171 protein-coding genes, 9 tRNA genes and 7 pseudogenes (1 of these 187 cut by a window edge) are annotated in these 189106 nt (G+C 58.8%); 64 read left to right on the top strand and 123 right to left on the bottom strand.

Annotation, left to right across the window (positions count from 1 at the left end):
- Nucleotides 1-279 (top strand): annotated as a pseudogene (locus BLR16_RS12965) (threonine dehydratase); the annotation flags it as partial.
- Nucleotides 280-443: 164 nt separating this feature from the next.
- On the opposite strand, the gene BLR16_RS12960 reads toward BLR16_RS12965, so the two are convergent.
- The 32 genes from BLR16_RS12960 to BLR16_RS12805 all read right to left on the bottom strand — a co-directional run bounded on the left by BLR16_RS12960 (nucleotide 444) and on the right by BLR16_RS12805 (nucleotide 28381).
- Nucleotides 444-1268: a DUF2242 domain-containing protein gene (locus BLR16_RS12960; RefSeq protein WP_058397563.1), complete on the bottom strand. Its 825-nt coding sequence runs from the start codon at nucleotides 1266-1268 to the stop codon at nucleotides 444-446.
- Nucleotides 1269-1501: 233 nt separating this feature from the next.
- Nucleotides 1502-1578 (bottom strand) — tRNA-Asp (locus BLR16_RS12955).
- A gap of 115 nt (nucleotides 1579-1693) precedes the next feature.
- Nucleotides 1694-1770 (bottom strand) — tRNA-Asp (locus BLR16_RS12950).
- A 79-nt stretch (nucleotides 1771-1849) separates the two neighbouring features.
- Nucleotides 1850-1925 (bottom strand) — tRNA-Val (locus BLR16_RS12945).
- A 150-nt stretch (nucleotides 1926-2075) separates the two neighbouring features.
- On the bottom strand, nucleotides 2076-2840 hold the full coding sequence (locus BLR16_RS12940) for an SDR family oxidoreductase (protein ID WP_161428779.1): 765 nt from the start codon (nucleotides 2838-2840) through the stop codon (nucleotides 2076-2078).
- A 50-nt stretch (nucleotides 2841-2890) separates the two neighbouring features.
- Entirely contained in the window at nucleotides 2891-4102 is a 1212-nt protein-coding gene (locus BLR16_RS12935; RefSeq protein WP_003368440.1) for an O-succinylhomoserine sulfhydrylase, read from the bottom strand.
- A 20-nt stretch (nucleotides 4103-4122) separates the two neighbouring features.
- Nucleotides 4123-5631: an amidophosphoribosyltransferase gene (gene purF, locus BLR16_RS12930; protein ID WP_003347797.1), complete on the bottom strand. Its 1509-nt coding sequence runs from the start codon at nucleotides 5629-5631 to the stop codon at nucleotides 4123-4125.
- A gap of 12 nt (nucleotides 5632-5643) precedes the next feature.
- Nucleotides 5644-6231, bottom strand: coding sequence for a CvpA family protein (locus tag BLR16_RS12925; RefSeq protein ID WP_003318487.1), 588 nt, complete (start codon nucleotides 6229-6231; stop codon nucleotides 5644-5646).
- Nucleotides 6232-6349: 118 nt separating this feature from the next.
- Complete coding sequence (locus BLR16_RS12920; protein WP_003368439.1) at nucleotides 6350-7021, bottom strand: SPOR domain-containing protein; 672 nt, start codon at nucleotides 7019-7021, stop codon at nucleotides 6350-6352.
- On the bottom strand, nucleotides 7005-8309 hold the full coding sequence (gene folC, locus BLR16_RS12915; RefSeq protein ID WP_054080815.1) for a bifunctional tetrahydrofolate synthase/dihydrofolate synthase: 1305 nt from the start codon (nucleotides 8307-8309) through the stop codon (nucleotides 7005-7007). The genes BLR16_RS12920 and folC overlap by 17 nt, the downstream gene beginning before the upstream one ends.
- Nucleotides 8306-9226 carry an acetyl-CoA carboxylase, carboxyltransferase subunit beta gene (gene accD / locus BLR16_RS12910; protein ID WP_003318491.1) on the bottom strand — a complete coding sequence of 307 codons (921 nt, stop codon included), beginning with the start codon at nucleotides 9224-9226 and terminating at the stop codon, nucleotides 8306-8308. Before accD ends, folC begins: the two co-directional genes overlap by 4 nt.
- A 252-nt stretch (nucleotides 9227-9478) precedes the next feature.
- Nucleotides 9479-10099, bottom strand: a complete 621-nt coding sequence (locus BLR16_RS12905) for a phosphoribosylanthranilate isomerase (RefSeq protein ID WP_003368435.1) — start codon at nucleotides 10097-10099, stop codon at nucleotides 9479-9481.
- Between the two features lie 61 nt (nucleotides 10100-10160).
- The gene (gene truA, locus BLR16_RS12900) at nucleotides 10161-10985 is read right to left on the bottom strand and encodes a tRNA pseudouridine(38-40) synthase TruA (protein ID WP_003368434.1); all 825 of its coding nucleotides are present in this window, start codon (nucleotides 10983-10985) and stop codon (nucleotides 10161-10163) included.
- 159 nt (nucleotides 10986-11144) lie between these two features.
- The gene (locus BLR16_RS12895) at nucleotides 11145-13961 is read right to left on the bottom strand and encodes a FimV/HubP family polar landmark protein (protein WP_074807867.1); all 2817 of its coding nucleotides are present in this window, start codon (nucleotides 13959-13961) and stop codon (nucleotides 11145-11147) included.
- 109 nt (nucleotides 13962-14070) lie between these two features.
- Nucleotides 14071-15084, bottom strand: coding sequence for an aspartate-semialdehyde dehydrogenase (locus BLR16_RS12890; RefSeq protein ID WP_074807864.1), 1014 nt, complete (start codon nucleotides 15082-15084; stop codon nucleotides 14071-14073).
- Nucleotides 15085-15169: 85 nt separating this feature from the next.
- Nucleotides 15170-15730 (bottom strand): DUF1285 domain-containing protein, encoded by a 561-nt coding sequence (locus BLR16_RS12885; protein WP_003431001.1) that lies wholly within the window; start codon nucleotides 15728-15730, stop codon nucleotides 15170-15172.
- A 27-nt stretch (nucleotides 15731-15757) separates the two neighbouring features.
- Nucleotides 15758-16360 (bottom strand): DUF4823 domain-containing protein, encoded by a 603-nt coding sequence (locus tag BLR16_RS12880; RefSeq protein WP_003318496.1) that lies wholly within the window; start codon nucleotides 16358-16360, stop codon nucleotides 15758-15760.
- A 123-nt stretch (nucleotides 16361-16483) separates the two neighbouring features.
- Nucleotides 16484-17146 (bottom strand): TetR/AcrR family transcriptional regulator, encoded by a 663-nt coding sequence (locus BLR16_RS12875; RefSeq protein ID WP_003368424.1) that lies wholly within the window; start codon nucleotides 17144-17146, stop codon nucleotides 16484-16486.
- A 153-nt stretch (nucleotides 17147-17299) separates the two neighbouring features.
- A complete protein-coding gene (locus BLR16_RS12870) occupies nucleotides 17300-17953 on the bottom strand; it encodes a LysE family translocator (RefSeq protein WP_003431000.1) in 654 nt (217 codons plus the stop codon).
- Nucleotides 17954-18256: 303 nt separating this feature from the next.
- Nucleotides 18257-19042 carry a TatD family hydrolase gene (locus BLR16_RS12865; RefSeq protein ID WP_003368418.1) on the bottom strand — a complete coding sequence of 262 codons (786 nt, stop codon included), beginning with the start codon at nucleotides 19040-19042 and terminating at the stop codon, nucleotides 18257-18259.
- A 14-nt stretch (nucleotides 19043-19056) separates the two neighbouring features.
- On the bottom strand, nucleotides 19057-19413 hold the full coding sequence (locus BLR16_RS12860) for a PilZ domain-containing protein (protein WP_003368414.1): 357 nt from the start codon (nucleotides 19411-19413) through the stop codon (nucleotides 19057-19059).
- A gap of 34 nt (nucleotides 19414-19447) precedes the next feature.
- The gene (locus tag BLR16_RS12855) at nucleotides 19448-20434 is read right to left on the bottom strand and encodes a DNA polymerase III subunit delta' (RefSeq protein WP_003430998.1); all 987 of its coding nucleotides are present in this window, start codon (nucleotides 20432-20434) and stop codon (nucleotides 19448-19450) included.
- Nucleotides 20427-21059 (bottom strand): dTMP kinase, encoded by a 633-nt coding sequence (gene tmk / locus BLR16_RS12850; RefSeq protein WP_003368410.1) that lies wholly within the window; start codon nucleotides 21057-21059, stop codon nucleotides 20427-20429. Before tmk ends, BLR16_RS12855 begins: the two co-directional genes overlap by 8 nt.
- 19 nt (nucleotides 21060-21078) lie before the next feature.
- Nucleotides 21079-22212, bottom strand: a complete 1134-nt coding sequence (mltG, locus tag BLR16_RS12845) for an endolytic transglycosylase MltG (protein ID WP_054080808.1) — start codon at nucleotides 22210-22212, stop codon at nucleotides 21079-21081.
- Between the two features lie 2 nt (nucleotides 22213-22214).
- Nucleotides 22215-23030 carry an aminodeoxychorismate lyase gene (gene pabC / locus BLR16_RS12840; RefSeq protein WP_074807860.1) on the bottom strand — a complete coding sequence of 272 codons (816 nt, stop codon included), beginning with the start codon at nucleotides 23028-23030 and terminating at the stop codon, nucleotides 22215-22217.
- Nucleotides 23030-24274, bottom strand: a complete 1245-nt coding sequence (gene fabF / locus BLR16_RS12835; RefSeq protein WP_004408311.1) for a beta-ketoacyl-ACP synthase II — start codon at nucleotides 24272-24274, stop codon at nucleotides 23030-23032. Before fabF ends, pabC begins: the two co-directional genes overlap by 1 nt.
- Before the next feature lie 114 nt (nucleotides 24275-24388).
- Nucleotides 24389-24625, bottom strand: coding sequence for an acyl carrier protein (gene acpP / locus BLR16_RS12830; RefSeq protein ID WP_003368401.1), 237 nt, complete (start codon nucleotides 24623-24625; stop codon nucleotides 24389-24391).
- A 191-nt stretch (nucleotides 24626-24816) separates the two neighbouring features.
- The gene (gene fabG, locus BLR16_RS12825) at nucleotides 24817-25560 is read right to left on the bottom strand and encodes a 3-oxoacyl-ACP reductase FabG (protein WP_003318510.1); all 744 of its coding nucleotides are present in this window, start codon (nucleotides 25558-25560) and stop codon (nucleotides 24817-24819) included.
- A 15-nt stretch (nucleotides 25561-25575) separates the two neighbouring features.
- The gene (fabD, locus tag BLR16_RS12820; protein WP_025990978.1) at nucleotides 25576-26514 is read right to left on the bottom strand and encodes an ACP S-malonyltransferase; all 939 of its coding nucleotides are present in this window, start codon (nucleotides 26512-26514) and stop codon (nucleotides 25576-25578) included.
- A 116-nt stretch (nucleotides 26515-26630) separates the two neighbouring features.
- On the bottom strand, nucleotides 26631-27653 hold the full coding sequence (gene plsX / locus BLR16_RS12815) for a phosphate acyltransferase PlsX (RefSeq protein WP_074807856.1): 1023 nt from the start codon (nucleotides 27651-27653) through the stop codon (nucleotides 26631-26633).
- A gap of 4 nt (nucleotides 27654-27657) precedes the next feature.
- The gene (rpmF, locus tag BLR16_RS12810; protein WP_003179396.1) at nucleotides 27658-27840 is read right to left on the bottom strand and encodes a 50S ribosomal protein L32; all 183 of its coding nucleotides are present in this window, start codon (nucleotides 27838-27840) and stop codon (nucleotides 27658-27660) included.
- A 13-nt stretch (nucleotides 27841-27853) separates the two neighbouring features.
- On the bottom strand, nucleotides 27854-28381 hold the full coding sequence (locus BLR16_RS12805) for a YceD family protein (RefSeq protein WP_002552687.1): 528 nt from the start codon (nucleotides 28379-28381) through the stop codon (nucleotides 27854-27856).
- Nucleotides 28382-28487: 106 nt separating this feature from the next.
- On the opposite strand from BLR16_RS12805, the gene BLR16_RS12800 reads away from it, so the two are divergent.
- Entirely contained in the window at nucleotides 28488-29066 is a 579-nt protein-coding gene (locus BLR16_RS12800) for a Maf family protein (protein ID WP_003430981.1), read from the top strand.
- Between the two features lie 55 nt (nucleotides 29067-29121).
- On the opposite strand, the gene sppA is transcribed toward BLR16_RS12800, so the two are convergent.
- Genes sppA through rluC form a run of 3 tightly spaced genes read right to left on the bottom strand, consistent with a single transcriptional unit; the run spans nucleotide 29122 to nucleotide 31753 of the window.
- Complete coding sequence (sppA, locus tag BLR16_RS12795) at nucleotides 29122-30120, bottom strand: signal peptide peptidase SppA (RefSeq protein ID WP_003368394.1); 999 nt, start codon at nucleotides 30118-30120, stop codon at nucleotides 29122-29124.
- A gap of 24 nt (nucleotides 30121-30144) precedes the next feature.
- A complete protein-coding gene (locus tag BLR16_RS12790) occupies nucleotides 30145-30807 on the bottom strand; it encodes an HAD-IA family hydrolase (protein WP_003430979.1) in 663 nt (220 codons plus the stop codon).
- Nucleotides 30797-31753 (bottom strand): 23S rRNA pseudouridine(955/2504/2580) synthase RluC, encoded by a 957-nt coding sequence (gene rluC / locus BLR16_RS12785; RefSeq protein WP_003317474.1) that lies wholly within the window; start codon nucleotides 31751-31753, stop codon nucleotides 30797-30799. Before rluC ends, BLR16_RS12790 begins: the two co-directional genes overlap by 11 nt.
- A 726-nt stretch (nucleotides 31754-32479) precedes the next feature.
- Here rluC and rne point away from each other — a divergent pair.
- Nucleotides 32480-35794 carry a ribonuclease E gene (rne, locus tag BLR16_RS12780; RefSeq protein WP_054080804.1) on the top strand — a complete coding sequence of 1105 codons (3315 nt, stop codon included), beginning with the start codon at nucleotides 32480-32482 and terminating at the stop codon, nucleotides 35792-35794.
- Between the two features lie 154 nt (nucleotides 35795-35948).
- Here the strand turns inward: rne and murB are convergent, their stop codons facing one another.
- The 10 genes from murB to BLR16_RS12730 all read right to left on the bottom strand — a co-directional run bounded on the left by murB (nucleotide 35949) and on the right by BLR16_RS12730 (nucleotide 45026).
- Entirely contained in the window at nucleotides 35949-36968 is a 1020-nt protein-coding gene (gene murB / locus BLR16_RS12775) for a UDP-N-acetylmuramate dehydrogenase (RefSeq protein WP_003430975.1), read from the bottom strand.
- A 34-nt stretch (nucleotides 36969-37002) separates the two neighbouring features.
- Entirely contained in the window at nucleotides 37003-37767 is a 765-nt protein-coding gene (gene kdsB, locus BLR16_RS12770; protein WP_003317470.1) for a 3-deoxy-manno-octulosonate cytidylyltransferase, read from the bottom strand.
- Nucleotides 37764-37949: a Trm112 family protein gene (locus BLR16_RS12765; RefSeq protein WP_002552679.1), complete on the bottom strand. Its 186-nt coding sequence runs from the start codon at nucleotides 37947-37949 to the stop codon at nucleotides 37764-37766. Before BLR16_RS12765 ends, kdsB begins: the two co-directional genes overlap by 4 nt.
- Before the next feature lie 17 nt (nucleotides 37950-37966).
- Entirely contained in the window at nucleotides 37967-38962 is a 996-nt protein-coding gene (lpxK, locus tag BLR16_RS12760) for a tetraacyldisaccharide 4'-kinase (RefSeq protein WP_074807850.1), read from the bottom strand.
- Nucleotides 38962-39393: an ExbD/TolR family protein gene (locus tag BLR16_RS12755; RefSeq protein ID WP_003409582.1), complete on the bottom strand. Its 432-nt coding sequence runs from the start codon at nucleotides 39391-39393 to the stop codon at nucleotides 38962-38964. Before BLR16_RS12755 ends, lpxK begins: the two co-directional genes overlap by 1 nt.
- On the bottom strand, nucleotides 39390-40067 hold the full coding sequence (locus BLR16_RS12750; RefSeq protein ID WP_371124086.1) for a MotA/TolQ/ExbB proton channel family protein: 678 nt from the start codon (nucleotides 40065-40067) through the stop codon (nucleotides 39390-39392). The genes BLR16_RS12755 and BLR16_RS12750 overlap by 4 nt, the downstream gene beginning before the upstream one ends.
- Nucleotides 40068-40148: 81 nt before the next feature.
- Complete coding sequence (locus tag BLR16_RS12745) at nucleotides 40149-42365, bottom strand: DNA internalization-related competence protein ComEC/Rec2 (protein WP_074807847.1); 2217 nt, start codon at nucleotides 42363-42365, stop codon at nucleotides 40149-40151.
- 136 nt (nucleotides 42366-42501) lie between these two features.
- Nucleotides 42502-43290, bottom strand: a complete 789-nt coding sequence (locus BLR16_RS12740) for an ABC transporter permease (protein WP_003368378.1) — start codon at nucleotides 43288-43290, stop codon at nucleotides 42502-42504.
- A complete protein-coding gene (locus BLR16_RS12735; protein WP_003317464.1) occupies nucleotides 43287-44219 on the bottom strand; it encodes an ABC transporter ATP-binding protein in 933 nt (310 codons plus the stop codon). Before BLR16_RS12735 ends, BLR16_RS12740 begins: the two co-directional genes overlap by 4 nt.
- A 183-nt stretch (nucleotides 44220-44402) precedes the next feature.
- Nucleotides 44403-45026: a glutathione S-transferase gene (locus BLR16_RS12730; protein ID WP_003368376.1), complete on the bottom strand. Its 624-nt coding sequence runs from the start codon at nucleotides 45024-45026 to the stop codon at nucleotides 44403-44405.
- Nucleotides 45027-45186: 160 nt separating this feature from the next.
- Between BLR16_RS12730 and BLR16_RS12725 the strand changes: the two genes are divergently transcribed.
- The 3 genes from BLR16_RS12725 (at nucleotide 45187) to BLR16_RS12715 (ending at nucleotide 49166) form a co-directional block, all read left to right on the top strand.
- On the top strand, nucleotides 45187-47634 hold the full coding sequence (locus BLR16_RS12725) for an acyl-CoA dehydrogenase (RefSeq protein ID WP_074807844.1): 2448 nt from the start codon (nucleotides 45187-45189) through the stop codon (nucleotides 47632-47634).
- 76 nt (nucleotides 47635-47710) lie between these two features.
- Nucleotides 47711-48121 carry a PA2817 family protein gene (locus BLR16_RS12720; protein ID WP_003430970.1) on the top strand — a complete coding sequence of 137 codons (411 nt, stop codon included), beginning with the start codon at nucleotides 47711-47713 and terminating at the stop codon, nucleotides 48119-48121.
- A 190-nt stretch (nucleotides 48122-48311) separates the two neighbouring features.
- Nucleotides 48312-49166 carry a pirin family protein gene (locus tag BLR16_RS12715; RefSeq protein ID WP_003368372.1) on the top strand — a complete coding sequence of 285 codons (855 nt, stop codon included), beginning with the start codon at nucleotides 48312-48314 and terminating at the stop codon, nucleotides 49164-49166.
- Nucleotides 49167-49233: 67 nt separating this feature from the next.
- Here the strand turns inward: BLR16_RS12715 and BLR16_RS12710 are convergent, their stop codons facing one another.
- Nucleotides 49234-50415 carry a patatin-like phospholipase family protein gene (locus tag BLR16_RS12710; RefSeq protein WP_054080800.1) on the bottom strand — a complete coding sequence of 394 codons (1182 nt, stop codon included), beginning with the start codon at nucleotides 50413-50415 and terminating at the stop codon, nucleotides 49234-49236.
- Between the two features lie 32 nt (nucleotides 50416-50447).
- Complete coding sequence (locus BLR16_RS12705; protein WP_003430968.1) at nucleotides 50448-51380, bottom strand: lipid A biosynthesis lauroyl acyltransferase; 933 nt, start codon at nucleotides 51378-51380, stop codon at nucleotides 50448-50450.
- 120 nt (nucleotides 51381-51500) lie between these two features.
- On the opposite strand from BLR16_RS12705, the gene minC reads away from it, so the two are divergent.
- From minC to BLR16_RS12670, 5 genes are all read left to right on the top strand, one after another.
- Nucleotides 51501-52241 carry a septum site-determining protein MinC gene (minC, locus tag BLR16_RS12700; RefSeq protein WP_003368369.1) on the top strand — a complete coding sequence of 247 codons (741 nt, stop codon included), beginning with the start codon at nucleotides 51501-51503 and terminating at the stop codon, nucleotides 52239-52241.
- 231 nt (nucleotides 52242-52472) lie between these two features.
- The gene (minD, locus tag BLR16_RS12695) at nucleotides 52473-53285 is read left to right on the top strand and encodes a septum site-determining protein MinD (RefSeq protein WP_003317454.1); all 813 of its coding nucleotides are present in this window, start codon (nucleotides 52473-52475) and stop codon (nucleotides 53283-53285) included.
- A complete protein-coding gene (gene minE / locus BLR16_RS12690; RefSeq protein WP_003317453.1) occupies nucleotides 53285-53539 on the top strand; it encodes a cell division topological specificity factor MinE in 255 nt (84 codons plus the stop codon). Before minD ends, minE begins: the two co-directional genes overlap by 1 nt.
- 90 nt (nucleotides 53540-53629) lie before the next feature.
- Nucleotides 53630-54265 (top strand): RluA family pseudouridine synthase, encoded by a 636-nt coding sequence (locus BLR16_RS12685; protein ID WP_003368367.1) that lies wholly within the window; start codon nucleotides 53630-53632, stop codon nucleotides 54263-54265.
- A gap of 697 nt (nucleotides 54266-54962) precedes the next feature.
- A complete protein-coding gene (locus tag BLR16_RS12670; protein ID WP_003368366.1) occupies nucleotides 54963-56252 on the top strand; it encodes a M18 family aminopeptidase in 1290 nt (429 codons plus the stop codon).
- A 254-nt stretch (nucleotides 56253-56506) separates the two neighbouring features.
- Here the strand turns inward: BLR16_RS12670 and BLR16_RS12665 are convergent, their stop codons facing one another.
- Nucleotides 56507-60055: an Ice nucleation protein gene (locus BLR16_RS12665; RefSeq protein WP_371124115.1), complete on the bottom strand. Its 3549-nt coding sequence runs from the start codon at nucleotides 60053-60055 to the stop codon at nucleotides 56507-56509.
- An 847-nt stretch (nucleotides 60056-60902) separates the two neighbouring features.
- Entirely contained in the window at nucleotides 60903-61622 is a 720-nt protein-coding gene (locus BLR16_RS12660) for a UTRA domain-containing protein (RefSeq protein ID WP_003368362.1), read from the bottom strand.
- A 354-nt stretch (nucleotides 61623-61976) separates the two neighbouring features.
- Between BLR16_RS12660 and BLR16_RS12655 the strand changes: the two genes are divergently transcribed.
- The 6 genes from BLR16_RS12655 (at nucleotide 61977) to BLR16_RS12630 (ending at nucleotide 67324) form a co-directional block, all read left to right on the top strand.
- Nucleotides 61977-63044: an ABC transporter substrate-binding protein gene (locus BLR16_RS12655; RefSeq protein ID WP_003368360.1), complete on the top strand. Its 1068-nt coding sequence runs from the start codon at nucleotides 61977-61979 to the stop codon at nucleotides 63042-63044.
- Between the two features lie 78 nt (nucleotides 63045-63122).
- A complete protein-coding gene (locus BLR16_RS12650) occupies nucleotides 63123-63929 on the top strand; it encodes an alkaline phosphatase family protein (protein WP_003430952.1) in 807 nt (268 codons plus the stop codon).
- Nucleotides 63926-64768, top strand: coding sequence for an ABC transporter permease (locus BLR16_RS12645; protein ID WP_074807838.1), 843 nt, complete (start codon nucleotides 63926-63928; stop codon nucleotides 64766-64768). Before BLR16_RS12650 ends, BLR16_RS12645 begins: the two co-directional genes overlap by 4 nt.
- On the top strand, nucleotides 64755-65552 hold the full coding sequence (locus BLR16_RS12640) for an ABC transporter permease (RefSeq protein ID WP_054080796.1): 798 nt from the start codon (nucleotides 64755-64757) through the stop codon (nucleotides 65550-65552). The genes BLR16_RS12645 and BLR16_RS12640 overlap by 14 nt, the downstream gene beginning before the upstream one ends.
- Before the next feature lies 1 nt (nucleotide 65553).
- Nucleotides 65554-66543 (top strand): ABC transporter ATP-binding protein, encoded by a 990-nt coding sequence (locus BLR16_RS12635; RefSeq protein ID WP_003430947.1) that lies wholly within the window; start codon nucleotides 65554-65556, stop codon nucleotides 66541-66543.
- Nucleotides 66544-66670: 127 nt separating this feature from the next.
- The gene (locus BLR16_RS12630) at nucleotides 66671-67324 is read left to right on the top strand and encodes an HAD family hydrolase (RefSeq protein WP_003368346.1); all 654 of its coding nucleotides are present in this window, start codon (nucleotides 66671-66673) and stop codon (nucleotides 67322-67324) included.
- A gap of 19 nt (nucleotides 67325-67343) precedes the next feature.
- On the opposite strand, the gene BLR16_RS12625 is transcribed toward BLR16_RS12630, so the two are convergent.
- On the bottom strand, nucleotides 67344-68306 hold the full coding sequence (locus BLR16_RS12625; protein WP_044309986.1) for an NAD(P)H-quinone oxidoreductase: 963 nt from the start codon (nucleotides 68304-68306) through the stop codon (nucleotides 67344-67346).
- Between the two features lie 138 nt (nucleotides 68307-68444).
- Here BLR16_RS12625 and BLR16_RS12620 point away from each other — a divergent pair, with 138 nt between their 5' ends.
- Both BLR16_RS12620 and BLR16_RS12615 read left to right on the top strand, forming a co-directional pair.
- Nucleotides 68445-70526 (top strand): carboxy terminal-processing peptidase, encoded by a 2082-nt coding sequence (locus BLR16_RS12620; RefSeq protein ID WP_003430942.1) that lies wholly within the window; start codon nucleotides 68445-68447, stop codon nucleotides 70524-70526.
- Nucleotides 70527-70643: 117 nt separating this feature from the next.
- Nucleotides 70644-72416 (top strand): GGDEF domain-containing protein, encoded by a 1773-nt coding sequence (locus BLR16_RS12615; RefSeq protein ID WP_032609117.1) that lies wholly within the window; start codon nucleotides 70644-70646, stop codon nucleotides 72414-72416.
- A gap of 17 nt (nucleotides 72417-72433) precedes the next feature.
- Here BLR16_RS12615 and BLR16_RS12610 read toward each other — a convergent pair whose 3' ends face one another.
- The 5 genes from BLR16_RS12610 to BLR16_RS12590 form a co-directional block, all read right to left on the bottom strand.
- Nucleotides 72434-72805: a hypothetical protein gene (locus BLR16_RS12610; protein ID WP_003430937.1), complete on the bottom strand. Its 372-nt coding sequence runs from the start codon at nucleotides 72803-72805 to the stop codon at nucleotides 72434-72436.
- Nucleotides 72802-73143: a helix-turn-helix domain-containing protein gene (locus BLR16_RS12605; RefSeq protein WP_003368334.1), complete on the bottom strand. Its 342-nt coding sequence runs from the start codon at nucleotides 73141-73143 to the stop codon at nucleotides 72802-72804. The genes BLR16_RS12610 and BLR16_RS12605 overlap by 4 nt, the downstream gene beginning before the upstream one ends.
- Nucleotides 73144-73243: 100 nt before the next feature.
- The gene (locus tag BLR16_RS12600) at nucleotides 73244-73696 is read right to left on the bottom strand and encodes a YkvA family protein (RefSeq protein WP_003430931.1); all 453 of its coding nucleotides are present in this window, start codon (nucleotides 73694-73696) and stop codon (nucleotides 73244-73246) included.
- Nucleotides 73697-74062: 366 nt separating this feature from the next.
- A complete protein-coding gene (locus tag BLR16_RS12595) occupies nucleotides 74063-74836 on the bottom strand; it encodes a BamJ family beta-barrel-assembly machinery protein (protein WP_003368330.1) in 774 nt (257 codons plus the stop codon).
- 206 nt (nucleotides 74837-75042) lie between these two features.
- Nucleotides 75043-76452 carry a DUF4329 domain-containing protein gene (locus BLR16_RS12590; protein ID WP_003430930.1) on the bottom strand — a complete coding sequence of 470 codons (1410 nt, stop codon included), beginning with the start codon at nucleotides 76450-76452 and terminating at the stop codon, nucleotides 75043-75045.
- 247 nt (nucleotides 76453-76699) lie between these two features.
- On the opposite strand from BLR16_RS12590, the gene BLR16_RS12585 reads away from it, so the two are divergent.
- Nucleotides 76700-77218 carry a cupin domain-containing protein gene (locus BLR16_RS12585; RefSeq protein WP_054080794.1) on the top strand — a complete coding sequence of 173 codons (519 nt, stop codon included), beginning with the start codon at nucleotides 76700-76702 and terminating at the stop codon, nucleotides 77216-77218.
- Between the two features lie 32 nt (nucleotides 77219-77250).
- Here the strand turns inward: BLR16_RS12585 and BLR16_RS12580 are convergent, their stop codons facing one another.
- The 5 genes from BLR16_RS12580 to BLR16_RS12560 all read right to left on the bottom strand — a co-directional run bounded on the left by BLR16_RS12580 (nucleotide 77251) and on the right by BLR16_RS12560 (nucleotide 79947).
- Nucleotides 77251-77643, bottom strand: coding sequence for a VOC family protein (locus tag BLR16_RS12580; RefSeq protein WP_003368327.1), 393 nt, complete (start codon nucleotides 77641-77643; stop codon nucleotides 77251-77253).
- Nucleotides 77644-77699: 56 nt separating this feature from the next.
- Nucleotides 77700-78890: a CaiB/BaiF CoA transferase family protein gene (locus tag BLR16_RS12575; protein ID WP_092194290.1), complete on the bottom strand. Its 1191-nt coding sequence runs from the start codon at nucleotides 78888-78890 to the stop codon at nucleotides 77700-77702.
- A 125-nt stretch (nucleotides 78891-79015) separates the two neighbouring features.
- On the bottom strand, nucleotides 79016-79411 hold the full coding sequence (locus BLR16_RS12570; RefSeq protein ID WP_003368325.1) for a hypothetical protein: 396 nt from the start codon (nucleotides 79409-79411) through the stop codon (nucleotides 79016-79018).
- Between the two features lie 362 nt (nucleotides 79412-79773).
- Nucleotides 79774-79850 (bottom strand) — tRNA-Asp (locus tag BLR16_RS12565).
- Between the two features lie 21 nt (nucleotides 79851-79871).
- A tRNA-Val gene (locus BLR16_RS12560) sits at nucleotides 79872-79947 on the bottom strand.
- Between the two features lie 171 nt (nucleotides 79948-80118).
- On the opposite strand from BLR16_RS12560, the gene rdgC reads away from it, so the two are divergent.
- Both rdgC and BLR16_RS12550 read left to right on the top strand, forming a co-directional pair.
- A complete protein-coding gene (gene rdgC / locus BLR16_RS12555) occupies nucleotides 80119-81039 on the top strand; it encodes a recombination-associated protein RdgC (RefSeq protein ID WP_003317427.1) in 921 nt (306 codons plus the stop codon).
- A 96-nt stretch (nucleotides 81040-81135) separates the two neighbouring features.
- Nucleotides 81136-82086, top strand: coding sequence for a bile acid:sodium symporter family protein (locus BLR16_RS12550; RefSeq protein ID WP_003368323.1), 951 nt, complete (start codon nucleotides 81136-81138; stop codon nucleotides 82084-82086).
- A 214-nt stretch (nucleotides 82087-82300) separates the two neighbouring features.
- Here BLR16_RS12550 and BLR16_RS12545 read toward each other — a convergent pair whose 3' ends face one another.
- Nucleotides 82301-84175, bottom strand: coding sequence for an MFS transporter (locus BLR16_RS12545; protein WP_054080792.1), 1875 nt, complete (start codon nucleotides 84173-84175; stop codon nucleotides 82301-82303).
- Between the two features lie 242 nt (nucleotides 84176-84417).
- Here BLR16_RS12545 and BLR16_RS12540 point away from each other — a divergent pair, with 242 nt between their 5' ends.
- Nucleotides 84418-87894 (top strand): hybrid sensor histidine kinase/response regulator, encoded by a 3477-nt coding sequence (locus tag BLR16_RS12540; RefSeq protein WP_065349305.1) that lies wholly within the window; start codon nucleotides 84418-84420, stop codon nucleotides 87892-87894.
- Nucleotides 87895-87965: 71 nt separating this feature from the next.
- On the opposite strand, the gene BLR16_RS12535 is transcribed toward BLR16_RS12540, so the two are convergent.
- Both BLR16_RS12535 and cysK read right to left on the bottom strand, forming a co-directional pair.
- Nucleotides 87966-88904, bottom strand: coding sequence for an aspartyl/asparaginyl beta-hydroxylase domain-containing protein (locus tag BLR16_RS12535; RefSeq protein WP_044310477.1), 939 nt, complete (start codon nucleotides 88902-88904; stop codon nucleotides 87966-87968).
- Between the two features lie 174 nt (nucleotides 88905-89078).
- Nucleotides 89079-90053, bottom strand: coding sequence for a cysteine synthase A (gene cysK / locus BLR16_RS12530; RefSeq protein ID WP_003430906.1), 975 nt, complete (start codon nucleotides 90051-90053; stop codon nucleotides 89079-89081).
- A gap of 126 nt (nucleotides 90054-90179) precedes the next feature.
- On the opposite strand from cysK, the gene BLR16_RS12525 reads away from it, so the two are divergent.
- On the top strand, nucleotides 90180-91247 hold the full coding sequence (locus tag BLR16_RS12525; RefSeq protein ID WP_072365742.1) for a DUF748 domain-containing protein: 1068 nt from the start codon (nucleotides 90180-90182) through the stop codon (nucleotides 91245-91247).
- Nucleotides 91248-91311: 64 nt separating this feature from the next.
- On the opposite strand, the pseudogene BLR16_RS12520 reads toward BLR16_RS12525, so the two are convergent.
- Nucleotides 91312-91533, bottom strand: a pseudogene (locus BLR16_RS12520) (DUF2442 domain-containing protein); the annotation flags it as partial.
- Between the two features lie 172 nt (nucleotides 91534-91705).
- Here BLR16_RS12520 and BLR16_RS12515 point away from each other — a divergent pair.
- Together BLR16_RS12515 and BLR16_RS12510 are read left to right on the top strand one after the other, a co-directional pair.
- A complete protein-coding gene (locus tag BLR16_RS12515) occupies nucleotides 91706-92551 on the top strand; it encodes an AAA family ATPase (RefSeq protein WP_003368308.1) in 846 nt (281 codons plus the stop codon).
- Nucleotides 92552-92590: 39 nt separating this feature from the next.
- The gene (locus tag BLR16_RS12510; protein WP_003368305.1) at nucleotides 92591-93769 is read left to right on the top strand and encodes a vWA domain-containing protein; all 1179 of its coding nucleotides are present in this window, start codon (nucleotides 92591-92593) and stop codon (nucleotides 93767-93769) included.
- Nucleotides 93770-93826: 57 nt separating this feature from the next.
- On the opposite strand, the gene BLR16_RS12505 is transcribed toward BLR16_RS12510, so the two are convergent.
- The 3 genes from BLR16_RS12505 to BLR16_RS12495 form a co-directional block, all read right to left on the bottom strand.
- Nucleotides 93827-94351, bottom strand: coding sequence for a DUF2937 family protein (locus BLR16_RS12505; protein ID WP_003368303.1), 525 nt, complete (start codon nucleotides 94349-94351; stop codon nucleotides 93827-93829).
- Nucleotides 94352-94397: 46 nt separating this feature from the next.
- The gene (locus BLR16_RS12500) at nucleotides 94398-95198 is read right to left on the bottom strand and encodes a class II glutamine amidotransferase (RefSeq protein ID WP_003368302.1); all 801 of its coding nucleotides are present in this window, start codon (nucleotides 95196-95198) and stop codon (nucleotides 94398-94400) included.
- 76 nt (nucleotides 95199-95274) lie between these two features.
- Nucleotides 95275-95751, bottom strand: a complete 477-nt coding sequence (locus BLR16_RS12495; protein WP_003368300.1) for a hypothetical protein — start codon at nucleotides 95749-95751, stop codon at nucleotides 95275-95277.
- Nucleotides 95752-95883: 132 nt separating this feature from the next.
- Here BLR16_RS12495 and BLR16_RS12490 point away from each other — a divergent pair, with 132 nt between their 5' ends.
- The 7 genes from BLR16_RS12490 to BLR16_RS12460 all read left to right on the top strand — a co-directional run bounded on the left by BLR16_RS12490 (nucleotide 95884) and on the right by BLR16_RS12460 (nucleotide 102761).
- A complete protein-coding gene (locus BLR16_RS12490; RefSeq protein WP_074807830.1) occupies nucleotides 95884-97944 on the top strand; it encodes a S9 family peptidase in 2061 nt (686 codons plus the stop codon).
- Between the two features lie 76 nt (nucleotides 97945-98020).
- Entirely contained in the window at nucleotides 98021-98497 is a 477-nt protein-coding gene (locus BLR16_RS12485; RefSeq protein WP_003345583.1) for a cyclic nucleotide-binding domain-containing protein, read from the top strand.
- A gap of 66 nt (nucleotides 98498-98563) precedes the next feature.
- Nucleotides 98564-98938: a YajD family HNH nuclease gene (locus BLR16_RS12480; protein ID WP_003317410.1), complete on the top strand. Its 375-nt coding sequence runs from the start codon at nucleotides 98564-98566 to the stop codon at nucleotides 98936-98938.
- Between the two features lie 86 nt (nucleotides 98939-99024).
- Nucleotides 99025-100803, top strand: coding sequence for a copper resistance system multicopper oxidase (locus BLR16_RS12475; protein WP_074807827.1), 1779 nt, complete (start codon nucleotides 99025-99027; stop codon nucleotides 100801-100803).
- A gap of 8 nt (nucleotides 100804-100811) precedes the next feature.
- Nucleotides 100812-101708, top strand: coding sequence for a copper resistance protein B (locus BLR16_RS12470; RefSeq protein ID WP_170846030.1), 897 nt, complete (start codon nucleotides 100812-100814; stop codon nucleotides 101706-101708).
- Nucleotides 101709-101774: 66 nt separating this feature from the next.
- The gene (locus tag BLR16_RS12465) at nucleotides 101775-102275 is read left to right on the top strand and encodes an RNA methyltransferase (RefSeq protein WP_003368283.1); all 501 of its coding nucleotides are present in this window, start codon (nucleotides 101775-101777) and stop codon (nucleotides 102273-102275) included.
- Between the two features lie 105 nt (nucleotides 102276-102380).
- A complete protein-coding gene (locus BLR16_RS12460) occupies nucleotides 102381-102761 on the top strand; it encodes a YgaP family membrane protein (protein ID WP_003368282.1) in 381 nt (126 codons plus the stop codon).
- Nucleotides 102762-102765: 4 nt separating this feature from the next.
- Here the strand turns inward: BLR16_RS12460 and BLR16_RS12455 are convergent, their stop codons facing one another.
- Nucleotides 102766-103215, bottom strand: coding sequence for a YcgN family cysteine cluster protein (locus BLR16_RS12455; protein ID WP_003368281.1), 450 nt, complete (start codon nucleotides 103213-103215; stop codon nucleotides 102766-102768).
- A 210-nt stretch (nucleotides 103216-103425) separates the two neighbouring features.
- Between BLR16_RS12455 and BLR16_RS12450 the strand changes: the two genes are divergently transcribed.
- Nucleotides 103426-104019 carry a nitroreductase family protein gene (locus tag BLR16_RS12450; protein WP_003317403.1) on the top strand — a complete coding sequence of 198 codons (594 nt, stop codon included), beginning with the start codon at nucleotides 103426-103428 and terminating at the stop codon, nucleotides 104017-104019.
- Between the two features lie 66 nt (nucleotides 104020-104085).
- On the opposite strand, the gene BLR16_RS12445 is transcribed toward BLR16_RS12450, so the two are convergent.
- From BLR16_RS12445 to gvpU, 6 genes are all read right to left on the bottom strand, one after another.
- Nucleotides 104086-105018, bottom strand: a complete 933-nt coding sequence (locus BLR16_RS12445) for a D-2-hydroxyacid dehydrogenase (RefSeq protein WP_003368280.1) — start codon at nucleotides 105016-105018, stop codon at nucleotides 104086-104088.
- A 70-nt stretch (nucleotides 105019-105088) separates the two neighbouring features.
- Complete coding sequence (locus BLR16_RS12440) at nucleotides 105089-105382, bottom strand: YcgL domain-containing protein (protein ID WP_003317401.1); 294 nt, start codon at nucleotides 105380-105382, stop codon at nucleotides 105089-105091.
- Nucleotides 105379-106512: a ribonuclease D gene (gene rnd / locus BLR16_RS12435; RefSeq protein ID WP_010432132.1), complete on the bottom strand. Its 1134-nt coding sequence runs from the start codon at nucleotides 106510-106512 to the stop codon at nucleotides 105379-105381. Before rnd ends, BLR16_RS12440 begins: the two co-directional genes overlap by 4 nt.
- Nucleotides 106513-106701: 189 nt before the next feature.
- Complete coding sequence (locus BLR16_RS12430; RefSeq protein WP_074807820.1) at nucleotides 106702-108342, bottom strand: phosphoethanolamine transferase; 1641 nt, start codon at nucleotides 108340-108342, stop codon at nucleotides 106702-106704.
- Between the two features lie 232 nt (nucleotides 108343-108574).
- Nucleotides 108575-110266: an NAD-dependent malic enzyme gene (locus BLR16_RS12425; protein WP_044310488.1), complete on the bottom strand. Its 1692-nt coding sequence runs from the start codon at nucleotides 110264-110266 to the stop codon at nucleotides 108575-108577.
- Nucleotides 110267-110579: 313 nt separating this feature from the next.
- The gene (gvpU, locus tag BLR16_RS12420) at nucleotides 110580-111062 is read right to left on the bottom strand and encodes a gas vesicle accessory protein GvpU (protein ID WP_003409447.1); all 483 of its coding nucleotides are present in this window, start codon (nucleotides 111060-111062) and stop codon (nucleotides 110580-110582) included.
- A 297-nt stretch (nucleotides 111063-111359) separates the two neighbouring features.
- Between gvpU and BLR16_RS12415 the strand changes: the two genes are divergently transcribed.
- On the top strand, nucleotides 111360-112343 hold the full coding sequence (locus BLR16_RS12415; protein ID WP_003368275.1) for an LLM class oxidoreductase: 984 nt from the start codon (nucleotides 111360-111362) through the stop codon (nucleotides 112341-112343).
- 472 nt (nucleotides 112344-112815) lie between these two features.
- Here the strand turns inward: BLR16_RS12415 and BLR16_RS12405 are convergent.
- The 5 genes from BLR16_RS12405 to dapA form a co-directional block, all read right to left on the bottom strand.
- A tRNA-Ser gene (locus BLR16_RS12405) sits at nucleotides 112816-112905 on the bottom strand.
- A 91-nt stretch (nucleotides 112906-112996) separates the two neighbouring features.
- Nucleotides 112997-113707 (bottom strand): phosphoribosylaminoimidazolesuccinocarboxamide synthase, encoded by a 711-nt coding sequence (gene purC / locus BLR16_RS12400; RefSeq protein WP_003430849.1) that lies wholly within the window; start codon nucleotides 113705-113707, stop codon nucleotides 112997-112999.
- A 28-nt stretch (nucleotides 113708-113735) separates the two neighbouring features.
- Nucleotides 113736-114494: an MBL fold metallo-hydrolase gene (locus BLR16_RS12395; RefSeq protein ID WP_003430848.1), complete on the bottom strand. Its 759-nt coding sequence runs from the start codon at nucleotides 114492-114494 to the stop codon at nucleotides 113736-113738.
- The gene (gene bamC / locus BLR16_RS12390; protein ID WP_003368268.1) at nucleotides 114495-115613 is read right to left on the bottom strand and encodes an outer membrane protein assembly factor BamC; all 1119 of its coding nucleotides are present in this window, start codon (nucleotides 115611-115613) and stop codon (nucleotides 114495-114497) included.
- An 18-nt stretch (nucleotides 115614-115631) separates the two neighbouring features.
- Complete coding sequence (dapA, locus tag BLR16_RS12385) at nucleotides 115632-116510, bottom strand: 4-hydroxy-tetrahydrodipicolinate synthase (RefSeq protein WP_003368265.1); 879 nt, start codon at nucleotides 116508-116510, stop codon at nucleotides 115632-115634.
- Between the two features lie 325 nt (nucleotides 116511-116835).
- Here dapA and BLR16_RS12380 point away from each other — a divergent pair, with 325 nt between their 5' ends.
- Both BLR16_RS12380 and BLR16_RS12375 read left to right on the top strand, forming a co-directional pair.
- Nucleotides 116836-117399, top strand: coding sequence for a glycine cleavage system transcriptional repressor (locus BLR16_RS12380; protein WP_003368263.1), 564 nt, complete (start codon nucleotides 116836-116838; stop codon nucleotides 117397-117399).
- A gap of 9 nt (nucleotides 117400-117408) precedes the next feature.
- Entirely contained in the window at nucleotides 117409-117882 is a 474-nt protein-coding gene (locus BLR16_RS12375) for a peroxiredoxin (protein ID WP_003317382.1), read from the top strand.
- A gap of 66 nt (nucleotides 117883-117948) precedes the next feature.
- On the opposite strand, the gene BLR16_RS12370 is transcribed toward BLR16_RS12375, so the two are convergent.
- Together BLR16_RS12370 and BLR16_RS12365 are read right to left on the bottom strand one after the other, a co-directional pair.
- Nucleotides 117949-119019: an AI-2E family transporter gene (locus tag BLR16_RS12370; protein WP_003430845.1), complete on the bottom strand. Its 1071-nt coding sequence runs from the start codon at nucleotides 119017-119019 to the stop codon at nucleotides 117949-117951.
- A gap of 35 nt (nucleotides 119020-119054) precedes the next feature.
- Entirely contained in the window at nucleotides 119055-119306 is a 252-nt protein-coding gene (locus BLR16_RS12365; protein WP_003368260.1) for a sulfurtransferase TusA family protein, read from the bottom strand.
- A gap of 140 nt (nucleotides 119307-119446) precedes the next feature.
- On the opposite strand from BLR16_RS12365, the gene BLR16_RS12360 reads away from it, so the two are divergent.
- Nucleotides 119447-120880 (top strand): M48 family metalloprotease, encoded by a 1434-nt coding sequence (locus tag BLR16_RS12360; protein WP_003368258.1) that lies wholly within the window; start codon nucleotides 119447-119449, stop codon nucleotides 120878-120880.
- A 76-nt stretch (nucleotides 120881-120956) separates the two neighbouring features.
- Here the strand turns inward: BLR16_RS12360 and nadA are convergent, their stop codons facing one another.
- Nucleotides 120957-122015 (bottom strand): quinolinate synthase NadA, encoded by a 1059-nt coding sequence (gene nadA, locus BLR16_RS12355; protein WP_024639930.1) that lies wholly within the window; start codon nucleotides 122013-122015, stop codon nucleotides 120957-120959.
- Nucleotides 122016-122339: 324 nt separating this feature from the next.
- Between nadA and BLR16_RS12350 the strand changes: the two genes are divergently transcribed.
- Nucleotides 122340-123194, top strand: a complete 855-nt coding sequence (locus BLR16_RS12350) for an oxidoreductase (protein ID WP_054080771.1) — start codon at nucleotides 122340-122342, stop codon at nucleotides 123192-123194.
- A 70-nt stretch (nucleotides 123195-123264) separates the two neighbouring features.
- Here BLR16_RS12350 and BLR16_RS28890 read toward each other — a convergent pair whose 3' ends face one another.
- The 4 genes from BLR16_RS28890 to BLR16_RS12335 form a co-directional block, all read right to left on the bottom strand.
- The gene (locus tag BLR16_RS28890; RefSeq protein WP_232917495.1) at nucleotides 123265-124056 is read right to left on the bottom strand and encodes an ankyrin repeat domain-containing protein; all 792 of its coding nucleotides are present in this window, start codon (nucleotides 124054-124056) and stop codon (nucleotides 123265-123267) included.
- Nucleotides 124044-124589 (bottom strand): hypothetical protein, encoded by a 546-nt coding sequence (locus BLR16_RS28885; RefSeq protein WP_232917496.1) that lies wholly within the window; start codon nucleotides 124587-124589, stop codon nucleotides 124044-124046. The genes BLR16_RS28890 and BLR16_RS28885 overlap by 13 nt, the downstream gene beginning before the upstream one ends.
- Nucleotides 124590-124708: 119 nt before the next feature.
- Entirely contained in the window at nucleotides 124709-125290 is a 582-nt protein-coding gene (locus BLR16_RS12340; RefSeq protein WP_054080769.1) for a DedA family protein, read from the bottom strand.
- A gap of 54 nt (nucleotides 125291-125344) precedes the next feature.
- Entirely contained in the window at nucleotides 125345-125611 is a 267-nt protein-coding gene (locus BLR16_RS12335) for a cupin domain-containing protein (protein ID WP_003351897.1), read from the bottom strand.
- A gap of 319 nt (nucleotides 125612-125930) precedes the next feature.
- On the opposite strand from BLR16_RS12335, the pseudogene BLR16_RS12330 reads away from it, so the two are divergent.
- The 3 genes and pseudogenes from BLR16_RS12330 to tssI all read left to right on the top strand — a co-directional run.
- Nucleotides 125931-127554 (top strand): annotated as a pseudogene (locus BLR16_RS12330) (DEAD/DEAH box helicase); the annotation flags it as partial.
- A 472-nt stretch (nucleotides 127555-128026) separates the two neighbouring features.
- Nucleotides 128027-129007: a hypothetical protein gene (locus BLR16_RS12325; RefSeq protein WP_046719775.1), complete on the top strand. Its 981-nt coding sequence runs from the start codon at nucleotides 128027-128029 to the stop codon at nucleotides 129005-129007.
- 741 nt (nucleotides 129008-129748) lie between these two features.
- The gene (gene tssI, locus BLR16_RS12315; protein WP_074809530.1) at nucleotides 129749-131605 is read left to right on the top strand and encodes a type VI secretion system tip protein TssI/VgrG; all 1857 of its coding nucleotides are present in this window, start codon (nucleotides 129749-129751) and stop codon (nucleotides 131603-131605) included.
- A 333-nt stretch (nucleotides 131606-131938) separates the two neighbouring features.
- Here the strand turns inward: tssI and BLR16_RS12305 are convergent.
- Both BLR16_RS12305 and BLR16_RS12295 read right to left on the bottom strand, forming a co-directional pair.
- Nucleotides 131939-132196, bottom strand: a pseudogene (locus tag BLR16_RS12305) (TonB-dependent receptor domain-containing protein); the annotation flags it as partial.
- 416 nt (nucleotides 132197-132612) lie between these two features.
- Complete coding sequence (locus BLR16_RS12295) at nucleotides 132613-134697, bottom strand: calcium-binding protein (RefSeq protein ID WP_074809535.1); 2085 nt, start codon at nucleotides 134695-134697, stop codon at nucleotides 132613-132615.
- Between the two features lie 349 nt (nucleotides 134698-135046).
- Here BLR16_RS12295 and BLR16_RS12290 point away from each other — a divergent pair.
- The 3 genes and pseudogenes from BLR16_RS12290 to BLR16_RS12280 all read left to right on the top strand — a co-directional run.
- Nucleotides 135047-135271 (top strand): annotated as a pseudogene (locus BLR16_RS12290) (transposase); the annotation flags it as partial.
- 738 nt (nucleotides 135272-136009) lie between these two features.
- Nucleotides 136010-136318 carry a DUF2845 domain-containing protein gene (locus BLR16_RS12285; RefSeq protein WP_058398112.1) on the top strand — a complete coding sequence of 103 codons (309 nt, stop codon included), beginning with the start codon at nucleotides 136010-136012 and terminating at the stop codon, nucleotides 136316-136318.
- A gap of 341 nt (nucleotides 136319-136659) precedes the next feature.
- Nucleotides 136660-137809 (top strand): annotated as a pseudogene (locus BLR16_RS12280) (IS3-like element ISPsy29 family transposase).
- A gap of 599 nt (nucleotides 137810-138408) precedes the next feature.
- Here the strand turns inward: BLR16_RS12280 and BLR16_RS12275 are convergent.
- The 17 genes from BLR16_RS12275 to BLR16_RS12195 all read right to left on the bottom strand — a co-directional run bounded on the left by BLR16_RS12275 (nucleotide 138409) and on the right by BLR16_RS12195 (nucleotide 152057).
- Nucleotides 138409-138484, bottom strand: a tRNA-Lys gene (locus BLR16_RS12275).
- Nucleotides 138485-138547: 63 nt separating this feature from the next.
- Nucleotides 138548-139237, bottom strand: a complete 690-nt coding sequence (gene queC / locus BLR16_RS12270; RefSeq protein WP_003364714.1) for a 7-cyano-7-deazaguanine synthase QueC — start codon at nucleotides 139235-139237, stop codon at nucleotides 138548-138550.
- Nucleotide 139238: 1 nt separating this feature from the next.
- A complete protein-coding gene (gene queE / locus BLR16_RS12265; protein ID WP_003390957.1) occupies nucleotides 139239-139886 on the bottom strand; it encodes a 7-carboxy-7-deazaguanine synthase QueE in 648 nt (215 codons plus the stop codon).
- 171 nt (nucleotides 139887-140057) lie between these two features.
- Nucleotides 140058-140876, bottom strand: coding sequence for a tol-pal system protein YbgF (gene ybgF, locus BLR16_RS12260; RefSeq protein ID WP_074805447.1), 819 nt, complete (start codon nucleotides 140874-140876; stop codon nucleotides 140058-140060).
- Nucleotides 140877-140882: 6 nt separating this feature from the next.
- Nucleotides 140883-141386 (bottom strand): peptidoglycan-associated lipoprotein Pal, encoded by a 504-nt coding sequence (gene pal / locus BLR16_RS12255; protein WP_003314369.1) that lies wholly within the window; start codon nucleotides 141384-141386, stop codon nucleotides 140883-140885.
- A gap of 52 nt (nucleotides 141387-141438) precedes the next feature.
- Entirely contained in the window at nucleotides 141439-142689 is a 1251-nt protein-coding gene (gene tolB, locus BLR16_RS12250) for a Tol-Pal system beta propeller repeat protein TolB (protein ID WP_210434907.1), read from the bottom strand.
- A gap of 47 nt (nucleotides 142690-142736) precedes the next feature.
- Nucleotides 142737-143807 carry a cell envelope integrity protein TolA gene (gene tolA, locus BLR16_RS12245; protein ID WP_003364724.1) on the bottom strand — a complete coding sequence of 357 codons (1071 nt, stop codon included), beginning with the start codon at nucleotides 143805-143807 and terminating at the stop codon, nucleotides 142737-142739.
- Nucleotides 143807-144271: a protein TolR gene (gene tolR, locus BLR16_RS12240; protein ID WP_002554654.1), complete on the bottom strand. Its 465-nt coding sequence runs from the start codon at nucleotides 144269-144271 to the stop codon at nucleotides 143807-143809. Before tolR ends, tolA begins: the two co-directional genes overlap by 1 nt.
- 14 nt (nucleotides 144272-144285) lie before the next feature.
- Nucleotides 144286-144981, bottom strand: coding sequence for a protein TolQ (gene tolQ / locus BLR16_RS12235; RefSeq protein ID WP_002554655.1), 696 nt, complete (start codon nucleotides 144979-144981; stop codon nucleotides 144286-144288).
- Nucleotides 144971-145438, bottom strand: coding sequence for a tol-pal system-associated acyl-CoA thioesterase (gene ybgC / locus BLR16_RS12230; protein ID WP_003314364.1), 468 nt, complete (start codon nucleotides 145436-145438; stop codon nucleotides 144971-144973). Before ybgC ends, tolQ begins: the two co-directional genes overlap by 11 nt.
- Nucleotides 145439-145572: 134 nt before the next feature.
- Entirely contained in the window at nucleotides 145573-146634 is a 1062-nt protein-coding gene (gene ruvB, locus BLR16_RS12225) for a Holliday junction branch migration DNA helicase RuvB (RefSeq protein ID WP_003364729.1), read from the bottom strand.
- On the bottom strand, nucleotides 146635-147243 hold the full coding sequence (gene ruvA, locus BLR16_RS12220) for a Holliday junction branch migration protein RuvA (protein WP_003364731.1): 609 nt from the start codon (nucleotides 147241-147243) through the stop codon (nucleotides 146635-146637).
- Between the two features lie 86 nt (nucleotides 147244-147329).
- On the bottom strand, nucleotides 147330-147854 hold the full coding sequence (gene ruvC, locus BLR16_RS12215; RefSeq protein WP_003364732.1) for a crossover junction endodeoxyribonuclease RuvC: 525 nt from the start codon (nucleotides 147852-147854) through the stop codon (nucleotides 147330-147332).
- Between the two features lie 130 nt (nucleotides 147855-147984).
- Entirely contained in the window at nucleotides 147985-148731 is a 747-nt protein-coding gene (locus BLR16_RS12210) for a YebC/PmpR family DNA-binding transcriptional regulator (RefSeq protein WP_003364734.1), read from the bottom strand.
- Between the two features lie 117 nt (nucleotides 148732-148848).
- Nucleotides 148849-150624 (bottom strand): aspartate--tRNA ligase, encoded by a 1776-nt coding sequence (gene aspS / locus BLR16_RS12205; protein ID WP_002554661.1) that lies wholly within the window; start codon nucleotides 150622-150624, stop codon nucleotides 148849-148851.
- Nucleotides 150625-150916: 292 nt separating this feature from the next.
- Entirely contained in the window at nucleotides 150917-151261 is a 345-nt protein-coding gene (locus tag BLR16_RS12200; protein ID WP_074805450.1) for a ribbon-helix-helix domain-containing protein, read from the bottom strand.
- Between the two features lie 322 nt (nucleotides 151262-151583).
- A complete protein-coding gene (locus BLR16_RS12195; protein WP_003314356.1) occupies nucleotides 151584-152057 on the bottom strand; it encodes a Dps family protein in 474 nt (157 codons plus the stop codon).
- 469 nt (nucleotides 152058-152526) lie between these two features.
- Between BLR16_RS12195 and BLR16_RS29100 the strand changes: the two genes are divergently transcribed.
- Nucleotides 152527-153135 (top strand): cold-shock protein, encoded by a 609-nt coding sequence (locus BLR16_RS29100; protein ID WP_003364739.1) that lies wholly within the window; start codon nucleotides 152527-152529, stop codon nucleotides 153133-153135.
- Nucleotides 153136-153199: 64 nt separating this feature from the next.
- Here BLR16_RS29100 and BLR16_RS12180 read toward each other — a convergent pair whose 3' ends face one another.
- Both BLR16_RS12180 and BLR16_RS12175 read right to left on the bottom strand, forming a co-directional pair.
- A complete protein-coding gene (locus BLR16_RS12180) occupies nucleotides 153200-153406 on the bottom strand; it encodes a SlyX family protein (protein WP_003364741.1) in 207 nt (68 codons plus the stop codon).
- A 2-nt stretch (nucleotides 153407-153408) separates the two neighbouring features.
- Nucleotides 153409-153834: an HIT family protein gene (locus tag BLR16_RS12175; protein WP_003433318.1), complete on the bottom strand. Its 426-nt coding sequence runs from the start codon at nucleotides 153832-153834 to the stop codon at nucleotides 153409-153411.
- A gap of 857 nt (nucleotides 153835-154691) precedes the next feature.
- Between BLR16_RS12175 and BLR16_RS12165 the strand changes: the two genes are divergently transcribed.
- The 3 genes from BLR16_RS12165 (at nucleotide 154692) to BLR16_RS12155 (ending at nucleotide 158947) form a co-directional block, all read left to right on the top strand.
- The gene (locus tag BLR16_RS12165; protein WP_003433319.1) at nucleotides 154692-156038 is read left to right on the top strand and encodes an OprD family porin; all 1347 of its coding nucleotides are present in this window, start codon (nucleotides 154692-154694) and stop codon (nucleotides 156036-156038) included.
- Between the two features lie 171 nt (nucleotides 156039-156209).
- The gene (locus tag BLR16_RS12160) at nucleotides 156210-157925 is read left to right on the top strand and encodes a proline--tRNA ligase (protein ID WP_003364749.1); all 1716 of its coding nucleotides are present in this window, start codon (nucleotides 156210-156212) and stop codon (nucleotides 157923-157925) included.
- Nucleotides 157926-157990: 65 nt separating this feature from the next.
- Nucleotides 157991-158947, top strand: coding sequence for a hypothetical protein (locus tag BLR16_RS12155; RefSeq protein ID WP_003433321.1), 957 nt, complete (start codon nucleotides 157991-157993; stop codon nucleotides 158945-158947).
- Nucleotides 158948-158995: 48 nt separating this feature from the next.
- On the opposite strand, the gene dinB is transcribed toward BLR16_RS12155, so the two are convergent.
- The gene (gene dinB / locus BLR16_RS12150; RefSeq protein ID WP_003364753.1) at nucleotides 158996-160057 is read right to left on the bottom strand and encodes a DNA polymerase IV; all 1062 of its coding nucleotides are present in this window, start codon (nucleotides 160055-160057) and stop codon (nucleotides 158996-158998) included.
- Nucleotides 160058-160318: 261 nt separating this feature from the next.
- On the opposite strand from dinB, the gene BLR16_RS12145 reads away from it, so the two are divergent.
- From BLR16_RS12145 to BLR16_RS12130, 4 genes and pseudogenes are all read left to right on the top strand, one after another.
- A tRNA-Met gene (locus BLR16_RS12145) sits at nucleotides 160319-160395 on the top strand.
- Between the two features lie 299 nt (nucleotides 160396-160694).
- A tRNA-Met gene (locus BLR16_RS12140) sits at nucleotides 160695-160771 on the top strand.
- A gap of 374 nt (nucleotides 160772-161145) precedes the next feature.
- Nucleotides 161146-163763: pseudogene (mprF, locus tag BLR16_RS12135) on the top strand (bifunctional lysylphosphatidylglycerol flippase/synthetase MprF).
- Nucleotides 163763-165097, top strand: a complete 1335-nt coding sequence (locus BLR16_RS12130) for a virulence factor family protein (RefSeq protein ID WP_060708787.1) — start codon at nucleotides 163763-163765, stop codon at nucleotides 165095-165097. Before mprF ends, BLR16_RS12130 begins: the two are co-directional and overlap by 1 nt.
- A gap of 87 nt (nucleotides 165098-165184) precedes the next feature.
- Here the strand turns inward: BLR16_RS12130 and BLR16_RS12125 are convergent, their stop codons facing one another.
- Nucleotides 165185-167080, bottom strand: coding sequence for a potassium transporter Kup (locus tag BLR16_RS12125; protein WP_003364759.1), 1896 nt, complete (start codon nucleotides 167078-167080; stop codon nucleotides 165185-165187).
- 333 nt (nucleotides 167081-167413) lie between these two features.
- On the opposite strand from BLR16_RS12125, the gene BLR16_RS12115 reads away from it, so the two are divergent.
- From BLR16_RS12115 to tsaA, 6 genes are all read left to right on the top strand, one after another.
- Nucleotides 167414-168505: a catalase family protein gene (locus BLR16_RS12115; protein ID WP_003364761.1), complete on the top strand. Its 1092-nt coding sequence runs from the start codon at nucleotides 167414-167416 to the stop codon at nucleotides 168503-168505.
- Nucleotides 168506-168815: 310 nt separating this feature from the next.
- Nucleotides 168816-170159, top strand: coding sequence for a 30S ribosomal protein S12 methylthiotransferase RimO (gene rimO, locus BLR16_RS12105; RefSeq protein WP_003433328.1), 1344 nt, complete (start codon nucleotides 168816-168818; stop codon nucleotides 170157-170159).
- Between the two features lie 101 nt (nucleotides 170160-170260).
- A complete protein-coding gene (locus BLR16_RS12100) occupies nucleotides 170261-170701 on the top strand; it encodes a GNAT family N-acetyltransferase (RefSeq protein WP_003364766.1) in 441 nt (146 codons plus the stop codon).
- 92 nt (nucleotides 170702-170793) lie between these two features.
- A complete protein-coding gene (locus BLR16_RS12095; protein ID WP_003364769.1) occupies nucleotides 170794-171504 on the top strand; it encodes an rRNA pseudouridine synthase in 711 nt (236 codons plus the stop codon).
- A gap of 79 nt (nucleotides 171505-171583) precedes the next feature.
- Nucleotides 171584-172045: a YehS family protein gene (locus BLR16_RS12090; RefSeq protein WP_074805459.1), complete on the top strand. Its 462-nt coding sequence runs from the start codon at nucleotides 171584-171586 to the stop codon at nucleotides 172043-172045.
- A 10-nt stretch (nucleotides 172046-172055) separates the two neighbouring features.
- Nucleotides 172056-172748 carry a tRNA (N6-threonylcarbamoyladenosine(37)-N6)-methyltransferase TrmO gene (tsaA, locus tag BLR16_RS12085; RefSeq protein WP_092194288.1) on the top strand — a complete coding sequence of 231 codons (693 nt, stop codon included), beginning with the start codon at nucleotides 172056-172058 and terminating at the stop codon, nucleotides 172746-172748.
- A 96-nt stretch (nucleotides 172749-172844) separates the two neighbouring features.
- Here tsaA and fpr read toward each other — a convergent pair whose 3' ends face one another.
- Nucleotides 172845-173624, bottom strand: coding sequence for a ferredoxin-NADP reductase (fpr, locus tag BLR16_RS12080; protein ID WP_002554680.1), 780 nt, complete (start codon nucleotides 173622-173624; stop codon nucleotides 172845-172847).
- A 123-nt stretch (nucleotides 173625-173747) separates the two neighbouring features.
- Between fpr and BLR16_RS12075 the strand changes: the two genes are divergently transcribed.
- Nucleotides 173748-174674: a LysR family transcriptional regulator gene (locus BLR16_RS12075; protein ID WP_003339525.1), complete on the top strand. Its 927-nt coding sequence runs from the start codon at nucleotides 173748-173750 to the stop codon at nucleotides 174672-174674.
- 20 nt (nucleotides 174675-174694) lie between these two features.
- On the opposite strand, the gene BLR16_RS12070 is transcribed toward BLR16_RS12075, so the two are convergent.
- The 4 genes from BLR16_RS12070 to BLR16_RS12055 all read right to left on the bottom strand — a co-directional run bounded on the left by BLR16_RS12070 (nucleotide 174695) and on the right by BLR16_RS12055 (nucleotide 176744).
- Complete coding sequence (locus BLR16_RS12070; protein ID WP_003364775.1) at nucleotides 174695-175060, bottom strand: diacylglycerol kinase; 366 nt, start codon at nucleotides 175058-175060, stop codon at nucleotides 174695-174697.
- Nucleotides 175061-175141: 81 nt separating this feature from the next.
- A complete protein-coding gene (gene erdR, locus BLR16_RS12065; protein WP_003433336.1) occupies nucleotides 175142-175789 on the bottom strand; it encodes a response regulator transcription factor ErdR in 648 nt (215 codons plus the stop codon).
- 15 nt (nucleotides 175790-175804) lie between these two features.
- On the bottom strand, nucleotides 175805-175987 hold the full coding sequence (locus tag BLR16_RS12060; protein WP_072365702.1) for a hypothetical protein: 183 nt from the start codon (nucleotides 175985-175987) through the stop codon (nucleotides 175805-175807).
- Nucleotides 175988-176033: 46 nt separating this feature from the next.
- Nucleotides 176034-176744, bottom strand: coding sequence for a tRNA-uridine aminocarboxypropyltransferase (locus BLR16_RS12055; protein WP_058398120.1), 711 nt, complete (start codon nucleotides 176742-176744; stop codon nucleotides 176034-176036).
- Between the two features lie 254 nt (nucleotides 176745-176998).
- Between BLR16_RS12055 and BLR16_RS12050 the strand changes: the two genes are divergently transcribed.
- A complete protein-coding gene (locus tag BLR16_RS12050) occupies nucleotides 176999-177415 on the top strand; it encodes a quorum-sensing-regulated virulence factor family protein (protein WP_003364781.1) in 417 nt (138 codons plus the stop codon).
- Between the two features lie 192 nt (nucleotides 177416-177607).
- Nucleotides 177608-178720 carry an LOG family protein gene (locus BLR16_RS12045; RefSeq protein WP_003364783.1) on the top strand — a complete coding sequence of 371 codons (1113 nt, stop codon included), beginning with the start codon at nucleotides 177608-177610 and terminating at the stop codon, nucleotides 178718-178720.
- 13 nt (nucleotides 178721-178733) lie between these two features.
- Here BLR16_RS12045 and recX read toward each other — a convergent pair whose 3' ends face one another.
- The 4 genes from recX to BLR16_RS28590 all read right to left on the bottom strand — a co-directional run bounded on the left by recX (nucleotide 178734) and on the right by BLR16_RS28590 (nucleotide 181199).
- Nucleotides 178734-179201, bottom strand: coding sequence for a recombination regulator RecX (recX, locus tag BLR16_RS12040; RefSeq protein ID WP_074805467.1), 468 nt, complete (start codon nucleotides 179199-179201; stop codon nucleotides 178734-178736).
- A gap of 5 nt (nucleotides 179202-179206) precedes the next feature.
- Nucleotides 179207-180271, bottom strand: a complete 1065-nt coding sequence (recA, locus tag BLR16_RS12035) for a recombinase RecA (RefSeq protein WP_002554688.1) — start codon at nucleotides 180269-180271, stop codon at nucleotides 179207-179209.
- A 93-nt stretch (nucleotides 180272-180364) separates the two neighbouring features.
- A complete protein-coding gene (locus BLR16_RS12030; RefSeq protein ID WP_074805472.1) occupies nucleotides 180365-180880 on the bottom strand; it encodes a CinA family protein in 516 nt (171 codons plus the stop codon).
- Between the two features lie 76 nt (nucleotides 180881-180956).
- Nucleotides 180957-181199 carry a damage-inducible protein CinA gene (locus tag BLR16_RS28590; protein WP_161437898.1) on the bottom strand — a complete coding sequence of 81 codons (243 nt, stop codon included), beginning with the start codon at nucleotides 181197-181199 and terminating at the stop codon, nucleotides 180957-180959.
- Nucleotides 181200-181352: 153 nt separating this feature from the next.
- Here BLR16_RS28590 and mutS point away from each other — a divergent pair, with 153 nt between their 5' ends.
- Nucleotides 181353-183920, top strand: coding sequence for a DNA mismatch repair protein MutS (gene mutS, locus BLR16_RS12025; RefSeq protein ID WP_161437902.1), 2568 nt, complete (start codon nucleotides 181353-181355; stop codon nucleotides 183918-183920).
- A gap of 259 nt (nucleotides 183921-184179) precedes the next feature.
- A complete protein-coding gene (gene fdxA / locus BLR16_RS12020) occupies nucleotides 184180-184503 on the top strand; it encodes a ferredoxin FdxA (protein WP_002554692.1) in 324 nt (107 codons plus the stop codon).
- Between the two features lie 543 nt (nucleotides 184504-185046).
- On the opposite strand, the gene rpoS is transcribed toward fdxA, so the two are convergent.
- From rpoS to truD, 5 genes are all read right to left on the bottom strand, one after another.
- Entirely contained in the window at nucleotides 185047-186054 is a 1008-nt protein-coding gene (rpoS, locus tag BLR16_RS12015; RefSeq protein WP_074805482.1) for an RNA polymerase sigma factor RpoS, read from the bottom strand.
- A 103-nt stretch (nucleotides 186055-186157) separates the two neighbouring features.
- Entirely contained in the window at nucleotides 186158-187024 is an 867-nt protein-coding gene (locus BLR16_RS12010; RefSeq protein ID WP_074805484.1) for a peptidoglycan DD-metalloendopeptidase family protein, read from the bottom strand.
- A 207-nt stretch (nucleotides 187025-187231) separates the two neighbouring features.
- Nucleotides 187232-187867 (bottom strand): protein-L-isoaspartate(D-aspartate) O-methyltransferase, encoded by a 636-nt coding sequence (locus BLR16_RS12005; RefSeq protein WP_003364797.1) that lies wholly within the window; start codon nucleotides 187865-187867, stop codon nucleotides 187232-187234.
- Between the two features lie 41 nt (nucleotides 187868-187908).
- Nucleotides 187909-188658 (bottom strand): 5'/3'-nucleotidase SurE, encoded by a 750-nt coding sequence (gene surE / locus BLR16_RS12000; protein ID WP_003364800.1) that lies wholly within the window; start codon nucleotides 188656-188658, stop codon nucleotides 187909-187911.
- Nucleotides 188646-189106, bottom strand: partial view of a tRNA pseudouridine(13) synthase TruD gene (gene truD / locus BLR16_RS11995; protein WP_003433352.1) — the 3' portion only. Its footprint extends 598 nt past the window's final position; 461 of the gene's 1059 nt are visible here — the last part of the coding sequence; the start codon falls outside the window, past its right edge; the stop codon is at nucleotides 188646-188648. Before truD ends, surE begins: the two co-directional genes overlap by 13 nt.

Genomic DNA, 189106 nt, shown 5'->3' with positions numbered 1-189106 from the left:
GTTGGCGGGCATGCCGAGCGGGTCAATGATGAAGTGGTGCTGCGCTTCGAGTTCCCGGAGCGACCGGGCGCGCTGTTCAACTTCCTCAACCGTCTAGGCGGCCGCTGGACCATCTCCATGTTCCACTACCGCAACCACGGCGCTGCTGACGGCCGCGTGGTTGCCGGGCTGGTGGTGCCGGAGGAAGAGCGGCATCTGGTCGGTGCTGCGCTGGATGAGATTGGTTACCCGTATTGGGACGAGAGCGAGAACCCGGCGTACAGGCTGTTTCTGGGCTAAGGCCGGGATATCTCGCGTTCCTCACGCTCCGCGTCACAAGAGGACGTAGAGCGTCCAGACCGGCATACCCACGCGGAGCATGGGCACGACGGTGATCTGACTGACAACTATCGTTCCTCACGCTCCAGCGTGGGAATGCAGTTCACGACGCTCCGCGCCACACCTTACTGCGCCGGGGCGGGCTCGACTGGCGTGGGGGCGGTGCTTTCGGCAGGTTCTGCGGCCGGTGTTTCGACCGTTTCTGCCTTGAATGAAGCAGGTTCGGACGGTGCAGGCACTGGTTCGCTTGCAGCAGGCGTAACCGGTTCGGCAGCAGGCTCGGCCTTCGGCGCGTTTTCTGACGACGCAGGCGCTAGCTTCGCAGGCTCGGCAGCCTTGGCGGGAGCCGCCGGGGCTGCGGGAGCCGTGTCAGGCACACCGAGGTCGGCCTTGGGCTTCTCGACAATATGCGCAGCCTTTTTCACTTCAGGCGGCAGGAAGTTTTCCACCAGACCGAAAAAGCGCTCGTAGAACTTTGCCGACGAGACGGTCTCACTGGCGACCTTGACCATCGAGTCGTCAGTCGAGCCTATCGGCATCGACACGGAACCCAGCACGCCGACACCGAGGCTGGCCGAGTTGTTGGTCTTCTTCAACGCGTAGCGGTCTTGCAGCGCGTTGGCGAACATGGTGGAACTGCCATCCTTCGCATCGGCGGCGCACACCAGATTGAAGCTGATTTCGATATGCGTATCGCCGGTCTGCTGGAAGCTCTTGCGGCCGGCAATCATCTTAGGGTCGCTGCTGGTGATGATATAGCCCTGACTCAGCAAGGCACGCCGCCCCGCCTCGCAGTAAGCCATGTCGGTCGCTGGGTAGCTTCGGGAGAAGGTCCCGGCGTCGTCGAAGTGTTCATGGTCATACACCGCCTGCTTGGGCGATGAACAGCCGGCTGCCATCAACACGGCAGAAATCCAGAGGGCGGTACGAACGTTCAGTAGCTTAAACATCGAAAATCCTGAGGAAGGAAAAGACTGCCAGCAAGACTGCGAACTGGGAAATGGCGGTAAGTCTGCAACAAGGCCGACGCTGGATCAACGTACAGTTCAAAAGGATTTGGATACAAACCACTCAGGCGCACGAAGCCAGGCCCTCAGACACACAAAATGCAGACAACAAAAAAGCGACCCTAGGGCCGCTTTCTTGTTTGCTTCAAGGAGTTCAAGGGCCTTGAAGCGGTGTATGGCGCAGCGGACGGGACTCGAACCCGCGACCCCCGGCGTGACAGGCCGGTATTCTAACCGACTGAACTACCGCTGCGTATCGCTGTAAACCTGTTTGAAACAAACCTTAGGTAGGCTGCTTCCTGTACATGTGACCGAAAGACACTTGGGCTTTTCAATCGCAGACCCGGAGAACCCGATCTGTACAAATATGGCGCAGCGGACGGGACTCGAACCCGCGACCCCCGGCGTGACAGGCCGGTATTCTAACCGACTGAACTACCGCTGCGCATTGTGGACTTGCGTCCGTGTAAGCTTTTTAAAATCACTTTTGAAAGCCCTCGTACTTCAGCTTTCAAACTCAACGATGGTGGGTGATGACGGGATCGAACCGCCGACCCGCTGCTTGTAAGGCAGCTGCTCTCCCAGCTGAGCTAATCACCCTTTGCTTCGTTGAGGCCGCGAAATTTACGCACCTAACGAACCTAAGTCAATAGCCTGATTGAAGTTTTTTTAAAAACCGCCTCAATCACAAAACCCTCACCACACACCAAAAGCACAAGCAATAGCTCAATCGAAGCTCGTCCGCGCAAACTACTCGGCGTACACCATCTTGCGCGTCATGCCACCGTCGACCACGAACTCCTGCCCGGTCACGAAACCGGCGTTTCTGGACAACAGCCAGGCAACCATCGCCGCAACGTCCTCCACTGTCCCTACCCTGCCCGCCGGATGCTGGGCATGATCGGTCTCGGACAAAGGCTCGGCTCTGCGCAAGGAGGGGTCGCGCGCGTCGATCCAGCCAGGGCTGACAGCATTGACCCGAATCTCCGGCCCCAGACTGATCGCCAGCGCGTGTGTCAGCGCCATCAGACCGCCCTTGCTGGCCGCATAAGCTTCGGTGTCGGCCTCCGACTGGCGAGAGCGTGTGGAGGTCAGGTTGACGATGCTGCCGCAATGCGCACGCAGGTAAGGCGCGCAATGCTTGGCCAGCAGCATCGGACCGCCGAGGTTGACTGCCAGTACACGGTTCCAGTGCGACAGCTCAAGGCTTTCCAGCGTAGTGTTGTGCGGATCGGCAATCGCGGCGTTGCACACCAGCGCATCGAGACGACCGAACTGCCGAAGCACCTCGGCCACGCCCGCTGCGACCTGCTCTTCACTGGCAACGTCCATGGCAATGAACAGGGCATTTTCACCCAGCGCACCGGCCACTTTCGAACCACGCGCACGATCCAGATCGGTCAACACGACTTGCCAGCCTTCGGCAATCAGCCACGCTGCAATGCCGAGCCCGATCCCGCGAGCGGCACCGGTCACCAGGGCGACACGACCATTGTGGACGCTGGAAAATTTCAACGCCCACGCCTCACCCGGCTTGCCACTGGCCGGTTTGCTGGCCTCGCTATTCACAACGCCGCCAGACCACGGGCCAGGTCAGCCTGCAGATCAGCCACGTCTTCCAGCCCCACTGCAACCCGAATCAGGCTGTCGCGAATACCTGCGGCCTCACGCTCCTGAGGTGCCAGACGACCGTGAGAGGTGGTGCTCGGGTGAGTGATCGTGGTTTTGCTGTCGCCCAGGTTGGCGGTGATCGAAATCAGTCGCGTGGCATCGATGAAGCGCCATGCGCCATCCTTGCCACCCTTGACCTCGAAGCTCACCACCGCGCCGAAACCCTTTTGCTGACGCTGGGCCAACGCGTGCTGCGGGTGGCTCTTCAACCCGGCGTAATGGACTTTTTCGATGCCATCCTGCTGCTCGAGCCACTCGGCCAGTGCCTGGGCATTGGCACAGTGAGCGCGCATGCGCAGGTTCAGGGTTTCGAGGCCCTTGAGGAAGATCCACGCATTGAACGGGCTGAGCGTCGGCCCGGCAGTACGCAGGAAGCCGACCACTTCTTTCATCTGCTCGCTGCGCCCGGCAACCACGCCGCCCATGCAACGGCCCTGGCCGTCGATGAACTTGGTGGCCGAATGCACGACAATGTCAGCGCCCAGCAACAGTGGCTGCTGCAAGGCCGGCGTACAGAAACAGTTGTCGACGATCAGCATCGCGCCCTTGGCGTGCGCGATCTCGGCCAGGGCCGCGATGTCGACCAGCTCGGCCAGGGGATTGGACGGCGATTCGACGAAGAGCATTTTGGTGTTGGGCTTGATCGCCGCGTCCCAGCCGCTCAGATCGGCGAGAGGAACGTAATCAACCTCGACACCAAAGCGCTTGAAGTACTTGTCGAACAGGCTGATGGTCGAGCCGAACACGCTGCGTGACACCAGAACGTGATCACCGGCGCTGCACAGGCTCATCACCACGGCCAGGGTTGCCGCCATGCCGGTCGCCGTGGCGACAGCCTGCTCGGCACCTTCCAGTGCGGCAATGCGCTCTTCGAAAGAACGCACCGTCGGGTTGGTGTAACGCGAGTAGACGTTGCCCGGTACCTCACCGGAGAAACGCGCAGCCGCATCGGCGGCCGTGCGAAATACGTAACTGGAGGTAAAGAACATGGGTTCGCCATGCTCTCCTTCCGGTGTACGGTGATGCCCGGCACGTACGGCTAGGGTATCGAAACCTACGCCTTCAAGGTCGCTGTCCAGCCGACCTGCATCCCATTCCTGAGTCATGCCGCCCACTCCTTGCCCAATTAGTTGTTGTACAGATCGATGATCGCGCTCACTGCCTGAGTCTTGATCTTGGAGGCGTCATTACGCGCGCTCTCGATCCGGTTCAAATAATGCTCGTCGATGTCGCCGGTCACGTACTTGCCGTCGAAAACCGAGCAATCGAAGTTGTCGATCTTGATTTTCTTGCTGCCGCTGACCGCTTCGATCAGGTCATTCAGATCCTGATAGACCAGCCAGTCGGCACCGATGAGGTCGGCCACGTCCTGAGTGGTGCGGTTGTGGGCAATCAGCTCGTGAGCACTCGGCATGTCGATGCCGTAGACGTTGGGGTAGCGCACAGCCGGGGCTGCAGAACAGAAGTAGACATTCTTGGCACCGGCTTCGCGGGCCATCTGGATGATCTGCTTGCAAGTGGTGCCACGTACGATGGAGTCATCCACCAGCATCACGTTCTTGCCACGGAACTCCAGCTCAATGGCGTTGAGCTTCTGGCGTACGGATTTCTTGCGCGCAGCCTGGCCCGGCATGATGAAGGTCCGGCCGATGTAACGGTTCTTGACGAAGCCTTCGCGGAACTTGACGCCCAGATGGTTGGCCAGCTCCAAAGCGGCGGTCCGGCTGGTGTCCGGAATCGGGATGACCACATCGATATCGTGATCCGGACGCTCGCGCAGGATCTTGTCGGCCAGCTTCTCGCCCATGCGCAGGCGCGCCTTGTAGACCGAGATGCCGTCGATGATCGAATCCGGGCGCGCCAGATAGACGTGCTCGAAGATGCACGGTGCGTACTTGGGGTTGGCCGCGCACTGACGGGTGTGCAACTTGCCGTCTTCGGTGATGTAGACCGCTTCGCCCGGCGCCAGGTCGCGAATCAGGGTAAAGCCCAGTACGTCCAGCGATACGCTTTCCGACGCGATCATGTACTCGACGCCTTCGTCGGTATGACGCTGGCCGAACACGATAGGACGAATGGCGTCCGGGTCACGGAAGCCGACGATACCGTAGCCAGTGATCATGGCCACGACCGCGTAACCACCACGGCAGCGATTATGCACATCGGTCACTGCCGCGAAGATATCCTCTTCGGTCGGCTGCAACTTGCCACGCACGGCCAGCTCATGGGCGAATACGTTGAGCAGCACTTCCGAATCGGAATTGGTGTTCACATGGCGCAGGTCGGATTCGTAAATTTCCTTGGCCAACTGCTCGACGTTGGTGAGGTTGCCGTTATGCGCCAGCGTGATGCCGTAAGGCGAGTTGACGTAGAACGGCTGAGCCTCGGCCGACGTCGAGCTGCCCGCGGTGGGGTAACGCACGTGACCGATGCCCATATGCCCGACCAGACGCTGCATATGACGTTGATGAAACACATCGCGCACCAATCCGTTGTCCTTGCGCAGGAATAACCGGCCATCATGGCTGGTTACGATACCGGCAGCGTCCTGGCCGCGGTGCTGGAGGACGGTAAGCGCGTCATACAGCGCCTGATTGACGTTCGACTTGCCGACGATACCGACGATGCCACACATGCGACACAACCCCTACTTAGTGGAACTGGATTTACCGAGCACATCCTGCGGCATTGTAGACGGCAGGATCTGCTCCTTGAACGGCATGTCAGCGGGTACGCTGATGCCGCTGGCGAGCCACTTGCTGGACATCCCGAGAATCAGGTTTTTCGACCAGTCAGCGACCATGAGAAATTGCGGCACCAGCCTCGACTGCTGCCACCATTGATCCTGTTGCACCGGCCCCAGGCTCAACAGCCCTACCGCCACAACGACAAGCAGGCCTCCGCGCGCTGCGCCGAAGACCATGCCGAGAAAACGATCGGTCCCGGAAAGCCCGGTGACGCGAATCAGCTCGCCTATCAGAAAATTGACCATGGCGCCTACCAGCAGGGTGGCGACAAAAAGAATGGTACAGCTCGCGATCACGCGGGCCGAAGGTGTTTCTATGTAATTGACCAGATACTGCGACAGCCCTGCGCCAAACATCCAGGCCACAACACCTGCAATGATCCACGTCGTCAACGACAGTGCTTCTTTTACGAAGCCGCGCTTCAGACTGATCAGGGCGGAGATGGCGACAATTCCGAGAATTGCCCAGTCAACCGGAGTAAATGGCACGTTGCAGCCTGCAGACGGATAAGGCGGCGCATTTTAGCAGAGCGTCCGCCTGCCGGTAAGCAGCGATTACCGGCGCGAGGCATTTTCCTTTGTGCCAGGGGCACCAGGTGCCGAACGGTCAGCCGCGCTCGGGCTGAAAGCGCACCACAATACCCTTGAGCTTTTGCTGTTTATCGAGCTGATCGCGCAGGCGATCGGCCTCGGAGCGCTCGATGAGCGGGCCGACAAACACCCGGTTCACGCCATCAGCGGTGCGAATGTAGGCGTTGTAGCCCTGGGTACGCAGCGTCTTTTGCAGATTGTCGGCATTGGCCCGATTGGACATGCTTGCCAATTGCACCGACCAACTGATCGACAGACCATTGGCATCGACGCCAGCAGGTGCTGCAGGTTTGGCAGGAGCCGGTGTCGCTGCTGGTGCAGCAGCCGTCGCTGGCGCCGGAGCGGGTGCCGGTTTGGCAGCAGGTTTGGAGACCGGAGCAGCAGGCGCTGCAGGTGCAGCCTGAACAGTCGGCGCAGGCGCGATCGGCATGGCAGGGGGCTGGTTGCTGCTCATGTCATCGTCACCCGGCACAGGCTCCTGAGGCAGAACCTGAGGCTCCGGAACAGGCACCGGATCGACCCGCACCTGCGCAGCTGCAGGCGCCTGAGGCGCGGCTGGCGCCTCGACCTGCACCTGACGTGTTTCATCTTCACGCGTGAAAAGCATGGGCAGGAAAATGACCGCCACGGCGATCAGCACCAGTGCTCCAACCATTCGCTGCTTGAATACGTTATCCAGCAAAGCCATTTGCAGCGTCCTCATCGGTGTACCGGGCCAACCATTCAAGGGCCTCGGCAACACAGTAAAATGAACCGAACAGCAGAATCTCGTCATCGGGCGTGGCATGCGCGCACTGAGCTTCCAGCGCCAACGCGATACTCTGATAGGACGTCACGCGGGCGCCAAGGTTCTGCAAGGCCGTCTGCAACTCTTCTGCTGGCCGACTGCGCGAGGTAGGAAGCGGCGCAACAGCCCACTCTTCAATGACCGGTGCCAGGTGCGCGACCACGCCGTCGAGATCCTTGTCGCTGAGCAGACCAAACACCGCTCGACGCTTGCCGCCAACTGGCTGCCGCGCGAGGCGCTGGCCCAGAAACCGGGCCGCATGGGGGTTATGGCCTACATCCAGAAGCAGGTTGAGCGACTTGCCGTGCCACCTGACGACCCTGCGATCTAGACGACCGGCGAGCCGGGTCTCGGCAAGCACCTTGCCTGTCGCATCCGCTTGCAATGGATACCCCAGCAGGGCAAAGGCCTGAAGCGCCAGCGCGGCATTCTGCATGGGCAGATCGAGCAGCGGCAGACCGCGCAGCTCGATCTGCTCGCCCTGAGCGACACCACGCCAGTCCCAGCTGTCTTCACCTATGGAAAGATCGAAATCCCGGCCACGCAGCAACAACGGACAGCCCAGCTCGCGGGCTTTGGCCAGCAGCGGCTCAGGGGGCGCCGGGTCACCGCACAGCGCTGGACAACCGGCGCGAAAGATCCCGGCTTTCTCGAAAGCGACCGACTCACGGGTGTCGCCCAGATACTCGGCATGATCGACCCCGATACTGGTGACCAGCGCCAGATCCGCATCCACTAGATTGACCGCGTCCAGACGACCGCCCAGACCGACTTCCAGCACCACTGCATCGAGCCGGGCCTGCTCGAACAGCCAGAACGCCGCCAGCGTGCCCATTTCGAAATAAGTCAGGGTGACATCGCCGCGCGCCGCTTCGACCGCAGCGAAGGCGTCGCATAGTTCCAGATCGGTTACCTCGACGCCCTGCACTTTCACCCGCTCGTTATAGCGAATCAAATGCGGGGAACTGTAGACACCAACCTTCAAGCCCTGAGCCTGCAACAAGGCAGCGACAAAGGCGCAGGTCGAGCCCTTGCCGTTGGTGCCCGTCACCGTGATCACCTGGCGCGCCGGGCGTGTAAGACCCAATTGCAGCGCCACCTGTCGAGACCGGTCCAGGCCCATGTCGATGGCCGACGGATGCAGTTGCTCCAGATAGGCGAGCCAGTCGCTCAGGGACGTAGGGGTCATATCGTCGCGGGTGCCGGCGGGACGACGATTGGCTCGATGACGGGTGCGACAAAGCGAGGGGTCGGCAGATTCATCATCTGTGCCAGCAGGTTACCCAGGCGCGGACGAAGCTCACTGCGCGAGACGATCATGTCGATGGCACCGTGATCCAGCAGGAATTCACTGCGCTGGAAGCCTTCAGGCAGCTTCTCGCGAACCGTTTGCTCGATGACCCGTGGACCGGCAAAACCGATCAGCGCCTTGGGCTCGGCGACGATGACGTCACCCAGCATGGCCAGGCTGGCGGAAACGCCACCGTAGACCGGGTCGGTCAGCACCGAGATGAACGGCAGCCCTTCTTCGCGAAGACGCGCCAGAACAGCCGAGGTCTTGGCCATCTGCATCAGCGAGATCAGCGCTTCCTGCATGCGCGCACCGCCGGAAGCGGCGAAGCAGACGAACGGGCAGCGATTTTCCAGCGCATAGTTGGCGGCACGTACGAAACGCTCGCCGACAATGGCACCCATCGAACCACCCATGAACGAGAATTCGAATGCCGAAGCCACCACCGGCATGCCCAGCAAGGTGCCGCTCATGGAAATCAGCGCGTCCTTTTCACCGGTCTGCTTCTGCGCAGCGGTCAGGCGATCCTTGTACTTCTTGCCGTCGCGGAATTTCAGACGGTCGACCGGCTCGAGATCGGCACCCAGCTCTTCGCGCCCTTCGACGTCCAGAAAAATGTTCAGACGTGCACGTGCGCCGATACGCATGTGGTGGTTGCACTTGGGGCAGACGTCCAGGGTCTTTTCCAGCTCAGGGCGATACAGCACCGCCTCACAGGACGGGCATTTGTGCCAGAGGCCTTCGGGAACCGAGCTCTTCTTGACCTCGGAACGCATGATCGATGGGATCAGTTTGTCTACCAACCAGTTGCTCATGCTTTATATCTCCAGTACCGGTGTGGCTCGAACGACTGACAAATCAAACGCCAGTCGCATGCCCTCGGATAAATTCGTATATGGACGACGATGAAAGGATAGCGATCGACTCATGGCCGGACCTGCGCGCCCCTCACCCCGATTTTTCACAACGACGGCGTTGCTCAGTGGCACCACCGCTTACTCGATTCGACCCGCGTGCCTCGTGGCGGGAACAGGCTTATGGACGGCGGCCGATCAATAGCCGTCACATCAGGTGCCGTGCACCGCACTCATGAACGCCAGGATCTTCTCCCGATCCTTGATGCCCTTGCTCTTTTCAACGCCGCCGCTGACATCCACTGCATAGGGCCGGACTTGAGCGATGGCCTGCGCCACATTGGCGGACGTCAGCCCGCCCGCCAGGATGACCGGCTTGTCCAGGTCGTCCGGAATCAATGCCCAGTCGAAGGTTTCTCCGGTACCGCCGGGCACCCCTTCAACGTAGGTATCGAGCAGCACGCCGCGTGCATTGCGATAGGTCCGGCAGACCCCGGCAATGTCATCACCGGCCTTGACCCGCAGCGCCTTGATGTACGGGCGATGATACCCATCGCACTCATCGGGTGTTTCATCGCCATGAAACTGCAGCATGTCCAGCGCGACGGCATCCAGCGTCTCGTTGAGCTCACAGCGACTGGCGTTGACGAACAGGCCAACGGTGGTGATGAACGGCGGCAACGCGGCAATGATGGCACGCGCCTGCAATACCGTCACCGCACGCGGGCTTTTCGGATAGAACACCAGACCGATAGCGTCGGCACCTGCCTCGGCGGCAGCCAGTGCATCCTCTATGCGGGTAATCCCGCAGATCTTGCTGCGAACGGCTGACATGTCGTGAGTAACCTCAAGCCTTTCGGAAAGTCCCGGATGTTAGCAAATGCTGCCGGGATCGTCAGCCGTCCAATTCCGCAAAGCCCGTAAGAAAATGAGGACCGATATAGCGCTCGGGCAACGGGAACTCATCACGGTACTCGACCCCGACCAGGTACAGCCCGTAAGGATGGGCCGTGACACCACCGGTACGCCGAATCCGGCTTTCCAGCACCTCCCGCGCCCACTCGACCGGACGCTCGCCGGTGCCGATGGTCATCAGCACTCCGGCGATATTGCGCACCATATGATGAAGAAAGGCATTGGCGCGCACATCGATCACGATCATCTTGCCGTGACGGGTCACGCGCAGATGGTGCAACTGCTTGACCGGCGACTTGGCCTGACACTGACCGGCGCGAAAGGCACTGAAATCGTGAGTACCCACCAGGTATTCGGCAGCCTGCGCCATGCGCTCGACATCCAGCGGGCGGTGGTTCCAGGTAATTTCCTGATTCAGGTGCGCCGGGCGGATCTGATCGTTGTAGATCACATACCGATAACGCCGGGCGATGGCCTTGAAGCGCGCGTGAAAGGTGGCCGGCATGACTCTGGCCCAAGTGACGCTGACATCATGGGGCAGATTGATATTGGCGCCCATGACCCAGGCCTTCATGGTGCGCTCGGCCTGGGTGTCGAAGTGCACCACCTGACCACAGGCATGCACCCCCGCGTCCGTGCGACCGGCACACATCAGTGACACCGGTGACGCGGCCACTTTTGACAAAGCGTCTTCAAGGGTTTCCTGCACGGTCAGCACGCCGGACGCCTGACGCTGCCAGCCGCAATAGCGCGAGCCCTTGTACTCGACGCCCAGCGCGATTCGGGAAAAGCCCTCGGCCGCCATCTCGGCGGCCGGGTTATCTATGTTCGCCAAAGTGGTACAGCCTGTCGGTTCGCGAAAAGTCGGCCATTATACGGCCGCAAAAAAAACACGCTACTCAAGCCGGACATCTGAAATGCAAACGGCCGCATAAGCGGCCGTGTGCAGGTTGCCGGGGTTGAATCAGGCCAGCCGCGAAAGCATCTCCCGCGCTTCGCTTTTCTGACCGTCATCGCCCTCGGTGACGACCTCATCAAGAATATCCCGAGCGCCGTCCGCATCGCCCATGTCGATGTAGGCACGCGCCAGATCAAGCTTGGTCGCCGCCTCGTCAGTACCAGCCATGAAGTCGAAGTCCGGCTCGTCATCCAGCGCTGCCGCATCCTCGGCGGTGAATCTTGGCTCATCGAGCGGCGGATGTTCGAGATTCTGCGAAAGACGCTCAAGCTCGGCGTTGACGTCGTCGATTTCAGTCGCGAATGCCTGGCTTGCCTGATCGGTTTCAATCTCGTCCGCCAGCGACAGGTCGAAATCCTCTGGAAGCTCGAGGTCATCAGTGACCGGTGGTGTAGGCGAGGTTTCACCCAAATCCAGCGGATCTTCGCCAAGGCCGAGCAGGAAATCATCTTCGCTCTTGAGGGCCGGGTCTTCCTCGGACAAGTCCAGATCGAAGTCGGCGAGGTCCTGCGGCGTTGCCGCTGCACGGGCCTCTTCCTGCTGCTGCATGACAGACTCGAAGCTCAGCTCTTCGTCATCCGCTACCGCCGAGACCTTGGGCTCGTCGAGCATCAGGTCATCGAGATCGTTAACGGTAGAGACTTCAGGCACAGACGGTTCTTCGAACTCGTCCAGGCTCAAGTCAAAATCGTTATCGAACGGGTCTGCCTCTTCGACAGGCTCTGCGGCCAGCGGAGCGGTGACTTCCGGCTCAGGCTCAGGCGTTGCAACAATTTCAGGCTCAGGCTCCTGCTCTGCCGAATCATCGGCCAGCAGCTCTTCAAGATATTTGGCATCGAGCTCTGCAACCAGTGCGGCCGTTGTAGCCGCCGCGGCGGCTGCAGCGACGGCAGGAGCAGCCGATGCAGTAGAGGTTTCAGAAGCCAGCGGCGCAGCAACAGGTGCCACCGGCTTCAGGGTCGAGTTAAGTTCTTCCCGCTGCTCGACCTCAGCTTCAAGCTTTCCCGCAGCCACCAGTTTACGTTCGTGGGCGGCATAGGCTTTGTTGTTACCCTGCTCGGCGTAGATTTCCATCAGTTTCAGACGGATATCGTCGCGCTTGGGGTCTTCGTTGACGGCTTCTTCCAGCAGCTCGATCGCCTGATTCATACGACCGTAAGCGATATGGATCTCGGCCTGAACCAGCGGATCGGCAGGACGTTCACGACCGGCAACGGCTGCTGCGGCGCCTCCCATGCGCACGTTGGGCGGCGGCACATCAAGCCCGTCGAAGCTGGCGGGCGGTGCATTCATGTCCATGTCCGAGACGAAATCCGACTCCTCGGCCAGCGCACGCGCCATGCGCTTGTGCTTCTCGGCTTCGGCCTTCGCCGCGCGACGACGCGCCAGGAACAACAACAGCAAGGCCAGAATCAGCAGTACCGCCCCGCCGATCAGGCCAAGCAGTACAGGGTTGTTGATGATTTTCTGCAGCGCGTCCTGGTCTTCGTCTGCTGCAGCAACCGGCTCCACCGCCAGCGGCTGCTCTGGCGCCGGCGTCGCAACTTCGGCAGCACCGGCAGGCAATGCATCTTCAGGCGCAATCTCGCCAGCCGGTTTGACCGGAGCACCGTTGGCGTCGACCAGCGAGGCAGGCACCGCCGCGTTGGCCGGCGTTGCAGCTTCCGGGGTAGCGGCAGGTGGAGGCACGGCTGCGCCAGCGGCCTGCATCTTGGCCAACTGACCGTTTTTCAACTCGATCAGACGCTGCAGCTTGTCGAGCTGGCTTTGCAGGTCGTTCATGCGGCTTTTCAGCTCGGCATTATCACGACGTGTGGTATCCAGCGCTTCCTGAGCCACGGCCAGCTTGTTGCCCAGATCGCTGTCGCCCGCCGCACCTTTTGCCGCCGGCTTGCCGCTTGCCGAAACCAGACTGAGGTTATCGGAGGTATCCACTTTGGAAGGCGCCGCACCGGCGCGGTCACGACGGGTAGCATCGACCTGACGTGTACCGGCCGGCAGACGGCGACCTTCACGCCAGGCGCTGTATTGCCGGGAAACTTCTGCCACTGCCTGTGATTGCGGCAGCGCGGTGGTCTGCTGCGGGGTCGGAAGGCGCAGCACCTGCCCTTTCTTCAGGCGGTTGATGTTGCCACCAATGAACGCATCCGGATTCAAAGCCTGAATCGCCAGCATGGTTTGCTGGACAGTCCCGCCATTGCGCACCTTCGCAGCAATTTCCCACAAGGTGTCGTTATTGGCGGTGACGTACTGCGACTGCTTGTCGGCGGCTGGCGCCGGCAATGCGGATGTGTTGGCTGCTGGTGCTGGCGCCTCGGCTGCCGGCGCTTCAGCCGACGGGGCTACCGTTGCCAGTTGCGCAGGCGCCGCGGGCGCTGCAGCGGGGGCCGGGGCTGCAGCCGCAGCGGCTGCCTCGGGAGAGAATTTCGGCGGATCGAGCAGAAGGCTGTACTCACGCAGCAACCGGCCATTGGGCCAGAGCACCTGAACCAGAAACTTCACATAAGGCTCGCGCACCGGCTTGCTGGAAGTAATGCGCAGAACACTTTTAGCGCTGGCATTGATAACCGGGGTAAAGGTGAGATCGTTGAGAAATGCCTGACGGGTCACACCCGCCTGCGCGAAGTCGGCCGTGGTGGCCAGGCTGGGCACAACTTGCGTTGCGTTGAGCCCCTGAGCCTCGGTCAACTCGATTTCCGCTACCAATGGCTGATTCAGGGTCGACTTGACCGACAATTCCCCGAGCCCCAGCGCCTGCGCCATACCCGATGACAGCGCTGATGCCGCAGCGATTGCTAATACCAGTTTACGAACCTGAACCATAGCCCATCCCTTGTTTAAAGATTCCCCGAGATCCGGGGAGGTTGTCCTGCATTTGGGTGTAAGGCGTATCGCCGCTAGAACAATTATTCAAATTGTTGCCAAGTATCTTTTACACATAGTCTTTTATCAACAATTCGCCAACCTGCACAGCGTTGAGCGCAGCGCCTTTGCGCACATTATCCGAGGTCAGCCACAGATTGAGCTGCTCGGAATCGTCGGTTCCCGCCCTGACGCGTCCCACATAAACCACGTCCTGGCCCACCGCATCGCCCACCGGCGTAGGGTAATCCCCCGCATCGACCAGTTCGATTCCGTCTGCAGACTCGAGTGCTGCATTGACCGCCGCCACGTCGACCGCCCCGGCCGTGCGCAACGCTACCGTGAAGCTGTCACCAAAGAACACCGGTACCTGAATGCAGGTCGCAGACACTTTGAGCGATGGCAGCGCCAGCAGTTCGCGCAATTCTTCGACCAGACGCCTTTCCAGCGGCAGGTGCCCCGACGCGTCTGGTGTCCCTACTTGCGCCAGCAGGTTGAACGCCATCTGACGATCAAAAAACCGCGCTTCCAGCGGGCGAACATTCAATAGCTCGGTGGTCTGACGAGCCAGCTCACTGACGCCTTCACGCCCCAGTGCCGATACCGCCAGACACGCCGTTACCGCCACCGACTGTATATCGATCAGGCCGAGCAACGGCGCCAAAGCCAGGGCAACCGCAGTGGCAGAAGCACTGGGACTGGCAACCAGACAAGGAGCGACGCCACGGTTGTGCAAAAGCGTAGCATTTATTTCCGGCACGACATTAGGTGCCTGGACTGCGGTAAATGCGCTCGACAGGTCGATGACCGTGCACCCCGCCGCTACCGCCTTTTCGGCGTGACTGCGACTGACCGCAGGTCCTGCAGCGAAAAACGCCATGCGCGCCGTGCTGAAATCGAACTCGTCGACTTCACGTACGCGCACATTCTTGCCTCGAAACGGCACCGAGTGGCCTGCGGATTCGATGCTGGCCAGCAGGTACAGATTGCCGACCGGGAAATTGCGCTCCTCCAGAACCTGCACAACGGTTTCGCCGACAGTACCGGTTGCGCCGACTACGGCGATATCAAAGGACTGGCTCATGCAAAAACCTCAGGAAAATCAGGGAGCGGCACTTTAACCGCCGCATTGCCGACAGGCAATTCAAGCCGGCAATCAGGTGTGTATTTCAAGGCTCGAGCCCTATCGGGAAGAACACGCCATGGCTCCAGACGCCCAGCCAGCGCTGTTCATCTATATCGCGGGAAACGGCCAGCTCGACCAACTGATAGAAAACATTGCGGTGAATCAGCGCCTCCAGATTGCTCCGCACGTGAATGTAGGGCGCCGGTTCCTGGGTATCAGGGTCGGTTACAACGCGTAAAGGGTGTTCCGGTCCCGCCTCGGCCTGATCCTCTACATTGGTCAGAAAGCGCAACACCTGGCCCTCACCCTCCCCCAGCACCTCAAGGCTGACGGCGACAAAAGGCGCATCATCAACCGTGATGCCGACCTTCTCCACAGGAGTGATCAGGAAATAGTCGTCGCCGTCGCGGCGCATGATGGTCGAGAACAACCGGACCATCGGTTTGCGGCCAATCGGCGTACCCAGGTAATACCAGGTACCGTCGCGAGCGATACGCATGTCGATATCGCCGCAGAAATCCGGATTCCACAAATGAACAGGCGGCAACCCCTTGGTTTTGGGGATCTGTGCAAACAGATCACCCGCCTTGTTTGAATCGGTCACTCCACTCTCCTGATGCGAGCTTTAGCTCTAGCGTTCGACACCCAATAAGGTACGAGCGTAGTCCTCAAGAGGCGGACCCAGCAAATCTTCCGGGCTTTTGTCGTAAAGCGTCAGCAATCCGCCACGGCTGCGAATGCGTGCGCTGTCGATGAGGTAGCGGGTGCCGGTCTCGATCAGCATCAGCTGAATGACGCCGCTGTCGACGCCCAGACGATCCACCGCTTCCTGATCGGCCCATTGATCGCCATTGCCGATTCGGTCGTCAGCCTTGGCGAAACGCGCATAGAGCAAATAATGTGCGCCCGCAGCACGCGCCTCGACCATGGCTTCATCCAGCCCCAATGGGCCTCGGGCACGACGGACCATCGGGAAGTACTCGATAAAGCCCTTGAAGGCTTCTTCAGCCACCACGTTGGGGCGCGGATAGGCATTGCCTGGCGGCACGAAGGCGCCCTGAGCGATGTAAATGAACGAGTCAGGCTGCACGCGCCAGTTGGCAGTACGACGGGTTTCGCTATGGTCGAGCAGACCTGCGTCGCTGAATTGCTCGCGAACACCTTCGCCCATGTCACTGACTTTCATGCAGCCACTCAACGCCAGAAGCGCGAGCAGCATAACCAGGCTACGCATTATCCCCTCCCAAATACCGGTGACGGAAAACCGGCGAATGGTCGTCGGATGCAGCTTCCGCGCCATATCTGGCACAGCCGCCATCAAAGCCTTGAAGCTGGCGCTCAAGACCGGGCTGGCGGGTTATTCGGCGGCGGGATCCGGCGTGGGCTCAGCGCTGACGTCGCCGTCGCGCTTGCGCTTATTGCCCATGCGTACGCCGATATCCATGAGGAAGTGGAAGAAGCCTTCCTGGTCTTCCAGCACGTTACTCCAGAACGGCGAGTGATACAGCGCAACGGCGCCATGCACCAGCGCCCAGGCAGCACAGTAATGGTAGTAAGGCGGGACATCTTCGAGCTTGCCTTCACTGATGCGGCCTTTGATCAGCAGCGTCAGGTGTTCGAAGTTGGAAGCGCGGATCTTGTGCAGCTCTTCGACCAGCTCAGGCACCTGATTGCCCTTGACCACCTTCTCTTCCAGGCGGTCGAACAGACGATAGCGCTGCGGGTCACGCATGCGGAATTCGAAGTAGGCGCGCGACAGCGATTCCTTGTCCTTGTCGACATCGGCCGAATGCAGCAGCTCGTTCAGGTCCCGCTCGTAGTCGAGCATCAGGCGCAGGTAGATTTCCGCCTTGGACTTGAAGTGCTTGTAGATGGTGCCTTTGCCAATGCCGACGGCGTCCGCGATCATCTCGACAGTGACGCTGTCTTCGCCTTGCTCGAGAAACAGCTTTAGCGCGGTGTCGAGAATTTCCTGCTCACGGCGGCGAAATTCACGGACCTTACGAGGTTCTTTCTGCATAGAGAGGTCTGTCAGGATCGAAATCGAAGCGGGGTATTATGCCCAATCGGCGCTAAATTGCACGGTTCATCCATACTTGTCGACCTGCATGAACGATTCGCACGGGAAATCCGCACCGGTCATCGCGCGCTAGCATTCCGCTGCGCTGGAAATCTAGTGCGCTGGCAACGCGGGGGCAGCGACGACAAATTCCATATAACCCGTGATCACCACATACAACGTGAAGTAGGCAAAGATCAGCGCCGAGGCTATGTAAGACCAGCGCAACATTCGCTCGCCCATGAAACGCCCTCCCTGGTGAGCCAGCGCACACAGCGAGATCGACCAGACCACGCCTGCGGCGACGAACCCGGCGAGAAAGGTCGAAGCGCTGGCAAGATCAGAGCCTTGCCGGGCAATCAGCGCTCCGCCGACTGCGGCAAACCAGAGGATGGCGCTGGGAGAGGACATCGCCAGAAAGATCCCGCGCAGGAACAGCGCCAGGCTGGATTTTTCCGATGCAACGTCCTGGCTGCCGAGACCGGTGCTGACGGCGGTGGCACTCATGACCATCCTGAAGCAGAACCAGGCCAGCACCGCAGTGCCGCCAATCCAGAGCACGTAGCGCACGGCTTCATATTGCAGCAGCACGGCCATGCCGAGCATGGCCAGGATTGCGTAGGCCAGATCCCCAACGCAGGTTCCCAGGCCCAGCCACAGGCCTCTGGAAAAACCGCGCTGCATGGACAGCGTAATCATGGCGATGTTTGCCAGACCGATGTCCAGGCACAAGGAAAGACTCAGCAGAAAACCATTGGAAAACTCCACCCCACCACTCCATTACTGCGACACCTTGGTATTTCGCCCGATGAGAGTGTTCATCGAGCACTCAAGGATCGCTTTAGTATTCCAAAACTGTTTAAAAAACGACCAAAAGACACTGGACGCTACGCCGTCCTGAACAATACTTAAGCTGCTGACGCGTTATCATTCCCCAAATGACTCGGCAGTAGAGGTGCCAAAGGAAGAGCGCGCCTTTGTTTTACTCCTAATGGTCTTAACCCGGCTTCACCCCCCAGAATCCGGGTTTTTTTTGCCTGCGATTTGCCTGCCCGTCGACGTCCGTATCCGTCAGCGCTGAACGTGCGCCAGCGGAAACAGGCGAGCGAAATTGGCTGTGGTCTGCTCGGCAAAGCGCTCATAGGACTCGCCTCGCAGCATGGCCAGAAACTCGGCAACCTCACGTACGTACTGGGGCAGATTCGGCTTGCCCCGGTACGGGATCGGTGCAAGGTACGGGGAGTCGGTCTCGACCAGCAAACGATCGGCGGGCACCTGCCTGGCAACGTCGCGCAGGGCATCGGCATTGCGAAACGTCACGATACCGGACAGCGAAATGTAGTAACCCAGGTCCAGCGCGGCCTTGGCCATCTCCCAGTCTTCGGTGAAACAGTGCAGGACACCGGCGTGGGGCAAGGCGGCTTCGCGCAACAGGCTGAGGGTATCGGTACGTGCGCCCCGAGTGTGGATGACCACTGGTTTTTCAGTGATTCTGGCTGCCTCGAGATGAACCCGGAAAGACGCCTGTTGCAGCTCGGCCGCTTCAGGTTCGTAGTGATAGTCCAGACCGGTCTCGCCAATCGCTACCACCCGCGGGTGATCCAGTTCCTTGAGCAACCAGTCCAGGGGCGGCATTTCGCCGGGCTTCACGTCCAGCGGATGAATGCCCACCGAGCAATCGACATCCGCGTAGCGTTCGGCGAGTGCCTTGACCGCACTCGCATTGTCGGCGCTGACACCGATGCAGAGAAAATGCCCGACCCCTCTGCCACGGGCGGCATCGAGGGCTGCATCCAGAGAGCCATCGTGCTGGGCAAGGTCAAGGCGATCGAGGTGACAATGGGAATCTACAAGCATGGGTTAAAACACAACTACATCGTATGGGTTGGACGATCGGACTTGAGAGCGCCGACCAGGTAAGTTTCGATCAGATTGCGGGCGGTGTTGTCGCCGTCATTGAACTGCACGCCCACGCCAGCGGTGCGATTGCCCTGGGCGCCTTTTGGCGTGATCCAGGCAACCCGGCCGGCTACCGGAACCTTTTCCGGTTCGTCCATCAGATTGAGCAGCATGAACACTTCATCGCCCAGCTTGTAGCTTTTGCTGGTCGGAATGAACAGCCCGCCGTTTCTGATGAACGGCATGTACGCAGCGTAGAGAACGGATTTGTCCTTGATGGTCAGGGACAGAATGCCATTACGTGGACCTGTGCTCGGCGGCAAACTCATGACAACACCTCAACGGTTCCGGATAACGCAGAGTCTACGCCTGTCCCGGCAGGCCTGCCCACTGCACTAACAACGCTTCAAGCAGCAAGACCCGATTGAGGTTGGCCTTGGACATGACTTTCTGACGCTGCGCCAGAATCCAGTCCTGAATATCCAGCACTTTGGCGCGAGAAGACTTCTGCGCCAGGTACTGAATCACCTTGCGCATGTCACTCAGGCCAAGGCCTTCCTCGTCCTGCGTCATCTGATAGCGCAGGATCAGATGCGACCAGTCACAGAACCAGTCGAACAACAGTAACAGCGGAATATCCTTCCAGCCCTCGGCCAGCTGGGTAGCCGACTGTTGTTGCTTGAGCAGCTTCTTGACGCCGTCGACCACCAGCGCGCGCTGTTCGCGAACGCCCTGCGTATGCAGCGCCACCGCAGCCAGCGGCGACCCGGCGGCCAGCGTCAGCAACTCGAAACGCTCGTCCTGGGTACAATCGGGCAAGGCCCCGCTCAGCCAGTCGAGACTCATCTGCTCGCCAGGCAATGGGCAGGCCTGCTGCACGCAGCGGCTCTTGACCGTTGGCAGCAAACGACTCGGTTGATGGCTGACCAGCAACAGAACGGTATTGCCTGACGGCTCTTCCAGACTTTTCAGCAAGGCATTGGCGGCGTTGGTATTCATCGCTTCCACCGGCTCGACGAGCACCACCTTGCGCCCGCCCATCTGGGCGGTCTGCACCACGAAACTGACCAGATCACGCACCTGATCGACCTTGATCGGTTTGTCCGCCTCTTCCGGTTCAAGCACGTAATTGTCAGGATGGCTGCCAGCCGCCAGCAGCAGGCAGGACTTGCAGTGCCCGCAGGCATCAAGCCCTTCGGGCGTCTTGCACAACAGGCTGGCCATCAGCCGTTCAGCCAGGGCGCGCTTGCCGATACCCGCCGGCCCGTGCAGCAGATAGGCGTGAGCATGCTGGGCGCGACCGGCCATCTGCTGCCAGAGCGAAGCCTGCCAGGGGTAGGCTTCAGCCACGTTGCAGCTCCAGCAACTGAGGCAACAAGGTATCGAGGGAAGCCTGAACATCGGCCAGGGTCTGTGCGGCGTCTACCAGGCGATAGCGCGCAGGTTCAGCCTTGGCGCGCTCCAGATAGGTGCTGCGCACGGCGTCGAAGAATGCCCGGCCTTCCTGCTCGAACCGATCCAGCCGACCGCGTGCAGCGGCACGTGAAAGGCCGATCTCCACGGGCAGGTCGAACACCAGCGTCAGGTCAGGTCGCAGGTCGCCTTGAACGAATTGCTCCAGCGCTGCAATACGCTCATGGGACAGGCCGCGACCGCCGCCCTGATAGGCGTAGGTCGCATCGGTAAACCGATCACAGAGCACCACCTCGCCACGCGCCAGCGCTGGACGAATGACTTCGGCCAAATGCTGTGCACGCGCGGCAAACACCAGCAGCAGTTCGGTGTCGGCGCTCATGGCCTCGTCGCTGGGCGCCAGCAACAGCTCGCGAATACGCTCGGCCAGCGGAGTGCCGCCCGGTTCGCGGGTCAGCAGTACCTGAATACCCTGCGCACGCAATTGCGCCGCCAAGTAGTCGCGGTTGGTGCTTTTGCCTGCACCTTCCGGGCCTTCAAGAGTGATAAACAAGCCAGTCACAGGTCATCCTTAATCGTCATCATTGCGCACTCGGCTCGGACCGCGGCGCATCCGGAGCATCCGCAGGCACGGTTTCCGAAGAGGGCGAGTCAGTTGCCGGTGCCGGTGTAGCCGGTGCTGCAGGTGCCGGGCTGGAGCGATAATCCGCGCGGCGCTTGAGCTGATAGTCACGCACGGCCGCATTATGGGCATCCAGGTCGTCCGAGAACACATGGCTGCCGTCACCCTTGGCCACGAAATACAGGCTGCTGCCGTCCACCGGATTGAGCGCAGCATGAATCGCTTCGCGCCCCACCAGCGAAATGGGCGTCGGCGGCAGGCCGGCGATCATGTAGGTGTTGTAGGGTGTTGCTTCCTTGAGGTTGGCGCGGGTCAGTTTGCCGTTGTAGCGCTCGCCCATGCCGTAGATGACGGTCGGGTCGGTCTGCAACTGCATGCCCAGCTTCAGGCGACGCACGAACACACCGGCTATCTGGCCGCGCTCCTGAGGTACGCCGGTCTCCTTCTCGACCAGCGACGCCATGATCAGCGCCTGGTAAGGGTTTGAATAGGGAGCCTCTGACGACCGCGCATTCCATTCCTCGTCGAGTACTTCTTCCAGGCGGCTATAAGCCTGCTTGAGCAATTCGGCATCGGTCATGCCGCGCACGTAGCGGTAGGTGTCGGGAAAGAAGCGGCCTTCTGGAAACACATCGGGATGGCCGATTTTCGCCATCAGCTCGCTGTCGGACAGACCTGTCAGCGTTTGATCGAGCTTGGCCTGCTTGGCCAGCGCAGCACGCACCTGGCGGAAATTCCAGCCTTCGACCAGTGTCAGGCTGTATTGCACGACCTCCTTGCGCTTCCAGACGTCGAACAGGCCCTTGACGTTCATGCCCGGCACCATGCGGTATTCACCGCTGTGCAGCGCCTGCCCAGACAGGTTGAAACGCCAGTAGAGACGCAGCCAGAAAGCGTCCTTGATCACTCCATCGGCCTGCAATCGATTGAGTACGCCGGTCGGCGTTGAACCAGCAGGAACGTCCAGCAGTTGTTCCTGAGCCACCTCAAGTGGCTGGTTCAGCGCCTGATACTGCTGCCAGAACGCAAAGCCGAGCAGCAAACCTGCCAGGACAACCGCTGTTTCCAGCAACACCAATATTTTTCGGATCAAAATCAGATATCCAGAAGGGTGCGGGCAATACCTTGCAGTTTACGGGTGAGCGGCCCGACCGGCCAGTTCAACGCTGCAAAGCTGCAAACCGGCCAGACGCCGTACACGCTATTGCATAGAAACACTTCGTCCGCCGATTCAAGGTCAGACATGTGCAGGTCACGGATATCGACAGCCAGCCCCAGCTTTGGTGCCTGATCCAGCAACTCGGCACGCATCACACCGGCGACCCCGCAGCGGCTGAGATCGGCAGTCAGCAGACGCCCCTGACTGACCAGAAACAGGTTGCTGTAGACACCCTCTATCAGTCGCCCGGACGTGTCACGCATCAAGCCCTCGGCGTGCTGGCTGTCACTCCACTCGGAGCGAGCCAGTACCTGCTCCAGACGATTGAGGTGCTTGAGTCCAGCCAGAAGCGGCTGTTCCGCCAGACGCGTCTGGCAGGCAAACAGGCGCACGCCCTGCTCGGCATGCACACCCGGATAGGCTGGCACAGGGCCGCCCTGCAGGATTCGACGCGATTGAGCATTGGGGGCTGGAGCGTAACCGCGCTGGCTGTCGCCGCGGGTAAGGATCAGCTTCATGACCCCATCGCCAAGCTCTGCAGCGAAGCGGGTCATTTCTGCACGGATAAGCGCATGATCGGTTGCGATCGACAAGCGCGCGCATCCGTTTTCGAGACGCTGCAGATGGCGCTCCAGGAGCAATGGCTGCCCGGCCTTGACGACGATGGTTTCAAACAGTCCATCGCCGTAGGCCAGCCCCCGGTCCTTGAGGGACAAGGCGTCTGCGGGGCAGCCATCGACCCAGGCGGGCATTACTCGGCGAACCGACGGAATACCAGCGAGCCGTTGGTGCCACCGAAGCCGAAGGAGTTCGACAGAACGACGTCGATCGGCATGCGGCGCGCTTCGTGGGGCACGAAGTCCAGATCGCAGCCTTCGCTTGGCTCATCCAGGTTGATGGTCGGCGGAGCCACCTGATCAACCATTGCCAGCACACTGAAGATCGCTTCGACAGCACCGGCGGCGCCCAGCAGGTGGCCGGTCATCGACTTGGTCGAACTGACTGCCAGCTTGTAGGCGTGATCACCGAATACCGATTTGATCGCAGAAGCTTCGGCCAGATCGCCTGCAGGCGTCGACGTACCGTGTGCGTTGATGTACTGCACCTGATCGGGATTGACCCTGGCATCACGCAACGCATTGACGATGCAGCGCGCAGCACCGGCGCCGTCATCAGGTGGCGAGGTCATGTGATAGGCGTCACCGCTCATGCCGAACCCGACCAGCTCTGCATAGATGGTCGCGCCACGCGCCTTGGCGTGCTCAAGCTCTTCGAGCACCATGGCACCGGCACCATCTGAAAGGACGAAGCCATCGCGGCCCTTGTCCCAGGGACGACTGGCGCGGGTGGGGTCGTCGTTGCGGGTCGACAGCGCACGCGCTGCACCGAAGCCGCCCAGACCGAGGCCGCAGGCGGCCATTTCGGCGCCGCCAGCGATCATCACGTCCGCTTCGTCATAGGCGATGTTGCGCGCGGCCATGCCGATGCAGTGGGTTGCAGTGGTGCAAGCCGTCGCGATGGAGTAATTGGGTCCCTGTGCGCCCAGATGGATCGACAGGAAACCGGAAATCATGTTGATGATCGAGCCAGGAACGAAGAACGGTGAAATCCGTCCCGGACCCTGCTCGTGCAGCAGACGACTGCTGTTTTCGATATTGGTCAGACCACCGATGCCCGAACCCATGGCAACGCCGATGCGCTCACGGTTTGCATCAGTGACTTCAAGGCCGGCATTACGCACTGCCTGGAAGCTGGCCGCGAGGCCATACTGAATAAAGAGATCGAGGCGGCGCGCTTCTTTGGGCGCGAGGTATTCTTCGACGTTGAAACCCTTGACCGAGCCGCCGAAGCGGGTGGTGAAGGCTGACAAGTCCGTGTGCTCGATAAGGCCAATGCCACTGCGGCCCGCCAGAATGCCTTGCCAACTGCTGGGCACGTCATTGCCCAGTGGCGAAAGCATGCCCATCCCGGTGACCACGACGCGTCTACGCGACACAGGACTCTCCTTCTCTCTTGTTTACGGAACAATCACAGCGTTTTTTAAAGAAAAAACCGCACGCCGATTAAAGCAGTGCGGTTTTCCCGTGACAGCAGTCAGCGACTACAAATCTTAAGCCTGATGGTTAGTGACGTAGTCGATTGCTGCTTGAACGGTAGTGATCTTTTCCGCTTCTTCGTCCGGGATTTCGGTCTCGAATTCCTCTTCCAGAGCCATTACCAGCTCGACGGTGTCCAGGGAGTCAGCGCCCAGGTCCTCAACGAAAGAAGCAGTGTTGACAACCTCTTCTGGTTTGACGCCAAGTTGCTCTGCAACGATTTTCTTGACGCGCTCTTCGATGGTGCTCATACCTAGTTTTAACTCCTAGTGGAAATGTTCAGGCATCTGGCCAGTGGGTAAGTGTATAGAAGAGGTTTTGCGAATTTCAAGCTTAACGCTCTCCCCTTATACCCAACCGTACCTTCGCCCATTCATAGATTGCAGCTTTATAACGGATTTTAGACAGCTCGTATGACATTTTTTTGAAACAGGTCGTCACATTAGCTCATGTACATGCCGCCGTTAACAGGGATTGTGGCCCCGGTAACGTAGCCTGCGCCTTCGGACGCAAGAAAAGCGACTACGTGCGCAATCTCTTCGGCTTGCCCCAAACGGCCCAGGGGTATCTGGGTAATCAGTGACTCACGCTGAGCCTCAGGCAGCTCACGCGTCATGTCGGTGTCGATGAAACCCGGTGCCACCGAATTCACGGTGACCGCCCGCGAGCCCACTTCACGGGCCAGAGCCCGGCTGAAGCCTTCCAGACCGGCCTTCGCGGAAGCATAGTTTACTTGACCGGCGTTGCCCATGGCACCCACAACCGAACCAATGCTGATAATACGTCCCCAACGCGCCTTGGTCATGCCACGCAAAACGCCCTTGGAAAGACGGAAAAGGCTGTTCAGATTGGTGTTGACGACGTCATACCATTCGTCATCTTTCATGCGCATCATCAGGTTATCACGGGTGATACCGGCATTATTGACCAGAATCAACGGTGCGCCAACGCGCTCCTGAATGGTGGACAGGACCGAATTCACAGACTCGGCATCACAGACATCCAGCATCAGGCCAAAGCCTTCGATGCCGTTTTCCTTGAACGTCGCACTGATGCGCTCGGCGCCGGACTCTGACGTCGCGGTGCCCACGACAACAGCACCGTTGCGTCCCAATTCCAGAGCAATGGCTTGACCAATGCCGCGACTTGCACCGGTTACCAGTGCCACTTTACCTTGAAGGCTCATGCAGGCTTCTCCTAATCAGGCCAGTGCCGCGCGCGCGGCGGCAAAGGCGTCCGGGGTATCAAGGTTGTAGGTAATCACGCCGTCGGCGCAACGCTTGTTCAGACCGGCCAGCACTTTGCCCGGACCGCACTCCACAAGCTGGGTCGCACCGCGACTCGCCAGACATTGAATGGATTCGACCCAGCGTACCGGCTTGTACAACTGCTCCAGCAAATCACGCTTGAGCGTCGCCAGATCACTGACAGCACTGGCACTGACGTTTTGTACCAGCGCGATTTCCGGCGCCTGCCATTCGATGGCCTCAACAGCCTCGGCGAAACGTTCCGCGGCCGGGCGCATCAGTTCGCAGTGCGATGGCACGCTGACCGGCAACGGCAAGGCGCGCTTGGCACCACGGGCCTTGCACAGCTCCATGGCACGCTTGACGGCCTCGGCGGAACCGGCAATCACCACCTGACCCGGCGAGTTGAAATTCACGGCACTGACGACTTCGCCCTGCGCCGCTTCGGCGCAGGCTGCGATAACGTCGGCATCATCCAGACCCAGAATGGCGGCCATGCCGCCCTGACCCGCTGGCACCGCTTCCTGCATCAACTGGCCGCGACGCTCGACAAGCTTCACGGCGTCGGCCAGGCTCAGGCTTTGCGCGGCCACCAGTGCGCTGTATTCACCCAGGCTGTGACCGGCGACGAACGCAGGAACCGCACCGCCCTCGGCCAGCCACACATGCCACAAGGCAACGGAAGCGGTGAGAATGGCCGGCTGGGTCTTGTCGGTCTGATTGAGCAGCTCGGCAGGACCGTTCTGAGTCAATGCCCACAGGTCGTAGCCAAGAGCTTCGGAAGCCTGCTCGAAAGTGTCGAGGATCAGCGGATGCTGCGCGCCTTGCTCGGCGAGCATACCGAGCGATTGCGATCCTTGACCCGGAAAGACGAATGCGAGGGATGCAGACATTTGACAAGCCTCTGAATTATTGTCGCCAAAATGGGCGTCCGGACAAGCCGAACGCGGGAATTCTAATTTACATGACTGATCGGTTGGATGACTGACCAGTCTGATGCGTCACATTTTCAGGTTCGGCCGTCCTGAAACATCGCTTCAAGCCGCCCCTTCAAACGCTCTGGCAGGTTTTCACGGGACTCGACGACCGCTCGCTGAATCGCACTCTGAAAACCTGAAACACTCGCAGAACCGTGGCTTTTCACCACGACCCCCTGCAACCCGAGCAGGCTCGCACCATTATGACGGGCGGGTGCCAGATCGGTCTGCAAGCGCTTCAGCAAGGGCAACGCCAGCGCGCCGACTGCCCTGCTGAGCAGATTACGCTGGAACAGCGCCTCGATTCTGGCTGCAATCATGGTCGCCAGCCCCTCACTCGACTTGAGCAATACGTTGCCGACGAAACCATCACACACCACCACGTCAGCCTCCCCCCTGTACAACCCGTCGCCTTCTACATAACCAATGTAGTTAAGCCCCGACGCAGACTGCAAAAGACCGGCAGCACGCTTGACCTGCTGATTGCCCTTGATGTCTTCAGTGCCCACGTTGAGCAAGGCCACTCTGGGCGTTGCGACACCAAGGATCTCGGCAAGCACCGAACCCATCACTGCAAACTGATAGAGCGCCTCGGCACTGCAATCGACGTTCGCCCCCAGGTCCAGCAGTTGGCAATGACCCGAGCAAGTGGGAATGGCTGCGATCATTGCCGGGCGGTCGATCCCTGGCAAGGTCTTGAGCACGAACCGGGAAAGCGCCATCAGCGCACCGGTATTGCCGGCACTGACACAGGCCTGGGCCTGACCGCTGGCCACCAGCTCGAGAGCAACGCGCATGGAGGAGTCAGGTTTGCCACGCAACGCCTGAGACGGACGCTCGTCCATCGCAATCGTTTCACTGGCATGAACGACACGCAGGCGCGAACGGTCCACGGCTTCATGAGCAGAGACGAGTTCTTCAATAAGGGGAGCTTGGCCGACAAGGGCCAGGTGAAGCGAGGGAGTAGCTGTCAGGCACGCGAGGCTTGCCTGAACAATGTTGCGGGGACCGAAGTCCCCGCCCATTGCGTCGATCGCGATGATCGGAGCGGACAAGAAATTACTCGTCAGCGCCCTTGTCGATCACTTTACGACCACGGTATACACCTTCTGGCGATACGTGGTGACGCAGGTGAACTTCACCAGTGGTCTTTTCTACCGACAGAGTGCTTGCCTCAAGAGCGTCGTGCGAACGACGCATGTCACGGGCAGAGCGGGATTTTTTGTTCTGCTGAACAGCCATAATTGATTAACTCCTAAACGTTTGGGTCACGCTTTAACTGCGCCAATACACTGAACGGGTTGGACCGCGTTACCTCGTCCACGCTCGGTTCGGGCTCATCGAGACCCGCCGGTTGCTGGCATTCTTCAGGATGATGAGCAGGCACAATGGGCAAGGCGAGCAATAGCTCCTCCTCGATCAATGCCAGCAGATCCAAAGGATCTTCGCCCAGTTCCAGCACGTCATAACCTTTCGGTAACGACTGGGTATTCGCACCCTCCTTCACCACGGCGTAACTGCATTCGCTGTGGATCGGCAGGGTCACCAGCTCAAGACAACGCTGGCAAACCATCTTGACCGGGACGTCTATCGAACTGTGGATAACCACAGAACGGCGTTCGTCACGCTCAAAAACGAATTTCGCCTGCACCGTACCGACAGTGTCGGCCAGCGGGTCGCAGAGTCTCTTCAGATCGCCCAGCAGCACTTCACCCTGAAGGGTAGTGCCGCGATCGGACAATTTGCGCGGGTCAACGTGAGATGGAATCGGGTCATTCAACATAGGCGCAGCATTCTAGGGATGCCCCCCGGGCATGTCAAAGGAAATTCAGGCCTGTTCGTCACTCCGGCCACTCTTTAGAATCAACGCTCAGCCTACGGAGAACCGCATGCCATCCCTGCTCCTCGCTTCCAGCTCCTCATACCGCCGCGAACTGCTCGCCCGCCTGCGCCTGCCATTCACCTGCAGGTCTCCGGATATCGATGAAAGCCGGCGACCGAACGAGGCCGCATTCGACCTCGTACAACGCCTTGCCCGGGAGAAGGCCCAGGCGCTGGCCGCGGAACATCCACACCACCTGATCATCGGCTCCGACCAGGTCGCCGTTCTTGACGAACAGGTCCTGGGCAAACCGCACAGCTTCGAACGCGCACTGGAACAGCTGACGGCAGCGAGCGGCAAAAGCGTGACCTTCTTGACCGGTCTGGCCCTGCTCAACAGCTCGACCGGCGAGTGCCAGGTCGACTGCGTGCCTTTTACAGTACACATGCGCGAACTCGACCGGGCCAGCATCGAACGCTACCTGCATGCTGAACAGCCCTATGACTGCGCAGGCAGCTTCAAGGCAGAAGGCCTTGGCGTCAGCCTGTTTCGCAGCACCGAAGGCAGCGATGCGACCAGCCTGATCGGCCTGCCGCTGATACGCCTGGTGGACATGCTAATAAAGGAAGGCCTCAGCGTACCCTGAGACTCAGACAAAGAACCCGGCCATTGGCCGGGTTCTTTATTTCTGCATCAAACCATCAACGCAGGCTTGGGCCGTTGAAACCGACCAGCATGGCAATTCGCTCAGCGATACTGGTGCCGAGTTTTTTCGAAAAGCGATCAAAAGGCGACTCTTCGACGGTGTACTCGACGATGTCCTTTTCCTTGATTACGTCACGCGCAACATAACTTGCACTGCCCAGCCCATCCACCAGACCCAGCGCAACAGCCTGCTCGCCGGTCCAGATCAGCCCGGAGAACAGCTCCGGGTGATCCTTGTCCTTCAGCCGGTCGCCACGACCCTGTTTGACACTGGCGATGAACTGGCGATGAGTCGTGTCCAGCACACCCTGCCAGAACTGCGTTTCATCAGCCTTCTGCGGCTGGAACGGATCAAGGAATGCCTTGTGCTCGCCGGAAGTATAGGTACGGCGGTCAACGCCGAGCTTATCCATGGCACCGACAAAGCCGAAACCTGCTGCCGTCACACCGATCGACCCCACCAGACTGGCCTTGTCGGCGTAAATCTGGTCAGCGGCACTGGCGATGTAATAAGCCCCCGAAGCACCGAGATCGGTAATGACCGCATACACCTTGATGTCCGGCTTCGCCGCGCGCAGACGACGGATTTCGTCGTAGACATAGCCCGACTGCACAGGACTGCCACCCGGGCTGTTGATTCGCAGAATCACACCCTTGGTCTTTTCATCCTCGAAGGCCTTCTGCAGCGCAGTGACAATGTTCTCGGCACTGGCCGCTTCCTTGTCGGCAATCACGCCCTGCACATCGATCAGCGCAGTGTGGCTGGAACGACGAGAAGTGCCGCCCTCGAAATCCAGCATCGGGACGATCACTGCAACAAACAGGAACGCGAACGTCAGCAGCTTGAAAAAGATCCCCCAGCGACGCGCGCGGCGCTGCTCCTGAACACTGGCCAGCAGCGTCTTTTCAAGAAGCTTCCAGCTCTTCGCCTCTTCCCTGCCATTGATGCCCTCGTCCGCGCCTTGCGAAACGGGTGCCTTCCATTCGTCAGACATGTTCCAATCACTCCAACCCGAAAACTAGACGCTGCGCCCGTTCAACCAGGTGCGCAGCTCGGAAAAATGCTCGATAGCCAGCCGCGGCTCGAACTGACGCAGCGACTCCAGCGGCTGAGCGCCATAGCCCACCGCAACCGAATCCATACCGGCGTTGCGAGCCATCAGCAGATCGAACGAAGCATCGCCGATCATCAGCGAACGCTGCGGCGTAACCTCACAGTGCGCCATGATCTCGTTCAACATCAGCGGATCAGGCTTGCTGGCGGTCTCGTCGGCTGCCCGGGTGACATCGAAGTAATCCTGCCAGCCATTGGCCTTCAGCACACGATCAAGCCCACGACGCGCCTTGCCGGTAGCGACCGCCAGACGATAGCCGTCCTCGCGAAACGCCTGCATCGACTCCACCACACCGTCGAACAGCGGCGACGGCACGTTATCCATCGCCATGTAACTGTCCGCGTAGTGCTGCCGAAAATCGATCAGCTGATTACCGCTGATCTGCGGATACAGGGTTCGAATCGCCTCGGGCAGCCCCAGGCCAATAATCCCCTTGATCGCCGTATCGTCACGAACTTCAAGGTCGGTCTCGATGGCCGCCGTGCGCATGGACAGGACGATGCGCCCGACCGAGTCGGCCAGTGTGCCGTCCCAGTCGAAAATCAACAGATCGTAATCACGGCGCACTCAAACGCTCCACTGTTTTGGCCCACATGTCATCGACAGGCGCCTGCACATTAAGCTTGCTGCCATCGGGCATCGGCACCGTCAGCATGTAGGCGTGCAGAAACAGACGCTTGCCGCCCAGATCGCGAATTTCGCGACTGAAATTCTCGTCACCGTACTTGGTGTCACCTGCAATCGCATGACCCGCGTGCAAGGTGTGCACGCGGATCTGGTGGGTACGTCCGGTGACCGGCTTGGCTTCGACCATGGTGGCAAAGTCGCCAAAACGACGCAGCACCTTGAAAATCGTCAGAGCCTCCTTGCCCTCTTCATTCACTTCGACCATGCGCTCGCCGGAGCGCAGGTTGCTTTTCATCAGCGGCGCACGCACCTGCTTCAGGGCCGTTGCCCAGTTACCGCGGACCAACGCCATGTAGCGCTTGTCGACGCCGTCGCCGCGCAGGGCTTCGTGCAGATGACGCAGCATGCTGCGTTTCTTGGCAATCATCAGCAGACCGGACGTGTCGCGATCGAGACGGTGCACCAGTTCGAGCTCCTTGGCATCCGGGCGCAACTGGCGAAACGCTTCGATCACACCAAAACTCAGGCCGCTGCCGCCATGCACGGCGATACCTGCGGGCTTGTTGAGCACGATAAGCGCCTTGTCTTCGTAAACGATCGCAGCTTCGAGACGCTGCAACAGTGCCTGCGCGACCGGCACAGGCTCGTCGCGCTCAGGCACGCGCACAGGAGGAATGCGCACGATATCGCCTGCCTGCAACTTGTACTCCGGCTTGATCCGCCCCTTGTTCACACGCACTTCGCCTTTGCGCAAAATGCGGTAAATCAAGGTTTTGGGTACACCCTTGAGATAAGTGATCAGAAAATTATCGATGCGTTGACCGGCAAGTTCCGGGGCAACCTCAACCAGCTGGACGCCGGGGGTTGGAGGGGCAATATTCGTCATGCCGCAAATGATAACAATTTTTTATGGATTTGAAGCACTTAATGATTGCTGCTATAGTCGCGAACGCCGCCAAAAGCGGCCGGACAGCGGACCAACGGTTGACAACCGGCCCTGACCAACGCAATTCACAAGGACGGGAGGCCGTCCTACGCAGTGTTCGGTGACAACGGAGCACGCTGAAAACGTAACAAGCGCAGGTGACATGAGGCCGGAAACACGCCTGACCGCAGAGCAGACAGCTCGCGGCCAGTGCGGACAGTTCATGGCCAGTTCACAAAGTGCAGTCGCTTTCAGACGCTACGAGCGAATGCTTCGGGAACAACGCCTCAAGCCATGATGCGCGACCTTCCCTATCGAAGGTCGCGGTAAATGCCAACCCGCTGCGGATTCTGCGCGCGGCAGCACCCGAATTATCAGGGATACGTGTAGGGTGGAGACGCACAACCATCGGACTGTGTAGCACAAGGCTTGTTCTAGACGCTTCATCTCGTCCGCTACCGATGGTCGATTCCTCCTCCTGACAAAGCTTTTGCTGAAAGGGGTGTCTTATGCCACCACAGCAAGCAGGAAACGTCGTCGCGACCCTCCGCCCCCTCTGGGCGAGGACCTCGCTAGACACTGGAGTGTCCAACCACTCCTGACGTGCCCTGACACCGACCGTGAGAAGTCGTGTGTGCCGAACGCCGTTTCCGGCAGCCCGGAAACCGACGGTACTACATGAAAAGAATGCTGATTAACGCAACTCAACCCGAAGAGTTGCGTGTTGCACTGGTAGACGGCCAGCGCCTCTACGACCTGGACATCGAGTCAGGTGCACGCGAGCAGAAGAAGGCCAACATCTATAAAGGCCGAATCACTCGCATCGAACCCAGCCTCGAGGCTGCCTTTGTCGATTTCGGCTCTGAGCGCCACGGCTTCCTGCCCCTCAAGGAAATCTCCCGCGAGTACTTCAAGAAAGCCCCTGAAGGCCGCGTCAACATCAAGGACGTCCTGAGCGAAGGCCAGGAAGTCATCGTTCAGGTCGAGAAAGAAGAGCGTGGCAACAAGGGCGCAGCCCTGACCACCTTCATCAGCCTCGCAGGCCGCTATCTGGTTCTGATGCCGAACAACCCTCGTGCCGGCGGTATCTCGCGCCGTATCGAAGGCGAAGAGCGCAACGAACTGCGTGAAGCCCTCAACGGCCTGATCGCGCCAGCCGACATGGGCCTGATCGTTCGTACTGCCGGCCTGGGCCGCAGCAGCGAAGAAATGCAGTGGGACCTCGATTACCTGCTGCAACTGTGGACCGCCATCAAGGAAGCGTCCCTCGATCGCTCCGCCCCTTTCCTGATCTACCAGGAAAGCAACGTCATCATCCGCGCCATCCGTGACTACCTGCGTCAGGATATCGGTGAAGTCCTGATCGACAGCATCGAAGCCCAGGAAGAAGCGCTGACTTTCATCCGTCAGGTGATGCCGCAGTACGCCAGCAAGATCAAGCTGTATGAAGACAGCGTTCCGCTGTTCAACCGCTTCCAGATCGAAAGCCAGATCGAAACCGCCTTCCAGCGCGTAGTCGAACTGCCTTCCGGTGGCTCCATCGTCATCGATCCGACCGAAGCCCTGGTGTCCATCGACATCAACTCGGCGCGCGCCACCAAAGGCAGCGACATCGAAGAAACCGCCCTGCAGACCAACCTTGAAGCGGCTGAGGAAATCGCCCGTCAACTGCGTCTGCGTGACATCGGCGGCCTGATCGTCATCGACTTCATCGACATGACGCCGGCCAAGAACCAGCGCGCCGTGGAAGAGAAAGTCCGCGAAAGCCTGGAAGCCGACCGTGCCCGCGTACAGATCGGTCGCATTTCGCGTTTCGGTCTGCTGGAAATGTCCCGTCAGCGCCTGCGTCCATCGCTGGGCGAAAGCAGCGGCATCGTCTGCCCTCGCTGCAACGGCACCGGCATCATCCGTGATGTTGAATCGCTGTCGCTGGCCATCCTGCGCCTGATCGAAGAAGAAGCCCTGAAAGACCGCACTGCCGAAGTGCGCGCTCAGGTGCCGATTCCGGTCGCGGCTTTCCTGCTCAACGAAAAACGCAACTCGATCACCAAGATCGAACTGCGCACCCGTGCGCGCATTATCATTCTGCCGAACGATCAGCTGGAAACGCCGCACTTCGAAGTTCAGCGTCTGCGTGATGACAGCCCTGAAGCGCACAGCAGCCAGACCAGCTATGAAATCGCTGCTGCCGCTGCCGAAGTGGAAGAAATTGCACCACTGGCCGCCGCAACCCGCACCCTGGTTCGTCAGGAAGCGGCCGTCAAGACTGCTCCGGCTCGCGCCAATGCGCCGGTCCCGGTAGAAGCCGCTGCCCCTGCGGCAACGCCTGCACCGGCACCTGCCGCTCACGAGCCAAGCCTGTTCAAGGGTCTGGTGAAATCCCTGGTCAGCCTGTTCGCGACCAAGGAAGAGCCTGTCGCTCCGGTTGTGGTTGAGAAGCCTGTTGCAGAACAGCGTCCAGCCCGCAACGAGGAACGTCGCAACGGCCGCCAGCAGAGCCGTGGCCGCAACAATCGCCGCGACGAAGAGCGCAAGCCTCGTGAAGAACGCGCCCCCCGCGAAGAGCGTGCAGAGCGCGCACCTCGTGAAGAGCGTGCTCCGCGTGAAGAACGTGCACCTCGTGAAGAGCGCACCGTTCGCGAACCGCGTGAAGCCCGCGAGGAGTCGGCACCGCGCGAAGAGCGTCCAGCCCGTACCACCCGCGAGCGCAAGCCGCGTGAAGCGCGCGAAGATCGCCCGGTTCGCGAACTGCGCGAGCCTCTGGATGCAGCCCCTGCGGTGAACCTCGCTCGCGAGGAGCGTCCTGAACGCGCACCACGCGAAGAGCGCCAGCCGCGCGCACCTCGTGAAGAACGTCAACCACGCGCCGAACAGGCCGCGGCTGCCGTTAGCGAAGAGGAAGTGCTGCTCAACGAAGAGCAGATCAATGACGAGAACCAGGAAGGCAACGACGGTAGCGAAGGCGACCGCCCTCGCCGCCGCTCGCGTGGCCAGCGTCGTCGCAGCAATCGTCGTGAGCGTCAGCGCGATGCCAATGGCAACGTGATCGAAGGCTCCGAAGAGAACGGCAACGAAGAAGAAGGCAGCGCCACCGACCTGTCGGCGGGTCTGGGCTTCACCGCCGCAGCTTCCGCTGCCAGCAGCGTGATCAGCGCGCCTGCCGAAGCCGACGCGCATCAGCAGGCCGAACGTGCCAACAGCAACGCCGCCGCTGCAGACGCCGAGCCAGCGCATCAGGCAGCTGCTGCCAAAGCATCTGCGACCGAAGCGCCTGTGACTGAAACGCCAGTAGCTGAAACGCCAGCCACCGAAGCACCGGCTGCCGAAAAAGCACCGACCGTTGCCGAACCGACTGTCGAGGCACCTGCCGTTGAAGCCCCTGTAGCGGACGATGCTCCTGTAGCACAGCCTGCTCCAGAGGTTGAAGTTCAGCCGGCAGCGGTCGAAGCCCCGGCCATTGCTGCGCAGTCCGAACTGTTCGAAGCACCTCACGCAGAACGCGTAGTGCCGTTCAAGCCGACGCCAGAGCCAGCACCACAGGCGCCGGTCGAAGCGGCGGCTCATGAGGAAGTGCCAGCCACCGAATCATCCGAACTGCCAACGCCTGCACCTGCTGCCGTCGAGCCGGTAGCCGTGAAAGAAGAGCCTGCTCCTTACGTCGCGCCTCAGCCGGTCGTTGAAGAACAGGCACCTGCCCCACTAGAGCAGGCACCTGCGGCTGAAGAAGCAGCGCCTGCACCAGTGGTCAGCAGCACGGGCCGCGCACCGAACGATCCTCGTGAAGTTCGTCGCCGCAAGCGTGAAGAAGAAGCACGTCGTCAACAGGAAGCCGCTGCTGCCAGCGCTCCAGTCGTCGAGGCAGCGCCTGCTGCCGCTGAAGCAGAATCGGCCCAGCCTTCACCGGCAGCCGGGGAAAAGACCGAAGAAGCGGCCACTGAGCAACCAGCAGTCAAACCGCAACATGAAGCCGAGAAAGAAAACGAGCCTAAACCCCTCGCCTAATCCCGGCCCATGAAAAAGCCCCGCCTGTGCAAACAGGCGGGGCTTTTTCATGCCCGTTGATTGAGGGCTGCACTGCGTTCATCTTCAATACACAGCGCTTGATCTGATCCCTTCGCGAGCAGGCTCGCTCCCACAAGAGACCATCTTCAGGCTATCAGTAGAGGTTCGGCTCCATCTCCAGCTCGACACCGAAACGTTCGGCGATGTCGGTCTGGATACGGCGCGCCAGACTCAGCAGCTGCAAGCCACTGGCCTGCCCATAGTTGACCAGCACCAGCGACTGAAGCTTGTGCACGCCAGCATCACCATCGCGATAACCCTTCCAGCCCGCCTGCTCGATCAGCCATCCAGCCGCCAGTTTCACCCGGCCATCGTCCAGCGGGTAGCCGACGACACCTGGGTGCTGCTGTTTGATCGTTGCGTACAGTTCGGCAGGGATAATCGGGTTTTTGAAGAAACTGCCGGCATTGCCCAGCACCGCGGGGTCAGGCAGCTTTTCACTGCGAATGGCGCAGATCGCACGGCTGACATCGAACGGCGTCGGCCGATCAATACCCAGCTCGTCGAGACGCTGACGAACCGGGCCATATTCGAGGTGCAGGCGAGCTACGCGGCTGAGCTTGAAACGCACACGCAGGATCAACCAGCGCGCGACCTGATGCTTGAACACGCTGTCGCGGTAGCCGAACGCACAGTCCTGCAGAGAAAACTCGCGCAATTCGCCCGTTTCACGATCCAGCGCAGTCAGGCTATGGAAGACATCCTTGATCTCGACGCCATAGGCACCGATGTTCTGCATGGGTGCCGCACCAACGGTGCCTGGAATCAGACTGAGGTTTTCCAGCCCCGCCAGCCCCAGCTCAAGACAGGACTGCACGAACGGATGCCAGGGCTCGCCAGCCTCTGCCTCGACAATCGACTCGAGACAGTCCTCATGCACGATGCGAATGCCGCGGCTGACCATGCGTACGACCAGTGACTGCACGTCAGCGCTGAGCAGCAGGTTGCTGCCACCGCCAATCACCAGCAGTGGCACATCGTGCTCGGCCGAATAGGCCAGCGCCTGGCGAACATCGTCATCGCTGTGCGCTTCGGCAAATAGCCGGGCTTGAACATCCACACCGAACGTATTGAACGGTTTGAGGGAAATCGCGGATTGCACCTGCAAGGTCATACCCTCGCCTTCCCGAACCAATGGACGCAGCGCATCAACCCTCCAGCAAGCGCCTTACGCGCTCCAGGTCTTCAGGCGTATCAACGCCACCGGGTGGCGCTTCAAGCGCGTCGGCAACGTGAATCCGCACGCCATTCCACAGCGCACGCAATTGTTCCAGGCTTTCAGTGTTTTCCAGCCAGCACGGCCCCCAACTGACGAAGTCATGCAGGAAGCCCGCACGGTAGGCATAGATACCGATATGCCGACGATAAGGCACACCGGCAGGCAATTGGTCACGATTTGCTGCGAGCGCATCGCGCGCCCATGGCAAGGGAGCCCGGCTGAACGTCAGCGCCAGGCCGTTGATGTCCGTAGCCACCTTGACGATGTTGGGGTTGAACAACGCGGCCACGTCGTCGATAGGTTCGGCCAGCGTAGACATGCCAGCTTCGGGATGGGCGGCCAGATTGGACGCCACCTGATCGATCACCGCAGGCGGGATCATCGGCTCGTCGCCCTGCACATTGACGACAATCGCGTCAGCCGCCAGGCCCAATTGCGCGGCCACCTCAGCCAGACGATCGGTGCCGGAGTTGTGATCGTCGCGCGTCAGCAGCACTTCGGCACCAAAAGCCTGACAGGCTTCGACAATGCGCGCATCGTCGGTGGCAATCACCACACGTTCGGCGCTGCTCTTGCACGCCTGCTCCCAGACCAGCTGAACCATGGGTTTGCCGGCAATGGTTTTCAGCGGCTTGCCCGGAAAGCGACTGGAGCCGTAGCGCGCCGGAATGACAACGGTAAACGCTGCGGTCATTTTTCCAGCCGCTCGTCGGTGCTCAGGGTACGAGCTTCGCTTTCGAGCATCACCGGGATGCCGTCGCGCACCGGATAGGCAAGACCTGCGCCCTTGCTGATCAGCTCGGTCTTGTCGGCGCTGAGCTTCAATGGTCCCTTGCAGACAGGGCAAGCGAGGATATCGAGTAGTTTGGTGTCCATAGGAGATCCTGAAGCAATCATGGAGAAAGACGTAGCAGTTGCTGGTCGAACCAACCGACAAAGGCATCGGAAGGTAGTGCATCCACTGCCAGATACCACCAGTCATCAGCGGCAAAGGCACGGCATTTCACCGCATCCTTCTCGGTCATGACCAAGGGCAACGCAGGTGCAAATGTCAGCGCCTCGGCGCTGTAGACAGCATGGTCGGCGAACGCGTGAGTCACCGGTTGCCAGTGTAATCCTTCGAGGGTATTGAAGAAACGTTGGGGATTGCCGATTCCGGCGACCGCATGCAGCGCCTGACCGGCCGGGAAATAATCCACCGGCTGACGTTCGCCACTGCGCAGATTGATCAGCGCCGAAGGCTTGAGCCTGAAGGCGTAGCCGTCGTTCCTGTCAGCCGTCGCGCCGTTATAAAGCAAGGCGTCGACACTGCTCAGCCGCTCGACCGGTTCGCGCAACGGCCCGGCAGGCAGACAACGGCGATTGCCCAGACCACGGGCGGCATCGATCAGCACCAGTTCCAGGTCGCGGGCCAGACGGTAATGCTGCAAGCCGTCGTCGGAAAGAATCACATCCAGTGGTTCGGCAGCGAGCAAGGCCTGTACGGCACGACTGCGATCCGGATCGATCATCAGTGGCACGCCGCAGCGCTGAACGATGAGCAGGGGCTCGTCCCCTGCCTCGCTGGCACTTTGTTCAGGCAGGACGCGCCACGGCAGGCTTGGCGGCGTGGCGCCGTAACCGCGGCTGACCACACCGACACGCAGGCCGCGACGGCGGCAGTGCTCGATCATCCAGAGAATCAACGGCGTCTTGCCAGTGCCACCGACGGTGATATTACCCACCACGATAACCGGCACCGGCGCGCGGTAGATATCCCCCTCGCCCGCCACAAACCGCGCCCGTTTGCGTTCTACGACACGCCGGTAGAGGCCTTCGAGCGGGCGCAACAGCGCCAGCGCAGGGTGGCCCTTGTACCAGGCGTCGAGCAAACGGTCAGTGAATGCCATCAGTTAGCCGGTGTGGCCTCGACAGTGGTCATGCGCAAGTGACTGAAGCCCAGCTTGCCCGCCGCATCCATGGCCGTGATGACCGACTGGTGCGGGGTCTTGCCATCGGCACTGATCGACAGCGGCAGACTGGTATCGCCCGCCGATTCGCGCTGCAGCGCCTCGATCAGCGTTGCCAGGTCGTTTTTCGGCAACAACTGATTGTTCAGCGAGAAAATCCCGTCGGCGTTGATGGCGATGTCCAGCTGTTTGGCGCTGGCGTCCACGTCCGGCGTTCCGGTAACGGCCTGTGGCAGATCCACCCGCAACTGGGTTTCGCGAGTGAAGGTGGTCGTCACAATGAAGAACAGCAGCAGGATGAACACCACATCAATCAGAGAGACCAGATTGATGTCGATGTTTTCCCGGGGTCTGCGACGGCGAAATTTCACTTCTTCTTGCCCCCGTCCGCTCTGGCCAGCGACTTGAGGTCGATCTTGGCGTCGATCAGATCGACATCGCGGTCGCCCTGCACCACTTCAACCAGACGAATGGCCTGTTGCTCCATGCCGACCACCAACTCATCGACGCGGCTCTGCAGAAAGCGATGAAAGAAGATCGCCGGGATCGCGACAATAAGACCCGACGCCGTACAGATCAGCGCCTTGGAAATACCACCTGCCAGCACGCCGGCGTTGGCGGTGGCCCCGGAGCTGTTGAACGAGCCGAAGATATCGATCATGCCCAGCACGGTGCCCAGCAAACCAAGCAGCGGCGCCATGGCAGCGATCGAGCCCAGTGCGCTGAGGTAGCGCTCCAGCTCATGAATGACCCGCGCAGCGGCTTCTTCGATGCATTCCTTCATGATCTCGCGACCATGCCTGGAATTGGCCAGACCTGCGGCCAGGATTTCACCCAGCGGCGAGTCCGCGCGCAGCTGCTTGAGCTTTTCGCTGTCCAGCTTCTTTTCCTGAATCCACTGCCAGACCTGCCCGAGCAGGTGCGGTGGCGTGATACGGCTGGCACGCAACGTCCACAGGCGCTCGATGATGATGCCGGCGGCGGCGATGGAGCTCAGAATAATCGGCAGCATCATCCAGCCGCCAGATTTGACCAGTTCCCACACAGTGATCACTCCCTCGAAAAATTGGCGCCACTCTACCATAGGGTCGCCAAGTGCCGAACGCCGAGATCGATATCCATTCACTCAATCACGCCAGAAGCGCCGTTGCGCGCGCTCGGCCTGTGGCGTTCCGAACGTCCCCAGTTGCAGGCGGACCGCGCCCAGCTCGGCACTGTCGTAACTGGCGATGCCCAAGCCTCGATAGCGCGCCATGACCAACGGATGCGGGTGACCGAACGCGTTGTTGCGACCACGGGAAATCAGCACGCCTACCGGTGCCACGGCGCGCAGAAACGCTTTGGACGACGAGGTCCGGCTGCCGTGATGTGGCGACTGCAACCAGTGAGCACGAAGGTCGAACCCGCTGTCCATCGCCGCGCGCTCGGCGCTCACATCGATATCGCCGGCCAGCAGCAGACGCTCGCCCCCGGCGTCGACGCTGAGGATGCAGGAGGTTGGATTGCCATTAGGCCCCTGCTCCCAGCGCCACGTGGAAAACACCACGCCATCCCACTCCCAGCGTGCACCGCTCTCGCACAATCGGGCATCGAGTTGCGGCGCGAGTCTGGCCAGCTCGCCACCCAGCACCCGGCTCACCGGAAAGGCCTGATGAACCGCCGCCGCACCTCCGGCATGGTCGGCGTCGGAATGGCTGATCAACATCAGGTCAAGATGGCGGACACCTGCCTTGCGCATGGCGGGCACGACCACGCGCTGACCGATATCGAACTCACCGAAACGTGGACCTGCGTCATACAGGAGTGTGTGGTTGCGGGTGCGCAGGAGAATCGCCAGGCCCTGCCCCACATCCAGTTGCAACACGTCTACCTGGCCTTCAGGCACTGATTCGAGTGGCGGAAAAACGCACAGCAACAGCAACGGCCAGCCCAGCGGCCGCACGGGTATGCCCTTGGGCAGCAACAAGAGCAAGGCCCCGAGCAGGCTCAACCACCATGCCCAGATTGGCACCGCACTGGGTAACCAGGCCGGCAATGCGGCAGCCACCGCGTCGAGGAACACGAACAGCCACTGCAGCGCCCCGCCCGCCAGCCAGAGCAGACCTTCCCCGACCACAGGGACCGGCAGCAACAGCGTTCCGAGCAATGCCGGAGGCAGGACGATCACGCTGACCCAAGGGACGGCAAGCAAGTTGGCAAACGGCCCACTGAGGCTGATCGGCAGGTTCAGCGCCAGCAGGATCGGCAACAAGCCGACGGCGATCAGCCATTGCGCCCGTGTCCAGCTTTGCCACCAGCGCCAGGCGCCGAGACGTCCGCTGAAAATCAGGATCAGAATGCCGACCGCTGCGAAGGACAGCCAGAAACCCGGCTGCAGCGTCACCAGCGGCTCGAAGATCAGCACCGTGTTGAAGGACAGCAACAAGGGCCAGACCACGCCCAGATGGCGAAAACGCAAGCGCCACAGCAGCACCATCGCGACCATTACACAGGCGCGCCGGACCGGCACCTCGAAACCGGCCAGCAGTCCGTAGCCCAGTGCAGCGCTGAACGCCAGTGCACACGCCCACGGCAGCCAGGGCAAAAAGCGCGGCCACAGCCCCCAGCGCGCCAGGCCTGCGACCAAGGCGTAAATCACCCCGGCCAGCAACCCGATGTGCTGACCGGAAATGACCAGCAGATGCACAGTGCCGGTATCCTGCAACACCTGCCAGTCGGTGTTCGATAGCCCTGAGCCATCGCCCAGCACCAGCGCTGCCAGACCACCCTCCCGGCCCTGCGCATCGACCGCCAGCAGGCGCTGACGAATGGCATCGCGCCAGGCGGCACGCGCGGGTGCCAATAGCTGACCATCCACTACCGTGCCGGTCGCACCGATGCGCTGCGCCAGCAGCCAGGCTTCATAGTCGAAAGCATCCGGATTGACCAGCCCGGCCGGTCGCTTGAGTTTGACCGCCATACGCCAGCGCTCGCCGCTGCTCACCGGCTGGCCGCCGTACCAGGCCACCCTGATTCGCGCGGGCAGCCTGGCACGTCGTGACGTGGCACCTTCCAGCTCGAAACGCACCACACCTTCGGCGACACTCGGTAAACCGACCACCTTGCCCTGCACCCACAGCGTCTGACCATCGAGACGCGGCGCCAACCGGTCACTCAACGCCCACTGCGCCGACACGCAGGCCCAAGTGAAACCGAGCAGGAACAACGCCAGTGGATAGGTACGGAACGGCAGCAGCATCAACGCCAGTATCGGCATCAACAGCAATAGCCAGGTCGGCGGCAACGCCGGTAGAAAACGCAGGGCAAGCAGCCCGAGCGCGAGCGCGATCATCCCTGTGCGCATGACGGTTCCTTGCAGCGGAAAGCCTAAAGGATCAGCGCACCGGGGAAATGTCGGAAGAGGTGGTGTGTTGCAGAATCTGAACGGCCGCTCCCGGCCAGCGCTCGACCCGCCAGCCTGGCGGGTCGAAGCCAATGTGTTACTGACGCATACCGCGACCGCTCACCAGCAACCTGGCGCAGCCGATATACAGCACGAAGGTCGCCACGATCATGAACGCCAGAGCGATGCTGATCTTGATGTCGGAGACGCCCAGAATGCCGTAGCGGAAGGCATTGACCATGTGCAGGACCGGGTTGGCCAGCGACACGGTCTGCCAGAACGGCGGCAACAGGTTGATCGAGTAGAACACGCCACCCAGATAGGTCAGCGGGGTCAGGACGAAGGTCGGAATGATCGAGATGTCATCGAAGTTGCGTGCAAACACTGCGTTGATGAAGCCCAGCAGAGAGAAAATCGTCGCGGTCAACACCACCACCAGAATGGTCACGCCCAAGTGGTGCACTTGCAGGTCAGTGAAAAACATCGACAGCATGGTGACGATGAAACCGACCATCAGACCACGCAACACACCGCCCAGGGTGTAACCGACCAGAATGGTGTGCGGCGAGACCGGCGAGACCATCAGTTCTTCGATGGAGTGCTGAAACTTGGCACCGAAGAAGCTCGAGACCACGTTGCCGTAGGAGTTGGTGATCACCGACATCATGATCAGCCCCGGCACGATGTACTGCATGTAGGTAAAGCCGCCCATGTCGCCGATCTGGCGACCGATGAGGTTACCGAAGATGACGAAGTACAGAACCATGGTGATGGCTGGCGGCAGCAGGGTCTGCGGCCAGATCCGCATGAAGCGGTGCACTTCACGGTAGACGATGGTTTTCAGGGCAATCAGGTTGGGGCGCAACTCGCCGTTGGCTACGGTCATACCGCCACCTTCGCGAGGTTTTTTTCCACCAGGGACACAAATAACTCCTCAAGGCGATTGGATTTATTACGCAGGCTCAAGACTTCGATGTTCTGGAAGGCCAACTGGCTGAACAGCGCAGTGATGCCGACGTTCTTGTCGACCTGCACTTCCAGGGTGTGGCTGTCGAGCAGGCGGCAAGGGAAACCGGGCAGTTGTGGCGCGGTCTGCCAGGAGGCCTTGAGATCGAGCACGAACGTCTCGACGGTCAACGTGCTGAGCAGCTGCTTCATGCCGGTGTTCTGCACGATCACCCCGTGGTCGATGATGCCGATGTTGCGGCACAGCTGTTCAGCCTCTTCCAGGTAGTGCGTGGTGAGGATGATGGTGATGCCTTTGCTGTTCAGCTCGGTCAGAAAGGTCCACATCGAACGGCGCAACTCGATGTCCACGCCTGCGGTGGGTTCGTCGAGGATCAGCAGGCGCGGCTCGTGAATCAGCGCACGGGCGATCATCAGACGCCGCTTCATGCCGCCGGACAGCGAACGCGAAGGCACGTCGCGCTTTTCCCAAAGCCCCAGCTGCGTCAGGTACTGCTCGGCGCGCTCTTTGGCGATTTTCGCCGGGATGCCGTAGTAGCCCGCCTGAGTGACGACGATATCCAGGGTCTTCTCGAACTGGTTGAAGTTGAACTCCTGCGGCACGACACCGATGCAACGCTTGAGCGCAGCGGGCTCGCGATCCAGGTCGTGGCCAAAGATATTCACCGTACCGCTGGTCTTGTTGACCAGCGTCGAGATGATGCCGATGGTGGTGGATTTGCCAGCGCCGTTGGGGCCCAGCAAGGCGAAGAAATCACCTTCGGCGACGTCCAGATCGATGCCATTCAAGGCCTGGAAACCGTTGCCGTAGGTTTTGGTTAGCTGCCGAATGGACAGAGCGGAAGACATATCGGGAAAGGTACTCATCAGAAAAAGGAATTGAAGATGACTGTCACCAGCCGCCTGCCGTGACGACCCAGCCGCGCAATGGTGCTTGGCTGCGCCGTTCAAGTACAGACACATCTGTTAATAGTAAATATCGAGCGCCGGACATGCGCCCGACCAGCCCTATCACCTGTTCACATCACATGCTCAGGTTAAAGGGGTCATGACCGCCTTGCGATAAGCCGGGCGAGTCTTGAGACGCTCATACCAGGCTTGGAGGTGAGGCAGCGGCGGACGTTCAATCGGCATTTCAAACCAGCCGTAGGCGAAGCATCCCAAGGGAATATCACCCATGCCGAACGCATCGCCAGACAGATAGGGCTGTCGCGACAGCGCCTCGTCGGCCACCAGCAGCAGGCTGTGCAGCGTCTTGATGCCTTGCTCGATGGCCGGCCAGTCCTGTTTATCGGCGGGCGTGCGTATTACACCCCAGAACACTGGGCTGAACGGCGCGGCGATGGTCGAGGTGGTCCAGTCCATCCACTTGTCTGCGTTGGCACGAGCCTGCAGATCTGCGGGGTATAAATCAGAATCGGGGGCATGGCGGGCGGCCAGATAGCGCACGATGGCGTTGGACTCCCACATCACGAAGTCGCCGTCTTCGATCATCGGAATCCGGCCGTTGGGGTTTTTCGCGCGATAGGCCGCTTCGTTGACCAGGCCGAATGCACCACCGGCGTCCTGCGTCTCGTAGGGTACGCCCACTTCCTCGGCAATCCAGAGTGCCTTGCGCACATTGCTGGAATTCTTCCGTCCCCAGATCTTGAGCATTGCGTTCCCCTCGCAGTCGCTGATAAATAAAGGCTCACAGTCTACCCCGAAGCGGCGGCAACTTCCTCGTCAACCAGGGGTCACTATCGATGTCGCCTCACCACTGCCCGGCGACCAGTTTGATCGCCGCCACAGTGGCGGTCATCACGGAGGAATACTTATGCTGTTGTTGTGGATTGTTGTGCTGGTCGTCGGCATTGCCTGGCTGGCTCATCGGCGAACCGCCCCGCTCCCGGCGCTTGGCGTGGTAGCTGTCTACCTGCTGGCCATGGGCATTTTCAGTCACGCGCCAGGATGGCTGCTGACGGTGTTCTGGTTGCTCTGGCTGGCAGTGTTCATACCGGTAATGCTGCCCGATCTTCGCCGCAAGCATTTCACTGCGCCGATGTTCAGCTGGTTTCAAAAAGTCCTGCCGCCGATGTCGCAAACCGAGCGTGATGCGATCGATGCCGGCACGGTCTGGTGGGATGGCGAGCTGTTCAGCGGGCGCCCGGACTGGGACAAGCTGCTGGCCTACCCGAAAGTCCAACTGACCGAAGAGGAACAGGCCTTTATCGACGGGCCGACCGAAGAACTCTGCGCGATGGTCAGCGACTGGGAAATCGGCCAGGCCATGGACCTGCCGCCTGAAGCCTGGGCGCACATGAAGGCGCACGGCTTTTTCGCGCTGATCATTCCCAAGGAATTCGGTGGCAAGGGCTTCTCCGCCTACGCCCACTCCCAGGTAGCCATGAAGCTGGCCACCCGCAGCGGCGACCTGGCGTCCACGGTGATGGTGCCCAACTCCCTCGGCCCGGCAGAATTGCTGCTGCATTACGGCACCGACGAGCAACGCAATCATTACCTGCCACGTCTGGCACGCGGTGAAGACATCCCCTGCTTCGCGCTGACCGGTCCGCTGGCCGGTTCCGATGCAGGCGCGATGACCGACACCGGGATCATCTGCAAGGGTCAGTGGCAGGGCGAAGAAGTCATCGGTCTGCGCCTGACCTGGGAAAAACGCTACATCACCCTCGGCCCGGTCGCCACCCTGCTGGGTCTGGCCTTCAAGGCCCACGACCCTGAGCACCTGCTCGGCGAAAAAGAAGATCTGGGCATCAGCCTGGCGCTGATTCCGACCGACACGCCCGGCGTGGAAATCGGCCGCCGTCACCTGCCATTGGGCGCAGCGTTCATGAACGGCCCCAACTCGGGCAAGGACGTGTTCATCCCGCTGAGCTACCTGATCGGTGGTCAGCCGATGCTGGGCAAAGGCTGGATGATGCTGATGAACTGCCTGTCGGTGGGTCGTTCGATCTCGCTGCCGGCAGTCGGCACCGGCGCAGCCAAGTACACCAGCCTGGTCACTGGCCAGTACGCGAAGGTGCGTGAGCAATTCAACGTGCCTATCTCGGCGTTCGAAGGCATCCAGGAAGCGCTGGCGCGTATCGGTGGCAATGCCTGGCTGATGGACAGCGCGCGCATGCTGACCGCCAATGCGGTCGACCTGGGCGAGAAGCCTTCGGTGCTCTCTGCAATCCTCAAGTATCACCTGACCGAGCGCGGTCGCGAGTGTATCGGTCACGCCATGGACGTGCATGGCGGCAAGGGCATCATCATGGGCCCGAACAACTATCTGGGTCGCAACTGGCAAGGTGCGCCGATATTCATCACGGTCGAGGGCGCCAACATCCTCTCGCGCAACCTGATGATTTTCGGCCAGGGCGCGATTCGCTGCCATCCCTTCGTGCTCAAGGAAATGGCCCTCGCCGGGCGCGAAGACAAGCAGCAGGCGCTGATCGAGTTTGACAGCCTGCTGCTCAAACACATCGGTTTTGCGGTGAGCAATGCCGCCAGCACCTTCATCCTCAACCTGGGCTTCGGTCATTTCGAAAGAGCGCCGGGTAACGGCTTGAGTCAGGGCTATTTCCGCGCGCTCAACCGTCAGGCAGCAGCGTTCGCGATGCTCGCCGACTTGAGCATGATGCTGCTGGGTGGCGAATTGAAACGCCGCGAACGCCTTTCGGCCCGCCTGGGTGACGTGCTCAGCCATATGTACCTGGCCTCGGCAGCGCTCAAGCGTTATCACGACCTCGGTTCGCCGGACCATATGAGCCCGTTGTTCCGCTGGGCCATGGAAGAAAGCCTGGGGCATTCGGAACGTGCGATGGACGAGATCCTCAGCAACTTCCCCAACCGCATACTGGGTGGGGTGCTGCGTGCCGTAGTGTTCCCGTTCGGTCGTCGGCACAAGGGGCCATCGGACAAGCTTGATGCGGAAGTTGCCCAGGTGCTGGGCCGCGCCAAGGGCGATCCGACGCTGGAAGAGTTGCTGGCAGGCTGCTACCGCCCGCAATCGGCAGACGATCCGGTCGGCGCGCTGCAACACGCCATCGACCTGCTCAGCGCTGCGTATCCGCTGCACAAGAAGCTGCAAGTGGCAATCAAGAGTGGTCAGGTCAAGCCGGACGCTGGCGAGCCTGTCATCGACGCCGCGCTGCGCATCGGTGTGTTGCAGGCCGACGAAGCGCAAACCCTGCGTACCGCCGAGGCAGCCCGCCGCAAGGTGATTGATGTGGATGATTTCGACAAGGAAGAACTGACCCTGGCAGCCGGCAAGATTCGCTGATAGTCAGGTCGCACCACACAGCAGGCGCGTAGAGCTTTATACTCTCGCGCCTGTTTTTGCATTTGAGGATTACCCAATGGCCGACGCCACTCTCGATCACCAACTTGGCCTGCTGGCACACCTGCGCAGCATTCTGGTCGCGCTGGGCGAGGCCGAGCAGGTTCCGGAAGAAAGCCACGCGCTGTTCATGGAGCGTTTCGACGAACTGGTCGAGCTGTTGCCGCAGGCCCCCATCGAAAGCCAGTACCTGGGTCAGGACATCCTCTGCCAGGTCATCCAGCGCTACCCGCAAATCGCGCATCTGGTACCGCGCGACCTGCTGTGGTTCTTCGCCGGTGACTGCCTGCATTTCATGCCGGATGATGAAATCGAGCTGTATCAGGCGCTGGAAGAACGCCGCTACGAAGCGGAGCAGAACGAGGAACCGTTCGACTGGAATCAGGAGAAACAGCTGCTGAGCATGTCGACACAGGGCAGCAAGCACTGAGCATCCTCTGGCTTCAAGCCTGCCCCGGAGATCATTCCGGGCAGGCTACCTGTCACTCCGCGCCACTGCGTCATGCAGCGCAACCTATCGACCAATACGATCATTCTGTCCCGGCATTCGAATAAATTTATCGAATGGACAGGCATACCATGACACTTCGTATCACCTGATAAGGAGTGCTCTGTCTCCCATGACTCAATTTCGTAAAGTCCTGTCCATTCAAGCGGGTCAACCAGCGTCCGATGGCGCGGGCGTCAAGCTGACGCGCGTCTTCGGCGGACGTGGCGTGGAGCAGTTCGATCCGTTTCTGATGCTGGACGAGTTCGGGTCAGACAAGCCGGATGACTACATCGCCGGTTTTCCACCTCACCCGCACCGTGGCTTCGAAACGGTGACCTACATGCTTGAAGGCCGTATGCGTCATGAAGACCATATGGGCAATGTCGGCCTTCTGCAGAGCGGCGGTGTGCAGTGGATGACGGCGGCACGCGGGATCATTCACAGCGAAATGCCTGAACAGGAAGAAGGCACCATGCGCGGCTTTCAGCTCTGGCTGAACCTGCCGGGCAAGAACAAGCTGAGCGATGCCAGCTACCAGGACATCCAGCCGGAAAACGTTCCGAGTGTCACCACCCAGGCCGGTGTACAAGTGGTGGTATTGGCCGGGCATTTCGACGATGGCCAGGTTCGCCAGGCCGGGGCAGTACAGCGTCCGGACACCGAGCCGTTGTACTTTGACTTTGATATGCCTGCCGGCAGCCGTATCAGCCCGCACGTACCCGAAGGGCACCTTGTGCTGCTGTACGTCTATGAAGGCAGTGTCGAGCTGGAAGGCAGCACCCAGCCGATCGGTAAACGCCAAATGGCACGCCTGTCCGACATCGGTGAGGTGCAGATCAGCAGCGCCGCTGGTGCGCGGCTGTTGCTGATTGCAGGCAAGCCCCTGCGTGAACCGATCGTGCAGTACGGCCCCTTTGTGATGAACACCAAGGAAGAGATCGAGCAGGCGATTCGTGACTTCCGGGAAGATCGTCTGACGGCGTGACAACTTCGCTCACTGAGCCCTGCGCACGCTGATCAAGAGACAGAGGCCCCGCCTCTGTCTCGCCGAGTTATTCCAGACGCAGAAAGCGCTTCAGTTCGGCACCCTGAGCAATCGCGTCGTGACGCCCCAGTTCGATCAATTCGCTGCAATAACCTGACTCGAACAGCAGATAGCTCAGCACACTGGCGCCGCTGCTCTTGGTCGCACCCGGCCCGCGCAGGAACGTGCGCAGTGCGGGGGGCAATTCGCGGCGGTGGCGGGCCGCAATCTCATCCAGCGGACGGCTCGGCGAAATCACTAGCACTTCCACCGGCTCCATGCCCGGCTGCCTGACCTGATCCTCGGGCAGCAACGCACTGGCGGTGTTCAAGCGTTCGAGCAGCTCGATATCGCTTTCCAGGTTGTCGATGAACGTGCTGTTGAGCATGTGGCCGCTGATCTGCGCCAGGCTTGGCTGAGCGCCGCGTGGCGCGCGGGGTGCCGGTCTTTCGGCTTTAAGGCCGCGCGGGTTGCCGCTCACGCCGACCACCAGAACACGATTGGCGCCCAGGTGCAGCGCCGGGCTGATCGGTGCCGACTGACGCACGGCCCCGTCGCCAAAGTATTCCTCGTCGAGCATCACGGGGGCGAACAGCAAGGGAATGGCTGAACTGGCGAGCAAGTGATCCACGGTCAATTGCGTCGGACGGCCGATACGGCGATGGCGCAGCCAGGGTTCGATCGTACCGCGGCCCTGATAAAACGTGACCGCCTGACCCGATTCGTAACCGAAGGCAGTCACCGCCACTGCACGCAAATGATGAGCGTCGATGGCGGCTTCGATTCCGGACAGGTCCAACCGCTCATTGAGCAGATCACGCAGGGGCGAACTGTTGAGCAAGGCAACCGGGATGTTTCGTCCAAACCCCAGCAGACTGCGACCGAAAAAACGGCTGGCCTGATGAATCACCCCGGACCAGTCGCTGCGCAGCACCTGATGGCTGCGAAATGACTGCCAGAATTCGGTCAATTGATGAATGGCAATCCGAAAATGCAGCGCGCCACTGGCCAGCTTGACGGCATTGATCGCGCCAGCCGACGTACCGACGATGACCGGAAAGGGATTGGGCGAACCGGGCGGCAGCAGGTCGGCAATGCCTGCCAGTACGCCGACCTGATAGGCCGCACGCGCCCCGCCACCCGATAAAATCAGCCCGGTTACAGGCTCGACACCACTTACTGCACTGCTCGTTACTGCGCGATCCTGCATCTACGACTGACCTCGGTGATCAACGACGCTTTTTATCTATGCTTCTCATATAGCTTCTGTTCACCGGCTGGTCGACTTTTAAAGCGTCGATGGGCCCAAAGATATTGTTCCGGGCATTCAGTGACGGCTTTTTCCACCCATTGATTGATGCGCAGGCAATCGGCTTCGTCGCTCTCACCCGGAAAGTTGTCCAGCGGCGGATGAATCACCAGCCGGTAACCGCTACCGTCTGCCAGACGCCGCTGAGTGAAGGGCACAACCTGCGCACGGCCCAGGCGGGCGAATTTGCTGGTGGCGGTCACGGTCGCGGCCTGGATGCCGAACAGCGGCACAAAAATGCTCTGTTTGGCGCCATAGTCCTGATCCGGCGCGTACCAGATCGCCCGACCGGCGCGCAGCAACTTGAGCATGCCGCGTACGTCATCGCGCTCGACAGCCAGTGAATCAAGGTTATGGCGCTCGCGTCCGCGACGCTGGACGAAGTCGAACAACGGGCTCTTGTGTTCGCGATACATGCCGTCAATGGTGTGCTGCTGGCCCAGCAGTGCCGCGCCGATTTCCAGCGTGGTGAAATGCAGCGCCATCAGAATCACGCCCTCGCCTTTTTCCTGAGCACTCTGCAAATGCTCGAGCCCTTCGACGTGGGCAAGCCTGGCCAGACGTTTTTTCGACCACCACCAGCTCATGGCCATCTCGAAGAAGGCAATCCCGGTGGAGGCGAAGTTTTCCTTGAGCAGACGCTTGCGCTCGGCCGCGGACAAATGCGGGAAGCACAGCTCCAGATTGCGTGACGCGATTTTTTTTCGATCAGTGGCCACACGGTACATGATGGCGCCCAGTGCCCGACCGATGACCAGCAGAACGCGAAATGGCAATTGAACAATCAGCCACAAGAGCCCCAGCCCCAGCCATAGCGGCCAGAAACGGGGGTGAAGGAAACTGGCTTTAAGACGCGGGCGATCCATTTGGGCTTCCGTCAGAACAAAGGCCGCGCATTCTACAACGGTTCTGGCCGCTTGCGGCTCGCGGGCGTTCTCGCTATAAGTCTCGGCACTTTTAGCGACAAGCTGTTGTGTATATCAACCATGAGCCAGATTGAATCGCAAAACCCGGAACCTGTATTTCAGCTCAAGGGCAGCATGCTCGCCATCACCGTGATGGAGCTGGCCCGAACCAACCTTGAAGCGCTCGACAGGCAGTTGGCGGCCAAGGTGGCACAAGCCCCCAACTTCTTCAGCAATACGCCGCTGATCCTGGCTCTGGACAAACTCGCACCGAACGAAGGCCCGGTGGATCTACCGGGTCTGGTGCGCATCTGTCGCCAGCATGGCCTGCGCACCCTGGCGATCCGCGCCAACCGTATCGAAGACATTGCCGCGGCGATTGCCGTCGACCTCCCGGTGCTGCCGCCGTCCGGCGCACGTGAGCGCGTGATCGACCCGGTCGAGGCCGAAGCACCGAAAAAAATCCCGGAAAAACCGCCAGAGCCACTGATCAAGCCGACCCGCGTGATAACCGCTCCGGTACGCGGCGGTCAGCAGATCTACGCCCAGGGCGGCGACCTGGTGGTGGTCGCGCCGGTCAGTCCCGGTGCGGAACTTCTCGCCGATGGAAACATCCATGTCTACGGCCCGATGCGTGGCAGGGCACTGGCGGGAATAAAGGGCGATACCAAGGCACGGATCTTCTGCCAGCAGTTGAGTGCCGAACTGATTTCGATTGCCGGGCAATACAAGGTGTCCGAGGACTTGCGCAGGGACCCGTTATGGGGCTCGCCGGTCCAGATCAGCTTGTCAGGTGATGTGTTGAACATCATTCGTCTTTAACGGATACTGCCGCAATTTTCAAAGCATCTCTGATTCGTCGCGAAATTGTCGTGAAGGCGGCAGGAAGTTCTGAAAAGCACTGCTTTTCAGCGGGTATATGAGTCGAAAGTAATAGCTTAGTGCTAGCTTTCCGGAATCAGACCCCAGGATTTCCAGAATGCTTCGGCGGGCGCGGCGCCAGGAGATGCCTTTCAGGGACTCAATGTCCTTTTCCTCTAGGGGTGATACACCTTGGCCAAGATTCTCGTTGTTACATCCGGCAAGGGTGGTGTGGGCAAGACCACCACCAGCGCCGCCATCGGTACCGGTCTCGCACTGCGCGGCCACAAGACAGTCATCGTCGACTTCGACGTCGGCCTGCGTAACCTCGACCTGATCATGGGTTGCGAACGTCGTGTCGTGTATGACTTCGTCAACGTGGTCAATGGCGAAGCCAACCTGCAACAGGCGCTGATCAAGGACAAGAAGATCGAAGGCCTGTTCGTGCTGGCCGCCAGCCAGACCCGTGACAAGGAAGCACTGACCAAGGAGGGCGTTGAAAAAGTCCTCATGGAGCTGAAGGAATCCTTCGAATACATCGTCTGCGATTCGCCGGCCGGTATCGAAACCGGTGCTCACCTGGCCATGTACTTCGCCGACGAAGCCATCGTCGTGACCAACCCTGAAGTCTCGTCGGTACGTGACTCCGACCGCATGCTGGGCCTGCTGGCCAGCAAATCGCGTCGCGCCGAACGTGGCGAAGACCCGATCAAGGAACACTTGCTGCTGACCCGCTACAACCCTGAGCGCGTCAGCAAGGGCGAAATGCTCGGCGTGGAAGACGTCAAGGAAATCCTTGCCGTTACCCTGCTCGGCGTGATCCCCGAATCCCAGGCTGTACTGAAAGCCTCCAACCAGGGCGTGCCGGTCATTCTAGATGACCAGAGCGATGCGGGTCAGGCCTACAGCGATGCGGTTGACCGCCTGCTGGGCAAAACACTTGAGCACCGGTTTCTGGATGTGCATAAGAAAGGATTCTTTGAACGCCTGTTCGGGGGTAATTAATGAATATTTTTGACTTCTTTCGTGACCGCAAAAAAGGAAGCACGGCCTCGGTCGCGAAAGAGCGTCTACAGATCATCGTTGCTCACGAACGCGGCCAACGCAGTACCCCGGACTACCTTCCTGCGCTGCAGAAAGAGCTGGTGGAAGTGATCCGTAAATACGTCAATATCGAGTCTGACCAGGTACAGGTCGCTCTGGAAAGCCAGGGCAGCTGTTCGATTCTGGAACTCAATATCACCCTGCCCGATCGCTGATCAGGCAGTCGCTCGCGGCGGTATCGGCGCACTTCTACGGAAGCTGCGCCCTTGCCGCCGTTGGCGTTTCTAGCGTTTCGAGGCCGTTGCATGCCGTTGTCGAACATCCGCATCATTCATCAGGACGCCGCCGTTCTGGTGATCGATAAGCCTACCCTGCTGCTTTCCGTTCCCGGCCGTGCCGACGATAACAAGGATTGCCTGATTACCCGCCTGCAGGAAAACGGTTACCCCGAAGCGCGTATCGTCCATCGCCTGGACTGGGAAACCTCGGGCATTATTCTGCTGGCCCGTGATGCCGATACGCATCGAGAGCTGTCGCGTCAGTTTCATGACCGCGAAACCGAGAAAGCCTACACCGCACTGTGTTGGGGCCAACCGTCCCTGGACAGCGGCAGTATCGATCTGCCATTGCGCTATGACCCGCCCACCAAGCCCCGGCATGTGGTGGACCACGAGGGTGGCAAACACGCGCTGACATTCTGGAAGGTTGTCGAGCGGCATGACACTTACTGTCGCGTCGAGCTCACGCCGATCACTGGCCGCTCGCATCAGTTGCGTGTGCACATGCTGTCGATCGGGCATCCGCTGTTGGGTGATGGTCTGTACGCGCATCCGGAAGCGCTGGCGGCGTATCCGCGTCTGTGTCTGCATGCGAGCATGCTGAGCTTTACCCATCCGGGGACCGGCGAGCGATTGACCTTCGAGTGCACCGCGCCGTTCTGATCTGAATGACACGCTGAATATCGTGCAGATGCTCCGCGTCATACAGCTGCTCTGACTATCGTTCCCACGCCCCGCGTGGTAATGCCGTTCGTGACGCTCCGCGTCACACAGCGGTTCTGCGACTTCAGGTGGATTTAGGGTCGACTCAGGTCACCTTTTCGCCCCTCGGCGAGTTACTTTGATGGGGCCAAAGTAACCAAAGCCCCCCGCTCCTGTTTCCGGCCCGACTTCGTCGGGTTCCTTCGCCCTGTCACTGATCCGGGGGTCGCCGCAACGGGCCATCCATGGCCCGGTGCGGCTAGCCTGGCGTCCTGCCAGGCTACCCCCGGATCAGCGCCAGGACTCAGCCGTCACTAACGTCGCACTCTGCGTCGTCAGTGCCACCGCGGTTGAAAAGCGCTTTTACTCTCGGCGCTGTGCGTCAACTTAGACTATCGTGCCTGCGCTCCGCGTAGGCATGCAGTTCGTTACGCTCCGCGTCACCCAGGGTTTGCGATATCAGGTGGATTGGCGTTCGGCTCAAGTTACCTTTTCACCCCTCAGCGACTCACTTTGGGGGACCAAAGCGAGCAAGGCCCTTGGCTCCGGTTTCCGGCTCAACTTCGTCAGGCCCTTCGCGGTCGAAAAGCGTTTCTGTGGCAGCGGCAACGACTGAGCCAATGCGGTAAACTCGCGCCATTGCTGTCTGGAGCTATTTATGCGCGCAGAGTTGAACAAAGGCCTCATCGATTTTCTGAAGGCTTCTCCCACCCCGTTCCACGCCACCGCCACCCTCGTGCAACACTTCGAAGCCGCAGGCTTTCAGCGGCTGGACGAACGTGACACGTGGGCAGTAGAAACCGGGGGCCGTTATTTCGTCACCCGTAATGACTCTTCCATCGTCGCTTTCCGAATGGGTCGTCAGTCACCACTCACGGGCGGCATCCGCATGGTCGGCGCACACACGGACAGCCCGTGCCTGCGGGTCAAGCCGCAACCGGAACTGCAACGTCAGGGTTTTTGGCAACTGGGCGTCGAAGTCTACGGCGGCGCCTTGCTGGCCCCCTGGTTTGACCGTGATCTGTCGCTGGCCGGCCGTGTCACTTTCCGCCGCGACGGCAAGGTTGAAAGTCAGTTGATCGACTTCAAACTGCCGATCGCCGTGATCCCCAATCTGGCGATTCACCTGAACCGCACTGCCAACGAAGGCTGGGCAATCAATGCGCAAAACGAACTGCCTCCCATCCTGGCGCAGGTCGCCGGTGACGAGCGCGCCGACTTCCGGGCATTACTGACCGACCAACTGGCCCGCGAGCACGGCCTCAATGCCGATGTGGTGCTCGATTACGAGCTGAGTTTCTACGACACCCAAGGCGCCGCTGTGGTCGGCCTCAATGGGGACTTCCTGGCAGGCGCACGCCTGGACAACCTGTTGTCGTGTTTCGCCGGGATGCAGGCACTGCTCAACACCGAGAGCGACGAAACCGCCCTGCTGGTGTGCACCGATCACGAAGAAGTCGGCTCGTCTTCCGCTTGTGGCGCAGACGGTGCGATGCTCGAGCAGATCGTCCAGCGTCTGTTGCCAAGCAGCGAAGACTACGTGCGCACGATTCAGAAGTCGCTGCTGATATCAGCCGACAACGCCCACGGCATTCATCCCAACTACGCTGACAAGCACGACGCCAATCATGGTCCCAAGCTCAACGCAGGGCCGGTGATCAAGGTCAACAGCAACCAGCGTTACGCCACCAACAGCGAAACCGCCGGTTTCTTCCGCCATCTGTGCATGGCCGAAGAGGTCCCGGTACAGAGCTTTGTGGTACGCAGCGACATGGGTTGCGGCTCGACCATCGGACCGATCACTGCCAGCCATCTGGGTATTCGCACGGTAGACATCGGCTTGCCGACGTTCGCCATGCACTCGATTCGCGAACTGGCCGGTAGCCATGACCTGGCGCATCTGGTCAAGGTATTGAGCGCGTTCTATGCCAGCCACGAGCTGCCATAACGGCTGAGGCGATAATCGATAACGCGGGGGTGACCTGTTGCTCCCGCGTTTCGGTGTTGACGCTCGCTAGAGTGCCCATTGAAAGAAATAAAATGTCTCTCATCATAACGATAAAAAAGATACTTTTGCCTGCGCCATTTTGAACCACCTCGTACCGGACAACAGGTCATTTGTTTATAAAGGGACTTCATGTCCCGAATTCCATCGACGCGCCCTGTCGATGATTCAGTCGTGGAGTGCTTGAATAACGCGGGCTACTTTACCTCTATCCAGTCATCGTCCTCGTCGGGTTTATCGACAATATCGTCATCTTCGTTCACGTAATACGGTATGTCGGCCTCAACACCGTTCTCACCCGTTCTGGCGACCAGTTGCCTGTACCTCTTCCCGTCCCAGAGCCTGAAAATAAGTGTGGAGTCTTCTCCAGCCGAGAGCGTCGAGCCTTCACTGCCAATAAGTTTGCTACGAGCGCCTGCCGTCAAGACACTGTTCTTACCAGCGGTCAATCTGCTTTGGTCTCCCGCCATCAGAGTGCAGTCATGCCCGCCGGTCAGTTTGCTTCTATCGCCGGCAGTCAGATAACTGTTATTACCGGCCAGCAGTTTGCTGCGGTCACCCGCGGTCTGATTACTGTCTGCACCGGCAATCAACCGGCTGCGATCACCCGCCAGTTGTACACTGCCCGCACCGGCAATCAGCGTGCTGCGAAAACCTGCTGTCTGCGAGCTGCCCTTGCCGGCGATCAGCATGCTTTTATTTCCGGCGACCTGAATGCTTTCATGGCCTGCAATCAACGAGCTGCCGTAACTTGCAATCTGGTTACTGCCATAACCCGCAGTCAACGTGCTGCGAATGCCCGATGTAAGACTACTGCCATAACCGGCGATCAAAACGCTGCGAAGTCCGGCGATCAGCGTACTGCCATAGCCTGCCGTCAGAAAACTTCTGATTCCGCTGGTCAGGGAGCTGCCATAACCGGCTATCAATGAACTGTCCTGCCCGGCCGTTGCAGTGCTGCCGTAGCCCGCAGTGAGTGAGCTTCCATACTCTGCGGTCTGAGTACTGCCGTAACCGGCCGTGAGGGTACTTTTATAGCCGGCTGTCTGCGTACTGCCATAACCGGCGATCAGCGAGCTGGCAAAGCCGGCTGTGGAGGTACTTCCGTACCCGGTGGTGAGCGAGCTGTTTTCCTGTGCGGTTTGCGTGCTGCCGTAACCGGCGGTCAACGTGCTCTCATAACCCGCAGTCTGCGTGCTGCCATAACCCGCAATCAGCGAGCTCGCATAGCCGGCGGTGGAGGTACTTCCATAACCTGTCACCAGATCACTGCGCTCCTGCGCGGTTTGCGTACTACCGTAACCGGCGGTCAACGTGCTCTCGTAGCCTGCCGTTTGCGTACTGCCGTAACCCGCGATGAGCGAGCTGGAATAGCCCGCAGTAGAAGTACTTCCGTAACCTGTGGTGAGCGAGCTGTTTTCCTGAGCGGTTTGCGTACTGCCGTAACCGGCGGTCAACGTGCTTTCGTAGCCTGCCGTCTGCGTGCTGCCATAGCCGGCGATCAAGGAACTGGAATAGCCCGCAGTCGACGTGCTTCCGTAGCCTGCGACCAGGTCGCTGCGCTCCTGTGCCGTCTGGGTACTGCCGTAACCGGCGGTCAGTATGCTTTTGAAGCCCGCCGTCTGAGTGCTTCCATAGCCGGCGATCAGCGAACTGTTTGACCCTGCCGTTGAAGTGCTGCCATAGCCTGTGACAAGGTCGCTGTGTTCTCTGGCGGTCTGGGTACTGCCATAACCGGCGGTCAGCATGCTTCTGTAACTCGCGGTCTGGGTGCTGCCATAACCTGCGATCAGCGAACTGCCCGAGCCTGCGGTTCCCGTACTGCCATAGCCCGCAATCAGGTCGCTACCGTCCCTGGCCGTCTGAGTACTGCCATAACCAGCGGTCAGGATACTTTTGTGGCCCGCTGTCTGTGTACTTCCATAACCCGCAATGATGAAACTCTCGTGACCTGCGGTACCTGTACTTCCGTAACCGGTGGTGAGGTTACTGGCAGCCCCGGCCGTTTGCGTACTGCCATAGCCTGATGTGAGTACGCTGCCCTGCTGTGCGGTCTGGGTACTGCCATAACCTGCCGTGAGCGAGCTTTCACTGCCCGAGGTTTGCGTGCTGCCGTAACCGGCGATCAGCGAGCTGTCAGCGCCAGCTGTTCCGGTACTGCCATATCCGGCCGTCAGGGTGCTGCCCTCACGGGCAGTCTGGGTACTGCCATAGCCTGCGGTAAGCGAACTTTCGCTGCCTGACGTCTGCGTGCTGCCATATCCGGCGATCAACGAACTGTCGGCACCTGCCGTGCCAGTGCTGCCATATCCGGCGATCAACGAACTGTCGGCACCTGCCGTGCCAGTGCTGCCGTAGCCCGCCGTCAGGTTGCTGCCTTCCTGAGCCGTTTGCGTACTGCCGTAACCCGCTGTCAGCGCACTGTCACTTCCCGAGGTCTGCGTGCTGCCGTATCCCGCGATCAGCGAGCTGTCGACACCTGCTGTACCCGTGCTGCCGTACCCCGCCGTCAGGTTGCTGCCCTCCTGGGCCGTCTGCGTACTGCCGTAACCCGCCGTGAGCGAGCTGTCACTGCCCGAGGTTTGCGTGCTGCCGTAACCGGCGATCAGCGAGCTGTTGGAACCTGCCGTGCCGGTGCTGCCATACCCAGCAGTGAGATTGCTGCCTTCCTGGGCCGTTTGCGTGCTGCCGTAGCCTGCGGTCAGGGCGCTGTCACTTCCCGAGGTCTGCGTGCTGCCGTATCCCGCGATCAGAGAGCTGTCGACACCTGCTGTACCCGTGCTGCCGTACCCCGCCGTCAGATTGCTGCCCTCCTGGGCCGTCTGCGTACTGCCGTAGCCCGCGGTCAGCGAACTGTCGCCTCCCGAGGTTTGTGTACTGCCATAACCGGCGATCAACGAGCTGTCCGAGCCAGCCGTGCCGGTGCTGCCATACCCAGCGGTGAGATTGCTGCCTTCCTGAGCCGTTTGCGTGCTGCCGTAACCCGCTGTGAGCGAGCTGTCTTCTCCGGAAGTCTGGGTACTGCCGTAGCCGGCGATCAGCGAGCTGTCCGAACCTGCCGTGCCGGTGCTGCCATACCCGGCGGTGAGATTGCTGCCTTCCTGAGCCGTTTGCGTGCTGCCGTAACCCGCTGTGAGTGAACTGTCCCCGCCCGAAGTCTGAGTACTGCCGTAACCGGCGATCAGCGAGCTATCCGAGCCTGCCGTGCCGGTGCTGCCGTACCCTGCCGTCAGGTTGCTGCCTTCGCGGGCGGTCTGGGTGCTGCCGTAACCCGCTGTGAGTGAGCTGTCCCCGCCCGAAGTCTGAGTACTGCCGTAACCGGCGATCAGCGAGCTGTCCGAGCCTGCCGTGCCGGTGCTGCCGTACCCTGCCGTCAGGTTGCTGCCTTCGCGGGCGGTCTGGGTGCTGCCGTAACCCGCTGTCAGCGCGCTGTCCCCACCGGCGGTCTGGGTGCTTCCATAGCCAGCGACCAGCGAGCTTTCGGAGCCGGCGGTGCCTGTACTTCCATAACCGGCAATTAGATCACTGTGGTTGCCAGCGGTCTCGTTACTGCCATAACCGGCAATCAGACGACTGTGATTGTCGCCACTCAACGTGCTGCCGTAAGTGGCGGTCTGCAAATTCTGCGGCGTCGTCACCGGCAGGGTGTTTACTGGGGCGGCAGCCGCGCTGACCGACGCGACATCGAACACTTCATGACGGGCCTGTTCGGCCACCGGTAACGTGACACTTGCTACCGCAGGCATGGGCGTGGGTATGGCCGTAGGCATTGGCGTTAACGTTGACGTTGACGTTGACGCAGGGTCGGCCTGACGTGCCGAAATGAAGTGTGACGCGCTGATCCTGTCGCCGACATGAACCACCTCGGCCCGCGGAAACTTGACCATTCCCGGCTCTTCCAGACTGATGATGTCTGCAACGGCAACTTCACAGACAATCCATCGAGCATCGGCATGCACGCTTAGAAAAGCGCTGGTTCCAGCGCCCCACAGTAAACCGACCAGACCATTCTCATGCCGCCTGGTTGACTGCCAGTATCTGGATTCCACCGTGCCGGACGCGGGCCATATAAGGCCGCAGTGATCGGCCATGTTATTTGCACAGGTACGCAGCACCAACGCCTTGTCGAGAGTCATTACAGCATCCTCATAGATCCTTTAAATAAAAGCAGCCGCACTTATCAAGCATTGCTTTATAGGACAACTGCCATGTCAGCCTTAATCCAAACATGGAACGATCGTGCAAATAATACCAACTAAACAGCGCCTATCCTTCCACACCAAAAACCTACCACACCCCATTAACAAACATTAATTAACATTAAGATTTTTCTTAAATCCGCTGAAAACTAGAATAATTACTCTGGGACATTTCATCAAAAAAACCAACTAATTTAACGCCACCCCGCCAGCAACAATAGAATAACGCCCATTAATTTTTTTTGTTAATCAAATGCATGCATTATAAAAAACCTATTAAACAGGCTGTACATTGCACACATTCTTATCAACGAAATGAGTATTTATTTATAGAAAACAGCGAACTAACGGTGGCAAAGACCGCGCTTGGGAAGTGGGTTTGCCACACCGCCATTCAGTCGCCGTTCACCTCTGCGCGCACATGAATAGCATCATGACGCCAGTATTCGAGGTCACAGTCGATCAACCGATCTTTCCGATCATAATTGACACGTGCAATGCGCAGGCCCGGGCTACCCAGTGAAACCTTCAGTGCAGCGGCTGCTTCGCTGTGCAGCGCCGTGGGGACCATGTCGAAGCGCACCCGACCGTAATGAATGTCATAGCGGCGGGCGTAGAGTTCACTGAGCGATTCGTTCAGGTCGTGTTCGAGAATGCCGGGGAACAACTCCGGTCTCAGGTAGTGCTCGACATACAGCACCAGACGCTGATCGATCCGTCGCGCGCGACAGATCTGGATCACGCTCGACAGCGCCGGCAGTTCCAGCATTTCGCAGATCATCGCTGAAGCAGGTTGCAGGCGTGCAGACAGAAGCCGGGTGTGCGGCACTCTTCCCTGGGCACAGACCATTGCGTGGAAATGGCTACGCCTGATCAGGTCATAGGCCAGTCGCGGCGGCGAGATGAACCAGCCACGCCGCTCTTCCCGATAGATCAACCCCTGCGCCTCAAGCTGCAACAGCGCTTCACGCAAGGTGATGCGGGTGGTGGCGAATACCTCGCTGAGCTTGCGCTCTGCAGGCAACTTGCTGCCATGCGGCAACAAACCATGTTCGATCTGCTCCTGCAGCGCATGGCAAATGGTTGTTACCGCCCGTGGCACATCTTCGCGCATTCCGGTATCCGTCTGGACTAGACCAGCCCTGTTACGAGGCATACATCAGTGCAGCCAACGCCGTTGACTCCCTTGCCGTGAGCCTAGGCCGGGGACATGACTGTACTGTTACAGGACAAATCACGTTGCATGCCAACTGCGCCGAAAAGAGCCCATAACCCCCTGCCCAACAGGCCCATTGCGATGGTCTACGCTTAGCGCCAGGCACTGCCGGGGCCCGTGAAAAACGCTTTTGTCCGTGCAACACGACACGAAAATGTCATGCAAAAAGCCTAACTTGGCTCAGGTATTGCTGATCTAGACCAAATAATCCGCAACGAACACTTTTCTCAAGAAGTGCACTAGGAGCTCCGAATGAAACATCTTTTGTTGGCATCACTCCTCGGTTCAGCCATGGCAATGAGTTCGCTGGTCATGGCTGCGGACACGGATCTTAAAACGCTGGAGGCTGCGGCCAAGGCTGAAGGCGCGGTCAACAGCCTCGGCATGCCGGATGACTGGGCAAACTGGGGCGGCATCTGGAAAGACCTGGAAGCCAAATATGGCCTCAAGCACATGGACACCGACATGAGTTCGGCCCAGGAGATCGCCAAGTTCGAGGCGGAGAAAGACAACGCCAGCGGTGACATTGGCGACGTAGGCGCAGCGTTCGGCCCTATCGCCACAGCAAAAGGCGTTACCCAGCCTTACAAGCCAACTACCTGGGATCAGATCCCGACCTGGGCCAAGGACAAGGACGGCCACTGGGCGCTGGCCTACACCGGCACCATCGCCTTCATCGTCAACAAAAACCTGCTGCACGGCTCTGAAATCCCGAAAAGCTGGGCTGACCTGAAAACCGGCAAATACAAGGTGTCCATCGGCGACGTGAGCACTGCGGCTCAGGCTGCCAACGGTGTACTGGCAGCGGCCATCGCCATGAAAGGTGACGAAACCAACATCGCACCGGGCCTGGCACTGTTCACCGATCTGGCCAAACAGAAGCGTCTGTCGCTGGCCAACCCGACCATTCAGACCATCGAGAAAGGCGAAATCGAAGTCGGTGTGGTCTGGGACTTCAACGGCCTGAGCTACAAAGCCAAGATGACCAAACCCGATGATTACGTCGTGCTGATCCCTTCGGACGGCTCGGTGATTTCCGGCTACACCACCATCATCAACAAGTATGCCAAACACCCGAACGCCGCCAAGCTGGCGCGTGAATACACCTTCAGCGACGCGGGTCAGATCAATCTGGCCAAGGGCAATGCACGCCCGATTCGCGTAGAGCACATCAAACTGCCTGAAGATGTTCAAGCCAAACTGCTGCCGCAAGACCAGTACAAAAACGCCAAGCCAATCGAGAACGCAGAGGCGTGGGAGAAAACTTCCAAAGCGCTGCCGCAGATGTGGAACGAGCAGGTCATCATCGAGATGAACTGATCCTCTCCTGCGGCTCAGGGATGAAGTCTTGTACTCCGGGCGAGCCAGTCTCGCCCGTTCTTTCAAAGCGAGTCGCCCATGAAACACAACGTCATCCTGATCGTGCTGGACGGCCTCAATTACGAAGTCGCACGCCATGCGATGGGGCACCTGCAAGCCTGGCATGATGCGGGCCGGGCCGCGCTCTACAAGATGGAATGCGAACTGCCCGCCCTCTCACGCCCCCTTTACGAATGCATACTGACCGGTGTCGCGCCCATCGACAGCGGCATCGTGCATAACAACGTCTCGCGCCTGTCGAATCAGCGCAGCATCTTTCACTATGCTCGCGACGCCGGGCTGAGCACTGCAGCAGCGGCCTATCACTGGGTCAGCGAGCTGTACAACCGCACCCCGTTCGACCCGGCACGCGATCGCCATACGGAAGCCACGGATCTGCCGATTCAGCACGGACTGTTCTACTGGGCCGATCACTACCCTGATTCGCACCTGTTCGCCGACGCCGAAAGCCTGCGCCTCGGGCACGCCCCGAACTTTCTGCTGATCCACCCCATGAACATCGACGACGCCGGGCACAAGCACGGCCTCGACACTGCGCAGTACCGCAACAGCGCCCGCAGCGCAGACATCATTCTGGCTGACTACCTGCAACGCTGGCTGGATGCGGGTTATCAAGTGCTGGTGACGGCCGACCACGGCATGAACAATGACCGCTCGCACAACGGGCTGTTGCCGGAAGAGCGTGAGGTGCCGCTGTTCGTCATCGGTGATGCCTTCAGCCTGAATGTCGACGCCGCGCCGCGCCAGATCGATCTGTGCGGCACCGTCTGCGAGCTGCTTGGCGTGCCGCACGACAAACCGGTCTGCCGGGAGATTCTCAATTGACAACCTTTTCCCGAGGCAAGTGGCTGGGGCTGTTGTGCCTGCTGCCCTTCGCCGTATTTTTCATCGCGTTTCAGATCGCACCGCTGCTCTGGGTCGCGATCCACAGCCTGCAAAGCGATGCCGGCTGGGGCTGGGAAAACTTCATCCGGGCGTTCAGCTCGAAGTTCTACCGGCAAGCCATTCAGTACAGCCTGGAGATCAGCTTCTGGTCGAGCCTGTTCGGCATCATCATCTCGATCCTGGGTGCCTATTCGCTGCGCAAGGTGGATTCGCGGCTGCGCGATTTCGTCAACTCGTTCGCCAACATGACCAGCAATTTTGCCGGCGTTCCACTGGCGTTCGCGTTCATCATCCTGCTGGGGTTCAACGGCGCGCTGACCCTGATCCTCAAGCAGACCGGGATCATCGATGACTTCAACCTGTATTCCAAGACCGGACTGATCATCCTTTATACCTACTTCCAGATCCCCCTCGGCGTGCTGCTGCTCTACCCCGCATTCGATGCCGTGCGCGAAGACTGGAACGAGTCGGCAGCGCTGCTGGGGGCCAGCAGCTATCAGTTCTGGCGCTACATCGGCCTGCCGGTGCTGACCCCGGCGCTGCTCGGCACGTTTGTCATTCTGCTGGCCAATGCGCTGGGCGCCTATGCCACGGTCTACGCGCTGACCACCGGCAACTTCAACGTATTGCCGATCCGTATCGCGGCGATGGTCGCGGGGGATATCACGCTGGATCCGAACATGGCCAGCGCGCTGGCCATGATTCTGGTCGGGCTCATGACCCTGGTCACCGTGGTCCATCAGTGGTTGTTGAGAAGGAGCTACCATGTCACGCGTTGAACGAGGGCCTGCGAGCATTTATCACAAGACGGTGGTCTACCTGCTGTTCCTGATCCTGTTGCTGCCACTGGCCGGCACCTTCCTGTACTCGGTCGCGACCAGTTGGTCGGCGACCATTCTGCCCAGCGGCCTGACCTTCAAATGGTACGTGGCGCTGTGGAGCGACCCACGCTTTCTGACGGCGTTCGGCCAATCGTTGCTGGTCTGCGTCGGCGCACTGGTCCTTTCGGTGGTGCTGATTCTGCCCCTGCTGTTCGTCGTGCATTACTACTTTCCGCGCCTCGACGGGCTGATGAACATCCTCATCCTGCTGCCGTTCGCCGTGCCGCCCGTGGTCTCCTCGGTCGGCCTGCTGCAGCTGTATGGCTCAGGCCCCATGGCGATGGTCGGTACACCGTGGATTCTGATTGGCTGTTATTTCACGGTCGCCCTGCCCTTCATGTACCGCGCCATCACCAACAACCTGCAGGCCATCAACCTGACAGACCTGATGGACGCCGCCCAGTTGCTCGGCGCCAGCACCTGGCAGGCGGCGTTCATGGTCGTGCTGCCCAACCTGCGCAAGGGCCTGATGATTGCCCTGCTGCTGTCGTTCTCGTTCCTGTTCGGCGAATTCGTGTTCGCCAACCTGCTGGTCGGCACGCGCTATGAAACCCTGCAGGTCTACCTCAACAACATGCGCAACAGCAGTGGTCACTTCAACAGCGCGCTGGTGATTTCCTATTTCCTCTTCGTGCTGGTGCTGACCTGGGCCGCCAATCGACTGAACAAGGACAAAGACTGAGATGAGTTTTGTCAGTATTGAAAACCTGCAGAAAAGCTACGCCAGCACGTCAGTGTTCAGCGACATCAACTGCAGCATCGCGAAGGGCGAATTCGTTACCTTGCTGGGCCCGTCGGGCTGCGGCAAATCCACGTTATTGCGCTGCATTGCCGGGCTGACCCCGGTCAACAGCGGGCGCATTCTGCTCGATGGCAGCGACCTGGTGCCGCTCACGCCGCAAAAGCGCAACATCGGCATGGTGTTCCAGAGCTATGCGCTGTTTCCCAACATGACCGTCGAGCAAAACGTTGCCTTCGGGCTGCGCATTCAGAAAGTCGGTGCCGACGAGAGCTCAAGGCGTGTTGCCGAGATTCTGCGCATGGTCGAGCTGCACGATTTTGCCACGCGCTACCCGCATCAACTGTCCGGCGGGCAATGCCAGCGTGTGGCGCTGGCGCGCTCGCTGGTCACTCGCCCGCGTCTGCTGTTGCTCGATGAGCCGCTGTCGGCGCTGGACGCGCGGATTCGCAAGAACCTGCGTGAACAGATACGCGCCATTCAGCGCGAGCTGAGCCTGACCACTATTTTCGTGACCCACGACCAGGAAGAGGCACTGACCCTGTCAGACCGTATCTTCCTGATGAACCAGGGCCGGATCGTGCAGAGCGGTGACGCCGAGACACTGTACACCGCGCCGGTGGACGTTTTCGCCGCAGGCTTCATCGGCAACTACAACCTGCTGGAAGCCGACGATGCCACTCGCCTGATGCAGCGCCCGATCAACAGCCGTGTGGCGATCCGCCCTGAGTCGATCCAATTGAGCCTGACGGGCGAACTGGAAGGCGAAGTACGCAGTCACAGTCTGCTCGGCAACGTCATCCGCTACCGGGTCCAGGCGCGTGGCGTAGACCTTGTGGTCGACGTACTGAACCGCAGCGCCGACGACCTGCACCCGGACGGAAGGCGTGTAACACTGAACATTGAACCGTCGGCACTCTGCGCCTTGAACTGAGCGTTGCCTTGAACTGAACGCGCCGTGAACTGAATTCGTTCTGCACGCATAACGCCACGCGCTTGCCGATCAAGACGCCATGCGTGAAGCTGACAGCCGACTCAACAGACTTTTAGGAGAAACGCACATGCCCCTGGCAATTTTCGACCTGGACGAGACCCTGATCGGTGGTGACTGCGCCACGCTCTGGAGCGAGCAGATGGGTCGCCTGGGCTGGGTTGACTCGACGTCGTTCATGCAACGCAACGACGAACTGATGGCCGCCTACAGCGAGGGCAAGCTCGCGATGGAAGACTACATGGCCTTCAGCCTGGAACCCATGGCTGGCCGTACCCCTGAAGAAATCGACCATCTGGTCGGCCCTTGGGTCGAGGACGTCATCGAGCCGATCATCTACAGCGACGCCTGCACATGCATTGCAAAGCACCGCGCCAAGGGTGACCGCATTCTGGTGATCTCGGCGTCGGGCGTGCACTTGGTCAAGCCGATCGCCGAACGCCTCGGGATCGACGAAGTGCTGGGTATCGAACTGGACGTGCAGCACGGCGTCTACAGCGGTGCAACCGTCGGCGTGCTGACCTATCGGGAAGGCAAGATCACGCGCCTGATGGAATGGCTGGATGCCGAGGGGGAAAATCTCGAGGGTGCGAGTTTCTATTCGGATTCGCGCAATGACCTGCCGCTGCTGCTCAAGGTTGACCACCCTAACGTGGTCAACCCCGATGCCGTGTTACTGGAACACGCGCAGAAAGCGGGCTGGCCGGTGCACGACTGGAGCTGAGTCCAGAGGCACCGCCTGATCAGACCAGGCTTTCGTCGATCACCAGCACGATCTTGCCGGACACCGTGTTGGTCGCCAGCTCTTCGAACGCCGCCTCGGCATCCTTGATCGCAAAGGATTTCGCCAGTTGCGGCTTGAGGCGGCCCTCAGTGAACAGCGGCCAGACGTGCTGGCCCAGGTCGCTGAGCAGGTCGGCCTTGAACGTGTCGTCGCGACTGCGCAAGGTCGAACCCATCAGCCGGATACGCTTGCCCAGTACGTGAGCCAGATCCACCTGCGCCTCGCGGCCGCTCATGACGCCGATCAGCACCCAGCGACCGTCCAGGGCCAGCAGTTTGACGTTGAGCTCGGCGTAGCTCGCCCCCACCGGGTCGAGGATGACATTGAACGGTGCAAAGTCGTTCAGGCCTTCAAGGCTTTCGCTGCGTACCACACCGCCCTGAGCACCCAGTTCGACGCAATAGGCCAGACGTTCGGTCGAGCCGACACTGACCCAGACCGGATTGCCAAACGCCTTGCAAAGCTGAATCCCGGCTGAACCAACCCCACTTGCGCCAGCGTGCAGCAAAACCTTCTCGCCAGGCTTGAGCCCGGCGAGCTCGAACAGGTTCAACCACGCAGTGGCATAGACCTCGGGAATGGCGGCCGCCTCGTGCAGCGACAGACCTTCCGGTACCGGCAGCACGTGTCGCCCATCGACCACCACTTCTTCGGCCATCGCCCCGCCCGCCAACAGCGCGCAGACGCGGTCTCCGACCACCCAGGACGTACCCGGACCGACTTCGGCGATTACGCCCGAGCACTCCAGACCCAGCGTCTGAGTGACGCCGGGCGGCGGCGGATACTTGCCTTCGCGCTGTAACAGATCGGCACGATTCAAACCTGCCGCAGCCACTTTGATACGTACCTGCCCCACATCGAGGGCCGGACTCGGCTCCTCGACCCATTCCACATGTCCTTCAACGCCTTGCAATGCCTTCACGGTGCCTCCATAGTGAGTCCAGACTGAGCCCGTGGCTGTTTTGCCCGGGCTTTTGCATTATGCGGCCGGGTCCAAAGGAACCGGCGACCTCAAAGACGGCCTAATATGCGTTATCAATTGTCCTCGCGTCGAATCAGCATGAAGCAATTATTCCCCAGCACTGCCCTCGCACTGTTTGTCGGCCTTAGCGTTTTGCCGATGTCAGCCAGTACCTTTGCCGCAAACAGCTGGGATAATCTTCAGCCGGACCGCGACGAAGTGATTGCCAGTCTCAACGTGGTTGAGCTGCTCAAACGACATCACTACAGCAAGCCGCCCCTGGACGACAAGCGTTCGGCGATTATTTACCAGAGCTACATCAAGCAACTGGACCCCTCGCGCAGCTATTTCATGGCCAGCGACATTGCCGATTTCGACAAATGGCAGTTCCAGTTCGACGACTTCCTGAAAAGCGGCGACCTGAACGCCGGCTTCACCATCTACAAGCGCTATCTGGACCGCGTCAATGCGCGTCTGAATTTTGCGCTGGCCGAGTTGGGCAAGGGCGTCGACAAGCTCGACTTCAATACCAAGGAAACCCTGCTGGTCGACCGCAAGGACGCCGCATGGCCCAAGGATACTGCCGAGCTCGACGAACTGTGGCGCAAGCGCATCAAGGATGAAGTCCTGCGTCTGAAGATTGCAGGCAAGGACCCGGCGAAGATTCAGGAAACCCTGACCAAGCGCTACAAGAATCAGCAGGCGCGTCTGAACCAGACCCGTGCCGAAGATATCTTCCAGGCCTACATCAACACGTTCGCCATGTCCTACGACCCGCACACCAACTACCTGTCACCTGACAGCGCGGAGAACTTCGACATCAACATGAGCCTGTCGCTGGAAGGCATCGGCGCCGTGTTGCAAAGCGACAACGACAACGTGAAGATCGTGCGTCTGGTCCCGGCAGGTCCGGCGGCCAAGACCAAACAGGTCGCTCCGGCCGACAAGATCGTGGCCGTTGCCCAGGGCGACAAGGAAATGGTCGACGTGATCGGCTGGCGTCTCGATGAAGTGGTCAAGCTGATTCGCGGTCCGAAAGGCTCGGTGGTACGCCTGGAGATCATCCCGGCCAGCAATGCACCGAACGACCAGACCAGCAAGATCGTTGCCATTACCCGTGAAGCGGTGAAGCTTGAAGAACAGGCGGCCAAGAAGTCGATCCTGCACCTCAAGCAGGACGGCAAGGATTACAAGCTCGGGGTCATCGACATTCCAGCCTTCTATCTGGACTTCAAGGCCTACCGGGCTGGCGATCCTGAATACAAGAGCACTACCCGTGACGTGAAGAAACTGCTCACCGAATTGCAGGCCGAGAAGGTCGACGGTGTGGTACTGGATCTGCGCAACAACGGTGGTGGTTCGTTGCAGGAAGCCACCGAGCTGACCAGCCTGTTCATCGACAAGGGCCCGACCGTGCTGGTGCGTAATGCCGACGGCAAGGTCGACGTCCTGGAAGACGAAGCCAAGGGCGCGTTCTACAAAGGCCCGATGGCATTGCTGGTCAACCGTCTGTCTGCGTCGGCGTCGGAGATTTTCGCCGGGGCGATGCAGGATTATCACCGCGCGCTGGTGATCGGTGGCCAGACCTTCGGTAAAGGCACCGTGCAGACCATTCAGCCGCTCAATCACGGCGAACTGAAACTGACACTGGCCAAGTTCTATCGGGTTTCCGGTCAGAGCACCCAGCATCAGGGCGTGGTACCGGACATCACGTACCCATCGCTGATCGACACCAAGGAAATCGGCGAGAGCGCGCTGCCCGAAGCCATGCCGTGGGACAGCATCAAACCGGCGATCAAGCCGGCAATCGACCCGTTCAAGCCGTTCCTGGCCCAATTGCAGGCGCGTCATGAAGCACGTTCGGCAAAAGACGCCGAGTTCGTGTTCATCGAGGATCGCCTGGCGCTGGCCAAGAAGCTGATGAACGAGAAGACCGTCAGCCTCAATGAAGCCGACCGTCGTGCCGAGCATGCGTCTATCGAAAGCAAGCAACTTGCGCTGGAAAACACCCGCCGCAAGGCCAAGGGTGAAGAGCCGCTCAAAGAGCTGAAGAAGGAAGATGAAGACGCGCTGCCGGTAGAAGACGAGAAAACCAAACCCGAGGACGATGCCTACCTGGCAGAGACCGGGCGCATTCTCATCGACTATCTGGGTCTGAGTGCGGCTGTCGCGAAAAAGTAACGCAGGCTCATTGATGGCCAGTTAGCCGCAACGTCATCAAACAGTCATGAAGCTGTCGTGAAATACGGGGCTGAACGCGAAAGCGCTCAGCCCTTTTTCATTCTCTCCGAGACGACCATGACCATAACAGAGCAGCTGAGCGCACTGAGTTCCATTCTGGCTCGTGGTGATTTGCACAGCTTGTTCCAACCCATCGTCTCGCTGTCGGAGCACCGGATTCTGGGCTATGAAGCCTTGACCCGCGGCCCGTCCAACAGCGCCCTGCACTCGCCCCTGAATCTGTTCGCCATCGCCCGCCAGGCCGGGCGTTTGAGCGAGCTGGAGTTAAGTTGCCGAGACAGCGCCTGCCGACGTTTCAGTCAGCAGAAGTTGCCGGGCAAGCTGTTTCTCAACGTCTCTCCCGAATCGCTGCTCGAAAGCTCTCATCCTCCGGGTCGGACGCTGGAAATGCTGCGCCGATACCTCATCGCGCCGAAGGACGTGGTCATCGAACTGACCGAGCAGATGCCTACCGACGATTTCGACCTGCTGTACAACGCCTTGCATCACTATCGCGACATGGGCTTCTCCATTGCGCTGGACGATCTCGGTGCCGGTTATTCGAGCTTGCGACTGTGGTCGGAGCTGCGCCCGGACTATGTGAAAATCGATCGGCACTTCATCGACGGCATTCATCAGGATGCGGTGAAGCGCGAGTTCGTCGGCTCCATGCTGCAGATGGCCAAGGCTTCCAGAGCGACGGTGATTGCCGAAGGCATCGAATTGCCCGAAGAGCTGGCGACGCTGAAAGACATGGGCGTGAACCTGGTTCAAGGCTATCTGCTGGCGCGCCCTCAGGAGCGCCCGCCGCGCGACACTCGCGCCATGCTGCCCAGGACAGAGATCGCAGTGACGCCGCTCAACGAAGAAGCGGCCGACCTGTCTGCCCTGCTCAACCCGCAGCCATCGGTCAGCCAGTCAACTCCCACTGCTGAAGTGCTGGAAGCGTTTCGCAGGCAGGCCAACCTCAACTCTTTGGCGGTGCTGGATGACGACGCCCGACCGTGTGGCATCGTCCACCGGCACTCATTGTCCGAGGCCCTGCTCAAGCCCTTCGGCACCGAGCTGTTTGCCCGCAAACCGATCAGCCGTCTGATGAGCAGTGACTTTCTGGCCGTGGAAGTCAGCCAGTCGCTGCAACAGGTCAGCCGGCTGTTGACCAGCCGTGCCCGGCAACGCATCGAGGAGGATTTCATCATCACCTCGAACGGTACCTATCTTGGGCTGGGCCGGGTGATCGACGTGCTCAAGCTGATTACCGAAATGAAGATCCAGCAGGCACGTTACGCCAACCCGCTGACCCTGCTGCCCGGCAACGTCCCGATTCAGCAGTGCCTGACTCGACTGCTGCAGCAAGGCCGCGCATCGATGATCTGCTACGTGGACATCGACAGTTTCAAGCCCTTCAACGACATCTACGGTTATGCCCGTGGCGACGAGGTGCTGCTGTGTCTGGCGCAATGCCTCAACGACCGCATCGATCCGGCCAGGGACTTTGTCGGGCACATCGGCGGAGATGATTTTCTGATGGTGCTGGGCTTTGATGACTGGGAACGACGCCTGAAAAGCCTGCTGGATGATTTTCAGAATCAATGCCGTCGTTTCTACCGCGCAGAACACCTGGAAGCCGGGTGCTTCATCGCCCTCAACCGGCAGGGCCAACGCCAGGAATTCCCCCTGCTGTCGCTGTCGATTGGGGTGGTGCACCTGCATGAAGAAAGCTGCACGTTGGTCGATGCCAGCCAACTGGCCGACCTCGCTTCACAGGCCAAGCACTTCGCCAAGGATGTCGCCGGCGCAAGCATTCACGTCATAGACTCGACGCGGCTGGATTTGTTGATGCAGGCGTGAGGGCCGGTGCCATTCCCCTACTGCGCTTCAACTTCCGGATAACTGTATTCGAACACCCGAACCACTTCCGAGGCGTGCCATGAGGCTGCCGCGACGCCGTCCGAAGGTCCGGAGAAACGGCCCAGGCGTTCGGCACACTCGAAAAAACCAGGACGCGGCAGGCGGCTTGCGCCCTGGCTGATGACCAGCGAACTGCGCAAGGGCTGTTCAGCGCGGGCATCCATGGCGGCGAGGTGCTCAAGAGCCGCCGTCAGGGTCTGCATCGCCGGACTGGGCAGTTGCAAGCGTTCCACCAGCGCGCGATAGGTCAGCAAATGCCGTTGGCGACGGGCCAGATCGAGCTCATTGAGCAGCCCGTCCCAATGCTGACGACTGATGCGCACGCTCACGACTCACCTCGCCAGCCCGGCACCCCAAGCTCCCACGCCAGGCTGCGCTTGATCGCGCCGTCCGGCTCACGAGTACCGTTCTCGATCAATTCCAGATAGGACGGGCTGATCCCGACGGTACGCGCCAGGCTCGCCGCTTCAAGGCCCTTGGCCTCGCGCAGTGCACGCAACTCATCGAACCCTGGAAGCTCACCGGCGGTAGTGCCGGAAGTCGATACAGCTGGCTCGCTGGACGGTTTGCCGGCCAGTCCGGCAGCCTTGAGCAGCGCTTGATACTGCGCCCAGGGCAGCACTGCATATTCAGGCTCCCCGTCACGGGATATCACTTGAAGATCCATAGAGTCACCTTGTACTACACGACCGCATACTGATCAGGCCTGATCCATAGGCAGGCATCTTAACAGCGGAACGCCAGGGCTGGTGTTCAATCCGTGAGACTTACACCTTACCCCGCTCTTGCTCCAGCAGTGCCTGAGTCTTCGGCAGTTGCTCGACCACGATGAGTTTCTCGGGCGATTGCTGCGCCCGCCATGCACGAAAGGCATCCAGTTCATTGCTCAAGTGCTTGGTAACCCATGCAAGCACGGCGATGTCATCGAGCATGCCGAGGCCGGGTATCCAGTCGGGGATCGCATCCAGCGGGCTGAGGAAGTACATCAGACCGGCGACGATGGACAGAATCGCTTTGGGGCTGATGCTGCGGTATTCGCCCCGCCAGTAAGCCAGGCACAAGGCCTGCAGCAAACGCAGGTCTTCCTTGAGCTTGCCGAGACGATTACCTTCACTGTTGCCCTTGCGCGCGACAGCGAACAATAGCCCTGGCAATCGCCCGGCTGCCAGCAGACGCCGGGCTCCGGGCAGATAACGGATAAAATTCCACGGTGCTTTCATACCCACTCCCGCTCAGCAAAATGTCGTTCGATAAAAGCAGATCCGCTGGACCTGTCTGGCCAAAGCCAGAAGGTTATCCACAATAATTGTGGATAACCTTGTGAACAGTGGCTTTTTTCCAGCCTCAACCCCCCGTTTTCGGGGGGCCACAGTCAAATCGGGCGTTTTTTACTCACAAAAAAACTACAAACGTGTGAACCCGATACCCTCTATGAGACGAGTGCCTTGATCCTGCCGGACTGTCGGACAATGCTTTTGCATGCATCCATGGTAGTGGGACTGCCCGAATGGCCAAGCGTTCGGGAAATAAGCCGGACACAAAAACGCCCTGTCGAGACAGGGCGTTTTCTGTAGCCAGGTAGAGCGTTACTTCTTGGCCGGAGCCGAAGCGGCAGGGGCTGCCTCTTCTTCTTCGTCGGCATCAGCACCTGCAGTCGGTGCCGCTGCAGGGTCTTTGATACCCAGCAGTTCGAGATCGAACACCAGTACCGAGTTGGCCGGGATCGCCGGGCTCGGGCTCTGTGCGCCGTAAGCCAGATCACTCGGGATGAAGAGTTTGATCTTCTCGCCGACGTGCATCAGTTGCAGGCCTTCGACCCAACCCGGAATCACACCGCCAACAGGCAGGTCGATCGGGCTGCCGCGCTCAACGGAACTGTCGAAGACCTTGCCGTCGATCAGCTTGCCTTCGTAGTGAACAGTCACAACATCGGTAGGCTTGGGCTGAGGGCCGTCGGCTTTCTTGATGATCTGATACTGCAGGCCGGAAGCGGTGGTGACCACGCCGTCCTTCTTACCGTTCTCTTCGAGGAATTTCTTGCCAGCGGCAGAAGCCTCTTCGCTCATCTTCGCCAGACGCTCTTCGGAACGCTTTTGCAGCGCGGAGAAGGCTTCAACCAGCTCTTCGTCCTTGAGTTTCTGATCTTTCTTGCCGACAGCGTCTTCGATACCCAGGGCTACAGCCTTGGAATCCAGATCATCCATACCTTCCTGAGCCAGGCTTTTGCCCATGTTCAGACCGATGCCATAAGACGCTTTTTGTGCTGGGGTTTTCAGCTCAACGGTGCTGGCTTGCTTGTCACAACCTGCGAGTACCAGACCGACCAGGGCAATCGCCGCTGCCAACCGATGCTGTTTCATGCTAATTCCTTGTTCATGCGCCAAAAGGGCAAACGAGTAAAGCCGCGAGCTTATCAGGCCGCCGCGATCAATGGCTACCGGCATGAGAGGGAGAAAACGCCGATAAGTTCAGGTATCCAAAGGTTTTCCCGGATCTGTACCGCATTGTTCAGTTGCAGTTCAGTTTGTGATTCGCGACGGCAAGGCGCCGGCACGCTGCACAGGGCTCAGGCCACCGGACTGATCACACCGGCATCGGGCCAGCGTTCACTGGTCTGCAGCACGCGCAGATGCCCGGCCCGCGCCACCCGAAGGACGAAATCCTGCACGCTGAGGGTGCCGGCCGCGAGTTGCGCCTGAATGGACCCGGCCCCCGAATAGACACGCGATACGCTTTGCAACAGTTGAAACTCCTCGTCGGACTGGCTGGGTGTGTAACAAAGCAGTGCGCCGTCGGCTGCCGAGAAATAAACGGCGGACATTTCGAAACCATAGCGAATCGGCACGCCTTTGCGGCGCTGGGCCGGTTTGTGCCGATAGCTGAACATCCGATGCAGGTCATCCGGCTTGAAGAAATCGTTCATCACTTCACGCCCACCCTCGACGGCCAGATTGGCTGAACAGAAATACATACCGTCCACACGATAGCCGTCAGGTAATGCAGGCCGGTAATACGCATCGGGATGGAACGCCGAACACGGCGCATACACTGGCATGCCGTCATCGAGCATCGGCTCGGCAATCCGATAGGCTCGGGTGACCGGATTGAACAGAAGAAAACCGATGATCTGTGAATGAATACGACTGCCGATACGGCCATGTGCGTAACGTGCAGCCTCGTCGGCGCTGTCGAACGGCGCGCTGAGGCTCAAAGATCGGGGCGGCCATTGCACGTCGCAGCTTGCGGGCGATTTGACCGGCGCCGCGCGAGCAGCGGTTGCGTCAGGATATGGGTGCCAGTCGGCCAGCACTTTGCCAGCCCGTCCCCACAGGAGGCTGGGCACTATCACGCGCAGATCCCCGGCACCGGCCAGCAGACGAACCACATCACTGGGCATCATGCTGAGGTTCTGCAACGCCTGGTGGATCTGGCTGAGTTCACACAGGTGCGGCATGCTCGGCGGACCGGAGACGCGCGCAAACAAGGCGTCTTCGGCGGCAGAGCGAGACAGTGTGTATTTGATCAGGGAACCGTCAGGCCCGGAAAGATAGGTCGCCGAACACACCTTCTGATCATCGATCACTGCGTAAATGTCGCCGACTGAAAGGCTGTTCGGGTAAGTAACCTTCTCACTCTCCGGCCACTCGTCGAGCCCGGCCTGCAGTGACGGGTGAGAATGGTAGACCGCATAGTCGTCATGCCCATGCGGGTAGAGCACATAACCTTCCTGCTCGTTGCGCGGGAAGACTTCATTGGGATCGAAGCTGAACTGGCTGCCATTCATGGGTTCGGTCGCGATGTATTTGCCATCCCTGCGAACCAGAATGAAACCGCCGTATTCGCGATCACGCCGGTCGCCGATCCGCTCATGAGCATAACGCGCCGCATCATCAGGATGATCGAACGGCGCGCTGAGCGTCGGCATATCGGGGTGGTGATCGATGGATCGCTTGAAGAGTCTTTTTCTGGGGTGCATGCACGGTTCCTTGAAAGCCTGACTGATTGAGCCATGAGCGTAAGGAAACCCGAGACAGCGAGTGACATAGATGAATATGACGTTATGTGGATCGGCCAGCGCCGAACAACATGAAATTAAAGATAATTTTTAAGCGTTCTGGGATGTGCTTCGATCCGCGGCGTGGGCGAATCGGCCCAGACCCTGCGTCGACCATCGCGACTGGCGACCAGGGCTTACGCAGTTTGTCGTGCTCAGGAACATTTTTATGCAACCGACCACTCGTTTTCGCTCAACGCGCTCGACAGCTCGCCAATTGGCAAGCCTGGCCTTGATCGCCACAGCAGCCCTGTTGCCGGTCAGCGCAGCCTATGCCGCCAAGAAGCCGCCGTTGGTTGTCACTGAGGGCATCAAGGCCTACCGCCTGTGCACAGGCCCCGACAATCTGTCACACGTTATCGTGGGTTCGATCGATCAAAAAGCCATGACCGATGTCAGCACCCTGCACTTCAAGGAAACCCCGGCGCACTCCACCTATGACTGGCATCCGGCACCCGAAGAGCAGTACGTGATCACCCTGTCCGGCACTCTGGAATTTTCCACCACCGGCGGCGAGAACTTTGTCCTGCACCCCGGAGAAGTGTTGCTGGCGCAGGACACCACCGGCCCTGGCCATCGCTGGAAACTGATCGACGACCAGCCGTGGCGACGCGCGTACATCATCACCAAGCCAGGTGACAAAGGCGCGTTCGTGCCGAAAGACGGAGCGCCTGCGAAGGGCTGCTGATGCAGTGATGCAGCCGCCCTCATAGAGTGCGATTAAATCGACACATCCGCCGCTGGCTCGGAAATTTCGATCAGGTTCAGATCCGGATCACGCACATACACCGACCAGATCGGCCCGGTAGCACCGGTGCGCTCGACCGGGCCTTCGACGATCGGCCAGTCCTGCTCCTGCAGGTGCACAATCACCTGCTCCAGCGGGATGGTGGCGATGAAACACAGATCCAGCGCACCCGGAACCGGCAAATGGGCCTTGGGCTCGAACTCCTTGCCGCGTTCATGGACATTGATTTTCTGATTGCCGAAGCGGAATGCCAGACGCCCCTGACGAAAGCGTTCAGGGGTCATCCCCAGAACGCGTACGTAAAAGTCCTTGCAGGCGTCGATATCGGCAGTGGTCAGTACCAGGTGGTCCAGATGATCAATCACGGGATCAGCTCCGTTTGAAATAGAGTTCTTTTTTACGACAACGGCCACGTTTCGGATCAGATAATGCCAAGCCGACGCCATTCGGCACGTGTAGCAGCGTCTATACCATGCGCTTCAAGCACGGCATCGGTGTGTTGACCGAGTGTTGGCGCGGACGATGTTACCTGACCCGGCGTGGCTTGAAGTTTAGGCACAATCCCCGGAAGGGTGACGGGTGTTCCGTCGTCCAGCGTGCCCTGCAACAGCATGTCCCGCGCCTGATAATGCGGGTCACTGGCAATGTCGGCAGCGTCGTAAATCTTGCCTGCCGGAATGCGTGCTTCGTTGAGCGCCGCAAGGACTTCGTCCATCGAGCGTTCGGCGGTCCAGGTCGAAATGGCCGCATCGATGCGCGCAACGTGCCTGACCCGCCCGTCGTTATGCTGAAGTTCGGGGTCGCTGGCCAGGTCCATGCGGCCGATCTTTTCCATCAGGCGCCGGAAGATGCTGTCGCCATTACCCGCGATCAGCGCGTACTTGCCGTCATTGCAGCGGTAGGCATTGCTCGGAGCGATGCCAGGCAGACTGCTGCCAGCCGGCTCGCGGACAGTATCGAATACCGAATACTCGGGAATCAGACTTTCCATCATGTTGAACACTGACTCGTACAACGCGACATCTATCTGCTGCCCCTCGCCACCGTTCTGCTCGCGGTGACGAAGCGCCAGCAGAACGCCGATCACACCGTGCAGCGCAGACAGCGAATCGCAAATCGATACGCCGACACGTACTGGTGTGCGCCCTGCCTCACCGGACAGATGACGCAAACCGCCCATCGCCTCGCCGATCACGCCAAAACCCGGCCGGTCGCGATACGGGCCGGTCTGCCCGTAGCCAGAGACACGCAGCATGATCAGTTTCGGATTGAGGGCGTGCAGCGCTTCCCAGCTCAACCCCCAGCCCTCAAGTGTGCCGGGGCGGAAGTTCTCGACCAGTACATCGGCATCCCGGATCAGCCGCCGTACCATTTCCTGCGCCTGAGGCTGGCGCAGATCGAGGGTCACGGACTGTTTGTTGCGGGACTGCACCGCCCACCAGACGGACGTGCCGTTATGCAGCAAACGCCATTTGCGCAGGGGGTCCCCGGTCAGCGGCGGCTCGACCTTGATGACCTCGGCACCGAACTCGGCGAGAATCTTCGCCGCGAACGGCCCGGCAATGAGCTGACCCAGCTCCACCACCTTGATGCCCTGAAGAGGCAGGCTCATGACACGTCCTTTCTTGTTGGGAGGTGGAGGAATGATCTGCGCAAATGCGCTGGATGGAAAGCCGGACGGTGCGCTGCCAGATCGGACCGCCGTAAAAAACCCCGCACCAGGCGGGGTTCATTGAATCAATTACTGCAGGCCAACTGGAAACTCATCGAGGCATCACCCGAGGCTCCCCGTTTGCCGACCATAAGCCCCAATACATTGACCTGCTCTGTTGTTGCAGCGCCGCCCAACTTGGCGTGCCCGTAGAACAGCCGCTCATGATCACTGGTATCGATGGAAGATACCGAGCAAAAACCTGGAGACTTTTCAAACTGCCCTTCCTTGAAGAGCACTTTATAAGTCGCGAAGTAGTCTTTCTGACTGCTGTAACTTACAGACTTGATCCACGGCGAAGACTGAGCAACGACATTGCCGTGCTGGTCGATGGTTGCGGTGTGCAGTGCTGGCGTGGCCAGCGCGCCCGCAGAGAGGATCAAGGCTGTGGTGCCTGCAAGCAGTTTAAAACGATTTTTCATAGTTATCCCTTAACTCACTACCGTATCAGACCGCCTCGATTCGGCGGTCGGCTTGGATTAATTATTCTGGGTAATCAAGAGCACTCCTGATGCCTGAATACCCGATCAACCCATGCAGCTAATACCAGCAAAGAGGATAAATCAAGCGTTCACCGGAGCTAACTAACAAGCCTGGTTTTAACTTCAATATTTAAGGAAATTACTTACATTCGCGAAGAGTAATTCTTACAGAACTTCAATAGAACTGCCGCAGGGGCATTGCACGAGGAGGGTTGGGATTTCCAGACGACAGAAAGCAAAAAGCCCGCACTAGGCGGGCTTTCTGTTTGCTTCAAGGAGTTCAAGGGCCTTGAAGCGGAATATGGCGCAGCGGACGGGACTCGAACCCGCGACCCCCGGCGTGACAGGCCGGTATTCTAACCGACTGAACTACCGCTGCGCGTAACACTAAAAGCGAGTTTGGTGGGTGATGACGGGATCGAACCGCCGACCCGCTGCTTGTAAGGCAGCTGCTCTCCCAGCTGAGCTAATCACCCTTCACTCTCGGTGTGGCGCGCATTCTACGGAGCGACCTGTACTCTGGCAAGCACTTTTTCAAATAATTTTTATAATCCTTCCAAAGGCTTACAAACGCTCTGTACAGGGTTGGCCCCAGCGGCTGAGGAGCGAATAATGCCCGCCTTTGTATAGAAAGAGAGATTCACCTCATGTGGTTCAAAAACCTGCTTGTCTATCGCCTGACCCAGGACGTGCCTTTTGATGCCGAAGCGCTGGAGACAGCACTGGCGACCAAGCCGGCGCGCGCCTGCGCCAGCCAGGAGGTAGCCACCTATGGTTTCGTCGCTCCTTTCGGCAAGGGCGAAGACGCTCCATTGGTACACATCAGTCAGGACTTCATGCTGATCGCCGCACGCAAGGAAGAACGCATTCTGCCGGGCAGCGTCGTGCGTGACGCGCTCAAGGAAAAGGTCGACGAGATCGAAGCCGAGCAGATGCGCAAGGTCTACAAGAAGGAACGTGATCAGCTCAAGGATGAAATCATCCAGGCTTTCCTGCCGCGCGCCTTTATCCGCCGCTCCGCCACCTTCGCCGCCATCGCGCCGAAACAGGGCCTGATCCTGGTCAATGCCTCCAGCCCGAAACGCGCCGAAGACCTGTTGTCCACTCTGCGCGAAGTCATCGGCTCGCTGCCGGTACGTCCGCTGACGGTCAAGGTTTCACCGAGTGCGACCATGACCGACTGGGTCAAGACCCAGAAAGCAGCCGACAACTTCTTCGTGCTGGACGAGTGCGAGCTGCGCGACACCCATGAAGATGGCGGTATCGTGCGCTGCAAGCGTCAGGACCTGACCGGCGACGAAATCCAGCTGCACCTGAGCACAGGCAAGGTCGTGACCCAGCTGTCGCTGGCCTGGCAGGACAAATTGTCGTTCGTGCTGGACGATAAACTGGTGGTCAAGCGTCTGAAGTTCGAGGACCTGCTGCAGGATCAGGCCGAACAGGACGGTGGTGACGAAGCGTTGGGGCAACTGGACGCCAGCTTCACGCTGATGATGCTGACCTTCGGCGAGTTCCTGCCGGAGCTGTTCGAGGCACTGGGCGGCGAAGAGATTCCGCAAGGCATCTGATACGCGCTTTTGCAACATTGCCGCTCGAAACACCGCGCCGTCTCGTCAGACGGCGCATTCATTTCATCCCGGTTATTCAACAAGAAGGAGCAGGCCATGCGTGCGTTGGCAGCCTTGAGTCGTTTTGTCGGCAACACGTTTGCCTACTGGGTTTTGTTGTTTGCCATTCTGGCATTTCTGTTTCCGCAGGTTTTCATCGGCCTGAAAAGCTGGATCGTGCCGCTGCTGGGGCTGGTCATGTTCGGCATGGGCCTGACCCTGAAACTTGACGACTTCTCCGAAGTGGCGCGTAACCCGTGGCGAGTGGCGCTGGGTGTGATCGCGCACTTTGTAATCATGCCCGGTGTAGCCTGGTTGCTGTGCCAGGTGTTTCAACTGCCGCCGGAGATCGCCGTGGGCGTGATTCTGGTCGGTTGCTGCCCGAGCGGCACTTCATCCAACGTCATGGCCTGGCTGGCAAAGGGTGATCTGGCGCTGGCGGTGGCAATCGCTGCGGTCACTACCCTGCTCGCCCCGCTGCTGACCCCGACCCTGATCTGGTTCCTCGCTTCGGCGTGGCTGCCGGTGTCTTTCCTCGATATGTTCTGGTCGATCCTGCAACTGGTCATGCTGCCGATTGTGCTCGGTGTGGTTGCACAGCGCCTGTTGGGTGCGCGGGTCAGCTATGCCGTGGACGTGCTGCCGCTGGTCTCGGTGGTCAGTATTGTGATGATCGTCTGCGCCGTAGTCGCCGCCAGCCAGGCGAAAATCGCTGAATCCGGCCTCCTGATCATGGCGGTGGTGATTCTGCACAACACGTTCGGTTTTCTGTTGGGTTATTTCACTGGCAAGGTTTTCAAGCTGCCATTGGCGCAACGCAAGTCGCTGGCGTTGGAGGTCGGCATGCAGAACTCGGGGCTGGGCGCTGCGCTGGCGAGTGCTCATTTCTCGCCGCTGGCGGCGGTGCCAAGTGCGCTGTTCAGTGTCTGGCACAATATTTCCGGGGCGTTGCTGTCGACGTATTTCAGGAAGATGCCGGAGGAAGAGAATACGTCCAGGCCGCAGTGACGCTTTGCTTCATACAGCTGTTCTGTGACATCAGGCGGATTGGGGTTCAGGCTCGACTATCGTTCCCACGCTCCGCGTGGGAACGCCGTTCGTGACGCTCCGCGTCACACGGCGGTTCTGTGACATCAGGTGGATGTGGGTTCCGGCTCAGGTCACCTTTGGCTATCGTGCCAACGCGAAGTGGTTGGCACGTCAGTCGTACGGAGCGCCGACGCTACTGCACTTTCCCTCTCAGTGCTTTCACTTCTTCGCGCACGTCCACGGGGGTTGCCACGTCTGCTGCAATGGGCGAGCCGGCAACCAGCACGACGCGAGACCACAGGCGGCGAAACAGGGTCTTGCTCGGGTCGCGGCTGAAGAAGCTGCCCCACAGGCCTTGCAGTGCCAGTGGAATGACCGGTACCGGGGTTTCCTGAATGATGCGGCTCATGCCGTTCTTGAAGCCGTTGATTTCGCCGTCGGTGGTCAGTTTGCCTTCCGGGAAGATGCACACCAGTTCGCCTTCTGCGAGGTACTGGGCGATGCGTTTGAACGATTTCTCGTAGATGTCCATGTCTTCGTTACGCCCGGCAATGGGGATGGTCCCTGCAGTGCGAAAGATGAAGTTAAGCACGGGCAGTTGGTAGATCTTGTAGTACATGACAAAGCGGATCGGGCGCCTCACTGCGCCGGCAATCAGCAATGCATCGACAAAGGACACATGGTTGCAGACCAGCAGCGCCGCGCCTTCGTCAGGGATACGGTCCAGATTGCGGTGTTCGACGCGGTACATGGAATGGCCAAGCAGCCAGATCATGAAGCGCATGGTGAACTCGGGGACGATCTTGAAGATGTAGATATTGACCGCGATGTTCATCACCGACACGGCCAGAAACAGCTGCGGGATCGACAGTTTGGCAACGCTCAGCAGCAGGATCGAGACAATCGCCGAGACCACCATGAACAGCGCGTTGAGAATGTTGTTGGCGGCGATGACGCGCGAGCGCTCTTTTACCGGCGTGCGCGACTGGATCAAGGCGTAGAGCGGCACGATATAAAAGCCGCCGAAGATGCCGATACCGAGAATGTCGAACAGCACCAGCCAGCCCTGCCCGGAAGACAGCACCGCCAGCCAGTCGTTGGCCTGCACGTTCTGCGGGAAACCGCCCGAATGCCACCACAGCAGCAGGCCGAAAATCGTCAGGCCCATCGAGCCGAACGGCACCAGCCCGATCTCGACCTTATGCCCGGACAAGCGCTCGCAGAGCAGCGAGCCCAGCGCGATGCCGATGGAGAACACGGTCAGAATCAGGGTAACGACCGTTTCGTCGCCGTACATCCATTCCTTGGCATAGGCCGGGATCTGCGTCAGGTAGATCGCCCCCACGAACCAGAACCACGAGTTGCCGACAATCGAGCGCGAAACCGCAGGCGTTTGCCCCAGCCCCATGCGCAAGGTCGCCCATGACTGGGTGAAGATGTTCCAGTTGAGCTTCATCTCCGGCGAGGCGGCATCGGCGCGCGGGATACCGAAGCTGGCCAGGAACCCCAGGCAGGCGACCAGCACGATGGCAGCCGCCACCACCCAGGCATAGTGCGAAGAAGACATCATCACACCCGCGCTGATGGTGCCGGCCAGAATCGCCAGAAAGGTGCCCATCTCGACCAGCGCGTTGCCGCCGACCAGTTCGCTCTCGCGCAGGTGCTGGGGCAGAATCGAATACTTGACCGGTCCGAACAGCGCCGAATGCGTGCCCATGGCGAACAGCGCGGCGAGCATCAACTCCAGATGATTGAACAGAAAACCTGCGGCACCGACCGCCATGATGACGATCTCTCCGAACTTGATGATCCGGATCAACTTGTCCTTGGGGTACTTCTCGCCGAACTGCCCTGCCAGCGCCGAGAACAGAAAGAACGGCAGGATGAACAGCAAAGCGCACAGATTGACGTAGATCGAACGATCCCCGTCGATGCTCAACTTGTAAAGGATGGCAAGGATCAATGACTGCTTGAAGATATTGTCATTGAACGCCCCAAGGGACTGCGTAATGAAAAACGGCAGGAAACGGCGTTTCCCGAGCAGGCTGAATTGTGACTGTTGGCTCATCGTCCGTGGTCCTGAGAGGCTGGGGTGAACTGACGCAGCGGCCAATCCGAGGCACATTGAAGACGTAACGCTGACGAATGTCGATAGGACATTTCTTTTTACAAAACCTGTGTCGCTTTTTTTATCACCTCGGGCTTGGTTGGGGCAGCTGCGACACCGCGCCACGCTCGACCTTGGTCGACAAAGACGAAGCGCAGCCATCGTGCGAGACTGCGCGTTATCGATACGGTGTGGAATTTGATATGTCGCTGTCCAGCGGGCTGATTGCGGCCGTTGCCTTGTCCTATATGGCCATCATGTTTGCTATCGCCTTTTACGGCGACCGCTACAGCGCGTCGCTGCGCCCGACCATGCGCGCCTGGGTCTACAGCCTGTCGCTGGCGGTGTACTGCACCAGCTGGACGTTTTTCGGCGCAGTGGGTCAGGCCGCCGAGCAGTTGTGGTCGTTCCTGCCGATCTACCTGGGGCCCATCGTGCTGATGGTACTGGCACCCTGGGTGCTGCAAAAAATGGTGCTGATCAGCAAACAGGAAAACATCACCTCGATCGCCGACTTCATCGCGGCGCGCTATGGCAAATCCCAATCCCTCGCGGTCATGGTGGCGCTGATCTGCCTGATCGGCATGCTGCCGTACATCGCGCTGCAGCTCAAAGGCATCGTGCTGGGGGTGAATATCCTGATCGGTGCCGTGGCCGATTCCACCGGTATTCGTGCTCAGGACACCGCGCTGGTGGTGTCGCTGATTCTCGCGCTGTTCACCATCGTCTTCGGTGCGCGCAATCTGGATGTCACCGAACACCATCGCGGCATGGTGCTGGCCATTGCTTTCGAGGCGCTGGTCAAGCTGTTCGCCTTCATGGCAGTCGGGGTGTTCGTCACGTTCGGCCTGTACGACGGATTCGACGACCTGTTCAATCAGGCCAAACTGGCGCCACGCCTCGAGGAATACTGGAAAGACACGATCAACTGGCCGTCGATGTTCGTGCAGACCGGCGTGGCGATGATGGCGATTGTCTGCCTGCCCCGTCAGTTCCACGTGACGGTGGTCGAGAACATCGAGCCTCAGGACCTGAATCTCGCCAAATGGGTGTTCCCGGCCTATCTGGCGCTGGCTGCGCTGTTCGTGGTGCCGATTGCGCTGGCCGGACAAATGCTCCTACCCGGCTCCATGCTGCCCGACTCGTTCGTGATCAGCCTGCCGCTGGCGCACGCTCACCCGTCGCTGGCGCTGCTGGCCTTCATCGGCGGAGCATCGGCAGCAACCGGCATGGTGATCGTCGCCTGCGTGGCGCTGTCGACGATGATTTCCAACGACATGCTGCTGCCGTGGCTGTTGAGACGCAAAAACACCGAGCGGCCGTTCGAGGCGTTTCGTCACTGGATGCTTTCTGTCAGACGCATCAGCATCGTGATGATTCTCCTGCTGGCCTACGTCAGCTACCGGATGCTGGGGTCGACGGCCAGTCTGGCAACCATCGGCCAGATCGCCTTTGCCGCGATCACCCAGCTGGCTCCCGCCATGTTCGGTGCCTTGTACTGGAAGCAGGCCAATCGGCGTGGCGTATTTGCAGGCCTGGCGGCCGGTATCTTTATCTGGTTCTACACCCTTGTGCTACCGGTAGCGGCGCATGGCATGGGCTGGTCGCTGAGCACTTTCCCGCTGCTTTCCTGGCTGCACAGCAACCCGTTCGACCTGCCTATCTCGCCGATGACCCAGGGCGTGCTGCTGTCGATGGCCGGCAACTGTACGTTGTTCGCCTGGGTGTCGATGTTGTCGCGCACGCGAGTAGCCGAGCACTGGCAGGCGGGTCGTTTCATCGGCCAGGAAACCCAGGGACGCGACTTCAGCCGCCCCCTGCTCGCGGTGCAGATCGAGGACCTGCTGAGCCTGTCGGCACGCTTCGTTGGTGAGGACCGCGCGCGACAGAGTTTCATCCGCTTCGCCCACAGGCAGGGCAAGGGTTTCAACCCCGGCCTGAATGCCGATGGTGAATGGATCGCGCATACCGAGCGGCTGCTGGCCGGCGTGCTCGGCACCTCTTCGACCCGCGCCGTGGTCAAGGCCGCTATTGAAGGTCGCGACATGCAGTTGGAAGACGTTGTACGCATCGCCGACGAAGCCTCCGAAGTTCTGCAGTTCAACCGCGCGCTGCTGCAGGGTGCCATCGAAAACATTACCCAGGGCATCAGCGTGGTGGACCAGTCCTTGCGGCTGGTGGCCTGGAATCGTCGTTACCTGGAGCTGTTCAACTACCCCGAAGGCCTGATCGGCGTTGGCCGGCCGATTGCCGACATCATCCGTTACAACGCCGAGCGCGGACTCTGCGGACCGGGCGAGGCAGAGGTTCACGTTGCGCGGCGTCTGCACTGGATGCGCCAGGGCCGCGCTCATACCTCGGAGCGGTTGTTTCCCAATGGCCAGGTGATCGAACTGATTGGCAACCCGATGCCGGGCGGCGGATTCGTCATGAGTTTCACCGACATCACCGAGTTCCGCGCCGCCGAACACGCCCTCAAAGGCGTCAATGAAAGCCTTGAGCAGCGGGTAGCCGCACGTACCCACGAATTGTCCCAGCTCAACCAGGCGCTGACCGACGCCAAGGGCACCGCTGAAGCCGCCAACGAATCGAAAACCCGCTTCCTGGCCGCGGTGAGTCATGACCTGATGCAGCCGTTGAACGCTGCACGGCTGTTCTCCGCTGCGCTTTCACATCAGCAGGAGGGGATTTCCAGCGAAGCCCAGCAATTGGTTCGGCACCTGGACAGCTCGTTGCGCTCTGCCGAAGACCTGATCAGCGACCTGCTGGATATTTCCCGAATCGAAAACGGCAAGATCACCCCGGATCGTCAGCCGTTTCCGCTCAGCGCGCTGTTTGACACCCTGGGTGCCGAATTCAAGGCGCTGGCCCAGGAACAGGGTCTGAGCTTTCGTGTAAGGGGCAGTTCACTGCGCGTCGACAGTGATATCAAACTGTTGCGCCGGGTGCTGCAGAACTTTTTGACCAACGCTTTCCGCTATGCCAAAGGCCCTATTCTGCTGGGTGTCAGGCGCTACGGTGACAGCCTGAGCCTGGAAGTCTGGGACCGGGGGCCGGGCATTCCCGAAGACAAACGCAAGGTAATCTTCGAAGAATTCAAACGCCTCGACAGCCACAAGACTCACGCGGCCAAGGGGCTGGGTCTTGGGCTGGCGATTGCCGATGGTTTGTGCCGCATTCTCGAGCATCCTTTGCAGGTGCGCTCATGGACCGGCAAAGGCAGCGTGTTCAGCGTCCGGGTGCCGCTGGCCGCGCCTCAGGCGGCAGTCCCCGCAACACTGCCCGATGTCAGCCGCCCCGCGCTGAACGGCACACAGGTGCTGTGTGTCGACAACGAGGACAGCATCCTGATCGGTATGCACAGTCTGCTGTCACGCTGGGGCTGTCAGGTCTGGACCGCGCGCAATCGCCAGGAATGCGAAGCGTTGTTGAACAATGGCATCCGGCCGCAGATTGCTCTGGTGGATTACCACCTGGATGAGGGCGAAACCGGTACTGAACTCATGGCCTGGCTGCGCACCCGACTGGGTCAACCGGTACCGGGCGTGCTTATCAGTGCCGATGGGCGTGCAGAGTTGATCGCTCAGGTGCACGCGGCGGGGCTCGATTACCTGCCCAAGCCGGTCAAGCCTGCAGCGCTTCGCGCGCTGTTGAGCCGGCATGTGAGTCTGGACGGGTAACGGAATGCCGGTTGTTCGCAGAGGCTGCGAACAACCGGATCAGAGGGGGGAATAACCGGAAAGACTGTCGCTTAACCGAACAACCAGTAGCCCAGCAGCGTCAGTACCACGACGGCCAGAACAGGGCGCAGTACGCGGTAAGCCTTGGGGTTGGCGCGCTTGAACTGCTTGACCTTGCCACTGAAACCATCGCTGAAACGCTTGCTGAATGCATACGCCTGATTGATTCCGCCGACGCGCTCGTCGTCAAGGTTCTGCGGAGCGGTGGCGCGGCCCAGGAACGCGCTGACGCTGCGGTTCATACGGGTCATGAAGCGGTTGGTCAACGGACGCTCGACATCACAGAACAGAATTACACGGGTCTGGTCGGTCTCGTTCTTGACCCAGTGAACGTAGGTCTCATCGAACATGACGTCCTGACCGTCACGCCAGGCGTATTCCTTGCCATCGACGAAGATCCGGCAGTCATCGGAGTTGGGTGTCGACAGGCCCAGGTGATAACGCAGCGAGCCGGCGAACGGATCGCGGTGCGGATTGAGGTGACTGCCACCCGGCAGCAGCGCGAACATCGCGCCCTTGACGTTGGGAATGCTGTTGACCAGTTCAACGGTTTTCGGGCACAGCGCCTCGGCAGACGGCAGGGCCTTGTCGTACCACTTCAGGTAAAAGCGCTTCCAGCCCTTCTTGAAGAACGAGCCAAAACCGGCGTCGTTGTTTTTCTCCGCTGCACGAATATAGCCTTCGTCGAACAGGTGCATGGCTTCGTCGCGAATGGTTTCCCAGTTGTCCTTGAGGATGTCCAGCTCAGGGAATTTGCTGCGGTCCAGATAGGGCTCGGACGGGACGCGGGAAAACAGGTACATCAGTGCGTTGTACGGTGCGAACAATGCCGAATGGTTGACGAACTGCCGCAACAGAGGCAGTCGGGCCCGACCGCGCAAATGAACGTACAGCGTGCTGCCCAGAAACAGCATCAGGATCGATGCCTTGGCAACAAATGAAAGGGTCATGAAGCTCTCCTTGAAGCGGGCAGATAACGCCAAACGTCACGCGGGCAGTGCTGATGCATGATTCTGAATAATGACTGGAGCGCCGGTCGAACAACGCTCATCGTCCGGCAAGTCGTAGCTGGCCATCATAAACCCTTGCGTTGCCCGCATGAAGTACGCACTTGCGAAGATGTGTTACTGGGAAAGCTCCTGATCGGTAAACAGATCGCTGAACAGCATGCTCGACAGGTAACGTTCGCCGGAGTCCGGCAGGACCACCACGATCGTCTTGCCCTGCATCTCCGGTTTTTCAGCCAGACGAACGGCGGCCGCCATCGCCGCGCCGCAGGAAATACCACAGAGAATGCCCTCCTCCTGCATCAGACGCCGGGCCATGGCCTTGGACTCTTCATCGGTGACACGCTCTACCCGGTCGACAATCGACAGGTCGAGGTTTTTCGGGATGAAGCCGGCGCCGATGCCCTGAATCTTGTGCGGGCTGGGGGTGATCGTTTCACCGGCCATCGCCTGGGTGATGATCGGCGAACCGTCCGGCTCGACTGCGACCGACAGGATCGGTTTGCCTTCCGTGTGCTTGATATACCGGGAGATACCGGTGATAGTCCCGCCAGTCCCTACGCCTGCTACCAAGACGTCGATGGCACCGTCGGTGTCTGCCCAGATTTCCGGGCCGGTGGTTTTTTCATGGATGGCCGGGTTGGCCGGGTTCTCGAATTGCGCCGGCATGAAATATTTCTCGGGGTTGTCTGCCAGCAGTTCTTCGGCCTTGGCAATCGCACCTTTCATCCCCTTGGCCGCTTCGGTCAGCACCAGTTCTGCGCCCAGTGCCTTGAGTACCTTGCGACGTTCTATGCTCATGGAAGCGGGCATGGTGAGCATCAGTTTGTAGCCACGGGCAGCGGCAACGAAGGCCAGACCTATGCCGGTGTTGCCCGAGGTCGGTTCGACGATGGTCATGCCAGGCTTGAGCCTGCCGCTGCTTTCGGCGTCCCAGATCATATTGGCGCCGATACGGCATTTAACGGAATAACCCGGATTACGCCCTTCGATCTTGGCCAGAATGGTGACACCGCGCGGCGCGATACGGTTGATCTGCACCAACGGCGTATTACCGATGGAATGGGCGTTATCAGCGTAGATACGGCTCATGAGGGTGTCCTTGTGCACATCGGTTAAAGACCCAAAGCCTATGCCGCCAACTGTGGGGCGTCCAGTCTGACCGAACGGATGACGGCGCGAGCAGTCAATCCTTCATTGAAACAGGAGACTCATGTCATGAAACGTCGCTACAGCTGGCCGCTATGGACCCTGGCCGCTCTGGTAGTCCTGCTGATCGCTGTCAATATCGCCCTGCCGTATCTGGTGCGTGACTATCTGAACGACAAACTGGCCGACATGGGTGATTACCGGGGCGAGATCACCGATGTGGACCTGGCACTGTGGCGAGGGGCGTACCGGATCAAGGGGCTGAAGATCGTCAAGACCGACGGCAAGGTCCCGGTGCCCTTTTTCGACGCACCGATGATCGAACTGGCTGTCAGCTGGCATTCACTTTGGTATGACCACGCAGTGGTCGCGAAAGCCCTCTTCACCGGCCCGCAGATCAACTTCGTGGACGGCGGCAGCAAGCAGGACTCGCAGACCGGTCAGGGCACCGACTGGCGTACCGAGATGGACAAGCTGCTGCCCATCACCCTCAACGAATTGCGCATCGATAACGGGCGCATCACCTTCAATAACTTCAACTCAACGCCCAAAGTAAAAATCGAGGCGGATCAGGTCAATGCCAGCATCTATAACCTGACCAACGTGGTCGACGTGGAAGGCAATCGCGATGCCGAGTTCAAGGGCAAGGCACGTCTGCTGGGCCATGCCGATCTGGAGAGCTCAGCCAGATTCGATCCGTTCAGCAACTTTGAAGACTTCGACTTCAAACTGCGCGCCACCGGCATCCAGCTCAAGAAACTCAACGATTTCTCGTCGGCCTACGGCAAGTTCGATTTCAACGCCGGCGATGGCGATGTGGTGATTGAAGCGCAGGCCGACAAAGGCCAGCTCAAGGGCTATATAAAGCCGCTGCTGCGCAACGTGGACGTGTTCAACTGGCAGCAGGATGTCGAAAACAAGGACAAGGGTGTTTTCCGCTCGATCTGGGAAGCGCTGGTCGGAACCAGCGAAACCGTGTTGAAAAACCAGCGGGAAAACCAGTTCGCCACACGCGTCGACCTCAGCGGCAGCGTTCATCAGCAGGACATCAGCGGCTTTCAGGCGTTTCTGCAGATCCTGCGCAATGCTTTCGTGCAGGCATTCAATGCGCGCTATGAGAGCAGCAAGGGGTCTTAGCAGTTTTTTCAGGCGCGCCAACGATGAAAAATCGTACGTTTTCATCAGGGACAGCGTTGACTTAACTGTCGGAAAACAAAGTATCCGCGCTTGTCTGGATGTCCAGTTCAGGCCATTCGACGCTCCAGCCATGGTCGCCCAACTGTGCCTGGGCGAACGCGTCATCGGCTATCAGTGGACGCAGGCCGGGGAAGGTCTGCACATCGGAGCTCATGTCGAAGGTGTGTTGCTGATCATCTATCAACGTCAACGCCAGCCGGTGGCAGGCCAATACTTGAACATCCTTAAAGCAGCGTTACAATTTCGACCCGGTCACTGGGTGACGCCCCATTCAAGAACTGAATGAGGCGTCTTCGTTCACAGCCATCGGGCCGCCACGTTATAGTCAGGGCATTGCTTGCCCTATTACGGCGCGCGTGCCGACCGGTTACGCGCACCCACGCGAAAAGGATGGATCAATGAAGTTCGAAGGTACGCCGGCCTACGTTGCCACTGACGATCTCAAGCTGGCGGTCAACGCGGCCATCACGCTGGAGCGTCCACTGTTGGTCAAGGGCGAGCCCGGCACCGGCAAGACCATGCTCGCCGAACAACTGGCCGAGTCCTTCGGCGCGAAACTGATTACCTGGCATATCAAGTCCACGACCAAGGCCCATCAAGGCCTGTACGAGTACGATGCGGTGAGCCGTCTGCGCGACTCGCAACTGGGCGTCGACAAGGTCCACGACGTACGCAATTACCTGAAGAAGGGCAAGCTCTGGGAGGCCTTCGAGTCTGACGAGCGGGCGATTTTGCTGATCGACGAGATCGACAAGGCCGATATCGAATTCCCCAACGACCTGTTGCAGGAACTCGACAAGATGGAGTTCTACGTTTACGAGACGAATGAAACCATCAAAGCCAGGCATCGACCGATCATCATCATTACCTCCAACAACGAGAAGGAGTTGCCGGATGCCTTTCTGCGTCGCTGCTTCTTCCACTACATCGCCTTCCCGGATCGGGCCACGCTGCAACGCATCGTCGATGTGCATTACCCGGACATCAAGAAAGACCTGGTGAGCGAAGCGCTGGACGTATTCTTTGACGTGCGCAAGGTGCCGGGGCTGAAGAAGAAGCCCTCCACCTCCGAGCTGGTCGACTGGCTGAAGCTGCTGATGGCCGACAACATCGGTGAAGCCGTGCTGCGCGAACGCGACCCGACCAAGGCGATTCCGCCATTGGCCGGCGCGCTGGTCAAGAACGAGCAGGACGTGCATCTGCTGGAACGTCTGGCGTTCATGAGCCGTCGCGGCAATCGCTGATCGTGTCTATCCAACCTGCCATGTAAAAGGGCGACAGCCATGCTGCTCAACCTGTTCAACGAAATGCGCGCGGCCAAGGTGCCGGTGTCTCTGCGTGAACTGCTGGACCTGATCAATGCGCTTAAACAGCGGGTCGTGTTCGCCGACATCGATGAGTTCTACTTTCTGGCGCGCACGATTCTGGTCAAGGACGAGCGCCATTTCGACAAGTTCGACCGGGCCTTCGGTGCTTATTTCAACGGCCTGGAAAACCTCGACGAGCATTTGCAGGCGCTGATCCCGGAAGACTGGCTGCGCAAAGAGTTCGAGCGTTCGCTGACGGACGAGGAACGCGCGCAGATTCAATCGCTGGGCGGCCTCGACAAGCTGATCGAAGAGTTCAAGAAACGCCTGGAAGAACAGAAGGAACGCCATGCCGGTGGCAACAAATGGATCGGCACCGGTGGCACCAGCCCGTTCGGCTCGGGCGGCTACAACCCGGAAGGCATCCGCGTCGGCGATGCAGGCGAGCGCAAAGGCAAGGCCGTCAAAGTCTGGGACCAGCGCGAATATAAAAACCTGGACGATCAGGTTGAGCTGGGGACGCGCAATATCAAGGTGGCCCTGCGCCGCCTGCGCAAGTTCGCTCGTCAGGGCGCTGCGGATGAACTGGACATCGACAGCACCATCGATCACACCGCACGCGATGCGGGCCTGCTGAACATTCAGATGCGTCCGGAGCGGCGCAACACCATCAAGTTATTGCTGCTGTTCGACATCGGCGGCTCGATGGATTCACACATCAAGGTCTGTGAAGAGCTGTTCTCCGCATGCAAGACCGAGTTCAAGCACATGGAGTATTTCTACTTCCATAACTTCATTTACGAATCGGTGTGGAAGAACAACCAGCGCAGAAACTCGGAGCGGACCGCCACCCAGGACCTGCTGCACAAGTATGGCGAGGACTACAAAGTGATTTTCATCGGCGACGCCTCGATGGCGCCCTATGAAATCACCCAGCCCGGCGGCAGCGTCGAACACTGGAATGAAGAGCCAGGCTATGTGTGGATGCAGCGCTTCATGGCCAAATTCAAGAAGATCATCTGGATCAATCCCTATCCGAAAGATGCCTGGGACTACACCACCTCGACGCATGTTGTGCGTGATTTGATCGAGGGTCAGATGTATCCGCTGACCCTTAGCGGTCTGGAAGAAGGCATGCGCTACCTGGCGAAGTGAAGGCGGCGGGCGCGCGACCATAGCGACGCCCGCTCTGCTTGTCACAACGGCCTGCAGTCAACTCCTGTGGCGTTCGAACTGCGGCTTGCGTCGTCCGCCGTGGATCACCCAGCCGAGCAACAGCACGAAGCTTTCGATCACCAGCGCCAGCAGCAATGCACTGATAATGCCCCAGGCAATGACCTCGGGGGCCAGCAGAACCTGCCACGTATAACCGTTGAAGGTTTCGCGACGGATATCCGGATCGGAAGAAGTGGCCACGAACAAGGCTTTGGAATACCAAGGCCCCTGAAGCCCGAGCCACTGACGCTCAAGGATGTGGGTGCGGTTCATCAGGGTGTCGATAGTGTCCGCATCGCTGCGAAAAACCGGGTCCTCACTGCTGCGATAATGCTGGATCAGCGCCTGAATATCGCCCTTGAAGAACTGCTGCGCAGTGGCGGTATAGCCCTTGACGGATTGCTGCGCCTCAATCAGATGCGCTTCGACACGCTTGCTGTAGTCACTGATGAAACCGGGAATCTGTACCCCGAACAGCAGGCCCATGGTGAACAGGACCAATCGCAGATAACTTCGCAGCATCAATATCCCTCTTCTTTTTTATCCAGTAAGCCGATGGGCCGGTGTCTCAGGGCCTGGTCGTTTCAGTGACGGTGTCGACCGAGCCCTGCGCCACGCACTCGCCCTTGCGCCACAGGCTCCACTGGCCCGGCTCATAGCGGTTCCAGTTTTCGTTCTCGGTCAAGGGTTCGGTCGCGATGACCGTGACCACGTCGTGCGGCGTCGTTTCAGCCTGAAAATCGACAATCACGTCGACATCTTTCAACCTCGCCGGACCGAATGGGGCACGGCGGGTGATCTGAACCAGTTTGGTACTGCAAAAGCAAAACAGCCAGTCACCGTCGCTCAACAGACAGTTGAACACGCCTTTGCTGCGATATTCGGCACACGCCTGGATCAGAGAAGGCAGCAATTCCTCGACTTCGACCGGTTCGGGAAAGGCTTCGCGGACGCGATTGAGCAGGTCGCAGAATGCCGCTTCGCTGTCGGTATCGCCCACCGGCCGATAAAAGGTAACGCCCGGGGTGAAATCCGCCAACTGACCATTATGGGCAAAGCACCAGTTACGGCCCCAGAGTTCACGCACGAAAGGATGGGTATTGGACAGGCAGACCTTGCCGACGTTGGCCTGACGAATATGGCCAATCACGACTTCGCTTTTGATGGGATAGCGCTGCACCAGTTGTGCGACTTCCGATTCGCTGCTGGCTGCCGGGTCCTGAAACAGGCGCAGGCCGCGGCCCTCGTAGAAGGCAATGCCCCAGCCATCGCGATGCGGACCGGTGCGGCCGCCCCGCTGCATCAGCCCGGTAAAGCTGAAGACTATGTCGGTCGGGACATTGGCGCTCATGCCCAGTAGTTCACACATGCTCAGGTTCTCGCTTCAAGACGTTTTGCAGCAGGTCACGCGCCGCTGCTAACGGCGCTTGCCAACGAAGCGGGAGCTACAGCCGCGGCTCGACCCGTGCAGCCCTGGTCGGCGGAAGGGGCGCAGCGTTTCTGCGAGCGTAGTGATCGTCTTCGGCAAACGGTTCGTCAGCAGGGTCGGTATCCACAGGCTGGGCCGCAGCCTTGGGTTGGCGAGCCTTGCGGCTGCGCTCGATCGGCCAGCGGATCAGCACGAACAGCAGGTACGCGGCGAAGGCGAACATGCCGTACATGGCAAGGTCCGACACGGCGGTCCAGACATTGCTGCCGACCTTGAACATCAGGTCGAGCGCGGTGATCGCCACGGCTGGTGCCATCGCGTCCTTGGCAGGGTCGACCATGGTCGGCGTAAACAGCAGCACCGCGACCGCCACCAGCAACGGCTCCTTGAGATACCGCCACATCCAGCGGGTCATCAGAAACCATACCAGCAGGCAACCCAACGCGGCGAAGGCGTAGACGCTCCAGGCGATCAGATAGTCGTTTTCGGTCATGACGTCCGTGGTAAGCCAGGTAAAGAGGCGCTTATGATAACGGCTTTTGCCTGACGCGGCTTGCCTCGCTGCAGTATTCGGTTCAGCGTGTACCGATATTTTCCTGATTGATGCCTTAACAGAGAGCCCAGCATGTCCTTCTCGAATGCAACCTCCAGCGCCCCGAGCGCTCGCAAGGCCGACGGTTCCGACCCCTACGCCTGGCTGCAGAACCGCGACACTGACGAAGTGCTCGACTACCTCAAGGCCGAAAACGCCTGGCAGGAGCAGCAACTGGCAGAGCAGGCCGGACTGCGCGATAGCCTGTTTGAAGAGATCAAGGGCCGTATCCTCGAAACCGACCTGTCGCTGCCCTCCCCCTGGGGGCCGTACCTTTATTACACCCGCACCACACAAGGCGACGAATACGCCCGGCACTACCGCTGCCCGCGCCCGGCCGACGACAGCAACACGGTGGATGAAAACGCTGAGGAGCTGTTGCTCGACCCCAACGAGATGGCCGATGGCGGCTTTTTCTCACTGGGCGCGTTCAGCATCAGCCCGGATCACCAGCGTCTGGCCTACAGCCTGGACACCAGTGGCGACGAGATATACGAGCTGTACGTCAAAGAGCTGAGCACCGGTCAGATCAGCAGCCTGCCTTTCGAAAATTGCGACGGCAGCATGACCTGGGCCAACGACAGTCAGACCCTGTTTTTCGGCGAGCTGGACGAAACCCATCGTCCGGGCAAGCTGCATCGCCATACCCTGGGCACGTCATCAGCCGAGCTGGTGTTCGACGAGCCGGACGGCAGATTCTTCCTGCATTGCTTCCGCAGCAGCTCAGAGCGCCAACTGATCATTCTGCTCAACAGCAAAACCACCAGCGAAGCCTGGGTGCTGGACGCCGATCATCCGCAACAGGCCTTCACCTGCCTCGCGCCACGCAGCGAAGGCCACGAATACTATCCGGACCACGGGCTGCTCAATGGCGTCTGGACCTGGTTCATCCGCAGCAATCAGAGCGGCATCAACTTCGCGCTGTATCACGCTGCGCAACAAGCCAGTGATGTACCGGGGCGCGAGGACTGGCAGACACTGGTCGCGCACGACGACCAGGTCATGCTCGAAGGCGTCAGCCTCAACGCCAAAGGCATCAGTCTGAGCCTGCGCGAGGGCGGCCTGCCGATCATCGAAGTGCGTCCGCAGGCCCTGCCGACTTATCGCGTGCAGCTGCCTGACGCCGCGTACAGCCTGTACGTGCAGGACACGCTGGAATTCGACAGCGACAAGATTCGCTTGCGCTACCAGTCGCTGAACCGTCCGGCCCAGGTACGCCAATTGACCTTGGCCAGCGGCGAGCAGGCAGTGCTCAAGGAAACCCCGGTACTGGGCACCTTCGACGCCGATGCCTACGTCAGCCAGCGTTTGTGGGCCACGGCCAGCGATGGCACCCAGGTGCCGATCAGCCTGGTGGTCAAGCGCGAACTGGCCGGACAGGCCACCCCGCTGTATCTGTACGGCTACGGCGCCTATGGCGAGAGCCTCGACCCGTGGTTTTCCCACGCCCGTCTGAGCCTGCTCGACCGTGGCGTGGCGTTCGCCATTGCTCATGTGCGCGGCGGCGGCGAGCTGGGCGAAGCCTGGTATCGCAACGGCAAGCAGGAACACAAACAGAACACCTTCGGTGATTTCATTGCCTGCGCCGAACACCTTGTTGCCCAGGGGTTGACCAGCGCTGAACAACTGGTGATCAGCGGTGGCAGCGCCGGTGGCCTGCTGATCGGTGCGGTGCTCAACCAGCGGCCCGAGCTGTTCAAGGCAGCGATTGCCGAAGTGCCGTTCGTCGATGTGCTGAACACCATGCTCGACCCGGACCTGCCGCTGACCGTCACCGAATACGACGAATGGGGCAACCCGCAGGAGCCCGAGGTCTACGCGCGTATCAAGGCTTACGCGCCCTACGAAAACGTCACGGCCCAGGCCTACCCGGCCATGCTGGTCATCGCCGGTTATAACGACAGCCGCGTGCAGTATTGGGAAGCCGCCAAGTGGGTCGCGAAGTTGCGCGCCACCAAGACCGACGACAATCCGCTGCTGCTCAAGACCGAACTGGGTGCCGGACACGGAGGCATGAGCGGTCGCTATCAGGGCTTGCGTGACGTGGCGCTGGAATACGCGTTTATCTTCAAGGTATTGCAGATCGCTGAATGAACTTGGTGTGAAACACCTGTCTTACTAAGATAGGGGGCAGCGGAGTTGCCCCTTTGTCAGGATTACCAGACCTCACATGTCAGAACCACTGTCCAACCTGAACAACGCCATACGCGACATGCTGCTGGATTGCGGCCTGTTCGACACACTGCTGCCGGGTGATTTCTTTACCGTAGCGGGCTATTTCAGCATTACCGATATCGATAAAGGCGAGACCATCTTCGCCGAGGGCGATGCCGGAACCTTCATGTGCATCATCCATCAGGGCACCGTGTCTGTGCAGAAGCTTGCTGCAGACGGTCAACAGGTGGAAATCGCCGTTCTGCGGCGCGGACGCGCCTTCGGAGAAATGGCGGTGCTGGATGGCGAGCGCCGCTCGGCCAGTTGTATCGCAGCCACCAGTTGCCAGCTATTGAACCTGGGCCGTGATTCGCTGGACAAGATGCTCGAGGACGCGCCGAAAATCGCCGCCAAGATCATTCGCGCCCTGGCCATCTCGTTGTCCAAGCGCCTGCGCATGGTCGATGGTCAATTACTCTCCCAGCAGGTGTGAGTTTGCCCATCTGGCGCTAAACTTGCCGACATTCCGCTTTCAATGCGCACACGCACAGGTGACACCATGAGCACGGCCAATCCTCCTTCCCATACTGCCAAGCTGGACCGCATCCTGGCCGACGCCCAGCGCGACCGCGAGATGGGCTACCGCGACAAGGCGCTGCGCATGTACCCGCACGTTTGCGGCCGCTGCGCGCGCGAGTTCGCAGGTAAACGCCTCAGCGAACTGACCGTACACCACCGCGACCACAACCATGACAACAACCCGCAGGACGGCTCCAACTGGGAGCTGCTGTGCCTGTATTGCCACGACAACGAGCACTCGCGCTACACCGATCAGCAGTACTTCGCCGATGGCTCCCTGGGCAGTCCGAAAACCGCCAAGGCGACCCACAACCCGTTCGCTGCACTGGCCGGACTGATGAAAAAGGACGAGTGACCTCGGTACCTTCAACGCCCCGCGCTCCCCCGCCCTACCCGCACTTCTCCTGGCCTGCGGCCACCCGACCGACCGGATATTTCGCCATGCCCACCCGAACCTCAAGACGAACCTTTGTGAAAGGGCTGGCCGCCAGTGGCCTGCTCAGCGGCCTCGGGCTATGGCGCAGTCCGGCGTGGGCGGTGACCAATCCGGGTCAGCCCAACGGGTTGTCCGGCACTGAGTTCGATCTGTATATCGGCGAAACCCAGGTCAACATCACCGGCAGCGCCAGGACCGCGCAGACCATCAACGGCGGCATTCCTGGCCCGCTGCTGCGCTGGCGCGAAGGCGACACCGTGACCCTGAGGGTCAAGAACCGGCTCGACGAAGCCACATCCATCCATTGGCACGGCATCATCCTGCCGGCCAACATGGACGGCGTGCCAGGGTTGAGCTTTGACGGCATCGCGCCGGATGGCCTGTATGTCTACCGCTTCAAGGTCAGGCAGCACGGCACCTACTGGTATCACAGCCACTCCGGCTTCCAGGAACAGTCGGGGGTCTACGGGCCACTGGTGATCGACGCGAAAGAGCCGGAGCCGTTCGAATATGATCGCGAACACGTGATCATGCTCAGCGACTGGACCGACGAAAAGCCGGTCCAGCTGATGAAAACGCTCAAGAAACAGTCCGATTACTACAACAATAACCAGCGCACCGTCGGCGACTTCATCAACGATGTGGGTGAAAAGGGCTGGAGCGAGACCACCAGGGATCGCTGGATGTGGGCGAAGATGAGAATGGACCCGACCGATCTCGCGGATGTCAGCGGCGCAACCTACACCTACCTGATGAACGGTCAGGCGCCGAACATGAACTGGACCGGGCTGTTCAAGCCTGGCGAGCGGATCCGACTGCGGCTGATCAACGGCTCGGCAATGACGTACTTCGACGTGCGTATTCCGGGCCTGAAGATGACCGTGGTGGCCAGCGACGGCCAGCACGTCAAGCCGGTGACTGTCGATGAGTTGCGCATCGCAGTGGCGGAGACTTTCGACGTGATTGTCGAACCGGCGGAAGGTGCCTATACCCTGTTCGCCCAGTCGATGGACCGCACCGGTTATGCCCGCGGCACCCTGGCCAGCAGGCCCGGCCTGCAGGCTGTCGTTCCGCCCCTCGATCCACGCCCGCTGTTGAGCATGGATGATATGGGCATGGCGGGCATGGATCATGGCAGCATGAACCACGCCGCAGCCCCGACAACGCACGACATGTCAGGCATGGACCACAGCAAGATGGGGCACGACGCGATGCCCGCAATGGACCACACGCAGATGCCGGCCTCGAAAACGCCGGGCCCGCGATCGCACCCCGCGAGCGAAAACAATAACCCGCTGGTCGACATGCAAGCCATGAGCACCTCGCCCAAGCTCGACGATCCGGGCATCGGCCTGAGGGGCAATGGCCGTAGAGTCCTGACCTACGCTGATCTGCACAGCACCTTCGAAGACCCGGACGGTCGTGAGCCAAGCCGCACGATCGAGCTGCACCTGACCGGGCATATGGAAAAATACGCCTGGTCGTTCGACGGTGTGAAGTTCTCGGACGCCAAACCGCTGATGCTCAAATACGGTGAGCGGGTGCGTGTCGTGCTGGTCAACGACACGATGATGACCCACCCCATCCATCTGCATGGCATGTGGAGCGACCTCGAAGACGAAAACGGCCGGTTCATGGTGCGTAAACACACCATCGACATGCCACCGGGATCACGCCGCAGCTATCGGGTGACCGCCGATGCGCTGGGCCGTTGGGCTTATCACTGTCACATGCTGTACCACATGGAAATGGGCATGTTCCGCGAAGTGCGGGTTGAAGAATGAGGACCTTGATGTTGAGCAGAACGCTGAATTCGCCCCGCCTGCCGATGCTGTTGCTGGCTGCCGGGCTGACCGCTGCACCGTGGACCTTGAGCATGGCCGCGGGGATGGAAGGCATGGACCACGGCAGCCATGCGATGCATATGGATGCCAGCGACAGCGAGGACGCGTCCTCGACGCAGTCTGCGCCCGCCCAGAGCCGAACCCCGATCCCGCCGATCACCGATGCGGACCGGGCTGCGGTGTACACCAGCCACGCCGGCCATCAGGTCCATGACAGCGCCATTAACAGTTACTTTCTGGCCGACAAGCTGGAATGGCAGGACGCCAATGACGGCAGCGCGCTGGCCTGGGACCTGTCCGGCTGGATCGGCGGTGATATCGACCGCCTGCTGTTGCGCTCCGAAGGCGAGCGAACCAACGGCAAGACCGAAGAAGCGGAAATCCAGGCGTTGTGGGGCCACTCGATCAGCCCATGGTGGGACGTGGTCGCCGGTGCACGTCAGGATTTCAAACCGGGCGCGCCGCAAACCTGGGCCGCCTTCGGCCTGCAGGGCCAAGCCATTTCGGATCTGGATATCGAGGCCACCGCGTTCATCGGTGAAGCCGGGCAGACCGCCGCTCGCCTGGAGGCCGACTACGACCTCCAACTGACCAACAATCTGGTGCTGCAGCCCACCGCGGAGCTGAACTTCTACGGCAAGAACGACCCGCAACGCGGCAATGGTTCGGGCCTGTCGACCAGCGAGTTCGGCCTCAGGCTGCGCTACGAAATCACCCCGCAATTCGCACCTTATGTCGGCGTGAGCTGGGACCGCTCCTACGGCAAGACGGCCGATTACGCGCGCGAGGACGACGAGGACACCCATTACGCGCGACTGGTGGTCGGCGTGCGCATGTGGTTCTGAACACAGTCAATGGCATTGCTCTGAGGCTGCCGTATAATCCCCGGTTTTCTTCAGAGCACCCTCCCCGTGGCCAACAAACGGTACGCCTGCATCGGTCTTTACAACCCCAAGTCCCCGGAAAACGTCGGCTCCGTGATGCGTGCGGCCGGCTGTTACGGCGTGGCGTCGGTGTTCTATACCGGTAAACGCTATGAGCGCGCGCGGGACTTCATCACCGACACCAAGAAAATCCATCAGGACATCCCGCTGATCGGCATCGAAGACCTCAAAAGCATTCTGCCGCTGGGTTGCATCCCGGTGGCCGTCGAATTGGTCGAAGGCGCCCGCGCACTGCCCGAATACACGCACCCTGATCGCGCGCTGTATATCTTCGGCCCGGAAGATGGCTCGCTGGATCAGGAGATTCGCGACTGGTGTGAAGACGTGGTCTATATCCCGACCGAGGGCTGCATGAATCTGGCGGCGACCGTCAACGTCGTCCTCTACGACCGCATGGCCAAAGGTATCAATACCCGTTCGGGCCCGCAGTTCGGTCGCGAGAAAATTGATCCGGCCAGTGACCGCTGACGGAAAAGCATTGAACCTGTGTCGCGCGCGGGCAGTCAGTTTCTCTGAATCGAGCAACTGCTTCCAATTTGCCAACTCCGACCTACTACCTCATGGAGAGCCATCATGCGCGACACCCCGATCATCGAACGCATCGACACACCTGAACTGCTTCAACGCAACCCCGAGCAGAATGTACAGGGCTGGGAGCGCATCGGCTCACTGGCTGGCGGCGTACTGCTGATGGGTAAAGGCGTCCGTCGTGGCGGCTTTCTGGGCCTGATTCAACTGGCCATCGGCGGCGCGGCACTGGCTCGCGGTATCAGTGGTCACTGCTCGGCGAAAAGCCTGATGGAAAAAGGCCGCAGCGATCTGCAAAGCGCACGCTCGACCATCGAACGTGCAGGCGCAGAACTGAACACCCTCAAGGACGACGCTGAAAATGCCGTGAAGACGGCGGCTGTCAAAGGCGTGGAAGCGTTGACCGAGCCAAAGCCGGTCATTTAAGCATTCAACCTGCGCGAAAAATCAGGTAATCCTCCCAGTCGTCTTCGGCCACATTGTTCTCGCTGAGCATGCGGCCTGACTGGGAGATGCGTTCGTGATGCACGGCCGTGCGATCACCACACACCAGATGGTGCCAGAGCGGCAAATCCTTGCCCTCGCTGACCAGACGATAGCCGCAGGTCGGCGGCAGCCACTTGAACTCATCTGCCTGACCAGGCGTTAGCTGAATGCAATCGGGCACCGAGGCACGACGGTTTGCGTAGTCGGAGCACTGGCAGGTTTTCAGATCCAGCAGCTTGCAGGCAATTCGCGTGTAATAAACCGCGTTGTCTTCCTCGTCCTCAAGCTTCTGCAGGCAGCACAGGCCACAGCCGTCGCACAACGACTCCCACTCCTGGGTATCGAGCTGGTCAAGGGTCTTGCGAATCCAAAAGGGTTCAACTTTAGCGGCCATGGTTCGGACAACGGTATCGATAATGAAAAGGCCGCCAGTCTAGAGGTACGCGCGGTGCGGGCCAAGCACTTGCGACTGCCGGTAGCCGGGACTTGTCAGCGACGGGGCAAAACAGTAGCGTTAACGGGTTTTCAGTGCGTTCAAGCGATGCCTGCCGACCACGGCCCATCAAGCCACGCTCGTTTTCAACCTTCGCTATCAAGGACTTTCATGAGCACGAACCCTCGCATCGCCGATCACCCTATCGACCCGCAATTCACCGAGCGCTGGTCGCCACGTGCCTTCAGTGGCGAGAGCATCGACCAGGAAACCCTGCTGAGCTTTTTCGAAGCCGCACGCTGGGCACCCTCGGCGTATAACTCGCAGCCTTGGCGCTTTCTCTATGCACGTCGCGATACGCCAAACTGGGAGCGTTATCTGGGCCTGCTGAACGAGTTCAACCGCAGCTGGGCGCAACACGCGGCGGCCTTGGTGATCGTCATTTCCAAGACCACCTTCGTCGCCCCCGGCGCAAGCGAAGAGAGCCCGGCGCTATGGCACACCTTCGACACGGGTTCGGCATGGGGTTACCTGGCACTGCAGGCCAGCCTGAGCGGCTGGCACACCCACGGCATGGCCGGTTTCGATCAGGATCTGACCCGCAAGGAACTGAATATTCCCGAGGGCTACGCTGTGCACGCGGCCATCGCGATCGGCAAGCTGGGTGACAAGTCGACCCTGCCGGACTACCTGCAAGGCCGCGAAGTGCCAAGCCCGCGCAAGCCGCTGGCAGAACTGGCCGCCGAAGGTGATTTTTCGCTGTAACTGACTGGTTGCAGTAATCGATGCCTGCGAGCCGGCGCCTGAAACGTCGGCTCGTTGGCAAGGGCGTCAGTAACCTCGCGAAAAATCGACCTCGCCGCGCAGCGCTTCTCCTGCCTGGAAAGCTTGCAGGTTATGGACGAAAAGCTCGGTCATGGCCACGGGCGAGGTAGGCGCCGAGCTGTGACCGGTCAACAGCAGACCGTAGGCAGTCCAGAACGGATGCCGCTGCGGCAAAGGCTCCTGACGGCAGACGTCAATCACCGCGCCAGCCAGATGCCCTTCCTTCAACGCCTCGACCAGATCCGCATCGACAACCGCCACGCCGCGCCCGACGTTGATGAACAGCGCCGTGGGCTTGAAGCTGGCGAACAGCTTGGCATCGTACAGGTCGTGCGTCTCGGGCGTGTTGGGCAGCAGGTTGATGACGTAATCCATCTCGCCGAGCAGACGCGTCATGTCTGACAACGCCGTCACTTCGATGAACGGTTCCTGTGCGCGCGCACTGGAAGCCACACCGTACACCTGCACACCGAACGGCAAGAGGAACTCGGCAACCCGCTGACCGATATCACCGGCACCGACGATCAATGCCTTGCGGCCCGACAGGCTCTGCCCGGTCCGGTTGTCCCACTTGCGTTCGACCTGGCTCATCAGGCGCGCCAGCACCTCGCGCTCATGGCCAAGCATGTAGGTCAAAACGAATTCGGCCATGACCTGACCGAAAATCCCGACTGCACGGGTCAGGCGATATTCCCGCGACAGGCTGTCAGCCAGCAGCGGTGTGATGCCCGCCCAGGTGGATTGCAGCCACTGCGGCTTGTGCCCCTGCCGCAACAGGTTGGCCATCAGGTCCGGCTGTCCCAGCCAGACCGGGCAGTCGCTGGCCATGCGCGACAGCTCGGCAGAATCGCCAGTGCTGAAAACTTCCAGATCAGGCGCAGCCTTGCGCAACAATTGGGTGTAAACGTGGTAATCGTGCTCGGCAATCAGAACGCGCATGTTTCAAAAACCTTAAAAACAGGACAGGCAACCCACGTCGATGTGGGCTGCTTTACAACGTGGGCAACGATTACATGGGATCGTTGCGGCGCAGCAGCTCTTCGGGCAGGTGCTCGATGTAATCGTCTTCAGCCGGCGGCATCTGCAAGTGATAGCCCTGGCTGTCAAGGTTCTCAAGCACCACATTGATATCTTCACGCGACAGCGCCCGCTCGGGGCTCAGCACCAGATCGAATGCATGAACCGGCTTGCCGAACGCCACCATCAGCTCTGGAGGCACACGCTTGAGAACGTCGCTCTTCAGGACGTAAAGGTACATCTCGTTTCTTTTCGGGCTGCGATAAATCGAGCAGATGCGCTTCAAGACGGTTCTCCGGGGGTGGCCAGGCTGTCCAGCAGCGCCTGACCCATCAACTCGCGACGCCAGCCACGCAGCGAGTCGGGTAATTGGTAAGGACCGTCGGGGTAGCCGCTCTTGAGCAGGGCTTCGAGGGTCTTCTTGCGCAGCATCAGCTCCGGGGCCATGTCCAGTTGCTCGGCATACTGCTGACCGATTGCACGCAGACGCTTGATCGACCCGGCGGCATCGATGGGCAGTGGCTCGGGCAACGCAGGTGGCCACTCTTCTGGAGGCAGCACGCTCGCGGTCTTGATCAGCTCGAGCAGAAACTCGCCGTCATGGCGGACCGTACGCGGGTGCATGTCTTCGATCCGCGCCAGCGCGCCGAGGTTGTCCGGCTGGGTCTTGGCCAATGGCCAGAGCGAGTGCTCGCGCACGATACGGTTGCGCGGCAGGTTGCGGGCACGCGCCTCGCGCTCACGCCAGGCACACAGCTCGCGCAGCACCGCCAGCTGGGCACGGGACAACTTCCAGGCCAGCTTGGCGTCGCGATACACCTCGTACGGGTCCACCTCACGGCGCAGGTTGGCGACCAGTTCAGCGCCGTCGTCCAGCAGCCAGGCGTATTTGTCGTCGGACAAGCGCGGGCGCAGGATGGTGAACAGCTCGGCCAGGTGCACGGCATCTTCGGCCGCGTAGCTGATCTGCGTTTCCGACAGCGGACGCTGCAGCCAGTCGGAGCGGGTTTCGCCCTTGGGCAGGTCGATGTCGAGGACCTCCTGCACCAGACGCGAGTAGCCCATGGAAAAACCGAGGTTCAGGTAGGCAGCTGCCAATTGGGTATCGAACAGCGGAACCGGCAGGCTGCCGGTCAGGCGCAGCAATACCTCGAGGTCTTCGCTGCACGCATGCACCACTTTGATGACGTCGGGGTTTTCGAGCAACGCAGACAGCGGCCGCCAGTCGTTGATCAGCAATGGATCAATCAGCCAGGCGCTCTGCCCGTCGCCGATCTGCAGCAGCGCAGCGATCGGATAAAAAGTGTCGACCCGCATGAACTCGGTGTCGAGCGCCACGAAAGGCAGTGACTGCCATTGTGCGCAATGCCGGGCGAGGCTGTCGTCGTCGCGAATCCAGTGAATATCGATGGCCACACGGCTCTCCCTTCAACAATGGCGCGCAGTATATATCGTCATGGGAGATTATCGCGCGTCTGTCGTCCGGGTCTGGCGCATCTTCATGCAAATGAAGGACAGGAGGAGCTATTGCCTCACAGACACGCTGCCAATGATCGCCCCCACGGCTTGAGAGGACGATCAATACCCGGCACGCCGCGCATGTCGTTACTTGTCGGTGGTCGCCAACTCGCTGCGGCATGCGGCAAACATATCGAGACTGGGGTCATAGACCTTGGTATCGACTTTCAGCAGACCGAGCATGGAATGGAAAAGATTGTCCTGGCTCAACGGTGCATTGCGCTGTTTGGCCAGACACTCCGGCGTAACGGCAAAGGACTTCTGATAGGTATCGGACAACCAGACCATCATCGGCACATGCTTTTGCTGATCAGGCGCCAGCACATAAGGCGTGCCATGCAGGAACAGATTATATTCGCCCAGAGATTCGCCATGATCCGACAGGTACACCATGGCGGTATCGACCTTGTTTTGATTGGTGCGCAGAAGATCAATCAGCGTGGACAATACATGGTCGGTGTACAGCAACGTATTGTCGTACCCATTGACGATGCTGTCCCGGCTGCAATTGTTCAGCGCATTGCTTTCACACACCGGGGTAAACGTTTCAAAGTCTTTCGGGTAACGTTTGTAGTATTCAGGACCGTGGCTGCCCATCTGATGCAGAACAAGCACCGTGTCCTTGTCGAGGCCGTCGATAAAGGCCTGCAGGTTTTGCAAGAGTATCTCGTCCCGGCATTCATGGTTGTTGCACAACAGCGGGTCCTTGAGATTGCTCACGTCCTGGAAGGTCACTCGATCACAGGTGCCCTTGCAGCCCGCTTGATTGTCACGCCATATCACGTCTATACCCGCGCGCTTCAGTACGTCCAGCAAGCCTTCCTGATTACGCGCCTGGGTAGCGTTGTAGTTCTTGCGTCCCATATTGGAAAACATGCAAGGCACCGATACTGCGGTTTCGGTACCGCAGGAATACACATCGGTAAACGCCACCAGTCCGCTTTCCTTGTTCAGGTTGGGCGTGGTGTTACGACCGTAGCCAAGGACTCCGAAGTTCTCGGCCCGGGCACTTTCGCCGACCACCAGCACGGTCAATGATTTGCGGGCGTGCGTGGCCCAGTCCGCAGAACGCTTGGCGTCCTCGCCGATCTTGACGAAGGGACGCCTGGCGGAGATCACCTGCTCACTCAGGTAGCCCAGCGACGCACCAATGTAATTGCTTGGCACTACCATCAGGCGCAATTCATGGTGGTTGCGGAACAACGACGACAAGCCCTGGTAATTGGCCAGTGCAATGGCGCCGATTGCCACGCAGCACGCCACCGTCACCAACAGTTTGCTGAACAATTCGAGGTGCCAGCGACGGTAGCTGATCGGCAGTTTCCAGAGTATCAGCGAAGGCACTATGCCCAGCAGAAGGATATACAAAGCCAGTTTTAAAGACAGCAGCCCCTGCACTTCCGTGACGTTGGTTTCGGCGAAGTTTCGAAACATGCCCGCGTCGATCATGACCCCGTATTCGGTCATGAAATAAACCACCCCCGCGCTGATCATAAACAGACTGATCAACACCGGTTTAAGCACACGACGAAATGCCAACAGCGTCAACACGATATTGAACACGCAGAAAATCATCAAGCCAAACGCAAAGCGCATGGCCAACCCTTTGCTATCGGCGCTGGTAATCGAGAAAAGATGCTGCCAAAGATTGATATTGAAACCCAGTAACAGAAACGCACTGGCAAGTAGGGTTACAACCTCTGGACGAACAGTTCTGGGTGTCGGCATCGTGGTCTGCTTATCGAATTAATATGCATCGGGCATTCAGGAGCCAGTGAACACTCCGATGGCGCGCACTGTAGGCAGCGCATCATCAATTTTATGTGAAAAAGGTGAGAGGATTGGGTTGAATGAAGCTTATTTCACTGTAAAGAAACTCATTGCAGCGTTACTGCATTTGCAGAGCAGCGTGTCTCCGCAAGCAAGCTTGCGGAGACGTCATCCTCGCAGATACGCCCGATCAGACCGAGCGGCGGCGATAGGCCCGGTAGCCCGGCAACCAGAAATTACGCTCGATGGCCTCAAGCAGCGCCTCTTCGGTGGTTTCCAGCGCCAGCCCTTCGGCTTGCGCTTCCTTGGCCACAGCCAGGGCGATCCTGCGGCTGACCTGCTGGATTTCCTTGAGCGGCGGCAACACCGCATCGCCCTTCCCTGTCACCATCGGCGAGCACTCGGCCAGCGCATTGGACGCCGCCATGAGCATCCGGTCGGTGATGCGCGATGCCTTGCAGGCCACTACGCCGAGGCCGATGCCCGGAAAGATGTAGGAGTTGTTGCACTGCGCGATGTGTACCGTGCGGCCGTTGATCTCCACTGGCGCAAACGGACTGCCGGTGGCCACCAGCGCATTACCGTCGGTCCAGCGCAGGATTTCTTCCGGAGTGGCTTCTACCTTGGAAGTCGGATTGGACAGCGGCATTACCAAGGGTTTGGCGCAATGCTTGTGTAATTCGCGAATCACCTGCTCGGTGAACAGACCCCGTTGCCCGGACACACCGATCATTACGGTGGCCCCGGCGTGGGTGACCACGTCGAGCAACTGCGGGAAGGCTTCGGAGCCGGCAGTCCAGCCAGATACGTCGGCAGTCTTTTGCGCCAGTCGCTTCTGGAAGTCGAGCAGGTTATCCATGCCTTCGGTCAACAGGCCGAAACGATCGACCATGAAGATACGTTTGCGCGCTTCGCTTTCGCTCAGGCCTTCGATGCGCATCGCTGCGATGATGTGCTCGGCGATCCCGCAGCCTGCCGAACCGGCACCGACAAACACCACCTTCTGCTGGCCGAGGGTTTCATTCTTGGCCTTGCAGGCCGCCAGCAACGTACCCACGGCAACCGACGCGGTGCCCTGGATGTCATCGTTGAAGCAGCACAGCTCGTCCCGATACTTTTCGAGCAGCGGCATGGCGTTGGACTGGGCGAAATCTTCGAACTGCAACAGCACGTCCGGCCAGCGACGCTGCACCGCGTCGATGAACAGCGCGATGAAGTCTTCGTATTCCTTGCCCGATACCCGCTCGTGACGCCAGCCCATGTACATCGGGTCGTCCAGCAGCTCACGGTTGTTGGTGCCGACATCCAGCACGATCGGCAGCGTGTACGCCGGGCTGATCCCGCCACAAGCGGTGTACAGCGACAGTTTGCCGATCGGAATGCCCATGCCGCCGATGCCTTGATCACCCAGACCGAGAATTCGCTCGCTGTCGGTCACGACGATGATTTTGATCCGGTCCTTGGTCGCGCTGCGCAAAATATCATCGATGCGGTCGCGCTCAGGGTAGGAAATGAACAGGCCGCGATGCGTGCGGTAGATCTTGGAAAACTCCTGACAGGCCTGCCCCACCGTCGGCGTGTAGATGATCGGCAGCATTTCGTCCAGGTGGGAGTCGAGCAGACGGAAAAACAGGGTTTCGTTGTTGTCCTGGATCGAGCGCAGGTAGATATGCTTGTCCAGGTCGCTCGCACACTGTTTGTACTGGCTGTAGACCCGGGTGACTTGCTCTTCGATCGTCTCCACGTTCTGCGGCAGGAGCCCGATCAGATTGAATTCGACCCGCTCTTGCGGGGTAAAGGCACTGCCTTTGTTCAGCAGGGGCATTTCCAGCAGTGAAGGTCCTGCGTAGGAAATGTACAAAGGTCGCGAAGTTTTGGTCATTTTCTCTAATCGCCTTTTTCGTCTACTCATTAATTCTTTACGTCGACCGGGGCGGGCAGCCTGGCTCAGTTCTTGTTGTTTTTTCTTGTCGCCAGCTCTCTATCAGGCCATGCCGAAAACCATTCGGCAGATAAGGTCAGGGCGAACATATTACTCGCCTGACAGCGGCTTGCGACATTTTGTCGCGCAAAGAGTGGCTAAGTGACGCTACTGCAGGTGCAGCATTCCGTGACCAACCAGTGCATTCTGCAAGCTGGAAGCCATCATGGTCTCGGGTTGAAAAAGCCCCGACGGACGTCGAGGCTCCATGGGGTCAGGCTGCGTCAGGCTTTTCGGCGATAAGCCCGATGGTGAACCCATCGACGGCCGAGATTCGGCCCCGCCACAGCACACCGGCATCACAAATCGGGTTGCCGTCAGTGGAATAGGTGCGGCAGTCCTTCAAGTGAATGAAATGGAAGGCCGGGGTGTCTTCAGATGACTCACCGGGCTTGAAGGACAGGATCATCTCTTTCATGGTCGCGTCAGTGCCGTTGGCGAACGAGCTGAACGGTGCCGAGATATCGTCGGCCAACTGCTCGAAATACGCATCGTGAGAAATCAGATGCCCGGAAACCAGATTTCCACCCACCGACAGCGTCACGCCCATCTCAACCTTGGTGTTGGCAACAAACTTGACCAGCCATTGCAGCAACCAGTCGATCTGCTTGCCCTGCCATTTGAACTGAGCAATCACGTCATCGTGGCTCTGGCTGGGAGAAGGTTGCGACTTTTGTACCTGATCTACGTCTGACATCTGAAAGCTCCTCGCCTCACAAAACGTTGAACCCAAGGTATAGATCAGAAAGGACGAAAGCGAAACCGGGAGGCAGGATTAGTTTGCGAATGGCCGAATGGGACGAGTGAGACCAGGCGATTTCGCAGGAGGATGGTGACAGTGTTTCTACCCTGCACGGGATGCCAGTGGTTCGGTTAGGTGCTGCAGACCGACTATTCGTGATTTTTTTTCACCATGACTGATCCAAAAGGTCTGAGATCAGCCTGAAGGTCATCTATAGAATCAAATGATCGATTTCCGAAACGGAGTAAAACGATGACTCAGAACAATCAATCGCTCGGCCTGGAGAACCATACGGCGTTCAGCGGTACATTCCAGCGTGATCAGTTGACCATCGGGTTCATCTCGCCCGCGCGAGGCTATCCTGACGGCCCTTTTCCCAGCCTGGAGGACCAGGCCGAGATCGTGCAGCGCCTCGATCAGAGCGATGCTGCGGCGCTGTGGCTGCGCGATGTGCCGTTTTACGATCCGTCATTTGGTGATACCGGCCAGGTCCTTGATCCGATGGTGTACGCGGGCTGGCTGGCAGCGCTCACGACCAGAATCGCCATCGGCACCGCAGGCATCGTCAGCCCGTTGCGGGAGCCGGTTATCACCGCCAAGCAGATTGCGACGGCGGACCAACTCCTCGGAGGCCGCTTTCTCGCGGGCATGGCTTCGGGTGACCGGGCAACAGAATATCCGGCTTTCGGAGTCGACTTTGCCAGCCGGGCTGAACGCTATCGGGAAGCGGTAACGCTGATCAAAACGCTGCTTTCAGAGTCGTTTCCGCGGCTGAAGACACAGCATTTCGGCCAGTTGCGGGGCGACATTGATCTGGTACCCAAACCCGTTGCTCAACCGGTCCCTGTCATCGCCATCGGTCGTGCTGGACAGAGCCTGGAGTGGCTTGCGGCCAATGTCGATGCCTGGATCTGGCATGGCGATGCGCTGCGCATGCCGGAGGCTGTACCGCATTGGCGTGAGGCAACCGCTTCCAGGGGATTCATCCCTTTCGGCTACGGCGCGATGTTCGACCTCGACGCCAATCCTGACGCGCCGCTACAAACGGGGCGGATGCTACGGGGTGGTCGAAAGGCGCTGAAGGACTTCTTCTCCCGGCAACGCGAAGCCGGGATCAATCATGTCGCATTGAACCTCAAGCCGACGCGGCGTCCCTCTCTGGAGGTAATCGATGAACTTCAGGAGCACATTCTCCCCGAGTTTTCCATCACCTCCCAACATGCCCGGCAGGCGTGAGGTTGGCTCCCAGGCAGGCACTTAACGCGCTGACTTTTGGCAGCGCCTCGCGACTTCGCAGCCAGACAAAACTCATCGGCAGGCCTTCGGTAGCAAGATCCAGTAGCACCGCCACCAGCCTGCCGCTATTCAGATGCCGCTGGCCAATCAATACGCGCCTTGCCCTGTGGCTCGGTCTGGATTGAAGTCAGCGCAATCTCGACTTCCTGCAGATCTGAAACGACCGTCGTGCAGGTACGGTAGAAGGTTTCCCCCGCCTCGGTGAGCGACAACCGACGCGTGGTGCGCTGAAACAACCGGGGCGCACACGCCCTTCCAATCACGCTACTGATGAGGCACCGCGCTCAAGCGGTGGCTCGGCTGGTCTCACGGTAAAAGTAGCCTTTCACGATAGAAGTGAGGGGCTGGGCTGAGGATCATCAAATCCCGGAAACCAAAAAGCCCCGCATTGCGGGGCTTTTTGGATAAATAATGGCGGAGAGATAGGGATTCGAACCCTAGGTACCGGTGAAGGTACAACGGATTTCGAATCCGTCCCATTCGGCCACTCTGGCATCTCTCCAACGGCGCGCATCATAACAGCATCAACGCAGAAGGCGAAGCCCTTCTGCTGTTTTTTTTCGTGCTATCAAGCGCTTGCGTGCTTTTTTCGCTTACAGCGGCACGCCCAGACGGTTTGCGACTTCTTCATAAGCTTCGATAACGTCGCCCAGACCCTGACGGAAGCGGTCCTTGTCCATTTTCTTGCGGGTGTCCTTGTCCCAGAGACGGCAGCCGTCAGGGCTGAATTCGTCGCCAAGAACGATTTCACCGTGGAATACGCCGAACTCGAGTTTGAAGTCGACCAGCAGCAGGCCAGCGTCGTCAAACAGCTTGGTCAACACGTCGTTGACCTTGATCGACAGCTCTTTCATGCGAACCAGTTGCTCGGCGGTACCCCAGCCGAACGCCACAACGTGGGATTCGTTGATGAACGGGTCGCCCTTGGCGTCGTCCTTGAGGAACAGTTCGAAGGTGTAAGGATTGAGCCTGGTGCCCTCTTCGATGCCCAGACGCTTGACCAGGCTGCCAGCGGCGTAGTTACGCACGACGCATTCGACCGGGATCATGTCGAGCTTCTTGACCAGGCACTCGTTGTCGCCCAGCAGCTTGTCGAATTGGGTGGGGATACCCGCCTCTTCAAGCTTCTGCATGATGAAGGCGTTGAACTTGTTGTTCACCATGCCTTTACGGTCCAGCTGTTCGATGCGCTTGCCGTCGAACGCCGAGGTGTCGTTGCGGAACAGCAGGATCAAGCGGTCAGCGTCGTCGGTCTTGTAAACCGATTTGGCTTTGCCGCGGTAGAGTTCTTCACGTTTTTCCATGATGGGCTCCGCTTGCTAAGTAGTTGGGCTAGGCGATATGTCGCCAGTCGAGCCCTGAATCTTGATCGGCCAGTTGCAGCCAGTCCGGGTCGCACCCGAGGGTGTCGACGAAACATTGCCGGGCCAGATGCGGCAGGTTGTTCTTGCTGCTGAGATGCGCCAGCACCAGGTGCTGAAGGTCCTGCCATCCCAGCTCGCTCACCAGGCTGGCGGCCTGATGGTTGTTCAAATGACCTGTTTCACAGCCCACGCGCTGCTTGAGAAAGACCGGATACTGGCCTCGGGCAAGCATGTCGCGACAGTGATTGGCCTCGATCATCAAGGCATCCAGGCCTTGATAACGCTGTAATACGTTGGAGCAGTAAGACCCAAGGTCGGTCAGCAGGCCGAAGCGGCGCTTGCCGTCACTGAAGACGAACTGCGTCGGCTCGAGCGCATCGTGAGCGACCGACACCACGTCGATGTCCAGTGCGCCGATCCGCAAACTCTCCCCGCCTGCCAGGAGGCCGGCAATTTCCACCGGCTTGCGCATTCCGCGCAAGGTCCCGTTGCTGAGGTAGACCGGCACATTGTAGCGCCGCGACAGCAAACCCACGCCATGCACGTGATCGGCATGTTCGTGGGTTACCAGAATAGCGCTCAGCTGGCTTGCCGAGACGCCCAGACGAGCCAGGCGCCGCTCGGTTTCCCGCAAGGAGAAACCGCAATCGACCAGTACGTACGTATCGTTGCTTGCGACCAGCGTGCCGTTGCCACGACTACCGCTGCCGAGAACCGCGAAACGCACTTAACCCAGGTTGTCTTGAATAACGCTCAACACCCGGCGCGCGATATCCGCTGGCGCAACGGTGTTGATGTTCTTCTCGACGGTCACTTGAACGTTGTCACCGACCTTGCTCAGGCGGACCTGATAGCGCTCGGCACGGGCATCGATCTCTTCCTTGGTCGACTTGCTGCCAAACATCCTGCCGAAGAAACCAGGCTCGTTTTCAGGCGTTTTGGCCTTTTCAGCCAGGTTGATGTAGTACAGACCCAGGCTGCGGTTGATGTCCTCGACACGCCAGTCGCCCTGATCCAGGGCGCGGCCAACACTCGACCATGCGCGGTCCAGGTCGGCACCGAGGTTCAATACCGGGTTGCCGCTGCCGTCTTCGCTCAAGGCAACACGGCTCGGGGTGTCGTAGTCACGTGCCGCCAACAGGGAAATAGAGCCGCCCTTCTCGGCGTTGCGGCCCATGCTGGCCAGCAGATCGTCGGTCAGTGCGGCATCGAGGCCCAGGTTGGTGGTGCGCGTCGGGAAGGCCACGTCGGCAGTGCTGCCGGCAGGACGCTCGACGCTGACCACGTAGACTTCACTGGTATTGCGCTGCACGCCCGGCTCGATACGCACCCGCACGCGGGTTTCTGCATCGGCGGCGACGCCAGCGGCGCTCAGACGCTTGGCCACCGAAGCGGACAACTCATCGAGGCGCTGCCACGAGGAGCTGAACTCGCCTGTCTGCGGACGCTCTTCGGCGATACGGAAACCGTTGTCTTCGAAATACTGATGAGCCACCGGCCAGACTTCGGCAGGCTGGCGCTGAGCCAGGATCCAGCGCGCATCGCCACTCTTCTGCAGGCTGAAGTCGCTTGACTCGGAAGTCGTGCCCAGCGGCTGAGGACGCGGCACGATGTACTCGCCGTCTTTCTGGGTGCTGTCAGCCACGTTACGCGGGATCGGCAGCAAAGGATCCAGGCGTTTGACGCCGCTAACATCGGCGGGCAACTGCATGGGCGGGGTCTGGGTCGCCTGGAGGTAATCGCTGCCGCGATCACGGAAGTAACCATCTTCGCCCCAGAGCCAACCGCAACCGCTGGTGCTGGAGATAATAAGAGCAAGTGCGGAAAGTCCGGCCAATCGCTTCATTGCGTGATACTTCCTCAATTAAACCAGGACGCCGGACTGGCGCATGGCCTGACGCAGCGGTTCATGACAGGCTTCGCTGAGCCAGGTAAGCGGCAGACGGATACCGTCTGGCATCAAACCCATTTCATGCAAGGCCCACTTCACGGGGATAGGGTTGGATTCGATGAACAGGGTGTTGTTGAGCGGCATGAGCTTTTCGTGAATCGCCCGGGCCGTTTGCGCATCGCCACGCATGGCCGCTGCGCACAGATCGCTCATAGCGCGCGGTGCAACGTTGGCGGTGACGGAAATATTGCCCTTGCCACCCAGCAGCATCAACTCGACTGCTGTAGCGTCGTCGCCGGAGTACACCAGAAAATCGCTGCTGACGCTGGCCAGGATGTCCTTGGCGCGTTGCAGGTTGCCGGTGGCTTCCTTGATGCCGACGATGTTTTTTACCGTCGACAGGCGCGCAACGGTCTCTGGCAGCATGTCGCAGGCCGTACGGCCCGGCACGTTGTAGAGGATCTGCGGGATGTCGACGGCATTGGCGATGTGGCTGAAATGCTGGAACAGGCCTTCCTGAGTCGGCTTGTTGTAGTAAGGCGTCACCAGCAGGCACGCGTCGGCACCCGCATTTTTGGCGTTGGTGGTCAGTTCGACGGCTTCACGCGTCGAATTGGCGCCTGTACCGGCGATGACCGGAATGCGACCTGCAACCTGAGTGACCACCCGGCGGATGACTTCGATGTGTTCGTTCACATCCAGCGTCGCCGATTCACCGGTGGTGCCTACGGCAACAATGGCGTTGGTGCCCTCTTGCAAGTGGAAGTCAACCAGTTTGCTCAGGCTGTCCCAGTCCAGACGACCTTGTGCATCCATTGGTGTGACCAGTGCCACCATACTGCCCGCAATCATGCAACCGCTCCTGCCGGAAAAAGAGAGCCGTAATGGTACTGGCGCTATCAGCCTTGTACAAGCGAAGTACCGCGCTCTGAGCATTCCCCTGAGCGATGGTTTTCGCTACCCTTCGTCCTTTGATCGGTACTGGTCACCTGCGCACCTCGCTCAATCGGTCGAATTTGTCGCCAGAAGCCCTGCCCCAGCGCACTCCAGCCCAGTCATGGTATATCCATGCAGGCCAAGCGCCGAGGGACCCGGCAAGTTATCTTGCGCCATCGATTGTCGAAACAGCCCCGCAAGTCCGAAAAAGTACCGACCGCTCATCGTCTAGGAATGCTGCATGTCGTCCACCCCCACAGTTCGCGAACAATTCCTTGTCATCAGTGCCCTTGGCGCAAACCCCATGGAGCTGACCAACGTCCTGTGCCGCGCCAGCCATGAAAACCGCTGCTCGGTCGTCACCTCGCGCCTCACCCGCCACGGCGAGTGCAGTGCGCTGATTCTTCAGGTGTCGGGCAGCTGGGACGCTCTGGCGCGCCTTGAAACCGGCCTGGCGAGTCTCTCCAAGAAGCATGCGTTCACGACCAGCGTCGTGCGCAGCGCCACGCTGGAGAACCGTCCGGAAGCCCTGCCCTACGTGGCCTACGTCAGCTCGGCGTACCGCCCGGACATCATCAATGAGCTGTGTCAGTTCTTCATTGACCACAACGTCGAGCTGGAGAACCTGATCTGCGACACCTATCAGGCTCCGCAGACCGGCGGCACCATGCTCAACGCCACGTTTACGGTGACACTGCCTGCCGGGACGCAGATCAGCTGGCTGCGCGATCAATTCCTCGATTTCGCCGACGCGTTGAATCTGGACGCACTGATCGAACCCTGGCGCCCACAAGCCCCAATGTAAGGAGTCCTCATGACTGTCACAGTAGATCATCCGGTTCCCGATTTTCAGGCACCCGCTACCAGCGGACAGACTGTCGAGCTGTCTGCGCTCAAGGGTCAGCAGGTCGTGATTTATTTTTACCCGAAAGACAACACGCCCGGCTGCACCACGCAGGGCCAGGACTTTCGTGACCATATCGCGCAGTTTCAGGCAGCCAACACGGTTGTGCTCGGTGTTTCCCGGGACAGCCTGAAGACCCACGAAAACTTCAAGGCCAAGCAGTCTTTCCCGTTCGAGCTGATTTCGGACAAGGACGAAGCTGTCTGCCAACTGTTCGACGTCATCAAGCTCAAGAAGCTCTACGGCAAGGAATACCTGGGCGTCGACCGCAGCACCTTCCTGATCGACAAGGAAGGCGTACTGCGTCAGGAATGGCGCGGTGTGAAAGTGCCAGGCCATGTGGCTGAAGTATTGGCGCAGGCCGAAGCCCTGAACAAAGGCTGATCAGCATGCCCCGCTGCGGCGCGCAAGGTGCCGCAGCGATTCAGTCCTGCTGTCGCAATGATCGCGTCAAAGCAACGGGGCTACCGTCGGCTCATTGCGTGGCCAGGCGTCGAGCACGGCCTTGAACAGCGTGGCCAGCGGAATCGCAAAGAAGATCCCCCAGAACCCCCACAGCCCACCGAACAACAGCACGGCGCAGATGATTGCGACCGGGTGCAGATTGACGGCCTCGGAAAACAACAGAGGCACCAGCACGTTGCCATCCAGCGCCTGAATGATCCCGTGAGCGATCATCAGGTAGATGAACTGATCACCCCAACCCCACTGAAACAGACCGATCAACGCCACCGGCACGGTGACCACCACTGCGCCGACATAAGGCACGACCACCGATATGCCGACCAGCATTGCCAGCAGCGCCGCGTAATTGAGCCCGAGCGCGGCGAAAGCGATGTAGGTCACGCCACCACAGATGAAAATCTCGATGACCTTGCCGCGAATGTAATTGGCAATCTGGCGCTTCATCTCATCCGCCACCCGGTTGATCAAGGCACGCTCACGGGGCAGATAACCACGCGCCCAGCGGCCGATCATGTGCCGATCCTTTAGGAAGAAGAACACCAGAATCGGTACCAGCACCAGATAGATCATCAGGTTGACCAGCAGAGGCAGACTGGAGATCGAGAACGTCAGCGCCAACTGACCGATCTTGCCCACTTCACCACGGGCGACTTCAATGGCCAGCAGCACTTGCTCGTCGGACACCAGATGCGGATAACGCTCGGGCAGCAACAGCAGTACCGACTGCCACTTGGCAAGCATGCCCGGTGCTTCGTTGAATAAGGTGATCAACTGATGCCAGAGCAGAGGCACCAACACCAGCAGGAACACCAGCAATACGCCGATGAACAGGGTGAAGACCAGACCGACGGCGGCCATTTCAGGCATGTGCAGGCGTTCCAGAGCACTGACCAGGCCATGCATCAGAAACGCCAGCACCAGACCGGCGAGAACCGGCGCCAGCATGCCGCCCAGCGTCAGGACAAGGGTGAACGCCAGAAACAGCAAAACTGCCAGGACCACCGCTTCCTCGTCAGAGAAATAGCGTTGCACCCAATTGCGAAGCACATTGAACATCAAACATCCTTTTCGAAAAAAACCGCAGCAATGGATCAGGCCTTGCGCAGCCAGTAACGATAAATGCCAGCATCGACCTCTTCATACAGCAACTCATGCCCGGCAAGCCTGGCAAAGGTTCGAAAATCGCGCTGCGAACCGGCATCGGTGGCAATGACTTTAAGCACCGCGCCGCTGGCCAGGCGGTTGAGCTCCATCTTGGCTTTCAGCAGGGGCAGCGGACAGTTGAGACCACTGGCATCCAGTTCGGCATCACAGGCCTCGGGGCGCACTACAGCGTCAGACATCGTTTCTCTCCAGGCGGACACATCGAATTACAAAGCGGGGCCGAAAAGGCAGCACGAACAAGGCGGCAAGAATACCTCACTCTGGTCAGCACGCCATTGAGCCAGCTACAGTACAGGTTCTTCTGACCAGAGCTTCGTGCATGAATTTTTTGCGTCCTACACTGCTCACTCTCGCCTGCCTGTTCGCTACACACGGCATGGCGGATGACCTCCCCTCACTGGGTGACGCCAGCTCCTCGATTGTCTCTCCCGAACAGGAGCACCGTCTGGGCCGTGCGTGGCTGGGGTTGCTGCGCGGCCAGGTGGCGCAGCTGTCGGACCCGCAACTCAAGGACTACGTCGAAACCTCGGTCTACAGCCTTGCCGAGACCAGTCAGGTTCAGGACCGGCGGCTTGAATTCATCCTGATCAACAGCCCGCAACTCAACGCCTTTGCCGCACCCGGCGGGATCATCGGCGTCAACGGCGGTCTGTTTCTCAATGCTCAGACCGAGGGCGAGTACGCTTCGGTACTGGCTCACGAGCTGGCTCACTTGTCGCAGCGCCACTTCGCCAGAGGCATAGAAGCCCAGCAACGCATGCAGGTGCCAGTCATGGCCGCGATGCTGGCAGGTATCGTCATGGCAGCCGCAGGCGCCGGTGATGCGGGTATCGCCACCATCGCCGGCTCACAGGCCGCCGCGATCCAGGAGCAACGGCGCTTTTCACGCCAGAACGAGCAGGAGGCCGACCGCATCGGCATTCTCAACCTGGAGAAGGCCGGTTATGACCCGCGTAACATGCCGACCATGTTCGAGCGCCTCATGCGCCAATATCGATTCGACGCCAGACCTCCGGAGTTTCTGCTGACTCACCCGGTCAGCGAATCGCGGATCGCCGACACACGCAACCGTGCCGAACAGGCCAAACCGGGCGGTAAGGAAGACAGCGTGCTGTATCAACTGATGCGCGCCCGCGTGGCACTGATCTATGAAGAAACGCCTGGCATCGCCGCCAAGCGCTTCCGTGCGCAACTGGTTGAAAACCCGAAATCCGATCCGGCGCGCTATGGTCTGGCCATCGCACAGATCAAGGGCGGACAGTTGAACGAGGCCAGGGAAACCCTCAAGCCATTGCTCGAAAAAGCGCCGAACGACATTACCTACAACCTGACGCAGATCGATCTGGACATCACCAATAACCGGCTGGCCGATGCGCAGCAGCGTGTCGATCGCATGCTGACGCTGTACCCCGGCAATTATCCGCTCAACGACGTGCGTATCGACGTGCTGCTCAAGCAGAACCGCACGGCCGAAGCCGAGAAAAGCCTTGAAGCGCTGCTCAAGACCCGCCCGGACGATCCGGACATCTGGTACGTCGTGGCGGAAACCCGTGGCCTGAATGGCAACACCATCGGGCTGCATCAGGCGCGCGCCGAGTACTTTGCGCTGGTCGGTGATTTCCGTCAGGCGATCCAGCAGCTGGACTTCGCCAAACGCCGTGCGGCCAATAATTTTCAGCTGGCATCACGGATCGATGCGCGGCAAAAGGATCTGATCGAGCAGGAGCGGATGGTCAAGGACATGATGAACTGATCGTCCGGCGCAAGGCGCCCGATACGACCACAAATGAAAAGCCCGACGCTTCAGTCGGGCTTTTTCATCACAGCGGTCAGGCGTTGCCTGCCTGTCGCAAGCGCGCTGCCTGAGTGAAGTCCAGCATGCGTTGCAATGGGCGCACGGCATTGGGGATCAGCGCCGGGTCGACAAATATCTCGTTGCTGCCCTCACGAAGGCACTGCAAGGTGCGCTCAAGCGTATTCATCGCCATCCACGGGCAATGTGCGCAACTCCGGCACGCCGCGCCGTTACCGGCCGTAGGCGCCTCGATAAAGATCTTGTCCGGACACAGCTGCTGCATCTTGTAGAAGATGCCGCGGTCAGTGGCGACGATGAACGTCTTGTTGGGCAAGCGTTGCGCTGCAGCAATCATCTGGCTGGTGGAGCCGACCACGTCAGCCAGCTCGATGACCGCTTCCGGCGACTCCGGGTGAACCAGAATCGCAGCCTCGGGGTACAAGGCTTTCATGTCTTCGAGCTGCTTGGATTTGAACTCTTCGTGGACGATGCAGGCACCGTCCCACAACAGCATGTCGGCACCGGTTTCACGCTGAATGTAGCGGCCCAGGTGCTTGTCTGGCGCCCAGATGATTTTCTCACCGTTGTCCATCAGACTCTCGACGATCTCCAGCGCACAGCCTGAGGTCACTACCCAGTCCGCACGGGCTTTGACCGCTGCCGAGGTGTTGGCATACACCACCACCGTACGCTCCGGATGCTGGTCGCAAAAAGCGGAAAACTCGTCGACCGGGCACCCCACATCGAGCGAGCAGGTGGCCTCGAGCGTCGGCATGAACACGCGTTTTTCCGGGTTGAGGATCTTCGCGGTTTCGCCCATGAAACGTACACCCGCCACCAGCACAGTACTGGCCGCGTGGTTATTGCTGAAGCGCGCCATTTCCAGAGAGTCGGCCACGCAGCCACCGGTTTCCTCGGCCAGCGCCTGGATAACCGGATCACAGTAATAGTGAGCGACCAGCACGGCGTCCTGCTTCTTGAGTTCCTCAGCAATGTCGGCACGGTAACGCGCCTGCTCTGCCGGGCTCAACGTCCTGGGCTGTTTGGCATCAAGATGCGCCTGCACCAGGAAACGTTCGGAGATCTGTGTCATGTTCACGGGACCTGAAAGCGCCAGTGCGCGAAAGGCAAGTTTACACCCGAAATACAGGCAATAAAAAAAGCCTGACAGAGGCTGCGCCATCTGTACAAAGGCTTATGGCTGATACCCGGTGGATATCGGCCAGACTTCTCTTGAGGCGCGCCGATTCTAGCGCCAAAAAACTGATTTAACAGCTGTTTCTGGCTCATCAGGCAGCGATGAGAAGCGTTCCTGAAGACCCGCTTGCCTAGGCGTGATTCCGACCGGCGACTCAATGAAACGACGCACGTTATGCCCTGTCACAGCCATTAGCCCCCTTGTGACGGAGAAAATGACATGGCAAGCGAATCGACCAATACCCCGGTGTGGTTCATCACCGGCTGTTCCACCGGCTTCGGCCGCGAACTGGCCAAACTTGTCATCGCTCGCGGCTGGCGCCTCGTGGCAACGGCCAGGGACAAGTCGCGAGTCGCAGACTTGGCCGAGGGCGCGGAAGGCCAGGTACTGGTGGTCGACCTCGACGTCGGCAAGGCAGACCAGATAGAAGCCGCAGTGGCTGCCGCAAAGGAGCAGTTCGGCAGAATCGACGTACTGGTCAACAATGCGGGTTACGGTTATCAGAGCTCGATCGAAGAAGGCGAGGATGCTGAAATCCGTGCCCAGTTCGATGCCAACGTGTTTGGTCTGTTCGCCGTCACCCGCGCCGTGCTGCCGATCATGCGCGAACAACGCAGCGGCCACATCATCAATATCACTTCGGTTGCCGGCCTTATCGGCTTTCCGGGATCGGGCTACTACGCAGCCTCCAAGCACGCCGTCGAAGGTTTTTCCGACGCGCTGCTCGCGGAGGTCAAGCCATTGGGGATTTCCGTCACGTGCGTAGAGCCGGGGCCGTTTCGCACCGACTGGGCAGGACGCTCATTGCGCCAGACGCCATCGCGCATCGACGACTACAAGGACACTGCCACCAAGCGTCTGGAGTCGACCAGACAATCGAGTGGCAATCAGGCCGGGGACCCGGTACGCGCCGCAGAGGCGATGGTCGCCCTGACCCAAAAAGCCGATGCGCCGCGTCATCTTGTATTGGGCAGCTGGGGATATGACGCCGTGGTGGCTGATCGTCAGGCACGCTTGAAGCAGATCGAGCAGGTTCACGACATCAGCATCGGCGCGGACTTTCCGAAAGAGTGAGGTGCTGAGCACTGCACAGCTGCCAGGCAGGGACGATGAATGCTGTCAGGCACGCATCGCCCACCCATTCTCAAACGTTGGTCCAGTCACTTAAATCGCCAGCCCGCAGTCGAGAATTGATCTCCTGCAACTGATGCAAAGGGAGCGCTCCCAGAGGCTTCCCCTTTGCCTGCTCGGCCACTTGAGCTGCCAGGTTTTGCCGAAATGCCTGTATTTGTTGCGCGTCCAGATACTGAGCTTTTTGGCTTTTTTGGCCTTTAACACGCACGACTATGTCGGTAGGCAATTCAAAGCCCTTGACCGCGCACCCCAGGCACAATGTGGCGAAATCACCCAGGCTACGCACCTCCACTTCTTTCAGCTTCCCACCATTCTCCGGACTTCCGGCAAGTGGGTGCTCGGTATCCTGATAGGAGTGCTGTGTGGTTTTCGAGCGTAATTTGATTTCATGCGTAGACAGGTTGTTGATTTTCTCGAAACCGAACACCAGTGGAACAATGGCTCCCTTGTTCAACAAACCCAGGTAAGGGGCCTTGCCATTTTCCAGAGAACGCTGCAGTTCACTCGCCGCCTGATGATAAAAGCGATTCAGCTCTTCACCCTGTAACTTCTTTACCTGCCCATCGACTCTCAACTCAATCGAGCCAGGTAACTTCAGTGACTCCAGATGCTCGCCCAGTGGGGCATTGATGAATGGGAGCCCGCCTAATTTATTGATGTACCCGCCATGCAGTAAACGTTGCAGCCACGCAGCACCTTCGATATGCAGCGTCTCTGGGCTGCTCACTTCGATCGATGGCGCGAGTTCATTGGTGGAGAGCGATCTGCCGTTGTCCAGCGCATGCAGGATCACTTGCGCCATTCGGTGTTGCTGAGCGCGCGAGTAAGCATTGCTGGGATGCATCCCCTCACCTCTCGCATAGACTCTGGGCTTGCTGCGCAAGTCTGCACGAGTGGTTTCAGCGCTCGCACTCTCCCGCGTTCGATCAGAGAAAAACACCTTGCCTTCAAGAGACTGGGTTCCACCCTTTGCATCATTGACACCGCCCTGAGCGCTCCCGACTGCAGGATTTCCAGGCCCCAGGGCGTTCCGTGCAGAGCCTCGGGCTTGGTATAGCCCAGTTGCGCAGTCGGATTGAGTGACTGCAGTAATGCCATGCGCAGACTGGAACGGCTGCGCTCGTCGATATCACGCATAGTGTCGAGGACGTCCAGAGGCGAGTGCCCTTGTGCATCCAGTTTATTGGCGCGCGCGCCCTCATTGCGCAGCTGCGCTACGGCCTTGCTGTCGCGACTGACCACTGCAGCATGCAGCGCAGTGCCAGGCGATGGCGCTTGAGTTGCCGGCGAATGAGCGGGCGGGATGAAAGACGGAGAATTACGAATGGGGTTCATGGCGGGTCTCATGGCCTAAAACCCCTTGGTGGACCCGACGCAGACAGCGGTTCCAATACAGACAGGTCTCTGTCCGTCACTGAAGGGCGTCTTGCCGTTACGCCGACTCCACCGCCACCTCAATCATGCGTTGTCTTGGATCGGCGACGCATATACCGCACCAACGCCGCGAGAGTCACCAGTGCTACCACCGAAAGGAAGATTGGCAGGCGATACGGCTTCAGGTCACCAAGTAAATGCTGTAACGCCTCTCCGGCCCAATAGCCGGCGCAGACGAACAGGGTTGCCCAGACTGCCGCACTCAGCACATTGATAAGCGCGAAACGCCAAGGTGACAGGCCACTTGCACCTATTACCATGGGCCCCACCAGGCGCATGCCGTAGAGAAAGCGAACAGCGAATACCGAGGTCGTGGGGTAGCGCTGGATGAGACCCTCGACCCGCCTAATGGCAGACTGGTGACGCTTGAGTCTGGGCAGCAGGCGCTCCCCGGAATAACGTCCGGTCCAGAATAACAACTGATCGCCGAGCATACCGCCCAACGTAGCCAAGCCGATTACTTGCAGCAATTGCAAAGTGCCCTGATGCGCAGCGATACCGCCAAGGATCAACACTGTTTCACCTTCCAACAGGCAGCCCAGGAAGATGACCCAATAGCCGTAGGCGGCGATCAGCGCGTTGAGGTCGAGATGTTCGAACATGGTCTTTCCTGTACGTCTGACATCACTTGAATCCAGGCTGAAAGGCCAGCGTCGTCACTTTCTTCCCACGAGGTACCGTACGCCATGCTCACCAAACACTTCCGAATGGGGCTCGTTACATTCCAGGTGAAAAATATCTCCTGAGTTGTAGGTGAAATCACCATCAGATTTATGGATGACGAGGCTACCGTGCAGAACCAGCGCCATCGCCTCAAAGTTGTGGGCATGCGAGTTCAGCGTTCCAAACGCTTCGCGCTCAACTTCAACAACGGTTCCAAACCCTTCGGCAGCCAGCAGTTGCAAAAAAGCCTCTTTTTCCATTTTTCACTTTTCCTGAATCTTTTGGATGGAGTAGCGAACCTGATCGACGGCTGGAATGGCGGCGCCGGGACAACTAATCACAGCGTTATAGATCACTTTGAGGGAGCAACATTCAATAAGTTTGCCAGCGCTTCCGGCCCTGCCTGCCGAGCACATTGGAGACCATCGCCTAGTGGCAGGGAGTTCCCGAAAAGCGCACACGCAAGCCCCGACTTCCAGCTGGTGAAAGGCCGGTGGTCTGACAATCAAGGGGGCATGTGGGGGAAACGTCTACTGCCACAGAGGCTTCATGCATCAAACGGACGATATAAGGCAGTGTCTGAAGTTCCGGCTCGCGCCGCTGGCAGAAGGTGGTGTGATCCTGTCGGGTGATTTTCACCTTGGTGCGGTAGCAATCGCCAAGCGCATGCGTGGGGTGTTCCTCTCGGCGGGCAAAGCTTGGCGGGTGCAGGGCACACCAGAATTGGTTCGCAGCAACCTGATTCTGGAACTGGGTTTGGCCGAAGATCAGTTCGAAATTATGGACACGTTGCAGGAGTTGCTCGCTGACGGGTCGGTCAAGGCGGTGAGTGAGGTCACCAGCATCAGTCTGGGTGGTCACTCTCCGGAGTCGACCAAAAGCGAAGAGGAAGTTTCAGACTCAGGTATCTACCTGGCATCTGTCCCATCCATCAAAAACACCGAGCTGACCAGCGCCGAGATCGATAAGGCGCTGGGAGGGTTCTCGCTGATGGAACATCAGCCAGCAGGTATCAGGCACCTGCTGCAGCGCACGAGTGCGCTGCTGGCCGACGATATGGGGCTGGGCAAAACTCGCAAGGCGGTGATTGCAGCTGGTATACGCGCCCAAGGCAAACCGGTGCTGGTGATTGTGCTCAACAGCCTGATCATCAACTGGCAGCGCGAGATCCTGATGGTGTTTCCCCAAGCTCAGATCGCTATGCAAACCTTTGATGCCAGTGCTGGCTGGATCATCGTGAACTACGAGAGGCTGGGTGTTTTGTCATGCACGCGAGCCGTTTCGCGGTGATGGTCATTGACGAGGCTCACCGACTCAAGGAACCCACTGCAGCGTGGACACGCCACGGCTTCGACATTGCTGCCCAGGTACAAAACCGCTAACTGTTAACGGGCACGCCAGTGCTCAATCGCGAAGCGGAGCTGCACACACGCTGAGGCTTTCGGGCCATCCAATCGGACAACTGCCCCTCAATGAGTTCTGCGAGCGATTCGCCGGCAGTCCTGAGTTTCGCAAGACGCTTAGAGATGAAATATCTGACTGGATGCTTCGACGCCGCAAGGATGTGCTGCCCAACTTGAAGGGGAAGCAGCGCCAGACTGTGCCGGTGATACTCAGCCAGGTAGAACGTGACGAGTACAACCAGATCATGCGCAGCGACCAGCACCGATTCGCAAGGCTGGGCGCACTGCGCCAACTGCTCGAGCGCGTGAAGGTACGGATCCTCGCGGATCTGATGGCCGAGCTGGACGTGGACGACAAGGTGATCCTCTTCTGCGAGTATCAGGAGTCCGTGGCCACGTTGCGTGAGCACTGCCTCAAGATGGGCGTGGGGTGCGTAACGTTAGTAGGTAGTGACTCGCCCAAGAAGCGACAGAAGGCGATTGATGCTTTTCAGCAGGACCCGGACTGCAGGGTGTTTATCGGCACCCGGTCGGCCGCCGGCACTGGTTACAACCTGACAGCCGCGAACTATGTCTTTTTTCTGGGGCTTCCATGGACACCGGGGCTGCAGGACCAAGCTGAGGATCGAGCCTATCGCAATGGGCAGTTGCGCGTGGTTGTCGTCAAAATCCCCCTAGCTGAGGACACTATCGACCAGCAGCTGTGGCAGATGCTCATGGACAAGCGCGCCCTGGCCAGCGATCTGATCGATCCAGAGGCGGAAGAGCTGAGCAAGCAGACCCTGGCCTGGATGCTTTGACTGTTTCCCATGGAGGGGTGTGACAAAGCAGCTATGATTTTTTCAGTGCGGCCGACAGTTTTAGGCAACTATGACGAATCCTTCTTTTCCGACACTGATGGCACTTTCGCGCGTTAAGCATGTCTGAGCAGTCACTGCCGGGTGCAGTGATCGCTAGTCGCCTAGGGTAGACTTGAAGCAAGGGAACTGCTGAAGTTTTGGTTTTACGGATTTCCGCTGCTTTTAGCATAGCTTTCGGGTTGAAAACGCAGTACTGATGCGTGCAAGCGAACAGTATTGCTCGGTAGAAGCCTAAGTGACTCCGGGCTGCGGTTCTGACCAGTGGCGAATGCATCTTGGTTTCTAGAGGCTTTCGTTACGATGGGTGGCCTTGTTTTGTTGCTATTGCTGGACGGTAATTTGCATTGAGCCAGCATTTAAAAGGAGGTTGGTCGTGAGTAATGGACTCTATCCATGTACAGCTGCAGATCCCATGGGCACAGGCTCCCAGCAAGGATTGTTGGGCGAAGGGTCATTGCCATGGCCAAGTGTTGTTGCCGCTAGGGCCTTCCCCTCATCCTTGGACATCGCAGGCACTTACGCCACTGACGATTTAAGTGCTGCGGAATTTCTCATCAACGAGCTTAGCTCTCCAGAAGCTGAGCTTTCTCCTGAAGAAACCGAAGACTACTACACGACGCTGATTTTCTTGTTTGGTAAGCTAAAAAAAGCCCCTCACATAGCAGCAAAACAGTTTTTGGAGCTCAAGGAGAAGGCGGAAAAAATTCCGGTCGTGGGCCCTTTGCTATTTTCTACAGCTAACCTGCCAGGCACGCTTGCGAGCGTGGGCGGAATCCTCCATGCAGGCTCGAAAGCAACCAAGGTTGAAAATTTACTCGATCTTAGTAAGTCGACAAAGACGCAGCTTAAAAAATGGGCGGCCTCCCGTGGAAAGCCAGGAAGTGTCTCTGCTCATCGGGCTTTTCGTGGCAGGATCAAGCTAATTCGCGTAGGTGGTAACTTATACTTTGAAATACCAGCCACGGCCAAAGCTAGTATCTATCGAGTGGGCGGTAAGGTCGTAGGTAATACGATTCATGTCCCGGCATACAATACAGCCAAGGCGTTAAGATCGACTGCGCATGTCGACGGCGACTTGTACAGTCAGCGAGGGGTTGGGAAGATGCTCGTCGGGAAAGCCGCCGGCCCGATTCTCGCGTTCGGCCCACAATTGGTTATGGATATAAACAGCGCCACTAGTGGCAGGGATTTTTTAGAGAAAACTGCCTATAGCCAGCCCACGAATGCTTTAGTTTTCGCAAGTGGAGTGGCGCTTGGTGCGACCGTGAGTGCGCCTGCGGTAGTAATAATTGCGATTGGATTAGGTGTGGGCCTCGCAATACAGATTATTATGAGCGACGATGTAAGCGGGTGGGGTACCTCTCTTGGTAATTTGCTGACAGGAAAAGACTAATAATGTTCAATACTGAACCGCATCGATACTTAGCCACCATATGGGGCGCTTGGTTTCTATTCACCATGTTGGCTGTGTTTTCGGCGGCTGTCGTACCCAGCATATTGACTATTCCCTCCGCTGTATTTGTAATGTGGATAACTTACTGGTGTGTTGACTGCGCGTACCGGACTGAAAGATTTAGTAAGTATGCCAGTCTTAGGCTGTTTACTAATCTGGGTGTTGCCCCTGGATTCGCATTTTTAATGGCGTTAGTCGCAACCTACAAGCAGTTCAAGCTGGGACTTGGCACGTCGCTATTGATCAGTTGTATACCTCTAGTTCTCTGCACGATTATCTATTCGCTATTATGTGTATGGCGGAGTCCTAGAAAGTCTCTGGTCGTACGCTCACAGCGCGTGGAGGTCGTTGAGCCAAAGCAGGAGAATCGTTGGGCACTCGGCACTGTTGGGGGCGGCCTGGGAATATTGATTTATCCAGTTTTCCACGCTTATAGATCGCCAGCGATGCTGCTCGTCTTTCTATTTATAGTTATTGCCCTATTTATGCTGTTCTACCATCGTACCAGTATCTCATCCCTACGTAGTCTGAAGGATCAAGAGGCAAGAGAACATCAGGAATACACATTCATGAATGTGGAAGAGCTTCGTTCAAGGCGCGCGGCGTCTTGGCTTGGCCGCATCTTCGTTACCAAGGTAGACCGATGAGTTTTGCCAGTAGCTAGTTTTCAAGGAGCGTACAATGTTGACAGACCTTCTTTCCATGCTGAGCCCGCAGAATAAAAGGCTTTTCAAGCTAAATACATTTGCGTCCGGCGGTGATGAGGAAATGCTGCTGGAGCATTTTTCTGGTTCAGAAAGCCTCTCCCGACTTTTCGAGCTAAATTTGGCGCTACTAAGCCAGCGTTCCGATGTGAAGCTAAAGTCACTCATTGGCCGCCCCGCGACCGTGGAAATCGAACTTGCCGATGGTTCTATACGATACATAAACGGCTACGTGAACCGCTTCAGTACTCAAGGTAGCGATGGAGGGCTTTCTCGCTACAGTGCGGTACTTGGGCCGTGGTTATGGATGCTTACCTGTAGATTTGACACGCGAACATTTCAAGATAAAACAGTTCAAGATGTGTTAACTGAGGTATTTGGCAGCTATGGAGCATTTCCAAAGTACGAATTTCGCCTGAGCAAGTCCTTAAAAAATCATAGCTATGTCACTCAGTACCGCGAAAGCGACTTCAACTTTGTACAGAGACTTCTTGAAAATGAGGGGCTTTTTTACTATTTCGAGCACACTGCCGACTCGCACGTGATGGTTGTGGTCGATGACTCCAGCACATTAGTGCCTCTAGCGGAGCAGCCTCAGATTCGTTTTCACACAGCCTCAGTGACCGAGACGGCTGACTCGATTACCCAGTGGAGTGCGACTCGCCAACTGCAGTCTGGCAAAATTTCCGTACGTACCTTTGATTACCGCCAGCCAAATAATGCGCTGCCAGTCTCCATGCAGAGTATGAATCAGCAGGGAGACATCGACAGTTTTGAGATATACGATTTCCCAGGGCAGTATACTCATGGAAACTATGAGGATGGTGAGGCAATGGTCCGTAGCCGGATTGAGGCCTTGGAGTTATTAGGTAAAACATTTTATGGCGATAGCAACTGTCGCGCCATGAAGCCGGGCTATACGTTCGAGCTGACCCAGCACTACGAACACGATGCTGGCACCTCTGAAAACCGGCAGTTCTTAATCATATCGGTTGACCATGTAGGTAGTAATAACTACTTGACTGGTGATCAGGCCGGTTACCTCAACAAATTTGTATGTGTTCGCAAAAAAATTGCTTATCGGCCTCAGTTAGCAACTCGCAGACCCTCAATTAACGGCCCACAAACCGCAATTATCGTTGGCCCCCCTGGTGAGGAGATCTACACCGATGAAATGGGCCGCGTGAAGGTGCAGTTCCACTGGGATCGCAACGGCCAGTTCGACGACAAAAGCTCTTGCTGGGTACGCGTCGCCCAGTCCGGTGCAAGTGGCGGCTTCGGCAGTATTCAGATACCCCGTGTCGGAGACGAAGTCGTCGTTGTATTTCTCGACGGCAACCCTGACCGTCCGCTGATCATGGGCAGCCTCTACAACAGCCAGAATACCCCGCCATGGTCGCTTCCGGCGAACAAGACTCAGAGTGGTTTCTTGACCCGGTCGATGAAGGGCGACGGCGGGACGGCGAATTTTTTCCGGTTCGAAGACAAGGCCGGCGCCGAGCAACTCATCATGCATGCCGAGCGCAACATGGACACCGAGATCGAGGTCGACGAAACCCATAAAGTTGGCAACAACCGCACGATGACTGTCGATGGCAGGCAAACCGAGATCATCAAGAAAGACACTGTGATGAACGTTCAGGAGGGCTCACTGACGATTCAGGTGGATAACCAGTTCATCCAGGTCAACGCCAAGCAACACATCATTCTCCAAGTGGGGGAAAGCAGCATCACCCTCACGCCGGATGGCATTGAGATCAAGGGCAACGCTATTACCACAGTGAGCAAGGGTACGACTCAAATCACCGGTGCGCCGGTCAGAGTCAACGACTGACGTGGATGTAGGATTAATAGCGACTGTGATTACTCTATCGATCGTTATGATGATGTGCACTACTTTTTATATCGCACACGCTTATACCGAAAAACTTGAACGCTGCCTCCCCAGCTGTGTGTTTGTAGAACATAACAAGATGGCCTTCTCAAATGCGGGGCTTTTGGGGAAAATCATGCGTTGCAGCATGACTTATTTTTATCTGTGGGTGCCAAGTCTAGGCAAAAAAAGAGGCTTGGCGGATATCGAAGAGATTAAACGCTTCCCCGCAAAGTTCAAGTACCTGCTTACAACCCCTTGGACAGCACAGTTTATTCTTTTTATAGCATTGGTTTTGAGGGGGGTGTCGTTGAAGGTGTAGTTCAACCAGGTGGACGCCATGTGCCTGGGCATGTTGGCCGGGCGTTTGCCTTCGTCGCCGCGATTGCTCTTAGTAATTTCGACGTGGGTGTAGGTGTAGGACGCGATCAGATCCCAGTGCTGATCCAGCCGCGCCTTGATCTCAGCTTCGATGCCACGCTATTGTTGTTCGCCCGACGCCACGGTGAAACCGGTATTCACGCCGCCGACGATTTCCGTCGTCAGCACATTGACCCATGAAGCTCGGATCATTATCTTCTAGTGCTTGCACGCCCGAGTCTGATACTGCTACACCTGCAACACGCCAACTGCCGTAAAGCGCGCTTTCTCCAAGCTGATCGCGCTTTGGAGGATCCATACTGACTGCGCATCCTGTCAGCGACAACATAATCAGAAAGGATGAGCTGAAAGAAAATCGAGATCTCATAAATGGGATCCGTGATTTTTGTGAATGCGAATATCGAATCCTCGTGCTGAGCAACCCTTGGATCGACATCAGGCCGTGGCGAGCATTAGAACGACTTTTATGAGTTCGTGGAGTGGCTGTTGTCCAGAATAGCGTCGCCCTGGATAACGGCAGCCAGCAAGCCCAAAGGCGCGCCAGCCACCCTCACCACTGCTCAGAACCCCATCAATGTTCTGCCCAGCTACACCATATCTGGTGATTGGGTGAACGCGCTAGCCACACCCACCATCGACACCTGCGCGGTTGGCGCAAAGATCATATCGTTGTTGCCCAGATCCTGGGTCCAGTCGTCGGTGAGGGCAATCTCAAACCGATGGCCCTGAGCGTCAGGTTCCACATCCTTGAGGTAGGTGCGGTCCAGATCCGCATTATAGGCCATCTTCAGTGTAGTGCCGGTACCGTCACCGAACCCTGTGTAACCCAGCGCCGACACATCTATCTTGTCGTTGTTGTTTGCGAACCGGACAATCAGGTCCACGAAACTCTGGCTGTCCGTGCGGTAGCTGTCAGTGGCTGCCGTGTAGCGGAATACGTCAGCGTCATTGATGCCATTACGGCCAGAGACCGAAAGGTTCGGGTCGTCGCCGCCGATCAGCAAGTCGGCGCCCGCGCCTCCGATGATCACATCCGAGCCTCTGCCGCCGTCGATACGGTCGTTGCCGGCCAGGCCATAGATGACTTCCGACATTGCGCTTCCCATGATTACGTCCTTGCCAGCCGTTCCTTCGACGGTGGGGGCCGTGAACACCAGGTTGGTGCTGTTAAACTGCCCCGTCAGGTTGCCTTCGAACGCCAGTTCGAAGCGCTGTCCGTTGGCGTCGGCATCGAAGCTTTTCAGGTATGTGCGCGTGCCCTCGGTGTTGGCCTGGATGGCCAGCGTGCCATTATGGCCATCGCCAATGCCGGTAAAGCCCAACGAAATCAGATCGACACGGTCCTGAGAGGCGTCGAAGTCCAGAATCCGGTCGCTGCCTGTTTCGGTAGCGGTACGGTAGCTGTCGCTGATCTGGGTGAAGCGGAAAATATCTGAGCCCGTCCCGCCTGCCAGCACGTCACGGCCACCCGCGCCTTGCAGCACATCGTCTCCGCCCAGGCCACGGATAATCTCGGCTGTGTCGTTGCCAATCAGGTGGTTGGCCTGGCTGGATCCGTCCACGTGGTATTGGCCGTCCTGGCTGCCGAAGGTGGTGTCCAAGCTGCCATCGGCGTTCAGTCGGGTGATCACGTCGCCGGCGATAAGGATTTTGCCATCCGGCTGAACGATTGCCGAGTGGGCATAGTTCTTCGCGCCTTGGGGCACCTGGATCGTCAGCTTGCCATCGTCACTAAAGGAGGTGTCGAACGAGCCATCCGCATTCAGCCGCAGTACGTTGAAGGCGTTATTGTCGTTACTCTCGCCGGCCACGATGATCTTGCCATCGGCTTGCACGGTTATCGCAGCCCGGTAGTCCAGCCCCAGCGCAGTATCAAAATACACCACACCGTCCACACCGAACGCGGTATCCAGGTTGCCGTCGGTTGCAAGTCGCTGAACGGCATAAACCGGACCGCCCGGGTCGTGGGGGCCGTCGGCGCCCACATACAGCCAACTGCCGAGCAATAAGCTGCCGTCGGTCTGCACAACGGTGGCGATATTACCGGTGCCGTAATGCCCCGTCGGGTTGAGGAGAAGTGCGCCGTTGGCACCGAAATCCTCGACCGGCGCCCCGGTGCTGTCCAGCTTGAACACGATCGCTTGGGACGTGCCGCGAAGGCTGACGTACACCGAGCCATCTGCTGTGGCGTAAATAGCCATTCCATCAGCGCCGATCGGTACATCAAGGCCAGCCGCGCCGCCTTTGCCGAAAGTGGTGTCCAGAGTGCCATCTACGTTGAAGCGTTCTACCTTCAAACCGCCAAGCCCTGGCTGTGCTGATAGCACTTTACCGTCGGCCTGCACCGCCATTACGTAGTAAGCATAATCTTCCGGGTCCAGGTTGCCGGGCACGAGGGCAATTCCCTCTTGGCCGAAGCTGTTGTCCAGGCTGCCGTCAGCGTTGAGGCGCACCGCCGTGTAGCTGCCGCGCGTACCATAGCTTTCATCGCCCGGCGAGCCAGGATAGCCAATGGCAGTCTGGAAGCTTTCGCCACCGACAAGGATTTTGCCGTCAGGCTGAAGGATGATGCTCCAGTTTGAATCGCCACCCGAGGATGGGTCGACCTGCACTGTTCCCGGGCCTGTTCGCACGGTGTAGTTGATGGTGGCCTTGCTATCGATTGACGCCATGACATTGTCCTTTAGGCATGGAACCCGAACGGATTGGGAAGGGGCTTGCACGGATCCTGTGGATCTGACCTTGGCAAGATGAATAAATGCGAACGGTTTAAGCTTTGCCGACAATCGCAGTGCGAGCATCGCTCAGTGCATATTTTAGAGAAGATTTGTCCATCTGATTGTTCCGCGCTATACGGCGGCCCACGATAAACCCTTGAGCCTGCGAACCGCTTTTTAGAAACAGTGCGTAAATCTGTAAATACCCCAGACTCTAAACAACTTGATCCGGCAGCCGTTATGTAGTGGTCTAATGATTCCGGACACTCATTTAGGCGAGAATATCGCCAGATAGAGGTGTCCGATGACCAAGCAACGCCGTACCTTTTCCGCTGAATTCAAACGCGAGGCCGCAGGCCTCGTGCTCGACCAAGGCTATAGCCATATCGAAGCCGCCCGTTCGCTTGGGGTGGTGGAATCTGCGCTGCGTCGCTGGGCGAGCCAGCTCCAGCAGGAGCGCAATGGCGTAATGCCTCAGAGCAAAGCCCTGACGCCCGAGCAGCAGAAAATTCAGGAGCTGGAAGCCAGGAACACTGTATTGGCTGCCATTGGAAGCAAAACCTATAGTATCTCCCTAGATGGCTCATTATCTACCCCCACCAGTATCATAGAAACAATTGGTAAGATTGGTGAGAATTCAAATATCTCCCTCTCCAATTCACGATTCATTAATGCCGATGCAATGTCACAGACTCTAGCCTCGGTTGGAGCGAAGAAATTTGCTATTACGTTTGATGCCCCCGACTCCACAGTCCCTTACCTTAAAAGCTTTGTCGCTAGCGCAGGACCTAACACATCTATAACTCTGACAACGTCTCAAGTCCTAACGACCTCCGATCTACTCGAAATATTGACGCTCAACGGGGATAGAAAACTTACTCTTGAGTTCAATGGCCGACAGCTATCGGTGGACCCGGTCAATGGCGACAAGCTCCAGCAAGTAGTAGCAGCCGCCAACACTTCGCATACTATCTCAGTGAACACCATGCAATATCCACCCCTATCTTACATATTACCAATTATACAATCCTCAGCCAATACCAACATGGTGCTGTCTTATAACGGATCTCAATTAACCGATACAGAAGCCCAGGGAAATGTCGTCGTTCGAGGTATCGAAGTGGCTCAACCCACAACATCAATTATCGTCACGTCTGTGGGGGTGACCAATTATAGTGTTGAAAATTATCTGGACATAGTCAGAGCAGCTGGCTAATAGTAGAACGTGGCGCGCCTGGGGTGCGCCAACTCGAAGGAGCGAATTTTCATGCTGACTAAACACATGCTCTTATTGAGCGCAGGTGTTGTTTTAACCACATTTATGAGTACCACTAATGCGACCATGAGGTGTGGCACGTCGCTGATCAGCGAGGGCGACTCGATGTCAACTGTCCTAGAGAAATGTGGCCCCCCACTCAGAAAGAGCAGCGAGGGTCCTGCGAGACGCCCCAACGGAGTTCCTAAACTTAATGCTGCGACTATAACTATATTTGTTTATGGTCCTAATGGCGGTTCATATCAATATCTTAGGTTTATAGACGATAAATTAATTGAGATTGATATGAAACGCGAATGAGCGACAACAGCATTTTCTCATACGAATACAAGCGTATTTGAGAGCATATTTTGTCATACCCCATCGCAACCTGCCTCGTTAGGGAGACAAAACCGGAGACCGAGCAGGTTTCGTTCATGACTCCTGCTCATTGTTCAATTAAGCAACCCCAATGGATTAATTTAAGGCTTTTTAAGGCGCCTGCATCTAATCAATGGCACCTTTTCTCCTTTGAGCCACAAATCCTCATCGGAGTCCTTATGCGTTTGTATCTGTGCGAGAAGCCCAGCCAGGGTAAAGTGAATCGCCCCGGGTTTCGTAGACACCTCCATGCCTTAAACTGAGGCCAATCAGGAGGTGCCATGAGCAACCCACGTTATCCCGAAGAATTCAAAATCCAAGCGGTCAATCAAGTGACCGAAAAGAAGCTGCCTGTCGCTGATGTGGCGGCGCGTCTTGGCGTGTCGCCGCATAGCCTCTATGCCTGGATAAAGCGCTACAGCAAACCTCAGGTAGAACGGCAGCAAGACGATGATCAGCACGCTGAACTGCGTCGTCTGCGAGCGGAACTCAAGCGGGTCACTGAAGAGCGAGACATCTTAAAAAGGCCGCAGCGTACTTTGCCAAGGAGTACGGCTGAAGTACGCCTTTATCAAGCAGCGCGCGGGCGACTACTCCATTCGACGGCTTTGCCTGACGCTGAAAGTCCATCCCAGTGGTTATTACGCTTGGTTGTCTGAGCCGCAATCTGCACGCGCTAAAGACGACCAGCGATTGCTGGGTTTGATCAAGCACTCGTGGCTGGAGAGCGGCGGAGTTTATGGCTATCGCAAAATCCATGACGACCTGCGCGAGGTCGGTGAAGATTGTGGTCGGCATCGTGTGGCGAGGTTGATGCGTCTTGAAGGTCTGCGCTCTCAGACAGGGTATCGACGTCGCCCTGGAAAGTACGGCGGTAAGCCAGCGGTCGCCTCACCCAATTTACTGAAGCGCGAGTTCGATGTCGTGGAACCCAACAAGGTTTGGGTCACCGACATCACCTACATTCGTACGTATGAAGGCTGGCTGTATTTGGCGGTGGTGCTGGATCTGTTTTCTCGTCAGGTCGTTGGCTGGTCAATGAAGTCGCAGATGACCAGTGATTTGGCCATTGATGCGTTATTGATTGCGGTTTGGAGGCGAAAACCGAAACAAGAGGTGATGGTTCACTCCGACCAGGGCAGCCAGTACAGCAGCTCCGATTGGCGCAGTTTTTTGAAGGCAAACAATTTGGTTGCCAGCATGAGCCGCCGAGGCAATTGTCATGACAACGCCGTGGCTGAGAGCTTTTTCTAGCTTCTGAAACGGGAACGAATCAAGCGGAAAATCTACACCTCACGGCAAGATGCCCGTAGTGATGTGTTCGATTACATCGAGATGTTCTACAACCCAAAACGCCGCCATGGTTTCAACAATCAGCTGTCACCGGTAGAGTTTGAAAAACGTTACGCAATGAGCTTGCAAGGTGTCTAGAGAATCCGGGGCGATTCATATGAGTTCGGCGAATTGGAGGATATTGCTCGCTGGATCAGGGAAAATGCTGCTGGCGAGATGGTTGTTCAGATTGCAGCCGAAGAAGACATAGGCACAATCAGCGAAGGCAAGGCATCTTTTCAATCGCCCAACGGCTGTTACAAGATCCCTTGGAGCAGTGGATCTGTAAAGTGAGTCGACGGTGCGGCGGATCCCTAAATGCCATCATCATGAGCGCTCGCCAGAGCATGTATTCAGTTTCAGTAGACGTGCAAGATAGCCGATAACAGCCACGCACTGCGTCAGGATGAAAAAATATGCGTGGCCTCCAGTAGCTCTGAAGCTGCACTCCGCCTTGCAATTTGACATCACGGCTTGCCGGCGCTATGTCTCGCGACAGACGGCTGCTTGTCTGGGTGGCATCGCGTTCAAACGGTATCGCCTGCCTTCAGCTTCGAAAGACTAGCCAGCTGCCTTACAGATCGTTGCCTCAATGCCGTGACGGAAGCCCAATCAGCTACCCACCTTAGGCCGGATATCTGCAAGGCAAAAAAAAACCTGGAAATCCGCATTTTCATGGGCCTTCCAGATTTTCGAAATGGTGGGTCGTGTGGGATTCGAACCTACGACCAATTGGTTAAAAGCCAACTGCTCTACCAACTGAGCTAACGACCCTCTGTTGTGTGGCGCGTATATTACTGATTTTTATCAGTAATTCAACACCTTTTTTTAAAAACTTTAAAAATAGCGAGTCGGGTCTGCGATACCGGCGGCGGTAAAGCCCTCTGCGCGCAAACGGCAGCTGTCGCATTTGCCACAGGCACGACCCTGGTCGTCAGCCTGGTAGCAGGAAACCGTCAGCGAGTAATCGACTCCCAACGCAGTGCCAGCCTTGACGATGTCCGACTTGCTCAGATTCTGCAGCGGCGCCCTGATGGTGAAGCCCTGCCCTTCCACACCGGCCTTGGTAGCCAGATTGGCCATGCGCTCGAATGACTCGACAAACTCGGGACGGCAATCCGGATAACCCGAGTAATCCACGGCATTGACGCCAATGAAGATATCCCGCGCGCCCAGGACCTCTGCCCAGCCCAGGGCGAGCGACAGGAAGACGGTGTTGCGTGCCGGTACGTAGGTGACCGGAATGCCTTCAGAAGGCGACTCAGGCACGGCAATCGAGCTATCGGTCAATGCCGAGCCACCTATACCGTTGAGGTTCAGGCCGATAACCTTGTGCTCCACGGCACCGAGATCACCGGCAACGCGTGCAGCGGCATCCAGCTCGGCGCGATGACGCTGGCCGTAATCGAAGCTCATGGTGTAACAGGTGTAACCCTCGGCGCGTGCCATGGCTACGACGGTCGCAGAGTCCAAACCACCAGACAGGAGGATCACGGCTCTTTTTTCAGTCTTGGTCAATTCACTCATATCAGCGCCCCGGCTCGTCATCCCAAAGAATTTTATGCAACTGCATCTGCAGGCGTACCGGCAGGTTATCCGCCACGATCCAGTCCGCCAGATCACGGCCCTTGAGCTCGTGGTGGCTGGCCGAGAACAGAACTTCGCCCGCACGACGATCAAGACCGTACTGAATCAGCTTGGAAACGGCCCAGTCATAATCCTCGCGCGAACAGATCACGAATTTAACTTGATCATTGGCCGTCAGCAGTTCCATGTTCTCGTAGCGATTACGCGAGACTTCTTTTGACCCTGGGGTCTTGAGGTCTACTACGCGACTGACACGAGGGTCCACCGCCGAGATATCCAGAGCACCACTGGTCTCCAGAGACACTTCATAGCCTGCATCGCAAAGACGCTTCAGCAACGGAATGGCATTGGGCTGGGCGAGAGGTTCGCCACCGGTGACGCAAACATAACGAGGGCGATAGGAGGCCACTTGTCCAAGGATGTCGTCCAGCGTCTGAATGGTGCCGCCACTGAACGCGTAGGCACTGTCGCAGTACTGACAGCGCAACGGGCAGCCGGTAAGGCGTACGAATACGGTGGGCAGGCCAGCCGTACGGGTTTCACCCTGCAACGAGTGAAAGATTTCGGTGATGCGTAATGTGTCTTGCATATCAGCCACGGGCGTAACAGCTAAACAGGCCGTCCGCCTCCGTCAGGCACTTCAAGGGACTCGGCAATCGCGGAATCCAGAAAAGCGTAAGGTGTACCGGAATTTCGGGTGCGAGATTCTAACGAAAAAAGCCGCGACTAGCGCGGCTTTCTTGATCAGCGGGTCAGGACATCAAAGGCGCTGGAGATCCCGTTGCGCCAATTGTGCAGCTGAAGTGCCCGGATACTGGGCAACGACCTGCTGCAATATGCCTTTTACCTTATCGGTGTGACCCAGACGGCGTTCGACATCAGCCAGCTTGTAGAGCGAATCAGGCACCTTGGCATGCTTCGGATACTGCTGACTGACTTTGGCGAACGCCTGACCAGCGCCCTGAAGGTCGCCTTTGGCCAGATTTACTTCACCCAGCCAGTATTGGGCGTTGCCCGCATACGAGCTGTTGGGGTATTTGCGCAGGAAAGCGGTGAAGGCCTGACAGGCCTTGTCGAAATCCTTTGCCTTGATCAAATCGAAGGCCGCTTCGTAATAAAGCTTTTCCTTCGCCGGATCAGGAGGCTCGGTGCCTGCTGCCGGTGCCTGCTGAGCCGCTGGGGCCGAAGGCGTCCCGCCGGCGTCGATAGCGCCACCAGCAGGTTGGGAATTATTGGTAGCCGGAGCGGCTGCGCCACTGGCTATACGTTGATCGAGTTCCTGATAACGCTCCAGAGCTTCCTGCTTCATGCGCTGGATATCATTTTGCTGGACCTCGACAACACCGCGCAAACGCGCGATTTCGTCCTGCATTTGCTGCAGCTGCATGAACAGCTGACCTTGTGCCGAGGCAGGGGCCGTAACCCCTCCCCCGGCATAGGCGCCAGACGTGCCATAACCCGCTGGCGGATAACTGCTGCTGCCAGAGCCAGAATTGTTATCGACCACAGGTGCCGCACCCAACGCTGAAAGCGGAAGGGCGAGGGCCAAAACGGTTAGAGCACGTCGGCACGTTCGCATGTCAAATTACTTACGCAGTTCGACGCGACGGTTTTGAGCCCAGGACTGCTCGTCGTTGCCGGTAGCAACTGGACGCTCTTCGCCGTAGGAAACCAGTTCCAGCTGAGCTGGGGAAACACCTTGCAGTACCAGGTAGCGCTGAACGGCTTTCGCACGACGCTCGCCCAGTGCCATGTTGTACTCGCGAGTACCACGTTCGTCGGTGTTGCCTTCCAGAACAACGCGAGCGCCGTTAGCTTTCAGGTCTTTGGCGTGCACGTCCAGGGAGCGCATGGCTTCTGGCTTCAGGTCCGAACTGTCGTATTCGAAGTAGAAGGTGGTGATTGCGCGCAGAGCAGCTTCTTCGCTCAGGGAGCCGTCAACAGCACCCGAGTTGGCGCCGTAACCAGCGTTAGGATCAACAGCAGCACCGCCTGCACCGGCATTGTCGCCGCCTTTGGACGAGCAACCTACAGCTACGGCCATGGCCAGAGCCAGCGCAGCAAATTTACCAAACTTCAGCATTTCCATCTTGAAACTCCTAATGAACCCCAGTGTGTTAAGCAAATCGTGTAGCGCCGCGTCAGTTCAGGTAAGGGGACCAGGAAGGTTCTCTGACTTCGCCTTGAGCGGTAGGAAGCGGGAGCCTTACGCGTCCGTTAATGGACACGAGCATCAAGACTCCCCGGCCCTGCTGGCGGGTGGCGTAGATTACCATGGTGCCGTTGGGCGCAACAGTAGGCGACTCATCAAGGTTGCTATCTGTGAGGATTTTTACGCTACCGCGGGCCAAATCCTGCACTGCCACCTTGAAATTAGTGAAGCCGTCCTGCCGGTGAATCATTACCAGCGTCTTTTCATCGGCTGACAATTTCGGGTTGGCGTTGTAGTTACCCACGAACGTCACGCGTTCGGCACCGCCGCCATTGATATTGGTCTTGTAGATCTGTGGCTTGCCGCCACGGTCCGACGTGAAGTATAGCGTAGACCCGTCCTTACCGAAGAAAGGTTCAGTATCAATCGAAGAATCGTTGGTGACGCGGCTCAATTGACGCGACGCCAGATTGATTACATAGATCTCCGGGTTGCCGTCCTTGGACAGCACGAACGCCAGCTTGCTGCCATCCGGCGACCAGGCAGGCGCACCGTTCAGGCCTTCGAAGTTGGTGATCTGTTCGCGACGACCGGTATCGATGTGCTGAACAAAGATGCGTGGACGCTTCTGTTCGAACGAGACATAGGCAATACGCTTGCCGTCCGGCGCGAAACGCGGCGACAGGATTGGCTCACGGGATTGCAACAGGGTTACCGCACGAGCACCGTCGTAATCCGAACGCTGCAGGGTGTAACGCGTGTTGTTTTCCGAGAAGCGTTCGGCCGTCACGTAGAGCATACGAGTGGAAAACGCACCCTTGATACCGGTGAGCTTCTCGAACGACTGGTCGGCAATGTAATGCGCCATGTCACGCAGCTGGTCATTGGTACCCGATACGTTGCCGGTCAGTACCTGCTGCTCGGTAGCGACGTTGAACAGTGCGTACTGGATCTGCAGACGTCCGCCGGCAGGCGTGATGTTGCCGACCATGACGTACTGGGCACCCAGCGCTTTCCAGTCACGGAAAATGACTTCGCTGGCCTGGGTCGGCAAGCTGATCATGTTCTGCTTCGGGATCGGCGCGTAGTAGCCGGAGTTGCGCAGATCGTTGCTTATGATTTCGGCCATGTCTTCAGGCAGAACGTTACCGCCCTGCCATCCGAAAGGCACAACAGCGATGGGCGCTGCACGGTCACTGCCGCTGGTGACCAGAATGTTCTTTTCTTCTGCCGACACCATTGCGGATGCGAAACAGAGAACGACCAGCAGTCCTCGAAAAAGGTTGATCACAAGGCTAGATCTCCAGGTGTGAATGTCATCTTGAATGAACGATAGGGCGCGAAGTCAGCCGGCTTCAGACCCTGCATTTCTGTCAAACGTCCAATGTTCTTCACCGCAGCAACCGCAGAGCTGTCAAACGGTCCGTCACCACTGGATTTGGCAATCGATACAGAGGCAATCGTACCGTCGGGCAACATCCCGATCTGCAACGTTACCGACATGTTGTTACGTGCCGATGGTGGACGACTCCAGCCTTCGGAAGCCCTGACACGAATCAGGTCATCGAAACTGCCAGCCGTTTCATCGCCCCGCTCGTCAGCCAAAGCCTGTTGCCGCTCCGGTTTGTCGGAGAGCAAATCGGCCAATGCCTGCGCCTTCTTGTCTTCAGCGGATTTACGGGCTGCTTCCTGCGCCTTCTTGGCGGAATCGGCAGCGGCTTTTTTCTTCGCGTCCTCGGCAGCCTTTTTCTTGGCGTCTTCTGCGGCCTTTTTCTTGGCCTCATCAGCAGCCTGTTTCTTGGCTTCCTCGGCAGCAGCTTTCTTGGCGTCTTCTTCGGCTTTTTTCTTCGCCTCTTCTTCGGCCTTTTTCTTGGCTATATCAGCCTGCTGCTTCTCTTCAAGCTTTTTGGCGTCGGCAACCTTCTTGGCTTCATCGGCTTTCTTGGCATCGTCAGCCTTTTTGGCCTCCTCTGCTTTCTGTTCGGCCTTTTTGGCTTCGTCGGCAGCTTTCTGCTCTTCGGCTTTTTGAGCAGCCTCTTCTTTCTTTTGTTCCGCAGCTTTTACAGCTTCCTGTTTTTGCTGCTCGATCTTTTTCTGCTCCAGCTGTTCGACTTCGGTTTGTCGCGCAGCGGTTTTCTTCGCCTCACCGGCAATCTTCTGGTTGGTCTGGGTAGTGGCCTGGCTCTTGGACTTGAGCTGATAGAGCGTTGCCTGAACGATAGGCTTGGCTTCGGGCAGATCCGGAGTCATGGCAAAACTGACGAACAGCATGCCAAAGATCAGAATATGCAATGCCACGGCCCAGACACTGGGCCAGAAGTAGCTTTCCGAGGCGGACGGCTCTCGAATCGGCTGCATCAGGGTGCCTCGGTAATCAAGCCAACATTCCCGACCCCAGCCTTCTGCAGCCCGCCCATCGTGCCCATGACCGAGCCGTAATCGACGGTCTTGTCACCACGAATGAAAACCTGCGTCTGCTTGCCTGCATCACGACCGGCAGCGACGATCTTGGTCACTGCGGCAGTCAGCTGTGGCAGGGTCATTGCCTTGTCCATCTGCTTGTCGGTATCGACTTCGCTGCCAAGGTTCCAGTAATAGGTCTTGTCAGCCTTGATCGAAATGGTCAGGACCTGATTGTTGTTGTCTTGCGGCAAAGCCTCGCTGGAGACCTTGGGCAAGTCGACTTTCACGCCCTGGTTGATCATGGGAGCCGTCACCATGAAAATCACGAGCAACACCAGCATCACGTCGATGTAGGGCACTACGTTCATTTCGGCGACCGGCTTGCGTTTTCTGCGACGATCTCGAGCGATTAAAGCCATGGGGAATTACCTGCTCACTCTTCGCTGGTGTGCACTTTACGGTGCAGGATGGCCTGGAACTCGTCAGCGAACGTGTAGTAACGGCTGATCAAGGTCTCACTGCGCGCGGCGAAACGGTTATAGGCAATAACGGCCGGAATGGCTGCAAACAGGCCGATGGCCGTTGCAATCAGTGCTTCGGCAATGCCCGGTGCCACGGTCGCCAGCGTTGCCTGCTGCGCCGTCGCCAGACCGCGGAAGGAGTTCATGATCCCCCAGACAGTACCGAACAGACCGACATAAGGGCTGGTAGAACCCACGGTCGCCAGATATGGCAGACCCGCTTCGAGCTTCTCTTCCTCGCGGGAGATGGCAACACGCATGGCGCGCGCCACACCTTCCATGACCGCATCAGGATCGACGCCGGACTGCTGACGCAGGCGCGAAAACTCCTTGAAACCGGCACGGAAGATCTGCTCGACGCCCGAGTCCGGATCGGGATTGCTGCCCGCCTGACGGTACAGTTTGGACAGATCGATACCCGACCAGAAACGCTCTTCAAAGCTGTCCAGTGCACGTCGGCCTGCGCGCAGCATGTTGCTGCGCTGAAAAATCACGATCCACGAAGTGACCGAAGCAGCTACCAGAATCAGCATTACCAACTGAACAACAATGCTGGCATTGCTGACCAAACTCCACATGGAGGAATGGTCGACGACGTTAGCTTCCACGCTTTATCTCCTGCTCTGAATGTATGCCCGCGCCGCCCTGGTCGGCAAAGGCCGCTCGCAGAGCTTCGGGAATGGCCCGGGGTTTAAAACTATCGGCGCGTACACACGCCACCAGGAACTGCCCTTCACAGAGCAGCGTTGCATCCGACGCCCGCCTGATCTGCTGTTTAAAGCGCAGGCTGACGCGATTCAATTCGGTTACTTCCGCACTGACGAGCAACTCGTCATCCAGCCGCGCCGGCTTGTGATAACGAGCCTCACTGGAGTGCACGACAAATAAAAGGTTTTCCTGCGCCAGTTCGGATTGGGCAAAGCCCAATTCCCGTAGCCGCTCGGTACGAGCCCGCTCCATGAATTTCAGATAATTGACGTAGTAGACGATGCCGCCGGCATCGGTGTCCTCGTAATAAACGCGACAGCGATGTGCGAACGACTGAACCCCGTTTTGCGCGCGCATACTCTAGAGCTTACTCCTCAGGTTGCCAATCGGGTCAGGCAACTGTTTTTCAACCTTTTGCCACTTAGTTACAGGTATCGGCGGCAGGACTGGCAATGTGACCACAGAGACCGCAAATAAATTGCAAGCCATCGCTATAAATCCACAGGCTCGTCGCCAAAATCGTCCGGTACTGATATCTCCCCCATCCTCGACGGGATGTTCAGGCCGAAATGCAGATACGCATGCCGGGTGACCACACGCCCGCGAGGTGTGCGCATGATATAGCCTTGCTGGATCAAATAGGGCTCGAGTACGTCTTCGATGGTATGACGCTCCTCGCTGATGGCCGCTGCCAGGCTGTCGATACCCACCGGACCACCGTCGAACTTTTCGATCATGGTCAGCAGCAAACGCCGGTCCTGATGATCGAAGCCGTGCTCGTCGACGTCCAGCAGGTTGAGGGCCTTGTCGGCTGTCTGCCGGGTAATCTGCCCGTTGCCACGAACTTCGGCAAAATCCCGCACCCGACGCAACAGGCGGTTGGCGATACGCGGCGTGCCACGGGCGCGCCTGGCGATCTCGAAAGCGCCCTGCGGCTCGATGACCAGCCCCAGAATGCCTGCCGAGCGCGAGACAATCGTCGAAAGATCGGCGATGTTGTAAAACTCGAGCCGCTGCACAATGCCGAAGCGATCGCGCAACGGGTTGGTCAACATGCCGGCGCGAGTGGTCGCGCCGACCAGCGTGAACGGCGGCAGATCAAGTTTGATCGAACGCGCTGCCGGGCCTTCACCGATCATGATGTCGAGCTGGAAGTCTTCCATTGCCGGGTACAGCACTTCCTCTACGATCGGCGACAGACGATGGATCTCGTCGATGAACAGTACGTCATTGGGTTCGAGATTGGTCAGGATCGCTGCCAGATCGCCAGGCCGTTCGAGAACCGGGCCGGACGTGCTCTTGATCGACACGCCCATTTCCTGAGCGATGATGTTGGCGAGCGTGGTCTTGCCCAGGCCGGGCGGACCGAAGATCAGCGTGTGATCCAGCGCTTCGCTGCGACCACGGGCAGCCTGGATGAACAACTCCATCTGCTCGCGTACGGTCGGCTGGCCGATGTAGTCCGCGAGGCTCAGTGGCCGAATCGCGCGGTCCATCTGTTCATCACGATCACGGCCACCAGTGGCGGTTATCAGGCGGTCGGCGTCTATCACTTAACCCATCCCCTTCAACGCACGGCGAATCAGATCCGCACTGCTCAAATCTTTTTCCTTGATGGCGGAGACGGCCTTGCTCGCCTCCTGAGGTTTGTAGCCCAGCGAAATCAGTGCGCTGACCGCATCGGACTCTGCCGACGCGACAGGCTCGGCCTGGTTGGGGCCATTGGAAACCAGCGTAAAGGTGCCTGGCAAGGACTCCCAGGCCTTGAAACGGTCCTTGAGCTCGACCAGCAGCCGCTCGGCGGTCTTCTTGCCCACGCCGGGGATGCGCGTCAGCGCTGATGTGTCCTGCGCCTGCACGCAGCGCACCAGCTCATCGACTTCCAGACCGGACATCAGCGCCAGTGCCAGCTTGGGGCCGACGCCATTGAGCCGGATCAGCTCACGAAACAGCTCGCGTTCGCGCTTTTCGTAGAAGCCGTACAAAAGGTGCGCGTCCTCGCGGACCACCAGGTGGGTGTGCAAAGTCACCGTTTCGCCAACATGCGGCAGCCGGTACAGGGTGGTCATCGGCACTTCCACCTCATAGCCGACACCGTTGACATCCAGCACCAGATGCGGAGGCTGCTTTTCGGCGAGAGAGCCGCGTAAACGTCCAATCACGTTTCAGATCCTTTCGTGTTGCCTGTCGCTCGCGCGAAGAAGTTGAACACCGTCATCATAGAAAATAGGCGGACACATAACGCCAGTCAGAGCCGCAAGCGGCCGCCGCGACTGCGCGCAGTGCCCAACCCGTGAGGAATCAGACTGGAGCGCGTATGCGCGTGGCACAGGGCGATGGCAAGGGCATCGGACGCATCGATTTGCGGCTTCTGGGTCAGCTTGAGCAGGTGCATGACCATCATCATCACCTGTTCTTTATTGGCACCGCCGGTTCCTGCAACGGCCTGCTTGACCTGGGTTGCGGTGTATTCGGCAATTTCCAGCGCTTCTTCGGCACCCGCCACGATGGCCGCGCCCCTGGCCTGCCCCAGCTTCAATGCCGAATCGGCGTTACGCGCCATGAACACCTTTTCGATACCCATCGTCACCGGCCCGTAGGTCTTGATGACCTCCCGCACACCGCGATAAACGATCTGCAAACGCTCGTGCAGCTCGCCGCTGCCAGTGCGGATACAGCCCGACGCGACATAGACACAGCCGCGCCCGGTGTCGCGTACCACACCATAGCCGGTAATTCGCGAACCGGGATCGATACCAAGAATAAGAGTCATAACGCCTGCAGCTTGAGGAGGTCACGCAAAACAATAGGTGCAGCATAAAGGCAGAAGCCGGGGGCCGATAGCTGCGTGTTGCTCACAGCTTCGCTCCCCCGGCTTCCGACCTGGTGTTACCGGTGAGCGATCAGCCCAGCTGCTCCATCACTTCGTCCGGGATTTCCGCATTTGAATAGACGTTCTGCACGTCATCCAGGTCTTCGAGCATATCAATCAGCTTGAGTACCTTTTCAGCGGTTTCCAGATCAAGCACGGCGCTGGTGGTCGGCAGCATGACGATTTCTGCATCTGCCGCCTTGAAGCCCGTAGCCTCCAATGCGTTACGCACCGCGTAAAACCCGGAGAACGATGTGAACACATCGATCGAGCCGTCTTCGTTGGTCACGACATCGTCTGCATCGGCCTCCATGGCAGCCTCGATCAGCGAATCCTCATCGACACCGGCAGCGAAGGATATCTGGCCCTTGCGATCGAACAGGTAGGCAACAGAGCCGTCGGTGCCGAGATTGCCGCCGCATTTGGTAAATGCGTGGCGCACAGCCGCCGCGGTACGGTTGCGGTTGTCGGTCATGGTTTCGACCATGATCGCCACGCCGCCCGGACCGTAGCCCTCGTAACCCAACTCCTCGACATCATCACCGTCGGATGCCCCTACCCCTCGCGCCACCGCACGATCAATGGTGTCACGGGTCATGTTCGCACCAAGCGCCTTGTCCAGCGCCAGACGCAGACGCGGGTTGGAACCAGGGTCACCGCCGCCCTGACGTGCAGCAACGGTCAGCTCACGGATCCACTTGGTGAAAATCTTGCCTTTTTTGGCATCCTGACGCTCTTTGCGGTGCTTGATGTTCGCCCACTTAGAATGACCTGCCATTTTTCGCTCCAGATTCTTTTTGAAACACCTTCACCTTTCGCCCCGAACAGCCCGGGCAAAAAGCTTCACTCAATAAGGGCAGATACAGGGCGTATCGACGATACGCCCTGCCCGGCATCACTCGGCCTTCGGCTGCTCGCGCAGACGGATGTGCAGCTCGCGCAACGCTTTGGCATCGACAACGCCAGGCGCCTGGGTCATGACATCGGCCGCGCTCTGGGTTTTCGGGAACGCGATCACTTCGCGAATCGATTGCGCGCCGGTCATCAGCATCACCAGACGGTCCAGACCGAAAGCCAGACCACCGTGCGGTGGCGCGCCGTATTTCAAGGCATCGAGCAGGAAGCCGAACTTCTCCTGCTGCTCGTCTTCGGCAATGCCCAGCAGACGGAAGACCGCCTGTTGCATTTCCTTGCGATGGATACGGATCGAACCGCCGCCCAGCTCGGTGCCGTTGAGCACCATGTCATAGGCACGGGACAGCGCGGTCGCCGGGTTGGCTTCCAGCTCTTCAGGCGTGCACTTGGGGGCGGTGAAGGGGTGGTGCAACGCGGTGAAGCTGCCGTCGTCGTTTTCTTCGAACATCGGGAAGTCAACGACCCACATCGGTGCCCACTCGCAAGTGTGCAGCTTGAGGTCATTACCGATCTTGATACGCAGCGCGCCAAGGGCCTCGCTGACGATCTTGAACTTGTCCGCACCGAAGAAAACGATGTCGCCATCAACCGCACCAACGCGATCGAGGATGACGTTCAGATTGTCTTCCGGGATGAACTTGACGATCGGCGACTGCAAGCCTTCCGGCCCCTTCGCGCGCTCGTTGACCTTGATGTAGGCCAGCCCCTTGGCACCATAGATGCTGACGAACTTGGTGTAGTCGTCGATCTGGCTGCGCGCCATGCTGGCGGCGCCCGGTACACGCAGTGCGGCAACGCGCCCCTTGGGGTCGTTGGCCGGGCCGCTGAACACCTTGAATTCCACGCCGGTGAGCTGATCGGCAACATCCACCAGTTCCAGCGGGTTACGCAGGTCCGGCTTGTCGGAACCGTAGCGGCGCATGGCCTCTTCGAAAGTCATGTGCGGGAAATCACCGAACTCCAGGTCCAGGACTTCCTTGAACAGCTGACGAACCATCTTCTCGGTCAGACCGATGATGTCCTCTTCATTGAGGAAGCTGGTTTCGATGTCGATCTGGGTGAATTCCGGCTGACGGTCGGCACGCAGGTCCTCGTCGCGGAAGCACTTGGCGATCTGGTAGTAACGGTCGAAGCCGGCCACCATCAGCAGTTGCTTGAACAGCTGAGGCGATTGCGGCAGAGCGAAGAAGCTGCCCGGGTGTGTACGGCTTGGAACCAGATAGTCGCGAGCGCCTTCCGGGGTAGCGCGGGTCAGGATCGGCGTCTCGACGTCGAGGAAACCGTTGTCATCCAGGTAGCGACGGATACTGGTCGTGATGCGCGAACGCAGACGCAGCTTCTCGGCCATCTCCGGACGGCGCAGGTCGATGAAGCGATAACGCAGGCGTGTTTCCTCGCCGACGTCGGAGTACTCATTCAGCGGGAACGGCGGCGTTTCGGACTCGTTCAACACCTCGAGCTCGTAACCCAGAACCTCGATGGCGCCAGACGCCATATTCGCGTTCACGGCACCTGCCGGACGAGCACGAACCTTGCCCACGACCTTGACCACGTACTCGCTGCGCACACGGTCGGCGGCTGCGAAACTGTCGGCACGATCAGGGTCGAACACGACTTGAGCCATGCCTTCACGGTCGCGGATATCGAGGAAGATAACGCCCCCGTGGTCACGACGACGGTGGACCCATCCGCAAAGGGTAATTTCCTGGCCTTCCAGACTTTCGTTCAGTTGGCCGCAATAATGGCTGCGCATCATGATGGTGTTTTCACTTCTCGTAATTCGAATTCGGTGGCGATTTCGCTCCTGGCTTGCGCTCAGTGGTACAAGGCACCGGCACAAGGCTAAAGCCAGCCCTGGCCCACGCAGAGTCACGCCCGCTAGCAAGACGGAGGATTATATAGAGTTAATTGGCACCGTGCAGCCGAACGAACCCATTAACGACCGGATAAGGTTGTGACCACCCCGCGCAGCCGCGCTGTTCACTCGCGCTGCGGGGGACAGCGCAGGCACGCCTGAGCGAGCCCGCAGAAATAAGGATAAAACCAAGCTAGACGTGGGAATTTTCCAGGCAGTCGCCCTTCAAAAGATGCGCCACACAGACAACACGAATCAGGCCACTGAAATTCTTTACCCCCCCGTACCGTAAGTGAACCTCCCGATCAATGTAGGACAATACCGTATTAACGGAGCATTCATTGGAACTGGCGATACCTGAAAGAATGTTCCAGTACACGTTCTCAAGACGCAGGCACGTCGCCAGACCGTTAAGCCGAACGGATTTGGAATGTGGCTGCGCCAGCGTCATATTGAAATCCTCGACAAAAGGATCATGGCGTATTCCCACCTCTCGATGTAACAACTTAAGTTCTCGCTCAGCACTTCGTAACACCATAACCGCCACCTTCGAATCATTGAGTTTTAAACACCAAAAGAAATATTCAAAAACAAATAAATGTCCCGATGTATAAAACATGATTGGCGATTTTATAGCCAGAAGCCCCTACACCTTATCACTGTAGGAGATGGCGACAGGAAATAGCGGAATATCGTTTAACCTTGAAGGGACTATGAAGAAAGCGAGGAGAACTGCAGCGCAGCGCAGCACATTCGGGCCTTGAGCTGCCCGAGTGATTGCGCAATGAAGGCAGGTGACGAGAGGGAGGAACAGTTGAAGAGCGGGACGAGTGGCACTTGAAGCCACCCGCCCCTGGCCGTTACTTCGATTCAAGCATCGAGCGCAACATCCAGGCCGTTTTCTCATGAACCTGCATGCGTTGTGTCAGCAGGTCAGCTGTCGGTTCATCGCTAACCTTATCCAGAAGAGGAAAGATACTACGAGCAGTACGGACAACAGCCTCTTGACCCTGCACCAGACTTTTGATCATATCTTCAGCACTTGGCACGCCTTCTTCTTCTTTGATGGAAGACAGGCGAGCATACGTCGAATAAGTGCCAGGAGCAGGGAAGCCCAACGCACGAATACGCTCGGCAATAGAGTCAACCGCCAGTGCCAGTTCGTTATATTGTTCTTCAAACATCAAATGCAGCGTGCGAAACATCGGCCCGCTGACATTCCAGTGAAAGTTGTGAGTCTTGAGGTAAAGCACATAAGTATCCGACAGCAGATGCGACAGACCGTCCACGATCGACTTGCGATCCTCTTCACTGATACCAATATCGATTGCCATGTTTCATGCCCTTTTAGTGAGGATTGAAAAGCAGTAAAGACCACTACTCTATCAAGAGAACCCGAATGGCGCAGCTTTCCGTTGGTGCGATGCTGCCAGCTGACAGCGACTCGCACCAATGCCACGGCTGTTCCAACGGGGCCGCAGCGGGCACCCGGCGCGGAAAATCCCCGCCAGCCTGGAAGAATCATCAGCAAAATCCGCCAGAGCCCTCTGTTTCGGCCTCTGCAGAGGCACTAAAGGACAGCGTGATGCCAAGGCAGGACAGGCACCTGCACCATTATCGATTGCTGATTTGAGTAGCATCAGGCTTTGCTGTTAAATACACGGCGTGTCGCCAACGAGTTGTCATCCAGCGCTGGCACATAGGCCGGCCCAGCGTCCGTGCATCACGCCTCATCTTGTTCAGAAGCGTACCGGGCGTTACCAGCTATTTCTTGTAATCCTTCTTGCATGTGAGCTTTTTAAAATGTTGAAAATCGTCCACCTGGTAACGGGAGCAGCAGCCCTGTTGCTCTCTTTCATACCCAGCCTGCGTAGTGAAGCGGCATCTCTCTACCTGCAAAATCCTGACGCGATCTGCCTGGCTTTTCTAGGGCTGCTTAACCTGATACTCGCTCCGGTCATTCCTTACTGGAATCGAGGCCCGCGTCATAATCTGCAAAATCTGGTCAGTGCACTGCTTGTCATTGCGGTAATCGTACAAACGCTAACCTTGCTTGTTCCTCTACCAGGCATCGCAGGCCAACCCGCCATTCTGGTGAGCCTGGCTATCGCCATCGTAGCCGTCGCCCTGCACCTGGGTGTCAGCTTTTACAGGTCTTACACCCCTTCGTCCGCGCCGCAAAGCCACGACATGGGAAATCGTGATACCGGCACCGTAAAGTGGTTCAACACGTCCAAGGGTTTCGGCTTCATCTCCCGGGATTCCGGCGACGATATTTTTGTGCATTTTCGCGCCATTCGCGGTGAGGGTCATCGCGTACTGGTCGAAGGGCAACGCGTCGAATTTTCCGTGATGAACCGCGACAAAGGCCTGCAGGCCGAAGATGTCATTGCAGCCCTGCCCCGCCGCTAATTGTTTCAAGCAATAAAAAACCGCGACTTCCTGACGGAAGTCGCGGTTTTTTTATGCCAGCCGATCAATAGTGAGGTGGCGGAGCATCTTCCTCGAAGGTCTCGAACTGGCTGCCCATCTCCTCCTGACGCTTGAGCATCGCCGCCATCTGCAGTTGCAGATGATCCAATTCGCGCCGCTGCTTTACCAGCACGTCATTGAGTGCCTGGATCGTATCGTCCTGAAAGGCCATACGGCTTTCAAGCTCCATGACTCGCTCTTCAAGGCTCATGATTACTCCTCCTCAAATCGGAAATCATTTGTCAGTACCGGCTTCAACTGCCGACGGATTGCCGAGAGCTGTTCGTCGGTATAAGCGATGGCAGCATGCTTGCCCCACACGGGCGCAGGCCAGGCAGCATCGTCACGTTTGCGCACGATGACGTGCATATGCAGCTGGCTCACTACGTTGCCCAAGGCGGCAACATTGATTTTATCCGCATCGAAGAGCTCGTTCAGCACCTTGGCCAGCGCACTCGTCTCCTGCCACAACTGCATCTGGTCTGCTGCACTCAGCTGAAAGACTTCGGTGATGTCTGCGCGGCGCGGCACCAGAATGAACCAGGGGTAGTGGCTGTCGTTGGAGAGCAGTAACCGGCATAGCGGAAAGTCGCCAATCGGCAAGGTGTCTTGTTGAAGACGGGAATCCAGAACGAACACGATAAAAAGCTCCTGATTGCCAGGTGAATGCACCTGCCCTGTCGGTAACAGGGTGCTGCGATAGGCAGTCAGGATACTAGGCTTCGCGTAAGGCTTCACCTGCGCACCAGAATGCATCCACTGCAACGGTCGCCGCACCGATTTGACGCCACTGACTGACGGCGGATCCCGCTGAAAACAGCCTCACCTTGAACCACCGCCTTACAATTGCCTGCCTCGCGTACATGAAAATGAAACATCCATTGCCTCACCATGACCGCCACCCATAGCAATGCTCCAGGTTCAGGCGAATCCGATGGGGAATGCACCAAAATCACACACTGCTGTTGCGTCAGCAACACGGTGGATTCGTTTTCTACTCAATGTAAGCCTATACCGGTAACGTTTTTGGGCGAGAGGGGCAGAAGCCAGCCTTGGCGGAGAAAAGCCAGCGGTATTTTCAAAAAATAAAAATAGTCATTTAAAACAGCTAGATGGAGCAAAAAAGCGATCTTGATTCTGATTTTTCACAAAATTTTTTCATTTTCGGAAACTTTGTGCACGCTTGTTGCTTTATCACCCATATGATCACGACACCCCTGGCGGAAAACAGGGGTGACAGCATCAAGGGAAACAAGGCTTGCGACCCTGAGGGACGCCGTGACGGACCGCACTTTGATCGATCCGACAATGTGCAGAATGCCACTACAGGCTAGCTCGGCTGCGCGTCGTAAAGATTCTGAAAGGATAAAGCTGTAGCTATAGCAACCCAAGTCAGCGTGATATAGATTCCGCCGACAAAAATAGAAAGAGCCGCCCAGATAAAAAAACAGGTGGGACGGCAGAAAAATCTTCTAAAAACCAAAGGAGCAATCACGATGAGAGTGATGAAGTGGAGCGCAATCGCACTGGCCGTTACAGCAGCCAGCGCCCAAATGGCAACAGCCGCACCTTTCGTCAGCGATCAGGCTGATGCCAAGGGCTTTGTGGAAGGCAGCACGCTTGACCTGAAGTTGCGCAACTATTATTTCAACCGCGACAAGAAAAACAACCCTGCTCCAGGCGGCCGCAGCGACAAAGACTGGACCCAGGGCATCTGGGCCAACTTCAGCACCGGCTACACTCAAGGCACCATCGGTGTAGGCGTTGAGGCATTCGGCTACGGGGGCCTCAGGCTTTGGGGTCTCGACAAATACTCAGGCTCTGGAAACTTGGTCACTGACGCCAATGGTGATAACGAGGCTACGCAGGGCAAGCTGGGCGGCGCTGTAAAATTCCGCGTATCGAAGACTGAATTGAAAATCGGTGATATGCAGCCTACCAGTCCAGTATTTGCGGTTGGCGGATCACGCCTGCTACCTCAAACCGCTAGTGGTCTAAGCCTGCAAAGCAGTGAGATTGCAGGTCTTGATCTTGAAGCAGGACACTTCTACTCGGGCACAAGCCAGGATGACACCAGTCACGACGGCAGCATCTGGGCAACTTACGCAAACGGCTTCAACGGCCTGAAAGCCAGCAGCGCAGATTTTGTTGGCGGCAAGTACGCAGTGACCGACGGTTTGGGCGTAGCTTTCTATGCAGCCAAACTCGAAGACATCTGGGATCAGTACTACGGTAACGTGAACTACGCATTGCCTTTGGGGAATGATCAGTCACTGGCTTTCGACGTCAACCTGTACCGCACCCTTGACGAAGGCAGCGCTAAAGCCGGGTCGATTAACAACACCACTTACTCGGCATCGGCAGCCTATTCATTCCTGGCAGCGCATACCATTACCGTTGCGTACCAGAAAGTCGACGGCGATACACCGTTCGACTACATCGGTATAGGCGACAACAATCGTGGCGGCGACTCGATTTTCCTGGCCAACTCCGTTCAGTACTCCGACTTCAACGGTCCAGGCGAGAAATCGTGGCAAGTGCGCTACGACCTGAACATGACGCCTTACGGCGTTCCTGGCCTGAGCTTCATGACCCGCTACCTCAACGGTGACAACATTGATGGCACCAAAGTAGACGCGTCCAGTGCCTATGCCAACATGTATGGAGCCGACGGTAAGCACCACGAAACCAACCTTGAAGCCAAATACGTTGTACAGACTGGCCCAGCCAAAGATCTGTCCTTCCGTATGCGTCAGGCATGGCACCGTGGTAACGATGCCCAGGCAGATGGCGACGTCAACGAGTTCCGCCTGATTGTCGATTACCCGATCTCGATCCTGTAATCACCGCTCAGCACTCGTTAATAGAAGAAGCCCGGCACATGCCGGGCTTTTTCATGCTCCCATCAAAGCGCTCTGACGCCACCTGCAAGCCAGCCCCGCCCTGTACGCGACCGGCACACCGCCGTACAATGCCAGGTCATTTCATGTCTCAGCAACCGACAACGGCCAACCATGCGCACCAGTCAATTTTTGCTCGCCACACAGAAAGAAACCCCTTCCGATGCGGTCGTGGTCAGCCATCAGCTGATGCTGCGCGCCGGCATGATCCGCAAGTTAGCATCCGGTCTTTACACCTGGCTGCCCATGGGCCTGCGCGTGCTGCGCAAGGTCGAAGCCATTGTTCGTGAAGAAATGGACGCCGCAGGCGCACTCGAAATCTTGATGCCCGGCATTCAACCCGCAGAGCTGTGGCAGGAATCCGGACGCTGGGAGCAGTATGGCCCGGAGCTGATGCGTCTGGTCGACCGCCACAACCGTGAGTTCTGCCTGGGCCCGACCCACGAAGAAGTCATCACCGATCTGGCACGCAATGAGCTCAACAGCTATAAACAGCTGCCAATCAATCTGTACCAGATCCAGACCAAATTCCGTGACGAGATCCGCCCACGCTTCGGCCTGATGCGTGGACGCGAGTTCGTCATGAAAGACGCTTACTCGTTCCACGCCGATCACGAATCGCTGCAGGTCACCTACGATCGCATGCACCTGGCATACAGCAACATCTTCACCCGCCTGGGCCTGAAGTTCCGCCCGGTCGAAGCGGATAACGGCTCGATTGGTGGCGCAGGCTCGCACGAATTCCACGTACTGGCCGAATCCGGCGAAGACGATATCGTGTTCAGCGATGGCTCCGATTACGCAGCCAACATCGAAAAAGCCGAAGCGGTGCCTCGCGAAAAGACTCGTCCGGCCGCTACTGAAGAATTGCGTCTGATCGACACTCCAAACGCCAAAACCATCGCCCAACTGGTCGAGGGTTTCGGTCTGCCCATCGAGAAAACCGTCAAGACTCTGGTGGTCCATGCGGCCGAAGAAGGCAAGCTGATCGCCCTGATCATCCGCGGCGATCACGAGCTCAATGAAATCAAGGCCAGCCAGCTGGAACAGGTCGCCAGCCCGCTGGTCATGGCGTCCGAAGCCGAACTGCGCGACGCCATCGGCGCAGGCGCGGGCTCGCTGGGCCCATTGAACCTGCCACTGCCGTGCATCATCGACCGCTCTGTCGAGCTGATGAGCGACTTCAGCGTGGGTGCCAACATCGACGACAAGCACTACTTCGGCGTCAACTGGGAGCGCGATCTGCCGGTGCCGACCGTCGCCGACCTGCGTAACGTGGTTGCGGGCGATCCAAGCCCGGATGGCAAAGGCACGCTGGAAATCAAGCGCGGCATCGAGGTGGGTCACATCTTCCAGCTGGGCACCAAGTACAGCGAAGCGATGAAGTGCCAGGTGCTGGGTGAGAACGGCAAGCCAGTCAATCTGGCGATGGGTTGCTACGGCATCGGTGTTTCCCGGGTGGTGGCGGCTGCCATCGAACAGAACAGCGACGAAAACGGCATCATCTGGAACGACACCCTCGCACCGTTCCAGATTGCGCTGGTTCCGCTGCGCTACGAGACAGACGCCGTTCGTGAAGCGACGGACAAACTGTACGCCGACCTGACGGCTGCCGGTTTTGAAGTATTGCTCGACGACCGCGACAAGAAGACCAGCCCAGGCATCAAGTTCGCCGACATGGAACTGATCGGTATCCCGCACCGCATCGTGGTGAGCGACCGAGGCCTGGCCGAAGGCAATCTGGAATACAAGAGCCGTACCGAATCGCAACCGCAAGCCATTGCAGTCGCGGACGTGCTGTCGTTCATCCAGGGCAAAGTGAACCGCTGAGTCAAAAGGCGCACCTGCTCGCAGGTGCGCCGCTCTTCACTCGCCCAATCCGCATCAGAGATCCCATGCTCAAACGAAGCACCTTAAGCCTCGGCAGCGCCGTTCTGTGCGGCTCATTTCTCGTCGGCGGCTGTGCCAACCAGCTCTCTCAGCGCAGCGAGCACGAGGAGCGAGTCGAACGCAAACTGCTCGAACATACCCTGCAAGTCGATATCGGCGAACCCAAGACACTGGAGTTGCCGCAACGCCGCGTGCGGATTCACGAGCACAAATCGTTCGAGGTCACCGACTTTGAAGTCACTCGACACTATGACCGCTACACGCCTTACCAACCGTGGCGGGAGGTCTACGAGATCCCGCTCGGCGCGATAGCGGTTGTCGCAGGTGTCGGGGCCAACGTGGTCAACGTGTTTGCGCTGGGCAATTTGCCGGAAAGCATGACCAAGGACTGGATTCACTATGGCGTGGCAGGTCTGAACCCCTTCATGAATGCCCCGTCCCACGGTCGCGCCGAGCAGAATCTGGCGAGCATCGACGAGGTTCAGAAGGACAAGCGGATCGAGAACTCCACCCTGCCCTGGAATGAACGCCCGGTGATGGTCAAGGCTGGCAATGAAACTCACGAAATGAGCACTGACCGCAACGGCATCCTGCGCCTGAACCTGCTGGACAGCCCGTTTGCGGAACAGGACCTGAGCCGCATCACACGCATCTATATCAATGTCGAAGACGATCAGGACAGCGCGCACGCGAACGCCAGTTTGCCAATCAGCCATTCGCTACGCGGCAAGTTGCTGGAGGCGCACGCCCTGATCTACGACGACCTGGAAGATGACGAGGTCAGCCAGTGGGTGCATCGCGTCAAACGTCTTTCTGACATGGGGCTGGAAGAAGAAGCCAGCGAGCTGGAACAGAGCCTGATCGAACTGACGCGCAACGATCCGCAGTTGCAGGGTGAGTTTCTCAAGTCTCTCGCCAGAGACGCTGGCCGTCTGGTCGCCGTTCCTGCCCAGAGCCAGTAGCAAGAGCCCGTAACATGAAAGGCCGCGGCGTATAACCGCGGCCAGTCATTATCGAGAGAACAATTCCAGTTGCTCATGGGCTGCACGCAGATCGTGCAAACGTACGCCTATGCCCAGCAAGCGGACCGGCTTGCCACCACGGGCGAACGCCTGAGCCAGCAACTGTTCATAGCTGCCCAGATCCCTGCCGGCTCCGGACTGCTCCAGAGTCGTCTGCGTAAAGTCGTGAAACTTCACTTTGACGAACGGCTTGCCGGGCCGGTACTGCCCTTCCATTCTGGCCATGCGGCCACTCAACGTTTCCAGCAGGTCCGGCAGCTTTTCCAGGCAGGCCGCCAGATCGGGCAGATCCGTGTCGTAGGTATTTTCAACGCTGACTGACTGACGTCGGCTGTCATTCTGCACGGGGCGGTCATCGATCCCGTGCGCCAGACTCCAGAGGCGCTCGCCAAAGCTGCCGAATTCCCGGACCAGCGCGAGCTTGCTGCGGCTTCGCAGGTCGGCGCAGTCGACGATACCCAGCCGGCCGAGCTTGTCTGCGGTGACTTTTCCGACGCCGTGAAGCTTGGTGACCGGCAAGGAAGCGACGAAATCCTCGACCTGATCCGGTGTGATGACGAACAACCCGTTGGGCTTTTTCCAGTCGCTGGCGATCTTGGCGAGAAACTTGTTGGGCGCAACGCCCGCCGACACGGTGATGTGCAACTGATTCGAGACCCTGCGACGGATGTCCTGCGCGATGCGCGTGGCACTGCCGGAAAAATGCCCGGCCTCGGACACATCCAGAAAGGCCTCATCCAGAGACAACGGCTCTATAAGGTCGGTGTAATCGCGAAAGATCGTGTGGATTTCCCGCGATGCTTCTTTATAAGCATCCATGCGCGGCTTGACGATGGTCAGGTCCGGGCAGAGTTTGAGCGCATGCCGGGACGACATGGCCGAACGCACCCCATAGGCGCGCGCCTCGTAATTACAGGTCGCAATCACCCCGCGCCGCTCCGCAGAGCCGCCTACCGCCAGCGGCTTGCCAGCGAGGTCGGGCTCGTCACGCATTTCAATGGCTGCATAAAAGCAGTCACAGTCGATGTGGATGATTTTGCGCTGCGTCATGACCTGATGGGATTTTGCAATCAATGGCCGCGCAGTATCTCATTCGTACCGCCAAGTAACATCCAATGATGCGAAAGGCCGCCATGAAAAGTAGTCAAAAGCCCATCACGCATGACCGAAAAAGCCGCAAAGCCCCGTCATGCAAGCGCCGATGCCGTGCAGACCGATCATTTGGATCCGCTAAGCATTTGAAGAAAAAGCACTTTTTTAAAACTAACCATTGACACCTCGCCATCTCTCTGTAGAATGCCGCCACACAGACGCGGGATGGAGCAGTCTGGTAGCTCGTCGGGCTCATAACCCGAAGGTCGTCGGTTCAAATCCGGCTCCCGCAACCAAACATCAAGAAAGGCTACTCGAAAGAGTGGCCTTTTTTGTGCGCGCCTGAAAAGCCCCCTTCCAAGGCCTGGACATGGACCATGCCTCGCGCAGATATAGATCGCTCCCGGCGACCTGCAGTAAATCCTGACCAAAGGCCTTACGCTTTCCTGATAATGCCCCACGCAAGCGCGCAGTCATGAAAACTGCGCATCCGAACCCAATCGTGCAAAATCTGCACAATCTGCTACTCATTTGCAGGCTTTCCGGATTAAGGGTTGACACGTCGGCGTTCGGCTGTAGAATGCCGCCACACAGACGCGGGATGGAGCAGTCTGGTAGCTCGTCGGGCTCATAACCCGAAGGTCGTCGGTTCAAATCCGGCTCCCGCAACCAAACATCAAGAAAGGCTACTCGAAAGAGTGGCCTTTTTTGTTTCCGGTAAAAAAGCAGTGCGGGCAACGGCTAACTGTCTGACAAAAAAGACTATTTCCAAAGCCCTTTGAAACCCTATCATCACATCTGTAACGTAATGCGTGCATTTACGACAGTTTTTGCGTGCGCTGCCGATAGGTGTTACTAAGCTGAATCACGACTGAACCGTAGCTGAACAGCATCACCCGGCTCGATTCGCTATTCGCTCGTTAGACGTTGACGCGCTAACATCCTGAAATATTTTCTGCGTAGGGATTGGTAACTTGGCTGCATACCTCCATCCTGTCGCGCACGATCCAAGGAGTGATTGATGCGCGACAACATGTCCGATTCCAATGAAACCATTGATGCAGAGCAACCCGTCAGCCCACCGCGCCATAACTGGCGGGAGCTGCTGAGCAAATACCGACAGCCCATCGGGCTGGCAGTGATGCTGCTGTTGTTCAGCCTGGCCCTTATAGCCTGCCGCCACATGCTGGTCGAAATGGACTGGTATGCGCTGCACGACTCGCTGTTCGCAGTCCCCCTGCCCGCCCTGGGCGGTGCGCTGCTCGCGGCAATCGTCGGCTATATCATCCTGATGGGCTATGAACTGTCGGCCAGTCGCTATGCCAATGTCGACCTGCCCATCAAGACGCTGCTTCTCGGCGGCTTCACCTCATTTGCCATCGGCAATGCGGTCGGCCTGTCGATGCTGTCCGGTGGCTCGGTGCGCTACAGGCTTTATTCACGCCACGGCGTAGGCGCAATCGAAATTGCCCGCATGACCGTGTTCGCCAGCCTGTCACTGGGTTGTGCGCTGCCGCCGCTGGCTGCACTGGCCACGTTGAGCAACCTGTCAGGCGCGTCACTGGCACTCAAGCTTCCCGTCGACGTGCTGGCTGTCGTCGCCACAGCAGTTTTGATCGGCAGCCTGCTGCTGGCGGTGTTCGTCTACCGTCGCCGCCTGCCGGAACAGGACATCCCGCACAATATTCTGGTTCGTCTCGGTCGCCGTACCTTGCGCCTGCCGGATTTGAAGCTGACGCTGATCCAGCTGGTGATCACCGCGCTGGATGTCGCCGCCGCAGCGATGGTCCTGTACCTCCTGCTGCCGCACGCGCCGCCGCTGGGTGCATTCATCCTTATCTATCTGCTGGCCCTCGCTGCTGGCGTACTCAGCCATGTGCCTGGCGGCGTCGGTGTGTTCGAAGCGATTCTGCTCGCAGCCTTTGCCAACGAACTGGGTGCCGCCCCGCTCGCCGCTGCGCTGCTGCTGTACCGCCTGATCTACGTGATCCTGCCGCTGCTGCTGGCCTGTCTTACCCTGCTGTTTACCGAAGCCCAACGTCTGCTGCCGACCCGGCAGGCCATGCGCGTCGCCTCAGGGCTGGCGGCACCGATTCTGGCACTACTGGTTTTCTTGTCGGGGGTGGTGCTGCTCTTCTCTGGTGCCACCCCTGAAATCGATACCCGTCTGGAAAACGTCGGCTTCATGATCCCGCATCGACTGATCGATGCATCGCACTTCGGGGCCAGTCTTGTCGGCGTACTGTGCCTGTTGCTTGCCCAGGGCCTGCGTCGGCGACTGTCGGCCGCATGGATGCTGACTTCTATTTTGTTGCTGGTCGGTGCAGTGCTGTCGATACTCAAAGGCTTCGACTGGGAAGAAGCCAGCATGCTGCTGCTGACCGCCTGCCTGCTGCTGACCTTCCGCCGTTCGTTCTACCGTCCAAGCCGCCTGCTGGAGCTGCCGTTCTCGCCGGTCTACCTGATTGCCAGCATTTGTGTGGTCGGTGCCTCGATCTGGCTGCTGCTGTTCGCCTATCAGGACGTGCCCTACAGTCACCAGTTGTGGTGGCAGTTCACCCTCGATGCAGACGCGCCGCGCGGCCTGCGTTCGGCGCTGGGCAGCGCAGTACTGCTGGTGGTGGTTTCGCTGACCTGGTTGCTGCGTACTGCCAGGCCAGTCATCAAGCTGCCCGACGCAGCAGATCTGGACAAGGCGGCCGAGATCCTCAAGGCATCCAAACAGCCGGATGGCGGCCTGGTGCTGACCGGCGACAAGGCGATCCTGTTTCATCCGGCCGGCAATGCATTCCTGATGTACTCGCATCGCGGCCGCAGTCTGGTGGCGCTTTACGATCCGATCGGCCCTACACAGCAGCGTGCCGAGCTGATCTGGCAATTCCGCGATCTGTGCGACGTGCACCATGCACGTCCGGTGTTCTACCAGGTACGTGCAGAAAACCTGCCGTTCTACATGGACATCGGTCTCACCGCCATCAAGCTGGGTGAAGAAGCGCGCGTCGACCTGCGGCGCTTCGACATCGACGCCAAGGGCAAGGAGATGAAGGACCTGCGTTACACCTGGAACCGGGGTGGTCGCGATGGTCTTTCGCTGGAAATCTACGAACCGGGCCAGGCGCCGATCGACGAGCTGAAAGTGATTTCCGACGCCTGGCTGACGGGCAAGAATGTCCGTGAAAAAGGCTTCTCCCTGGGCCGCTTCAGCACCGAGTACCTGAAGTACTTCCGCATTGCCATCGTGCACTTCCAGGGCAAGCCGGTCGCGTTCTCCAACCTGCTGGAAACCACCAGCCCGGAACTGGCCAGCCTTGACCTGATGCGCTCTCACCCGGATGCGCCCAAGCTGACCATGGAGTTCATGATGGTCGGCCTGATTCTGCATTACAAAGCCCAGGGCTACGCGCGCTTCAGCCTGGGCATGGTGCCTTTGTCGGGTCTGCAGCCACGACGCGGTGCACCCATCACCCAGCGTCTGGGTTCGATGATCTTCCGCCGTGGCGAACAGCTGTACAACTTCCAGGGGCTGCGTCGCTTCAAGGACAAGTTCCAGCCTGACTGGGAACCTCGTTATATGGCCGTGCCTGCCGGACTTGATCCGCTCGTGGCACTGGCTGACACCGCCGCCCTGATTGCGGGCGGCCTGACTGGATTGGTGAAACGCTGATGATTCGACGCTCCTGGCGCCTTTTGCTCGCAGCTCTGGTAATTGTTCTTTTAATCGTAGCGCTGGGAGTCTGGGTCTGGACCCGCCCCGCCCCGCCCGCATCACTGGAACACTCGAACCTTGACGGTGGCGCGCCGCTGACCAGCGTAACACCGGCCACCAGCATCAAGACCCGTATCGCACTGGCCGTTACCGCTGAAGACATGTTGACCGACAAGCAATTGCTGGCGATCAGTAAGGATGCGTCAGCACGCATCATTCAGGTGGTGTTGCCCAAGGACGACTGCGTCTTGCAGCAGAAGACCTTCCAGGACGCTCTGGCGAAGCTCGACGGCCCGGCAAAGGTCGTCGGTGGCATAGGCCCTGGTGCAACGCTGGCCTGGCGCTGGCTGGCCGGACAGACCGATGACAAGGCGCAGGCCATTTCCGTAGGTTTTGCGCTTGAACATGCCTCGAACCCGCCGCCTGTTGTGGAAGAGGATGAAAAGCCACCACAGATCTGTGACGTGCCACTGCCACAAAAGGCTGAGCACGGGCACTGGCTGGCCGCCTGGAATGACGCGCCGGATGATCCGAGCGCAGCGTTCGTGCGCGACCAGACCAACGCCGACACCAGCATCAGCGACTACGACATTCCGCTGCCTCAGGTGCTCAATACCGAACTTCGTCATCTGCTACTCGGCGAGAATGACAGCGGCGGACTGGGCATACCAACGGTCGAAGTCCCGGCCAGCCAGCCTTCTGACACGGTGACGCTGTTCATGTCCGGTGACGGCGGATGGCGCGACCTGGACAAGGTCGTGGCTGGCGACATGGCCAAGATGGGCTACCCGGTGGTCGGCATCGATGTGCTGCGCTACTACTGGGAACACAAGACGCCGGAACAGACCGCCGTCGACCTCACCGACCTGATGAACCACTACCGTCAGAAATGGGGCACCAAGCGCTTCATTCTGGCTGGCTACTCGTTCGGTGCGGACGTTATGCCAGCCATCTACAATCGCCTGGCCGTAGACGATCAGAACCGGGTTGACGCAATCATTCTGCTGGCCTTCGCGCGCACTGGCAGCTTCGAGATTCACGTTGACGGCTGGCTCGGTAACGCAGGCAAGGAAGCCACCACCGGACAGGAAATGGCCAAGCTGCCAGCCGCCAAAGTGTTCTGCGTTTACGGCGTAGAAGAGAAGAAAGACAGCGGTTGCACCGACACCACCGCCGTTGGCGAAGCGGTTCAGTTACCAGGCGGTCATCACTTCGATGAAGACTACCCGGCACTGGCCAAACGTCTGATCGACGCGATCAACAAGCGTCAGGGCAAGACTACCGCTCAGTAACGCTGCAGCCTGCGACCCAAAAAAATCCCGGCACCGTGAGGTTGCCGGGATTTTTTTATCTGCGCTGCCGGACAACCCGGCCAACGTTTACATCTCCACTTGCGTACCCAGCTCGATCACCCGGTTGAACGGCAGCTTGAAGAAGCGCAGGTTGCCGTTGGCGTTCTTGAGCATGAAGGCGAACAACGCTTCACGCCAACGCGCCATGCCATCCATCTTGGACGGGATCACCGTCTCGCGGCTGAGGAAGTACGTGGTGCGCATCGGACTGAAGTCCAGCTCCGGCAAGTGACACAGGGCCAGTGCAGCCGGTACATCGGGCTCATCGATAAAGCCGAAGTGCAGGATCACCCGATAGAAGCCTTCGCCATAGCACTCCACTTCGAAACGCTGAGCGGACGGTACACGCGGCGAATCTTCATACACCACCGTCAACAGCACCACTTGCTCGTGCAACACCTGGTTGTGCAGCATATTGTGCAACAGCGCATGGGGCACGGCATCCGAACGCGCCGTCAGGAACACTGCCGTGCCCTGCACCCGATGCGGCGGCTGGACGCGAATACTGCCGATGAAGATCGGCAATGGCAGGCCGCCCTCGTCGATTCGCTCCGCGAGCAATTGCTTGCCGCGCTTCCAGGTGGTCATGAGAATAAACAGCACCGCACCCGCCAGCACCGGGAAGGCCCCGCCCTGGAAGATCTTCGGCACGTTGGCCGCGAAGAACAGACCGTCCACCAGCAGCAGGCAGATCAGCAATGGAACCGCCAGCAATGGCGGCCATTTCCAGAGCATCAGCATGACCGTCGACACCAGAATGGTGGTGCAGAGCATGGTCCCGGTCACCGCCACGCCGTAGGCAGACGCCAGCGCGCCAGACGATTCGAAGCCGATCACCAGCAGAATCACGCCCGCCATCAGCGCCCAGTTGACGGCACCGATGTAGATCTGGCCTTGCGCGTCGCTGGAGGTGTGCTGGATGTGCATGCGTGGAATGTAGCCCAGCTGGATCGCCTGCAGCGTCATCGAGAACGCGCCGGAGATCACCGCTTGCGAGGCAATGATGGTCGCCATCGTCGACAGGCCGATCAGTGGCAGCAGCGCCCAGCCCGGCGCCAGCAGGTAGAACGGGTTACGAACCGTTTCAGGATTGCCCAGCACCAGCGCACCCTGACCGAAATAGTTGAGCAGCAACGCAGGCAGCACGAGGATGAACCAGGCACGTGAAATCGGCTTGCGGCCAAAGTGCCCCATGTCGGCATACAGCGCCTCGGCCCCCGTCAGGGCGAGCACCACAGCACCCAGAATGGCCACACCAATGCCCGGATGGATGATGAAGAAATTCACACCCCATGCCGGATTGACCGCTTTCAGCACTTCCGGCGACTGCATGATGCCATAGACACCCAGCGCACCGAGCACCAGGAACCAGGTCACCATCACCGGGCCGAACAGCACGCCGATGCGCGCGGTGCCATGACGCTGAATCAGAAACAGGCCCACCAGCACCACCAGCGCCATAGGCACGATCCAGTGATCGAGGCCATCGAACGCCAGTTCAAGCCCTTCCATCGCCGACAACACCGAAACTGCCGGGGTGATCATGCTGTCACCGTAGAACAATGCGGCGCCGAACAGTCCGAACACCACCATCATCATTTGCAGGCGGGGATGCTTGGCCGACGCACGCCGCGCCAGGGCCATCAGCGCCATGATGCCGCCCTCGCCCTGGTTATCGGCACGCAGGACGAACGCCATGTATTTGAAGGAAACCACCCAGATCAGCGACCAGAAGATCAGCGACAGTACCCCGAGAATCGCATCATGGGTCACTTCCACGCCGTACCCCCCCTGAAACACCTCCTTGAGGGTGTACAGCGGACTGGTGCCGATGTCGCCGTAAACCACCCCGACTGCGGCGATCAGCAGTCCGATGGGCTTGGCAGCGCCTCCGGCCTCCGCATGACTGTTTGCTTGACTCATCCACTACTCCCGGAAACCAGACATGAGGTTCAACACTGAGAACATCACAAGGCGTAACAATTCAGATTCAGCCAGACATTGACATGCCTCGGCGCGATGGCGCGAAGCATAACGCAGCACTCGTCGTAATTCTTGGTGAAACGCAGATGGTTATATCGATCCGGCCTGCCACCACGCCTTGATCACGGCCCCTTGAAGCAGTTTTTCGAAGCAACATTTCTCATGGAACGACAAAAATATCGGCCGGTCATTACTTAAGCCTGCCGCATCAGGGGTCTTCAAGAACCGCATCGACGCCAGGGCACCCTGATCCCCTCCCACCGAGATGCTCTGATGACCACACAAAACCTGACTGTCCAGCCGTTACCCTTCCAGCCCTCATTTGAAGTCGTTCCGGACGATGAAGCGCAGACCAGCAAAGAGCTGGTCGAAGCCATGCATTCCATCCTCGAGACCACGTATCAAGACACGGGGCACGCCATTCGCAGTGTGCACGCCAAGGCTCACGGCTTGCTTCACGGTCAGATTCAGGTCTACGGCGACCTGCCCGAGCCGTTGGCCCAGGGTGCCTTTGCCAGGCCCGGCAACTTCCCGGTCGTCATGCGCTTCTCGACCAACCCGGGCGACATTCTCGATGACAAGGTATCCACGCCCAGAGGCCTGGCCATCAAACTGGTCGGCGTCGAAGGCGCGCGCTTGCCTGGCAGCGCAGAGGCAACCACTCAGGATTTCGTCATGCAAAACGCCAAGGCCTTTACCGCCAAGGACCCCAAGGCCTTCCTGAAGACCTTGAAGTTGCTGGCCAAAACGACCGACAAGGCTCCGGGCATGAAACGTGCGTTGTCTGCCGTCCTGCGCGGCATTGAGTCGGTGATCGAGTCTGCAGGGGGCGAAAGTGGCACACTGAGAAGTCTCGGCGGGCACCCGATGACCCACATCCTCGGCGAGACGTTCTACACCGTCGTGCCTTTTCTGTATGGCCCCTACTACGCCAAGCTCAGCGTCGTGCCCGTCTCCGCCGAGCTGATTGCGCTGACCGACAAGGCGCTGGACCTCAAAGACAATCCGGACGGTCTGCGCGAAGCGGTCAAAGCGTTTTTTCTTGAACACGACGCCAGCTGGGAAGTCCGCGTTCAGCTGGCCACGGACCTGGAAAAAATGCCGATCGAGGACGCCTCGGCGATCTGGCCGGAAGACCTCAGCCCCTACGTCACCGTCGCTCGCATCGATGTGCCCCGCCAGTCGTCTTGGTCCGAGCAAAACGTTCAGGAAATTGACGAAGCCATGGCATTCAGCCCCTGGCACGGCCTTGAGGCACATCGTCCATTGGGCGGCGTCATGCGCGTACGCAAACCGGCCTATGAACACTCGGCGGGCTTTCGCAGTCAGCACAACGGCTGCCCGATGCATGAACCGCGGCGCTGAGAACATGTGAAAGTCAGTCCAGGCCCGTTCATGCGGGCCTGGACTGCATTCAGAATGTCTCAGTCGCACGCTGCAACCTCGCCATGCCCCTCAATACACTGCGTGTACCGAAGCTACTGTCGCTCATAATGCGATCGAATGGGTGGGCGCTGACCCCGGCTGCGTCTCGCGTACGTCGTAATTCTCATGCAAACGCTGGTCATCCTGTCCACTCACCGCTAGAATTGCGCACTTTTTGATCAGAGGCGCAGCAAGCGCCCAGTCAGCGCCTGCGCTTCGCGTCCGGGTGCCCTTCACGCCGAGGTTTGCCATGTCCACCGTCACCACGCCGTCCGCCCCCAAGGTTGGATTCGTTTCACTGGGTTGCCCAAAGGCACTCGTTGACTCTGAACGCATCCTGACCCAACTGCGCATGGAAGGTTACGAAGTCGTTGCGACCTACGAGGACGCCGACGTGGTGGTGGTCAACACCTGTGGCTTCATCGATACGGCCAAGGCCGAGTCGCTGGAAGTGATCGGCGAAGCCATCAAGGAAAACGGCAAGGTCATCGTCACCGGCTGCATGGGCGTCGACGCCAATGTCATCCGCGACGTACACCCCAGCGTGCTGTCGGTGACCGGCCCGCAGCAATATGAACAGGTCGTCAACGCGGTGCACGACGTAGTGCCGCCCCGTCAGGATCACAATCCGCTGATCGATCTGGTGCCGCCACAAGGTGTCAAACTGACCCCGCGTCACTACGCGTATCTGAAAATTTCCGAAGGCTGCAACCACAGTTGCAGCTTCTGCATCATCCCGTCGATGCGCGGCAAGCTGGTCAGCCGCCCGGTGGGCGATGTGCTGGACGAGGCCAAGCGCCTGGTAAAATCCGGCGTGAAGGAACTGCTGGTCATTTCCCAGGACACCAGCGCCTATGGCGTTGACGTCAAATACCGCACCGGTTTCTGGGACGGTCAGCCGGTCAAGACCCGCATGACCGAGCTGTGCCAGGCGCTGGGCTCGATGGGCGTCTGGGTGCGCTTGCACTATGTCTACCCGTACCCGCACGTCGACGAACTGATCCCGTTGATGGCCGCTGGCAAGATCCTGCCGTACCTGGACATCCCGTTCCAGCACGCCAGCCCGAAAATCCTCAAGCTGATGAAGCGTCCGGCCTTCGAAGACAAGACGCTGGCACGCATCAAGAACTGGCGTGAGCAGTGCCCTGACCTGATCATCCGTTCGACCTTCATCGTCGGCTTTCCCGGCGAAACCGAAGAAGACTTCCAGTACCTGCTGGACTGGCTGACCGAAGCGCAGCTGGACCGGGTTGGCTGCTTCCAGTACTCGCCGGTTGAAGGCGCGCCCGCCAATCTGCTGGACGCGGCCATCGTGCCGGACGACGTCAAGCAGGATCGCTGGGATCGTTTCATGGCTCATCAGCAGGCAATCAGCGCTGCGCGCCTGCAGATGAAGATCGGCAAGGAAATCGAAGTGCTGATCGACGAAGTCGACGATCGTGGTGCCGTGGGCCGCTGCTTCTTCGACGCCCCGGAAATCGACGGCAACGTGTTCATCGGCCTTGAAGACGGCAGTACCGTTCAGCCCGGCGACAAGATCATGTGCCGGGTGACCGATGCCGACGAATACGACCTGTGGGCCGAGATGCTCTAAGCGCTCGCCCTGGTTGCAAACGAAAGCCCTGCCCTTTAACCGGCAGGGCTTTTTTGTCTCCGGCTGTGGTCTATCCAAGACCAGCTGAAGGAGGACGCGAGATGCCGCTGTATACACCGGATACCCACGATTACCCGGAATTGACCGAGGTATGGGAACGCTCGGTGCGCGCGACCCATGACTTTCTGCCAGACGCCTACATCACCCGGCTCAAGGGGCTGCTGCCGCAGTATCTGGGCAGTGTGACCCTGTTCTGTACCCGGGATGAACAGCTCAACATCACCGGCTTTGCGGGCACGCGCAAGACCAGTCTGGATATTCTGTTCATCGACCCGGACCATCGCGGCCAGACGCTGGGCACGCAGTTGCTGGCTCATGCAATCGAGCAGTTCAATATCCGTGAACTGGACGTCAACGAGCAGAATACGCAGGCGTTGGGGTTTTACCGCAGGCATGGTTTCGAGGTTGTCAGCCGCTCTGAAGTCGATGGCCTGGGCCAGCCTTACCCCATGCTCAGAATGCGCCTGATCGATCGTCAATGACATCGATTGCAACGCAGATGCAATGTTGCCGCGATTAACCGTCGCCAGACGGTTACAATGGCGACTTTATTTTAGCAAACGGCTTTTTTGTCATGACAGACCCCATTCGCCTTTCCAAACGCCTAATCGAGCTGGTCGGTTGCTCCCGCCGGGAGGCCGAGCTGTTTATCGAGGGCGGCTGGGTCACGGTGGACGGCGAGGTCATCGAAGAACCGCACTTCAAGGTCAGCACCCAGAAAATCGAACTCAGCCCGGACGCCAAGGCCGACGCCCCGGAGCCGGTGACGATCATCCTGCACAAACCCGCCTCGGCAAGCGCCGAAGAGGCTTTGCAGATGATCACTCCGGGCACGCTTTCCGTAGAGCACAGCTACAGCAAGCGTCCGCTCAAGGGCCACTTCATGCGCCTTGAGGCGATTTCAAGCCTGCAGGCCAACGCCAGCGGCTTGATGGTGTTCAGCCAGGACTGGAAGATCCTGCGCAAGCTCACCGATGACCGCAGCAAGATCGAGCAGGAATACGTGGTGGAGATCTCGGGCGAGATGGTTGCTCATGGCCTCAACCGGCTGAACCACGGCCTGACTTACAAAGGCAAGGAGCTGCCGGCCGTGAAAGCCAGCTGGCAGAACGAGAACCGCCTGCGCTTTGCGATGAAAAATCCGCAGCCCGGCATCATCGCCCTGCTGTGCGAGGCCGTCGGCCTGAAGATCGTCGCCATCCGCCGTATCCGTATTGGCGGCGTGTCCATGGGCAAACTGCCCGAGGGCCAGTGGCGCTACATGACGGCCAAGGAAAAGTTCTGACCCTCGCGCCACCCACCTTATTACAGCGCGCATGACCACCGTCATGCGCTGCCCTACGACTTATCAGGAACCACGCCTCATGATGAACAACGACGTACTGCGCAGCGTGCGCTACATGCTCGATATCAGCGACAGCAAGATTGTCGAGATCACCGCACTGACCGGTTTTGAAGTGTCGAAAAGCGATGTCATCGCATTCATGAAAAAAGAGGAAGAAGAAGGCTACCTGGATTGCAGCGATGAAATCATGGCGCACTTCCTTGATGGCCTGGTCTACTTCAAGCGTGGCAAGGACGAAAGCCGTCCGCCACAGCCGATCGATTTGCAGATCACCAACAATATCGTCCTGAAAAAACTGCGCGTGGCGTTCGAACTGAAAGAAGATGACATGCACGCCATCCTCAAATCGGTCGACTTCCCGGTTTCCAAACCAGAACTGAGCGCCCTGTTCCGCAAGGTCGGACACACCAACTACCGCGCCTGTGGCGATCAACTGCTGCGCAATTTCCTCAAGGGCCTGACCCTGCGCGTGCGTGGCTGAACCTGCCACGATGAGCTACAACGTCTCCCCTGTCGGCTTCGTGCGTTCCTGCTTCAAGGAGAAATTCGCCATCCCTCGCCAGCCACAACTGGCCCCGGCGGCCCGCGGAGTGCTGGAGTTGGTGGCACCGTTCGATCAGGGTGAAGCGGTTCAGGGGCTGGAACAGGTCAGTCACGTCTGGCTGCTGTTTCTGTTCCACCTGGCGCTGGAAGACAAGCCACGCCTGAAGGTGCGCCCGCCGCGCCTGGGTGGCAACCAGTCGATGGGCGTGTTCGCTACCCGCGCAACTCATCGTCCCAATGGCATCGGCCAGTCAGTGGTCAAGCTGGACAAGGTCGAGCCTGGGCGGCTCTGGCTGTCCGGCATCGACCTGCTGGATGGCACGCCGGTGCTGGACATCAAGCCCTACGTACCCTACGCCGATGCAATTGGCGATGCGACCAACTACATCGCCAGTGCTGCGCCAGCCCTGATACCGGTGCACTGGCAAGACGCCGCGCTGCAACAGGCTGGCGAACACGCGCTGCGCCTGAATGAGCCGCTGGTCGAACTGATCGAGCAGTGTCTGGCCCAGGACCCGCGCCCGGCCTATCAACTGCCCATGCCGGAACGTCGCTATGGTGCTCAGTTCTGGGATCTGGACGTGCGTTGGCACTACCCGCAAGCGGGTGTGATTTGCGTGCTGGAAGTGCTGCTCGCCTGAAGCTGCTGCTTGCCTAAACTGATCGAGGCGACAAATCCCGCGCAACAAAAACCCGCCTGATCCAGTCAAGGACGAGGCGGGTCTTGTGCAGCCGGTTTACTTCTCGACGAAAGCACGCTCGATCAGATAGTCGCCCGGCTCGCGCATACGCGGCGATACGGTCAGACCGAAGCTATTGAGCACTTCACTGGTCTCGTCGAGCATGCTTGGGCTGCCGCACAACATGGCACGGTCGTCCTGCGGGTTGATCGGCGGCAGGCCGATGTCGCTGAACAGCTTGCCGCTGCGCATCAGATCGGTCAGACGACCTTCGTTCTCGAAGGGCTCGCGGGTGACCGTCGGGTAGTAGATCAGCTTGTCACGCAGCGCTTCACCGAAGAATTCATTCTGCGGCAAATGCTCGGTGATGAATTCGCGATAGGCGACTTCGTTCACGTAACGCACGCCGTGGCAGAGGATGACCTTCTCGAAACGCTCGTAGGTTTCGGGATCCTGGATGACACTCATGAACGGCGCAAGGCCGGTGCCAGTGCTCAGCAGGTAAAGATGCTTGCCCGGCTTGAGGTCGTCCAGCACCAGCGTACCCGTAGGCTTCTTGCTGATGATGATTTCGTCACCTTCCTTGAGGTGCTGCAACTGGGAGGTCAGCGGGCCGTCCGGCACCTTGATGCTGAAGAATTCCAGATGCTCTTCCCAGTTCGGGCTGGCAATCGAATAAGCACGCATGAGCGGACGACCGTTTGGCTGCTGCAGACCGATCATCACGAACTGACCATTCTCGAAACGCAAACCAGGGTCGCGGGTGCACTTGAAACTGAAGAGGGTGTCGTTCCAGTGGTGGACGCTGAGGACACGCTCGTGGTTCATGTTGCTCATGTACGTGAGGACTCCTGAAAAAATAGTGCGCGCAGAAGCACTGCGCTATTGCGCGACATTCTAGTGGCAGACACAATATCTGTTAAATGAATTATCAAGATATAGGTTATCGGTTATATAGATATGCGATTTACTCTCCGTCAGCTCCAGGTATTTGTGGCCGTCGCCCGGCAGGAAAGCGTCTCCAAAGCCGCGGTACTGCTTTCGCTTTCGCAGTCGGCTGCCAGCACCTCCATCACCGAGCTGGAGCGCCAGTCGAGCTGCCAGCTATTTGACCGCGCCGGCAAGCGCCTCAGCCTCAACGCCACCGGCAGGCAATTGCTGCCGCAAGCCGTCGCGCTGCTCGATCAGGCCAAGGAAATCGAAGACCTGCTCAATGGCAAATCAGGCTTCGGCTCACTGGCGGTCGGAGCCACGCTGACGATCGGCAATTACCTCGCAACCCTGCTGATCGGCGGCTACATGCAGCGCCACCCGGAAAGCCAGGTCAAGCTGCATGTCCAGAACACAGCGCATATCGTGCAACAGGTCGCTCACTACGAGATCGATCTGGGCCTCATCGAAGGCGATTGCAGCCACCCGGACATCGAAGTGCAATCCTGGGTCGAAGACGAACTTGTGGTGTTCTGTGCCCCGCAGCATCCGCTGGCCAAACGCGCTCAGGTAACGCTGGAAGAGTTGACCCACGAAGCCTGGATCCTTCGGGAACAAGGCTCGGGCACGCGCTTGACGTTCGATCAGGCGATGCGTCATCACCGTAACGGGCTGAATGTCCGGCTGGAGCTTGAGCACACCGAAGCGATCAAACGTGCAGTCGAATCCGGGCTGGGCATTGGCTGCATCTCCAGACTGGCGCTGCGCGATGCCTTTCGTCGCGGCAATCTGGTGGAGCTGGCCACGCCCGAGCTGGACCTGGCCAGGCAGTTCTATTTCATCTGGCACAAACAGAAATACCAGACCTCAGCCATGCGCGAGTTTCTTGAGCTGTGCCGCGCATTCACCGCCGGAGTTCAGCGCAGCGACGAAATCGTGCTGCCAAGCCTGTATTGACGCGTCTGTATCGAAAGGCATCAGCCCAGCAGAATGATCGCCCACACCAGACCGATCATGCTCAGAGCGATGAACTGGGCAGCGCTGCCCATGTCCTTGGCGTTCTTGGACAGCGGGTGCAGGTCCAGCGAGATGCGGTCAATGGCCGCCTCTACGGCCGAGTTGAGCAGCTCGACGATCAGCGCCAGCAGGCACACGGCAACCAGCAGGGCATGCTCACCCTTGCTGACGTGCAGAAAAAACGACAGCGGGACCAGGACCACGTTGAGCAGTACCAACTGACGGAAAGCCGCTTCACCTTTGAAGGCAGCGCATAAACCGTCCAGTGAATAACCTGCGGCATTAAGAATACGTTTCAGACCGGTTTGGCCTTTGAAGGGCGACATAGAGAGGCTGCTGTGTAAAAAGATGAGGAAAGCTAAGGCAATAAAGGTCAAAAAAGCGTGAATACTGGAACCTGAAAGCCGTCAGCTGGACGAAATGGACTCAAGCTGCTGTAACAACAATGCTGCCTGGGTGCGCGTGCGTACGCCAAGCTTGCGGAAAATCGCCGTGACATGTGCCTTGATGGTGGCTTCGGACACGCTGAGTTCGGAAGCAATCTGCTTGTTCAGCAAGCCTTCACAAACCATCGTCAACACTCGAAACTGCTGCGGCGTCAGGCTGGCAAGGCCTGCGCTGGCGGCCTTTGCCTCGTCTGAAACACTGATCACTTCATTGACCTGCGGCGGCCACCAGACGTCACCATCAAGCACCGTGCGTACCGCCTGCTGAATGACTTCCAGCGAGCTGGATTTGGGAATGAAGCCACTGGCACCAAACTCTCTGGAGCGCACCACGATGGAGGCTTCTTCCTGCGCCGAGACCATCACCACCGGTATCTGCGGATACTGGCCACGCAACAGGACCAGCCCGGAGAAGCCATAGGCCCCTGGCATGTTCAGGTCCAGCAGAACCAGATCCCAATCAGCCTTCTCCGCCAGGCGCGACTCAAGCTGGGCAATGCTTTCTGCCTCGACCAGCCGTGCGTCAGGCCCCAGACCGATGCTCAGCGCCTGATGCAGCGCACTGCGAAACAGGGGATGATCATCGGCGATCAGGATGTCGTAGGTCATGTAATGATCCTGTTTTTATAGTGAGGGACCGACGAATCGGCCACCCAGCGAGGCTGGCGAACGCGCAGTGCGCAACCCAAAACGGGCGCCGGCGCAATGCCAGACCAGATGAATCGGCTTCCAGGCGGCGCCAAGCATGCCCAGCATGGCCATGACGGTCAAGCGCGAAGCGTCGATACCCGAGAACATAGATGGCAATTAGCCAAACCAGTGGACTTCGGCAGCCCCTTGTTATGAACAGCCTTCAAATGAACGCTTTCAAATGGGTATGCGCCACGTCGTCGGAATCAATCGGATTCTGATACTTGGCGCCCAGATAATGAGCGCTGAACACGTCCAGATAAGCATCCAGCACTCCGCTGGCGCTGGCATCACCGGCCAGCTCCAGACACAGGGCGGCCACTTCCGCCGTGCAGAAGTGATCGTCGCGCCTTGATCGACGCAAACGGTAGCGCGAGATCTGCTCGGGCTCCAGACTCAATACTGGAAAACGCTCCAGATAAGGGCTCTTGCGAAACATCTTGCGTGCTTCGGTCCAGGTGGCATCCAGCAGAATGAACAGCGGGCGCTTGCCATCCAGGCGCGAAACCGTATTCACCACGCGGTCCTCGGCAACAAACTCACCGGGAAAAACGATGTAAGGCTGCCACTGCGGGTCATCCAGCAAGGCGAGCAATTGCTCATCGACCTCTATCCGCGACCAGAGAAAGGCATGAGTGTCCTTGATGACGTCGGCGATCAGCCAGCCGGTGTTGGTCGGTTTCAAGGGCTCGGTGTCATACATCAGCAGGCAGATGCCTGACTCGGCAGCGACGCTGGGTCGCCATTCGCACAGGCAATAGCTGAAAATCACCCGGCAATCCGGGCAGCGCGGCGCGCGCGAGCCTCGGGCAATGAAAGGCCTGGTACTGCGGGCCAGACGCTCATCGCGCAGGCGGGAAACGGCATGGCTCATTACAGGACACGCCTGCGGGGGAAAGACATCGACACCACAAAGACTCGGCAGGATTAAAGTCCGCGCAGTTTATCAGAGCCCCGGCACTTCAACGCGCTTTCGGTCCGCAGGCCTGTTTTCGTACAGAGCCTAGGCCCGATGAAGGCTCCTGCTCTATACTGCTGCGCCATCGCACCCCGCGCTATCGGTGGGCTGCCCGGAACGCACTTTGAAGTCGCTGGTCCAACGGCCAGTTACTTAACCAGGAGAGTTTAATGCTGCGCCTTATCGTACCCACCCTTACGCTTTTGCTCGTTGCTCCACTGTGCGCCCAGGCGGCGTCGAAACAGGAGTTCGAACTCAGCAAGATGCTGGAAAAAGTCGCTAAGGAAAGCAGTGTCGGCACGCCGAGAGCGATCAACGAAGACATCCTCGATCAGGGCTACACCGTCACCGGCAACCAGTTGATCAACCACTTGAGCGTTCGTGAAGGCCAGGCTCAGCAGATGCGCGCCAATCCGGACGTGATGCGCAACCAGTTAGGCAACAGCGTTTGCCACAACAATGGTTTCCGCCAGTTGATGACCAAGGGTGCCGTCCTCAAGTATCAGTTCACTGAGTACAAGACCAACCGCCCGGTTGCGACGCAAACCTTTCAGGCTTCCGACTGCACTGTAAAACCCAAGCAATAAGCCATATCCGACATGTAACCTCCCCCGCGCGCCTGTCCCTCAGGCGCGTCAGTCGAGCAACTCTCAAGACATCCTGCAACTAATCCACCCTGGCAATGAACAGGGAATGGGTAGCCTTTCGCTGCAAACCGGGACATCATCGATTCAACACGCCCCATCGGGCCATTGATCCAGCAGGAGGAAAAATCCCGAATGCCGTATGTACCTGACGATCTTCTATCCCGACACTTCCAACGCGACGGTCTCGACCTGACCAGCCAGATTGAAGAGCACATCAATGAGGTGGCTCCGGGCACGAAAAACCTGCCGCTGTACCGCGACATGATGCTCACGGTGTTGCGCATGGCCCAGGATGACCGCAACCGCTGGGACGTCAAGATAACGCTGCAAACCCTGCGCGAACTGGACAAGGCCTTTCGGGTGCTCGAGCGTTTCAAGGGCCGCCGCAAAGTCACTGTATTCGGCTCCGCTCGCACACCGGCGGAACATCCGCTGTACGCACAGGCCAGAGAGCTGGGTGAAAAGCTGGCCCGCTCCGACATGATGGTCATCACCGGCGCGGGCGGCGGCATCATGGCGGCAGCCCATGCCGGCGCAGGCTTGAAACACAGCCTTGGGTTCAACATTACCCTGCCCTTCGAACAGCACGCCAATCCGACAGTGGAGGGCAGCGAAAACCTGCTGCCCTTCCACTTCTTCTTCACACGCAAGCTGTTCTTCGTCAAGGAAGCCGACGCGCTGGTGCTATGCCCCGGCGGCTTCGGAACTCTGGATGAAGCCCTGGAAGTGCTGACATTGATACAAACCGGCAAAAGCCCGTTGGTGCCTGTTGTATTGCTGGATACGCCTGGCGGAAGTTTCTGGCAAGGTGCACTGGACTTCATCAAGCATCAGTTGCAGGACAATCACTACATTCTGCCAGCCGACATGAAACTGATGAGGCTGGTCTACAGCGCCGATGAAGCGGTGGAAGAGATCAACCGGTTTTATGCCAACTTCCATTCCAGCCGCTGGCTGAAAAACAAGTTCGTGATCCGTATGCATCATGCGCTGAACGAACAGGCCCTGGAGCACATGCAGGAAGCGTTCGCTGACCTGTGCATCAATGAAAACTTTCATCAGCACAGTTATCAGGGCGAAGAGCACGATGAAGCGCAATTCAGTCACCTGACACGACTGGCGTTCACCTTCACAGGACGCAATCAGGGCAGGCTTCGGGAACTGGTGGATTACATCAATCAACAGGAAAACTGGGAAGACGCTTCAGTGACAAGGGACGCAGCTCGGAATCGGGCGCCACAGTAAGCGCCCTGATAGATCAGTCATCCCCGCCACGGCCGCTTAACAAGCGGCCGATCATTTCCAGCGGATAGCCGCGATAACTCAGAAAACGCCCCTGCCTGGCCCGCTCGCGCGCATCGACAGGCAGGGCACCGGCAAACTTGCGCTGCCAGAGTTCGTGAAGCTTCTCCTGCCAATCAACGCCGCACTCCCTGAGCGCCTGCTCAATGTCGGCACGTTGCAAGCCTCGCTGACCCAGCTCTTCTCGAATACGAACAGGACCGTAGCCCGAACGTGCCCGGTAAGAAACGAAGCTTTCGAGGTAACGGGATTCAGAGAGCAAACCTTCCTCGACCAGACGATCAAGGGCTGCATCGATAAGCTCGGGGGGAGCGCCGCGCTGACGCAGTTTACGCGTCAGCTCGACTCGACCATGCTCGCGACGTGCGAGCAGGTCCATTGCAGTGCGCCGGACGGCGACGGGTGTATCGAGTACGGCAGGCATGGCTATCAGATATCGACATCTGCTTCAGACATGTCATCGGCAGCCACTGCTTCACGTGAGCCGACAGCCTTGGTATCGACGCCAGGGGTCAGCAACTTGTCGCGGATCTGCTTCTCGAGCGCTTTGCAGATTTCCGGGTTATCTGCCAGGAACTTGGCCGAGTTGGCCTTACCCTGACCGATCTTGCTGCCCTGGTAGCTGTACCAAGCGCCGGACTTCTCGACAAAACCATGCAGAACGGCCAGATCGACGATTTCGCCGTTCAGGTAGATACCCTTGCCGTAGAGAATCTGGAACTCGGCCTGACGGAACGGCGGAGCTACCTTGTTCTTCACGACCTTGACGCGGGTTTCGCTGCCGACAACTTCATCACCTTCCTTGACCGCGCCTGTACGGCGGATGTCCAGACGTACCGAAGCGTAGAACTTCAGCGCGTTACCACCGGTGGTGGTTTCCGGGCTGCCGAACATCACGCCGATCTTCATGCGGATCTGGTTGATGAAGATCACCAGGCAGTTGGCGTTCTTGATGTTGCCGGTGATCTTGCGCAGCGCCTGCGACATCAGACGCGCCTGCAGACCCACGTGCATATCACCCATTTCGCCTTCGATCTCAGCCTTGGGTACCAGCGCAGCAACGGAGTCGACCACGATCACGTCGATGGCATTGGAGCGCACCAGCATGTCGGTGATTTCCAGCGCCTGCTCACCGGTGTCCGGCTGCGAAACCAGCAGGTCGTCGACATTGACGCCCAGCTTGCCGGCGTATTCCGGATCCAGTGCGTGCTCGGCGTCGACAAAGGCGCAGGTAGCGCCCATTTTCTGGGCCTGAGCGATGACCGACAGCGTCAGTGTGGTTTTACCGGAAGACTCAGGACCGTAGATTTCCACGATCCGGCCTTTCGGCAGACCGCCAATACCGAGTGCGATATCCAGACCCAGCGAACCGGTGGAGATGGCAGGGATCGCCTGGCGATCATGATCGCCCATGCGCATCACGGCGCCTTTACCGAACTGACGCTCGATCTGACCCAAGGCCGCAGCCAAGGCTTTCTTCTTGTTGTCGTCCATTGAAGTCCTCACGTAATCAAATTCAATTAGGGCCTTGATGGCCACAACACCTGTATAAGTAGACAGTATTATTCCACAGCAGTGAGCGCGCGCCTACCCCTGTTTTGGCATTTCTCCGCATGCAAGCTGTATCAGCCCGTGCAGCGCGGCTTCGACCGTCCGTCGACGGACCTGATCACGGTCGCCATCGAAGTGGCAACGCCGGGCGATCAGCGCATCATCCTTGCCCCAGCACAGCCACACGGTACCGACCGGTTTGTCCGGCGAACCGCCGCCAGGCCCCGCGACACCGCTGACCGCGACGGCGAATCGTGCACCGCTTTCACGCTGTGCGCCTCGCACCATGGCCTCGACAACCGGCTGACTGACCGCCCCGACCTGTGCGAACAACACCTCGGGTACCCCTAACTGACGGGTCTTCTGGGCATTCGAATAGGTCACGTAGCCCGCTTCGAACCACGCCGAGCTGCCGGCAATGCGCGTGATCGCTTCGGCTATTCCGCCCCCCGTACAGGATTCGGCAGTGGTCACTTGCGCACCCATTGCACCCAGAAGCCTGCCAAGCGTATCGGCAAGCCCGGTTATCTCATCCTCGGTGTAATCGTTCATGCTGGAAAGCCTGTAAAGGTGAATCCTGAGGCAGCGCACCTGCCGCGCAACGGGGCTGAGCATGCTGCTTTACTGGTCATTTTTCCTGCGCCCGGGCTTTTTGACCGTTTCCACCGTGGTTTCTCTCGGCCTTTTTCTGGCTTCTTCCAAAGGAATGAAGCGCCCGCTGACAGAATCCCTTGCTCGTTTGTTCTTCATATAAAAATCCTTTTTTATAAGTTGCCGCCCGGTGATCGAGTGGCAGCGATGAAAGTCTATACGCCAAATCGAGATGCATGGCTGTCTGGAAACGCCCGGTCACCAATACGCGGGAAGCCACGCGGTCACTGCACCACCCGGTCGAGCGTGATAACCTTGCCGCCATCGCACATACCCGGCAGACGCCCCTTGCTTCAGACAAGGGCCACCCGTCGCGTCTCAAGGTTGCCTCACTCCTCTCAAGAACTTGCCTAAGCCACTGATGAATAAAGCAATTTCCGACCTCTCCGCACACACTCCGATGATGCAGCAGTACTGGAAACTGAAAAACCAGCACCTGGATCAGCTGATGTTTTATCGCATGGGCGATTTCTACGAGATCTTCTACGAAGACGCGAAGAAAGCCGCCAAGCTGCTCGATATAACCCTGACCGCACGCGGCCAGTCGGCAGGTCAGAGCATTCCCATGTGCGGGATTCCCTACCACGCAGCCGAGGGTTATCTGGCCAAGCTGGTGAAACTGGGCGAATCGGTGGTGATCTGCGAGCAGATCGGCGACCCGGCTACCAGCAAGGGGCCGGTGGATCGTCAGGTGGTGCGGATCATCACGCCAGGGACCATCAGCGATGAGGCCCTGCTCGACGAGCGCCGCGATAACCTGATCGCCGCCGTGCTGGGTGACGAACGCCTGTTCGGCCTCGCGGTACTGGATATCACCAGCGGTAACTTCAGTGTGCTGGAGATCAAGGGCTGGGAGAACCTGCTGGCCGAGCTCGAGCGCATCAACCCGGTCGAGCTGTTGATCCCGGACGACTGGCCACAAGGTCTGCCTGCCGAGAAGCGCCGTGGTTCTCGACGTCGCGCGCCTTGGGATTTCGAGCGCGACTCAGCGCATAAAAGTTTGTGTCAGCAGTTTGCAACCCAGGACCTGAAGGGTTTCGGTTGCGAAAACCTGACGCTGGCCATCGGTGCTGCCGGCTGCCTGCTGAGCTATGCCAAGGAAACCCAGCGTACCGCCCTGCCCCATCTGCGCAGCCTGCGTCACGAACGTCTCGACGATACCGTGATCCTCGATGCCGCCAGTCGCCGTAATCTGGAACTGGACACCAACCTGTCCGGAGGCCGTGACAACACCCTGCAATCGGTCATGGACCGCTGCCAGACCGCAATGGGGACACGGTTGCTGACCCGCTGGCTGAACCGGCCATTGCGCGACCTGACCATCCTTCAGGCACGCCAGACGTCGATCACCTGTTTTCTGGAACGCTATCGCTTCGAAAACCTGCAGCCACAGCTCAAGGAAATCGGCGACATCGAGCGGATTCTGGCGCGCATCGGCCTGCGTAACGCGCGGCCACGTGACCTCGCTCGCCTGCGCGACGCCCTGAGCGCCCTGCCCGAGTTGCAACAGGCGATGGCCGATCTGGAAGCGCCGCATCTGCAGCAACTTGCGCAGACAGCCAGCACCTATCCCGAGCTGGCCGATCTGCTGCAGCGCGCGATCATCGACAACCCGCCAGCCGTCATTCGTGACGGTGGCGTTTTGAAGACTGGCTACGACGCTGAGCTGGATGATCTGCAGTCGCTGAGCGAAAACGCCGGCCAGTTCCTGATCGACCTGGAAGCCCGCGAAAAAGCCCGCACCGGTCTTGGCAATCTGAAAGTCGGCTACAACCGCGTACATGGCTACTTTATCGAGCTGCCAAGCAAGCAGGCCGAGCAGGCGCCGGCTGATTACATACGCCGCCAGACCCTGAAGGGCGCCGAGCGCTTTATCACGCCCGAGCTCAAGGAGTTCGAAGACAAGGCGTTGTCGGCCAAGAGCCGCGCCTTGGCTCGGGAAAAGATGCTCTACGAAACGCTGCTCGAAGACCTGATCGGTCATCTTGCGCCGCTTCAGGATACGGCGGCGGCGCTGGCCGAACTGGACGTGCTGAGCAACCTTGCGGAGCGCGCGCTGAATCTGGACCTCAATTGCCCACGCTTTGTCTCCGAACCCTGCATGCGCATCGAGCAAGGCCGTCATCCGGTGGTGGAACAGGTTCTGAGCACGCCTTTCGTTGCCAACGACCTGGCGCTGGACGACAGCACTCGCATGCTGGTCATCACCGGCCCGAACATGGGCGGTAAATCGACCTATATGCGTCAGACGGCGCTGATCGTGCTGCTGTCCCATATCGGCAGCTTCGTGCCCGCTGCCAGCTGCGAACTGTCGCTGGTCGACCGGATCTTCACCCGCATCGGCTCCAGCGACGACCTGGCGGGCGGACGCTCGACGTTCATGGTCGAAATGAGCGAAACGGCAAACATCCTGCACAACGCTACCGATAAAAGTCTGGTGCTGATGGACGAAGTCGGGCGCGGCACCAGTACTTTCGACGGCCTTTCGCTGGCTTGGGCGGCAGCCGAGTGCCTCGCGCAGCTGCGCGCCTATACACTGTTCGCCACGCACTATTTCGAACTGACGGTATTGCCGGAAAGCGAACCGCTGGTGACCAATGTGCACCTCAACGCCACCGAGCATAATGAGCGCATCGTGTTCCTGCACCGGGTCCTGCCAGGGCCTGCGAGTCAGAGCTACGGTCTGGCCGTGGCGCAACTGGCCGGCGTGCCGGGCAAGGTCATCAGCCGCGCCAAGGAACACTTGCAGCGTCTGGAAACCACCAGCCTGCCGCACGAGCAGCCGCGCGCCAAACCCGGCAAGCCCGCAGTCCCGCAACAAAGCGATATGTTCGCAAGTCTGCCGCACCCGGTGCTCGACGAGCTGTCGAAGGTCAAGGTCGACGATATGACCCCGCGGCAGGCGCTGGATTTGCTATACACATTGCAAACTCGCCTGTGACGCGAAGCGTTACATACTGTTAGAATCCCGCGCGGTTTGGGACGCTCTCGGCTTTTAGCCTGGTCGAGGCGTTTTTCGAGCCGCGTGAAAATGCAGCGAACCATCGGTAGGTAGCAGGGACAGGTAGCAGACGCCGCAGTCTTACCGCTTCAAGGCCACCCACCAAAAGCACGTGTTTTCATAGGGCCGGGAAACCTCCCGAACCTGGCACCCCTGTCTGGAAGGGCTCTGCCGCAGCCGCCTGAGGAGAAAATTAGAAATGACCTTCGTCGTCACCGACAACTGCATCAAGTGCAAGTACACCGACTGCGTAGAAGTCTGTCCGGTGGACTGCTTTTACGAAGGCCCGAATTTCCTGGTGATCCACCCGGACGAGTGCATCGACTGCGCGCTCTGCGAGCCAGAGTGCCCTGCCGTAGCCATTTACTCGGAAGACGAGATCCCTGCCGGCATGGAAAACTTCATCGAGCTCAACGCCGAGCTTGCCGAAGTCTGGCCCAATATCACCGAAAAGAAAGACGCTATGCCGGATGCGGCAGAGTGGGATGGCAAAACCGGCAAGATCGCTGATCTGGAACGCTAGATTCCAGACAGACAAAAGGCCCTCAAGAGGGCCTTTTTTATTGAATGCGCTTTTCTGCAGACAAAAAAAGGGGCGGTATGACCCGCCCACGTTTTTCCCTGATCCCTGTATTCCCTTGTCATCATCCTGATGAATCGCATCCCGCGATGTCCTTGACCGTCATCCTTGATGGCCCGTGCCTGTCCGTTGGCACAGCTTCGATATTAGAGATTTAACCCTGGAGAGCAACACCCGAAACGCTCCAGAATATTTCCCGGTCGATTGTCTTGCAGGATTAAAACCTTTTCAAAAACAAAGCCTTGCAACGAAAAAACCGTGAAATTGGCGACTAGCCTTACTCCGATTACCTGAATGACTTACAGCAAGCGTGCGCAATGACTTACAGGCTTTGAACCTTCCAAGTACACCGACCGCGAGATTGAACAGGCAAAACCGTATTGGCGGGTCCCGTGAGCAGCAATATTGAAATGACGAAAGACATATAAAAAGGCCGATATACACACTGTGTTATATCGGCCCTGGATGGATGCTACAGAGGGGGGATTACTGGAAGAGGGATTCGCTGGACAGACCATTTTTCTCGAGGATCTCACGCAGACGCTTGAGTCCTTCAACCTGAATCTGCCTTACACGCTCACGCGTCAGGCCGATCTCAAGCCCTACGTCTTCAAGCGTGCTGCTTTCATGCCCGCGCAAGCCGAAGCGGCGAATCACCACCTCGCGCTGCTTCTCGGTCAGTTCAGACAGCCATTGATCGATACTCTGTGAGAGATCGTCGTCCTGCAGCAACTCGCAGGGGTCTGTCGGACGGTCGTCGGTCAAGGTATCGAGCAGCGTCTTGTCCGAATCCGGGCCCAGCGAAACGTCCACTGACGAAACACGCTCGTTCAGGCCCAGCATGCGCTTGACCTCGCCTACCGGTCTTTCCAGCAGGTTGGCGATCTCTTCAGGAGAAGGTTCGTGATCCAGCTTCTGGGTCAGCTCTCTGGCCGCACGCAGATAAACGTTCAGCTCCTTGACCACATGAATCGGCAGTCGGATGGTCCGCGTCTGATTCATGATCGCGCGTTCAATGGTCTGACGAATCCACCAGGTGGCGTAGGTGGAGAAACGAAAACCGCGCTCCGGGTCGAACTTCTCAACCGCCCTGATCAACCCCAGGTTGCCCTCCTCGATCAGATCAAGCAATGACAGCCCACGATTGACATAGCGTCTGGCAATTTTTACTACCAGCCGCAGATTGCTTTCAATCATGCGTTTGCGCCCGGCCGGATCTCCATTTTGCGACAGACGCGCAAAATGCACTTCTTCTTCCGGGGACAATAGAGGAGAAAAACCGATTTCATTGAGGTACAGCTGGGTAGCATCAAGCGCCCGCGTGTAGTCAATGTACTTGTGTTGTTTGAGCGATGTTGATTGCTTGACCTTGGTACGTCCCGAGACAGCGGCTGGCTGCTTCTCGTTTGACGCTTCCTTCAGGACAATGCCGGCTTCCATAAGGAGCACTTCATCATCGATGTCAAACTCCGGCGCTTCGTTGCCAAGAGCCATTGTTTTAGTCCTTTGGTGAGTTCGACCTCAAGCTCCAGCATCGCCTGGTTCCATGGCAACACTTGAGCCTGTTCCTATTACGCCTGGAACAGGCTGGCAACTATCAACGACGTGGCAAGAATCCTAACGGATCTACAGGTTTCCCTTGGCGGCGAATCTCAAAATGCAGTTTCACCCGGTCAGTTCCTGTTGACCCCATTTCGGCAATCGTCTGCCCTGCCTTGACCTGTTGTCCTTCCCGTACCAAAAGCCTGCGGTTATGACCGTAGGCACTGACGTAGGTATCGCTGTGTTTGATGATGATCAATTCGCCGTAGCCCCGTAATCCACTTCCGGCGTAAACAACTGAACCATCAGACGCTGCCAAAACAGGCTGTCCCAAATCACCAGCGATATCAATTCCTTTATTCAAACTGCCGTTTGAGGAAAATTTTCCTATCAAAATGCCACTCGAAGGCCAGGTCCAACCTGTCGGGGACTTGCCGGCCGGGCCTGTCCCGGTGGTCGCCGAGGGAGGTATAACCACAGGTACAACCGCAATAGGCTTGGACATGACCGTGGTTTTGACGGATCCGGAACTGCTGGTCGTGGTTGACGTGGACGTCACTGGACGCCCGGCGCCCGACGTTGAAACCACGCTCGGTGTTGAAGAGGAGCGTCCGTCAAAGCGAATTGTCTGACCAGGCTTGATGGTAAACGGCTCCGGGATCTGGTTACGGGCAGCCAGCGCCTTCCAGTCCCAGCCGTAACGAAATGCAATGGAAAAAAGTGTGTCACCGCGCCTGACCACATATTGGCCAGTGGTCACCGTCGGGCGCTGGGCCACGGCATTGCCGTTGCGATCAACGACGCGAACGCCGCCTGAGGGCGAGCTGGAGCAGCCGACCAAAAGGACACTGAGAGCAATGCCAATCACCAGACGCTGATAACTTCTTGAAGACCTGAGCTGCTGAATGACTGTGAGACTCACCCGCCACTCCCTTTACTGGTGACTGAATTCAAAAAAGATGCCTATTGTGCCGTAATAGCGACGGGCAGCCAGTGATATCCGCTGAAAAACGCTGTTAAGTATCAATCAGCTGCATGGAAATGATGCCATCAGGCCATTCAACATTCCGGGCCGCGCGCTGTAGACAGATGACTGACGCCAGAATTCATTGTTTACCGCAGACAATCTTCAAGCGATGGGTCCATTGAGCAATGGCACGAAGCGCACAGCCCCCAGCACGTGCCGAGAAAAACCGTGTTCTTCACGGATGATCAGCATCAACTGCTGAACCTCCCCCGAGCCCACGGGAATGACCAGACGGCCTCCCGGTGCCAGCTGATCGAGCAATGCCTGCGGTACATCGGTTGCCACCGCCGTGACGATGATGCCGTTATAGGGCGCCAGGGCTGGCCAGCCTTCCCAGCCGTCACCCCAGCGGAACACCACGTTGCGCAGATTGAGCTCGACCAGACGTTCCTTGGCGCGATCCTGAAGCACCTTGATGCGCTCGACCGAGAACACTCGTTCTACCAGCTGCGCCAGCACAGCAGTCTGATAGCCTGACCCCGTACCGATCTCCATGACCTTGTCCAGCGGCCCGGCTGCCAACAGCAGCTCGCTCATCCGCGCGACCATGTAAGGCTGGGAAATGGTCTGGTTGTGACCGATGGGCAATGCGGTGTCTTCGTAGGCGCGATGCGCCAGCGCTTCATCGACAAACAGATGCCGTGGCGTCTTGCGAATGACGTCCAGTACCCGCTGGTTGGAAATGCCCTCTTCACAGAGGCGCTGAATCAGACGCTCGCGGGTACGCTGCGATGTCATTCCGATCCCTCGACGCAATAAATCATCCTGCTCGCGTGACATCAACGAAGTCCCTCCAGCCAGGTGTTCAGGCTGCTGAATCCGTCCTGATAGGTTCTATCCAGCTGCAACGGCGTGATCGATACATAGCCTTGTACGACCGCATGAAAGTCGGTCCCGGCGCCGCCGTCCTCGACATCACCGGCAGCAGCGATCCAGTAGCCAGCGCGGCCACGCGGGTCGACGACCTTGATCGGCGCCGCAGCGCGGGCACGATGCCCCAATCGGGTCAGTTGAATGCCGCGGATGTGCTCGAGCGGCAGGTTGGGAATATTCACGTTCAATACCGTGCGGGGTGGCAGGTCGAGTTGCTCATGGGCCTCGACCAGCAAGCGCGCGTAATGCGCCGCCGTCGCCAGATTATCCGGCTGACGTGACAGAAACGAAAAGGCAAACGACGGGCGCTGCAGAAAACGCCCTTCAAGCGCTGCGGCGACCGTTCCGGAATACAGTACATCGTCGCCCAGATTGGCCCCCAGGTTAATGCCTGAAACCACCATGTCCGGTTGCCGCTCCAGTAGCCCGTGAATGCCCAGATGCACACAATCGGTGGGCGTACCGTTGACACTGATGAAGCCGTTTTCGAGGGTGTGCGGATGCAAGGGCCGGTCGAGTGTCAGAGAACTGCTGGCACCACTTTTGTCCTGATCAGGCGCAATCACCACGCAGTCGGCGTAGTTCGCCAACGCCGCATGGAGCGCGACAAGACCGGGCGCATTCACCCCGTCATCATTTGATATCAGAATACGCATGAGCTGTCCGTCTGCCCAACCGGCACCAGATCAATGAGTTCGCGTACCAAGACGGTCGCAAAGCATCCGGGCGGAAGGACGAATTCCAGTTGCAGAATGTCAGACTCGGGATAATGCCACGTCAGCCGCCCAATGGGCAGTCGCAGGATGCGACGTTCGTGCTCCATGCCCGCTCTGACCAGCCAGTCACGCAACACGGATTCGTCATCGGCAACGGTATTTTCCAGCGCTGCCGTCGCACCGCCAGCTGGCGAAGGGCCTTCACCCCACTGAGGACCGGTGGGGTGCAGATCGAGGATCGCCAGACGAGGATCGCTGCATTCATCCAATCCGGCCGGGAAAAAACTGCGACTGTCGGTGAACGCAAGCAAATCCCCGACCTGAGCCTTCTGCCAGCTGCCATCGGCAACCCGGGCGGCCAACACCCGGTTGAACAGGTAACTGCGCG

It is taken from the genome of Pseudomonas sp. BS3767, assembly GCF_900099665.1.
Lineage (GTDB): Bacteria > Pseudomonadota > Gammaproteobacteria > Pseudomonadales > Pseudomonadaceae > Aquipseudomonas > Aquipseudomonas cerasi.
The sequence above is the reverse complement of the archived record's forward strand: the minus strand, read 5'-3'. Positions and strand labels throughout refer to the sequence as shown.

Excerpts from the sequence above, each read along its gene's own strand:
- BLR16_RS12960 (WP_058397563.1), bottom strand. The coding sequence starts at position 1,268 with ATGTTTAAGCTACTGAACGTTCGTACCGCCCTCTGGATTTCTGCCGTG.
- BLR16_RS12935 (WP_003368440.1), bottom strand. The coding sequence starts at position 4,102 with ATGACTCAGGAATGGGATGCAGGTCGGCTGGACAGCGACCTTGAAGGC.
- purF (WP_003347797.1), bottom strand. The coding sequence starts at position 5,631 with ATGTGTGGCATCGTCGGTATCGTCGGCAAGTCGAACGTCAATCAGGCG.
- BLR16_RS12920 (WP_003368439.1), bottom strand. The coding sequence starts at position 7,021 with ATGGCTTTGCTGGATAACGTATTCAAGCAGCGAATGGTTGGAGCACTG.
- folC (WP_054080815.1), bottom strand. The coding sequence starts at position 8,309 with ATGACCCCTACGTCCCTGAGCGACTGGCTCGCCTATCTGGAGCAACTG.
- accD (WP_003318491.1), bottom strand. The coding sequence starts at position 9,226 with ATGAGCAACTGGTTGGTAGACAAACTGATCCCATCGATCATGCGTTCC.
- BLR16_RS12905 (WP_003368435.1), bottom strand. The coding sequence starts at position 10,099 with ATGTCAGCCGTTCGCAGCAAGATCTGCGGGATTACCCGCATAGAGGAT.
- truA (WP_003368434.1), bottom strand. The coding sequence starts at position 10,985 with ATGGCGGCCGAGGGCTTTTCCCGAATCGCGCTGGGCGTCGAGTACAAG.
- BLR16_RS12895 (WP_074807867.1), bottom strand. The coding sequence starts at position 13,961 with ATGGTTCAGGTTCGTAAACTGGTATTAGCAATCGCTGCGGCATCAGCG.
- BLR16_RS12890 (WP_074807864.1), bottom strand. The coding sequence starts at position 15,084 with ATGAGCCAGTCCTTTGATATCGCCGTAGTCGGCGCAACCGGTACTGTC.
- BLR16_RS12880 (WP_003318496.1), bottom strand. The coding sequence starts at position 16,360 with ATGCGTAGCCTGGTTATGCTGCTCGCGCTTCTGGCGTTGAGTGGCTGC.
- BLR16_RS12875 (WP_003368424.1), bottom strand. The coding sequence starts at position 17,146 with ATGCAGAAAGAACCTCGTAAGGTCCGTGAATTTCGCCGCCGTGAGCAG.
- BLR16_RS12865 (WP_003368418.1), bottom strand. The coding sequence starts at position 19,042 with ATGCTTGTAGATTCCCATTGTCACCTCGATCGCCTTGACCTTGCCCAG.
- BLR16_RS12860 (WP_003368414.1), bottom strand. The coding sequence starts at position 19,413 with ATGAGTTTGCCGCCGAGCACAGGTCCACGTAATGGCATTCTGTCCCTG.
- pabC (WP_074807860.1), bottom strand. The coding sequence starts at position 23,030 with ATGCCCGCCTGGGTCGATGGCTGCCCCGCAGACGCCTTGTCCCTCAAG.
- acpP (WP_003368401.1), bottom strand. The coding sequence starts at position 24,625 with ATGAGCACCATCGAAGAGCGCGTCAAGAAAATCGTTGCAGAGCAACTT.
- fabG (WP_003318510.1), bottom strand. The coding sequence starts at position 25,560 with ATGAGCCTTCAAGGTAAAGTGGCACTGGTAACCGGTGCAAGTCGCGGC.
- fabD (WP_025990978.1), bottom strand. The coding sequence starts at position 26,514 with ATGTCTGCATCCCTCGCATTCGTCTTTCCGGGTCAAGGATCGCAATCG.
- rpmF (WP_003179396.1), bottom strand. The coding sequence starts at position 27,840 with ATGGCTGTTCAGCAGAACAAAAAATCCCGCTCTGCCCGTGACATGCGT.
- BLR16_RS12805 (WP_002552687.1), bottom strand. The coding sequence starts at position 28,381 with ATGTTGAATGACCCGATTCCATCTCACGTTGACCCGCGCAAATTGTCC.
- BLR16_RS12800 (WP_003430981.1), top strand. The coding sequence starts at position 28,488 with ATGCCATCCCTGCTCCTCGCTTCCAGCTCCTCATACCGCCGCGAACTG.
- sppA (WP_003368394.1), bottom strand. The coding sequence starts at position 30,120 with ATGTCTGACGAATGGAAGGCACCCGTTTCGCAAGGCGCGGACGAGGGC.
- rluC (WP_003317474.1), bottom strand. The coding sequence starts at position 31,753 with ATGACGAATATTGCCCCTCCAACCCCCGGCGTCCAGCTGGTTGAGGTT.
- rne (WP_054080804.1), top strand. The coding sequence starts at position 32,480 with ATGCTGATTAACGCAACTCAACCCGAAGAGTTGCGTGTTGCACTGGTA.
- murB (WP_003430975.1), bottom strand. The coding sequence starts at position 36,968 with ATGACCTTGCAGGTGCAATCCGCGATTTCCCTCAAACCGTTCAATACG.
- kdsB (WP_003317470.1), bottom strand. The coding sequence starts at position 37,767 with ATGACCGCAGCGTTTACCGTTGTCATTCCGGCGCGCTACGGCTCCAGT.
- BLR16_RS12765 (WP_002552679.1), bottom strand. The coding sequence starts at position 37,949 with ATGGACACCAAACTACTCGATATCCTCGCTTGCCCTGTCTGCAAGGGA.
- lpxK (WP_074807850.1), bottom strand. The coding sequence starts at position 38,962 with ATGGCATTCACTGACCGTTTGCTCGACGCCTGGTACAAGGGCCACCCT.
- BLR16_RS12745 (WP_074807847.1), bottom strand. The coding sequence starts at position 42,365 with ATGCGCACAGGGATGATCGCGCTCGCGCTCGGGCTGCTTGCCCTGCGT.
- BLR16_RS12740 (WP_003368378.1), bottom strand. The coding sequence starts at position 43,290 with ATGACCGTAGCCAACGGCGAGTTGCGCCCCAACCTGATTGCCCTGAAA.
- BLR16_RS12735 (WP_003317464.1), bottom strand. The coding sequence starts at position 44,219 with ATGTCTTCCGCTCTGTCCATTCGGCAGCTAACCAAAACCTACGGCAAC.
- BLR16_RS12730 (WP_003368376.1), bottom strand. The coding sequence starts at position 45,026 with ATGCTCAAGATCTGGGGACGGAAGAATTCCAGCAATGTGCGCAAGGCA.
- BLR16_RS12725 (WP_074807844.1), top strand. The coding sequence starts at position 45,187 with ATGCTGTTGTTGTGGATTGTTGTGCTGGTCGTCGGCATTGCCTGGCTG.
- BLR16_RS12720 (WP_003430970.1), top strand. The coding sequence starts at position 47,711 with ATGGCCGACGCCACTCTCGATCACCAACTTGGCCTGCTGGCACACCTG.
- BLR16_RS12715 (WP_003368372.1), top strand. The coding sequence starts at position 48,312 with ATGACTCAATTTCGTAAAGTCCTGTCCATTCAAGCGGGTCAACCAGCG.
- BLR16_RS12710 (WP_054080800.1), bottom strand. The coding sequence starts at position 50,415 with ATGCAGGATCGCGCAGTAACGAGCAGTGCAGTAAGTGGTGTCGAGCCT.
- BLR16_RS12705 (WP_003430968.1), bottom strand. The coding sequence starts at position 51,380 with ATGGATCGCCCGCGTCTTAAAGCCAGTTTCCTTCACCCCCGTTTCTGG.
- minC (WP_003368369.1), top strand. The coding sequence starts at position 51,501 with ATGAGCCAGATTGAATCGCAAAACCCGGAACCTGTATTTCAGCTCAAG.
- minE (WP_003317453.1), top strand. The coding sequence starts at position 53,285 with ATGAATATTTTTGACTTCTTTCGTGACCGCAAAAAAGGAAGCACGGCC.
- BLR16_RS12685 (WP_003368367.1), top strand. The coding sequence starts at position 53,630 with ATGCCGTTGTCGAACATCCGCATCATTCATCAGGACGCCGCCGTTCTG.
- BLR16_RS12670 (WP_003368366.1), top strand. The coding sequence starts at position 54,963 with ATGCGCGCAGAGTTGAACAAAGGCCTCATCGATTTTCTGAAGGCTTCT.
- BLR16_RS12665 (WP_371124115.1), bottom strand. The coding sequence starts at position 60,055 with ATGCCTGCGGTAGCAAGTGTCACGTTACCGGTGGCCGAACAGGCCCGT.
- BLR16_RS12660 (WP_003368362.1), bottom strand. The coding sequence starts at position 61,622 with ATGCGCGAAGATGTGCCACGGGCGGTAACAACCATTTGCCATGCGCTG.
- BLR16_RS12655 (WP_003368360.1), top strand. The coding sequence starts at position 61,977 with ATGAAACATCTTTTGTTGGCATCACTCCTCGGTTCAGCCATGGCAATG.
- BLR16_RS12650 (WP_003430952.1), top strand. The coding sequence starts at position 63,123 with ATGAAACACAACGTCATCCTGATCGTGCTGGACGGCCTCAATTACGAA.
- BLR16_RS12640 (WP_054080796.1), top strand. The coding sequence starts at position 64,755 with ATGTCACGCGTTGAACGAGGGCCTGCGAGCATTTATCACAAGACGGTG.
- BLR16_RS12635 (WP_003430947.1), top strand. The coding sequence starts at position 65,554 with ATGAGTTTTGTCAGTATTGAAAACCTGCAGAAAAGCTACGCCAGCACG.
- BLR16_RS12630 (WP_003368346.1), top strand. The coding sequence starts at position 66,671 with ATGCCCCTGGCAATTTTCGACCTGGACGAGACCCTGATCGGTGGTGAC.
- BLR16_RS12620 (WP_003430942.1), top strand. The coding sequence starts at position 68,445 with ATGAAGCAATTATTCCCCAGCACTGCCCTCGCACTGTTTGTCGGCCTT.
- BLR16_RS12615 (WP_032609117.1), top strand. The coding sequence starts at position 70,644 with ATGACCATAACAGAGCAGCTGAGCGCACTGAGTTCCATTCTGGCTCGT.
- BLR16_RS12605 (WP_003368334.1), bottom strand. The coding sequence starts at position 73,143 with ATGGATCTTCAAGTGATATCCCGTGACGGGGAGCCTGAATATGCAGTG.
- BLR16_RS12600 (WP_003430931.1), bottom strand. The coding sequence starts at position 73,696 with ATGAAAGCACCGTGGAATTTTATCCGTTATCTGCCCGGAGCCCGGCGT.
- BLR16_RS12595 (WP_003368330.1), bottom strand. The coding sequence starts at position 74,836 with ATGAAACAGCATCGGTTGGCAGCGGCGATTGCCCTGGTCGGTCTGGTA.
- BLR16_RS12590 (WP_003430930.1), bottom strand. The coding sequence starts at position 76,452 with ATGCACCCCAGAAAAAGACTCTTCAAGCGATCCATCGATCACCACCCC.
- BLR16_RS12585 (WP_054080794.1), top strand. The coding sequence starts at position 76,700 with ATGCAACCGACCACTCGTTTTCGCTCAACGCGCTCGACAGCTCGCCAA.
- BLR16_RS12575 (WP_092194290.1), bottom strand. The coding sequence starts at position 78,890 with ATGAGCCTGCCTCTTCAGGGCATCAAGGTGGTGGAGCTGGGTCAGCTC.
- BLR16_RS12570 (WP_003368325.1), bottom strand. The coding sequence starts at position 79,411 with ATGAAAAATCGTTTTAAACTGCTTGCAGGCACCACAGCCTTGATCCTC.
- rdgC (WP_003317427.1), top strand. The coding sequence starts at position 80,119 with ATGTGGTTCAAAAACCTGCTTGTCTATCGCCTGACCCAGGACGTGCCT.
- BLR16_RS12550 (WP_003368323.1), top strand. The coding sequence starts at position 81,136 with ATGCGTGCGTTGGCAGCCTTGAGTCGTTTTGTCGGCAACACGTTTGCC.
- BLR16_RS12545 (WP_054080792.1), bottom strand. The coding sequence starts at position 84,175 with ATGAGCCAACAGTCACAATTCAGCCTGCTCGGGAAACGCCGTTTCCTG.
- BLR16_RS12540 (WP_065349305.1), top strand. The coding sequence starts at position 84,418 with ATGTCGCTGTCCAGCGGGCTGATTGCGGCCGTTGCCTTGTCCTATATG.
- BLR16_RS12535 (WP_044310477.1), bottom strand. The coding sequence starts at position 88,904 with ATGACCCTTTCATTTGTTGCCAAGGCATCGATCCTGATGCTGTTTCTG.
- cysK (WP_003430906.1), bottom strand. The coding sequence starts at position 90,053 with ATGAGCCGTATCTACGCTGATAACGCCCATTCCATCGGTAATACGCCG.
- BLR16_RS12525 (WP_072365742.1), top strand. The coding sequence starts at position 90,180 with ATGAAACGTCGCTACAGCTGGCCGCTATGGACCCTGGCCGCTCTGGTA.
- BLR16_RS12515 (WP_003368308.1), top strand. The coding sequence starts at position 91,706 with ATGAAGTTCGAAGGTACGCCGGCCTACGTTGCCACTGACGATCTCAAG.
- BLR16_RS12510 (WP_003368305.1), top strand. The coding sequence starts at position 92,591 with ATGCTGCTCAACCTGTTCAACGAAATGCGCGCGGCCAAGGTGCCGGTG.
- BLR16_RS12505 (WP_003368303.1), bottom strand. The coding sequence starts at position 94,351 with ATGCTGCGAAGTTATCTGCGATTGGTCCTGTTCACCATGGGCCTGCTG.
- BLR16_RS12500 (WP_003368302.1), bottom strand. The coding sequence starts at position 95,198 with ATGTGTGAACTACTGGGCATGAGCGCCAATGTCCCGACCGACATAGTC.
- BLR16_RS12495 (WP_003368300.1), bottom strand. The coding sequence starts at position 95,751 with ATGACCGAAAACGACTATCTGATCGCCTGGAGCGTCTACGCCTTCGCC.
- BLR16_RS12490 (WP_074807830.1), top strand. The coding sequence starts at position 95,884 with ATGTCCTTCTCGAATGCAACCTCCAGCGCCCCGAGCGCTCGCAAGGCC.
- BLR16_RS12485 (WP_003345583.1), top strand. The coding sequence starts at position 98,021 with ATGTCAGAACCACTGTCCAACCTGAACAACGCCATACGCGACATGCTG.
- BLR16_RS12480 (WP_003317410.1), top strand. The coding sequence starts at position 98,564 with ATGAGCACGGCCAATCCTCCTTCCCATACTGCCAAGCTGGACCGCATC.
- BLR16_RS12475 (WP_074807827.1), top strand. The coding sequence starts at position 99,025 with ATGCCCACCCGAACCTCAAGACGAACCTTTGTGAAAGGGCTGGCCGCC.
- BLR16_RS12470 (WP_170846030.1), top strand. The coding sequence starts at position 100,812 with ATGTTGAGCAGAACGCTGAATTCGCCCCGCCTGCCGATGCTGTTGCTG.
- BLR16_RS12460 (WP_003368282.1), top strand. The coding sequence starts at position 102,381 with ATGCGCGACACCCCGATCATCGAACGCATCGACACACCTGAACTGCTT.
- BLR16_RS12455 (WP_003368281.1), bottom strand. The coding sequence starts at position 103,215 with ATGGCCGCTAAAGTTGAACCCTTTTGGATTCGCAAGACCCTTGACCAG.
- BLR16_RS12450 (WP_003317403.1), top strand. The coding sequence starts at position 103,426 with ATGAGCACGAACCCTCGCATCGCCGATCACCCTATCGACCCGCAATTC.
- BLR16_RS12445 (WP_003368280.1), bottom strand. The coding sequence starts at position 105,018 with ATGCGCGTTCTGATTGCCGAGCACGATTACCACGTTTACACCCAATTG.
- BLR16_RS12430 (WP_074807820.1), bottom strand. The coding sequence starts at position 108,342 with ATGCCGACACCCAGAACTGTTCGTCCAGAGGTTGTAACCCTACTTGCC.
- BLR16_RS12425 (WP_044310488.1), bottom strand. The coding sequence starts at position 110,266 with ATGACCAAAACTTCGCGACCTTTGTACATTTCCTACGCAGGACCTTCA.
- gvpU (WP_003409447.1), bottom strand. The coding sequence starts at position 111,062 with ATGTCAGACGTAGATCAGGTACAAAAGTCGCAACCTTCTCCCAGCCAG.
- BLR16_RS12415 (WP_003368275.1), top strand. The coding sequence starts at position 111,360 with ATGACTCAGAACAATCAATCGCTCGGCCTGGAGAACCATACGGCGTTC.
- purC (WP_003430849.1), bottom strand. The coding sequence starts at position 113,707 with ATGGAAAAACGTGAAGAACTCTACCGCGGCAAAGCCAAATCGGTTTAC.
- bamC (WP_003368268.1), bottom strand. The coding sequence starts at position 115,613 with ATGAAGCGATTGGCCGGACTTTCCGCACTTGCTCTTATTATCTCCAGC.
- dapA (WP_003368265.1), bottom strand. The coding sequence starts at position 116,510 with ATGATTGCGGGCAGTATGGTGGCACTGGTCACACCAATGGATGCACAA.
- BLR16_RS12380 (WP_003368263.1), top strand. The coding sequence starts at position 116,836 with ATGTCGTCCACCCCCACAGTTCGCGAACAATTCCTTGTCATCAGTGCC.
- BLR16_RS12375 (WP_003317382.1), top strand. The coding sequence starts at position 117,409 with ATGACTGTCACAGTAGATCATCCGGTTCCCGATTTTCAGGCACCCGCT.
- BLR16_RS12370 (WP_003430845.1), bottom strand. The coding sequence starts at position 119,019 with ATGTTCAATGTGCTTCGCAATTGGGTGCAACGCTATTTCTCTGACGAG.
- BLR16_RS12365 (WP_003368260.1), bottom strand. The coding sequence starts at position 119,306 with ATGTCTGACGCTGTAGTGCGCCCCGAGGCCTGTGATGCCGAACTGGAT.
- BLR16_RS12360 (WP_003368258.1), top strand. The coding sequence starts at position 119,447 with ATGAATTTTTTGCGTCCTACACTGCTCACTCTCGCCTGCCTGTTCGCT.
- nadA (WP_024639930.1), bottom strand. The coding sequence starts at position 122,015 with ATGACACAGATCTCCGAACGTTTCCTGGTGCAGGCGCATCTTGATGCC.
- BLR16_RS12350 (WP_054080771.1), top strand. The coding sequence starts at position 122,340 with ATGGCAAGCGAATCGACCAATACCCCGGTGTGGTTCATCACCGGCTGT.
- BLR16_RS28890 (WP_232917495.1), bottom strand. The coding sequence starts at position 124,056 with ATGGCGCAAGTGATCCTGCATGCGCTGGACAACGGCAGATCGCTCTCC.
- BLR16_RS28885 (WP_232917496.1), bottom strand. The coding sequence starts at position 124,589 with ATGAACCCCATTCGTAATTCTCCGTCTTTCATCCCGCCCGCTCATTCG.
- BLR16_RS12340 (WP_054080769.1), bottom strand. The coding sequence starts at position 125,290 with ATGTTCGAACATCTCGACCTCAACGCGCTGATCGCCGCCTACGGCTAT.
- BLR16_RS12335 (WP_003351897.1), bottom strand. The coding sequence starts at position 125,611 with ATGGAAAAAGAGGCTTTTTTGCAACTGCTGGCTGCCGAAGGGTTTGGA.
- BLR16_RS12325 (WP_046719775.1), top strand. The coding sequence starts at position 128,027 with ATGGGCACAGGCTCCCAGCAAGGATTGTTGGGCGAAGGGTCATTGCCA.
- tssI (WP_074809530.1), top strand. The coding sequence starts at position 129,749 with ATGTTGACAGACCTTCTTTCCATGCTGAGCCCGCAGAATAAAAGGCTT.
- BLR16_RS12295 (WP_074809535.1), bottom strand. The coding sequence starts at position 134,697 with ATGGCGTCAATCGATAGCAAGGCCACCATCAACTACACCGTGCGAACA.
- BLR16_RS12285 (WP_058398112.1), top strand. The coding sequence starts at position 136,010 with ATGCTGACTAAACACATGCTCTTATTGAGCGCAGGTGTTGTTTTAACC.
- queC (WP_003364714.1), bottom strand. The coding sequence starts at position 139,237 with ATGAGTGAATTGACCAAGACTGAAAAAAGAGCCGTGATCCTCCTGTCT.
- queE (WP_003390957.1), bottom strand. The coding sequence starts at position 139,886 with ATGCAAGACACATTACGCATCACCGAAATCTTTCACTCGTTGCAGGGT.
- ybgF (WP_074805447.1), bottom strand. The coding sequence starts at position 140,876 with ATGCGAACGTGCCGACGTGCTCTAACCGTTTTGGCCCTCGCCCTTCCG.
- pal (WP_003314369.1), bottom strand. The coding sequence starts at position 141,386 with ATGGAAATGCTGAAGTTTGGTAAATTTGCTGCGCTGGCTCTGGCCATG.
- tolB (WP_210434907.1), bottom strand. The coding sequence starts at position 142,689 with ATGGTGTCGGCAGAAGAAAAGAACATTCTGGTCACCAGCGGCAGTGAC.
- tolA (WP_003364724.1), bottom strand. The coding sequence starts at position 143,807 with ATGCAGCCGATTCGAGAGCCGTCCGCCTCGGAAAGCTACTTCTGGCCC.
- tolR (WP_002554654.1), bottom strand. The coding sequence starts at position 144,271 with ATGGCTTTAATCGCTCGAGATCGTCGCAGAAAACGCAAGCCGGTCGCC.
- ybgC (WP_003314364.1), bottom strand. The coding sequence starts at position 145,438 with ATGCGCGCGCAAAACGGGGTTCAGTCGTTCGCACATCGCTGTCGCGTT.
- ruvC (WP_003364732.1), bottom strand. The coding sequence starts at position 147,854 with ATGACTCTTATTCTTGGTATCGATCCCGGTTCGCGAATTACCGGCTAT.
- BLR16_RS12210 (WP_003364734.1), bottom strand. The coding sequence starts at position 148,731 with ATGGCAGGTCATTCTAAGTGGGCGAACATCAAGCACCGCAAAGAGCGT.
- aspS (WP_002554661.1), bottom strand. The coding sequence starts at position 150,624 with ATGATGCGCAGCCATTATTGCGGCCAACTGAACGAAAGTCTGGAAGGC.
- BLR16_RS12200 (WP_074805450.1), bottom strand. The coding sequence starts at position 151,261 with ATGGTGTTACGAAGTGCTGAGCGAGAACTTAAGTTGTTACATCGAGAG.
- BLR16_RS12195 (WP_003314356.1), bottom strand. The coding sequence starts at position 152,057 with ATGGCAATCGATATTGGTATCAGTGAAGAGGATCGCAAGTCGATCGTG.
- BLR16_RS29100 (WP_003364739.1), top strand. The coding sequence starts at position 152,527 with ATGTTGAAAATCGTCCACCTGGTAACGGGAGCAGCAGCCCTGTTGCTC.
- BLR16_RS12180 (WP_003364741.1), bottom strand. The coding sequence starts at position 153,406 with ATGAGCCTTGAAGAGCGAGTCATGGAGCTTGAAAGCCGTATGGCCTTT.
- BLR16_RS12165 (WP_003433319.1), top strand. The coding sequence starts at position 154,692 with ATGAGAGTGATGAAGTGGAGCGCAATCGCACTGGCCGTTACAGCAGCC.
- BLR16_RS12160 (WP_003364749.1), top strand. The coding sequence starts at position 156,210 with ATGCGCACCAGTCAATTTTTGCTCGCCACACAGAAAGAAACCCCTTCC.
- BLR16_RS12155 (WP_003433321.1), top strand. The coding sequence starts at position 157,991 with ATGCTCAAACGAAGCACCTTAAGCCTCGGCAGCGCCGTTCTGTGCGGC.
- dinB (WP_003364753.1), bottom strand. The coding sequence starts at position 160,057 with ATGACGCAGCGCAAAATCATCCACATCGACTGTGACTGCTTTTATGCA.
- BLR16_RS12130 (WP_060708787.1), top strand. The coding sequence starts at position 163,763 with ATGATTCGACGCTCCTGGCGCCTTTTGCTCGCAGCTCTGGTAATTGTT.
- BLR16_RS12125 (WP_003364759.1), bottom strand. The coding sequence starts at position 167,080 with ATGAGTCAAGCAAACAGTCATGCGGAGGCCGGAGGCGCTGCCAAGCCC.
- BLR16_RS12115 (WP_003364761.1), top strand. The coding sequence starts at position 167,414 with ATGACCACACAAAACCTGACTGTCCAGCCGTTACCCTTCCAGCCCTCA.
- rimO (WP_003433328.1), top strand. The coding sequence starts at position 168,816 with ATGTCCACCGTCACCACGCCGTCCGCCCCCAAGGTTGGATTCGTTTCA.
- BLR16_RS12100 (WP_003364766.1), top strand. The coding sequence starts at position 170,261 with ATGCCGCTGTATACACCGGATACCCACGATTACCCGGAATTGACCGAG.
- BLR16_RS12095 (WP_003364769.1), top strand. The coding sequence starts at position 170,794 with ATGACAGACCCCATTCGCCTTTCCAAACGCCTAATCGAGCTGGTCGGT.
- BLR16_RS12090 (WP_074805459.1), top strand. The coding sequence starts at position 171,584 with ATGATGAACAACGACGTACTGCGCAGCGTGCGCTACATGCTCGATATC.
- tsaA (WP_092194288.1), top strand. The coding sequence starts at position 172,056 with ATGAGCTACAACGTCTCCCCTGTCGGCTTCGTGCGTTCCTGCTTCAAG.
- fpr (WP_002554680.1), bottom strand. The coding sequence starts at position 173,624 with ATGAGCAACATGAACCACGAGCGTGTCCTCAGCGTCCACCACTGGAAC.
- BLR16_RS12075 (WP_003339525.1), top strand. The coding sequence starts at position 173,748 with ATGCGATTTACTCTCCGTCAGCTCCAGGTATTTGTGGCCGTCGCCCGG.
- BLR16_RS12070 (WP_003364775.1), bottom strand. The coding sequence starts at position 175,060 with ATGTCGCCCTTCAAAGGCCAAACCGGTCTGAAACGTATTCTTAATGCC.
- erdR (WP_003433336.1), bottom strand. The coding sequence starts at position 175,789 with ATGACCTACGACATCCTGATCGCCGATGATCATCCCCTGTTTCGCAGT.
- BLR16_RS12055 (WP_058398120.1), bottom strand. The coding sequence starts at position 176,744 with ATGAGCCATGCCGTTTCCCGCCTGCGCGATGAGCGTCTGGCCCGCAGT.
- BLR16_RS12050 (WP_003364781.1), top strand. The coding sequence starts at position 176,999 with ATGCTGCGCCTTATCGTACCCACCCTTACGCTTTTGCTCGTTGCTCCA.
- BLR16_RS12045 (WP_003364783.1), top strand. The coding sequence starts at position 177,608 with ATGCCGTATGTACCTGACGATCTTCTATCCCGACACTTCCAACGCGAC.
- recX (WP_074805467.1), bottom strand. The coding sequence starts at position 179,201 with ATGCCTGCCGTACTCGATACACCCGTCGCCGTCCGGCGCACTGCAATG.
- recA (WP_002554688.1), bottom strand. The coding sequence starts at position 180,271 with ATGGACGACAACAAGAAGAAAGCCTTGGCTGCGGCCTTGGGTCAGATC.
- BLR16_RS12030 (WP_074805472.1), bottom strand. The coding sequence starts at position 180,880 with ATGAACGATTACACCGAGGATGAGATAACCGGGCTTGCCGATACGCTT.
- fdxA (WP_002554692.1), top strand. The coding sequence starts at position 184,180 with ATGACCTTCGTCGTCACCGACAACTGCATCAAGTGCAAGTACACCGAC.
- rpoS (WP_074805482.1), bottom strand. The coding sequence starts at position 186,054 with ATGGCTCTTGGCAACGAAGCGCCGGAGTTTGACATCGATGATGAAGTG.
- BLR16_RS12005 (WP_003364797.1), bottom strand. The coding sequence starts at position 187,867 with ATGACATCGCAGCGTACCCGCGAGCGTCTGATTCAGCGCCTCTGTGAA.
- surE (WP_003364800.1), bottom strand. The coding sequence starts at position 188,658 with ATGCGTATTCTGATATCAAATGATGACGGGGTGAATGCGCCCGGTCTT.